The 225,741-nt window shown below is 58.6% G+C and carries 222 protein-coding genes and 1 tRNA gene (2 of these 223 running past the window's edge); 113 read left to right on the top strand and 110 right to left on the bottom strand.

What is annotated here, in order from left to right; all coding sequences use genetic code 11:
- Both glnA and ACR0DX_RS01380 read right to left on the bottom strand, forming a co-directional pair.
- Positions 1-1,314, bottom strand: the 5' portion of a protein-coding gene (gene glnA, locus ACR0DX_RS01385) for a type I glutamate--ammonia ligase (protein ID WP_170354533.1). It extends 93 nt beyond the left edge of the window; 1,314 of the gene's 1,407 nt are visible here — the first part of the coding sequence; it begins with the start codon at positions 1,312-1,314; the stop codon falls past the left edge of the window.
- Between the two features lie 30 nt (positions 1,315-1,344).
- Entirely contained in the window at positions 1,345-1,683 is a 339-nt protein-coding gene (locus tag ACR0DX_RS01380) for a P-II family nitrogen regulator (RefSeq protein ID WP_170354532.1), read from the bottom strand.
- Positions 1,684-1,853: 170 nt separating this feature from the next.
- Here ACR0DX_RS01380 and ACR0DX_RS01375 point away from each other — a divergent pair, with 170 nt between their 5' ends.
- Entirely contained in the window at positions 1,854-3,533 is a 1,680-nt protein-coding gene (locus tag ACR0DX_RS01375) for an NAD(P)H-hydrate dehydratase (RefSeq protein ID WP_170354531.1), read from the top strand.
- A 202-nt stretch (positions 3,534-3,735) separates the two neighbouring features.
- Complete coding sequence (gene tig, locus ACR0DX_RS01370) at positions 3,736-5,067, top strand: trigger factor (protein WP_170354768.1); 1,332 nt, start codon at positions 3,736-3,738, stop codon at positions 5,065-5,067.
- Between the two features lie 95 nt (positions 5,068-5,162).
- On the opposite strand, the gene ACR0DX_RS01365 is transcribed toward tig, so the two are convergent.
- The 6 genes from ACR0DX_RS01365 to rpsF form a co-directional block, all read right to left on the bottom strand.
- Positions 5,163-6,014, bottom strand: coding sequence for an acyl-homoserine-lactone synthase (locus ACR0DX_RS01365; RefSeq protein WP_170354530.1), 852 nt, complete (start codon positions 6,012-6,014; stop codon positions 5,163-5,165).
- Between the two features lie 96 nt (positions 6,015-6,110).
- Positions 6,111-6,812 (bottom strand): helix-turn-helix transcriptional regulator, encoded by a 702-nt coding sequence (locus tag ACR0DX_RS01360; RefSeq protein WP_170354529.1) that lies wholly within the window; start codon positions 6,810-6,812, stop codon positions 6,111-6,113.
- A gap of 212 nt (positions 6,813-7,024) precedes the next feature.
- Positions 7,025-7,501, bottom strand: a complete 477-nt coding sequence (locus tag ACR0DX_RS01355) for a transglycosylase SLT domain-containing protein (protein ID WP_170354528.1) — start codon at positions 7,499-7,501, stop codon at positions 7,025-7,027.
- 149 nt (positions 7,502-7,650) lie between these two features.
- A complete protein-coding gene (gene rplI, locus ACR0DX_RS01350; RefSeq protein WP_170354527.1) occupies positions 7,651-8,274 on the bottom strand; it encodes a 50S ribosomal protein L9 in 624 nt (207 codons plus the stop codon).
- 12 nt (positions 8,275-8,286) lie between these two features.
- Complete coding sequence (gene rpsR, locus ACR0DX_RS01345; protein WP_005982441.1) at positions 8,287-8,514, bottom strand: 30S ribosomal protein S18; 228 nt, start codon at positions 8,512-8,514, stop codon at positions 8,287-8,289.
- Positions 8,515-8,542: 28 nt separating this feature from the next.
- A complete protein-coding gene (gene rpsF / locus ACR0DX_RS01340) occupies positions 8,543-8,896 on the bottom strand; it encodes a 30S ribosomal protein S6 (protein WP_170354526.1) in 354 nt (117 codons plus the stop codon).
- Positions 8,897-9,182: 286 nt separating this feature from the next.
- Between rpsF and ACR0DX_RS01335 the strand changes: the two genes are divergently transcribed.
- Together ACR0DX_RS01335 and ACR0DX_RS01330 are read left to right on the top strand one after the other, a co-directional pair.
- Positions 9,183-9,701: a hypothetical protein gene (locus ACR0DX_RS01335; RefSeq protein ID WP_170724420.1), complete on the top strand. Its 519-nt coding sequence runs from the start codon at positions 9,183-9,185 to the stop codon at positions 9,699-9,701.
- A 126-nt stretch (positions 9,702-9,827) separates the two neighbouring features.
- The gene (locus ACR0DX_RS01330; protein ID WP_170354524.1) at positions 9,828-10,400 is read left to right on the top strand and encodes a YceI family protein; all 573 of its coding nucleotides are present in this window, start codon (positions 9,828-9,830) and stop codon (positions 10,398-10,400) included.
- 57 nt (positions 10,401-10,457) lie between these two features.
- On the opposite strand, the gene ACR0DX_RS01325 is transcribed toward ACR0DX_RS01330, so the two are convergent.
- Positions 10,458-11,684 (bottom strand): cytochrome b/b6 domain-containing protein, encoded by a 1,227-nt coding sequence (locus ACR0DX_RS01325; RefSeq protein ID WP_170354523.1) that lies wholly within the window; start codon positions 11,682-11,684, stop codon positions 10,458-10,460.
- A 171-nt stretch (positions 11,685-11,855) separates the two neighbouring features.
- On the opposite strand from ACR0DX_RS01325, the gene fabD reads away from it, so the two are divergent.
- From fabD to mltG, 7 genes are all read left to right on the top strand, one after another.
- A complete protein-coding gene (gene fabD / locus ACR0DX_RS01320) occupies positions 11,856-12,794 on the top strand; it encodes an ACP S-malonyltransferase (RefSeq protein ID WP_170354522.1) in 939 nt (312 codons plus the stop codon).
- A 41-nt stretch (positions 12,795-12,835) separates the two neighbouring features.
- Entirely contained in the window at positions 12,836-13,573 is a 738-nt protein-coding gene (fabG, locus tag ACR0DX_RS01315) for a 3-oxoacyl-[acyl-carrier-protein] reductase (protein WP_170354521.1), read from the top strand.
- 208 nt (positions 13,574-13,781) lie between these two features.
- Positions 13,782-14,015, top strand: coding sequence for an acyl carrier protein (locus tag ACR0DX_RS01310; protein WP_008756330.1), 234 nt, complete (start codon positions 13,782-13,784; stop codon positions 14,013-14,015).
- 142 nt (positions 14,016-14,157) lie between these two features.
- Complete coding sequence (locus ACR0DX_RS01305; protein ID WP_170354520.1) at positions 14,158-14,697, top strand: GNAT family N-acetyltransferase; 540 nt, start codon at positions 14,158-14,160, stop codon at positions 14,695-14,697.
- A gap of 117 nt (positions 14,698-14,814) precedes the next feature.
- Positions 14,815-15,558, top strand: coding sequence for a 1-(5-phosphoribosyl)-5-[(5-phosphoribosylamino)methylideneamino] imidazole-4-carboxamide isomerase (locus ACR0DX_RS01300; RefSeq protein WP_170354519.1), 744 nt, complete (start codon positions 14,815-14,817; stop codon positions 15,556-15,558).
- A gap of 195 nt (positions 15,559-15,753) precedes the next feature.
- Complete coding sequence (fabF, locus tag ACR0DX_RS01295; RefSeq protein WP_480844940.1) at positions 15,754-17,019, top strand: beta-ketoacyl-ACP synthase II; 1,266 nt, start codon at positions 15,754-15,756, stop codon at positions 17,017-17,019.
- Positions 17,020-18,180, top strand: a complete 1,161-nt coding sequence (mltG, locus tag ACR0DX_RS01290; RefSeq protein WP_170354517.1) for an endolytic transglycosylase MltG — start codon at positions 17,020-17,022, stop codon at positions 18,178-18,180.
- A gap of 34 nt (positions 18,181-18,214) precedes the next feature.
- On the opposite strand, the gene ACR0DX_RS01285 is transcribed toward mltG, so the two are convergent.
- Entirely contained in the window at positions 18,215-19,471 is a 1,257-nt protein-coding gene (locus tag ACR0DX_RS01285) for a DEAD/DEAH box helicase (RefSeq protein ID WP_170354516.1), read from the bottom strand.
- A gap of 372 nt (positions 19,472-19,843) precedes the next feature.
- On the opposite strand from ACR0DX_RS01285, the gene ACR0DX_RS01280 reads away from it, so the two are divergent.
- The 3 genes from ACR0DX_RS01280 to ACR0DX_RS01270 all read left to right on the top strand — a co-directional run bounded on the left by ACR0DX_RS01280 (position 19,844) and on the right by ACR0DX_RS01270 (position 23,958).
- Positions 19,844-20,725: a DMT family transporter gene (locus ACR0DX_RS01280; RefSeq protein ID WP_170354515.1), complete on the top strand. Its 882-nt coding sequence runs from the start codon at positions 19,844-19,846 to the stop codon at positions 20,723-20,725.
- Between the two features lie 473 nt (positions 20,726-21,198).
- Positions 21,199-23,658, top strand: a complete 2,460-nt coding sequence (locus ACR0DX_RS01275) for a baseplate megatron protein TIM-barrel domain-containing protein (protein ID WP_170354766.1) — start codon at positions 21,199-21,201, stop codon at positions 23,656-23,658.
- Positions 23,659-23,661: 3 nt separating this feature from the next.
- Positions 23,662-23,958, top strand: a complete 297-nt coding sequence (locus ACR0DX_RS01270; RefSeq protein WP_170354764.1) for a DUF7742 family protein — start codon at positions 23,662-23,664, stop codon at positions 23,956-23,958.
- Here the strand turns inward: ACR0DX_RS01270 and ACR0DX_RS01265 are convergent.
- Positions 23,939-24,334, bottom strand: a complete 396-nt coding sequence (locus ACR0DX_RS01265) for a TraR/DksA family transcriptional regulator (protein ID WP_480844937.1) — start codon at positions 24,332-24,334, stop codon at positions 23,939-23,941. The two genes, ACR0DX_RS01270 and ACR0DX_RS01265, sit on opposite strands and share 20 nt — an antisense overlap.
- A 27-nt stretch (positions 24,335-24,361) precedes the next feature.
- Between ACR0DX_RS01265 and cysE the strand changes: the two genes are divergently transcribed.
- The gene (gene cysE, locus ACR0DX_RS01260) at positions 24,362-25,171 is read left to right on the top strand and encodes a serine O-acetyltransferase (RefSeq protein WP_170354513.1); all 810 of its coding nucleotides are present in this window, start codon (positions 24,362-24,364) and stop codon (positions 25,169-25,171) included.
- A 6-nt stretch (positions 25,172-25,177) separates the two neighbouring features.
- Here cysE and ACR0DX_RS01255 read toward each other — a convergent pair whose 3' ends face one another.
- The 6 genes from ACR0DX_RS01255 to ACR0DX_RS01230 form a co-directional block, all read right to left on the bottom strand.
- Positions 25,178-25,414 carry a hypothetical protein gene (locus tag ACR0DX_RS01255; RefSeq protein ID WP_170354512.1) on the bottom strand — a complete coding sequence of 79 codons (237 nt, stop codon included), beginning with the start codon at positions 25,412-25,414 and terminating at the stop codon, positions 25,178-25,180.
- A gap of 155 nt (positions 25,415-25,569) precedes the next feature.
- Entirely contained in the window at positions 25,570-26,868 is a 1,299-nt protein-coding gene (locus ACR0DX_RS01250) for a pyruvate dehydrogenase complex dihydrolipoamide acetyltransferase (RefSeq protein WP_170354511.1), read from the bottom strand.
- 12 nt (positions 26,869-26,880) lie between these two features.
- Positions 26,881-28,251 (bottom strand): pyruvate dehydrogenase complex E1 component subunit beta, encoded by a 1,371-nt coding sequence (locus ACR0DX_RS01245; protein ID WP_480844933.1) that lies wholly within the window; start codon positions 28,249-28,251, stop codon positions 26,881-26,883.
- A gap of 15 nt (positions 28,252-28,266) precedes the next feature.
- A complete protein-coding gene (gene pdhA / locus ACR0DX_RS01240; RefSeq protein WP_170354509.1) occupies positions 28,267-29,256 on the bottom strand; it encodes a pyruvate dehydrogenase (acetyl-transferring) E1 component subunit alpha in 990 nt (329 codons plus the stop codon).
- 149 nt (positions 29,257-29,405) lie between these two features.
- Positions 29,406-29,705 (bottom strand): FtsB family cell division protein, encoded by a 300-nt coding sequence (locus tag ACR0DX_RS01235; RefSeq protein WP_170354508.1) that lies wholly within the window; start codon positions 29,703-29,705, stop codon positions 29,406-29,408.
- 124 nt (positions 29,706-29,829) lie between these two features.
- The gene (locus ACR0DX_RS01230) at positions 29,830-31,020 is read right to left on the bottom strand and encodes a phosphoglycerate kinase (protein ID WP_170354507.1); all 1,191 of its coding nucleotides are present in this window, start codon (positions 31,018-31,020) and stop codon (positions 29,830-29,832) included.
- 132 nt (positions 31,021-31,152) lie between these two features.
- Between ACR0DX_RS01230 and ACR0DX_RS01225 the strand changes: the two genes are divergently transcribed.
- Both ACR0DX_RS01225 and ACR0DX_RS01220 read left to right on the top strand, forming a co-directional pair.
- Positions 31,153-31,659 carry a peptidylprolyl isomerase gene (locus ACR0DX_RS01225; protein ID WP_170354506.1) on the top strand — a complete coding sequence of 169 codons (507 nt, stop codon included), beginning with the start codon at positions 31,153-31,155 and terminating at the stop codon, positions 31,657-31,659.
- Entirely contained in the window at positions 31,652-32,200 is a 549-nt protein-coding gene (locus ACR0DX_RS01220; RefSeq protein WP_170354505.1) for a peptidylprolyl isomerase, read from the top strand. Before ACR0DX_RS01225 ends, ACR0DX_RS01220 begins: the two co-directional genes overlap by 8 nt.
- Positions 32,201-32,248: 48 nt before the next feature.
- Here the strand turns inward: ACR0DX_RS01220 and aqpZ are convergent, their stop codons facing one another.
- The 6 genes from aqpZ to ACR0DX_RS01190 all read right to left on the bottom strand — a co-directional run bounded on the left by aqpZ (position 32,249) and on the right by ACR0DX_RS01190 (position 37,255).
- Positions 32,249-32,935, bottom strand: a complete 687-nt coding sequence (gene aqpZ / locus ACR0DX_RS01215; RefSeq protein ID WP_170354504.1) for an aquaporin Z — start codon at positions 32,933-32,935, stop codon at positions 32,249-32,251.
- Positions 32,936-33,001: 66 nt separating this feature from the next.
- Complete coding sequence (locus tag ACR0DX_RS01210; RefSeq protein WP_170354503.1) at positions 33,002-33,811, bottom strand: M90 family metallopeptidase; 810 nt, start codon at positions 33,809-33,811, stop codon at positions 33,002-33,004.
- Positions 33,812-33,900: 89 nt separating this feature from the next.
- Positions 33,901-34,401 (bottom strand): bactofilin family protein, encoded by a 501-nt coding sequence (locus ACR0DX_RS01205; protein ID WP_170354502.1) that lies wholly within the window; start codon positions 34,399-34,401, stop codon positions 33,901-33,903.
- Positions 34,391-35,713: a DUF5930 domain-containing protein gene (locus ACR0DX_RS01200; protein WP_170354501.1), complete on the bottom strand. Its 1,323-nt coding sequence runs from the start codon at positions 35,711-35,713 to the stop codon at positions 34,391-34,393. Before ACR0DX_RS01200 ends, ACR0DX_RS01205 begins: the two co-directional genes overlap by 11 nt.
- Positions 35,714-35,894: 181 nt before the next feature.
- Positions 35,895-36,710, bottom strand: a complete 816-nt coding sequence (locus ACR0DX_RS01195) for a ferritin-like domain-containing protein (protein WP_480845054.1) — start codon at positions 36,708-36,710, stop codon at positions 35,895-35,897.
- Between the two features lie 83 nt (positions 36,711-36,793).
- Entirely contained in the window at positions 36,794-37,255 is a 462-nt protein-coding gene (locus tag ACR0DX_RS01190; protein ID WP_170354500.1) for a peroxiredoxin, read from the bottom strand.
- A 68-nt stretch (positions 37,256-37,323) separates the two neighbouring features.
- Here ACR0DX_RS01190 and ACR0DX_RS01185 point away from each other — a divergent pair, with 68 nt between their 5' ends.
- The 4 genes from ACR0DX_RS01185 to ACR0DX_RS01170 all read left to right on the top strand — a co-directional run bounded on the left by ACR0DX_RS01185 (position 37,324) and on the right by ACR0DX_RS01170 (position 43,885).
- Positions 37,324-40,713, top strand: coding sequence for a YhdP family protein (locus tag ACR0DX_RS01185; RefSeq protein WP_480844927.1), 3,390 nt, complete (start codon positions 37,324-37,326; stop codon positions 40,711-40,713).
- A 44-nt stretch (positions 40,714-40,757) separates the two neighbouring features.
- Positions 40,758-41,807 (top strand): tRNA preQ1(34) S-adenosylmethionine ribosyltransferase-isomerase QueA, encoded by a 1,050-nt coding sequence (gene queA / locus ACR0DX_RS01180; protein WP_480844925.1) that lies wholly within the window; start codon positions 40,758-40,760, stop codon positions 41,805-41,807.
- Positions 41,808-41,916: 109 nt separating this feature from the next.
- Positions 41,917-43,200: an MFS transporter gene (locus ACR0DX_RS01175; RefSeq protein WP_170354497.1), complete on the top strand. Its 1,284-nt coding sequence runs from the start codon at positions 41,917-41,919 to the stop codon at positions 43,198-43,200.
- Positions 43,201-43,309: 109 nt separating this feature from the next.
- Positions 43,310-43,885, top strand: a complete 576-nt coding sequence (locus tag ACR0DX_RS01170; RefSeq protein WP_480844922.1) for a DUF924 family protein — start codon at positions 43,310-43,312, stop codon at positions 43,883-43,885.
- Here the strand turns inward: ACR0DX_RS01170 and ACR0DX_RS01165 are convergent.
- Positions 43,882-44,316, bottom strand: a complete 435-nt coding sequence (locus tag ACR0DX_RS01165) for a hypothetical protein (RefSeq protein WP_480844920.1) — start codon at positions 44,314-44,316, stop codon at positions 43,882-43,884. The two genes, ACR0DX_RS01170 and ACR0DX_RS01165, sit on opposite strands and share 4 nt — an antisense overlap.
- 216 nt (positions 44,317-44,532) lie before the next feature.
- On the opposite strand from ACR0DX_RS01165, the gene lpdA reads away from it, so the two are divergent.
- The gene (gene lpdA / locus ACR0DX_RS01160) at positions 44,533-45,927 is read left to right on the top strand and encodes a dihydrolipoyl dehydrogenase (protein WP_170354494.1); all 1,395 of its coding nucleotides are present in this window, start codon (positions 44,533-44,535) and stop codon (positions 45,925-45,927) included.
- Between the two features lie 138 nt (positions 45,928-46,065).
- On the opposite strand, the gene ACR0DX_RS01155 is transcribed toward lpdA, so the two are convergent.
- The gene (locus ACR0DX_RS01155; protein WP_170354493.1) at positions 46,066-47,451 is read right to left on the bottom strand and encodes a M20/M25/M40 family metallo-hydrolase; all 1,386 of its coding nucleotides are present in this window, start codon (positions 47,449-47,451) and stop codon (positions 46,066-46,068) included.
- Positions 47,452-47,762: 311 nt separating this feature from the next.
- Here ACR0DX_RS01155 and hemA point away from each other — a divergent pair, with 311 nt between their 5' ends.
- The 4 genes from hemA (at position 47,763) to ACR0DX_RS01135 (ending at position 52,179) form a co-directional block, all read left to right on the top strand.
- Positions 47,763-48,986: a 5-aminolevulinate synthase gene (hemA, locus tag ACR0DX_RS01150; RefSeq protein WP_170354760.1), complete on the top strand. Its 1,224-nt coding sequence runs from the start codon at positions 47,763-47,765 to the stop codon at positions 48,984-48,986.
- A gap of 127 nt (positions 48,987-49,113) precedes the next feature.
- Positions 49,114-50,328 carry a helix-turn-helix domain-containing protein gene (locus ACR0DX_RS01145; RefSeq protein ID WP_170354492.1) on the top strand — a complete coding sequence of 405 codons (1,215 nt, stop codon included), beginning with the start codon at positions 49,114-49,116 and terminating at the stop codon, positions 50,326-50,328.
- Positions 50,329-50,399: 71 nt separating this feature from the next.
- Positions 50,400-51,521: a flavodoxin-dependent (E)-4-hydroxy-3-methylbut-2-enyl-diphosphate synthase gene (ispG, locus tag ACR0DX_RS01140; RefSeq protein WP_170354491.1), complete on the top strand. Its 1,122-nt coding sequence runs from the start codon at positions 50,400-50,402 to the stop codon at positions 51,519-51,521.
- A gap of 118 nt (positions 51,522-51,639) precedes the next feature.
- Complete coding sequence (locus ACR0DX_RS01135; protein WP_480844916.1) at positions 51,640-52,179, top strand: hypothetical protein; 540 nt, start codon at positions 51,640-51,642, stop codon at positions 52,177-52,179.
- 34 nt (positions 52,180-52,213) lie between these two features.
- Here ACR0DX_RS01135 and ACR0DX_RS01130 read toward each other — a convergent pair whose 3' ends face one another.
- Positions 52,214-52,972: a DsbA family protein gene (locus ACR0DX_RS01130; protein WP_170354489.1), complete on the bottom strand. Its 759-nt coding sequence runs from the start codon at positions 52,970-52,972 to the stop codon at positions 52,214-52,216.
- Entirely contained in the window at positions 52,969-54,351 is a 1,383-nt protein-coding gene (locus ACR0DX_RS01125; protein ID WP_480844914.1) for a M48 family metalloprotease, read from the bottom strand. Before ACR0DX_RS01125 ends, ACR0DX_RS01130 begins: the two co-directional genes overlap by 4 nt.
- Between ACR0DX_RS01125 and ACR0DX_RS01120 the strand changes: the two genes are divergently transcribed.
- From ACR0DX_RS01120 to ACR0DX_RS01095, 6 genes are all read left to right on the top strand, one after another.
- Positions 54,350-55,513: a pyridoxal phosphate-dependent aminotransferase gene (locus ACR0DX_RS01120; protein WP_480844912.1), complete on the top strand. Its 1,164-nt coding sequence runs from the start codon at positions 54,350-54,352 to the stop codon at positions 55,511-55,513. The genes ACR0DX_RS01125 and ACR0DX_RS01120 overlap by 2 nt on opposite strands.
- 66 nt (positions 55,514-55,579) lie before the next feature.
- Positions 55,580-56,800, top strand: coding sequence for an N-acetylmuramoyl-L-alanine amidase (locus ACR0DX_RS01115; RefSeq protein ID WP_170354486.1), 1,221 nt, complete (start codon positions 55,580-55,582; stop codon positions 56,798-56,800).
- A 95-nt stretch (positions 56,801-56,895) separates the two neighbouring features.
- Positions 56,896-59,382 (top strand): penicillin-binding protein 1A, encoded by a 2,487-nt coding sequence (locus tag ACR0DX_RS01110; RefSeq protein ID WP_170354485.1) that lies wholly within the window; start codon positions 56,896-56,898, stop codon positions 59,380-59,382.
- Between the two features lie 83 nt (positions 59,383-59,465).
- Positions 59,466-60,590 carry a peptide chain release factor 2 gene (prfB, locus tag ACR0DX_RS01105; RefSeq protein ID WP_170354484.1) on the top strand — a complete coding sequence of 375 codons (1,125 nt, stop codon included), beginning with the start codon at positions 59,466-59,468 and terminating at the stop codon, positions 60,588-60,590.
- A 183-nt stretch (positions 60,591-60,773) separates the two neighbouring features.
- Positions 60,774-62,171, top strand: a complete 1,398-nt coding sequence (locus ACR0DX_RS01100; RefSeq protein ID WP_170354483.1) for an amidase — start codon at positions 60,774-60,776, stop codon at positions 62,169-62,171.
- Positions 62,172-62,199: 28 nt separating this feature from the next.
- Entirely contained in the window at positions 62,200-62,988 is a 789-nt protein-coding gene (locus tag ACR0DX_RS01095) for a DUF2189 domain-containing protein (RefSeq protein WP_170354482.1), read from the top strand.
- 12 nt (positions 62,989-63,000) lie between these two features.
- Here the strand turns inward: ACR0DX_RS01095 and ACR0DX_RS01090 are convergent, their stop codons facing one another.
- The 3 genes from ACR0DX_RS01090 to ACR0DX_RS01080 all read right to left on the bottom strand — a co-directional run bounded on the left by ACR0DX_RS01090 (position 63,001) and on the right by ACR0DX_RS01080 (position 66,417).
- Positions 63,001-63,747 carry a helix-turn-helix domain-containing protein gene (locus tag ACR0DX_RS01090; RefSeq protein ID WP_170354481.1) on the bottom strand — a complete coding sequence of 249 codons (747 nt, stop codon included), beginning with the start codon at positions 63,745-63,747 and terminating at the stop codon, positions 63,001-63,003.
- A 290-nt stretch (positions 63,748-64,037) separates the two neighbouring features.
- On the bottom strand, positions 64,038-64,598 hold the full coding sequence (gene ilvN / locus ACR0DX_RS01085) for an acetolactate synthase small subunit (protein WP_480844908.1): 561 nt from the start codon (positions 64,596-64,598) through the stop codon (positions 64,038-64,040).
- Positions 64,599-64,665: 67 nt separating this feature from the next.
- Positions 64,666-66,417, bottom strand: coding sequence for an acetolactate synthase 3 large subunit (locus ACR0DX_RS01080; protein ID WP_170354479.1), 1,752 nt, complete (start codon positions 66,415-66,417; stop codon positions 64,666-64,668).
- A 424-nt stretch (positions 66,418-66,841) separates the two neighbouring features.
- Here ACR0DX_RS01080 and ACR0DX_RS01075 point away from each other — a divergent pair, with 424 nt between their 5' ends.
- Positions 66,842-67,687, top strand: coding sequence for a HalD/BesD family halogenase (locus tag ACR0DX_RS01075; RefSeq protein ID WP_170354478.1), 846 nt, complete (start codon positions 66,842-66,844; stop codon positions 67,685-67,687).
- A gap of 46 nt (positions 67,688-67,733) precedes the next feature.
- Entirely contained in the window at positions 67,734-68,117 is a 384-nt protein-coding gene (locus ACR0DX_RS01070; protein WP_170354477.1) for a bleomycin resistance protein, read from the top strand.
- A 75-nt stretch (positions 68,118-68,192) separates the two neighbouring features.
- On the opposite strand, the gene ACR0DX_RS01065 is transcribed toward ACR0DX_RS01070, so the two are convergent.
- Entirely contained in the window at positions 68,193-68,840 is a 648-nt protein-coding gene (locus ACR0DX_RS01065) for a response regulator transcription factor (RefSeq protein ID WP_170354476.1), read from the bottom strand.
- Positions 68,837-70,270, bottom strand: a complete 1,434-nt coding sequence (locus tag ACR0DX_RS01060; protein WP_170354475.1) for a cache domain-containing protein — start codon at positions 70,268-70,270, stop codon at positions 68,837-68,839. Before ACR0DX_RS01060 ends, ACR0DX_RS01065 begins: the two co-directional genes overlap by 4 nt.
- 248 nt (positions 70,271-70,518) lie before the next feature.
- On the opposite strand from ACR0DX_RS01060, the gene ACR0DX_RS01055 reads away from it, so the two are divergent.
- The 3 genes from ACR0DX_RS01055 to ACR0DX_RS01045 all read left to right on the top strand — a co-directional run bounded on the left by ACR0DX_RS01055 (position 70,519) and on the right by ACR0DX_RS01045 (position 75,018).
- Entirely contained in the window at positions 70,519-71,601 is a 1,083-nt protein-coding gene (locus ACR0DX_RS01055; protein WP_170354474.1) for a TRAP transporter substrate-binding protein, read from the top strand.
- 118 nt (positions 71,602-71,719) lie between these two features.
- Positions 71,720-72,646 (top strand): TRAP transporter small permease subunit, encoded by a 927-nt coding sequence (locus ACR0DX_RS01050; protein WP_170354473.1) that lies wholly within the window; start codon positions 71,720-71,722, stop codon positions 72,644-72,646.
- A 17-nt stretch (positions 72,647-72,663) separates the two neighbouring features.
- Positions 72,664-75,018: a TRAP transporter large permease subunit gene (locus ACR0DX_RS01045; protein WP_170354472.1), complete on the top strand. Its 2,355-nt coding sequence runs from the start codon at positions 72,664-72,666 to the stop codon at positions 75,016-75,018.
- A gap of 56 nt (positions 75,019-75,074) precedes the next feature.
- Here ACR0DX_RS01045 and ACR0DX_RS01040 read toward each other — a convergent pair whose 3' ends face one another.
- From ACR0DX_RS01040 to ACR0DX_RS01020, 5 genes are all read right to left on the bottom strand, one after another.
- Positions 75,075-76,433 carry a dicarboxylate/amino acid:cation symporter gene (locus tag ACR0DX_RS01040; protein WP_170527057.1) on the bottom strand — a complete coding sequence of 453 codons (1,359 nt, stop codon included), beginning with the start codon at positions 76,431-76,433 and terminating at the stop codon, positions 75,075-75,077.
- A gap of 243 nt (positions 76,434-76,676) precedes the next feature.
- Complete coding sequence (locus ACR0DX_RS01035) at positions 76,677-77,066, bottom strand: VOC family protein (RefSeq protein ID WP_170354470.1); 390 nt, start codon at positions 77,064-77,066, stop codon at positions 76,677-76,679.
- A gap of 6 nt (positions 77,067-77,072) precedes the next feature.
- Positions 77,073-77,897 carry an arginyltransferase gene (locus ACR0DX_RS01030; protein WP_170354469.1) on the bottom strand — a complete coding sequence of 275 codons (825 nt, stop codon included), beginning with the start codon at positions 77,895-77,897 and terminating at the stop codon, positions 77,073-77,075.
- Positions 77,898-77,975: 78 nt separating this feature from the next.
- The gene (locus ACR0DX_RS01025) at positions 77,976-78,407 is read right to left on the bottom strand and encodes an RDD family protein (protein WP_170354758.1); all 432 of its coding nucleotides are present in this window, start codon (positions 78,405-78,407) and stop codon (positions 77,976-77,978) included.
- Between the two features lie 67 nt (positions 78,408-78,474).
- Complete coding sequence (locus ACR0DX_RS01020) at positions 78,475-78,897, bottom strand: DUF2852 domain-containing protein (RefSeq protein WP_170354468.1); 423 nt, start codon at positions 78,895-78,897, stop codon at positions 78,475-78,477.
- Positions 78,898-79,082: 185 nt separating this feature from the next.
- Here ACR0DX_RS01020 and ACR0DX_RS01015 point away from each other — a divergent pair, with 185 nt between their 5' ends.
- The 4 genes from ACR0DX_RS01015 to ACR0DX_RS01000 are packed head-to-tail and all read left to right on the top strand — an operon-like array spanning position 79,083 to position 83,909.
- On the top strand, positions 79,083-81,872 hold the full coding sequence (locus ACR0DX_RS01015; protein WP_170354756.1) for a [protein-PII] uridylyltransferase family protein: 2,790 nt from the start codon (positions 79,083-79,085) through the stop codon (positions 81,870-81,872).
- Entirely contained in the window at positions 81,859-82,128 is a 270-nt protein-coding gene (locus tag ACR0DX_RS01010; protein ID WP_170354467.1) for a hypothetical protein, read from the top strand. The genes ACR0DX_RS01015 and ACR0DX_RS01010 overlap by 14 nt, the downstream gene beginning before the upstream one ends.
- A 39-nt stretch (positions 82,129-82,167) precedes the next feature.
- The gene (locus ACR0DX_RS01005) at positions 82,168-83,370 is read left to right on the top strand and encodes an RSP_2647 family RNA methyltransferase (protein ID WP_170354466.1); all 1,203 of its coding nucleotides are present in this window, start codon (positions 82,168-82,170) and stop codon (positions 83,368-83,370) included.
- A complete protein-coding gene (locus tag ACR0DX_RS01000; RefSeq protein ID WP_170354465.1) occupies positions 83,367-83,909 on the top strand; it encodes an RSP_2648 family PIN domain-containing protein in 543 nt (180 codons plus the stop codon). Before ACR0DX_RS01005 ends, ACR0DX_RS01000 begins: the two co-directional genes overlap by 4 nt.
- Before the next feature lie 71 nt (positions 83,910-83,980).
- Here ACR0DX_RS01000 and ACR0DX_RS00995 read toward each other — a convergent pair whose 3' ends face one another.
- Entirely contained in the window at positions 83,981-84,670 is a 690-nt protein-coding gene (locus ACR0DX_RS00995; RefSeq protein WP_170354464.1) for a M48 family metallopeptidase, read from the bottom strand.
- 108 nt (positions 84,671-84,778) lie between these two features.
- On the opposite strand from ACR0DX_RS00995, the gene ACR0DX_RS00990 reads away from it, so the two are divergent.
- Positions 84,779-85,243, top strand: coding sequence for a GFA family protein (locus tag ACR0DX_RS00990; RefSeq protein WP_170354463.1), 465 nt, complete (start codon positions 84,779-84,781; stop codon positions 85,241-85,243).
- An 8-nt stretch (positions 85,244-85,251) separates the two neighbouring features.
- Here ACR0DX_RS00990 and ACR0DX_RS00985 read toward each other — a convergent pair whose 3' ends face one another.
- The 5 genes from ACR0DX_RS00985 to ACR0DX_RS00965 form a co-directional block, all read right to left on the bottom strand.
- A complete protein-coding gene (locus tag ACR0DX_RS00985; RefSeq protein ID WP_170354462.1) occupies positions 85,252-86,436 on the bottom strand; it encodes a vWA domain-containing protein in 1,185 nt (394 codons plus the stop codon).
- 2 nt (positions 86,437-86,438) lie between these two features.
- Positions 86,439-86,609 carry a hypothetical protein gene (locus ACR0DX_RS00980; protein ID WP_170354461.1) on the bottom strand — a complete coding sequence of 57 codons (171 nt, stop codon included), beginning with the start codon at positions 86,607-86,609 and terminating at the stop codon, positions 86,439-86,441.
- A 3-nt stretch (positions 86,610-86,612) separates the two neighbouring features.
- A complete protein-coding gene (locus ACR0DX_RS00975) occupies positions 86,613-87,977 on the bottom strand; it encodes a DUF2927 domain-containing protein (protein ID WP_170354460.1) in 1,365 nt (454 codons plus the stop codon).
- Positions 87,974-88,423, bottom strand: coding sequence for a GNAT family N-acetyltransferase (locus ACR0DX_RS00970; RefSeq protein WP_170354459.1), 450 nt, complete (start codon positions 88,421-88,423; stop codon positions 87,974-87,976). Before ACR0DX_RS00970 ends, ACR0DX_RS00975 begins: the two co-directional genes overlap by 4 nt.
- Before the next feature lie 97 nt (positions 88,424-88,520).
- Complete coding sequence (locus ACR0DX_RS00965) at positions 88,521-89,366, bottom strand: AAA family ATPase (protein WP_170354458.1); 846 nt, start codon at positions 89,364-89,366, stop codon at positions 88,521-88,523.
- A 372-nt stretch (positions 89,367-89,738) separates the two neighbouring features.
- Here ACR0DX_RS00965 and dksA point away from each other — a divergent pair, with 372 nt between their 5' ends.
- The gene (dksA, locus tag ACR0DX_RS00960) at positions 89,739-90,161 is read left to right on the top strand and encodes an RNA polymerase-binding protein DksA (RefSeq protein WP_170354457.1); all 423 of its coding nucleotides are present in this window, start codon (positions 89,739-89,741) and stop codon (positions 90,159-90,161) included.
- A 70-nt stretch (positions 90,162-90,231) separates the two neighbouring features.
- On the top strand, positions 90,232-91,383 hold the full coding sequence (locus tag ACR0DX_RS00955) for an FAD-dependent monooxygenase (RefSeq protein WP_170354456.1): 1,152 nt from the start codon (positions 90,232-90,234) through the stop codon (positions 91,381-91,383).
- A gap of 2 nt (positions 91,384-91,385) precedes the next feature.
- Here the strand turns inward: ACR0DX_RS00955 and xth are convergent, their stop codons facing one another.
- Together xth and ACR0DX_RS00945 are read right to left on the bottom strand one after the other, a co-directional pair.
- Positions 91,386-92,165 (bottom strand): exodeoxyribonuclease III, encoded by a 780-nt coding sequence (gene xth, locus ACR0DX_RS00950; protein ID WP_170354455.1) that lies wholly within the window; start codon positions 92,163-92,165, stop codon positions 91,386-91,388.
- 278 nt (positions 92,166-92,443) lie between these two features.
- Positions 92,444-92,767 carry a HesB/IscA family protein gene (locus ACR0DX_RS00945; protein ID WP_170354454.1) on the bottom strand — a complete coding sequence of 108 codons (324 nt, stop codon included), beginning with the start codon at positions 92,765-92,767 and terminating at the stop codon, positions 92,444-92,446.
- Positions 92,768-92,843: 76 nt separating this feature from the next.
- On the opposite strand from ACR0DX_RS00945, the gene ACR0DX_RS00940 reads away from it, so the two are divergent.
- Positions 92,844-94,016 carry a deoxyguanosinetriphosphate triphosphohydrolase gene (locus ACR0DX_RS00940; protein WP_480844897.1) on the top strand — a complete coding sequence of 391 codons (1,173 nt, stop codon included), beginning with the start codon at positions 92,844-92,846 and terminating at the stop codon, positions 94,014-94,016.
- On the opposite strand, the gene ACR0DX_RS00935 is transcribed toward ACR0DX_RS00940, so the two are convergent.
- The gene (locus ACR0DX_RS00935) at positions 93,998-94,549 is read right to left on the bottom strand and encodes a putative pterin-binding protein (protein WP_480844895.1); all 552 of its coding nucleotides are present in this window, start codon (positions 94,547-94,549) and stop codon (positions 93,998-94,000) included. The two genes, ACR0DX_RS00940 and ACR0DX_RS00935, sit on opposite strands and share 19 nt — an antisense overlap.
- A gap of 132 nt (positions 94,550-94,681) precedes the next feature.
- On the opposite strand from ACR0DX_RS00935, the gene argS reads away from it, so the two are divergent.
- The 6 genes from argS (at position 94,682) to ACR0DX_RS00905 (ending at position 100,315) form a co-directional block, all read left to right on the top strand.
- Entirely contained in the window at positions 94,682-96,427 is a 1,746-nt protein-coding gene (argS, locus tag ACR0DX_RS00930) for an arginine--tRNA ligase (RefSeq protein WP_170354451.1), read from the top strand.
- A gap of 88 nt (positions 96,428-96,515) precedes the next feature.
- Positions 96,516-97,580 carry an SPOR domain-containing protein gene (locus ACR0DX_RS00925; RefSeq protein ID WP_170354450.1) on the top strand — a complete coding sequence of 355 codons (1,065 nt, stop codon included), beginning with the start codon at positions 96,516-96,518 and terminating at the stop codon, positions 97,578-97,580.
- The gene (gene nagZ / locus ACR0DX_RS00920) at positions 97,577-98,584 is read left to right on the top strand and encodes a beta-N-acetylhexosaminidase (protein WP_170354449.1); all 1,008 of its coding nucleotides are present in this window, start codon (positions 97,577-97,579) and stop codon (positions 98,582-98,584) included. The genes ACR0DX_RS00925 and nagZ overlap by 4 nt, the downstream gene beginning before the upstream one ends.
- Complete coding sequence (locus tag ACR0DX_RS00915) at positions 98,574-99,368, top strand: segregation and condensation protein A (RefSeq protein WP_170354448.1); 795 nt, start codon at positions 98,574-98,576, stop codon at positions 99,366-99,368. The genes nagZ and ACR0DX_RS00915 overlap by 11 nt, the downstream gene beginning before the upstream one ends.
- A complete protein-coding gene (gene scpB, locus ACR0DX_RS00910; protein WP_170354447.1) occupies positions 99,361-100,011 on the top strand; it encodes an SMC-Scp complex subunit ScpB in 651 nt (216 codons plus the stop codon). The genes ACR0DX_RS00915 and scpB overlap by 8 nt, the downstream gene beginning before the upstream one ends.
- 64 nt (positions 100,012-100,075) lie before the next feature.
- Positions 100,076-100,315, top strand: a complete 240-nt coding sequence (locus tag ACR0DX_RS00905) for a hypothetical protein (RefSeq protein ID WP_170354446.1) — start codon at positions 100,076-100,078, stop codon at positions 100,313-100,315.
- Here ACR0DX_RS00905 and ACR0DX_RS00900 read toward each other — a convergent pair.
- The 8 genes from ACR0DX_RS00900 to ACR0DX_RS00865 form a co-directional block, all read right to left on the bottom strand.
- The gene (locus ACR0DX_RS00900) at positions 100,312-101,391 is read right to left on the bottom strand and encodes a 2'-deoxycytidine 5'-triphosphate deaminase (RefSeq protein ID WP_170354445.1); all 1,080 of its coding nucleotides are present in this window, start codon (positions 101,389-101,391) and stop codon (positions 100,312-100,314) included. The two genes, ACR0DX_RS00905 and ACR0DX_RS00900, sit on opposite strands and share 4 nt — an antisense overlap.
- A 61-nt stretch (positions 101,392-101,452) precedes the next feature.
- Positions 101,453-101,529: transfer RNA gene (locus ACR0DX_RS00895), tRNA-Pro, on the bottom strand.
- A gap of 61 nt (positions 101,530-101,590) precedes the next feature.
- Entirely contained in the window at positions 101,591-102,217 is a 627-nt protein-coding gene (locus ACR0DX_RS00890; protein WP_170354444.1) for a MerR family transcriptional regulator, read from the bottom strand.
- A gap of 18 nt (positions 102,218-102,235) precedes the next feature.
- Entirely contained in the window at positions 102,236-102,538 is a 303-nt protein-coding gene (ihfA, locus tag ACR0DX_RS00885; RefSeq protein ID WP_008755922.1) for an integration host factor subunit alpha, read from the bottom strand.
- A gap of 96 nt (positions 102,539-102,634) precedes the next feature.
- A complete protein-coding gene (locus ACR0DX_RS00880; protein ID WP_170354443.1) occupies positions 102,635-103,606 on the bottom strand; it encodes a beta-ketoacyl-ACP synthase III in 972 nt (323 codons plus the stop codon).
- 21 nt (positions 103,607-103,627) lie between these two features.
- On the bottom strand, positions 103,628-104,716 hold the full coding sequence (gene plsX / locus ACR0DX_RS00875) for a phosphate acyltransferase PlsX (protein ID WP_170354442.1): 1,089 nt from the start codon (positions 104,714-104,716) through the stop codon (positions 103,628-103,630).
- Between the two features lie 24 nt (positions 104,717-104,740).
- Positions 104,741-104,947, bottom strand: coding sequence for a 50S ribosomal protein L32 (rpmF, locus tag ACR0DX_RS00870; protein ID WP_037316137.1), 207 nt, complete (start codon positions 104,945-104,947; stop codon positions 104,741-104,743).
- Positions 104,948-105,153: 206 nt separating this feature from the next.
- Positions 105,154-105,690: a DUF177 domain-containing protein gene (locus tag ACR0DX_RS00865; protein WP_170354441.1), complete on the bottom strand. Its 537-nt coding sequence runs from the start codon at positions 105,688-105,690 to the stop codon at positions 105,154-105,156.
- 85 nt (positions 105,691-105,775) lie between these two features.
- Between ACR0DX_RS00865 and ACR0DX_RS00860 the strand changes: the two genes are divergently transcribed.
- The 3 genes from ACR0DX_RS00860 to ACR0DX_RS00850 all read left to right on the top strand — a co-directional run bounded on the left by ACR0DX_RS00860 (position 105,776) and on the right by ACR0DX_RS00850 (position 108,935).
- Positions 105,776-106,252, top strand: a complete 477-nt coding sequence (locus ACR0DX_RS00860) for an outer membrane protein assembly factor BamE domain-containing protein (protein WP_170354440.1) — start codon at positions 105,776-105,778, stop codon at positions 106,250-106,252.
- Between the two features lie 98 nt (positions 106,253-106,350).
- Entirely contained in the window at positions 106,351-107,085 is a 735-nt protein-coding gene (locus ACR0DX_RS00855; protein ID WP_170354439.1) for a GNAT family N-acyltransferase, read from the top strand.
- Positions 107,086-107,126: 41 nt separating this feature from the next.
- A complete protein-coding gene (locus ACR0DX_RS00850; RefSeq protein ID WP_480844887.1) occupies positions 107,127-108,935 on the top strand; it encodes an ABC-F family ATP-binding cassette domain-containing protein in 1,809 nt (602 codons plus the stop codon).
- Here ACR0DX_RS00850 and ACR0DX_RS00845 read toward each other — a convergent pair.
- Both ACR0DX_RS00845 and ACR0DX_RS00840 read right to left on the bottom strand, forming a co-directional pair.
- Positions 108,932-109,480, bottom strand: coding sequence for a sugar O-acetyltransferase (locus tag ACR0DX_RS00845; RefSeq protein ID WP_480844885.1), 549 nt, complete (start codon positions 109,478-109,480; stop codon positions 108,932-108,934). The genes ACR0DX_RS00850 and ACR0DX_RS00845 overlap by 4 nt on opposite strands.
- Positions 109,481-109,489: 9 nt before the next feature.
- The gene (locus ACR0DX_RS00840) at positions 109,490-110,245 is read right to left on the bottom strand and encodes a 3-hydroxyacyl-CoA dehydrogenase (RefSeq protein ID WP_170354437.1); all 756 of its coding nucleotides are present in this window, start codon (positions 110,243-110,245) and stop codon (positions 109,490-109,492) included.
- A gap of 206 nt (positions 110,246-110,451) precedes the next feature.
- On the opposite strand from ACR0DX_RS00840, the gene ACR0DX_RS00835 reads away from it, so the two are divergent.
- Entirely contained in the window at positions 110,452-111,453 is a 1,002-nt protein-coding gene (locus tag ACR0DX_RS00835) for a hypothetical protein (RefSeq protein ID WP_480844882.1), read from the top strand.
- A 73-nt stretch (positions 111,454-111,526) separates the two neighbouring features.
- Here the strand turns inward: ACR0DX_RS00835 and tyrS are convergent, their stop codons facing one another.
- Entirely contained in the window at positions 111,527-112,771 is a 1,245-nt protein-coding gene (tyrS, locus tag ACR0DX_RS00830; RefSeq protein ID WP_170354420.1) for a tyrosine--tRNA ligase, read from the bottom strand.
- Positions 112,772-112,952: 181 nt separating this feature from the next.
- Here tyrS and ACR0DX_RS00825 point away from each other — a divergent pair, with 181 nt between their 5' ends.
- From ACR0DX_RS00825 to ACR0DX_RS00815, 3 genes are read left to right on the top strand one after another with little or no spacing between them, the layout of a single operon-like run.
- Positions 112,953-114,065 (top strand): anhydro-N-acetylmuramic acid kinase, encoded by a 1,113-nt coding sequence (locus tag ACR0DX_RS00825; RefSeq protein WP_170354419.1) that lies wholly within the window; start codon positions 112,953-112,955, stop codon positions 114,063-114,065.
- A 40-nt stretch (positions 114,066-114,105) separates the two neighbouring features.
- On the top strand, positions 114,106-114,876 hold the full coding sequence (locus ACR0DX_RS00820) for a hypothetical protein (RefSeq protein ID WP_170724240.1): 771 nt from the start codon (positions 114,106-114,108) through the stop codon (positions 114,874-114,876).
- A complete protein-coding gene (locus ACR0DX_RS00815) occupies positions 114,869-115,504 on the top strand; it encodes a hypothetical protein (protein WP_480844879.1) in 636 nt (211 codons plus the stop codon). Before ACR0DX_RS00820 ends, ACR0DX_RS00815 begins: the two co-directional genes overlap by 8 nt.
- Positions 115,505-115,509: 5 nt before the next feature.
- On the opposite strand, the gene ACR0DX_RS00810 is transcribed toward ACR0DX_RS00815, so the two are convergent.
- Positions 115,510-116,400 (bottom strand): fatty acid desaturase, encoded by an 891-nt coding sequence (locus ACR0DX_RS00810; protein WP_170724242.1) that lies wholly within the window; start codon positions 116,398-116,400, stop codon positions 115,510-115,512.
- 3 nt (positions 116,401-116,403) lie between these two features.
- Positions 116,404-116,823 (bottom strand): cupin domain-containing protein, encoded by a 420-nt coding sequence (locus ACR0DX_RS00805; protein WP_480844877.1) that lies wholly within the window; start codon positions 116,821-116,823, stop codon positions 116,404-116,406.
- Positions 116,824-116,909: 86 nt separating this feature from the next.
- Between ACR0DX_RS00805 and ACR0DX_RS00800 the strand changes: the two genes are divergently transcribed.
- The gene (locus ACR0DX_RS00800) at positions 116,910-118,328 is read left to right on the top strand and encodes a protein adenylyltransferase SelO (RefSeq protein WP_170354414.1); all 1,419 of its coding nucleotides are present in this window, start codon (positions 116,910-116,912) and stop codon (positions 118,326-118,328) included.
- Here the strand turns inward: ACR0DX_RS00800 and ACR0DX_RS00795 are convergent.
- Positions 118,304-119,215, bottom strand: coding sequence for an FHA domain-containing protein (locus ACR0DX_RS00795; RefSeq protein WP_170354413.1), 912 nt, complete (start codon positions 119,213-119,215; stop codon positions 118,304-118,306). The genes ACR0DX_RS00800 and ACR0DX_RS00795 overlap by 25 nt on opposite strands.
- A 193-nt stretch (positions 119,216-119,408) precedes the next feature.
- On the opposite strand from ACR0DX_RS00795, the gene ACR0DX_RS00790 reads away from it, so the two are divergent.
- From ACR0DX_RS00790 to ACR0DX_RS00770, 5 genes are all read left to right on the top strand, one after another.
- The gene (locus ACR0DX_RS00790) at positions 119,409-120,113 is read left to right on the top strand and encodes an endonuclease/exonuclease/phosphatase family protein (RefSeq protein WP_170354412.1); all 705 of its coding nucleotides are present in this window, start codon (positions 119,409-119,411) and stop codon (positions 120,111-120,113) included.
- 75 nt (positions 120,114-120,188) lie between these two features.
- Positions 120,189-120,602 (top strand): Fur family transcriptional regulator, encoded by a 414-nt coding sequence (locus ACR0DX_RS00785; protein ID WP_170354411.1) that lies wholly within the window; start codon positions 120,189-120,191, stop codon positions 120,600-120,602.
- A gap of 126 nt (positions 120,603-120,728) precedes the next feature.
- Positions 120,729-121,610, top strand: a complete 882-nt coding sequence (locus tag ACR0DX_RS00780; RefSeq protein ID WP_170354410.1) for a DMT family transporter — start codon at positions 120,729-120,731, stop codon at positions 121,608-121,610.
- A 124-nt stretch (positions 121,611-121,734) separates the two neighbouring features.
- Positions 121,735-123,012, top strand: coding sequence for a phosphopyruvate hydratase (eno, locus tag ACR0DX_RS00775; RefSeq protein ID WP_170354409.1), 1,278 nt, complete (start codon positions 121,735-121,737; stop codon positions 123,010-123,012).
- 325 nt (positions 123,013-123,337) lie between these two features.
- Complete coding sequence (locus tag ACR0DX_RS00770; RefSeq protein ID WP_170354408.1) at positions 123,338-123,505, top strand: hypothetical protein; 168 nt, start codon at positions 123,338-123,340, stop codon at positions 123,503-123,505.
- A 36-nt stretch (positions 123,506-123,541) separates the two neighbouring features.
- On the opposite strand, the gene ACR0DX_RS00765 is transcribed toward ACR0DX_RS00770, so the two are convergent.
- From ACR0DX_RS00765 to mazG, 3 genes are all read right to left on the bottom strand, one after another.
- Positions 123,542-123,991, bottom strand: coding sequence for a GNAT family N-acetyltransferase (locus tag ACR0DX_RS00765; protein ID WP_170354407.1), 450 nt, complete (start codon positions 123,989-123,991; stop codon positions 123,542-123,544).
- Positions 123,988-124,926 (bottom strand): nucleoside hydrolase, encoded by a 939-nt coding sequence (locus tag ACR0DX_RS00760; protein ID WP_170354406.1) that lies wholly within the window; start codon positions 124,924-124,926, stop codon positions 123,988-123,990. Before ACR0DX_RS00760 ends, ACR0DX_RS00765 begins: the two co-directional genes overlap by 4 nt.
- Positions 124,927-124,989: 63 nt before the next feature.
- The gene (gene mazG / locus ACR0DX_RS00755) at positions 124,990-125,847 is read right to left on the bottom strand and encodes a nucleoside triphosphate pyrophosphohydrolase (protein ID WP_170354436.1); all 858 of its coding nucleotides are present in this window, start codon (positions 125,845-125,847) and stop codon (positions 124,990-124,992) included.
- 66 nt (positions 125,848-125,913) lie between these two features.
- Here mazG and ACR0DX_RS00750 point away from each other — a divergent pair, with 66 nt between their 5' ends.
- The 4 genes from ACR0DX_RS00750 to ACR0DX_RS00735 all read left to right on the top strand — a co-directional run bounded on the left by ACR0DX_RS00750 (position 125,914) and on the right by ACR0DX_RS00735 (position 129,536).
- Complete coding sequence (locus ACR0DX_RS00750; protein WP_170724244.1) at positions 125,914-127,077, top strand: M20 aminoacylase family protein; 1,164 nt, start codon at positions 125,914-125,916, stop codon at positions 127,075-127,077.
- Positions 127,078-127,089: 12 nt separating this feature from the next.
- Positions 127,090-128,055, top strand: coding sequence for an agmatinase (gene speB / locus ACR0DX_RS00745; protein ID WP_170354404.1), 966 nt, complete (start codon positions 127,090-127,092; stop codon positions 128,053-128,055).
- A 63-nt stretch (positions 128,056-128,118) separates the two neighbouring features.
- Positions 128,119-129,060, top strand: coding sequence for an agmatinase (speB, locus tag ACR0DX_RS00740; protein ID WP_170354403.1), 942 nt, complete (start codon positions 128,119-128,121; stop codon positions 129,058-129,060).
- 71 nt (positions 129,061-129,131) lie between these two features.
- Positions 129,132-129,536, top strand: a complete 405-nt coding sequence (locus ACR0DX_RS00735) for a DUF1499 domain-containing protein (RefSeq protein ID WP_170724246.1) — start codon at positions 129,132-129,134, stop codon at positions 129,534-129,536.
- Here ACR0DX_RS00735 and ACR0DX_RS00730 read toward each other — a convergent pair.
- Positions 129,477-129,764 carry a hypothetical protein gene (locus ACR0DX_RS00730; RefSeq protein ID WP_170354401.1) on the bottom strand — a complete coding sequence of 96 codons (288 nt, stop codon included), beginning with the start codon at positions 129,762-129,764 and terminating at the stop codon, positions 129,477-129,479. The genes ACR0DX_RS00735 and ACR0DX_RS00730 overlap by 60 nt on opposite strands.
- Positions 129,765-129,827: 63 nt before the next feature.
- On the opposite strand from ACR0DX_RS00730, the gene prfA reads away from it, so the two are divergent.
- From prfA to ACR0DX_RS00715, 3 genes are all read left to right on the top strand, one after another.
- Complete coding sequence (gene prfA, locus ACR0DX_RS00725; RefSeq protein WP_170354400.1) at positions 129,828-130,883, top strand: peptide chain release factor 1; 1,056 nt, start codon at positions 129,828-129,830, stop codon at positions 130,881-130,883.
- Entirely contained in the window at positions 130,880-131,725 is an 846-nt protein-coding gene (gene prmC, locus ACR0DX_RS00720) for a peptide chain release factor N(5)-glutamine methyltransferase (protein ID WP_480844869.1), read from the top strand. The genes prfA and prmC overlap by 4 nt, the downstream gene beginning before the upstream one ends.
- Positions 131,726-131,963: 238 nt before the next feature.
- The gene (locus ACR0DX_RS00715) at positions 131,964-132,533 is read left to right on the top strand and encodes a DUF4167 domain-containing protein (RefSeq protein ID WP_170354398.1); all 570 of its coding nucleotides are present in this window, start codon (positions 131,964-131,966) and stop codon (positions 132,531-132,533) included.
- 56 nt (positions 132,534-132,589) lie between these two features.
- Here ACR0DX_RS00715 and rsmA read toward each other — a convergent pair whose 3' ends face one another.
- From rsmA to lptG, 5 genes are all read right to left on the bottom strand, one after another.
- Positions 132,590-133,432 (bottom strand): 16S rRNA (adenine(1518)-N(6)/adenine(1519)-N(6))-dimethyltransferase RsmA, encoded by an 843-nt coding sequence (gene rsmA / locus ACR0DX_RS00710; protein WP_170354397.1) that lies wholly within the window; start codon positions 133,430-133,432, stop codon positions 132,590-132,592.
- A gap of 81 nt (positions 133,433-133,513) precedes the next feature.
- On the bottom strand, positions 133,514-134,479 hold the full coding sequence (pdxA, locus tag ACR0DX_RS00705) for a 4-hydroxythreonine-4-phosphate dehydrogenase PdxA (protein WP_170354396.1): 966 nt from the start codon (positions 134,477-134,479) through the stop codon (positions 133,514-133,516).
- Positions 134,476-135,726, bottom strand: a complete 1,251-nt coding sequence (locus ACR0DX_RS00700; RefSeq protein WP_170354395.1) for a peptidylprolyl isomerase — start codon at positions 135,724-135,726, stop codon at positions 134,476-134,478. Before ACR0DX_RS00700 ends, pdxA begins: the two co-directional genes overlap by 4 nt.
- Positions 135,717-137,879, bottom strand: a complete 2,163-nt coding sequence (locus tag ACR0DX_RS00695) for an LPS assembly protein LptD (RefSeq protein ID WP_170354394.1) — start codon at positions 137,877-137,879, stop codon at positions 135,717-135,719. Before ACR0DX_RS00695 ends, ACR0DX_RS00700 begins: the two co-directional genes overlap by 10 nt.
- Positions 137,879-138,979, bottom strand: coding sequence for an LPS export ABC transporter permease LptG (lptG, locus tag ACR0DX_RS00690; protein ID WP_170724247.1), 1,101 nt, complete (start codon positions 138,977-138,979; stop codon positions 137,879-137,881). Before lptG ends, ACR0DX_RS00695 begins: the two co-directional genes overlap by 1 nt.
- 240 nt (positions 138,980-139,219) lie before the next feature.
- On the opposite strand from lptG, the gene ACR0DX_RS00685 reads away from it, so the two are divergent.
- The 3 genes from ACR0DX_RS00685 to ACR0DX_RS00675 are packed head-to-tail and all read left to right on the top strand — an operon-like array spanning position 139,220 to position 142,228.
- Entirely contained in the window at positions 139,220-140,686 is a 1,467-nt protein-coding gene (locus tag ACR0DX_RS00685; protein WP_170354392.1) for a leucyl aminopeptidase, read from the top strand.
- Positions 140,687-140,690: 4 nt separating this feature from the next.
- Positions 140,691-141,149 (top strand): DNA polymerase III subunit chi, encoded by a 459-nt coding sequence (locus ACR0DX_RS00680; protein ID WP_170354391.1) that lies wholly within the window; start codon positions 140,691-140,693, stop codon positions 141,147-141,149.
- Positions 141,150-141,181: 32 nt separating this feature from the next.
- The gene (locus tag ACR0DX_RS00675; RefSeq protein WP_170354390.1) at positions 141,182-142,228 is read left to right on the top strand and encodes an aldo/keto reductase; all 1,047 of its coding nucleotides are present in this window, start codon (positions 141,182-141,184) and stop codon (positions 142,226-142,228) included.
- Positions 142,229-142,320: 92 nt separating this feature from the next.
- Here ACR0DX_RS00675 and ACR0DX_RS00670 read toward each other — a convergent pair whose 3' ends face one another.
- Positions 142,321-143,307, bottom strand: coding sequence for a GlxA family transcriptional regulator (locus tag ACR0DX_RS00670; RefSeq protein ID WP_480844864.1), 987 nt, complete (start codon positions 143,305-143,307; stop codon positions 142,321-142,323).
- Positions 143,308-143,438: 131 nt separating this feature from the next.
- Between ACR0DX_RS00670 and bcoG the strand changes: the two genes are divergently transcribed.
- From bcoG to ACR0DX_RS00655, 3 genes are all read left to right on the top strand, one after another.
- Positions 143,439-144,353 carry a 3-dehydrocarnitine:acetyl-CoA trimethylamine transferase BcoG gene (bcoG, locus tag ACR0DX_RS00665; protein ID WP_170354388.1) on the top strand — a complete coding sequence of 305 codons (915 nt, stop codon included), beginning with the start codon at positions 143,439-143,441 and terminating at the stop codon, positions 144,351-144,353.
- Positions 144,354-144,418: 65 nt separating this feature from the next.
- The gene (locus ACR0DX_RS00660; protein ID WP_480844862.1) at positions 144,419-145,882 is read left to right on the top strand and encodes a carnitine 3-dehydrogenase; all 1,464 of its coding nucleotides are present in this window, start codon (positions 144,419-144,421) and stop codon (positions 145,880-145,882) included.
- Entirely contained in the window at positions 145,879-146,640 is a 762-nt protein-coding gene (locus ACR0DX_RS00655; RefSeq protein WP_170354386.1) for an SDR family oxidoreductase, read from the top strand. The genes ACR0DX_RS00660 and ACR0DX_RS00655 overlap by 4 nt, the downstream gene beginning before the upstream one ends.
- On the opposite strand, the gene ACR0DX_RS00650 is transcribed toward ACR0DX_RS00655, so the two are convergent.
- Both ACR0DX_RS00650 and ACR0DX_RS00645 read right to left on the bottom strand, forming a co-directional pair.
- Positions 146,637-146,819, bottom strand: coding sequence for a hypothetical protein (locus tag ACR0DX_RS00650; protein ID WP_170354385.1), 183 nt, complete (start codon positions 146,817-146,819; stop codon positions 146,637-146,639). The two genes, ACR0DX_RS00655 and ACR0DX_RS00650, sit on opposite strands and share 4 nt — an antisense overlap.
- Positions 146,820-146,890: 71 nt before the next feature.
- Entirely contained in the window at positions 146,891-147,751 is an 861-nt protein-coding gene (locus ACR0DX_RS00645) for a helix-turn-helix domain-containing protein (RefSeq protein WP_170724249.1), read from the bottom strand.
- Between the two features lie 106 nt (positions 147,752-147,857).
- On the opposite strand from ACR0DX_RS00645, the gene ACR0DX_RS00640 reads away from it, so the two are divergent.
- Genes ACR0DX_RS00640 through ACR0DX_RS00630 form a run of 3 tightly spaced genes read left to right on the top strand, consistent with a single transcriptional unit; the run spans position 147,858 to position 149,856 of the window.
- Entirely contained in the window at positions 147,858-148,061 is a 204-nt protein-coding gene (locus ACR0DX_RS00640; RefSeq protein WP_170354383.1) for a DUF2061 domain-containing protein, read from the top strand.
- Positions 148,054-148,932 carry a fatty acid desaturase gene (locus ACR0DX_RS00635; RefSeq protein ID WP_170354382.1) on the top strand — a complete coding sequence of 293 codons (879 nt, stop codon included), beginning with the start codon at positions 148,054-148,056 and terminating at the stop codon, positions 148,930-148,932. Before ACR0DX_RS00640 ends, ACR0DX_RS00635 begins: the two co-directional genes overlap by 8 nt.
- A gap of 21 nt (positions 148,933-148,953) precedes the next feature.
- Complete coding sequence (locus tag ACR0DX_RS00630; protein ID WP_170354381.1) at positions 148,954-149,856, top strand: DMT family transporter; 903 nt, start codon at positions 148,954-148,956, stop codon at positions 149,854-149,856.
- Here ACR0DX_RS00630 and ACR0DX_RS00625 read toward each other — a convergent pair.
- From ACR0DX_RS00625 to ACR0DX_RS00615, 3 genes are all read right to left on the bottom strand, one after another.
- Positions 149,853-151,256 carry a DEAD/DEAH box helicase gene (locus tag ACR0DX_RS00625; RefSeq protein ID WP_480844857.1) on the bottom strand — a complete coding sequence of 468 codons (1,404 nt, stop codon included), beginning with the start codon at positions 151,254-151,256 and terminating at the stop codon, positions 149,853-149,855. The two genes, ACR0DX_RS00630 and ACR0DX_RS00625, sit on opposite strands and share 4 nt — an antisense overlap.
- 184 nt (positions 151,257-151,440) lie before the next feature.
- Positions 151,441-152,379 (bottom strand): glycosyltransferase family 2 protein, encoded by a 939-nt coding sequence (locus tag ACR0DX_RS00620; protein WP_170354379.1) that lies wholly within the window; start codon positions 152,377-152,379, stop codon positions 151,441-151,443.
- Positions 152,380-152,397: 18 nt separating this feature from the next.
- Positions 152,398-154,002, bottom strand: coding sequence for a peptide chain release factor 3 (locus ACR0DX_RS00615; RefSeq protein WP_170354378.1), 1,605 nt, complete (start codon positions 154,000-154,002; stop codon positions 152,398-152,400).
- Positions 154,003-154,111: 109 nt separating this feature from the next.
- On the opposite strand from ACR0DX_RS00615, the gene ACR0DX_RS00610 reads away from it, so the two are divergent.
- From ACR0DX_RS00610 to ACR0DX_RS00575, 8 genes are all read left to right on the top strand, one after another.
- Positions 154,112-154,474, top strand: a complete 363-nt coding sequence (locus tag ACR0DX_RS00610; RefSeq protein ID WP_170354377.1) for a nuclear transport factor 2 family protein — start codon at positions 154,112-154,114, stop codon at positions 154,472-154,474.
- Between the two features lie 70 nt (positions 154,475-154,544).
- Positions 154,545-155,324 (top strand): SDR family oxidoreductase, encoded by a 780-nt coding sequence (locus tag ACR0DX_RS00605; RefSeq protein WP_170354435.1) that lies wholly within the window; start codon positions 154,545-154,547, stop codon positions 155,322-155,324.
- Between the two features lie 3 nt (positions 155,325-155,327).
- Entirely contained in the window at positions 155,328-156,437 is a 1,110-nt protein-coding gene (locus ACR0DX_RS00600) for a hypothetical protein (RefSeq protein WP_170354376.1), read from the top strand.
- A gap of 87 nt (positions 156,438-156,524) precedes the next feature.
- Positions 156,525-157,583, top strand: coding sequence for a methyltransferase domain-containing protein (locus ACR0DX_RS00595; RefSeq protein WP_170354375.1), 1,059 nt, complete (start codon positions 156,525-156,527; stop codon positions 157,581-157,583).
- An 80-nt stretch (positions 157,584-157,663) separates the two neighbouring features.
- Complete coding sequence (locus tag ACR0DX_RS00590; RefSeq protein WP_170354374.1) at positions 157,664-158,749, top strand: ABC transporter ATP-binding protein; 1,086 nt, start codon at positions 157,664-157,666, stop codon at positions 158,747-158,749.
- 121 nt (positions 158,750-158,870) lie between these two features.
- On the top strand, positions 158,871-159,653 hold the full coding sequence (surE, locus tag ACR0DX_RS00585; protein WP_170354373.1) for a 5'/3'-nucleotidase SurE: 783 nt from the start codon (positions 158,871-158,873) through the stop codon (positions 159,651-159,653).
- Complete coding sequence (locus ACR0DX_RS00580; protein WP_170354372.1) at positions 159,650-160,300, top strand: protein-L-isoaspartate(D-aspartate) O-methyltransferase; 651 nt, start codon at positions 159,650-159,652, stop codon at positions 160,298-160,300. Before surE ends, ACR0DX_RS00580 begins: the two co-directional genes overlap by 4 nt.
- A 63-nt stretch (positions 160,301-160,363) precedes the next feature.
- Entirely contained in the window at positions 160,364-161,527 is a 1,164-nt protein-coding gene (locus tag ACR0DX_RS00575; protein ID WP_170354371.1) for a peptidoglycan DD-metalloendopeptidase family protein, read from the top strand.
- A 61-nt stretch (positions 161,528-161,588) separates the two neighbouring features.
- Here the strand turns inward: ACR0DX_RS00575 and ACR0DX_RS00570 are convergent, their stop codons facing one another.
- Positions 161,589-162,260, bottom strand: a complete 672-nt coding sequence (locus ACR0DX_RS00570) for a helix-turn-helix transcriptional regulator (RefSeq protein WP_170354370.1) — start codon at positions 162,258-162,260, stop codon at positions 161,589-161,591.
- Between the two features lie 21 nt (positions 162,261-162,281).
- Positions 162,282-162,587, bottom strand: coding sequence for a hypothetical protein (locus ACR0DX_RS00565; protein ID WP_170354369.1), 306 nt, complete (start codon positions 162,585-162,587; stop codon positions 162,282-162,284).
- A gap of 219 nt (positions 162,588-162,806) precedes the next feature.
- Between ACR0DX_RS00565 and ACR0DX_RS00560 the strand changes: the two genes are divergently transcribed.
- The 4 genes from ACR0DX_RS00560 (at position 162,807) to ACR0DX_RS00545 (ending at position 165,310) form a co-directional block, all read left to right on the top strand.
- A complete protein-coding gene (locus tag ACR0DX_RS00560) occupies positions 162,807-163,022 on the top strand; it encodes a twin-arginine translocase TatA/TatE family subunit (RefSeq protein WP_170354368.1) in 216 nt (71 codons plus the stop codon).
- 6 nt (positions 163,023-163,028) lie between these two features.
- On the top strand, positions 163,029-163,487 hold the full coding sequence (gene tatB / locus ACR0DX_RS00555) for a Sec-independent protein translocase protein TatB (protein WP_170354367.1): 459 nt from the start codon (positions 163,029-163,031) through the stop codon (positions 163,485-163,487).
- Positions 163,484-164,356: a twin-arginine translocase subunit TatC gene (gene tatC, locus ACR0DX_RS00550; RefSeq protein WP_170354366.1), complete on the top strand. Its 873-nt coding sequence runs from the start codon at positions 163,484-163,486 to the stop codon at positions 164,354-164,356. Before tatB ends, tatC begins: the two co-directional genes overlap by 4 nt.
- Positions 164,357-164,467: 111 nt before the next feature.
- On the top strand, positions 164,468-165,310 hold the full coding sequence (locus ACR0DX_RS00545) for an ATP-binding protein (RefSeq protein ID WP_170354365.1): 843 nt from the start codon (positions 164,468-164,470) through the stop codon (positions 165,308-165,310).
- A 63-nt stretch (positions 165,311-165,373) separates the two neighbouring features.
- Here ACR0DX_RS00545 and ACR0DX_RS00540 read toward each other — a convergent pair whose 3' ends face one another.
- From ACR0DX_RS00540 to ACR0DX_RS00510, 7 genes are all read right to left on the bottom strand, one after another.
- Positions 165,374-166,018: an SDR family NAD(P)-dependent oxidoreductase gene (locus tag ACR0DX_RS00540; protein WP_170354364.1), complete on the bottom strand. Its 645-nt coding sequence runs from the start codon at positions 166,016-166,018 to the stop codon at positions 165,374-165,376.
- A gap of 41 nt (positions 166,019-166,059) precedes the next feature.
- Positions 166,060-166,194: a hypothetical protein gene (locus tag ACR0DX_RS00535; RefSeq protein WP_480501712.1), complete on the bottom strand. Its 135-nt coding sequence runs from the start codon at positions 166,192-166,194 to the stop codon at positions 166,060-166,062.
- Positions 166,195-166,573: 379 nt separating this feature from the next.
- Positions 166,574-168,097: an amidophosphoribosyltransferase gene (gene purF, locus ACR0DX_RS00530; protein WP_170354362.1), complete on the bottom strand. Its 1,524-nt coding sequence runs from the start codon at positions 168,095-168,097 to the stop codon at positions 166,574-166,576.
- A gap of 627 nt (positions 168,098-168,724) precedes the next feature.
- Complete coding sequence (locus ACR0DX_RS00525; protein ID WP_170354361.1) at positions 168,725-169,321, bottom strand: CvpA family protein; 597 nt, start codon at positions 169,319-169,321, stop codon at positions 168,725-168,727.
- Positions 169,322-169,362: 41 nt separating this feature from the next.
- Positions 169,363-170,724, bottom strand: a complete 1,362-nt coding sequence (gene radA, locus ACR0DX_RS00520; RefSeq protein WP_480845050.1) for a DNA repair protein RadA — start codon at positions 170,722-170,724, stop codon at positions 169,363-169,365.
- 121 nt (positions 170,725-170,845) lie between these two features.
- On the bottom strand, positions 170,846-171,628 hold the full coding sequence (locus ACR0DX_RS00515; RefSeq protein ID WP_170354360.1) for a DNA repair protein: 783 nt from the start codon (positions 171,626-171,628) through the stop codon (positions 170,846-170,848).
- 156 nt (positions 171,629-171,784) lie between these two features.
- Entirely contained in the window at positions 171,785-172,231 is a 447-nt protein-coding gene (locus ACR0DX_RS00510) for a paraquat-inducible protein A (RefSeq protein ID WP_170354359.1), read from the bottom strand.
- A gap of 216 nt (positions 172,232-172,447) precedes the next feature.
- Between ACR0DX_RS00510 and ACR0DX_RS00505 the strand changes: the two genes are divergently transcribed.
- Positions 172,448-172,642 carry a hypothetical protein gene (locus ACR0DX_RS00505; protein WP_170354358.1) on the top strand — a complete coding sequence of 65 codons (195 nt, stop codon included), beginning with the start codon at positions 172,448-172,450 and terminating at the stop codon, positions 172,640-172,642.
- A gap of 16 nt (positions 172,643-172,658) precedes the next feature.
- Here the strand turns inward: ACR0DX_RS00505 and ACR0DX_RS00500 are convergent, their stop codons facing one another.
- From ACR0DX_RS00500 to alr, 3 genes are read right to left on the bottom strand one after another with little or no spacing between them, the layout of a single operon-like run.
- Positions 172,659-173,405 (bottom strand): ABC transporter ATP-binding protein, encoded by a 747-nt coding sequence (locus tag ACR0DX_RS00500; RefSeq protein ID WP_170724251.1) that lies wholly within the window; start codon positions 173,403-173,405, stop codon positions 172,659-172,661.
- Complete coding sequence (locus ACR0DX_RS00495) at positions 173,402-174,184, bottom strand: MlaE family ABC transporter permease (protein ID WP_170354356.1); 783 nt, start codon at positions 174,182-174,184, stop codon at positions 173,402-173,404. The genes ACR0DX_RS00500 and ACR0DX_RS00495 overlap by 4 nt, the downstream gene beginning before the upstream one ends.
- Positions 174,181-175,215, bottom strand: a complete 1,035-nt coding sequence (gene alr, locus ACR0DX_RS00490) for an alanine racemase (RefSeq protein ID WP_170354355.1) — start codon at positions 175,213-175,215, stop codon at positions 174,181-174,183. The genes ACR0DX_RS00495 and alr overlap by 4 nt, the downstream gene beginning before the upstream one ends.
- Before the next feature lie 245 nt (positions 175,216-175,460).
- Here alr and ACR0DX_RS00485 point away from each other — a divergent pair, with 245 nt between their 5' ends.
- Positions 175,461-175,973, top strand: a complete 513-nt coding sequence (locus ACR0DX_RS00485) for a GNAT family N-acetyltransferase (protein WP_170354354.1) — start codon at positions 175,461-175,463, stop codon at positions 175,971-175,973.
- A 3-nt stretch (positions 175,974-175,976) separates the two neighbouring features.
- Here ACR0DX_RS00485 and ACR0DX_RS00480 read toward each other — a convergent pair whose 3' ends face one another.
- The 6 genes from ACR0DX_RS00480 to ACR0DX_RS00455 all read right to left on the bottom strand — a co-directional run bounded on the left by ACR0DX_RS00480 (position 175,977) and on the right by ACR0DX_RS00455 (position 181,932).
- On the bottom strand, positions 175,977-177,467 hold the full coding sequence (locus tag ACR0DX_RS00480) for a replicative DNA helicase (RefSeq protein ID WP_170354353.1): 1,491 nt from the start codon (positions 177,465-177,467) through the stop codon (positions 175,977-175,979).
- Positions 177,468-177,691: 224 nt separating this feature from the next.
- Complete coding sequence (locus ACR0DX_RS00475) at positions 177,692-178,372, bottom strand: orotate phosphoribosyltransferase (RefSeq protein WP_170354352.1); 681 nt, start codon at positions 178,370-178,372, stop codon at positions 177,692-177,694.
- A 129-nt stretch (positions 178,373-178,501) separates the two neighbouring features.
- Entirely contained in the window at positions 178,502-179,683 is a 1,182-nt protein-coding gene (locus ACR0DX_RS00470) for an ammonium transporter (RefSeq protein ID WP_170354351.1), read from the bottom strand.
- Positions 179,684-179,834: 151 nt separating this feature from the next.
- On the bottom strand, positions 179,835-180,311 hold the full coding sequence (locus ACR0DX_RS00465) for a CinA family protein (RefSeq protein WP_170354350.1): 477 nt from the start codon (positions 180,309-180,311) through the stop codon (positions 179,835-179,837).
- Complete coding sequence (locus ACR0DX_RS00460) at positions 180,308-180,805, bottom strand: phosphatidylglycerophosphatase A family protein (RefSeq protein ID WP_480844845.1); 498 nt, start codon at positions 180,803-180,805, stop codon at positions 180,308-180,310. The genes ACR0DX_RS00465 and ACR0DX_RS00460 overlap by 4 nt, the downstream gene beginning before the upstream one ends.
- Positions 180,802-181,932 (bottom strand): bifunctional 2-C-methyl-D-erythritol 4-phosphate cytidylyltransferase/2-C-methyl-D-erythritol 2,4-cyclodiphosphate synthase, encoded by a 1,131-nt coding sequence (locus ACR0DX_RS00455; protein WP_170354348.1) that lies wholly within the window; start codon positions 181,930-181,932, stop codon positions 180,802-180,804. The genes ACR0DX_RS00460 and ACR0DX_RS00455 overlap by 4 nt, the downstream gene beginning before the upstream one ends.
- A gap of 183 nt (positions 181,933-182,115) precedes the next feature.
- Between ACR0DX_RS00455 and dusB the strand changes: the two genes are divergently transcribed.
- From dusB to ntrX, 5 genes are all read left to right on the top strand, one after another.
- Positions 182,116-183,099 carry a tRNA dihydrouridine synthase DusB gene (gene dusB, locus ACR0DX_RS00450; RefSeq protein WP_170354347.1) on the top strand — a complete coding sequence of 328 codons (984 nt, stop codon included), beginning with the start codon at positions 182,116-182,118 and terminating at the stop codon, positions 183,097-183,099.
- Positions 183,096-184,163 carry a two-component system sensor histidine kinase NtrB gene (locus tag ACR0DX_RS00445; protein ID WP_170354346.1) on the top strand — a complete coding sequence of 356 codons (1,068 nt, stop codon included), beginning with the start codon at positions 183,096-183,098 and terminating at the stop codon, positions 184,161-184,163. Before dusB ends, ACR0DX_RS00445 begins: the two co-directional genes overlap by 4 nt.
- A gap of 34 nt (positions 184,164-184,197) precedes the next feature.
- On the top strand, positions 184,198-185,565 hold the full coding sequence (locus ACR0DX_RS00440; RefSeq protein WP_170354345.1) for a response regulator: 1,368 nt from the start codon (positions 184,198-184,200) through the stop codon (positions 185,563-185,565).
- 99 nt (positions 185,566-185,664) lie between these two features.
- Positions 185,665-187,953 (top strand): sensor histidine kinase NtrY-like, encoded by a 2,289-nt coding sequence (locus ACR0DX_RS00435; protein WP_170354344.1) that lies wholly within the window; start codon positions 185,665-185,667, stop codon positions 187,951-187,953.
- Complete coding sequence (ntrX, locus tag ACR0DX_RS00430; RefSeq protein ID WP_170354343.1) at positions 187,950-189,359, top strand: nitrogen assimilation response regulator NtrX; 1,410 nt, start codon at positions 187,950-187,952, stop codon at positions 189,357-189,359. Before ACR0DX_RS00435 ends, ntrX begins: the two co-directional genes overlap by 4 nt.
- Positions 189,360-189,371: 12 nt before the next feature.
- Here ntrX and ACR0DX_RS00425 read toward each other — a convergent pair whose 3' ends face one another.
- Entirely contained in the window at positions 189,372-189,851 is a 480-nt protein-coding gene (locus ACR0DX_RS00425) for a hypothetical protein (protein ID WP_170354342.1), read from the bottom strand.
- Positions 189,852-189,947: 96 nt separating this feature from the next.
- On the opposite strand from ACR0DX_RS00425, the gene trkA reads away from it, so the two are divergent.
- From trkA to hflX, 4 genes are all read left to right on the top strand, one after another.
- Positions 189,948-191,324: a Trk system potassium transporter TrkA gene (gene trkA / locus ACR0DX_RS00420; RefSeq protein ID WP_170724253.1), complete on the top strand. Its 1,377-nt coding sequence runs from the start codon at positions 189,948-189,950 to the stop codon at positions 191,322-191,324.
- Positions 191,324-192,862, top strand: coding sequence for a TrkH family potassium uptake protein (locus ACR0DX_RS00415; RefSeq protein WP_170724254.1), 1,539 nt, complete (start codon positions 191,324-191,326; stop codon positions 192,860-192,862). Before trkA ends, ACR0DX_RS00415 begins: the two co-directional genes overlap by 1 nt.
- A gap of 126 nt (positions 192,863-192,988) precedes the next feature.
- The gene (gene hfq / locus ACR0DX_RS00410; RefSeq protein WP_005982826.1) at positions 192,989-193,228 is read left to right on the top strand and encodes an RNA chaperone Hfq; all 240 of its coding nucleotides are present in this window, start codon (positions 192,989-192,991) and stop codon (positions 193,226-193,228) included.
- Entirely contained in the window at positions 193,228-194,499 is a 1,272-nt protein-coding gene (gene hflX, locus ACR0DX_RS00405; RefSeq protein WP_480844840.1) for a GTPase HflX, read from the top strand. The genes hfq and hflX overlap by 1 nt, the downstream gene beginning before the upstream one ends.
- Before the next feature lie 3 nt (positions 194,500-194,502).
- On the opposite strand, the gene ACR0DX_RS00400 is transcribed toward hflX, so the two are convergent.
- The 4 genes from ACR0DX_RS00400 to hemB all read right to left on the bottom strand — a co-directional run bounded on the left by ACR0DX_RS00400 (position 194,503) and on the right by hemB (position 199,349).
- Positions 194,503-194,898 (bottom strand): nuclear transport factor 2 family protein, encoded by a 396-nt coding sequence (locus ACR0DX_RS00400; RefSeq protein ID WP_170354338.1) that lies wholly within the window; start codon positions 194,896-194,898, stop codon positions 194,503-194,505.
- 108 nt (positions 194,899-195,006) lie between these two features.
- Complete coding sequence (locus ACR0DX_RS00395) at positions 195,007-197,469, bottom strand: penicillin acylase family protein (protein WP_170354337.1); 2,463 nt, start codon at positions 197,467-197,469, stop codon at positions 195,007-195,009.
- A 169-nt stretch (positions 197,470-197,638) separates the two neighbouring features.
- A complete protein-coding gene (locus ACR0DX_RS00390) occupies positions 197,639-198,211 on the bottom strand; it encodes a lipid-binding SYLF domain-containing protein (RefSeq protein WP_170354336.1) in 573 nt (190 codons plus the stop codon).
- Positions 198,212-198,350: 139 nt separating this feature from the next.
- Positions 198,351-199,349 (bottom strand): porphobilinogen synthase, encoded by a 999-nt coding sequence (gene hemB / locus ACR0DX_RS00385; protein ID WP_170354335.1) that lies wholly within the window; start codon positions 199,347-199,349, stop codon positions 198,351-198,353.
- Between the two features lie 120 nt (positions 199,350-199,469).
- Here hemB and ACR0DX_RS00380 point away from each other — a divergent pair, with 120 nt between their 5' ends.
- Both ACR0DX_RS00380 and mfd read left to right on the top strand, forming a co-directional pair.
- The gene (locus ACR0DX_RS00380; protein WP_170354334.1) at positions 199,470-199,994 is read left to right on the top strand and encodes a component of SufBCD complex; all 525 of its coding nucleotides are present in this window, start codon (positions 199,470-199,472) and stop codon (positions 199,992-199,994) included.
- Between the two features lie 21 nt (positions 199,995-200,015).
- Entirely contained in the window at positions 200,016-203,474 is a 3,459-nt protein-coding gene (gene mfd, locus ACR0DX_RS00375; RefSeq protein ID WP_170354333.1) for a transcription-repair coupling factor, read from the top strand.
- A gap of 136 nt (positions 203,475-203,610) precedes the next feature.
- Here the strand turns inward: mfd and ACR0DX_RS00370 are convergent, their stop codons facing one another.
- The 4 genes from ACR0DX_RS00370 to ACR0DX_RS00355 all read right to left on the bottom strand — a co-directional run bounded on the left by ACR0DX_RS00370 (position 203,611) and on the right by ACR0DX_RS00355 (position 208,783).
- Positions 203,611-205,269 carry a tetratricopeptide repeat protein gene (locus ACR0DX_RS00370; RefSeq protein ID WP_480844835.1) on the bottom strand — a complete coding sequence of 553 codons (1,659 nt, stop codon included), beginning with the start codon at positions 205,267-205,269 and terminating at the stop codon, positions 203,611-203,613.
- Between the two features lie 56 nt (positions 205,270-205,325).
- The gene (locus ACR0DX_RS00365; RefSeq protein WP_170354331.1) at positions 205,326-206,534 is read right to left on the bottom strand and encodes a multidrug effflux MFS transporter; all 1,209 of its coding nucleotides are present in this window, start codon (positions 206,532-206,534) and stop codon (positions 205,326-205,328) included.
- A gap of 75 nt (positions 206,535-206,609) precedes the next feature.
- Complete coding sequence (locus ACR0DX_RS00360; protein WP_170354330.1) at positions 206,610-207,269, bottom strand: DsbA family oxidoreductase; 660 nt, start codon at positions 207,267-207,269, stop codon at positions 206,610-206,612.
- The gene (locus tag ACR0DX_RS00355) at positions 207,266-208,783 is read right to left on the bottom strand and encodes a class I adenylate-forming enzyme family protein (RefSeq protein ID WP_480844833.1); all 1,518 of its coding nucleotides are present in this window, start codon (positions 208,781-208,783) and stop codon (positions 207,266-207,268) included. Before ACR0DX_RS00355 ends, ACR0DX_RS00360 begins: the two co-directional genes overlap by 4 nt.
- A 65-nt stretch (positions 208,784-208,848) precedes the next feature.
- Here ACR0DX_RS00355 and ACR0DX_RS00350 point away from each other — a divergent pair, with 65 nt between their 5' ends.
- Complete coding sequence (locus ACR0DX_RS00350) at positions 208,849-209,472, top strand: helix-turn-helix domain-containing protein (protein ID WP_170354328.1); 624 nt, start codon at positions 208,849-208,851, stop codon at positions 209,470-209,472.
- On the opposite strand, the gene ACR0DX_RS00345 is transcribed toward ACR0DX_RS00350, so the two are convergent.
- The gene (locus tag ACR0DX_RS00345; RefSeq protein ID WP_170354327.1) at positions 209,461-209,697 is read right to left on the bottom strand and encodes a hypothetical protein; all 237 of its coding nucleotides are present in this window, start codon (positions 209,695-209,697) and stop codon (positions 209,461-209,463) included. The genes ACR0DX_RS00350 and ACR0DX_RS00345 overlap by 12 nt on opposite strands.
- A gap of 468 nt (positions 209,698-210,165) precedes the next feature.
- Positions 210,166-211,980 carry an extracellular solute-binding protein gene (locus ACR0DX_RS00340; protein WP_170354326.1) on the bottom strand — a complete coding sequence of 605 codons (1,815 nt, stop codon included), beginning with the start codon at positions 211,978-211,980 and terminating at the stop codon, positions 210,166-210,168.
- Positions 211,981-212,272: 292 nt separating this feature from the next.
- Between ACR0DX_RS00340 and ACR0DX_RS00335 the strand changes: the two genes are divergently transcribed.
- The gene (locus ACR0DX_RS00335; RefSeq protein ID WP_170354325.1) at positions 212,273-213,046 is read left to right on the top strand and encodes a 3-hydroxybutyrate dehydrogenase; all 774 of its coding nucleotides are present in this window, start codon (positions 212,273-212,275) and stop codon (positions 213,044-213,046) included.
- 15 nt (positions 213,047-213,061) lie between these two features.
- Complete coding sequence (locus ACR0DX_RS00330; RefSeq protein WP_170354324.1) at positions 213,062-214,087, top strand: patatin-like phospholipase family protein; 1,026 nt, start codon at positions 213,062-213,064, stop codon at positions 214,085-214,087.
- Here ACR0DX_RS00330 and ACR0DX_RS00325 read toward each other — a convergent pair whose 3' ends face one another.
- The 4 genes from ACR0DX_RS00325 to ACR0DX_RS00310 form a co-directional block, all read right to left on the bottom strand.
- On the bottom strand, positions 214,088-214,765 hold the full coding sequence (locus tag ACR0DX_RS00325) for a DUF502 domain-containing protein (protein WP_170354323.1): 678 nt from the start codon (positions 214,763-214,765) through the stop codon (positions 214,088-214,090).
- A 63-nt stretch (positions 214,766-214,828) separates the two neighbouring features.
- Positions 214,829-215,734: a pseudouridine-5'-phosphate glycosidase gene (locus tag ACR0DX_RS00320; protein ID WP_170354322.1), complete on the bottom strand. Its 906-nt coding sequence runs from the start codon at positions 215,732-215,734 to the stop codon at positions 214,829-214,831.
- Positions 215,731-216,624 carry a PfkB family carbohydrate kinase gene (locus ACR0DX_RS00315; protein ID WP_170354321.1) on the bottom strand — a complete coding sequence of 298 codons (894 nt, stop codon included), beginning with the start codon at positions 216,622-216,624 and terminating at the stop codon, positions 215,731-215,733. The genes ACR0DX_RS00320 and ACR0DX_RS00315 overlap by 4 nt, the downstream gene beginning before the upstream one ends.
- Before the next feature lie 45 nt (positions 216,625-216,669).
- The gene (locus tag ACR0DX_RS00310) at positions 216,670-217,287 is read right to left on the bottom strand and encodes a thiamine phosphate synthase (RefSeq protein ID WP_170354320.1); all 618 of its coding nucleotides are present in this window, start codon (positions 217,285-217,287) and stop codon (positions 216,670-216,672) included.
- Positions 217,288-217,440: 153 nt separating this feature from the next.
- On the opposite strand from ACR0DX_RS00310, the gene ACR0DX_RS00305 reads away from it, so the two are divergent.
- The 4 genes from ACR0DX_RS00305 (at position 217,441) to ACR0DX_RS00290 (ending at position 222,193) form a co-directional block, all read left to right on the top strand.
- Positions 217,441-218,184: an RNA methyltransferase gene (locus ACR0DX_RS00305; RefSeq protein ID WP_170354319.1), complete on the top strand. Its 744-nt coding sequence runs from the start codon at positions 217,441-217,443 to the stop codon at positions 218,182-218,184.
- A gap of 59 nt (positions 218,185-218,243) precedes the next feature.
- The gene (gene ctaA, locus ACR0DX_RS00300; RefSeq protein ID WP_480844827.1) at positions 218,244-219,389 is read left to right on the top strand and encodes a heme A synthase; all 1,146 of its coding nucleotides are present in this window, start codon (positions 218,244-218,246) and stop codon (positions 219,387-219,389) included.
- Position 219,390: 1 nt separating this feature from the next.
- Positions 219,391-220,860 carry a carboxypeptidase M32 gene (locus tag ACR0DX_RS00295; RefSeq protein ID WP_480844825.1) on the top strand — a complete coding sequence of 490 codons (1,470 nt, stop codon included), beginning with the start codon at positions 219,391-219,393 and terminating at the stop codon, positions 220,858-220,860.
- 79 nt (positions 220,861-220,939) lie between these two features.
- Positions 220,940-222,193 (top strand): DsbA family protein, encoded by a 1,254-nt coding sequence (locus ACR0DX_RS00290; RefSeq protein ID WP_170354316.1) that lies wholly within the window; start codon positions 220,940-220,942, stop codon positions 222,191-222,193.
- A gap of 186 nt (positions 222,194-222,379) precedes the next feature.
- On the opposite strand, the gene gyrA is transcribed toward ACR0DX_RS00290, so the two are convergent.
- On the bottom strand, positions 222,380-225,115 hold the full coding sequence (gyrA, locus tag ACR0DX_RS00285; RefSeq protein WP_170724259.1) for a DNA gyrase subunit A: 2,736 nt from the start codon (positions 225,113-225,115) through the stop codon (positions 222,380-222,382).
- A 194-nt stretch (positions 225,116-225,309) separates the two neighbouring features.
- On the opposite strand from gyrA, the gene ACR0DX_RS00280 reads away from it, so the two are divergent.
- On the top strand, positions 225,310-225,579 hold the full coding sequence (locus ACR0DX_RS00280; protein WP_170354314.1) for an usg protein: 270 nt from the start codon (positions 225,310-225,312) through the stop codon (positions 225,577-225,579).
- Positions 225,580-225,583: 4 nt separating this feature from the next.
- Here the strand turns inward: ACR0DX_RS00280 and ACR0DX_RS00275 are convergent, their stop codons facing one another.
- Positions 225,584-225,741, bottom strand: the end of a protein-coding gene (locus ACR0DX_RS00275; RefSeq protein ID WP_170354313.1) for a caspase family protein. 1,387 nt of this gene lie beyond the right edge of the window; the window shows 158 of its 1,545 coding nt (coding positions 1,388-1,545); its start codon lies off the right edge, out of view; it ends in the stop codon at positions 225,584-225,586.

Here is a 225,741-nt window from a genome sequence, read left to right as displayed (position 1 = left end):
CTGGTCTTTGGTGAACACGTCGCCTTGCAGCAAGAAGTCGTGATCGGATGCCAGAGCTTCCAGCGCTTCGCGCAGCGAACCACATACGGTCGGGATGTCGGCCAGTTCTTCGGCCGGCAGATCGTACAGGTTCTTGTCCATGGCTTCGCCCGGATCGATCTTGTTCTTGATGCCGTCCAGACCAGCCATCAGCAGAGCAGCAAACGCCAGGTAGGGGTTCGCGGCTGGGTCGGGGAAGCGGGCCTCGACGCGCTTGGCTTTCGGGCTTTCGGTCCACGGAATACGGACACAACCCGAACGGTTACGGGCCGAATAGGCGCGCAGAACAGGTGCTTCGAAACCGGGGATCAGACGCTTGTAGCTGTTGGTCGACGGGTTGGTGAAGGCGTTCAGGGTCTTGGCGTGCTTCAGGATGCCGCCAATGAAGTAGATCGCTTCGTCCGACAGGTCAGCGTACTTGTCGCCAGCGAACAGAGGTTTGCCGTCTTTCCAGATCGACATGTTCACGTGCATACCGGTGCCGTTGTCACCTGCGATCGGCTTCGGCATGAAGGTGGCCGATTTGCCGTAGGCATGTGCAACGTTGTGGATGACGTATTTGTACTTCTGCAGCTCGTCGGCCTGCTTGGTCAGGCTGTCAAAGATCAGGCCCAGCTCGTGCTGGCAGGACGCAACCTCGTGGTGGTGCTTGTCCACTTTCATGCCCAGACGCTTCATGGTCGACAGCATTTCCGAGCGCAGGTCTTGCGCTTCGTCAACGGGGTTCACGGGGAAGTAGCCGCCCTTAACGCCCGGACGGTGGCCCATGTTGCCCATCTCGTATTCGGTGTCGGTGTTCCACGACGCGTCGGTCGCATCAACTTCGTAGGATACCTTGTTGATGCTGTTCGAGAAGCGGACATCGTCAAACAGGAAGAATTCTGCCTCGGGGCCCATGTAGGCAACGTCACCAATACCCGATGCTTTCAGGTAGGCTTCGGCTTTCTGGGCGGTGCCGCGTGGGTCACGCTCATAGGCTTCGCCGGTGTCGGGCTCAACGATCGAGCAGTGCAGGCAGATGGTCTTTTCTGCGTAGAACGGATCGACATAAGCGCTTTCGGTGTCGGGCATCAGTTTCATGTCCGATGCTTCGATCGACTTCCAGCCAGCGATCGACGAGCCGTCGAACATGAAGCCTTCTTCCAGGAAGTCTTCGTCAACCTGGTCCGACATGATGGTGACGTGCTGAAGCTTGCCGCGCGGGTCGGTGAAGCGGATGTCGACGTATTCTGCGTCTTCATCACGGATCAGCTGAAGAACTGCGTCCTTGCTCATACTCTATTTTCCTCTGATTGGAGTGTTCGATTACAGCGCTTCCGAGCCGGTTTCACCGGTCCGGATGCGAATGGCTTGCTCAACGGGCGACACAAAGATCTTGCCGTCGCCGATCTTGTCGGTCTTAGCGGCCGAAACGATGGCGTCGATGGCAGCATCGACCTGATCGTCGTCCAAAACGACCTCGACTTTCACTTTGGGCAGAAAGTCGACGACATATTCCGCGCCACGATAGAGTTCGGTGTGGCCTTTCTGACGGCCAAAGCCTTTGACCTCGATCACACTGAGACCCTGGACGCCTACGTCCTGCAGCGCCTCTTTTACTTCGTCCAGCTTGAACGGTTTGATGATCGCTTCGATCTTCTTCATACCGGGCTCCCTTTAACTCTTGTAAGGATGGCAGTGATCACGTCTAAGATCGGGCGGCAATCGGATTGCGAATTTGGCCCCGTTTGGCTGTTGGGAAAATGGGCTTAGGTTTAAATTTTAATCAGGTTGCACAAAAAGTAATCGAAATTGAATCGACCGGGAATTTTGAGATGACGAAACTGCTGACGGCTGCTCAGATGCGGGCCATCGAACAGGCCGCGATTGAGTCTGGTGAGTTGACCGGACTGGAGCTAATGGAGCGGGCCGGGCAGGGCGTTGTCGACGCGATTTATGAGGAGTGGCCCGAGTTCAAGGATCGAGGGGCCAGCCCCTCGAGCTCCCCCTCGAGCTCCCCGAGGTATTTGAGGCCAGATGAAAGGGATCCGCTGCGCGCCGTGGTGTTGTGCGGGCCAGGGAACAATGGCGGTGATGGGTTTGTTGTTGCGCGTCTGCTGCATGCGTTGGGGTGGAACCTTGAGGTGTTTCTGTACGGGGATGCTGAGAAGCTGCCGCCGGATGCGCGAGTGAATTATGAGCGTTGGATGGAGTTGGGGGCCGTCAAAGCTCGAAAGATTGATCCACCACCCTTGGTGGATGAGTATCTGCCTTTCCCGGATCATTTGGACCTGATTGTCGATAGCTTGTTTGGAACCGGTTTGACTCGTCCTTTTGGGGGGGCGTTTAGCCTTTTGGCTCAAGAGGCGGTGAAAACTTTGCTAACAAAGAAAGGTGTTCGGGTTGTGTCCGTAGACACACCGAGTGGATTGTGCGCAGACAGCGGTCGGGCGATAGGCTCCGCAATTTCGGCTGATTTGACCGTTTCATTTCATACTAGAAAGATTGGTCATCTAATCGCGGATGGTCCCCGATATTGTGGGAAGACTGTTGTGGCTGGCATTGGGCTGCCGTCACTGGAAAAGCCTGATTCAGCGGCCCGAAGTGCTTTGGTTAAGCTCTACGATCAGGAAAAACTGGTTCGGGTGCTGTGTACGGAAGCAGATCAAAGCAACTTGCCACAGTATCTCTTCAAAAAGCTTTACGAGCATAAATACTCCCACGGTCACGCCCTGATCCTCTCAGGCGGCGCTGCGCAAACTGGAGCTGCGCGGTTAGCGGCGAGGGGGGCTTTGCGGATTGGGGCTGGGTTGGTGACGCTTGGGGTGCCGGGCTCGGCTCAGATGGAGGTGGCGGCGCAGGTGACGGCCGTGATGGTGCAACGCGTTGATGGGGCCGAGGGGTTTGCGGATGTGCTGGGCGACGAGCGGTTGAATGCGCTGTGTCTTGGGCCTGGAATGGGGTTGGAGCGGGCGCGCGAACTGGTGCCGGTTGCGTTGCAGGCCAAGCGGTCGACCGTGCTGGATGCGGATGCTCTGACGGCGTTTGCAGATGATCCGGCGGCCCTGTTTGGGCAGTTGCACGAGAATTGCGTTCTGACCCCGCATGGGGGCGAATTTGCGCGCCTGTTCCCGGATATTGCCGAGAAATTGGCGGCTACGCCAACCAAAGGCCCGGCCTATTCCAAGGTGGACGCCACGCGCGAAGCCGCCAAGCGGGCGAGGTGTGTGGTTCTGTTCAAGGGGCCAGACACGGTGATTGCCGCGCCGGATGGGCGATGTTCGATCAATGCTGCTGTCTATGATCGTGCTGCACCTTGGTTGGCTACGGCCGGGTCAGGGGATGTTCTGGCAGGGTTCATCACGGGCCTTTCGGCGCGCGGGTTCAGTCCGATGCAGGCGGCGGAAACGGGCGCTTGGCTGCATGTGGAATGCGCGTGCAACTTTGGTCCGGGTCTGATCGCCGAGGATTTGCCCGAGCAGTTGCCTACTGTTTTGAAAAAGATCGAAGCCTGATCCGCTTTGAGGCAGGCTTGTATTGCTGTCTGTCTCTTCCGCGTCGCGGGAACCTAGTCACCAACAATTTTAGACAAAAGACGGTCAAAACAAGGCTGATCGGGCAGTTGCCTCTTGCACGCGGGGGGCTGGGCAAATAGAAGGCGTCAAATTTGCCCGGCGCGCCGTTTTGCGCGCCCCGAATCCTATGGGGACTACCATAATGCAGGTTACCGAGACGCTGAACGAAGGTCTGAAACGCGGCTATAACATTGTCGTATCCGCCGCCGAGCTGGACGACAAAGTGAATGAGAAACTGGTTGAAGCGCAGCCAGAAGTCGAAATGAAGGGTTTTCGCAAAGGCAAGGTGCCGATGGCGCTGCTGAAAAAGCAGTTCGGCCAGCGTCTGCTGGGTGAAGCGATGCAGGAAAGCATCGACGGTGCGATGAACAAGCATTTTGAAGACAGCGGCGATCGTCCGGCCCTGCAGCCCGAGGTCAAGATGACCAACGAGGACTGGAAAGAAGGCGACGACGTCCATGTCGAAATGTCCTATGAGGCTCTGCCCGCGATCCCCGAGGTTGACCTGAAATCAGTCGAGCTGGAAAAACTGGTCGTCAAAGCCGATGACGCAGCCATCGAAGAGGCGCTGAACAACCTGGCCGAAACCGCGCAGGATTTCAAAGCGCGCCGTAAAGGCTCGAAAGCCAAGGATGGCGACCAGATCGTATTCGACTTTGTCGGCAAGGTTGACGGCGAAGAATTCGAGGGTGGCTCGGCCGAAGACTACCCGTTGGTTCTGGGCTCAAACAGCTTCATTCCCGGTTTCGAAGAGCAGCTGGTTGGCGTTAAAGCCGAAGAAGAAAAAGACGTTAACGTCACCTTCCCGGCTGAATACGGTGCCGAGCATCTGGCCGGAAAAGACGCTGTTTTCACCTGCACCGTGAAAGAGGTGAAAGAACCCGTCGCTGCAGAAGTGAACGACGAGCTGGCCACCAAGTTTGGCGCTGAAGACCTGGATGCCCTGAAGGGCCAGATCGCCGAGCGTTTGGAAGCCGAATATGCTGGCGCTTCGCGCGCAGTCATGAAGCGTGCCCTGCTGGATGCGCTGGACGAGAAAGTCTCGTTCGACTTGCCGCCGTCGTTGGTTGAGGCGGAAGCCAAACAGATCGCACACCAGCTGTGGCACGAAGAAAACCCGGACGTTGAAGGTCATGACCACGATCCGATTGAACCCACCGACGAGCACAACACATTGGCCGAGCGCCGCGTGCGTTTGGGCCTGCTGTTGGCCGAGCTGGGGCAGAAAGCCGAAGTTGAAGTCACCGATGCCGAGATGACTCAGGCGATCATGAACCAGGCACGTCAGTACCCGGGTCAGGAACGTCAGTTCTTTGAGTTCGTGCAGCAGAACGCTCAGATGCAGCAGCAACTGCGTGCCCCGATTTTTGAGGACAAGGTCATCGACTACATTGTCGAGCTGGCTCAGGTCACCGACAAGGACGTCAGCAAAGACGACCTGCAGAAAGCTGTCGAGGCTTTGGAAGAGGAATAATTCTCTTTCGCCCCTTTCGGGCAAGCAAGATAAAACGCGGAGCCGTCTGGAAACAACGGCTCCGCTTGAGTGGCTTACGCTATGAGGTGAGGGGGTCAGGCCTCATGAGCGAAAGCGCGGGGGGTACTCAGCAGAGCGAACTTCTGCTCTGGCGTAAACTTATCCGAAAGTTCTTCAATCAGCCTCAGAACAGCGTCAACTTCGTCTTTCGAGGTGGCTGCACCCATTTGTTCCACAAAGTACTTTTCGAGCTGATTGAGCGGCTTACGGTCGTAGTTTGCAGCCTTGGGCGCTGCTTTGGTCGTGTCGAACAACGTGCGTGCTTGTTCGTCGCTTAGAAACACATCGTGCGCGATTCCTGCATATTTCCGAATTCCGGAAATCCTTTCGTCCGAGCAATCCATAAGTGCGGCCATGGCAACAACTTTGCCCATTGGTTTGGCAGAGCCTAAATAGTCATACGGAGCGTTACCAGACCGTTGCAGAACCCGGTTCATGACAGGATCAATCACAGCGATCGAATCCAGCACTCCTGCCATCTTTGCGTATTCGAACGACCCTATCATGACCTCGCTGGTTACGTACGAGACCGAGTTTTCGCCCCTGCCACGCCCCAGTTTCTTTGTGTCGACGCAAAAACGGGTTGCTTCCCACACTTGCGCGCTGCGCAGAGGCGGTTCGCCGTCCAGGATCGAGTTAAACACGTCTGCCAGCATATGTGGCCCCGTGGTCTGCAGCAACCGCATGCAGCCTACGACGTCCCCCTCGTCGTTTAGGCTGACCACGTGTGCAGGATTAAGCGTATCAAATTTGTCGACTTCCCGACCGTCGCGGATGTTCACATCCCACCCCAAGCGGTCGCCGAAAACGCGCGCGCGCAGTTGATACATTTCGTCCAAGACGTCTTTGAATTTATATTGGTTTATACCATCAATCACGATGATCATTTCCATCCCCCTACAGATTGGTTACCGTGAATGGAAAATTAACCAAGTTATGATCTGAGACTATTGGGGGTTTCCCGTAGAGAAGCGGTTTTTTGGTTAACCAGGGGCGATTATTCCAAGTCCTATGGCGCGACCAATCGCCTGTGGCGTGGTCAAAGCCCCGAGTTTCTCGCGGCCGGACCTAACGTGAACTTCAACTGTGCGGTGCGAGATCGAAAGAATATCGCCGATGTCCTGTTGCGACTTCCCTTCCGCTACCCATTGCAAAATCTCTTTCTCACGCGTGGACAGGGTTGGCAGATACAGGGCTTTTGCCAAAAGCCCGGACTGCATGACGGTGTCATGCGCCTGGACTGCCGCCAACTGCAGGTCTCCCATAACGTGTCGCTTCAGTCTTTCCCATTCCTCATCCGAGCAGTTGCGGGTCACGTTCAGCAAGCCACATTCGCCATAGGGACCCCGGACCGGAACGGTCAGCCCCCGCGGGGTAATTCCAAAGTCGTGGGCATCTTTGAAAACCGTGTGAAACTTTTCATCTTGGCTAAAACGACTCCAGTCCACCGGTGCGATGCTAAGCATGGATTGGTACAAAGTTGGATCGAAGTGATGAAACCCTTGGCTTCCGTAGTGGATCTTCCATTCGTCGGGGTAATTTGCATAGCCCTGAACATCCCCTTTGACGGGGTTGAAAGTTGCATAGGATGCGTAATCAAAGCCAAGTTCGTTGCAAACGGCATTGATAATGTCCGCCGCAGACCTTTCTTCTTGTTCGATCCTGGCTAGGTCGATGAGCTTCAAGTGTCTAACCTTCGTGATAACTATCCTCTCCCCAGAGCATAGTCGTATCTGTCCAAATTAAAGCATACGTTGCGTCACCTTGATGATGTGACGCGAGCAAATAGTTCGCTTTGCATGGTGTTAATGCAGTGAAATGGCAATAGATACGTAGGAATTGGCCTGTTTTTGCAGCGGTATTTTGCGGATTGTTGCCGACTGCAGGACAAGTTGTCTCACTCGGGTTTCAACCCAGTCTCGACCAGCAATCCGCGGGCCTTGGCCTCAGGCCAATAGCCCTTGGCATAAAGGAAAATCGCGCGCTGCTGATCGCCGTCGGACAACAACCATGCTCCGCGTAGGTATTTGCCCGCAAATTCCAGATTGGTATCGGCGTCCAACAGGCCCTGTGGGTCACCACTGTAACCCATGGACCGGGCTGTTGCCGGAAGGATCTGCAACAGGCCATAATAGGGACGGTTCACCGCCCACGGCCGGTGTGTGCTTTCTCGGATGGCGAGCTTGTGAACCAACTCTCGCGGGAGCTCGTAGTGATCGGCCCATTTGTTGATCGAGGCCCGCAACTCGGGCGTCTCATTGGGATAAAGCGGAGGATCAAATGCGGCACGTGTCGGGGTGTCCGGGCTTCCGCATGCAGCAAGAGGCGCGGCGAGCAACAGGGCAATCAGATTACGGCGCATGATTTTGGTCATCGAGATCTCCGGCGTTTGTCGCGATACTAGGAAACTTGGTTTCGTCCGCAAGGGTAGCGGAAGATTCCGGCTGAAATATGCCGTTGGGACCTTGAATGAAAAAAGGCCGCGCATGATGACGCGGCCTTTCTCAAATCCAGTGAAGAAGATCAGGCTTTTGCTTCGTCTTCTTCCGCAGCTGGTGCTTCGTCAGCAACCAGGTCATCGTCGTCCGACGCGGCCGAACCGATGTCGTCGAACAGCTCGGCGATTTCGAATTCAGCGGCTGCTTCTTCTTCGGCAGCCAGTTCCTGGATCGACTTGCCCGAAGCTTGCAGTTCGGCTTCTTCTTCCGAACGGGCGACGTTCATCTGAATCTCGACTTCGACCTCGGGGTGCAGTTTGACTGCGAGCGAGTGCAGACCCAGTTCCTTGATCGGTGCGATCAGGGCGATCTGTTTCTTGTCGACGGTGAAGCCAGCTTCGGTCGCGGCCTCTGCGGCGTCACGCGGAGTCACCGAGCCGTACAGAGCGCCAGCATCCGATGCCGAGCGAATCACGATGAACTGCTGACCGTCCAGCTTTTCAGCCAGTGCTTCAGCTTCTTTCTTGGTTTCCAGGTTGTGCGCTTCAAGCTGCGCCTTGCGGGCTTCGAACGAGGCGATGTTCGACTCGGACGCGCTCAGGGCTTTGCCTTGGGGCAGCAGGAAGTTACGGGCGTAGCCGGGCTTGACGTCAACGACGTCGCCCATCTGACCCAATTTCGCAACGCGTTCCAGCAGGATAACTTGCATGTCAGTCTCTCCTTACTTAACGGCGTAGGGCAGCAGGGCGAGGAAGCGGGCGCGCTTGATAGCACGGGCCAGTTCACGCTGCTTTTTCGCCGAAACGGCGGTGATGCGCGAAGGTACGATCTTGCCACGCTCAGAGATGTAGCGCTGCAGCAGACGGGTGTCTTTATAGTCGATCTTCGGCGCGTTATCGCCCGAGAACGGGCAGACCTTGCGGCGGCGGAAAAATGGTTTTGCGGCCATGGTTTAATGTCCTTTCGTCAGGCGTTGATCAACGGCGCTCGCGGCGGCCTTCGCGCTCGTCGCGCTTCTGCATCTGGACCGAGGGGCCCTCGGCATGTTCGTCGACCTTGATGGTCAGAACGCGCATGACGTCTTCGTGCAGGCGCATCAGGCGCTCCATTTCCTGAACCGCGCCAGCAGGCGAGTCGGTTTTCAGGAAGGCATAGTGGCCTTTGCGGTTTTTGTTGATCTTGTAGGCCATCGTCTTGACACCCCAGTACTCGCTTTCGACGACGTTGCCGCCGTTGTCAGCCAGAACGGTGCCGAAGTGTTCGACGAGGCTTTCTGCCTGCGCGTTGGACAGATCCTGACGCGCGATCATTACATGCTCATACAGTGGCATGTGCACTCCTGTTTATATCAAGGCGCATTTCATAGGCGGGGCCATCTGGTCCTTCGCGACCCTGCCACGAGAGGCTGCGCGATTCATACGATTAGCGAAGGATGGCCCCGTATACACGTTTATTGCGACGGGGCAAGTCCCGTCACATATGCCTTGGTGAAGTCGTGCTATTTTCACTGCGACGCCCAATTCCTGACGCTTTTCAATTCGATCTTAACTCTCATACCGGGACAATAACCGGACACACCGGACCCAAGTCGGCAACCTGAGAAACAGGGTGAGAGAAATGACCGCGATTAATACGAATACACTCGAACAGACCGCGTCAAACGCGAGTTTTGAGAAATCCGTTCCAGTTCTGATCGCGTTCGCGCCGAACTGGAAAGTCCGCATGATCCTGGCGCGCATGGTTGGTGCGTTCCTGATTGTGATGGCATTTTCAATGTGGCTCGCTCCGGGCTCTGCCATGGCCACCGAAGTCTGGCCGATCAAACTGGCCGCGTCGCTTGCCTTTCTTGTTGTCGGTGTCAGTCTTCTGACCATTCAGGTGATGGATGCCCGTCCTGATGCGTATTTCGATCCGATCCGCCGTGAGGTGCGCGTTTTGCAAAAGAACGAAAACGGTCGGCCCCAGACTGTTCTGCGCCGCAGCTATGATACGCTGGGTGGTGCCAAGTTCAGCGATGATCAGGTCGAGCTGTTCGACGTGGACGGCAGCTTGTTGATGAAGCTGCCGTTGCAATCGGCGGATGTCAGCCGAGCGCTGAAGGGCCAACTGAGTGGAAGTGTAACAATCTTCGCCTGATTTTTATTCTGTTCATATAGGAACAGAAGTTGTGAGAGAATAAAGCTTGTGTGCCGCCCTTGGGCGGCACATTTTTGTTATCGAGCAACCCAACAGGTTTGCATCCACAACAATGCGGAGTTTGTCATGAAATCCACCCTTCTTGCTGCTGCACTGGCCGTGTCGGCGACTTCGGCGTTTGCCAGCGCCGAGAAATACGTTCTGGACCCAAGCCACAGCCAGGTCATCTTCAACTACAATCACCTTGGTTTCTCGACGACCTATGGCATGTTCTCGGGTTTTGAAGGCGAGATCATGTTCGATCAGGAAAACCCGGCAGCGTCCAGCGTGTCTGTGTCTATGCCAGTCGTTGAGATGTTCACCGGTTGGAAACCGCGTGAAGATCACTTTATGACCGAAGATTTCTTTGGCGTGACCGAAGGCGACCTGATCTCATTCACGTCGACCGGGATCGAAGTTACTGGTGAGAACACCGCCAACATCACCGGAGATCTTACCATGAACGGCGTTACCAAGTCGGTCGTGCTGGACGCCAAACTGAACCAAGTCGGAGAACACCCGATGGCTGGCAAACCTTGGGCCGGTTTCGACGCAACAACCACTCTGATCCGCAGCGATTTTGATCTGGGCCAGTTTGCCCCGTTCGTCAGCGACGAAGTTCAAATCCAGATTTCGGTTGAGGCGCAGAAAGCAGAATAAACCGCTTTTATCTGTTGAAATTGAAACCGCCGGAGTGCAGGCTCCGGCGGTTTTCTTTTACTCGCCGCGTGCCGCGATCAAGTCTACCAAAACGATGACCGTGAACCCCAGTGAGTCCTCGGTAGGCTGCGAGGTGCCGACGTCGAAATCCATTCGGTTCAACTCCAACTTGCCGGACACTGTGGCGGTATCTTCCTGCAGATTCAGAGTGAAGGGCAACACCACGTCGACAGATTTGTCGCGAATGGTCAGAGGCCCGCGTGCCTCGTACCCGGTTTCGGTCTTGAACAGATCGGCTGTGAATTGCGCCGTAGGGAATTGCGCGCTGTCGAAGAAATCAGCCCCCATTGCCTGTCCGCTGACTGTGCCGAGGCTTAGAGAAGGGATTGAGATCGTTACATTAGCCGATCCAGCCAAACCGGGTTCCGCTGGGTCGTCAAACGCGATGGCAGCAGTCCAGTCGGCGAAACTGCCAGTTACGGGACTGCCTAATTGGCTAATGGTGATACCCAATGTGCCTTCTTGTACCTGCCACTCCGATTGTACCTCGGCCAGTTCGGCGGTGTCGGTATGGGCGTGAGAGTGATGGCTGAATGCGCCGATTCCCCAGCCGCCGATCAACACGGCACCCCAGACAACCAGCGCGGCAAACGCCGGTGTTGCCGAATGATGCTGAGCTGGAGGTTCCGGTGACTGCGCAGAACCGGGCAGCATACGCCTCAACGTGCTGTCCTTGTCGATGACATGGTGTTTCACCGCCCCGGCAATGTGCAGCACTAGAGAACCGCCAAGCGTCCATACGAAAAGCCAATGTAGGCTGGCGGTGAATTCGGCCAGATGCTCGGATTTGGGGACCAAAGGCAGGTTTTGCCCAAATGGCCAAAGGATCGGCGCAAATCCCTCGGCCGCCGCGTGGTGAATCCATCCGGTCAGCGGCACCAATACCAATGAGCCGTACAGTAGCCAGTGTACGGTTTCCGCGGCAAAAGCTTCGGGCTTGTTGTCGGCGTTCAGAAGGCCGGGTTTGGTTTGCGTCAGGGCCCACAGGATGCGTGCGAGGGCGACGAAAAAGACGGCCACGCCGACAGTCTTGTGTAGCGAGAACAGGCGCGCTGCACGTGAGATGTCATCTTCTGTCGTTGGGACGTTCGGATCATAGATCGCCTGAGCCAGTTCGTTGGCAAAATACCCCAGAGGGAACGCGGTAAAGATCAGCAATGCGGTCAGCCAGTGGAAGGCCTTGGTGACACTGCCATAGCTTGAGAATGTATTGGTCGAGGGCATCTGGCGCTCCGGGGGTTAGGTGGCTTTGCTCAAACTAAAGCCATGGGATCAGGACTCAAGGGGGCAGGGCGCACAGCTACGGTGCCTTTGTGCAGAGATCAGGCAGTGCTTGTGCCGCGCGGTTACACAGTTTACACCCCGCCGCAACCTAACGTCATCCAAGAGGTTGCAATGACACGCGCATTTGTTTTCCCGGGGCAAGGTGCCCAGACCATCGGAATGGGCAAAGCTCTGGCCGAGGCTTACCCTGCCGCACAGGCGGTGTTTGACGAGGTGGACGAAGCCTTGGGCGAAAAGTTGAGCAGCCTGATCTGGGACGGTGATATTGCCGAGCTGACCCTGACGCAAAACGCACAGCCGGCACTGATGGCCACGTCCATGGCGGCGATGCGGGCGCTGGAGGCCGAGGGCGTCTCGATCACAGATGCAGTCTTTGTTGCCGGGCATTCGTTGGGGGAATATTCCGCGCTGGCCGCTGCTGGTGCGCTGACGGTTGCGGATACTGCGCGTCTTCTGCGCACCCGCGGTCAGGCGATGCAAAGCGCTGTGCCAGTGGGCGAAGGTGCGATGGCGGCGATCCTTGGGCTGGACCTTGAGGCTGTGCGCGCCGTGGCGGATGAGGCCGCGCAGGGTGAAGTCTGTCAGGCCGCAAACGACAATGACCCGACACAGGTTGTGGTCTCTGGCGCGAAGGCTGCTGTGGAACGCGCGGCCGAGATTGCCAAGGAAAAGGGCGCCAAGCGCGCGGTCATGCTGCCTGTCAGCGCGCCCTTCCATTGTGCCTTGATGCAGCCTGCTGCTGACGTGATGGCCGAAGCTTTGGCAGGGGTTGAAATCAAAGCGCCTGCCGTGCCGCTGATTGCTAACGTGCGCGCCGAAGCGGTCAACGCCCCTGACCTGATCCGGCAGTTGCTAATCGAGCAGGTCACCGGCTCGGTTCGCTGGCGTGAAAGCGTGCAGTATATGGCCGCGCAGGGCGTGACCGAGACGTGGGAGATCGGGGCGGGGAAAGCTCTGTCCGGGATGATCCGCAAAATCGACCGTTCGATCGCGGGTAAAGCTGTCGGCACGCCGGATGACGTGCAGAATGTGACTCAAGCCGAATCGTAAGATACCGCGCGTCGCGTGGCGCGTAGCTAAAGGATAAGAGAATGTTTGATTTGACAGGTAAGAACGCACTGATCACCGGTGCCTCGGGCGGGATCGGTGGTGAGATCGCGCGCTCTCTGCATGCCGCAGGCGCTACGGTGGCGCTTTCGGGCACGCGTGTTGAACCGCTGGAGGCGCTGGCCGCCGAACTCGGCGATCGTGCCCATGTGCTGCCCTGTAATCTGAGCGACCCTGAGGCTGTGGCCGCCCTGCCAAAGCAGGCGGCGGATGCGATGGGGTCGGTCGATATTCTGGTCAACAACGCGGGTATCACGCGTGACAACTTGTTCATGCGCATGTCGGATGACGAATGGCAGAGCGTAATCGACGTTAACATGACCTCGACCGCGAAACTCTGCAAAGGCGTGCTGCGCGGCATGATGAAGGCGCGTTGGGGCCGGATCATCAACATCTCGTCCGTGGTGGGCGCGACGGGCAACCCCGGTCAGGCGAACTATGCCGCGTCCAAGGCGGGGATGGTCGGGATGACCAAGTCGCTGGCATACGAGGTCGCAAGCCGCGGAATCACGGCCAATGCGGTGGCGCCGGGCTTTATCACCACGGCGATGACCGACAAGCTGACCGACGATCAGAAGTCGGGCATCCTGGGTCAGGTTCCGGCCGGACGTATGGGGGACGCGTCGGAAATTGCCGCGGCAGTTCTGTACCTTGCCAGCCCCGAGGCCGGATATGTGACCGGAACCACCTTGCATGTAAACGGCGGCATGGCCATGTTGTGACCACCTGTCGGGGCAGGCGCGAAAGCGTTTGCCTTGGGCGTTGTCTGTGCTATAGGCGGCGCATCAATTCGGGGGTCGGCCGTAGGGTCGGCCTTCTAGTTTCCCGGCAATCGGGAACCCAAACCGCCCAGACGGGCACATCAAGGCCAGCCTGAGCGGGCAAGGGCAGAACCGGGCACTATGCCCTGAAATGGAATGAGGAATAGACATGAGCGACGTCGCAGATCGCGTTAAGAAGATCGTTGTTGAGCACCTGGGTGTTGAAGAAGACAAAGTAGCGGAAAACGCTTCCTTCATCGACGATCTGGGCGCAGACAGCTTGGACACTGTTGAGCTGGTCATGGCCTTCGAAGAAGAGTTCGGCATCGAGATCCCCGATGACGCAGCCGAGACCATCCAGACCTTTGGCGACGCCGTCAAATTCATCTCTGAAGCGTCCTAATACCTTAGAGAATCCTAAAAAGCGGCGCTTCCGGGCAACGGAGGCGCCGTTTTTTGTTGCGTGGACGTTATTCGGGCTTGTCAGAGGCTGTTTTCGTCCGCACCCTTTCCGCTGAGGCAAAAAAATTCAGAGCGGGCAGGGCATGATACGATCCACCCCGATGATAAACACGGCTCGCTTGACGCTCTGCGCCATGCGGCCTGAGGATTTCAACCGGTTCGCCGAGATCTGGCGCAATCCGTGTGTCGTGCGGCATATCGGGGGCAAGCCACGGTCGCGCGGCGAAGCCTGGGATTCGTTCTTGCGCAATGCGGGGCATTGGCAGATGGCCGGATTCGGCCAATGGGCTGTAATTCAGCAATCGAATCGGCAGATGATCGGACAGGCCGGGTTTTTCTACGGCAATCGCGCGCTGGGCGAGGATTTCGACGACTTTCCCGAAGCAGGTTGGGTGCTTGCCCCAGAAGCCCAAGGGCAGGGCATGGGCCTTGAGGCCGCGCAGGCCGCCCATGACTGGTTCGACCGGATTATGCCCGGTCCATTGGTTGCAATGGTAAATTCCGACAACTTGGCTTCGCAAAAACTGGCGGCGCGGTTGGGATATGTCGAAATGCGCGAGGATGATTTTCAGGGGTCTCGTGTGTGCCTGTTGCGGCGAAACGGTCCTCCGACGCGGCACTGACAGTGCAGTTTGCGATGCCGCAAAAAGTCCGCAGTTTGCCGAAACTGGTAATTTCGCGGACCGGTACTGCGTGTATGCTGATCCCATGTGCAAAGGATTGAGCGGAGGATCAGGCTCATGAGGATTTACCCCACTATGGAATTGCAGAACGGCCGGTGTGTCACGCTGGACAAGGGCCGTCTGGACGAAGCTATGATCTGGCATGTGAACCCTGCCGAAACAGCCCGTAGCTGGGCGGCCGCAGGGGCGGAATGGATGCACCTGACAGATTTCGACGCCATCGAAGGGCGTGATACCAATTCGGAACTGGTCGAAGAGATCATCCGGTCAGCCGAAATCCCGGTGCAGTTGGCTGGCGGTATGCGCACGCGCGAACAGGTAGAACGCTGGATTGACAAGGGAGCGGGCAGGATCGTCATCGGGACGTTAGCTGCCTGGGACCCCAATCTGGTGAAGGAATTGGCCAAGCTGTATCCGGATCAAATCGTTCTGGCTGTTGATGTCTGGCAGGGCTACGTCATGACAGAGGGGTGGCGCAGCCAAAGCGCCTTTACGCCGGACGCATTTGTCGAAGCATTTGCAGACACGCCTTTTGCGGCCATTCTGGTGACCGATATTGATAGCGATATGAGCGATGTCGAAGCTCAGCTGGGTCTGATTTCCGGGTTGGCAGAAAAGTCACGCACGCCGATTATTGCCAGTGGCGTGGTGCGCTCTGCCGACGATATCTCACGGCTGGCCTACATCCCGAATATCTCGGGTGCGCTGGTTGGGCGCGCGCTATTCCGCAAGACATTGGAACTGTCCGATGCGTTGGAGGTTGCCACCGCTGCGCATGAACCGGTCGCAGAGTTCCAATAATCGAAGACCAACCCAAGGACGCCGCCCTTTCAAGCTATAGCAAGGGCGGTTTTCCGCCTTTTATGCTGTTTGCCAGTGTGCCGATACCAAGATGGCGCGAACAGCTTTCCGGCGGAATGTACCCTTGCTCTTGCCCCCACACCCCGGGCCGGGGTATGAGCGTTTCTTAAACACGAAGCAGGCAAGAGGCACTTCATGCGCAGAGTCGTTGTAACCGGTCTGGGATTGGTCACTCCGTTGGCCAGCGGGGTCGAGGAAACCTGGTCGCGGCTGCTGGATGGAGAATCCGGCGCTGGTCCGATCACTCAGTTTGATGCCGAAGGCAGTGGGGTCACAACGACCTACGCCTGCGAAGTCCCGCGCGGGGACGGCACCAATGGGACGTTTAACCCCGACGATTGGATGCCGCCGAAAGAGCAGCGCAAGATCGAGGATTTCATCCTGTATTCCATCGCAGCGGCCGATATGGCCTGCGAAGATGCGGGTTGGATGCCCGAAGATGAAGAAGCGCGCTTACGCACCGGAGTCCTGATCGGCTCCGGGATTGGCGGTCTTGGGTCCATTGCGGAAACAGCCAATCTGATCCGCGACAAGGGTCCGCGCCGCGTCTCACCATTCTTTATTCCGGGTGCACTGATCAACCTGGCCTCTGGGCAAGTGTCGATCCGACGTGGGTTTAAGGGGCCAAACCATTCGGTTGTAACGGCCTGTTCGACTGGTGCGCATGCCATCGGTGATGCAAGCCGCATCATCCGCGCAGGTGATGCGGATGTCATGGTTGCTGGCGGTGGCGAAGGCTGCATCTGCGAGATCGGCATCGCGGGCTTCAATTCGTGCAAAGCGCTTTCCACTAAATTTGCCGATGACCCCAAGAAAGCCAGCCGTCCGTATGACATTGATCGTGACGGTTTTGTCATGGGTGAAGGCTCTGGGATCGTGGTCCTGGAGGAATACGAGCACGCCAAGGCGCGTGGTGCGAAGATTTATGCCGAGGTTCTGGGCTATGGCATGTCTGGTGACGCCTATCACATCACCGCGCCTAGCGAAGATGGCGATGGGGCTGAACGCTCGATGCAGGCCGCGCTGCGCAGCGCGGGCCTTGAGCCCAAAGATCTGGACTATATCAACGCGCATGGTACTTCGACCATGGCGGATACCATTGAATTGGGCGCGGTCGAGCGTTTGCTGGGCGATCATGCGTTGAATGCAACGATGAGCTCGACAAAATCCGCAACGGGTCACTTGTTAGGTGCTGCAGGCGCGATTGAGGCGATCTTCTCGATCCTCGCAATTCGTGACCAGGTTGCGCCTCCGACGATCAACTTGGATAACCCGGCGGTTGAAACTCCGATCGACTTGGCCCCTAACGCCAAGCGCGAACGCAAGATCGATGTGGCGCTTTCAAACTCTTTCGGCTTTGGCGGCACCAATGCCAGCGTGATCTTCGGAAAGGTCAGCTAAATGTGGCGGGCCCTGGCATCTAACATGCTGACCATTCTAGTGGTCGGCTTGTTCTTGATGGGTGGTCTGATCCTGTGGGGGCAGTCGCGGTACAAAAGCGAAGGCCCGTTGGAAACGGCGATCTGTTTGAGGGTCGAACGCGGATCGAATATGGGCGAGGTCAGCCAGCTTCTGCAGGATCAGGGTGCAATCAGCAGTGCCACGGTCTTTCGTATGGCGGCGGATTACACTGACCGGTCCCAGCAGTTGAAGGCTGGCAGCTTTCTGGTGCGCGAAGGCGCGTCGATGGAACAGATCATCAACGAAATCACCAGCAGTGGCGCCAGCACCTGCGGATCTGAGATCGAATATCGCATCGGTGTGACCCGTATCCAGACCCGTGTGCGTGAACTGAATCCTGCCACTCTGGCCTTTGACGAAATTGCATCTTTTGACGTCACCGATGAAGACGTGCCCGCCGCGTATACTGAGAAAAGCGAAGATGCGGACACGCGCTATCGCGTTTCAGTTGCCGAGGGCGTGACCTCGTGGCAGGTGGTTGAAGGTTTGAAACAGATTGGGGCCTTGACCGGCGAAGTGACTGAGATTCCGGCCGAAGGGATGTTGGCGCCTGACAGCTACGACATCGCGCGCGGAACTGATCGGATGGCCGTGCTGAAGGGGATGCAGGACAAGCAGCAACTTCGGATCAACGCGATCTGGGAAAGCCGTCAAGGTGATCTACCGATCTCGAACCCCGAAGAAATGCTGATCCTTGCCTCGATCATCGAAAAAGAAACCGGTGTTCCACATGAGCGTGGGCAGGTGGCCAGTGTGTTCGTCAACCGTTTGGAGCGCGGCATGAAGCTGCAAACCGACCCGACGGTGATCTATGGCGTTACCAAGGGACAAGGCACGTTGGGACGCGGATTGCGTAGGAGTGAACTTCGTCGGGCAACCCCTTGGAATACTTATGTGATTGACGGCTTGCCGCCGACGCCAATTGCCAATCCGGGGTTGGCCAGTCTTGAGGCCGCCGTAGCACCGGAGGAGACAGACTATGTGTTCTTCGTGGCGGACGGAACAGGGGGGCACGCTTTCGCGGAAACGCTGGACGAGCACAACCGAAACGTCGCCAAGTGGCGCGAGATTGAAGCCCAGAGGAACAGCTCGGGCAACTAAAAAAGGGCCGCGTCCGAAACGCGGCCTTTTTTAATTATGCTGCTGGACGCCTGCGTGGGCGGCGCCGTTTAGAGGCGGCGGGTTTGGGCCCGGACTTAGCCCCTTGTGGCTTACGCGCCCGGAAACCGCCCTGTTTGCGTGGCTTCTTGGGCTCGGCGAATTCAGGCATAGTTCCGCTGGCGACCGGAATGTCGATTTTCATCAGCTTTTGGATTTGCTTCAGCTGGTCCAGCTCATCCGGGGCGCAGAAAGCGATGCCCTCACCCTCGCGCCCTGCGCGGGCCGTGCGGCCAATGCGGTGGACATAATTGTCAGGCACTTCTGGCAGGTCATAGTTGATCACGTAAGCGACGCCTGGAATGTCGATGCCACGCGCGGCAACGTCGGTTGCGACCAGCACATTGACCTCGCCAGCGCGGAAGGCTTTGATTGCCCGGTCGCGCTGACCTTGGCTTTTGTTGCCGTGGATTGAAGCCGCGTTGAACCCGTCTTTGACGAGGTCTTTCATCAGCCGCTCGGCCCCGTGTTTGGTGCGCGAGAAGACCAACGTCAGAGCGTCCATATCGGCGGAGAGGATTTCACGCAGCTTGCGAGGCTTGTCCGCCCGCGACAGGAAGTGAACGGACTGAGTGATCTTGTCCGCTGCTTTACCCGGGGGCGAGACCTGAATGCGCTGCGGGTTGGTGAGGTAAGACTGGCTCAGCTCTTCCATCTGTTTCGGCATGGTGGCCGAGAACAGCATCGTCTGGCGCGGCGTGCCCAATGCGGGTGCGATTTTTCGGAGCGCATGGATAAAGCCCATGTCCAGCATCTGGTCGGCCTCGTCCAGCACCAGATGGCGCACTGAACCAAGGTCGACGGCTCCGCGCTCCATCAGGTCGATCAAACGGCCTGGGGTGGCGACCAGAATATCGGTGCCGCGCGACAGGAAGGAAATCTGCTTACCGATGGATTGGCCACCGACAACGGTGGCGACGCGTAGTTTTGTCTTTTGCGTGAGGGCACGCAGGCTGTCCGCGATCTGGTTCACCAGTTCGCGCGTCGGAGCAAGGATCAGAGCCTTGACCGTCTTGGGTGCAGGTTTGGCCGGTTGCGCAAGCAGGTGATCAATCAGCGGCAGGCCAAAGGCCAGCGTTTTACCGGTGCCGGTCTGGGCCAGACCAAGAATGTCATGTCCATTCAGCGCCATCGGGATGGCCTGGTTTTGGATCGGGGTAGGTTGGGTAAAGTTCGCCCGTTTCAGGGCGTCGTTCAAAGCCGGGGCAAGGCCCAGCATGTCAAAGTCGAACACGTAATAATCCTTTGATATCCGCAGCTTTGAGCGCGGATGCGTGTGACCGCGCAAAAGCACGGCAGGCAGGGTTTAGCGAGACCTCGGGACGCACAGGCGTATCCTGCACCGTCCGGCCGTCGCATCAAGAACCCTGCGTGAAGGGGAACCAGGAGAGATATGGTGCGCCGGTGGGGCTAAGGCCCGAATGCTCACGCGGCGGCGCTGATGGCGTGCACATGAGGGTTGGCGCGGGCATTGTCAAGTATTTGTCTGATGGACTGGCGGTCGGAGTTCTAAATTCTGCTGGCGTTCTCAATCAGTTTGAGCCATCGATTTCCGAGTGGCGGTTTAGCGCGTTGTAACACTACGGGGCGAAGTTTGGGGTTGGAAATGAAAGGAAGTGCACAGCAGGGCGATAGCCTGAAACTCGCCAGCGGCGCCCTGGTTCTAGGCGGTATGATGTGGGGGCTGTACTGGATCCCTGTCCGCTTCTTCGTGGATCAGGGGCTGGACGGGGCTTGGCCGGGGATTGTGATGTATTCGGTAGCGCTGCTTGGCCTTTTGCCGCTTTTGTGGCGCGACCGGCACGATCTGGCACGGCGCTGGCAGGACTTGATGTTCAGCGGCATGTTCACCGGTGCGGCCTTTGGTCTGTTCACGATCAGTCTGGTCTATACGGATGTCGTTCGAGCCATCCTGCTGTTCTACCTGACGCCGGTTTGGGGCACGATCTTAGGCCGGGTTTTTCTTGGCGAGCGTCTGACCAGAGCCCGCGTTTTGGGGTTGATATCCGGTCTTGGCGGCATGGCGATCGTCCTTGGCAGCGGCCACGGCATCCCTTGGCCCAGCAATGTCGGAGATTGGGCGGCGCTGGTATCCGGCATGGCCTGGGCGGTGGGCACGCTGGGTTTGTATCGCTCCTCGGGCATTTCGGTTCCGGGGCAGGTGTTTGCGTTTATAACTGGGGCTCTGCTGCTGTCGCTGATCAGCCTGGTGTTCAGCGCAGGCGGGGTGCAACAGCAAAGCGCGATTGTTGTCGGTGTGCTGCCCATTGCGATGCTGTCGGTGCTGTACACTCTGCCGATGATCTTTCTGACGATCTGGCCCGCGACTTTACTGACACCGGCCCGGGTGGGGTTGTTATTGATGAGCGAGGTTGTGGTTGGCCTAATTTCGGCTGCTGTGTTTTCGGGCGAGCCCTTTGGGCTGCGCGAGGCCGCGGGGGCGGTACTGATTGTGAGTGCTGCAGTGCTGGAGATCGCTCGGGGCTGAGCGAGTTTACCGGTGGATAGACAGGTCAAACGCTAAAAGTCTTAACGGGCAGTTCGGTTCCCGTTGCATGGGTGTTGCGCAACATATTGACTTTGCGCGCTTTTTCACCTATAAGTTGTGTCATGCTAGGAGAGATGGGCAACGGCCCCGGGGTGACCCCGGAGGCCGTTTTTCGTTTCTGTCGTGCGGAGAAAACTCACGCATGAGGTCACAGGCACACATGACTTTGATTACCCCGGAAGAGCGGATGTCCCAGACGGCGGAACTGTTGCAGTCGCTGGAAACATCCATTCGCGGTTTGCGCCAGGCAGCGGAAGAACTGCGCAGGCAAATCGGAACCGGGGAGGATGCAGACCTGGCTAGAACAGCCAAGCAACTCGGTCAGTTAGAGGGGCTGATCCGAAGTTGTCAGAAAGTGGAGACAAGCTTTGTCGAACAACATCACAAACAAGCCGGAATTGCCCAAGGGGGATATGCGCTCGACCTTGAGCGCGCTCGATTTGAAATCGGGTGCAGGTTGGCTCGCCTCCGCCGATGCTGCGGTTCGGGACAGATTTCTGAGTGAGATCGGGGAGGGGGGGCTGTGCGCCCTCCCTTTCCTGTTTGAATTCTGGGCGCTGCCGCATCAACTACCGCCTGAGGGTGACTGGCGGTCCTGGGTGATCATGGGCGGGCGCGGTGCGGGTAAGACGCGCGCGGGGGCCGAATGGGTGCGGTCGATGGTCGAAGGGTCGAAACCGTTGGATCGCGGAGAGGCCAGTCGGGTGGCGCTGGTCGGTGAGACTTTCGATCAAGTGCGCGATGTGATGATCTTTGGCGACAGCGGGATATTGCGCTGTTCGCCACCGGACCGGCGACCTCAGTGGAAGGCTTCGGAGCGCAAGCTGATCTGGCCCAACGGGGCCGAGGCGCAGGCGTTCTCGGCGCATGATCCCGAGGGGTTGAGAGGGCCTCAGTTCGATGCAGCTTGGGTAGACGAATTGGGTTGTGCCGCGATAGACAAAGGAACAAACCAGCCGAACAAATTTCTGGACCCAAAGTCGTCGGAGTCGAGCTTGCCCGTGTATTCCAACGGCCAGCGTGACGATTTTATGCAAGTTCAATACCTACGAGCGGTTCTGGGGTATTGGTCCGAACCAAAGATCAACCCGATCTCAGACGTGTATAGCGGCCCGATGGTGGACATGTCCAATGCCTATGTCTGGGCCTGGGACGCGCGCCCATTTCCCGCCTTTCCGAACCTGCGCAGTCAATGGAGCGATGGCGAAAACTATGCCCGCGGCCATTGGCTGAATGGGCGCTCGGGATCGCGAACTTTGGCCTCTGTGGTCGCCGAGATCTGTCATGGCGCGGGCGTCACGGATATCGACACCACGGAGCTGCACGGGGTCGTGCGCGGATACGTGATCGAACAGGTTTCGGACGGGCGCGCCGCGTTGCAGCCACTGATGCTTCGGTATGGTTTTGACGCTGTCGAACGCGACGGTGTGTTGCGTTTTCAGATGCGCAACGGGCGGGCTCCGGTTCAGCTTGATAGCGAACTGCTTGCAGCCAGTTCCGAGATCGATGGCACCATCGAACATCGCCGCGAAGCCGAGGCGGAGATGACCGGTCGTGTCCGACTGCGATTTGTCCAGTCCGACGCGGATCATGATATCGTCTCGGAAGAGGCCGTTTTGCCGGATACCAGTACCCATTCGGTTTCCGTCAATGAGATGCCGTTGTCGATGACACGCGCCGAAGGCCGTCAAACCGCCGAGCGGTGGCTGAGCGAATCCCGCGTGTCGCGAGAGAGCGTCCGGTTTGCATTGCCGCCTTCGATGCTGAATGTCGGTGCGGGTGATATCATCACCCTGTCCGGCGAACAGGGCGCGCGGTATCGTATCGACCGGCTCGAGCAGGCCGAAATGCAGATGGCAGACGCTGTTCGCGTTGAACCGGGTGTTTATACGCCTTCCGATTTGCCAGACAACGACGTCTCGGAAAACCCGTTTGTGGCACCAGTCCCCGTATTTCCAGTTTTCTTGGACTTGCCGCTTATCACAGGATCCGAGGTGCCCCACGCACCTTATCTGGCGATCTCGGCTGATCCATGGCCGGGAAGTGCAGCGGTTTACTCCTCTGCGACTGATGAGGACTATGCTTTGCAAGAGGTGGTCAGCGGGCAAGCTATTGTCGGATTCACGCAGTCGCCGATGCGCTGGGCAGGTGCCGGGCTGTGGGATGAGGGGGCACCCCTGACTGTCGAACTGATTGCGGGTGTTCTGGAATCCCGACCGCGCGACGCGTTGCTGAACGGGGCAAACCTTGCGGCAATCGGCGATGGATCACCGGATAACTGGGAACTGTTTCAGTTTGAACGCGCCACTCTGCAAGAACGCGGTATATACACTCTGTCAGGCCGTCTTCGCGGACAACTGGGGACAGATGCCAAAATACCGGAGGTATGGCCTGAAGGCTCGACTTTTGTGCTTTTGGACCAACGGGTGTATCAAACCAACCTGCTGAGGTCTGAGCGCCGTGTGGCCAAGCACTACCGGATAGGCCCTGCGGCGCGCAGTTATGACGATCCGTCTTTCGTCCACAGGGTCGAGGCATTCAACGGCAATGGTCTACGTCCTTATGCGCCATCCCACCTGCGGGTTGCCAAATCTGCGGGTGACGATCAGCTGTCGTGGATACGTCGCACGCGCATCGACGGTGATGATTGGTCGGGTATCGACGTGCCATTAGGCGAAGAAACGGAATCCTATCTGGTGCAAGTGCTCGCCGAAGGCGCGTTGGTGCGCGAACTGATCTCAGCCAATCCAAGTTGGATATACACGGCCGCAATGAAATCAGCCGACGGTGTAAGCGCAGGATACACCGTGCAGGTTGCGCAGGTCTCGGCCAGTTATGGTCCAGGTCTACCTGTCAGCCTTGACGTAAGCTAAGTCATACGTCCGGCTCTTCTCAGAGATGTAAGTGCTGCGGCGCGCGTGCTTTTGCGTGCGCCGGCACCTGACCGGTTTTGCCTGTGTCGGCGCATGCTTACCGAGGCCGAGTTGGCAGATCGGTACATGCGTCAAACCGGTCATCTTCATCCGGTATTCGGCAATGGATTGCTGGTAACCGCAGCGTGTATCCGTCCTTTGGACGTTGAACCCAGTTTTGACGATCTACAATACTGTCAGTGTTCCGCGATGGTTTTGAACAGTCTGGTACGGCTTCATCTTAGCCAGACGCGCAGCTGACGCATTTTGTGGCTGCCAGATCCAGTTTTAGCCGACCTGCAGGAATCTCTTCTCCGCAATCTTCGCAGAAACCATAATCGCTGTCCCGAATCCGGTTCAGGGCGGCGGTCAGTCTGCGCCGTTCCAGATCGCGACTGGCTTGATGTGCTTTGGCCATAGCCTGGTTGTGCAACGCGTCCATCCGGCTAAGGCGGCCAACAGCCTGCTGATCCAACTCAACAACAGCCTGCGCGCTTTTGCCCGATGCAGTGCTGTCTGCCAACTCGTCCAGACGAGCGAGGATCAAAGCGCTAAAATGTACCAGTTCCGAGTCATTCATTTTCGTTATCGTGCGGATCACGGGTTTGCGTTTGGCGTTTTTGCCACTAAATGGCATCTTAGGCGCAGCAAAGGATGAAAAGCCATGTTGGAAAAGCGCAGTCACGTGACCCCCGTCGATCCCGTTTGGGATCGTATCACGACCGAAGCTCAGGCGGCCGTCGAGAATGAACCGCTGATGGGCGGGCTTGTCCATGCATGTGTCCTTCATCACAAAAGTCTTGAGCGGGCGTTGTCATATCGTGTTTCCGCCAAGCTGTGCTCGAACGAGATGTCGATGATGGTTCTGCGTGAAATCGTGGACGAGGCTTATGCCGACGACCCATCACTGATCGAAGCCGCGCGCGCAGACCTGATGGCCGTATATGAACGTGATCCGGCCTGCCACCGGTTGCTGCAGCCGATTCTTTATTTCAAGGGTTACCAGGCGATGCAGGCCTATCGTGTGGCGCATTGGCTGTGGCGTAAGGGTCGTTATGATCTGGCTTACTTCTTCCAGATGCGCTCATCCGAGATTTTTGGCATCGACATTCACCCTGCAGCGAAGATTGGCAAGGGGATCATGATCGACCATGCGCATTCCATAGTGATCGGTGAAACTGCCGTGGTGGGCGACAACGTCTCGATGTTGCACTCGGTGACGCTGGGCGGAACCGGCAAAGAAGAGGAACAACGTCACCCTAAGATCGGGAACGGAGTTCTGATTGGTGCGGGTGCCAAGGTGCTTGGGAATATCGAAGTCGGCCATTGCAGCCGCATAGCGGCCGGTTCGGTTGTTCTGCAGGAGGTCCCCCCCTGCAAAACCGTTGCGGGTATTCCTGCCAAGATCGTGGGCGAGGCCGGGTGCGATCAGCCCTCGATCTCAATGGACCACATGCTGGGTAAAAACCAGTAAACAGTCTTAGTTCGAGCGGTTGTTCTTTTCGTTCAACCGCTTGAGACGACGTTCTTCCCGGCGCTGTTTACGCTCTTCAATGCGTTTGGCACGTTCGGCCTCCCATTTGCCAACCGCACTCTTGGAATTGAACTTCGAGTTCTCTCCTGGATAGCTGTTTGGTTTGGCGTAGGCGTCCGCAGGGGCAAGCGCCGCCAGCATCAGAAGAACCAGAAATGTGCGTGTAATTTGAGTGATGGTCATATGGCACCTGTGCGTCCTTGAATGTCGTGCCACCAATCTGGAGCCCCACAGGTCCCCGAGCAATAGTACGCCTGATCACGTCGGCTCACATCCCGTCAGGCCATAAAAAAACCGCGCCGGGGTTGCCCGACGCGGCCTCTGCGAGTTTGCGGGAATCAAGCCAGCATAACCATAGGATTTTCAAGGTTTTCCACGATGGCCTGCAACAATTCAGCCCCAAGCGCACCGTCGATAACCCGGTGATCCACTGACATGGTGACGGACATAACGGTTGCTACGGTCAGCTCTCCGTCGTCTCCGACAACCGGTTTTTTTACGCCCGAGCCCACAGCCAGAATTCCGGCGTGAGGCGGGTTCACAATGGCGTCAAAATTGTCGATGCCGAACATACCCAGGTTCGAGATCGCAAAGGTGCCGCCTTGATATTCATGAGGCGCCAGCTTGCGTTCGCGCGCGCGAGCGGCCAGATCTTTCATCTCGGTCGATAGCGCCGACAGCGATTTGGTGTCGGCGTCCTGCAGAACCGGGGTGAACAGCCCGCCCTCGATGGCAACCGCAACGGCCACGTCCGAGGGTTTCAGTTGCAGCACCCGATCACCGGCCCATACCGCGTTACAGGCCGGAACCTGTTGCAGCGCGTTGGCGACGGCTTTGATGATGAAGTCATTGACGCTGAGCTTGACGCCCCGACCTTCCAGCTGCTTGTTCAACTGGCTACGGAATTTGAGCAGCGCGTCCAGTTTGATATCGCGACGCAAATAGAAATGCGGGATCGTTTGCTTGGCCTCGGAAAGGCGTGCAGCAATAGTTTTGCGCATGCCGTCGAGCTTGATTTCCTCGTAGTCGCGGCCCTCGTACATCTTGGCTACGGCATCTGCCGAGGGGCCAGCCGGAGCTGCCGCCGCCGGAGCCGCTGCTGCAGGTGCGGGCGCTGCCGCTGGGGCCGTCGCAGTTGCGCCTTCCACATCTGCTTTGACGATACGTCCATGCGGACCCGAGCCGGTGATCTGCGCCAGATCAAGGCCCTTTTGCGCGGCAATCCGGCGGGCCAGAGGCGAGGCAAAGATACGACCGCCATCGGCCTTGACCGGAGCAGCCGGGGCAGGGGCGGGCGCCTCAGACGCCGCTGGGGCGGCCTCGTTACCCGCGGCGACTGCCGGGGCAGCCGCGGGCGCTGTGGCAGGTGCTGCGCTGATGTCGTCAGCGCTTTCGCCATCTTCCAGCAGAACCGCGATGGCGGTGTTTACTTTGACCCCTTCGGAGCCTTCAGGGATCAGGATTTTGCCAATGGTGCCTTCGTCAACGGCCTCGAATTCCATCGTGGCCTTGTCGGTTTCAATCTCGGCCAGCAGGTCGCCGGACGACACGGTGTCGCCCTCTTTGACCAGCCATTTGGCAAGGGTGCCTTCCTCCATGGTCGGCGACAGGGCGGGCATCAGAATTTCTGTGGGCATCTGTGTCGCTCCTTACCGGTAGGTCACTTGTTTGACGGCCGCGATCACCTCATCCGTGGTGATCAGCGCCAGCTTTTCGAGGTTCGCAGCATAGGGCATCGGAACATCTTTGCCGGTGCAGTTGATGACCGGCGCGTCGAGATAGTCGAACGCCTCCTGCATCACGACCGAGCTGATATAACTACCGACCGAGCCTTGTGGCCAACCTTCTTCGACCGTCACCAGACGGTTGGTTTTCATCACCGAGTTGATGATCGCGCCGGTGTCCATCGGGCGGATGGTGCGCAGATCTATGACCTCGGCGCTGATACCTTCTTCGGCCAGCTTGTCGGCGGCTTCCAGCGCGTATTGCATGCCGATACCAAAGCTGACGATGGTCACGTCTGCCCCTTCGCGCCAGATGCGCGCTTTACCCAGCGGGATGGTCAGGTCATCCACTTGTGGTACGTCGAAGGACCGGCCGTAGAGGATTTCATTTTCCAGAAAGATTACCGGGTTTGGATCGCGGATCGCCGATTTCAGCAGACCTTTGGCATCAGCAGCCGAGTAAGGCATGACGACTTTCAGGCCGGGGATTTGCATATACCATGCGGCGTAGTCTTGGCTGTGCTGCGCGGCCACGCGGGCAGCGGCACCGTTGGGGCCGCGGAATACGATGGGGCAGCCCATCTGGCCACCGGACATATAGAGCGTCTTGGCGGCGGAGTTGATGATCTGGTCAATCGCCTGCATGGCGAAGTTGAAGGTCATGAACTCGACGATGGGTTTCAGGCCGCCGAAGGCCGAGCCGACCGCGATGCCGGCAAAGCCGTGTTCCGTGATCGGGGTGTCAATGACGCGCTTGCTGCCGAATTCGTCCAGCAGACCTTGGGAGATTTTGTAGGCACCCTGATATTCGGCGACTTCTTCGCCCATCAGATAGACGTCTTCGTCGCCGCGCATTTCTTCGGCCATCGCATCGCGAAGTGCTTCGCGGACGGTTTCGGACTTCATCTCGGCATCGGCTGGCCAATCGGGCGACAGGTCAACGACCGGTGCCGCTGGTGCGGCGGCGGGAGCGGGGGCCGGGGTCGCCGCAGGGGCAGCCTCGGTCACCGCTGCTGCTGCGGGCGCAGCCGCGGGCAGGGCGGAAGCGTCTTCGCCTTCATCCACAAGGACCGCGATAGGCGTGTTGACCTTGACGCCTTCGGTGCCTTCAGCGATCAGGATCTTGCCGACGATGCCTTCATCGACGGCTTCGAACTCCATCGTCGCCTTGTCGGTTTCGATCTCGGCCATGATATCGCCGGATGATACAGTGTCGCCTTCTTTGACCAGCCATTTGGCCAGTGTGCCCTCTTCCATTGTGGGCGAAAGGGCGGGCATGAGAATTTCGGTTGCCATGTCTTAGTCGTCCTCTCAGGCGTAAATGTCGGTCCAGAGCTCTTCGACGGAAGGCTCGGGGCTTTCTTTCGAAAATTCGGCGGCCTGGTTGACGATCTCTTTAATCTCTTTGTCGATCGCCTTCAGGTCATCCTCGGTCGCGTGTTTGCCGGTCAGCAGCAGTTCGCGCACGTGTTCAATGGGGTCGCTTTGTTCGCGGACCTTCTGAACCTCTTCACGGGTGCGGTATTTGGCCGGGTCGGACATCGAGTGGCCACGATAGCGGTAGGTCTTGACCTCAAGGATATAAGGGCCTTGTCCGGAGCGGCAGTGTGCGACGGCTTTCTCACCAGCGGCTTTGACCGCAAGCACGTCCATACCGTTGACCATTTCGCCCGGGATTCCGAATGCTTGTCCGCGGTGATAGATATCCGCCGAAGAAGTGGAGCGCGCTTGCGCTGTACCCATGGCGTATTGGTTGTTCTCGATCACGAATACTACCGGTAGGTCCCACAGGGCAGCCATGTTGAACGTCTCGTAAACCTGACCTTGGTTCGCCGCGCCGTCGCCAAAATAGGTGAAGGTGACGCCGCCGTTTTCCTTGTACTTGTCGGCAAAAGCCAGACCTGCGCCTAAGGGAACCTGCGCGCCAACGATGCCGTGGCCACCATAGAAATGCTTCTCTTTCGAGAACATGTGCATCGAACCACCTTTGCCCTTGGACAGGCCGCCAATACGTCCGGTGAGTTCCGCCATCACGCCGCCCGGATCCATGCCGCAGGCTAGCATGTGGCCGTGGTCGCGATAGGAAGTAATCCGCTTGTCGCCTTCTTCGGCTGCCGCCTCAAGTCCGACGACAACAGCCTCTTGCCCGATATACAGGTGGCAGAACCCACCGATCAGGCCCATGCCATATAGCTGACCAGCCTTCTCCTCGAATCGGCGGATCAGCAGCATTTCCCGGTAATATGTGGTGAGTTCTTCCGCAGAAACATTTGGTTTCTTTGTGGTTTTTCGCGCAGCCATATCGGCGATCTCCCCCTCTCGGCAAGATAGTTTAGCGTTAAACTATTCAATAAAGCATTTGTCGCTTTGTGGCGAGGAGAAATGTGACGCAGCGTCGAAACCTGCGGAAATCGTCGCGAAGGTGTTTTGGGTTTACTCAGTAGAAAGGGTCACTGAATAACGATCTCATCCGAACGGATCATGCCCAATACTGAACGCGCCTGCTGATCCAAAAGGTCCAGATCCAGATATGTATCTGACAGACGGCGTGTGAGGTTTTCCATCTGAGCAATCTCGGCTTCCAGCTTCCCAAGATCGCGCGACAGGGCGTCCCGTTCCGCTGCAATCTCGACCCGTCGGAACAGGCCATAGTCACCCTGAACGGCAGCAAAGGTGAAATACACACCCAGCATAAAAGCTACCATAAAGAATGCGACTGCGCCCAAACCGGGCCGATGGGAACGGGACACTCTGTTTACCGCCGTATGAAACGCCTCAATAACGGGCCCTTTTTGGACCTCTGAAAGTACTATGTCACAGGCGATTCGGGTTGTGAATCCCCTGATTCGCAAAAATGCGTCGGTGGTCGAGTTTTTATTGATCCAATGCGGCAACGCCTGGCAGGGTCTTACCTTCCATCCATTCCAGGAACGCGCCGCCTGCAGTCGAGATATACGAGAAGTCCTTAGCGGCACCCGAAGCGTTCAGCGCCGCGACCGTGTCGCCTCCGCCAGCGACTGACACCAACTTACCCGAGCGGGTCAGGGCGGCGGCTTTCAGGGCGGATGCGTTGGTGGCGGCGTCGAAGGGTTCAATCTCGAATGCGCCCAGCGGGCCGTTCCATATCAGCGTCTGGCTTTGGTCGAAGATTTCCGAGATCGCTGCGACACTGTCGGGGCCTGCGTCTAGGATCATGCCCTCGTCAGTGCACTGGTCCGCAGGCAGGATCTGGTGCGGCGCGCCGGCCTCAAACTTTTCGGCGACAACGATGTCAGTGGGCAGAACGATGGTGCAGCCCGCGCCGTCGGCCTTGGCCATGATTTCGGCCGCGGTGCCCTTCATCGCGGTTTCGGCGAGGGAGTTGCCGACATTCACGCCTTTGGCCACGAGGAAGGTGTTGGCCATGCCGCCGCCGATCACAAGATAATCCACCTTGGTGATCAGATTACCCAGCAGCTCCAGCTTGGTCGACACTTTGGCCCCGCCCACGACCGCCGTCACTGGCCGTTTAGGCGCACCCAGAGCGCCCTCCAGCGCCTCAAGCTCGGCCTGCATCAGGCGCCCGGCACAGGCGGGCAGCAGCCGGGCAATTGCCTCGGTCGAACTGTGGGCGCGGTGTGCGGCGGAAAACGCGTCGTTGCAATAGACCTCACCCAGACGCGCCATACCTGCGGCCAGATCAGCGTCATTCTTGGTTTCAGCCGCATGGAAGCGAGTGTTTTCCAGCAGCAGCACCTGGCCGGGCTGCAGCTGTTCAGCGGCCAGTTCGGCCTCGGTCCCGACGCAATCGGCGGCGAACAGAACATCTGCGTCAAAGGCGGTGATCAGGGTGGGGATCAGCTGTTTCAGCGACAGGTTCTCGCGGCGCTCGCCACCCGGACGGCCGAAATGCGCCAGCAAGATCGGCTTGCCGCCTGCTGCAAGGATATCGCGCACGGTGGGCACGATGCGCTGAATACGGGTGGCGTCGGTCACAACGCCGTCAACGACCGGCACGTTGATATCCACGCGCACCAGCACGCGCTTGCCGTTCAGGTCCATATCGTCCAGCGTTTTCCAGCCCATCGTTCCATCCTTGCCGTTAAATACGATTTAGGCGGTTCTTTTCCTGCATTTTGCCCTCAGGTCAATGCGTCACTTGGCATTCACGCCCATGCCGCATAGGTATTTGCGCAAGACAAACGACAGGAGGGCCTCATGGCCGAGATCAAGGATCCCGAAAACACCATCATCATCGAACTCAAAGGCGGCAATGTCGTCATCGAGCTGCTGCCCGACGTGGCTCCTCAGCACTCGGCCCGGATGAAGGAACTGGCCCGTGGCGGTGAGTATGACAACGTGGCCTTCCACCGTGTGATCGACGGTTTCATGGCCCAGACCGGCGACGTTCAGCACGGCGACATGGAAGACGGGTTCAACATCCGTATGGCAGGCACAGGTGGGTCGTCGCTGCCCAACGTTCCGGCTGAGTTTTCGAAACTGCCGCATGACCGGGGCACGCTGGGTGCCGCGCGGTCGCAGAACCCGGATTCAGCCAACTCTCAGTTCTTCATCAACTTCAAGGACAATCACTTCCTGAACGGCCAATACACCGTGTACGGGCGCGTCATCGACGGGATGGAGCATGTAGACGCGATTGTTCGCGGCGAGCCGCCTATGAACCCCGACCGGATGATCAGCGTCAAGGTGGCGGCCGATGTATAAGCTAGCCGCCGCATTTGCCGTTCTGGCCAGCCCCGCGCTGGCCACTGGCCTTGAGATCGAGATTGAAGGTGAGGGCGCCAATGGCACCGTGACTGTTGATCTGTTTGATGACCTTGCCCCGAGACATGTCGAGCAGATCAGCGCTCTGGCGGCTGAAGGCAAATATGACGGGGTGGTATTCCACCGCGTGATCGAGGGGTTCATGGCGCAAACCGGCGATGTTGAACATGGCCGTCTGGGCAGTGACCTGCGCCGCGCCGGGACAGGCGGGTCGGATCGTCCCGATCTGGCAGCCGAGTTTTCGGACTACAATTATGATCGTGGCGTGATCGGTATGGCGCGAGCCCAGGACCCTAACAGTGCAAATTCGCAATTCTTCATCATGTTTGCGCCGGGACCGTTCCTGAACGGCCAATACACGGTTGTAGGTCAGGTAACTGGCGGGATGGACGTCGTCGATGCGATCAAGCGTGGTGACGGACCTAACGGCGCAGTGATCGGACAGCCGGATGTTATGAAAAAGGTCACAGTGACCGAGTAACAGAAAAGGCCCCGCCGCAATGCGCTTCGGGGCCTTTCTTTGAAAGGCTCAATCGTCGCCAATCACATTCCAGATGATTGCGCCAATGATGCCCCCCGCCAATGGGGCCGCCCAGAACAGCCATAGCTGCTCCATCGCGGGGCCTTCGGCAAACAGGGCAACTCCGGTTGATCGGGCCGGATTGACCGAAGTGTTTGTCACCGGGATAGAGATCAGGTGGATCAGTGTCAGGCCAAGCCCGATGGCAATCGGCGCAAATCCGGCAGGCGCAAACTTCGATGTCGAACCCAGAATGATCAACAGGAAGAAAGCGGTCAGCGTGATCTCGATCACCAGCGCCGATGCCATCGAATATCCCTGTGGCGAGGCCTCATCGAAACCGTTGGTGGCAAAACTGCCGACCCCTTCGAAACCGGGCGCGCCGCTGACGATCACGTATAGGACGGCAGCGGCAGCGACAGAGCCCGCAACCTGAGCGATCCAATACGGGATAAGAAGTTTTGGTGAAAACCGGCCACCAACCGCAAGGCCGAGACTGACTGCCGGGTTGAAGTGCCCGCCCGAGATTTGACCGACCGCATAGGCCATGGTCAGAACCGTCAGGCCAAAGGCAAAGGATACACCCAGCCAGCCGATGCCCACATCGGCCACACCAGCTGCCAGAACGGCGCTGCCGCATCCGCCCAGAACCAGCCAGAACGTGCCGAAGAATTCGGCCATGAGTTTTGATGACATGAAAAGCCCTCCCAAAAACAATGGGTTCACTATAATTCAAAAATGAATTTTTGTGAAACTGTACTGTCAGGCCCAGCTTGCAGGGTCCAGTTGGAATAATTTGGCCAGTTGTTCGTAGACCTCGGGTGCCTCGGACTTGAGCGCGACGGGCCGCTCAAAGAAAACTTCGACCGAGACTGCAAAGAACTCCTCATGCCCGGTAGCGCCATAGGGGTCGATAACGGTGGGTCGACCATGTTCGACCGCGCTGACATGCGCGTCGTAGGCGGTCAGGAACACCCGTTCCCATTTTGCAAAGCTCTGACCGTTGCTAAGGATTGGCACTCCGTTTGTGCCCCCCGAGAGGTCGTCGACCTGATGCGCGAACTCGTGCAACACGACATTCTGCCCGTCGCGATCATTCAGCGCGCCTTGCTGACTGTGCGTCCAAGACAGGATCACCGGGCCGCGATCCCAACTTTCGCCCGTGCGCACGATCTCTTTCTCGCTGATAACGTAGCCATCCTGCCTGCGCTGACGCGACTTGAATGCAGTGGGGTAGATCAGAATGGTGGTCAAGTTATCGTACCAGATATCCCGATTGACCAGTAACAGACTGGCCTGTGCGGCGATGGCCAATTCCATATCTTCGGTGACGTCCAGCCCGTCACAACCAAAAAAGCGGACCTGGTCTAGGAATAGATTGACCTTGCCGTCCAGCTTGGCCCTCAGTTCTTTTGGTAGGCGGCGTATCAGAGGCACCTGAGCGTCGATCACACGACGCTGATGATCGGACAGCGGGGCGGCCAGCAGCGCATTGCGCGCCTGAGTCTTGGACCAATGACGATAGGCAAAAAAGCCGATGACCAACAGCAGAACCGAGAAAAAAATCAGCATTCGCAAAGACTACTATGCGCAGCCGGGGCTTGAAACCAAAAACGCCGCAGGTTTCCCCGCGGCGTTCATAGAATAAGGCAGAGCCTGCTTTACTGTTTGACCTCTGCAGCCGGGTTTGCACCACCCTTGGCACTGCGGCCGGGGTTCAGCGGGTCGTCCTGACGCTGAACCGAACCTTCGAAATGCGCGCCGCTTTCGATCGCGATGGTCTTGTGGATGATGTCGCCTTCGACACGTGCGGTCGAGGTCAGGCGGACTTTCAGACCGCGCACGCGGCCTACGATGCGGCCGTTGATCACGACATCATCTGCGGTGACCTCACCCTTGATGGTCGCAGTTTCACCGATGGTCAGCAGATGGGCGCGAATGTCACCTTCGACAGTGCCTTCCACCTGAATATCGCCGGATGTTTTCAGGTTGCCGGTGATGTGCAGATCTGACGACAGAACCGATGCCGGGGGCTTGGGCTTGGGCGCAGTGCTGGCCTTGGCTTCTGACGGCGCAGGCGCGGCAGGCGTCGCGGGGGCAGCCGGTTTTGCGGCCTCTGTGTCTTTGGTTCCGGGCTCGTTGATTTTGCTCTTAGAAAACATTTCTCGCAGCCTTGATGTAAGTCATTGGGTTAACAGGTTTTCCATTCACGCGTACCTCGTAATGAAGATGCGTGCCGGTCGACCGTCCGGTGCTACCCATATCAGCAATATGATCCCCGCGCGAGACCCTTTGACCAACCTTTACGCGTATCTTGGTGTTATGAGCATAAAGTGTCTCAATTCCAAAGGCATGCTTAATTTTTACCAATCGCCCGAACCCTGACTGCCAGCCAGCATGGGTGACCACACCATCGGCGGTCGCGAAGATATCCGTTCCATGCGCCCCAGCGAAATCGGCACCGTTGTGCATGCGCCGGCCACCTGTCTTGGGGTCCCGGCGGGTGCCGAAGCCACTGGTATAACGCACGACCGCGTTCACAGGGCTTGCAAACGGCGCCTTTTCGGCGGCAATGCGATAGAGGTTCAGCTGGTCCATCTGCTGCAGCAGAGTATTTGCGCGGACTTCGTCGGGGGTCAGTTCCTCGCCGCGCGTGCTGAAGGATATGGGGGTTAGGGGGCCGCCCATGCCGCTGTACCCGCGCCGTACTTCTTCAATGATACGGTCTGTGGGCATTCCTGCTTGACGGAACATCTTGTCGAGCGGCTCGACCGAGATAACCATCGCCTCTTCCAGCTGACGGAAAATCTCGTCACTACGTTCCTGCATGAGCCGGATTTCCAGCTCAAGGTCATCACGTTGTTCAAGCGCGTCCTTGGCGTCGGCTGCGATCTGGTCCCGTTCCAAGGCCGTGCGGGCCAAAGCCTGGGTCATGAAATCCATCTGAGCCGGGTTGCTCACGTTTGCCATGTAAGCGTCCGCGCCATCCTCCTGCTTGAGGCTGGCCAACTCTAGCCGCGCGTCTTCGCGCTGCTTCATGGTCGCGCGCAGAGTGGTTTGAATGACTTCAATGCCCGTTTCCAACTCGCGGCGGCGGTTTTCCGACGCCAGCAGCTCGGATTGCATCGTCGAAATTTGTTCAAGCGCCGTGTTGAAACGGTCCTGCGCCATTAGCGCCTCAGAGGCACGCATATCCCGCTCGGCTGAAAGTACGTTCAGACGTTCCTGATAGGTTGCTTGATCCCGCTTGGCTTGCTCGCGGAAATTACCTGATCCAATGCTGTCCATCAGCAGGATTGCGGTTGCGACGGCAGTCCAGCCAACGAAGACGGCGACGCCCGCAACGGCAATCACCTGCGTCTCGGAACTGAGCCGGATAAACCGCGTATCATTATCAGATTTCAGAAAAACCCGGCGTTCCGGAAAGTGCCGCTCGAGCAGTGAGTGTAGTTTGATTGCCAGACGTGTTCGCACGCGTCTTCCCTCTGTCCATCCCCAAATTCGGGACCGGTTGTGAGTGATCTCCGTCCCTTGGAGCAACTGCATAGAGGGGACATGTGATTTGGGCAAGTTTGTTAACCAGTTCACACATGAAACCGGTTTTTTCCCGCCAGTTTTAGGCGGGAAGTTGCCGATAGCGTCAACTTGCGCATGTTTAATGGGCTTGTCCTGGCGCAGGCAGGTCTTCGGTCAAAGGCCAGTAAAAGTCGGGTGGCAACCCGGCTTCAGCGCGTTTTTCCTCGTTGAACGGAGGTTTAAGGACCCCGTGGAAATAGCGCCGTACAAGCTCATGAAACACATCCTTGGGATCTGCATTCTCTCTTCCGCACAAAAAGTGGAACCATTTTGATCCATAGGCGACATGTCCCACCTCTTCGGCATAGATGACCTCAAGCGCGGCGATGGCGTGGTCGTCCTTGGCTTTGCGGAAGATGTCGATCATGCCCGGCGTGACGTCTAGCCCGCGAGCTTCAAGCACCATTGGAACAACCGCTAGACGGCCCATCAGGTCCTCGGCCGTGTCTTCTGCGGCGCGCCACATGCCGGCATGGGCGGGCAGGGCGCCATAGTGACTGCCCATGCGTTCAAGGCAATCGCAAACCATTTCGAAATGGCGCGATTCTTCTTCGGCGCATTTGACCCAGTCGTCATAGAACCCAATTGGCATGGGAACATGCCCGAACCGCGCCATGATGTCCCAATGCAGGTCAACCGCATTCAACTCGATATGGGCGACTGCATGCAGCAGAGCGATCCGTCCCGCTTCGGTGCCAGGTTTGCGTTTGGGTACTTCGCGGGGAGACAGCAGTTCAGGCCGTTCCGGCCGCGCCGGTTGTAGCGGAGGCGTCGAGGTACCGACCTTGATCTCGGGTGCATCGCCTTTTCGCGCAGCGAACCATTCGGCAGCATAGCGTTTGGACAGGGCGGTCTTGGCCCGCCCATCCGCCGTGGTCAGAACTTCGGTTGCCATCAGGGTCAGTGTTTTGGGCACAGGTCCGCTCCGTTCAGGTTTGGGCGGGTCTTAAACCGGATGGCAACCGCAGGAAAGAGCCGTCAGAGCGCGCGCACCGCCTCAAGCACCTCGTCCACATGACCGGGCACTTTGACTTTGCGCCAAGCGCGGGCAATCTTGCCCTCGGCGTCGATCAGAAATGTAGACCGTTCGATCCCCATCGACTTGCGGCCATACATGTTCTTTTCGACCCAGACGCCATAGTCTTCGCATACGGTTGATCCTTCGTCGGACAAAAGCGGTGTGGTCAGGCTGTGTTTGGCGACGAATTTGTCATGCTTGGCGACGCTGTCGCGCGAAATGCCGAAAACGTGAGCCCCGGCATCGGCAAAGGCCTGAAGTTGTTCCGAGAAACCGATGGATTCCTTGGTGCAGCCCGGCGTATCATCACGGGGATAGAAAAACAAAACGACGGCACCTCCGCGCAGATCCGACAACGTGACCTCGCCACCGCCGTCACGGGGCAAAGTGAAATCAGGGGCGATGTCTGTAACGTCGGGCATTGGAAACTCCGTTAAAGGTTTTTATGTGCTGCTCGGGATCATAGGGCGGTACGAGCGGGTTGAAAGGCGTGGATAGCAATTTGGTGCAGCACGACGAAAAAAGTGCAGACCAGAGCCAGACACCTCGGCGTCGCAGGTCGCGTCGTCGGTTGGCCGCCTATGTGACCCTTGGCGTTACTTTGACACTCGGTGGGTTGGCTGTTGCCGGTTGGTTCTTTCTGATCGGTCACCAGTTGCACGCGCCGCAATGGATGCGCACTCAGGCTGAAAATCGGCTGGATCAGACGTTGGGCGGTTTGAAGGTCAGGTTTGGAGAGGCGACGTTTTTTGTTAATGAGCAGTGGCTTCCTCGCCTCAAATTAAGTGACGTGACGATCAGCGACGCGACCGGGCAACAGATCGCTCAGGTCGGAGATCTGCGCACGCGCCTGTCAATGCGGGGCCTTCTGCGTGGGCAAATCCGGCCCCGCCGCATCATCCTGCAAGATGCGCAGATCGCGCTGACGCGTAACAAGGACGGAGCGCTGTCGCTGACGGTCGGGTCCGGCAGCTCTCCGGTGCAAGAAGCGCCGACGCTGGCCGAGTTGATTGAAGAATCGGATGACGTGTTCTTGTCACCGATCTTGTCCGGTTTGCGCTCGGTCGAGCTGCAATCGCTGACGTTGGATTATCAAGACCTGCGGCTGGGACGGGCTTGGGTGTTTGATGGCGGTCATATCAACGTAACGCGCGATGGGGACGAGATGCGCCTTGCCACCGGGTTCTCGGTTCTGACGGGACGGGACTATGCCAGTTCGATTGAGGCAAACTACACAAGCCTTCTAGGCAGCCCACAGGCGAGTTTCGGGTTTTCGATCACAGACTTACCAGCTGAAGATATAGCGGGGCAAAGCCTCGCCCTGTCGTGGTTGCAGGTTCTGAAAGCCCCGATTTCAGGATCTTTGCGTGGCAGCGTCGATGACCAGGCGTCTCTGGGCCCACTATTCGCGACACTGAACCTTGGTGCGGGTGCAGTTCAGCCGACGCCCGAGACGCGCCCTATACGGTTCGACTCGGCCCGTACATATTTCACCTATGACCCGAGCCAGCACGTACTGGACTTCAACGAAGCATCCGTGGTCTCGGATCTCGGGGCGGTTCAAGCTGAAGGCAAAGCGTTTCTGGAGGGCATCGAAGATGGTACGCTAGAGAGCCTGACCGCTCAGTTGAAGCTGAACGACATCGACATCTATCCCGGTGGTCTTTTCCCGGAATCGTTGGAATCAGCCCGAGCTGAGTTGGACTTTCAGATGAAGCTCCTGCCTTTCGAATTGCGCCTGGGGCAAATGACGCTTGTCGAAGCTGGTCATACGCTGCGGGCCTCGGGGCGCTTGCTGGGTCGCCCGGACGGATGGGTGGCGGCGCTGGATGCTGATCTGGACAATATGACCGCGGACCGATTGCTGAACTATTGGCCCGAAATTCTGGCTCCTAAGCCGCGCTTGTGGGTGTCCGAAAACCTGTACGAAGGCGATTTTTCGGGCGTAGAATTCTCGCTGCGCCTGCGCCCTGAAACCAAGCCAGATATCTATTTGGGGTTCGGTTTCGATAACGCAAAGATAAGATACGCCAAGACCCTGCCGCCCATCCAGAACGCGCAAGGGCGGGTGAGTTTGTTGGAAAACCGGTTTACGGCCTCGGCAGAAAGCGGCGTTGTGGTCGCCGATCAGGGTGGCGCCGTGGATGCGTCGGGGACGTCGTTTATCATCCCTGACACGACACTTAAAAAGAACTCGCCCGCGATTGTGCGGATCAAGGCCAAGGGTAAAGCCACTGCCGCGCTGTCGCTGCTGGATCTGCCGCCACTGGAGTTGCTGAGCAAAGCCGGGTTGCCGGTAGATCTTGCAGCAGGAGATGTCAGCCTGTCAGGCACGCTGTCGCTGCCGATGAAGAAGGGGCTAAAGTTCGAAGACACCGAGTTCCACTTTACCGGTGACATAGACAACGTGGAAAGCGATCGTCTGGTTCCGGGGTTCGTTGTCAGTGCCGACCGGCTGACGCTATCCGGAGATCAGACTGCCGTCGAGATCGGAGGGTACGGCCTGTTTGGCGACGTTCCAATGCATGCAACATGGCGACAGCCCATCGGAGGGGCAGCTCCGCAACGCAGCGAACTCTCAGGCGAAATCGAGCTGTCTCCGCGTCTGATGACCGAGTTGAAGGCCGGGCTGCCGCAAGGGATGCTGACCGGAGAAGGGACGGCTGACATCACATTGGGCATCGGCGCGGGCGAGCCCATAGAACTCACCGCGACTTCTGATCTGGTGGGGGTGGGCCTGTCGATCCCCGAACTGGGTTGGAGCAAAGGCCGTCGGACCAAAGGCGCGATGACCCTCGATGCGACGTTGGGCGATCAGCTGCGGGTCAACTCGTTGAAACTGGATGCAGCAGGACTTCGCAGCACCGCGTCGATTTCGTTCCGCGAGGGTGGTGAGTTCGATAAGGTCGAATTCAGCTCGTTCGATCTGGGGAACTGGCTTGCAGTTCCGGCGGAACTGGTCAGCCGCGGCGCATCCGTGCCCGATATCCGGGTACAGGGCGGGGTGATGAATCTTGGGGCGGCCACCTTCGGAGGAAGTGGCGGCAGTGGCAGCGGAGGGGCTGGAAACGGGCCGAACCTGGATGTGGTATTGGACCGCCTGCAAGTGACAGACAGCATCGCCTTGACGGGTTTCAAAGGCGATTTCCGAACCACGGGCGGCGTCACCGGCGCTTTCACGGCACGTATCAACGGTGCTGCGCCGGTTCGGGGTACTATCACGCCCAGAGGTGCACGCAGCGCGGTCGAATTGACATCAGAAGATGCCGGTGAGGCGCTGCGATCTGCCGGGGTGATTACGCAGGCCCGCGGCGGGACCTTGACCATGACATTGGAACCAGTAGGCAACGGCAGCGACTACGACGCCAACCTGAAAATTTCGAACACCCGCATAACCGATGCTCCGGCGATGGCGGCGCTGCTGAACGCCATCAGCCTTGTCGGTTTGATCGACGAAATGGCCGGGCAAGGCATCTTTTTCTCGACTATCGAAAGTCGGATGCGCATTACGCCGACCGAGATCAAGGTCTTAAGTGGCAGCGCCGTTGGTCCCTCAATGGGGCTGTCGTTCGACGGTACGGTTGATCTGGCAAACGGGCTTCTGAATCTGCGGGGGGCGATCTCGCCGATCTACCTGGTCAACGCGATCGGCAGTGTTTTCACCAAGAAGGGGGAAGGGGTGATCGGCTTTAACTATACGCTGACCGGCCCGTTGAGTGCGCCTAAAGTGTCGGTCAATCCACTGTCCGGTCTGGCCCCTTTGTTTTTACGTAATCTGTTGCGTGCACCGGCGCCGACCGTGGCAGATGGCCCGAATGCGCAACCCGTTCGACCCGACAAGCCGAAAAAGACCTTTGGGTCTCCGTCCGGCGATCGGTGAATTGGGCTGTTGCTGAATCCACTGAGGCCTTGTAAGGCGCGCGCATGAAACTGAGCGATTTTGATTTCCACCTGCCTGAAGACTTGATTGCCACGCGGCCTGCGACCCCTCGGTCATCGGCGCGTCTGTTGGTTGCAAACGGCGACGAGACTTCGGATGCGCATGTTTTCGATCTGCCCGACTGGCTGCAACCCGGAGATCGCCTTGTTCTGAACGACACCCGCGTGATCCCCGCACGGTTGAGCGGCCGCCGTCATCGGGACAGTGCGCAGGGGCCGGTCTCGGCCGCGATCGAGGCGACCCTGCTGGAGCCGCGGGCGGACGGGACATGGACCGCTTTGATCAAGCCGTTGAAAAAGGTCAAACCCGGTGAGGATATCAGGTTTTCGGATGAGTTGAGCGCGACGCTGGACCGGGTCGAAGACGGGCAGGCCCACCTGCGGTTCAACCTGACGGGTGAGGATTTCGACACCGCACTGGAGCAGGCCGGAGCGATGCCTTTGCCGCCCTATATCGCTGCCAAGCGCCCGGCAGATGAACAGGACAAGACCGACTATCAAACCATCTGGGCGCGCAATTCTGGCGCAGTCGCGGCCCCTACGGCATCGTTGCACTTCGACTCGGCGGTGATGCAGGCACTTCAAGCGCGGGGCGTGGCGATCACTCATGTTACATTGCATGTCGGGGCGGGGACTTTCCTGCCGGTCAAGGTCGAGGATGTAACAACTCACAAGATGCATGCGGAATGGGGCCGGGTCAGCGAAGCGGCCGCGCAAGAAATCCGTGACACCAAGGCTGCTGGTGGCCGGGTGATCCCGGTCGGCACAACGGCTTTACGACTGATCGAAAGCGCGGCGCGCGGTGGCGACATTCAGGCATGGGAAGGTGAGACAGACATTTTCATCTACCCAGGATTTCAGTTCAACGTGACCGACGCGTTGATGACGAACTTTCACTTGCCGAAATCTACATTGTTGATGCTGGTATCGGCATTGATGGGGCAAGATCGGATGCGCGACGTCTATGCCCATGCGATTGAACAGAAATATCGCTTCTTCTCGTATGGGGATGCGTCGCTGCTGGTCCCAAAGTGACGTAAGTGTCGGGATCACGTCATCGTAATGTCGTAGACAAACACGACGGATACCCGCTTTCATATCAAAACGAACCTAAACGTCAGGTCGGCACAATTCGGAGGCCCCAATGATTCAGGTCCTTTCCAGCGCATGGGCGCTTCTTCTTGGGATGGGTCTTCTTATGATCGGCAACGGCCTGCAGGGGACGATCCTCGGTGTCCGTGGCGAGATCGAGGGGTTTTCGACCCTCCAAATGTCATTCGTGATGTCGGCCTATTTCGTGGGATTCCTCGGCGGATCCCGCCTTGCGCCCGAGATGATCCGGCGCGTCGGACATGTCCGTGTCTTTGCTGCGCTGGCCTCATTCATTTCGGCAGTGATGATCATGTATCCACTGCTCACCAACGAGATTGCGTGGATTCTGGGCCGGGTGGTGATCGGGTTTTGCTTTTCTGGCGTGTATGTCACCGCTGAAAGCTGGCTGAACAACGCGGCCAACAACGAAAACCGCGGGCAAGCACTGTCGCTTTACATGATTGTGCAGATGACCGGGATCATCTCGGCGCAGGGGCTTGTTCTGATTGGTGACCCGTCCGGCTATGAGACGTTCGTGATCGCCTCGATTCTGGTTTCGGTTTCTTTTGCACCGATCCTGCTGTCGATCTCGCCGACACCGGCCTTCGATACCACCAAACCGATGACCCTGCGCGAGTTGATGGGGAAATCTCCGTTGGGATGTGTTGGGATGTTCCTTCTGGGCGGCGTGTTCTCGGCGCAGTTTGGCATGGCTTCGGTCTATGGCGCGCGGGCGGGTTTGTCGTTGGCCGAAATCTCGACTTTCGTGGCTGCGTTCTATGTCGGAGCGGTGCTGCTGCAATACCCTCTGGGATGGTTCTCGGACCGGATGGACAGGCGATTTCTGATCATGCTGGTGGCGATCACTGGGGCTGCCGGGGCGGTCTGTGGCATGCTGTTCGGCGTGTCATTCCCGATCCTGTTGGTCTCGGCTTTTGTCATTGGCGGCATGTCTAACCCGCTTTACTCGATGCTGATCGCCCATACGAACGACTTTCTGGAGCATGAAGATATGGCAGCTGCGTCCGGAGGGCTGGTGTTCATTAACGGTATGGGCGCAATCTCGGGGCCGCTGATTACAGGTTGGTTGATGGGGGACAAAGTCTTGGGACCGCCGGGCTTTTTCCTGATCATTGCTGCGTTGCTGGCCATGACGGCTGTTTATGCGATGTACCGCATGACACAGCGCGCCGCGATTCCCGTCGACGAGACCGGTACAATGTCTCCGATCTATCCAACATCCTCGCCCGTTGCCTTCGAGGTCGCGCAGGAAGTAGCCATCGAAGCTGCCGAGGAAGCGGCAGAGGCCGAGCAGGATACGCAGAATGTTGCCTAAAACACGGAATTATTGCGCAAATGTTGCAATATGTTACTGTCACAAATCTGTAAAACGCCCTTAAATGACGTTACGTCCCTGGGGAGGCGAACATACGGAGTTAAGGGCAATGGCAGGGCCTGAAGACGTACTGAGTTTTTGGTTGGATGAAGTCGGCCCCAAGGGTTGGTATCTGCAGGATGAGGCACTGGATGCTGAAATCCGGGAAAAATTCCTGACCACGTGGGAAGCCGCGAATGAGGGCGAGTTCTCACTTTGGCTTACCTATCCCAGCGGCGCGCTGGCCTACATCATTCTGATGGATCAGTTTCCGCGCAACATGTTCCGAGGCAGCGCCAAGGCGTTTGCGTCTGATCGTGCGGCGTTGTCGGCCGCGAAGTGTGCCGTCGACAAGGGTTGGGATCTTAGGATCGACGAACCCGCCAGGCAGTTCTTTTATCTGCCACTGATGCACTCTGAGAACCTGTGTGATCAGGAACGCTGTGTGCGACTGATGTGTCAAAACATCCAAGGCGACGCCAGCAATCTGTTGCACGCCCGAGCCCATCGTGAGGTGATCCGCCAATTCGGTCGTTTCCCTTATAGGAACGAGGCGCTGTCGCGCCCCATGACCGAACACGAAGCAGCCTATGTGGACATGGGTGGCTATGGGGCGACGGTGCGGGAATTGCAGGCTGCTGGTTAACTACCCGGTACGCACCCACGGATAGCGATAATTCGGTCGGCGGCAACGTCGGCCGTGGTTGTAATAGCGGTTTGTATCAGCTCATCCGGTGCTTCGGTCAGGTCTGCGATGCGTGTCTGAGCTGCTTGCAGTTTAGTTTCGAGCCCGTCGAGTTTACCTAGTGCCGCTGAAATCTGTTGCGCTGTGGCGCTGTCGAAAAGGATTGTATTGTCTCGCAGCGAGGAAAGCTCGCTGCGCAAGGCCGTCAATTCTCCGCGCACGCCCTGAACCTCGTCTTTAAGCGGGGCAACAATGTGAATGTTCTCTGCGAAGGCTGTCGTTACGCCTTCAACGGTCGATGCTAGTTTCCAGCCCAAAAACAGACACAAAGCCACCAGGATCAGCGTTGCGTTCAACATAGCAAGCAACAGGTCGGAGAGTGTTCTGGCCATGATAAGTCATTCCAATTCGTCGTGAAAAATAATGGGTCGGGTTGCCCCGGTATCTATGTTCTAGCCATTAGCAACTGTGCGGTATAGGCTGAAAAATGCGCGATGAGCGCGAATTGACCCGCCGTTAGTAATGTCGCGGGCAATTTCGTTGATGCATGTCTAAATATAGTTTAATGGTGAACTAATTTCTGCATCGACCTGCGCCGAGAGGGAAACATGGCTGCAAAATCTTTTGATCTTATTGTAATTGGCGCCGGCCCTGGCGGCTATGTGGCGGCCATTCGCGCGGCGCAGCTTGGGCTGAAGGCTGCTGTGGTAGAGCGCGAGCATCTGGGTGGCATCTGTTTGAACTGGGGATGCATCCCGACCAAGGCGCTTCTGCGCTCGTCTGAGGTGTTCCATTTGATGGAGCGGGCAAAGGATTTCGGCCTCAAGGCCGAGAAGATCGGCTATGATCTGGATGCGGTGGTTAAACGATCACGCGGAGTCGCGGGCCAGTTGTCGGGTGGCATTGGCCACCTGTTGAAAAAGAATAAAGTGACCGTAGTGATGGGCGAGGCGACGATCCCCGCCAAGGGCAAGGTTTCGGTAAAAACCGAAAAGGGAACCGAAGAGCTGACGGCCAAGAACATCGTTCTGGCCACCGGCGCCCGCGCGCGCGAGCTGCGGGGGCTTGAAGCAGATGGTGATCTAGTCTGGACTTACAAGCACGCGCTGCAACCGCCACGGATGCCGAAGAAGTTGTTGGTTATCGGTTCGGGCGCGATCGGTATCGAATTTGCCAGCTTCTACAACACGCTTGGGGCTGATACGACCGTGGTCGAGGTGATGGATCGCGTATTGCCTGTCGAGGACGCGGAAATCAGCGCCTTTGCCAAGAAAGCTTTTGCCAAACAGGGCATGACCATCATGGAAAAAGCGATGGTTAAGCAGTTGGATCGCGCCAAGGGCAAGGTTACCGCGCATATTGAGGTCAAAGGTAAAGTCGAAAAACACGAGTTCGACACCGTGATCTCGGCCGTTGGAATCGTTGGTAACGTCGAAAATCTCGGGCTTGAGGCTTTGGGTGTCAAAATCGACCGAACCCACGTTGTGACGGATGAATTCTGCCGGACCGGGGTCGATGGGCTTTACGCGATCGGGGATATCGCGGGCGCGCCTTGGTTGGCGCATAAGGCAAGCCATGAGGGCGTCATGGTTGCTGAGTTGATCGCTGGCAAACATGCGCATCCGGTCAAACCGGAAAGCATCGCGGGTTGTACTTATTGCCAGCCGCAGGTCGCCTCGGTCGGCTATACCGAAGCCAAGGCGAAAGAGCTGGGCTATGACGTCAAAGTGGGTCGCTTCCCCTTTATCGGAAATGGCAAAGCAATAGCGTTAGGTGAACCAGAGGGGATGATCAAAACGATCTTTGACGCCAAAACCGGTGAATTGCTGGGCGCGCACATGATCGGCGCAGAAGTCACAGAGTTGATTCAGGGCTACGTGGTCGGACGTCAGTTGGAAACTACGGAAGAGGATCTGATGAACACGGTTTTCCCGCATCCAACCCTGTCGGAAATGATGCATGAAAGCGTGTTGGACGCTTATGGCAAGGTCATTCACATGTGATCGGCCAGGGTTGGGGGCGCTGCCCCCGCCGCCCTTTGGGCGACTCCCCCGAGGTATTTCCGGCCAGATGAAGAGACGAATCCTTCATTCATCTGGCCAAAAACACCTCGGAGCGCGAGGCAGAGCCTCGCTGAAAACCTAGCGCGTTAGCGCGTCCAGGATGCGGGCCCAGGACCGGATGCCTTTGTGAAAGCTTTTGACGTCGTATTTCTCATTCGGCGAGTGAATCGCGTCATCATCGTTGGCAAAGCCGACAAGCATCGAGTCCAAACCCAGTTCGGTATTGAAATATCCGACCACAGGTATTGAGCCTCCCATACCGGTGAACACGGCCTCGCGGCCCCACTCATCAGACAATGCGCCGCGGGCGGCTTCGAATTCAGGCCGTTCTAGATTCATGACCGAGGCCGGAGAACCTTCCAGATCACTGTCCCATTCGACATTTGCGTCGGCGGACAGACGGTCTTCGACATGTTTGCGGATTTTTTTGCGCAAATCATCAGGATCCATGTCGCCAACCAGACGACAAGTAATCTTGCAGTGCGCGCGTGACGGAATCACCGTTTTTGAACCTGCGCCGTTGTATCCCCCCCACAGGCCGTTGACTTCGAGCGTTGGCCGCGCCCATTGCTGTTCGAGTGTTGAGTACCCTTTTTCACCGTGCGGTTGAGAATAGCCCACGGAGTTAAGATAGTCTTCCTCGTCAAACCCGCAGCCTTGCCACTGACGAAGTTGGTCCGTTGGAACTTCGTGGACGCCATCATAAAAGCCTTCGACAGCGACGCGGCCGGACGCGTCGTCATAGAAAGAAGCAACGATCCTTGACAGTTCGCGCAGTGGATTCAGACCGGGGCCGCCGTAATGCCCCGAGTGCAGATCGATACGCGGACCAATGATGGTGAACTCATCCTTGAGCATTCCGCGTAGTTGCGAAGCGATCGAAGGCACGCCGCGCGACACCATCGAGGTATCGCAGACCAAAGCCAAGTCGGCTTTCAATTCGGCGGCGTTCTCGCGCAGGAAAGGCACCAGAGAAGGTGAGCCAGACTCTTCCTCGCCTTCGAAGAAAAATGTGATGCGACAGGGCAGGGTACCGTGCACTGCTTTCCACGCGCGACAGGCTTCGACAAAGGTCATCAATTGGCCCTTGTCGTCAGATGATCCGCGACCGCGGATGACAGGGCCGTTTTCTGTGTCCTCGATTGCGGGGTCAAAGGGGTCTCGGTTCCACAGGTCTAACGGGTCCACCGGCTGCACATCATAATGCCCGTAAAAGAGAACATGGGGGGCGTCGCTGTCTTCTCCGATGTGACCAACGACCATCGGATGACCTGTGGTTTCGCGCTTTTCGGCATGAATGCCGATTGTTTTCAGATCGGCGACCAACCAATCGGCGGCCTGGCTGACCTGTGCGTCAAACGCGGGATCCGTCGAGATGGAGGGGATGCGCAACAGCTCCATCAGGCGGTCGATTGAGGTTTGCAAATCGGCGTCGATACGGTTCAGAACTGCGTCAAGCGTCATGGAAGGCTCCTGCCAATGGGATTTATGGCCAAACCCTATCAGCGCGGATGGCGCCGTCCAGCCCATATGCCGGCGAATATTGGGTAATATCGGAAACATGGCGCGCTGCCCTGCGTCGTTTCCCCACGTCCGATAGCCGTAACTTTACTTGTCGCGTCACAAGTGAAGCGATATTTGATGCAAATCAAATAAGCATTCCCGGACTCGGTTATATGGTCCGAGCACTTGGGAACACATCGGCGTCGTTCGAAAACGGGGTCGTGGAATATGTCCGGTCAATGTGGATTGGCTGGGCTGTTAAGGAGAAACCGGTGGACTATACTGCTCAGCTCGATACTGCGATTGCCAGGCTGCACGACGAAGGACGCTACCGGACCTTCATCGACATTGAACGTCGCAATGGTCATTTCCCGCATGCGGTTCACACCCGCCCAGACGGGTCCCAGCAAAACATCACGGTATGGTGCGGCAACGACTATCTTGGCATGGGACAAAACCCTGTTGTCCTGAGCGCCATGCACGAGGCTGTGGAGTCCGCCGGTGCCGGCTCAGGCGGTACACGCAATATTTCGGGCACAACGGTTTACCATAAACAGCTTGAGGCCGAGCTGGCCGATTTGCACGGCAAGGAAGCCGCGCTGCTGTTCACGTCTGCTTATATCGCCAACGACGCGACGCTGAGCACTTTGCCCAAACTGTTCCCCGGGCTGATCATCTATTCGGATGCTTTGAACCACGCCTCGATGATCGAAGGTGTACGCCGCAATGGTGGGGCGAAACGTATTTTCCGTCACAACGACGTTGCGCATCTGCGCGAACTTCTTGAAGCCGACGATCCTGCCGCACCCAAGCTGATCGCGTTCGAATCCGTCTATTCGATGGATGGTGACTTTGGTCCAATCGAAGAGATCTGTGATCTCGCCGATGAGTTTGGCGCTCTGACATATATCGATGAGGTCCACGCGGTAGGCATGTATGGCCCTCGGGGCGGTGGCGTGACCGAGCGGGACCGTCTGGCCCACCGGATCGACATCATCAACGGCACGCTGGCAAAAGCCTTTGGCGTCATGGGTGGTTATATTGCGGCAAGCGCGAAAATGTGTGATGCAGTGCGTTCTTACGCGCCGGGTTTCATCTTTACCACGTCTCTGCCGCCAGCCGTCGCAGCGGGTGCCGCGGCGTCGGTCGCTTATTTGAAGAATGCTCCTGAACTGCGCGAGCAGCACCAGACGCAGGCCAAAATTCTCAAACTGCGGCTCAAGGGGTTGGGCCTTCCATTGATCGACCACGGCAGTCACATTGTCCCGGTGATTGTTGGCAACCCGGTTCACACCAAGAAGCTGAGCGATATGTTGCTGGATGACTATGGCATCTATGTCCAGCCGATCAATTTCCCGACCGTTCCACGCGGAACGGAGCGCTTGCGGTTTACGCCGTCACCTGTTCACGGACCCAATGAAATGAACAGTCTGGTTCAGGCGATGGACGAACTTTGGTCACATTGTGCGCTAAATCGCGCCGAACTCGCAGGTTAACCTCACGCCAAAGTGTGCAACGTGTGTTTCACGTGTTAGGCTTAAGCTAACAAAAGAAGTGACCGAATCGTGTAGGATTGATTCGGTTCTTGCGTGAAACACGCGTAGGCAGAATGGGGCAGCAGGGATGATTGGGCGCAGATCTCAGCGCGAATCCGAAGATGAAACCGACGTCCGGCCAAAGGGCTTTGACGATTACGAGGTGAGTCTGGGAGATCGGATGCGCGGGGAACGCGCAACGATGGGCAAGTCCTTACTGGATGTCCAACGCGAGCTGCGGATCAAAGCCAACTACATTGCAGCCATAGAAGACGCTGACCCTGACGCGTTTGATACACCGGGTTTTATCGCAGGGTACGTCAGATCTTACGCGCGTTACCTGGGTATGAACCCGGATGAAACCTTTGCCACCTTTTGTGCCGAAAGCGGGTTTGAAGTTGCCCATGGCATGTCAGCCGAAGCATCGGTTGTACGCAAACCAAATGGAGGGCTGCCCGCGCGCGGCCCCATGGGGCGCGATCCCTTTACCTCTCCTAACACGCCGTTTGTTCCCGGACGTGAGTCGTTTGTCAGCCAGATCGAGCCGCGTGCAATCGGGTCTTCGCTGGTTTTGCTGGCTGTAATATGTGGCATAGGATACGGCGGATGGGCGGTGCTGAACCGCATTCAGCAAGTTCAAGTCAGCCCGGTTGAGCAAGCACCTGTTGTTCTGTCCGACCTCGATCCGTTGGACGTTGCGCGCAGTGCGACACCAGACGAACAAGTGGCGGCGACCGATTTGCCAAGCGCTGAAGCTCTGGACCGGCTGTATCGTCCCCAGGCGTTGGACCTGCCGGTATTGGTGGCCCGAGACGCGCCGATTTCTACGCTGGACCCTCGTACAGTTGGAACATTCCAGCCGCCCGAGCCGCCTCAGATTGAAGTGGCCGAGGTGCACACGGTCGAACGTCCCGCCTTGCCGCAGGTTGTTGAAAAGCTGGATACGACGCTGAAGATTGTGGCTGTGAATCCTTCGTGGATGCGCGTAACTGCTGCGGATGGCAGTATCATCTTCGAAGGCACATTAGGAACGGTAGAGCAGGGCAACACTTTTGAGGTGCCTCTGACGGAAGAACCTCCGCAACTTCGGGCCGGCGCGTCGGGTTCTGTTTACTTTTCAATGAACGGTGAACACTTCGGCCCGGTAGGCGCGCCGGGAACAGTTGCTAAAGGCGTAATTCTATCCAAGGACGCTGTGGCCGAAACCTACAGTGTTGCGGATCTGGAAGCAGAGCAGAACAGCGCTCTCAAGCGCCTTGTGGCCGAGCTTCAGGCGCAGGAACCTGTTGCTGCATCTGAGTGATCTAGCCATTGCGATAGTGGGTTAAGCGAACTATCTAAAGGCGCAACCTAGTCTGTCTTGGACCTGTTCCCATGTCGCTCAATCACGTTCGTCCGTGGCGCAATATCTACCGCCGCAAATCCCGTCAGATCATGGTTGGCGATGTTGCCATCGGCGGCGATGCCCCGATTGCCGTGCAGACCATGACCAACACTCTGACAACCGACGTTGCAGCAACGGTGGCGCAAGTGCAGGCCGCAGCCGAAGCAGGGGCGGATATCGTGCGGGTTTCGGTCCCGGATGAGGCGTCTTCGAAAGCGTTGAAAGAGATCGTGCGCGAAAGCCCTGTACCGATCGTGGCCGACATCCATTTCCACTATAAACGCGGGATCGAGGCGGCTGACGCGGGCGCAGCTTGCCTGCGGATCAATCCGGGCAATATCGGCGACGAAAAGCGCGTGCAGGAGGTGATCAAAGCCGCCCGCGACCACAATTGCTCGATACGGATCGGGGTCAATGCGGGGTCGCTGGAGAAGCACCTGCTTGAGAAATACGGCGAGCCGTGCCCCGAGGCGATGGTCGAAAGCGGGCTCGAACATATCCGCATTCTGGAAGACAACGACTTTCACAACTTCAAGATCAGCGTGAAGGCCAGCGACGTGTTCCTGTCGGCGGCGGCCTATCAAGGTATTGCCGAGGCCACAGATGCCCCCATCCATCTGGGCATCACCGAGGCTGGGGGGCTGGTCAGCGGCACCATCAAATCCGCCATTGGGTTGGGCAATCTGCTGTGGATGGGGATCGGTGATACGATTCGCGTCAGCCTGTCCGCGGACCCGGTGGAAGAGGTCAAGGTGGGCTATGAGATCCTGAAATCTCTGGGCCTGCGCCATCGCGGTGTGAACATCATCTCATGCCCGTCCTGCGCGCGGCAGGGGTTCGACGTGATCAAGACGGTCGAGGCGTTGGAACAGCGGCTGGAACACATCAAGACACCCATGAGCCTGTCGATCATCGGCTGCGTCGTGAACGGCCCCGGTGAGGCGCTGATGACCGATGTTGGCTTTACCGGCGGCGGTGCGGGGTCTGGCATGGTCTATCTGGCGGGCAAAGCCAGCCACAAAATGTCGAACGATCAGATGATCGACCACATCGTCGAGCAGGTCGAAAAGAAAGCGGCCGAACTGGACGCGGCAGCTGAGGCTGCGGAATAAAATCCAATTTCTGGTCTAGCTGTCACGTTGTGGCCTGAATCTGCAGTTTTTGTGTCGGTATAGATTTCGCAAGCCGGAGCAGTGAACATTGAAAGTTAAAACCATTTGCGCGGGGCTTATGATCACTGCTGTCGCTGCTTGTAGCACCTCTTCCAACATCTACGACGACCGACCAAGTTTTATCCATGTGCCGGTTCCACCGACCCAAGGAACCCAGCTTGGGTATTTGTCGGTGAATGTTGCGGGCTTTAACGATAACGGGGTCACTAAACGAACCGATGTTCGTATAAGCCCAGGCGGGCAGGGAAAACCACGCGGAAAACTGACGCCTGTGATGCAGGTTGATCCGCAACTCACCTCGCGGGTGGCGCTGTCCTTGCGGGATGGGCAGGATTCTCAGGTAGCGTATGCTTTTGCGCAGCAAATCGCGCGTGCAACTTATTGTCCTTCAGGACCAATCGCCAAGAATACGGGAATACGCAAATACTCAAATCCAAAAGATCTGCAGGCGATTCTGTCAGAAAGCCAACGTCAGGGGCGCGATGTTATTCCGGCTGGTATCAAGGGTGAGGCAGTCTCGGCAACAGATTTTCGGACCAATGGCTCGCCAACATGGGTCGTGTCGATGAAGTGTAACGCGCCTTTCCCCTACGACTAACGGGTAAAGGGGCGGTCTTACCGCCCCCATGCTTTTAACCCTGTTCGGCCCGCACGGCGTCTGCGATCTGCAGCATCTGATCGGCAGTCAGGTAGCCGCGCAGCATTTCTGAGCCCAAAACGAAAGATGGCGTACCCGAAATCTGCATCCGACGCGCCAATTCACGGGTCTGATTGATCTCGTCGGTCACACGATCGCTGTCCATCGCCTCCATGATTGCATCGCTGTCCAGCCCAAGGCCATCTGACAAGCGGCGCAGGGTGACTTCGTTGGGCTCTCCGCCAAATTCCATCAAGGCGTCGTGGACTTGTTTATAGGCGTCGTCGCCAGCTACGTGTTTTGTCGCCACGGCAAAGCGGGACGAGACGACGGACGCGTCGCCGAGGATCGGAAACTCTTTGATGACAAACCGGATGTTGCCATCCTCGGCTAGCAATTCGGCCACTTCAGGCACGGCTCGACGGCAATAGCCACACCGATAGTCCATGAACTCGACAAGGGTGATATCGCCGTCCGGGTTTCCGCCAACCCAGCTATAGCCGTCGTTGAACAACTCATCTGCATTGACGGCCACCAGTTCCTTGTCGGCAGCGGCCTCGGCAACGGCGTTGCGTTGTTCAAGTACGTTTATGGCTTCGATGATCACACCGGGGTTTTCTAGAAGATATTCCCGAATCTGAGCGCCGAACTGCTCTTTCTCGGCATCGCTCATGGCGTTCAGGTCCAGCGCCTGTGCAGGACCGGTGATCAGGGAAAGACCCAGAAGGGCCGGTGCAGCATGTCTGAGGATCATTTCCGTTTCCTTTTCTTTTTTTCTGCTTGTTCCGAGGCAATCAGCACATCCTGTGCGCGTTGCCAACCAGGGGATCCCTCGGGCAATTGCCCGACGGCGCGTCTTGCGTGAATACCTGCATCTGCCAGCTGGCCTTGCAAGGCAAATCGTTCGGCGGTGACTGTAGATGCCATGCCAGTATTGCCGGTTTGTGAATAGGCAACGCCCAGATCGCGTAGTAGGCGTGCGTTCTTGAAGTCCCTTGCCCGTGCCTTTTCAAGCACTTGCAGGGCGTTCTTCGTTTCACCATGCGCCAAAAGGGCGCGACCGTATCCTGCCAGAATTAAAGGATCATTGGGCGTGATCTCAACCGCGTGGCGGTATGCCGCGACAGCTGCCTCCACTTGCCGATTTTCAAGCAGGATCTGCCCTTTCAATTCGTAGTAAAACGGATCGTCAGGACGGATAGCCAGTGCTGCGTTTATTGCAGCACGCGCGTTATTCAGGTCCCGGTTCTGGTGATAGGCGGCGGCCTCGCGCATCAGGCGAATGTCCTGAGCGGTTTCCTCTTTGGCGCGGCGCATTGTCCAGCTTGGGGATCTGAGAAAGGCGGATAGTTTGCCTTTAACACGGGCAAACCAATATTTGGCGTTCTGATCTGGAAGCGCACTATCCCCGAACGCGTCCAAAAAGATTTGGGCGGCCCGCAAGCGTTCGCGGCTTGTGGGATGCGAACGCATATAAGGGTCCTGGTTGATCTCGCTCAGCAACTCCTGCCCTGCGAATTTCTGGTGTAGGGCAACCATGCCGCTTGGTGAAATGCCAGCCCACCTGAGGTAGCTGGCAGCGCTTTGGTCGGCCGAGGATTCTTCGGCCCGCGTGTGCCCCAGAAAGCTGCGCAAGGCTGAACCTGATGTGCCCGCGGCGATACCAGCCGCAGCCTCGCCGCCGCCTGCGGCCGCGACGACCAAAGCAAGGGCTGTTCCCAATTGCGAATTGCGTTGTGCGGCCTTTAGGTTTTCAACCCGGCGCGCCAGATGGCCATTGGCGATATGCGCGGCTTCGTGGGCGATGACGGCCTGCAGCATCTCGGGGGACTCGACGTTAAGGATCAGGCCGTAGTTCAGATATATGGTATTGTAATCAATGACAAAGGCGTTGAACGTGCTGTCATTCACCACCAGAACTTGAACTCTGTTGGTGTTCAAGCCCGCAGCACGCAGCACGGGAAACGCCAACTCTCGCAGGCCATATTCGATGTCCGGGTCGCGGATCAGGCTTTGCGCGGCGGATTGAACAACTGTCGCGGCCCATGTCGCTACAAGCAGCAACAGGGCCGGGATTGACGCCAGCCTGGATACACGTTCAAAAGCCATGTCAGCAACATGGGAGATGGGCATGCGAAACTCAACCCGGTCCGAGGTCGATCCGTTTATTGTGATGGACGTGATGGAAGCCGCGCGCAAAGCGGAAGAAGCCGGGCGCACCATCATCCACATGGAGGTCGGCCAGCCTGGCACTGGCGCCCCCACGGGGGCGACAGCCGCGTTGACCCAAGCGATGAAGCATGAGCCGCTGGGCTACACTGTCGCGCTGGGTATGCCTGCGCTGCGTCAACGCATAGCTCGGATGTATGGTGAATGGTATGATGTCGACCTCAACCCTGATCGGGTAGTGGTCACGCCCGGATCGTCTGGGGGGTTTTTGCTGGCGTTCACGGCGCTTTTCGACAGCGGAGACCGGGTTGGAATCGGCGCACCTGGCTATCCGTCTTACAGGCAGATTTTGAAGGCTTTGGGGCTGGTGCCGGTCGACCTGCCCACTGCACCGGAAAATCGGCTGCAGCCAGTGCCGGCGGATTTTGCCGGGCTGGACCTGCAAGGGTTGATGGTGGCCTCTCCGGCAAATCCTACCGGGACGATGCTGGATCGCACGGCAATGGGCGCGCTTATCGAGGCGGCGCAGGGGCAGGGGGCCTCGTTCATCAGTGATGAAATTTACCACGGGCTGGAATATGAGGCCAAGGCTGTCACTGCGCTGGAGCTGGCGGATGAGTGCTATGTGATCAATTCCTTCTCAAAATATTTCTCGATGACAGGTTGGCGCGTCGGTTGGATGGTAGTGCCCGAAGATCAGGTGCGAGTGGTCGAACGGATTGCCCAGAACATGTTTATCTGTGCTCCGCATGCCAGTCAGGTGGCGGCGCTGGCCGCGATGTATTGCGACGAGGAATTGCAAGCTAATCTGGATGTATACCGCAGAAATCGCGCGTTGATGCTGGAAGGGTTGCCCAAGGCAGGGTTCACAAATATCGCGCCGCCTGACGGGGCATTCTATGTTTATGCGGATGTCTCTGAGCTGACCAATGACAGCCAAGCTTTCGCCGCCGAGATTCTGGACAAGGCCGGTGTCGCCGTGACCCCGGGGTTGGATTTTGACCCTCAGCGGGGCCACACGACTTTGAGGTTCTCGTATGCGCGGTCAACCGACGATATCGCCGAGGGCCTAAGCCGACTTGCGCGCTTCATGACCGAGCGGGGATTGTCCAAGGCCAAAGCCTAAGCCGTTCACAAGTGGGCGCAGGTCGGTTAGTCTTGTGCGCAAACGATCTTGGGAAAACTCGAGGCCATGAGCAGGATATTTTTTGCCATAGCGCTCATCTGCGCGCTTGCAGTTTCAGCCTTTGCGCATGATTTCAGCGCATTGGCCCGGATTGAACCTGCAAACAGCCATGTCCAAAATGATGGGCAGGCTGGGGTTCGGGTACAGCTTGGTCTCAGCCAGGGTGTGCCGTATCGGGTATTCACTCTGGAAAACCCCTATCGCGTCGTCCTTGATTTCAAAGAGGTCGATTGGACCGGGCTTGAGAGCGACAGCTTTCTGCAGGCGGATCGCGTGACGTCTGTGCAATTCGGGGCCTATGTGCCGGGGTGGTCTCGGATGGTACTGGAGCTTGGCGCGCCAATGGTCGTCGATACGGCGGGCCTGCGGATTGATTCCGCGTCCGGGGCCGCTGAGTTGTCTTTGCGCCTTAAGCGATCGACTGCGGAAACCTTTGCCACCAGTGCCGGCGCACCGCGACAACCGGGATGGGATCTGCCGGAAGCCGCTGATTTACCCGACGCTCACCCCAATGACGGTCCGCGTCCGCTGCGTGTCATGTTGGATCCCGGACATGGCGGTATTGATCCGGGGGCCGAGGTTCAGGGCGTGAACGAAAAGTCCCTCATGCTGACTTTTGCCCGCGAACTGCGCGAACTTTTGCTGCGTCAAGGCGGGTATGAGGTGATCCTGACGCGGACAGACGACCATTTCGTGTCGCTCGAGCGGCGCATTGCGCTTGCGCACAGGGCGGGGGCGGATGTGTTCATCTCGCTGCACGCGGATATCCTGTCAGAAGGCCGCGCACATGGGGCCGCTGTTTACACCTTGTCCCAAGACGCCTCGGATGTGGCCAGTCACAAACTGGCCGAACGGCACGATCGTGCCGACCTGATCTCGGGTATTGATCTGAGTGGTGCGGACGATCAGGTGGCGGATGTTTTGCTGGATTTAGCGCGTCAGGAAACCCGCCCACGCACAGATGCGTTGGCGGGGGCTTTGGCCAACGGAATGGCTCAACAAGGCGGACCGATGAACAGCCATCCAATCAGAACAGCGTCGTTTTCAGTGCTGAAGGCGGCCGATATCCCTTCGGTTCTGATCGAACTGGGCTTTCTGTCCAGCCCCAGAGACCTGAAAAACATAGTAGATCCCGAATGGCGCATGGGCATGGCGCGGGGGATCCGTGACGGGCTAGAGGATTGGCGTCAGCAGGATGTGATCCGGCGGTCCCTGATTGGTCAGTGACCCTACGGCGTAATCCGGCTAATATGGGTCATCGTGTTTTGACCCAGAGCAGGCGCGCCCTTATATAGACCGCACCGCGAGCAAAAGGCAGTGACGTGATCCGTTTCATATTTTCAATCTTCGGGGCTATCTTCAGCCTCGTGACCCTTGGTGTTTTCATGGCCGCGCTGGTGATTGGCGCGATCTTCTGGATGTATGGGCGCGACCTGCCCAGCCATGAATCGCTGGCGCAGTACAAACCGCCCACGATCAGCCGGATCTATTCGGGCGAAGGCCATTTGATCGACGAATTCGCGCAAGAACGCCGCTTGTTCACGCCGTCCGAGGAAATTCCCGATCTTGTGAAACAGGCGTTTATCTCGGCCGAGGATAAGAACTTCTACACGCATCAGGGCTATGATCCGCGCGGGATCATTGCTGCGGGTGTTGAGGCGGTGAAGTCCAAGGGCGAAAACGTGCGTGGTGCGTCCACGATCACGCAGCAGGTGATGAAGAACTTCCTGCTGTCCGGGGACCGCCGCGCAGAGCGTAAGATCAAGGAAATCATCCTCGCCACCCGGCTTGAGGATACATTGGACAAGGAACAGATTCTCGAACTCTATATGAATGAGATCTTTCTGGGCCAGAACTCGTATGGTGTGACCGCCGCTGCCCAGACCTATTTCAACAAGACGTTGCAGGAACTGGCCCCGCATGAGGCTGCGACTTTGGCCGCGATGCCCAAAGCGCCCTCGGATTACCACCCGGTCCGTCAGAAAGATCGCCTGCTGGCGCGCCGCGACTATGTTCTGCGCGAGATGAACCAGAACGGCTATATCGACAAGGCCACCTATGAGGCCGAGGTCGCGCAACCGTTGCGTTCGGTCCAGAACGGCGATTTCGAAAGCTTCCGTACCGCGTTGCCGCCGCGTGACTATTTCACCGACGAAATCCGTCGTCAGCTGAGCGAGGATTTCGGAGAGGGTGAGTTCTTTACCGGCGGCTTCACCGTCCGAGCCTCGGTGGACGAGGAAATGCAGGTCGAGGCCGCCAAGGCCCTGCGCACAGCGCTGCAGAAATACGACCGGTCGCGCGGGAAATGGCGCGGCACAGGTGAGGTGATCGCCGAAGATGCCCTGTCGGATGAGGCACAATGGCGCGAGGCGCTGGCCGCGATGGAAATCCCCCGCGATGTGGAACTGCCGACGCAATGGTATCCGGCCGTTGTGCTGAACGTGGCCGAGCAAGCTCTGACCGTAGGAATTGAAAACGGCCCGGCAGACGGCACGGTTCCACGTTCGGATATTCAATGGATGCAGGGCAACTTCTTTGACAATTTCAAGCGCGGCGACGTCATCTTGGTGATGGCCGGCGAGGAAGGACAGTGGTCCGCCCGACAGGTGCCCGAAGTACAAGGCGGCTTTGTGGCCATGGACGTGAACTCGGGTCGTGTTCTGGCGATGCAGGGTGGGTTTTCATATCAAGACTCGGTGTTCAACCGCGCCACGCAGGCGCAACGACAGCCGGGATCGAGCTTCAAACCCTTCGTCTATGCCGCCGCGCTGGACAGTGGCTACAGCCCAGCAACCATTGTTGTGGACGCCCCGATCGAGGTGAACACGCCGCAAGGTCTGTGGCGGCCCAAGAACTCGTCGAACAAATTCTACGGCCCGACGCCCTTGCGTACAGGGATTGAACAGTCGCGGAACCTGATGACCATCCGTTTGGCGCAAGAAGTCACGATGCCCGTGGTTGCGGGCTATGCCGAACGGTTTGGAGTTTATGACCGGATGGGCGCATTCCTTGCGAACTCGCTGGGGTCAGAGGAGACGACGCTTTACAAAATGGTCGCCGCCTACGCGATGTTTGCGAATGGTGGTGAGCGGGTCGAGCCCACTCTGGTCGATCGCATTCAGGATCGGTTCGGCAAGACGATCTATCGCCATGACGATCGGCAGTGTCTGGATTGCAACTCGGCATGGTTGGAGCCTGACGAGTCACCCACCATCGAGACCGACCGCTGGCAGGTCATGGACGCCATCACCGCGTATCAGCTGACGTCGATGATGAAAGGTGTTGTGGATCGTGGGACTGCATCTGCTCATGTAAACCTGCCGGTGCCAACGGCTGGCAAAACCGGTACGACCAACGAATCCAAGGATGCATGGTTTATCGGTTTCACCTCGAACATCGTGGCCGGGTGCTACATTGGGTATGACCGCCCGCGTCCGATGGGTAGAGGTGCCTATGGGGGGACAATGTGCGGCCCGGTGTTCCAGAGTTTCATGGAACATGCCACCGAGAAGTATGGTGGCGGTCCGTTCGAAGTGCCTGAGGGTGGCCATTTCATCAAAATCGACCGCTTCAGCGGGGCGCGCCTGCCTGCGGACGCGACCGGTGATTATGTCGTCGCCGAGTATTTCCGCGATGGTGTGGATGGCTTTATCGACCGGGTTTACGATGGTGGGTTTGCGATGGGCTCGGACCTGCCTTTGTTTGAAGAGGCCAGCTCGGGCCGACAGGTGACGACATCGACCGGTGATACGATCACTGTTGGCCCCAACGCCAGCCAGGGTGATCTGCAGGGCGGCGGGCTTTACTGAAATCTTTAAGGGCCGCTCTGACTTGTAGCGGTCCCATGCTCTTGCTATCACGCAGCACTGATCAAGCAAGTTGGGACGTAACCATGCGCGCCGAAACCCAGAATATCGTGGCGGAAATCGAAAAGTCGCTGGAGCTGCTGGCGCAGCGTATGGACTATGAAACCGCACCTCATCGTCTTGAAGAATTCAACGCGCGTGTTGAGGACCCCAACCTGTGGGACAACCCCGAGAACGCACAGAAGCTGATGCGCGAGCGTCAGATGCTGGTTGACGCGATTGAGACCTATGAGACCATCAAGGCCGATCTCAGCGATAATATCGAGCTGATCGAACTGGGCGAGATGGAGGAAGACGACGAGGTTGTCGCCGACGCCGAGGGCGCTATCAAGGCGCTTGGGGCCAAGGCCGCCAAGAAAGAGCTTGAGGCCCTGCTGGACGGTGAGGCCGACAGCAATGATACCTTTCTTGAGATCAACTCGGGCGCGGGTGGTACGGAAAGCTGCGACTGGGCTTCGATGCTGGCGCGGATGTATGTGCGCTGGGCCGAGAAAAAGGGTTACACGGTCGAGCTGCAATCCGAGACCGCGGGCGAAGAGGCCGGGATCAAGTCCGCGGCCTACAAGATTTCCGGTCACAACGCGTATGGCTGGTTGAAGTCGGAAAGTGGTGTGCACCGTTTGGTGCGAATTTCGCCCTACGACTCGGCGGCCAAGCGGCATACATCGTTCAGTTCGGTCTGGGTCTATCCCGTGGTTGATGACAATATCGAGATTGAGGTGAATCCGGCGGATATTCGGATTGATACCTATCGGTCGTCCGGTGCGGGTGGTCAGCACGTGAACACCACGGACTCGGCGGTGCGGATCACGCACATTCCCACCGGTATCGTTGTGACCAGTTCCGAAAAGTCGCAGCACCAGAACCGCGATATCGCCATGAAAGCGCTGAAGTCGCGCCTGTACCAGCAAGAGCTGGACCGCCGGAACGCCGATATCAACGCCGCCCATGAAGCAAAAGGTGATGCGGGCTGGGGTAACCAGATCCGGTCTTACGTGTTGCAGCCTTACCAGATGGTAAAGGATCTGCGGACCAACCATGAAACCTCGGACACAAAGGGTGTGTTGGATGGGGATCTGGATGGGTTCATGGCGGCAACTTTGGCGCTGGATGTGGCTGGTAAGTCCCGGTCCGAGGCGCAGGGCGACTAAGCCGGGCAGGTGGCTCTGCCCCCGCCGCGCGATGCGCGGCTCCCCGAGAAATTATTGGCCAGATGAAGTCGATCCCCGTGTGGTTGCTGCTGGAAAAGATACATCTAAACAGTGGGTTTAAATGGGGATAAGCCCCGGATAGGCTGATCGAGTCAGTGTGACCTGTCAGCCGAAGAGATCCGAATGAACCTAAGCCAGATTACCGCAACCGCGTTGGTGACCGAATTGTCCGAGGGGCGGGTCTCTGCGTCTGAAGTGATGCGTGCCACGTTGGACCGCATAGCAGCGGTGAATGGCGATTTGAACGCCATAGTTGGATTGCGGGACGAGGGCGATCTGATGGCAGAGGCGGCTGCGCTGGATAAAGGGGCGAAGCGGGGTCCTCTGCATGGGGTGCCGATCGCGGTCAAAGACTTGGTCAATGTGGCCGGGATTGTGTCGACCCAAGGGTCGCCGTTGTTTCGCGATCATGTCCCTCAGAAGGATGACATGATCGCTGCCCGGATGCGGGCGGCCGGAGCGATTTTGATCGGAAAGACCAACACGCCCGAATTCGGATTGGGGTCACACACGTTCAATCCCGTTTATGGCGCCACGCGTAACCCATATGATTCATCCCGAACTTGCGGTGGATCTTCTGGTGGCGCGGCGGTGGCTTTGGCGTCCGGTATGGTGACGCTGGCGGATGGCTCGGACATGATGGGTAGTTTGCGAAATCCCGCCGCGTGGAACAATGTCTATGGGTTTAGACCAAGCTGGGGGCGGGTTCCGCCCGAACCGGTCGGAGACGCGTTTCTGCATCAGCTTTCGACCCTCGGCCCGATGGCGCGCTGTCCCGAAGATTTGGGTCTGCTTTTGGATGTAATATCCGAGCGTGACGCGCGACAGCCCTGCAGCGTGAAACCTGAGCCCGTTGGGCCGGTTCAAGCGCGCGACCTAACCGGGGTTCGTATCGGTTGGCTTGGCGATTGGGGCGGAGCCTATCCGTTCGAAGACGGGATAACGGATCTGTGTCGGGATGCAGTGTCCGTTCTTGCCGGGTTGGGGGCACAGGTCGATGAAGTCGTGCCTGATTTCGAAGCCGAGCGTCTGTGGGAAAGCTGGACGGTGCTTAGATCATGGAGCATAGCCGCCAGCCTTGCCCCTCTGACCGAGCATAGATCAATGTTGAAAGACACGGCGCAATGGGAACTGGATCGGGGGCTTGCCTTGACCGCAATGCAGGTTCACCGCGCCAGTGAGATGCGTTCAGAATGGTTCCGGCACGCTCTTGGAATGTTCAACACCTATGACGCGCTGATCCTGCCATCCGCGCAAGTCTGGCCTTTCGAGATCGAAACGCCGTATCCGACTGAGATCGCTGGCACCAAAATGGATACTTACCACCGTTGGATGGAGGTTGTTCTGCCAGTGAGCCTGATTGGCTTGCCGTGCCTGTCAGTGCCGGCGGGGTTTGGCCCAGAAGGCGTGCCGATGGGGATGCAGATTTTCGGTCCGCGCGGCAAGGACGCAAAGCTTTTGTCAATCGGGGCTGCCTATCATGCGGCGACTGAGTGGCCACAAAAAAGACCCGCCAGCTAATAAGCGACACAGGGAGGAGGGAGACAGAATGGAGAAGCCTTTCGGAGTTCCGAAAATGGGGCCGGTTACGACAGACATGTTGCGTGAAGCCTTGAGCCGGGCTTGGGCGGATTTTCGACGTGCGCCGGTCTTTGGCCTTGTTTTCGCAGGCTTCTACGTCCTCGCGGGCTGGGCAATGGCGTGGGTCACGGTACAAACTCAGACCTCGTATTGGCTGGTACTGGCCGCGATCGGATTCCCACTATTGGGGCCCTTTGCGGCAGTTGGGCTGTATGAAGTCTCTCATCGGTTGGAGTTGGGGGAGCCACTTGATTATGCTTCTATTTTCGGCGTTGTGGCGCAACAGGGTCGACGTCAGCTGCCCTCAATTTGTGCGATCATCGTGGTCATGTTCCTGTTCTGGTTCTTCCTTGGTCACATGATTTTTGCACTGTTCATGGGACTGTCGACCATGACCAACGTTTCTACCTCTCTTGAGGTTTTTCTGACTGTAAATGGCCTGACGATGCTGGCGGTCGGAACTTTGGTCGGAGCGGTTTTTGCCACCCTTCTTTACATGATCACTGTACTGTCCATCCCAATGTTGCTGGATCGGGAATTGGATTTCGTGACAGCGATGATCGCCAGCTACAGCTATGTTAGTGCGAACCTGACGGTGATGCTGGGTTGGGGCGTCTTCGTCGCCGTGCTGACGTTTCTTGCCATGATCCCATGGTTTCTTGGACTGCTGATCATCTTGCCGCTGCTTGGACATGCGAGCTGGCACTTGTATCGGCAGATCACACAAGCCGAATCCGCTGCTTCAGAGCCAGGTTAACCCACGTTTATTCTAAGCGTTCAAGGCCATGGTATGCGCACGTCGGGCGGTGCGGGCCGCGCTTATGGCTGCGGCTGGTTGTGTACCAAGGTAACGCAAATTCAAGCGACGCATGGTTGTCTCGTTGGCCGTGGTTTTGGATAAGCAAATCGCAACACCTCGCCAGGTGTCCGGCTGATCTCCTCCACAGCGAGTCATCAGGTAAATTTTGCTGTTTTGCGCCGTACGGTTCGACATCAATATGTAGACTTGGCTTCCTGCGCAGGCGGCGATGCCCTGAACTTCGCGCAATTCAGGCGAGGTCGCCTCGCTGGCCGTCGGCGGTTCGTAGCTGCGGATCATGGTGCATTGCGGCAAGCGCCGCGCATGGATCACGCGGTACCGTGTCGCTTGCGCCCCGTCCAGAGCGGTTTCCGAGACATAATAAAAACCAGCGGGCAGAAGGTCCTCGGTCAGAGTGCCGGGCCCGGAACCCAGAAATTCTGTCAGAGCCGTTGCAGCAGGATGAGGGGCCGGCAGATCGATTTCGTTAAGGGGTCGTAGAAGAATACGTGCGTCCACGTCGAAAAAACAGCAAATACGATTAAGCACGTCGGGCCGGGGAAAGCTCTCTCCGCCAAGGTACCGGTTGAACTGAGTGCGGTTGATCCCAAGCTGACGGCACAGTTCAGAAATCGAGGGGTAGTCCGATGCCAGCAGTCGAAGATTATCACCGAACATCTTGCGCAGCTCAGCCGGGCTGCGGGTTTCGTTGGTCATTTCTGTCCCGGTCTTATTATGTGTTGCCGTGTTCACCCTGTTTGTCCGAGCAATAGACCGGACAATCGCGCTTCAATCGTACTGAGGACCCTGACCAGCGCATCCCAACGCCACGTCACAAGACGAGGCTAACGTCCTGATGCGTAAAAGCAATAGTCTTTTAAGTATATTGTATGGAATTTTTGGTGTTTTGGCTCGTTTTGGGCAACACATTGCTAAAACGCGTGTGGCCGCCATCAAACCCGAGTTGTCCCGTCCGCTACGTACGCGCAGTGGACGGGACAGAATATTCAGTCGCCGCGCAGCAGTGCGGCGACACCTGTGCGGGCGATCTCGATCAAACCCAACGGGCGCATCAGGTCGGCAAAGGCGTCGATCTTGTCCGGCGCACCGGTGATCTCAAAGATGAATGAATTCAAGGTGCTGTCGACCACATTGGCACGGAAAATATCTGCCAGACGCAGCGCTTCCACCCGCTTGTCGCCTTCGCCGACGACTTTGATGATCGCCAGTTCCCGCTCGACCGATGGGCCCTCGACCGTCAGGTCATGCACCTTATGCACGGGCACGATGCGGCCCAGCTGCGCCTTGATCTGCTCGATCACCTGTGGGGTTCCGGTGGTGACGATGGTGATGCGGCTCAGGTGGCCGGTGTGATCGACCTCGGCCACGGTCAGGCTTTCGATGTTGTAACCACGGCCCGAAAACAGGCCGATCACGCGGGCCAGAACGCCGGGTTCGTTTTCGACCAGAACCGCAATCGTGTGGCGCTCCTGCACGTCCGAAAAGGTCGGCCGTAGGTTATAGGCCGAATGGCGGGTGGAGCCTTTTTTGATATGTAGGGCAGACATTTACGTCCCTTTCATCATCCTGCGAAAGCCGGGCACCGGAGCGCCCGACAAAATTCGACGAATTTTGTTAAACCAGAACCGAACCTTTGGAGTCGATCACGCCCTGCGTCTCGGCCTCGCCCAGCAGCATCTCGTTATGGGCCTTGCCCGACGGGATCATGGGGAAGCAGTTCTCGTGCTTTTCAACAAGGCAGTCAAAGATCACTGGGCCGTCATAGTTGATCATCTCCATGATCGCGTCATCCAAATCGGCCGGGTCGGAACACAGAATGCCCTTGGCCCCGAACGCCTCGGCCAGTTTGACGAAATCAGGCAGGGCCTCAGACCACGAATGCGAGTACCGCTCGCCATGCAGCAATTCCTGCCACTGGCGTACCATGCCCAGACGCTCGTTGTTAAGGATGAACTGTTTCACGGGCAGGCGGTACTGAACGGCGGTGCCCATTTCCTGCATGTTCATCAACCACGAGGCTTCACCCGCGACATTGATTACCAGCGCGTCGGGATGCGCCATCTGCACACCGATCGAGGCCGGGGTGCCATAGCCCATCGTGCCCAGACCGCCCGATGTCATCCAGCGGTTGGGGTCTTCGAAACCGAGGTACTGCGCGGCCCACATCTGGTGCTGGCCGACCTCGGTCGTGATATAGCGGTCGTGGTTTTTAGTCAGCTCTTCAAGACGTTGCAGGGCGTATTGCGGTTTGATCGTCTTTTCGCTGTTGGTGTAGGCCAGACAATTGACCTTGCGCCAGTCGCTGATCTGTTCCTGCCACTTGGCAACGGCAGCCGCATCCGTCTTGCGCCCACGCGCTTTCCAGACCTTGAGGATATCCTCCAGCACATGGGCCACGTCCCCAACAATCGGGATATCCACACGGATCACCTTGTTGATGGACGAGGGATCAATGTCGATATGCGCCTTTTTCGAATTCGGCGAGAACGCATCAATCCGCCCGGTGATCCGGTCGTCAAACCGCGCGCCGATATTGATCATCAGGTCACAGTCATGCATCGCAAGGTTGGCCTCATACAGGCCGTGCATACCCAGCATACCCAACCAATTCTTGCCCGAGGCTGGATAAGAGCCCAGGCCCATCAGGGTCGAAGTGATGGGAAAGCCGGTCGCATCCACAAGCTCGCGCAGCAATTGGCTGGCGGCAGGGCCCGAGTTGATCACGCCGCCGCCGGTATAGAAGACGGGCTTTTTGGCTGTTTCAATCGCCGCGACCAGCTCGGTGATCTCTTCCAGATCGCCTTTCAGAACCGGTTGGTAATGCGAGGTCGAGGGTTTCGGCCCGGAATACTCACCTGAGGCGAACTGCACGTCTTTCGGGATGTCGATCAGCACCGGGCCGGGGCGACCGGAGGTGGCGACGTGGAACGCCTCGTGCATGGTCTCGGCCAGCGAGTCCGTGTCCTTCACCAGCCAGTTATGCTTGGTGCAGGGGCGGGTGATGCCAACGGTGTCGGCCTCTTGGAACGCGTCCGAACCGATCATGAAGGTCGGCACCTGACCGGTCAAAACGACGATAGGGATCGAATCCAGCAGTGCGTCGGTGAGGCCGGTCACCGCGTTGGTGGCACCGGGGCCGGATGTCACAAGCGCAACGCCGGGCTTGCCGGTCGACCGCGCATAGCCTTCGGCGGCGTGTACGGCCCCCTGTTCGTGACGCACCAGAATGTGACGAATGTCGTTTTGCAGAAAAATCTCATCATAGATCGGTAGCACGGCGCCGCCGGGGTATCCGAATACCGTGTCCACGCCCTGATCCTTGAGGGCCTGAACCACCATCTTTGCGCCGGTCATCTCACGTGTCATCTGCTTTGCTCCGTTCGCGACATGTGTCTTGCGTGTTGCCAAAAAAAAGCCCCCGAGATTTTCGGAGGCGCATGGGTTGGATTATGGTTTACCGTCACCGGCCCATGCGCGTGTTTCCTACGATTACGACTAGCGCTTTCATCGCCAGAGGCTCCTTTTTTGCGTGCAGGGACATTATGGGCGGCGCGACGGGGCGTCAACAGGCAATCGCACCAATTTTCTATCTCAGGCAGTGAATTTTGCGACATTTTATTGCGCAGATTGCCGCATGTCTGGAATTTTTGCGAAATAGGGGTGCTGATTCCCTGCATTCGCCTGTTTCGCTTGTGCTCAAAAGCGTCACGACGATGTCCGAAACGAGCATGATTGCGGCTCAAAGCTGAGGCAACCTTACCCAGACCTTTGCTGGCAACGGAGGCAGGCCATGCTGCATGATCTGATTGATCTGGGACGGTATCCGATAGATTGTCCGGACTCGCGGGCATATGAGCAGTTAATCAACGATCTGCGAAAAGAACTTGATCAGGATGGCTGCGCCGTCATGCCGGGGTTCGTTCATGCCGAAGGTGTCGCGTCGCTGTTGCAAGAGGCTGAGCGTGTCGCAGGTCACGCCCATCGCTCGTTCAACCGGACGAACGCCTATTTCACGCAGGACGATCCTACGCTGGAAAGATCCCACCCGGTGCGGCAGTTTTATGATCGTTCGAACGCGTTTGTGCCTGCGGATAATTTCCCGAATTCCGGGCCGCTGAGGCGTATATATGAGTCTGAACCTTTTTTGCCTTTTATCCGGGCGGCGCTGAACGAACCGGAAGACAAGTTCTTTCGCTACGATGACCCGTTGGCGGATGTGATCATCAACGTTGTGGAGGATGGGCAGGGTTTTCCATGGCATTTTGACACCAACAACTACACGGTCACACTGGCCATTCAAAATGGTGAGGCAGGAGGTGCGTTCGAATACGTCCCGAACCTTCGCACCGCCGAGGACGAGCAGTTTGAATCGGTCGCTTCGATTCTTGACGGTAGCAGGGCAAGGGTCCGTGAATTGGAACTGCTTCCTGGCGATCTGCAGATATTCCGTGGGCGGTACGCGTTGCACCGGGTGGCCCCTGTGAAAGGGCCGCGCAGCCGTTACGTCGGCATTTTCTCATTCGCCGAAGCCGAAGGGATGTGTGGCAGCGTTGAGCGAACCAAACAGCTCTATGGTCGGGTGCTACAACATCACCATGATCGGGAGGGGCTGAGAAACGATCCATTGCTGGATTGAAACGTGGTAGCCTGCGCGTGAGATAGATTTTCCGCCGGAGGCGCGTATGCCTGAAATATTGCAGCTCACTCCATTTGTATTGTGCTCTTCGTTGCAAAAGCAGATAGACTTCTATTGCGACCTTCTTGGGTTTGCCTGCGGGTTTCGGCAAGACAATTACGCGTTTCTGTCGCTTGGCCCAGTGGCCATTCGTTTGCTGGAATGCCCGCCGCGCGAAGACCGACGACAGTTAGGCGACGAGCAATCGTTCTACATAGACGTGGATGATGTTGACGCGCTGTATGAAACCCTACGCGCGGGGTTGGAGAGTTTGCCCGAGGGACGCGTGCGGCCACCATTTGACCAACCCTATCAGCAGCGCGAGTTTCACGTCATTGATGAAGATGGAACGCTGGTGTTTTTCGGTCAGGACATCAGGCCACGGGGCTGAGTGCTCCCGCCCGTTGTCAATGCGTCTGCGGCGCATCTCCGCCGGTTGGGCCGGGCAGCGCGTGCCGCGCTGCGGTCAGAAACCGGGGCTGGTGCCCTGCAAGACTCCATGCTCGAGCGCATAGCGAGTCAGACCGGCGGTCGAAGAAATTCCCAGTTTGCGTTTGATGTTCTTGCGGTGGGTCTCGACCGTGCGGACCGAGATGTCCAACGTTTGGGCTACTTCTTTGTTGGATTTTCCCTGCGCCAGTTCCAATAGAATGGTCTGTTCCCGACCCGTCAGGGCCTCGCGCGCACCACCGCTTTTGGGTTCCAGCGATCCGCTGGCCCCGGTGCACAGGTATTGCTCGCCTTGCATGACGGCATCGATGGCCTTCTTGATCTCGTCCGTCGGAACATCCTTGAGGACATATCCCTTGGCCCCGTGACTGAGGGCTGTCGAAATGTATTCAGGGCTGTCGTGCATGGACAGGACCAGAACGCGGGTTTGAGGCAGGCGTTCCAGAATGATTTCGGTCGCGCTGAGGCCGCCCATACCGGGCATGTTCAAATCCATCAAGATCACATCAGGTGCCAGAGTAGCGACCTGATCTACGGCGTCCTGCCCGCTGCTGAGCGTTCCGACAACGGTGATTTCGTCGTAGCTTTCGAGGATCGACTGTATCCCTTCGGCGACCATCGGGTGGTCGTCTACGATAAGGACACGGATTGTGGCGTCGCTCATGTACCGGCCTTTCGGTTGGGCGTGGCGTCTTCCTGTGGCGGCAGCAAATGGCTGAGAGGCAGGCTGACCTCGATCACCGTGCCGCTGCGTGGGCCGCGTGATGACAGAATACGCAGCGATCCGTCAAGCTGTTCGATACGCTCCTGCATGTTTCGCAACCCGATCCCCGTACTGCCGTCGCCGGGTGCACTGCGCAGTCCGCGGCCGTTGTCGGTGATCCGCATGGTTGCGCCCTTTTTGTGGCCGCGCAGGTCTATCGTAACACGAGTTGCGCCGGAATGGCGTTCGATATTGGTCAGGGCCTCTTGCGCGATACGGTAGAGCGCAATCTTGCTGTCCTGATCCAGACGGTTGCGGAAGACAACCGTTGAGAACTCGGTGTCGATTCCGGTGCGGTCCCTAAAGTCATCGGTCAATGCCTTGAGGGCAGGGCCAAGCCCGAGGTCGTCCAAAACGCCGGGACGCAGGTCGCGGCTTATGCGACGAACTTCGGTGATAGCAGACCCCAGATGGTCGATGCCCTTGCCCAAAGGGTCACGCGCGCCCGCATCATCGCCACGTTCCAACCGCCTGCGGGCGTTGTCCAACGCATAGCGCACGCCCACAAGGATCTGGCTGATCCCGTCATGCAATTCGCGCGCCACGCGGCCGCGCTCTTCCTCTTGCGCATCGAAAACGCGTTGGGTCAGCTCTTTCAGCTTTGCGTCGGCCAACCTGCGCTCGCGAACGTTCAGCAGCATCCCCGATGTGAAAACGATCAGAACAGCCGCCAAAACGATAGCGCCGATGTATCCAAAGGTGCGCTGCACACGGGCCTCGACCTCGGCACGGGCATTCGCGACGGTTGCTACGATATCGTCGATGAAAACACCGGTCCCCACGGCCCAGCGCCAGTCCTGCAGGCCGACCACATAGGCGATCATCTGCGCCTCTTCCCCGGTCGAGGGCTTTTGCCACATAAAGCTGTGCCATCCTGCCCCCTGACGGGCGAGGCGAATGAACTCATCCACAACAGGGGTGCCATCGCTGTCGGTCAGCCCTTCCCAGTTGCGGTTGATGAATTGCGTCTGACGCGGGCTGACAAGGTTGTTGCCGTCATAGTCATAAACGAAGAAGAATCCGTCCTTACCGTAGATCATCGCCGACAGGATCTGTGTCACAAGATTCTGCGCGACCTTGTCGTCGGGCGTGGCGCGGCCATAGATATAGGCAAACCCGTTGCGGGCCTGAGTGACGTAGTTGCGCAGTTCTTCCTTCTTGGCCTCGATCAGGCGACGTTCAAGTGCCTGAATTTCGCGCTCGGCCGTGGCGCGGGCTTCCTGAGTAACAAAGAACGCAATTGCCGCCACGGCCACCAATAGCGGGATAGCTGCCACAAGTGACAGTTTCTGGCCATAGGTCAGCGAGATCAGGTTGCGAAATCCTTTCATGGACGAATCGATACGCAAGCGCGCGGGAAAATGCAAAATCTTTGCTCGCGACCGGTTTTTTTTCTATCGTTCCTGAGCGGAAAACACTGGACGTTTCCGCAATTTCAACGCCTCGCCGCAGAAAAACCGGCTTACCTACGTAGTAGTAGGTATTCACATTCAAATTCCTGTCATTAGGCTGGCGCGCACTGAAAACGACTGCCCCGAGATCGTTCGGGGGTTGAACTATGTAGGGGAGGAACACTCATATGGATCGTCGTTCATTTCTAAAAACATCTGCTCTGGGCGGCTCGGCTGCTGCGGCCACCACGCTGGCAGCACCGGCTTATGCACAGGGCAAGCGTACCCTGACCATGGTGACCTCGTGGGGTCGCGGTCTGGCGGGCGTTTTTGACAGCGCACAGCGTTGCGCCGACAGCATCACTACGATGTCCGATGGCGACCTGACTGTCGAAATCAAAGCCGCGGGCGAACTGGTTGGCGCGTTCGAGGTCTTTGACGCCGTTTCGTCCGGTCAGGCCGACATGTACCACGCTGCCGATTATTACTTTGTCGGTCAGCACCCGGGCTACGCATTCTTCACCGCTGTTCCGTTCGGCATGACTGCGCAAGAACTGGTGAACTGGTACTACCACGATGGCGGCATGGAGCTGCATGACGAGCTGGGCGAAATCTTCGGCCTGAAATCCTTCCTGGCCGGGAACACCGGTGCGCAGGCGGGCGGCTGGTACTCGAAAGAGATCAACGGCCCCGAGGATTTCCAGGGTCTGAAATTCCGCATGCCGGGTCTGGGTGGTCAGGCACTGGGCAAACTGGGCGCATCGGTTCAGAACATTCCGGGCTCGGAAGTGTATCAGGCGCTGTCCTCGGGTGCGATTGACGGCACCGAGTGGATTGGCCCGTGGGCGGACGAAAAAGCCGGTTTCCAGGAAATCACCAAGACATACTACACCGCGGGCTTCCACGAGCCGGGCGCAGGTCTGTCGCTGGCAACGAACCGTGACGTGTTCGACGAACTGACACCTGCACAGCAGAAGATCATCGAGATCGCGGCTGGTGAAGCACACCAGTGGAACCTGGCGCAATTCCTGGCCAACAACGGCGCGGCGCTGCAGCGCCTGCAGTCGGGTGGCGTGAAGGTTCTGGAATTCCCCGACAGCGTCTGGGATGCCTTCGGTCAGGCCAGCCAGGAAGTTCTGGACGAAAACATGGGCGACGAGCTATTCAAGAAAATCCACGACAGCGCAATGTCGTCGATGGCAGCGTCTTCGGCATGGAACAACCTGTCGTCGGGTGCCTACACCACCCAGCGCGACCGCGTTCGCGGCTAAGCAGCGTTTCTTCGACCAAACGGTTTCCCCACCACGCGTGGGGAAGCCTTTCCCGTTGCAACAGCGCGGTTCGGACAGCCGCGCATCATAGGTGCAACTGACGCGACCTGGGGACAACATGCAGGACGAAAACGGTATCTCGTTCTTCGGCGCCCTGTGGAATGGACTTGTATGGTTCATCCAGAACATTGCCGAAGCCTTCTATAATTTCGGATACGCCATCACGCATCCGCAACTCTGGCTAGACTGGTCAGACAAGGCGTCGATCATGCGCTTTGTCTATTACGGTGGCTCGGTCGAGTTCTTCTTTGTGATCTTCACCTTCTTTCTGGTTCTGACCGCCGTCGGTCTGTACTACCGCAATTTCATGTGGGGGATGGTGCGGGTTCTTGAGGGCTTTGCGAACACCACAGGCCGGTTCTTTGCATGGGCCGGTTTGTTGATGGTCATCCAGCAGATTATCATCGTTTTCATGCAACGGGTGTTTACCCGCCCTGATATGTCCTTTGGCCTTGGTATACCATTCACTCAGGATATCAGCTGGTTCGCGGAAGAACTTAAACTTTATAACGCCATGGTGGTCTGCCTGTGCTGTACCTACACATTCGTGCAGGGCGGGCATGTGCGCGTTGACCTGATCTATGCCGGCATCAGCCATCGGGCCAAACGCGTGGTCGACATGTGCGGCGCGGTTCTGTTTATGATGCCTATGGCCGTGCTGACGTGGATGTATGGCTGGTACTTCATGTGGCGGCACCTGATCGTGCCGAAACCCTCGGCTAGTGATACGTTGGACCGCCTGGTCGCCAAATCCCGCGCGCTGCGCTGGAACGTGGAAACCATCGGTTTCAGCCCCAACGGGTTCAACGCCTACTTCCTGTTCAAGATCCTGCTGGTGGCTTTTGCGGCCATGGTGTTCCTGCACGCCATTGCATTCCTTTACCGCTCGTTCCTGGAATACTCGGAAGGGTCCGAGAGCACAGGAAAATACCTCGACAAGGATAGCCTTGGTGAGGGTGAAGAAGCCTACGAAGGCGCACATTAGGGACGGAGACCCAGACTATGTTATTCGGACTTGATGGCGTCGAGATAGGCCTCATTATCGTATTCTTCTGCCTTTTCGGAGGCATCCTATCCGGTTTCCCGGTGGCGTTCGCCATCGGCGGGGCAGGGATCATTTCCTTCGGGATCATCGCAGCGCTGGACAGTGCCGGGCTGCTGATCCACCAGGCAATTGATACCGGCTCCCAAGCCTACCGAGATCTCGTGAATTCGGGCGTCAAACCCGACACGGTGTCGGTTTTCCGCTTCCCGGACTTACCAAGGATCGCCGAGCCGGTCTTTGTGCAGGGCTGGGAAACCGCGCTGGACCGCAACGTGTCCTTCATCGTGAACCGCATGAACGAACGCGTTCTGGCTGGTCAGTCGATTGAAACCCTGCTGGCCGTTCTGATGTTCGTCCTGATGGGCATCACGCTGGAACGCTCGAAGATCGCAAACGATCTGCTGACCACGATGGCACGTGTCTTTGGCCCGCTGCCCGGTGGTCTGGCCGTGTCGATTGTGGTTGTGGGGGCGTTCCTTGCCGCTTCGACCGGGATCGTGGGCGCGACCGTTGTGACCATGGGCTTGCTGGCGCTGCCAACCATGCTGCGCAACAACTACTCGCCGGAACTGGCGACCGGTGTGATCGCGGCCTCGGGCACGCTGGGGCAGATCATCCCACCGTCGATCGTGATCGTTCTTTTGGGGACGCTGGCCGGTGATCTGTATTCGACCGCGCAGGAAACCCGCGCGCAGGATGCAGGCTGTACAGACGCGCTGACCTATCTGGGCGAGCCTGCGGTGGTCTCGGTTGGGACATTGTTCCAAGCCGCTTTGCTGCCGGGGATCATGCTGGCGCTGCTTTATGCGCTTTATGCCTTTGGTTATGCGTTGCTGAATCCGGAAAAGGCCCCGGCCGTTGAAATGTCAGGCGGTAGTGGCGAGCCGATCACCCGTGCCGAAGGTCTGACCTGGTTGCTGGGTGCACCGGTTGCGCTGATCGTGGGCATGATGGTTTTGAGCAGTGCTGGTGTTGTCGGAAGCCAGAACATCAGCGTCTCGGCTTTCTCGGATATCGGTGAGGGCGCATCGCTGCGCACGAACGTGTCTGAGGAATGCAAAGCCTCGATGATCGACTTGCACGGACAATTGGCCTGGGATCAGGCCGTGGCCGAGCAAGAGGCCATCGATGCCGCAGGTGGCACCGCCGAGTCGACACGCCTGACCGAAGAAGAACTGGTTGCTGCGCAACAAGCCAAGATCGCTGCTGCTGCGCCGATCGGCACGGGTGTGGCTGTCATGGTCGTGCTGCTGGGTCTGACGCTGGTCATGGGTCGCGGCATTGCGCCATCGAAGCCGACGCAGCCGCTGATCGTAGGGGCCATCGGCCTGTTGCTGATGCTGCTGGTCGATGTCCTGCTCATTGCGCCAACCACGTCCTCGGGGGCGACCTTTGTCTTGATGGCGGTGCCGTTTGCGCTGGCCATTTATGGATGCAAAGAGGCCGCTGCGCGCTGCGCGACCAATGATCTGATCCGCGTGGTCTTCCCGCCGCTGGTTCTGATTATCGCGGTTCTGGGCTCGATCCTGGGCGGTGTGACCAACCCGACGCCCGCTGCGGCGCTGGGGGCAGGCGGGGCGATCATGCTGGCCGCGTACCGCAAGCTGCAGGATCAGGGCCGCTCGGCCAAGGTGATCATCTGGGCGACTTTGGCCGTGATCGTGGCCTTGCTGATGGGTGTGAACTTTGACCTGCGCATCAACCAGAGCGATGTCAGCGTCGAGACCTGGATTGCCTTTATCGTGGCCTATGGCGCCTATCTATTTGCCCTGTTCGGCTTGCTGTTTGGTTGCTGGGTCTTGTTTACCAGCGGGGTTCTGACGCCCGTGGTGCGCGAGACAGCCAAGGTGACCTCGATGGTCTTCACCATCCTGATCGGCTCGCAGTTGCTGAACCTTGTGGTGATCTCGTTCGGGGGTGAGCACTATATCCAGCAGTTCCTGCGCAGTTTCGACAACGAGTTCACGGTCTTCCTGATCGTGATGCTGGTGCTGTTCATTCTGGGCTTTGTGCTGGACTTCCTCGAGATCATCTACATCGTGATCCCCATCGTGGGCCCGGTGATCTATGGCGGGTCGTTCGATCCGAAATGGGTCACGATCATGGTGGCGGTGAACCTGCAGACCTCGTTCCTGACGCCACCTTTCGGGTTCGCGCTGTTCTACCTAAGGGGCGTTGCGCCTAAAGAGGTCACAACAGGTCATATCTATCGCGGGATCATTCCATTCGTGCTGATTCAGGTAGTCGGGATTGGTATCCTATGGTTCTTCCCGACCATCGTGACCATCGTGCCGGATCTGATCCCGAACTGATCGGGCAGACAGAAGAATGACAGACCGGAGGCCCTTTGGCCTCCGGTCTTTTTTGTTCAGGCTTCGGCTTTGGGATGCGTCAGTTTTGCAAAAGCAGCTTCGGCCTCGTGGTCAATATCCAGCGTGGCGGGGGTCAGGGTCCCAGCGTCGGGGTCATTGAATACCGCCCTGTCCAGCTTGCCGACACGCTGGGCGACAATCGTGGTGACAACCGCGTCGCCGGTTATGTTCACCACCGTCCGCATCATGTCGATGATCCGGTCAACGGCGAGGATGATGGCGATCCCGTCCAGCGGCATTCCCAGTTGATTCAACACCATGGCCAGCATCACGATACCCACGCCAGGCACTCCGGCAGTGCCGATTGAGGCCAGAACCGAGATCGAGATGATGGTCATATACCCACCAAAGCCCAGATCAATCCCATAGGCATTGGCCAGGAACACCGTCGCCACCCCATGCATGATCGCAGTTCCGTCCATGTTGATCGTCGCGCCCAAAGGGATGCCGAACGAGGCAACCGAGCGGTCCACACCGATGCGCTGGGTCACGCACTGCATCGAGGCCGGGATCGTCGCGTTCGAGCTTGAGGTCGAGAAGGCAAACACCTGCGCCGAGCGCATTTTGCGCAGAAACGCGCGCGGGCTGAGACCGGTGCAGACATAAAGCAGCACCATCAATGTCACGCAGAGGTGGAAGACAAGCGTCAGGCTGATGGTCGCCAGGTATCCGATGACCGGGGCAAACAGGTCGAAACCTTCCAGCGCAAAGGTCTTGGCAATCAGACAGAAGACGCCGATCGGAGCGAAGGCCATCACGATCTCGACGATTTTCATCGCTAGTTCGTTCATGAAGGTACAGCCCTCGACAAAGGCTTTGGCGCGGCTTCCGATCATCAGGACCGCAATACCGACAACGATCACATAAAAGATGATCTGCAGCATTTCGCCATTGGCCAGCGCCTGAACCGGGTTCTTGGGGATGATGTTTGCCAGTATCTGCCACGCGGTATCCTGCGTTGCGACGGACACATCCGCGCTGGCCATATGCTGGCTGTCAAATCCCATGCCCGGGTTGAAGATGTTGGCAAACACAAGCGCCGTCATCACCGCCAGCGCCGTGGTCGCCAGATAGGTCACAAAGGTCAGCCCTCCGACACGCCCCAAGACCTTGGGATCACCAATCCCAACCACGCCGCACAGTAGGGAAAACACCACCAGCGGTACGACGAGCATCTGCAGCGCGTTCAGGAACATCTGGCCGACCATGCTGAACAGGCCGTTGACCAGATGCTCTTGAAGGAACGGTATGTGCCAATAGTTCAGGGCCAGTCCAAGGGCTGAACCAAGCGCAAGGGCTGTCAGAATTTGCGTCGTCAGGTTGGCCGCAAGCAGCCGTCGAATAGCATGTGTCATTGTCCGTCTCCCTTTACCAAAGCCAAACCCGCAGGTCGGGAACCTGTTGCATCACGGGCTATGTCATTGAAGCCCAGCCGTGCGGATCTAAACGGGGTCGAACGGCTGAGGGTCAGGATTACTTGGTGACGTAGGGTAAGGATTCAATCGCTGGGCGTAGGGAAGTCGCCATTTAGATGATTAATAATTGTTCATCTTTTCTGACGGATCTGCCCCGTGACAGTCAAAATGCTGGAACAAGCGCTAGCTGAACTCAATCAAGTCCCAGCGATTTCCAAACGGGTCGCGCCAGACCGCGACGGTTCCATAAGGTTCACGACGCGGGGTTTCCTCGAACGTCACGCCAGCCGCCGTCATGGCCGCGTGGTCGCGTTGAAAATCATCCGTCGCCAGGAAAAAGCCGACACGTCCGCCCGTTTGGTTGCCTATGGCCTTGTTTTGATCGACGTCAGCCGCTTTGGCCAGCAGCAAGGATCCCTCGGGCGCGTTGGGAGGGGCCACGCGCACCCAACGTTTACCATCACCCAATTCAATGTCCTGCTCGAGCGTAAATCTCAGGGTCTGCGTATAAAATGAGATCGCAGCATCGTAGTCTGGCACCACGAGGGTCACCGCATGCAGGCTCTGACGCATGGGACTTTAGCCTTTGGTCGGGTGTCGGTCAGGCAATTGAATATTCGCCACTTGTTCGGCAATCGGAGCGGTCGACAGAGGGTGGTGGCCCGATCCTGCAAGATCAGCCGGGTTTCCGACCTTGACCCATTCACCCTGAATATATGCCTCCAACCCCGAAAACCGGGCCTTATATCCCATCTTGGGGCTGCCAGGGACCCAATATCCAAGATAAACATAGGGCAGCCCGGCCTCGCGCGCGATGTCAATATGATCAAGGATCATATAGGTGCCCAAGGAATTTTGCGGTTGATGCGGGTCATAGAATGAGTAGACCATGCTAAGCCCGTCATCCAGAACATCGGTCAGACTGACGGCGATCAGGTTATCGGTGTCGGGGTCCGCATATTCAACAACGCGGCTGCGGATCGGAGTTTCCTCGATCATTGCGGCGAATTCGAACACGTCCATATCGGCCATACCTCCATCGGCATGGCGGGTATCCAGATAGCGGCGAAACAGCTCGTACTGTTCATCGGTGGCCCAAGGCGAATTGGCCTTGCGCTGCAGGTACGCGTTTCGCTTTACCGCGCGCTTTTGGCTTTTGCTGGGGGCAAACGCGGATACGTCGATACGGGCTGACAGACAAGCGGCGCAATCGGCACATGACGGCCGGTACAGGACGTTTTGGGAGCGGCGAAACCCTTGTTGCGACAACGAGTTATTCAGTTGATCCGCCCCTTCGCCCTGTAGGGCTGTGAACAGCTTCCGCTCCATCCTGCCCTCAAGATAAGGGCAAGGCTGTGGGGCCGTCACATAGAATTGTGGCGCGATAGGCAGCGTGTGTCGCATGAAAGTCCCGTGTTTTCTGACCGGGATGATAGCAATCGATCCCGGAGCCGCCAAGTGATTCACGCGACAGGGTTACTATTACGCGCGCTGGTTGATCATCACCGTTCCAAGGAAGGAATCCGTCAGGCCCTGTCCGCGGGAACTGGTCAGCATCATGATGACCGAGATGACCTGCACCACAAAGATCGCCATGCTGACGAAATATCCCGCTGTATGGGCGATAGCCTTGCCCAGGTCCATCCGTGCGCCGAATGCATCGCGCAGTTCGATTCCCATAAAACGCATGCCCAAAGTGGCCGACCCGTTCGCAATCGTGACGACACGGTAGACAAAGCTGATGACGGCATAGATCAGAGGCAGGAAAAACAACCCCGCACCCAGAGTGAGGAAGATCGGAACAATACAAAGCAGCGATATCAGCGCGATATCGAACAGCCAGGCGACAAAGCGCTTGGTCGCCACCGATTGATAGAATTCCGGTTGGCGATCTGGATCTGGTAGATGAGTCATATAGGGATATCCGCGTCGTTGAATGGGTTCACCCTGTCCCGAAAACCGGGGCAGGGCAAGGATCAGATCAGGTGCGTGCGTCGCTTTCGTCTGCATCGTGGTTGTCACGGGCGCGTTCGTCCATGAATTGATCGAACTCGGCCTTGTCCTTGGCATCGCGCAGGCGGCGCAGGAAGGCTTCGAAATCCTGCTGTTCGCGCTCGAGCCGGGCCAGGGTGTCGGCCTTATAGGCATCAAAGGCGCTGTTGCCCGACGGTTTCATCGCGCTCATGTGGCTGTTCCAGGACGTGCGGCGGCTGCAGGATTTGCTGAACATGCGTTTGCTCCAGATCATATAGGCCAGAAGGGCCAGGCCCACAGGCCAGAAAAAGATGAAACCTAGTACCATGGCGGCAATCCAGGCACCTTTGCCCTTGTCGTCCAGCCAGGCCTCGATACGGTGCAGCCATCCCGGATTTGAAGGGACGGCGGGGTCGGATAGTGCGGTCATTTTGGTCTCCGGGTTGATGTAAATTGTTTTCACATTGAATAGATGGGAGTTGGGCGGCAGGTTGCAAGGGGTGTATGTAAAAATGTTTTACATTGGCTTTAAGGGGGCGTCGCAGCGATGCAGTTAGGACTTGTGCAAGCCTTTGAAATCAGGCCATTTGGGGGGAGTAACACGCCGGAGGCCCCATCATGACCGCTCTGTCGATCCAGCGATTGCCACGCCCGTTCGATCCTGCGTTGGGTGATGAAACACGGGGTCTGGTTGCGGATCTGACGCCGGAACAGGCTGAGCTGATCGCGGGTGTCGCGGGTTCTAGCCCGTATCTCAAAGGGTTGATCGAGCGGGAAAAAGACTGGCTGGCCAGGGCGTTGCAGCAGCCCGATCAGGCGCTGGCTGAGGTGATGGCAGCCGCCCGCGCGCTGCCGCCGGATCAGCTGAAACCGGGGTTGCGGCAGGGCAAACGACGGATGGCGTTGCTGACCGCGCTGGCCGATGTGGCGGGGGCGTGGCCGTTGGAGAAAGTCACGGCTGCGCTGACGGATTTCGGTGCGCTGGCGGTGGATGTGGCCGCCAAGGCCGAGATCGCGGCGCTGATCCGGCGAGGCAAGTTGCCGGGCATGAGCGAGGACGACGTTGAAACCGCCGCCGGAATGATCATTCTGGCCATGGGCAAGATGGGCGCGCATGAACTGAATTACAGCTCGGATATCGACCTGATCGTGCTGTTCGATGAGACCCGGTTTGACCCGGATGAATTCTATGAGGCGCGTCATGGCATGGTGCGTGCCACGCGGAACTTCTGCGCCACGCTCAGCGACAAAACCGCCGATGGCTATGTGTTCCGCACTGATTTGCGCCTGCGCCCCGATCCCGGTGTGACGCCCGTGTGCATGGCCGCCGAGGCCGCCGAGCGGTATTACGAAAGCCTTGGCCGCACTTGGGAGCGTGCCGCCTATATCAAAGCGCGCCCCTGTGCAGGGGACATCGCAGCAGGACAGCGATTTCTGGACACGCTGCGCCCCTTTGTCTGGCGGCGGCATCTGGATTTTGCCGCCATCCAGGACGCCCACGACATGCGACTGCGCATCCGCGAGAATAAAGGGACCGGCGGCGCTCTGACCATTCCAGGCCACGACATGAAGTTGGGGCAGGGTGGTATTCGTGAGATCGAGTTCTTCACCCAAACCCGCCAATTGATCGCCGGAGGGCGTGACCCCGATCTGCGCGTCCGCGGCACAGTGCCGGGGCTGGCCGCGCTGGCCGCAAAGGACTGGGTGCCGCCAGAGGTCGCCGACAAGCTGACCGACCATTACCGTGCTCATCGCGACGTCGAACACCGCATCCAGATGATCCACGATGCGCAGACCCACAAAGTGCCGAAATCTGCGGAAGGTATCGAACGTGTCGCCTGCCTGATGGGGATCGAAAGCGCCGAGCTGACCTCCGACCTGACCCGCCGCCTGACCGAGGTGCATGAACTGACCGAAGGGTTCTTCGCCCCCGGAGCTGCGGCCCCCGCGCCGACCCCCGAGGTCGCCTTTGACGAAGGCGTCATGGCGCGCTGGCCGACCTATCCGGCGCTGCGCTCGCAACGGGGCGCGCGTATATTCGAGCGACTGAAACCAGAACTGCTGTCGCGCCTCGCCAAGACCGCGAAACCGGATGAGGCGCTTCTGGCACTCGACGGGTTCCTGTCGGGCTTGCCTGCAGGCGTGCAACTGTTTTCGCTGTTCGAGGCCAACCCACATCTGATCGATTTATTGGTCGATATCGTGGGGACATCTCACGCGCTGGCCACGCACCTTTCGAGCAATGCCTCGGTTTTTGACGCGGTGATTGGCGGCAGCTTCTTTGACGACTGGCCGGGGCAGGCGGCCTTACAGGCCGATCTGGAGCAGGCGCTGGCGCAAGAGTCGGATTACGAGACGCAGCTAGATTTCGCCCGACGCTGGTGCAAGGAATGGCATTTCCGCATTGGTGTTCACCACCTGCGCGGGCTGATCGACGGGGCGCAGGCCGGGCAGCACTATGCCGATCTGGCTAGTGCCGTGATTGCCGCGCTTTTGCCGCATGTGGCCGGGCAATTCGCCCGCAAACACGGGCCGGCGCCGGGACGCGGGGCGGCGGTGCTGGGCATGGGCTCGATCGGGGCGGGGCGGATCAATTCGCAATCCGATCTGGATATGATCGTGATCTATGACCCGCTGGATCAGGACATGTCCGACGGCCCGCGCCCGCTGGCCACGCGTACCTATTACGCGCGGTTCACGCAGGCTTTGATTACGGCCTTGTCTGCGCCCATGTCGCAGGGGCGGCTCTATGAGGTCGACATGCGTCTGCGCCCTTCGGGCAATCAGGGGCCGGTGGCAACCAGTTGGGCCAGTTTCACCAACTACCAGCAGAATGAGGCATGGGTCTGGGAACACTTGGCCCTGACCCGCGCCCGCGTTGTGGCTGGAAATGCTGATCTGGCGCAGGATATCGAAACCTTCCGCGCTGAATTCCTGACCCGCCCGCGCGATACTGCGCAAGTGCTGCGCGAGGTAGCCGAGATGCGCAGCCGTCTGGCCGCCGCCAAATCTCCGGCTGGTATCTGGGATGCCAAGAACGGTCCGGGCCGGATGATGGATATCGAACTTATGGCCGAGACGGGCGCGTTGCTGTCCGGTCTGCCGCAGCGCGATGTGCAAACGGGGCTGGACGGTGCGGTCGCTGCCGGGCTGCTGGAGGTCGCGCAGGCGCAAACGCTGAAGGACTGCTATGATCTATGCTGGTCGGTACAATGCGCGGCCCGGCTGCTGTCGGGCAAGGTGATCGAGGCAGACAAGATCGGCGAGGGCGGTACGGCTTTTCTTTGCCGGGCCACCGGGTTTGAACAGGTCGACCAGCTTCAGGCCGCGCTGCAGGACAGTTACGACACCGCCGCCGGGATCATCGGCCGCGTGATTTCGGAGGATACCCATGGCGCGCAGTGACGACCCCAACGACCACAAGGGCCTGATCCGCGAGGCATATAATATCGAGGGCATCACTTTGCCCGAATGCCGCAGTATCTTCTTGGATTGGGCGCTTAGCCTGCCTGCGGATCGGGACCAGACGCAGGCGCTGACCGATCTGCACTCGATCTACGCGGTGCAGGCGGATCACCCGATGACGCAGGTGCTGGCCGAGGGGCTGCAGGCAGCACAAAAACCCAAACGCCGGGGCGGCTGGAAATCCCGCAACCGCTAGGGCTTTTCCCCGCGCGCCGGAGCCACTAAGAGAGGCGGCATGACCCAAACCGCTGACCGCCCCCGTATCCGCCTGAAACCCAAAGCCAATGCGCGCGGCCTGCGCCACGGGTTCCCCTGGGTCTATGCCAATGATATCGTCACCGACCGCCGCACCCGCAAAATCCCGGCGGGGGCTTTGGCCGTGTTGGAGGATGAAAAACGCGCGCCCATCGCGTTGGTTGCAGTAAACCCCGAGTCCAAGATCATGTGCCGCGTGTTGGACCGCGATCTGGATGCCGATTTAAACGCCACGTGGTTCGAAACCCGCCTGCGCCGCGCGCTGGACATGCGCGAGCGTCTGTTCGACGCGCCTTATTACCGTCTGATCCATGCCGAGGCGGATGGTTTTCCCGGCGTCATCATTGACCGCTTTGGCGATGCCTGCGTGATCCAACCCAACGCAGCCTGGGCCGAAGCGCATCTGGACACCCTGACCGACGCGCTGGTCGCCGTAACGGGCGTGACCACGGTATTGAAAAACGCCTCGGGCCGGACACGCGGGCTTGAGGGGCTGGACGATGCCAACCTCACCCTGCACGGCACGGCCCCCGACGCGCCGCTGTCGGTGCCGATGAACGGCGCGACCTATATGGCCGACCTGACCGGCGGCCAGAAAACCGGGCTGTTCTATGATCAGCGCCCCAACCACGCCTTCGCGGCGCGTCTGGTTCAACCCGGCGCGCAGGTGCTGGATGTGTTCAGCCACGTGGGCGGATTCGGTCTGGCGATGCTGGCTGGCGGAGCCGGGCAGGCACTGTCCGTGGATGGCTCAGCCGCCGCGCTGGAATTGGCGACCCAAGGCGCGCAGGCGTCTGGCTGTGCCGACCGGTTCCAAACCCGCCAAGGCGATGCCTTCGACGTTCTGACCCAATTGGGTGAAGAGGCCGCGCAATTCGATGTGGTGATCTGCGACCCGCCTGCCTTTGCGCCCTCGAAACAGGCGCTGGACGCGGGGCTGCGCGCCTATGAGCGCATCGCGCGTCTGGCCGCGCCGCTGGTCAAACCGGGCGGTTATCTTGGCCTGTGTTCCTGTTCTCACGCCGCCGATCTGGGCCGTTTCCGCGACGCCTCATCGCGAGGGATCGGCCGGGCCGGGCGGCAGGCGCAACTGATCCACACGGGCTTTGCAGGGCCGGATCACCCGCAACTGCCGCAACTGGCCGAAAGCGGATACCTCAAAGCCGTGTTCTACCGGCTGTGAGGGCCGTTCTGGACACCTGCGTCATCTACCCCACGGTGATGCGAGAGATGCTGCTGGGCGCAGCGAAACTTGGGCATTTCGAACCCATATGGTCGGCTCGCATCCTCGAAGAATGGGCCCGTGCAGCACGTAAGTTGGGCCCCACGGGTGAGTCACAGGCCCGCGCCGAAATTGCCCTGACGCAATCTCAATGGCCCAAAGCAGAGCGTGAAGCACAACCAGGTCTTGAGCAGCGCCTCTGGCTGCCCGATGTCGCTGATGTTCACGTACTGGCCATCGCCATAGCGTCGTCGTCAGATGTAATTGTCACTATGAACGCGAAAGACTTCCCCCGAAACATCCTGTCGGAAGAAGGGTTGGACCGCCAAGATCCCGATAACCTGCTGCACGGCTTCTGGCGCATCGATCCGGAAGGCATAACTGAGATGGCCGACCGTGTTCTCGCCAAAGCCAACCGCCTCTCAGGCGATCAATGGACCCTGCGTGCGCTGATGAAAAAAGCTCGTCTGCCACGCCTGGGCAAAGCCCTCACCACTTAAATCCGATCCGCCCTTCATCTGGCTAAAAATACCTCGGGGTGTGTGAGGGGCTGGCCCCTCACGGCTGCAACCTATCCACCCGCCTTCCAACGCTGTTCAAGCGCCTCCAACGCCGCAATCCGCTCATCCGTTTTGGGATGACTCATTAACCAAGCTGGCGTAACTCCCGCCCGCTGCTCGGTCAGCTCTTCGAGCTTGTGAAACAGGGACTTCTGTGGCCCGATCCCAATACCCGCCTTAGTCAGCAGTGCGGCGGCATATTCGTCCGCCTCATATTCATCCCCGCGCGACAGGCGCGAGGCCAGCAGGTGCGCCAGCATATTCGCAATCCACGCGCCGATAAACGGAATGAACCGGTTCAACACCATCATCAAGGCCGTCCGAAGCGCGTTCTGACCGGAAAAATCAATCATCCGCCGCCGCGCATGACCCAGCGCCACGTGACCAAGCTCATGCGCGATCACGCTGGCCATTTCCTCGGCCGAGACGTCGCCGCTCCGGAACTTGCGATAAAACCCCCGCGTGATGAAAATCCGCCCGTCCGGCGCGGCCAACCCATTTACAGGGTCGATTTCATAGATGTAGACCGGCACCCGCTCAATCTCGAGCGCCGCGGCCAAACGATCGGTCATGCGTTTCAGCGCAGGGTCCGCCAACTCGGTCGATTTCGCGTCCAATTCGCGATGGGTGCGCCACACGGAAATCCGGTACATGACGACGGCATAGGCGATGGCCAACAGGATCGGGGTCAGGCGCAGCATAGATCAGATATGGGGCTGCGCAGAGGCCGAAGCAACAGGAAAATGACGCTGCGCAACAGCCTGTGAGGGCGCGTTGACCGGTCGCGGGTCGCGTGTTTAACCTGCGCCATGACACAGATCCAGACATCCTGTTCCTGCGGCCAGACCCAAGTGATCGTCAAAGCCGCGCCCCGTGTTCGTTTTCGCTGCCATTGCACGAAATGCCAGTCCGTTTATCAGGCGCCCTACGCGGATGCCTTGCTGCTGCGCCGGGGGCAGGCGCGTCCTGCTGATCCGTCAACCATCAAATGGATTCACACCAAAAGCCCTTCGCCCCTGTCCCGCGGTCTGTGCAAATCCTGTGGCGATCCGATGTTGGCTTATCTGTTCGGTGCGCTCTCGGTGGTTCCGGCCCGCACGGCGCAGCAGATGGAACTGCCACCGGTCGATTGCGACATCTATTACGGCACACGGGTCGAAGATCAGTTGGACGACGTCCCGAAATACTCGGGTGCGCTGTCAACCTATCTGGGTCTGACTTTACCTCTGACCCGAGTGCTGGCCCTGCCGGGCCGGGAGCCAACAAGCAGTTAAGAGCCGGTTCAGCGCGTCAGTTCGCGCATTCCTTGCTCTAGCCCGGCCAGCGTCATCGGCACCATGCGTTCCTCGAAAATCTCGCGGATCATGCTGATGGAGTGGGTGTATTCCCAGTATTTCTCGGGCACCGGGTTGATCCACAGGTTTGAATTCCACTGTTCCCGCGCGCGTTGCAGCCAGACTTGTCCGGCCTCTGGGTTCCAATGCTCATTCGCGCCGCCGGGATAGGCGATTTCATAGGGGCTCATGGAGGCATCGCCTACGAAAATACACTTGTAATCGGGGCCGTAGGTGCGCAGCACTTCATGGGTGGGGGTCTGCTGATCCCAGCGTCGGGCATTGTCGCGCCAGACGCCTTCGTACAGGCAGTTGTGGAAATAGTAATATTCCAGATACTTGAACTCGGTCCGCGCGGCCGAGAACAGCTCTTCGACAACCTTGATATGCGGGTCCATTGATCCGCCCACGTCCAGAAACAGCAGCACCTTGACCGCGTTGTGTCGTTCGGGCCGGGTTTTGACATCCAGATAGCCGTGTTCAGCGGTGGCGCGGATGGTGCCGTCCAGGTCCAGCTCATCCGCCGCACCCTCGCGCGCCCAGCGGCGCAGGCGTTTCAGGGCGACCTTGATGTTGCGGGTGTCCAGTTCAACTGTGTCATCTAAGTTCTTGAATTCACGCTTATCCCAGACCTTGACCGCGCGCTGGTGGCGGCTTTCCTTCTGGCCGATGCGCACGCCCTCCGGGTTATAGCCATACGCTCCGAACGGAGACGTTCCGGCGGTGCCGATCCACTTGTTACCGCCCTGATGACGACCCTCCTGATCCTTGAGACGCTCTTGCAGCGTCTCCATCAGTTTCTCGAACCCGCCCATGGCCTCGATCTCGGCCTTTTCTTCTTCGGACAGGTGTTTTTCGCCCATCTTGGCCAGCCACTCGGCGGGGATGTCCACGGCCTCGATCACCTGATCAAAGCTGATCTCTTCCAAACCTTTGAAGCTGGCGGCGAAAGCTTGGTCGAACTTATCGATATTACGTTCGTCCTTCACCATCGAGACGCGGGCGAGGTAATAAAACGCCTCGACATCATAGGTGGCCAGACCCTTTTTCATGCCTTCCAGAAAGGTCAGGTATTCGCGCAGGGATACTGGAATACGGGCTTTGCGAAGGTTTTCAAAGAAGGGCAGGAACATGGCTACGAAATCAGTCTGACGATGATCAATGACAGGATAAGGCCCACGAGCGAAAAAGCGATACCGTAGCCCGCGGCGTATTGCGCTATGTCGGCACCACTGCCGTTACGCTTGCGCGCGGCCATCGCTCCGAGGATCGCCCCCAGTAATGCCATTCCCAGAACTACGACCATGCGTTAACCGCCTCTGTTATTCGCGGGCGCCTCTGCAACGTCCTGCATCAGCGACCGGACCACCGTTTCCGAGCCAAACCCGTAGCGTGCCCACCCCAGACTGTCCAGCCTGACGGAACGTGCTTCGGTTGCGCGTCCCGCCTGATTTAGAGCCTCGGATTTCAGCAGCAATAGTGTTGCCAGCTGCGAGGCGTTTTCAGCGCGCGTCATAACGTCGATGGCTTTGTCCAATTCGGGCAGGAATTGCGGTCCGCTACCTTGTGCCAATGCATAAGTTCCAAGTTGAGTCGTGATATACGCCTGATGAATCTCTGTGTTTGGTGTCGCGCGCAGGTATTGCAGGGCGGTGTCATAGTCGCGCAAGGCTTTTTGCGGATTGTCGAACTGCTCCATCCGACCCATCAGAAAATAGGGATAGGCACGACGGTGGTCGGTCCATCCTTGTTCCGCTCCTATCCGGGCGGCGCGACTGGCCGAGCGTAGTCTGGCATCAACACTGCGGTTGGGGTTGAGGGAACTCTGGATGGCTCGAATCCAGTCTCGCGTGGTCTGGGTCGTTGGTTGCGCCGGCACGTTTTCACCGCGCGGGTTCAGACGTTTGAGCACGTCAGGTATGATGGCCTCGACCTCTTCGCGGGTCATGCCGCTGCGCAACTCAGGCGCATAGGCCGCGCGCAGGACCAGCATGTCGAACCCAGTCAGAACGGTGTGTATGTTGTCGTCGTTAAAGATCGAATCCGGTAGATGATACAGGTCGTTCAAAGGGCCCAAAGCCTGCGCAAGCTCTTCGTGTAGGCAGTCGCGTTTTTCCTGTGGGCTCGCGTCAAATGGGATGAAAATGCCCAGTCTTTCCCGGTTACGCAGGCGGAGCCAACTGCTTTTCTGTTTCCGCCGATCCCGGCGGTATTCCTCAAAGTCCGAAGAATTGGGCACCACGAAACAGGCTGCCTGGGGCAGGATGCTTTGGATTTGTTCCTGGCTGACGGCTTCGATGGTGATATTAGCGGGGCCGTCCTGGATTTGCCGGATATCGATCCCGGCTTCACGCTGTAAGCGGGTCAGAAGGCGTCGGAGATCGCGTTGCATCGAAGGGGTGACCTGACCCGTAAGGCGCACGGTTACTGGTTCTTCAAACCGGGTGAATACAGGCAGCGCAGTGCCACTTTCCAACGCGAAGTGAAGCGACACGAAATCCTGCGCGATATTCACGTTGGATCGCGTGGGCGGGGTAGGGCGCGCGGTCGCGAATGACTTGGCCGGCGGCAGGATGTCTTCGGTTGGTTTGACGCGCGTCGGCGGTTCGGGTGGGGTGACCGTGGTGCAGCCTGCAAGGGCCAATCCGAACACCATCGCACCAAGCCTGATCATGGGCGTTGATACCGGATGAAGGGCGTTTGCTTGCCGATACGGTCATAGAGCTTGCGCGCGGTGTGGTTGAATTCCTGCGTCAGCCAATAGACCGAGGGCGCGCCTTGACGGTCAGCTTCGTCATATACAGCCTGAATCAACGCACGGCCGACGCCGGTACCGCGTGATGCCGGGGTTGCGAACAGGTCTTGCAGGTAACAGACAGACTCTTCCTTCCACGCATGACGGTGGAACAGGTAGTGCGTCAGCCCGACCAACTGTCCGGCGCTTTCGGCGACAAAGCAGGAAAAATCGTTCGGGTCATCACCCAAAAGGCGGGCAAAAGTGGTGTCATAGGTGCCGTCGGGAACGGTCGTTTCATAGAACGCCAGATAATCGCGCCATAGTTCAGCCCATTGGGCGCGATCATCAGGCCGCAAGGCGCGGATCGTAAGGGTGTCAGACACTCAGCTTGTCCCATCTGCTCGGATGCCCGGTCTTCGGGCCGTCGTTAACCAATGCTGACAGCCCGCTTGCCGTATGGCAAGGCCGATCACCCCATGATCAGCGTTTGCTACGCGCCATAAAAGCCAGACGTTCGAACAAGTGCACATCCTGTTCGTTCTTAAGCAGCGCGCCGTGAAGCTTGGGTAGGGCATTCGCTCCGTCGCGTTTCAGGTCCCCGGCGGTCAGATCCTCGGCCAGAAGCAGTTTCAACCAGTCCAGCACTTCCGAGGTCGAGGGCTTTTTCTTCAGCCCCTGCGTGTCGCGGATTTCATAGAACTGCGTTAGTGCGGTGGTCAGCAGCGCGTCCTTGATGCCGGGGTGATGAACCTCGACGATGCGGCGCATCGTGGTCTCATCGGGGAAACGGATATAGTGAAAGAAACACCGGCGCAGGAAGGCGTCGGGCAGTTCCTTTTCGTTGTTCGAGGTGATGATCACGATAGGCCGGTTCTTGGCTTTGATCGTCTCACCAGTTTCGTAGACGTGGAACTCCATCTTATCGAGTTCTTGCAGCAGGTCGTTTGGAAATTCGATATCGGCCTTGTCGATCTCGTCAATCAGCAGGACGACCTTTTCGTCGGCATCGAACGCCTGCCACAGCTTGCCCTTGCGGATATAGTTCGACACGTCATGCACGCGCTCATCGCCCAACTGGCTGTCACGCAAGCGGCTGACGGCGTCATATTCGTACAGGCCCTGTTGCGCGCGGGTGGTGGATTTCACGTTCCACTCGATCATCTTCAGACCCAGCGCACCAGCCACCTGTTTGGCCAGCTCGGTTTTGCCGGTGCCGGGTTCGCCCTTGACCAGTAGCGGACGCTCCAGTGTGGCCGCGGCATTCACCGCGATGGTCAAATCATCAGTGGCAACATATTCGGCTGTCCCTTGAAAACGTGCGGTCATGGGGTCCTCATCCTGTATCGCGCGGCCTGTGGTCTTTGGGTTACAGAGCAGTGAGGATTTTTACAACCCGCGTCGCTGCGTGCCGTCGCGCCAAATTGGTCAGCGAGTCCAATGCCTTTGGTTGATTCGAGCGCTGACAGACCCTGCGGCATTTTGGGGGATGCCTTGAAAAGGCCCGCCAATTTTCACAGAAAAACAAGGTTTTGTTGTTTGATGTCTCATATTTAGACTGTTTATGATCACACTTGTTCGGCGCTACGTTTGCATAGTGACAATCCCCGCGCCGTCAGATAAACGCTCCGCAGAAGGGAATGCCTCATGTCTGGTGAAGAGAGTGCACTCGGCGTTGAAGGCCACACCGAGGGAGCAAAAATGAAGCAGGAAGTATTTCTGCCCGAAGATTATCGTCCAGCCGAAGACGAGCCATTTATGAACGACAGGCAGCTTGAGTATTTTCGTCGCAAGCTGTTGGACTGGAAGACCGAACTTTTGGCAGGCAGCCGCGACACGATCGAAGGTTTGCAGGACAACACCCGTAACATCCCCGACGTTGCCGACCGCGCAAGCGAGGAAACCGATCGAGCGTTGGAACTGCGCACGCGCGACCGTCAGCGCAAACTGGTGGCTAAAATCGACTCGGCCCTGCGCCGGATCGATGAGGGTGAGTATGGTTACTGCGAAAAAACAGGCGACCCGATCTCGCTGAAGCGTCTGGATGCGCGCCCGATCGCAACCATGACGCTCGAGGCGCAGGAACGGCATGAGCGTCGCGAAAAGGTCCACCGCGACGATTGATCGTCCTGAAATGTCAAGAATTCAAGCGCCGGGGCCTGTTGCTCCGGCGTTTTTGCGTTAAGGCAATGCTATGAAGATCAATGGTTTGAAGTTTTGCGTGGTTGGCGGCGGCATCGGTGGACTTGCTGCGGCGTTGGCCATGCGCCAGCGCGGTGCGCAGGTGACGGTGCTAGAGCAGGCCCCAGCACTGACCGAGGTCGGAGCGGGCCTTCAGATCAGCGCCAACGGGATGTCCGTTCTGCGCGCCTTGGGGGTTGCGGGGGATCCGCCTGAAGCCGCGCAACTCTCGCACGGAACTATTTTGCGTGACTATCGCAAGGGTCGGGTTATCAGTCGCATCCCAGCCCCTGCGGCGGGTCCGACATTCTACTATCACCGCGCCGATTTGCTGGAGCTGTTGCGACGGGCGTCCGAGGATGCAGGTGTCGACATACGCCTTGGCGCGCGAGTGCAGACGGTTCGCAAACACCCGTCCGAGGTCGAGATCGTGCTGGATGATGAAGAGCGCCTCCGCGTCGAATGTGCCATTGCCGCAGATGGTGGACGCAGCACCCTTCGCCCGATCCTGAACGGCCCCGAGGCCCCAGCCTTCACCCAGCAGATCGCCTGGCGCGCGACGGTGCCTTGGGAGGATAAGGTCGAGAAGTCGCAAGCCTCTCTGACAATGGGGCCGGGGCGGCACATCGTCACCTATCCGCTGCGCGACCAACGCCTGATGAACGTCGTAGCAATTGAAGAACGCTCGGACTGGCAGCAGGAAGGCTGGCGTGTAAAGGGCGATCCCAATGACTTGCGCGCTAGGTTTGCCGATTTTGGAGGGCCGGTGAGAGACATTCTGACAAAGGTCGAAGACACGCATCTGTGGGCACTGTTCCTGCGTCCGGTGGCCGAGAGATGGCAGAACGGACGTTTGGCCCTGTTGGGCGATGCGGCCCATCCGACGTTACCCTTCATGGCGCAAGGAGCGTGTCTGGCGCTCGAGGATGCCTGGGTTCTCGCACGCTCTTTCGACAGCCAATCGGGCGTAAGGCAGGCCCTTGTAGCCTACGAATCCGCGCGCCAACGCCGCGCGCAGCACGTGGTAGCTGCGGCATCCGCAAATGCACGCAATTTTCACTTGCGCGGTCCGATGCGTTTGGCCGCGCAAGCAGTTCTGGCGGCGATAGGTCCGCGCCTGACGCAGAAATACGACTGGATCTACAACTACGACCCAACCGTTTGATCTCAGATGTCCAAATCAACCCAGACTGGCACGTGATCCGAGGGTTTTTCGTGCCCACGCACCTCTTTGTCGATTTGACAGTCTCGCATCAGATCTGCGGCCTGAGGGGTCAGTAGAAAATGGTCGATGCGAATGCCGTCATCCTTGTTCCACGCTCCGGCCTGATAGTCCCAGAAGGAATAGTGGCCCGCACCTTGTACTCGGGCACGGAACGCCTCGGTGAACCCTAGGTTCAGGATATTGCGGAAGGCGGCCCGGCTTTCGGGTCGGAACAAGGCGTCCTCGCGCCATGCATCGGGGCGTTTTGCATCTTCCGCTTGCGGAATGATGTTGTAGTCGCCCGCCATCAACGCAGGCTCTTCGGTTGCCAGCAGGTCACGGGCGCGATCATACAGACGCTCCATCCACGCCAGTTTGTAGTCGTATTTTGGCCCGGGCGCAGGATTTCCGTTCGGTAGATAAAGACCACAAATCCGGATCGCCTGCTTGCCGACAACAGTCGCTTCGATCCAACGCGCTTGTTCATCCTCGTCGTCACCGGGCAAGCCGCGCGTTACATCCTCCAAAGGTAGCTTCGAAAGGATTGCGACACCGTTAAAGCTCTTCTGACCATGCGTTTCGACATTGTATCCGCGTTCTTCGAAGATTTCGCGAGGGAAGTTCTCGTCGACGGATTTAATTTCTTGCAGCAGAGCGATGTCCGGTTGTGCCTCGTCCAGCCACCGGGGCAGGGCCTCGGCCCGCGCTTTGATCCCATTGATGTTGAACGTGGCGATTTTCATGCGCGGCCCTCCAAAGCTGTTGGCAACCTATCGCGCAGAATGAACCCAGCGGCAAGTGGCGGTGAAGGATGCGAGGCTCTGCCTCGCGCTCCGAGGTATTTTTGGCCAGATGAAGAAACGGATTGTTAACCAACTTTTGCGATCTATGGGAGGCGGTACAGGCGGAGGCGCCGATGACCGCGCCAGGTGAAGCTCTCCGGCGGTATGGTCGGAGAGCGGATCCCTCTTCATCTGGCTGAAAATACCTTGGGGGTGTGGGGGCAAAGCCCCCACCTAAGCTACATCGAAAACGACGTGCCGCAGCCACAGGACGATGTGGCGTTGGGATTATCGATGACAAACCGCGCACCAATCAGTTCCTGAGTAAAGTCGATGACCGCGTTTTCCAGAAAGGGTAGGGAAACCGAGTCCACGATGACCTTTTGGCCTTTGCCTTCCAACACAAGATCATCGTCTTTCGGCTGATCCAGCGCAATTTCATATTGAAACCCTGAACATCCACCGCCTTCGACCGCGACGCGTAAAGCCTGCCCTTGATCCGCAGCGCCGATCTCGGCAAGACGGTCAAAGGCGCGTTCGGTGACTGTGGGGGGCAGATTCATGCCGGACTCCAAAGGTTTATTTCCTTGTTCCGCTACAATATATGTAACCAAAGGACAGGCGACAAGGACAAGACCTTTGGACAGAGCGGGTTTTGCCTCGGATCCCGGCCGCGCAAGAGGGCGGTTGGTGCCGGAGGACGAAAGCAGTTTCCGGTCATGCTTTCAGCGCGACCGTGACAGGATCATTCATGCCAGCGCGTTTAGGCGGCTCAAACACAAGACACAAGTGTTTGTCGAACATGAAGGGGACAGCTACCGCACCCGTCTGACCCATTCAATCGAAGTGGCGCAAGTTGCGCGGACTATAGCCGGGGCCTTGGGCCTGAACCCCGAACTGACCGAGGCCGTGGCTCTGGCGCATGATTTGGGTCACACGCCTTTTGGCCATACGGGCGAAGACGCATTGCACGCGCTGATGCGGCCATATGGCGGGTTTGATCACAACGCTCAGGCCATTCGGATTGTCACCAAGCTGGAACGCCATTATGCCGAATTCGACGGTTGCAACCTGACTTGGGAGTGTCTGGAAGGCATTGCCAAGCACAACGGTCCGGTGGTTGGTGAATTGCCCTGGGCGCTGGCCGAGTGCAACGGCGCGTTTGATCTGGAGCTGCACACTCATGCCAGCGCCGAGGCGCAGGTTGCGGCCCTATCCGACGACATTGCCTATAACAATCACGATTTGCTGGACGGGCTGCGGGCGGATTTGTTTAGTGATGATGAAATTCAAGCCCTGCCGATTGTGGGTGTATGCTATGCCGAGGTTGATCGCGCCTATCCAAATCTTGATCCGTATCGGCGCAGGCATGAAGCTCTGCGGCGCGTCTTTGGGGTCATGGTCTCGGATGTGATCGATACATCTGCCGCGTTGATTGCCGAATCCAGAGCGCAATCGGTGGAAGATATCCGCCATTTGGGCCGCCCGGTGATCCAGTTCTCGGGGCAATTGTGGGCGCAGTTGCAGGACATCCGCGCCTTTCTGTTCACCCGGATGTATCGCGCGCCCTCGGTGATGGAGGTGCGGGCCGAAGTTAGCAAGATCGTCGAAGAGTTGTTCCCGATTTATCTCGGGGACCCCCGTCAAATGCCGGCCCGCTGGCACGCTGATATTGAGGCGGCAGGGAATGAAGCCGCACTTGCCCGGATCGTGTCAGACTATATCGCCGGGATGACGGACCGGTTTGCGATACAGGATCATGCACGGTTGACAGGGCGACCCGCGCCGACGGGTCACTCGATCCCGATATAGGCCAGCGCCCAGACCTGTTGGCTGGCTTGAGCGTCGGCTGCGTCTGCATCGTCGGTTGGCGGGAACACGATCATGGTGGGGCCATATCCTCCGACGCCCATCGGTGCACCGTCGGCATGGGTGGCTAAAATGGGTTTGTACGTCGAAATGCTGTCCCATGGGATTTCCGCCTGATATCCGTCCATTGCTATGGGACGTGCGGTTTTTCCTTCGGCCCCCGCAAGGATCATGACATCCGACAGCAGCGGGCCACTAAACGTGTAGTCGCGTTGATGATCGGGCGGGCCATAGGAAATGGTGATCTGAACCTGGGGCAGGCTGTCCAGAAGGGCCGCGTCAAACCCTGCTGCCCCGTCATGAGTCACTTCGAGAAACCCAAGCAGCCCGCCGCCATTCTCGCCCCGCGCGGGCAGGTTGGTCTCAGTGACCGTGCCGCCAAGTGTCACCAGCACATGTCCTTGCGGTGCGGGCATTTCGGCCAGAACGGGCAGGGCATAGGACAGAAGCAGGCTTAGGGGCAGGGCAAGGCGCATGAATGGTCTCCGATCAGGCAATTCCGCGCGACTTTAATGGGGAATGCGCTTAAACCAAGAGCAAACTTTAGGCATCCATTGACCTTACCGCGCTGCGTGATAAACCGCCGGGCAAGCAAAAGGACATCCGAAATGAACCTGTTTTCCGAGATCCGCGCCCTTGTACTGGACGCGCTGGCGCAGATGCAGTCCGAAGGCGCGTTGCCCGAAGGGCTGAGCTTTGACAACGTGGCGGTTGAGCCTCCGCGCGATGCGGCACATGGCGACATGGCGACCAACGCGGCGATGGTGCTGGCTAAACCCGCCAAGATGAAGCCGCGCGACATTGCCGATGTGCTGGCGGGAAAGCTGGCCGCCGATGCCCGGATCACCAGCGCCGAGGTAGCAGGGCCGGGGTTTTTGAACCTGCGTCTGGCGCCATCGGTTTGGCAGGGTGTGTTGGCTGCCGTGCTGGAACAGGGCACCGATTATGGCCGCTCGACCATGGGCCATGGGCAGAAGGTGAACGTGGAATATGTCTCGGCCAATCCCACCGGTCCGCTGCACGTGGGCCATACGCGGGGCGCGGTCTTCGGGGATGCCTTGGCAAGCCTGCTGGCCTATTCCGGCCATGATGTGACGCGTGAGTATTACATCAACGACGGCGGCGCGCAGGTGGATGTACTGGCGCGTTCGGCCTATGAGCGGTATCGCGAGGCCAATGGCCTCAGCCCAGAAATCGCCGAGGGCCTCTATCCCGGTGACTATCTGATCCCGATCGGTGAGGCTCTGAAAGAGAAATACGGCGACAGCCTGATCGACAAGCCCGAGAGCGAGTGGCTGGAAGACCTGCGCAATTTTGCCACCGATGCGATGATGGAACTGATCCGTGCCGATCTGAAGGCGCTGGGCGTTGAGATGGATGTGTTCTTTTCTGAGAAGTCCCTTTACGGTACAGGCCGGATCGAGGCTGCGCTGCAGTCGCTGACCGAGAAGGGTCTGATCTATGAAGGTGTGCTGGAGCCGCCCAAGGGTAAAAAGCCCGAGGATTGGGAGCCGCGCGAGCAGACCCTGTTCAAATCGACCGAACATGGCGATGACGTGGACCGTCCGGTCAAGAAATCAGACGGCGCGTGGACCTATTTCGCGCCCGATATCGCCTATCACTATGACAAGGTAAGCCGTGGTTTTGACGCGCTAATCGACGTGTTTGGTGCCGACCACGGCGGCTATGTCAAACGGATGAAGGCGGCTGTGTCGGCTCTGTCTGACGGTAAGGTGCCGCTGGATATCAAGCTGACCCAGTTGGTAAAGCTGTGGAAGAATGGCGAGCCGTTCAAGATGTCTAAACGGGCAGGGAACTTTGTCACTCTGCGCGATGTGGTGGATCAGGTGGGCCCGGATGTGACCCGTTTCGTGATGCTGACCCGCAAGAATGACGCGCCGCTGGATTTCGATTTTGACAAGGTGCTGGAGCAAAGCCGCGAGAACCCCGTGTTCTACGTGCAATACGCCCATGCCCGCGTCATGAGCGTGCTGCGCCGCGCGGCTGAGGCCGGGATTGCCGCAGATGATGCGACCCTCAAAGGGGCCGATCTGAGTAAGAACGATCACGCATCCGAGCTGACGGTCGCCAAAAAGCTGGCTGAATGGCCGCGACTGGTGGAAATCGCCGCCCGCACAAACGAGCCGCACCGCGTTGCGTTCTACCTCTATGAACTGGCCGGCGACTTCCATGCGCTGTGGAACAAGGGCAACGACGAAACCCAGCTGCGGTTCATCCAGGATGGCGATGTTGCCACAAGCCAGTCAAAAATCGCATTGGCCCGTGCCGTTTCTGTTGTGATTTCAGCGGGCTTGGGTATTCTTGGCGTTACCCCGGCGCAGGAGATGCGGTAACAAACACCGCCCGACGCGCCGGTACGAGGTAGGCAAGAAATGACCCGCGCGCCTTATTTCCCGGCGCGAAACGGGCGGTGAGGCGGACATGGCGAACTACGATTACTCGGGGCAAATGCGTCCCGAGCAGATGCATTACACGAATCAACCGCATCCTCAGGGTGGGTACGACTATTCCGATGAGATGCACGGATACGAAGATGCGCCCCGTGCCGCCGGTTTAGGTCGTATCGTGAATGCGCTGGGCGCGGTTGCATCCCTGGCCTTGGTCGCGGGGATCGGAGTCTGGGGCTACAAGCTTGTAATGCGTGATGTCAGTGGCGTTCCGGTGGTACGTGCTGTTGAAGGCCCGATGCGTATTCAGCCAGAGAACCCCGGTGGAACTCCCGCTGATCATCAGGGCCTTGCAGTAAATACTGTCGCTGCGGTCGGGACGGCTGCGCCTCCGGCGGATCGCCTGATCCTTGCTCCGCGTCCGGTTTCGCTGACAGATGAGGACACGCCGGTTGAACCGCTGCGTGCAACCCCTGCGGTGCATGTGGTTGAAGAGGAAATCTCGAACCAGGAGGCGGCTCAACTGCGTCAAGGCGCGGTTGATGCGTTGGTTGCCGAATTGGCGGGTGAGGCCGAAACGCCTGACACCGAAACAGACGAAGGTGTGCGGCTGGCCTCGTTGGGTCCGTTGGATGATGAACCCGCGATTGATCCTGCCGATCTGGCCGCGCAACTGCCGGACCCTGCGATTGCAGCCCTGCCTGGCGTCCGGCGCTCATTGCGTCCGAACACGCGGCCCGCACGAACGACTGCCAGTGGCATTACTGCATCCAGCAAAACCGAAGATGCTATCAACGCGGCTGTCAAAGCGGCCGTGGGGCTGGATGTCGATCCGAACGCGCTGTCCAAAGGTACACGCATGGCCCAATTGGGCGCGTATGAAAGCCCTGATGTCGCGCGGGCCGAATGGAATCGTCTGAATGGGCGTTTCAGTGAGTATATGGTTGGAAAACAGCGTGTTATCCAGAAAACCTCAAGCGGTGGCCGGACGTTCTATCGCCTTCGGGTTCTGGGCTTTGATGACCTGAGCGATTCACGCCAGTTCTGTGCCGCGCTGCAAGGGCAAGGCGCTGACTGTATCCCGGTGGCCGCTCGGTGACATTCTGCGCCGCAATTACCGACGCCGAGGGGCTGCGCCTGACGCCTCAGGAAAAGAAACTGTTTCGAGAAATGAACCCGTTTGGGTTCATTCTGTTTGCCCGCAATATCGAGACCGAGGATCAAGTCCGCGCTCTGTGTGATGAGTTCCGCGAGGCGGTGGGCCGCAATTGCCCTATCACCATCGATCAGGAAGGCGGACGCGTGCAGCGCCTGCGCCCGCCCATCGCGCGAGAGTGGCTGCCGCCGCTGGATCACGCTGAACGCGCCGGGGATCACGCAGAACGCGCGATGTATCTGCGCTATCGCCTGATCGCGCGGGAATTGTTCGAACTGGGCATCGACAGCAATTGTGCCCCAATGGTTGATCTGGCGCGCGCAGATACGCACGCTTTTCTAAAGAATCGCTGCTATGGGTCTGACCCTAAACAGGTTTCCAAGATCGGGCGCGCCGTCGCTATGGGGCATCTTGAGGGCGGTGTTCTTCCCGTTATCAAGCATATGCCCGGGCACGGGCTGTCAACGCTGGACAGCCACCATGACCTGCCGCATGTGGACCTGACACAAGAAGCGCTGGAAGGGGCTGATTTCGCACCGTTTCGCGCTTTGAACAATCTTCCCATGGGGATGACCGCGCATCTGGTCTATGACCGGATCGACCCGCAACCGGCGACGATTTCACCTACGATGATCGGCCTGATCCGAGATAAGATCGGGTTCGATGGGCTGATTATGACCGACGATATCTCGATGAAAGCCCTTAGCGGTGCGCCCGAAGAGATCGCCCAGCACGCGTTGGCTGCGGGCTGCGACGTGGTCTTGCATTGCAACGGCTCGTATGAGGCCCGCGCTAAAGTGCTGGAGGCCGCTGGCGAGATGACCCCGCAAGCGCAAAAACGCGCCGAAAAGGCACTGTCGATGCGGCAAAAGCCCGTGGAACTTGACATCGAAGCCGCCGAGGCGGAACTATCTGCCCTAATGGGCGGGCAGGTATATGAACGATAACCTTTTCAGCGAAGACCCGGTCTCGGTCGCGGATCGGCTTGCTGCCGAGGCGTTGATTGTTGACGTTGACGGGTTCGAAGGCCCGCTGGACGTGCTGTTGACCCTGTCGCGGACGCAAAAGGTTGACCTTCGGAAAATCTCGGTTCTGGCGCTGGCGCAGCAATATCTGACCTTCGTGGAAAAGGCCCGTGCGCTGCGGATCGAACTGGCGGCTGATTATCTGGTGATGGCCGCGTGGCTCGCCTTTCTGAAATCCCGCCTGCTGCTTCCGCCCGATCCCGATGACGAAGGACCGTCGGGCGAGGAATTGGCCGCGCACCTGGCCTTCCAACTGGAACGTCTGCAGGCCATGCGCGATGCTGCTGCCCGTCTGATGGCGCGCGACCAGCTGGGGCGCGATTTCTTCAAACGCGGGCAGGGCGAGGATATCACCCGCATCCGTACAGTGACCTACTCGGCCACGCTGCTTGACCTGATGCAGGGCTATGCCCGTATTCGTACCCGCGACGAATTCCGACCCTTTGTCATGGACCGCGATGCCGTCTTTACCATGGAACAGGCACTGGAACGGATGCGCCCTCTGATCGGGTTTGCGGGCGCGTGGACGGATATGGAAACCTATCTGCCCGATGGCTGGGACGCCGATCCGGTGCGGCGGCGCTCGGCCACGGCGGCGACATTCGCGGCCTCGTTGGAGCTGGTGAAAGAGGGACATATGGAAATCAAACAGAGCGAGACGTTTGCTCCGATCCATCTGCGCAAGAGGACCGAAACACGTGACTGAAACCTCTGAGGAAACCGGCACACTGTTCGAAGCACCCCCCTTGGCCGAACAGGAGCGCATGGTCGAAGCCGTGCTGTTCGCCAGCGCCGAACCGGTGACGATCGGCGATCTTGAGGCCCGGATGCCTCATGGCAGCGATGCAGCGCAAGCGGTTGATCTGTTGCGCAAACGATACGAAGGCCGCGGCGTGCGCGTGGTGCGCGTGGGCGAAGCCTGGGCCATCCGAACCGCCCCCGATCTGGGTTTTCTGATGCAGAAGGAAACGGTTGAGACCCGCAAACTCAGCCGTGCCGCGATCGAAACGCTGGCCATCGTGGCCTATCACCAGCCCTGCACGCGGGCCGAGATCGAGGAAATCCGTGGCGTGTCCGTCTCGCGTGGGACTATCGACCAGTTGCTGGAAATGGAGTGGATCAGGCTGGGCCGCCGACGGATGACTCCAGGCCGCCCGGTGACCTTCGTTGTAACGCCGCAGTTTCTGGATCATTTCGGGCTGGAAAACGCGCGCGACCTTCCGGGGCTGCAAGAATTGCGCGCCGCCGGGTTGCTGGAAAACCGGCCGCCTCCGGGAACGATCCCAATGGGCGAAGGGCGCGAGGATGAAGATGACGACGAGCAGACCGAACTGTTCGAGGAAGAGTGATCGCGCGGCCCTTTTGTTGACGCAAGAATCACCTATGTTGAGGCGCAGGAAACGGAGTTAAGCAATGAATGCCAATCGAATGATCGATATGATTGTGCGTCAAGTCATGCGTCGGCTTGTGACAAAAGGCGTCGATAAAGGGTTCGACTTGGCGGGCCGAGTTGGAAAGCCGCAGCAAGGACAGCCTTCTGCCAATGATCCTCAAGCTGCCCAGCATATGAAACAGAACGGCGACCGTCAGGCGCAAAACATGAAACAGATGCAGCGGATGACTCGTCAGATGCGACGGTTCATGAAGTTTTAAGAGACAGCTTTAAAGTGCTTGGATAGTTTCAAGCCCTGTCCCTGATAGTTTGACGCGATGCCTGCCCCATAGAGCTGCGTGGGCATTTCAGCCATTTTTTCGTAGACGAGCCGTCCTACGACCTGCCCATGCTCTAGCACGAATGGGGCCTCATGGCAGCGTACCTCCAATACGCCACGTGACCCTGCACCCCCAGCTGCAGCATGACCAAAACCAGGGTCGAAGAAGCCGGCATAGTGCACCCGGAATTCACCAACCATAGCGAGATAAGGGGCCATTTCGGCGGCATACATTGGTGGGATATGAACAGCCTCGCGGCTGACCAGGATATAGAAAGCGCCGGGATCAAGGATGATACGCCCCTCGGTGGTGCGCACTTCTTCCCAATATTCCTGCGGGTCGTATTCACCAATCCGGTCCAGATCGATCACGCCCGTATGGGGCTTGGCACGGTAGCCCACCAGATCAGTGTCAGGCAGGCGCAGGTCAACTGAAAAGCCAAGCCCATCCTGAATGACCGCAGGTCCATCGACCAGCGGGGACTTGTTGTGCAGCGCGCTCAGTTCTGCGTCGCTCAACACGGCTTGTCCTTGACGGAATCTGATTTGGTTCAAACGCATGCCCGGTCGCACTAGAACCGAGAAGGAGCGGGGGCAAATTTCGGCATAGAGCGGGCCGCGGTAGCCAGCGGGCACACGGTCAAATTCGGCCCCTCCATCTGTGATTGTACGTGTCAGCAGATCCAGGCGCCCGGTCGAGCTCTTGGCGTTGGCCACGGCGGTCACGCTGTCAGGCAGGGCCAGCGATTCCATCAGAGGCACCAGATAGACGCATCCCTTTTCCAGAACCGCGCCGTCGGTGATGTCGATGCGGTGCATCTCGAACTCGGTCAGACGGTCGGCGACGGATCGCCCTTCGCCGGCCAGGAACGAGGCACGCACGCGGTAAGCGACTGTTCCAAGGCGCAAATCAAGGCTGGCCGGTTGTACCTGCGCGTCGATGACCGCTGGGTTAGCAGTAATTTCACCGCGTGCGATCATGCCTTCAATTTGCTGGTTTGGGCATACACCTGTCATCTTGATCCCCCCTGATGCCAGAGCGGGATCTGGCCTGTCTGCCATAAACGTCGGTGTGATTTGGTCGGGCTAGCAGGACTCGAACCTGCGACCTTCCGTCCCCCAGACGGACGCGCTACCAGGCTGCGCCATAGCCCGACGTTGAGGTGTTCATAAAGACTTTCCCGGCGGGGGCAAGAGGAAATCATCGCCTTTTTTCTTATCCCGCGGATCGGTTTTCAATTCTGTTCAGAACGGCACGCAATTCCTTTGCGACGGGTGCAATCCGGCGCAAAAGATCGTCGTCGAAATCGGTTCGTGCCCAGGCACGGGCTGCAATTCCAGAAATCTTCGGAGACCGTTCGACATGGACAGGTGCAACCGCTTCTCGCGGCACAGATGTGTTTTGCGGCGTGGCCGGAACGGGTTTTGCAGCAGGGCTTTCCTTAGGCGCACCGGGGGTCGTGCTGCTTTCTCCCAAGTCCAGAGTGATCTGCTGGCTGGGCTCAGGTTTTGCAGTAAATGGAACCACGACCGCGTCGTTTGCCTTGGCTTCGGGTTCGGCCGTTTCATCAAGCCCCTGCGACAGCGACGCCACATAAGCCACGCCTTGCTCACGCAGAATGCGCTGCACGCCTTTGATGGTGATCCCATCGTCGTGCAGCAGCTTTTTGATACCTCCAAGCAGGCGCATGTCATTGGGTCGATAATACCGCCTGCCACCCGCGCGTTTGACCGGTTTCACCTGTGTGAATCGGCTTTCCCAAAATCGCAGAACATGTGCCTGAACACCCAGCCAGTCCGCAACTTCACTGATCGTGCGAAAGGCGTCGGGTGACTTGCTCATGGTGTCGCTGTCCTGATGTTACTTGCGGTTCCCAGCGGCGACGCGATCCTTCATCAGGTGCGACGGGCGAAAGGTCAGCACGCGACGCGGCTGAATAGGAACCTCTTCCCCGGTTTTGGGGTTGCGGCCGATGCGGGCAGTTTTGTCCCGAACGCTGAAAGTCCCGAAGGATGAAATCTTGACCTGTTCGCCGCGCACAAGCGCGTCGGACATATGGTTCAGAACGCTTTCGACCAGTTGCGCGCTTTCATTGCGTGAGAGGCCTACCTCACGAAAGACGGCCTCGCTCAGATCCATTCGGGTCAGTGTTTTGTCGCCCATGCCAATTCCCCTGTTGATGGTAAAGCATAGGGTCAGGGCAAATTCACTGTCAATATCAATGAATTGCACGGCTGTGTGTAAGCCGTTTTGCGCCTGTTACCACCGCAGGAGGACAGAACCCCACGCCAATCCACCCCCGATTGCCTCTGTCACTAGCAAATCGCCGGGTTTGAACTGCCCGCGTTGCTTGGCGACGGACATAGCCAAGGGAATCGATGCAGCAGACGTATTGCCGTGGTCCTGAAGCGTCACGACAACGTGATCCATGGGAACGCCCAGCTTCTTAGCGGTGCCCTGAATGATGCGAATATTCGCCTGATGGGGAACGATCCAGTCCACATCCTCATGTCCAAGACCAACTTTTTCCAAGCAAGTCTCGGCAGTGGCGGTCAGACGTTCCACCGCTTGGCGGAAGAGTTGGTTGCCCTTCATGCGAAGAAAACCAGTGGTCTGGGTCGAGACGCCTCCGTCCACGTAAAGCAGGTCTTTGTAGCGGCCGTCGGAATTCAGGTCAGTAGCCAGGATACCGCGATCCTCGGCTGTACCAACCCCTTCTTGGCGTTCAAGAATCAAGGCACCAGCGCCATCACCGAACAACACACAGGTGGAACGGTCCGTCCAATCCATGATTCGGGAAAAAGTCTCGGCCCCGATCACCAGAACCCGTTTGACCTGATCCGACAAGATTAGAGCGTTGGCATTGGTCAGAGCGTAGACGAATCCCGCACAAACGGCCTGGACGTCAAAGGCAAAACCTTTGGTCATACCCAACCGTGATTGCACCATGGTGGCCGCTGAAGGGAAGGTCAGGTCCGCCGTCGAAGTTGCCAGCACGATGGCGTCGATGTCATCCGCTGTCAGTCCGGCATCCGCCAGTGCGGCTTCGGCTGCCTTGGTCGCCATGTCCGAGGTGGTTTCACCTTCGGCTGCGAAATGGCGGCGTTCGATACCCGAGCGGGTTTTGATCCACTCATCAGATGTATCAAGCGACTTTTCAAACTCGGAATTCGGAACGATGCGCTCTGGCAAATAATGTCCGACACCTACAACAACTGAACGGCCTGCCATGTTGGGGTACTGCCTTTTTTGTTATTCGCCCGCCTTGGACGGTGCGTGGGCGGCATCTTGTGCAAGCTCGACCGTCGATGCAACCCGTGCCGCCAATTTTTCAGAGAACCCGGATTGCGCCAGGGTAAAGGCCAGTTTCACGGCGGCTGAAACTCCGGTGGCATCTGCACCGCCATGAGATTTCACGACCGTGCCGTTGAGACCCAGGAAAACCCCGCCATTCACACGGCGCGGGTCGATACGTTTCTTCAACCGGTTCAGCGAGGTGATGGCCAGAACCGACGCCAGCCGGGACAAGGGCGAGTACTTGAATGCCTGACGCAGAAGGTCCCCGATCAAGCTGGCCGTGCCTTCGCCGGTCTTGATTGCGACATTGCCGGTAAACCCGTCGGTTACAATGACATCCGCCTTGTCACCGGGGATGTCGCTCCCTTCAACAAAGCCCACGAAATCAAAGCTGGCCTGTTCCGCAAATTCCGAGATCATGGCGTGCGCTTCTTTCAATTCAGCGCGGCCCTTGTGTTCTTCGGTGCCCACATTCAGCAGGCCGATCCGGGGACGCTCTAGCGCCATGCCGTTGCGCGCGTATGAGGCGCCCATCAACGCGTATTGCAACAGATCCTTCGCGTCGGCGCGCACATCGGCGCCCACATCCAGCATCACGTTGAACCCCTGCGGGTTGCGCGAAGGCCACAGAATCGCGATAGCCGGGCGGTTCACACCCGGCAGTTTGCGCAGCCGTATCATCGACAGCGCCATCAGCGCGCCGGTGTTGCCGCAGGACACTGCACCATGCGCTTCGCCCTGACGCACTGATTCCAGCGTCGACCACATCGAGGTTTGCTTGCCGTTGCGCACAACCTGACTGGGCTTGTCCTCCATGGTGACCACGTCGGTGCAATCACGAAAAACGACGCGCCCGTTCAGGACACGCCGTTTGGCAACAAGCTTGCGAAGCGGGGCTTCAGGCCCGTGCAGGATGAACGCAATATCGGGGTTCTTATCCGCCGATTTGGCAATGCCCGCCACAACAGCGGCGGGTCCCGAATCTCCGCCCATAGCGTCAACCGAGATGGTGATCCGTCCGGCTTGCGAGGGCTGATCCGTCATGCCTTGGCCTGCGCGTTAAAAGGCTTAGGCCGCGTCTTCGTCCAGGTCGATTTCGTCGGCCTGCGCGACGACTTCGCGGTCATCATAGTGGCCGCAGGACGCACATACGTGGTGCGGGCGCTTCAGTTCGCCGCAGTTTGCGCATTCGTTCGGGTTTGCAGCAACCAGAGCGTCGTGTGCGCGACGGTTGTTGCGACGCGACTTGGAAACTTTGTTCTGTTGGACGGCCATGGTCTCAACCTTTGTCTACTGAGGGTCCGCAGATTCGCTGCCGACCGGGTTTCATTCTTCGTTTTTTACGTGGTTTGACGCGCGTTTAGGGGACGAGCCCCGCAATGTCCAACCCAAATTCCGATGAGCGCGCGAAAATACTGCGATTCTCGACATGTTCAAGCGATTTTTCTGAGGGCGTGCTATGACAGGAAATCTGTCCCGTGTCACTCGTCTTTTTTCAGTGCATCGCGCAGGCTGGCAAGCCCGGCAAAGGGTTTGGCATCTTCATCTGTCATCGCCTGTTTGCCCGGCTCCGTATAGTCGGCCTGTTCCAGTTCCGCACCGTCCTTGCGGGGATATTGGGGCAGGGCAAGCGACAGGGCCTCGGTCATTACCAGGCCCGGGTCGATCTCGGGACCCAATGGTTCCGACTCGTCGCCTTCGGGGATTTCGAACTCTTCCTCGTCGGGGTCGGTCCAGTCGGCCAGATAGACCCGCGTGACGGGTATATCGATCCGGGTCGTAACGGGTTCTAGCGTGACCACACAGGGTTGAATCACTGTCGCTCCCAGCTTGCCCGCCAGCACCCAGTCGCGTTTACCCTGAGCCCGGACATCGCCAACAAAGCTCAGCTTGCGCAGGCCCAGCAGGCCCAGATCTTCTCGGATAACCGCAAGCTCTTTGGCGTCAGGGCGCAGGTCAAACGGGGTTGATGTGTTTTGGGGCAGGTCGGCCACCCGTAGAGATGTCTGGTTGCTCATTCGTGACCCTTTCCTGTGTTGAACCGGGGCTGCGGTTTGATGTAAGCGGATAGGGTCCGCAAGGGGCCAAGGCAAGAGGGTGCGCATGTTAAAGGTTGTGAACAGGTTGAAACCGGCGTCCAGAACGCTTGTCTTTACGGCCTGTCTGGCGGTGGCTAGCGCTTGTACACCGATTTTCGAGAATCACGGCTATATCCCTCCGGCAGAGGAACTGGCCGAGATAAAGGTCGGCGTAGATACCCGCGACAGCGTGATCGAGGCGGTTGGCGCTCCCAGCTCCTCTGGTGTAGTGCGGGATTCGGGTTTCTACTATGTGCGCTCGAAGGTGCGCCACTACGGCCCCAAGCGACCCGAGGTGGTCGAGCGTCAGTTGGTTGCGATCAGCTTTGACCAGCGGGGCGTGGTCCGAAATATCGAGCGCTTTGGTCTGGAAGACGGTATTATCGTGCAGCTTGACCGGCGTGTCACCGAGTCGAGCATCGAAGGCACGGGCTTTTTGCGTCAGCTTTTGGGTAATATCGGCAACTTCAATCCGGCAAACATTCCAGGCGCGACCAACTAATTCGTGGTTCTGTCTTGCCGTCGTCATGGGACGGTCACACATAGTGTGATACCCACGCGACAAGTTGAAACGGGTCGGCAACCGCGGAGGATGCGACCATGGCTCTATTGCTTGGCAAAGGCCGATATCGCGCGCGTCTGGCGCAAGACGAACAGGATCTGAGGGCGGCTCAGCGGTTACGCACCCTGGCCTTTGCGACGGATCAAACCGACAGTGACGCGTTTGATCCGATCTGTACCCATGTCCTGGTCGAGGATACCAGATCAGACGGGCGCCTGGTGTGCTGCTTTCGCATGTTCACGATGGAAAATGGGGCCGAGGTCGGTCGCAGCTATTCCGCTCAGTTTTACGATTTGTCCGCACTTGAGGATTTTCAGGGGCGGATGATCGAAATGGGGCGGTTCTGCATCCATCCCGATTGGACTGATCCCGATATCCTACGCATGGCCTGGGGGGCGATGACGGCCTATGTGGATCAGAACAACATCGAAATGCTATTTGGCTGTTCATCTTTTGCTGGCACCGAGACAGACAAGTATCTGGACGCGTTCGCAATGCTCAAACACCGCCATCTGGCGCCGAAACGCTGGCTGCCACGGGTCAAGGCGCCCGATGTGTTCCGCTTTGCAGCGCGTCTGCGGAGGCGGCCTGATGCGAAAAAGGCGATGCTGCGGATGCCGCCCTTGCTACGCACCTATCTGATGATGGGCGGCTGGGTCAGTGATCATGCGGTGGTGGACCGGCACATGAACACGCTGCACGTGTTCACCGGGCTTGAAATCGGGGCGATTCCGCCGGAGCGCAAACGGTTGCTGCGCACAGTGGCCGGGTAATCATCGTTGACGCCTGTGCCGTGCCGGTTTAGCTGGCGGGCATGGCGAGAATTCCTTTGTTGCAGATGTCCGGCATTTCCCTGACCTTCGGGGGCGATCCGGTGTTTTCTGAGCTTGATCTGGTGGTTCAACCCGGCGACCGTGTGGCGTTGGTGGGGCGCAACGGGTCCGGCAAATCGACCCTTATGAAAGTGATGGCCGGTCTGGTCGAACCAGATCAGGGCGACATCGTTGTGCCTCCGGGCAAGTCGGTCGGTTATATGGAGCAAGACCCCGGCATGGAGGGCTTTGCCACGCTGGGCGACTATGCCTCCAGCGGGCTAGAGCCGGGCGAACTGTATAAAGTCGAGCGCGCAGGCGAGGGGTTAAAGTTTGATCCAGCGCGCCCGGTTGAAACCGCCTCGGGCGGGGAGCGCCGCCGCGCGGCGTTGGCCAAGTTGATGGCCGAAGCGCCCGACCTGATGCTGCTGGACGAACCGACCAACCATCTGGATATCGAGGCGATTGCCTGGCTTGAACGCGAATTGGGCGGGACCCGTGCGGCTTATGTGCTGATCTCGCACGACCGCGCCTTTTTGCGTGCTTTGACCCGTGCGACTCTGTGGATCGACCGAGGCGCGGTGCGGCGGCAGGAACAGGGGTTCGACGCGTTCGAGGCATGGCGCGACAAGATCTGGGAAGAAGAGGATCAACAGCGCCACAAGCTGAACCGCCTGATCAAGTCCGAGGCGAAATGGGCCGTCGAAGGCATCAGCGCCCGCCGCAAACGCAATCAGGGCCGGGTGCGTGCCTTGCAAGCGTTGCGGGCCGAAAAATCGGCGCAGATCAAACGTCAGGGCTCGGCCGCGATGACGCTTGAGGCGGGGCCGAAATCTGGGCGAAAAGTGATCGAAGCCAAAGGGTTGGCCAAGGCTTTTGATGCAAAACCCATCGTGCGGAACTTTGACCTTTTAGTGCAGCGCGGCGATCGCGTGGCTTTTGTCGGGCCCAATGGTGTGGGCAAGACCACGCTGTTGAAAATGCTGTTGGGGCAGGATTCCCCGGATGAGGGCTCGGTCACGCTGGGCACCAATCTTGAGGTAGCTGTCTTCGACCAGACCCGCGCCCAGCTGGACCCCGAGATGACCCTGTGGGACAGCCTGACCGGCGACCCCGAGATGCGGGTTTCGGGCAAGGCTGATCAGGTCATGGTGGGCGGACAGCCCAAACATGTGGTGGGTTACCTCAAGGAATTCCTGTTTGACGAACGGCAGGCACGGGCGGCGGTTAAGTCCCTTTCGGGGGGCGAGAAAGCGCGGCTTTTGCTGGCCAAGCTGATGGCCAAAACCTCCAATCTGCTGGTGCTGGACGAACCGACCAACGATCTGGACGTGGAAACGCTCGACTTGCTGCAAGAGCTGCTGGACGACTATGACGGCACCGTTTTGTTGGTCAGCCACGACCGTGATTTTCTGGACCGTGTCGCCACGACGACCATCGCGATGGAAGGTAACGGCCGCGCCACCGTTTATGCGGGTGGTTGGTCGGACTACATCGCACAGCGCGGCGATCTTCTGCCTAAGAAGGACGAGAAATCAAAACCTTCAAAGCCAAAAGTCAAGCAAGAGGCACAGCCGAAGGCGGGTCTGTCCTTCTCGGAAAAACATCGCCTTGAAAAACTGCCTGCCGAGATGGAACGGCTTGAGGCCGAGATCGGCAAGCTTGAGGAACTCATGTCCGACCCCGAACTGTTCACCCGCGAGCCGGTGAAATTCCAGAAAGCGACCGAGGCTTTGGTCGAGCGGCAGGAAAAACTCGCTGCTGCTGAAGAGGAATGGCTGATGCTGGAAGAAAAGGCCGAGGGCGCTTAGGCTGGCAGAGCGCGGGCTGGGTTTCCAACCACGGTCTGCCCGGCGGCGACATCCTTTGTGACCACGCTGCCCGCGCCGATGGTGGCATTGTCGCCGATGGTGATACCAGGCAACAGGATTGCTCCGCCTCCGATCCAGACATGTTTGCCGATTGTGACAGGCAAACCAACCTCCAGCCCCAGCGCGCGGTCTGACGGATCTTTGGCATGTTGGGCGCAATAAATCTGAACATGGGGCCCGAGCATCGTATCGTCGCCGATCCGGATCGGGGCCGTATCCAGAACGACGCAACCAGCGTTGAAATAAACTCTGTCACCCAGATGAATGTTCATCCCATAGGCACAGTGAAACGGTGCTTCTAGCAAACAGTCCGCGCCCACATGACCCAAGAGGGCGCGGAGTTCCGGCCCCATGTCGGTGCGCCGGTCCGGTGAGCTGGTGTTGTGCGCATGAACGGCGCGTCTGGCCTGATCGCGCAAGGCGTTCAGTTCCGGGTCCAGACAACAATACCACTGCCCGGCCTCCATTTTCTCGCGCTCGGTCATGGCGCAGGTTTACCGCATCCTGAGCGCACCGTCGATGCGGATGACTTCTCCGTTCAGATAGCCCATTTCCACGATGAACCCGGCCAGCCGCCCGTATTCGCGCGGATCGCCCAGACGAGTAGGGTTGGGCACATCGGCGGCAAGCTGTTGCTGTACCTCTTCAGGCAGCCCAGCCAGCATGGGGGTCATGAAGATGCCCGGCGCAATTGCCATCACACGAATACCCGAGGACGCCAGATCGCGCGCCATGGGCAGCGTCATACCTACGACCCCGCCTTTCGAAGCTGCGTAAGCAGCCTGGCCTTTTTGTCCATCAAAGGCAGCGATTGAGGCAGTATTGATGATCACTCCGCGCGCGCCATCGGGTTCGGGGTCATTCTTGGCCATCTCGACCGCCGCCAGGCGGGATACGTTGAATGTGCCGACTAAATTGATGTCTATGGTGCGTTGAAATGCGTCCAGAGGATGTGGGCCCTCTCGTCCAACTGTCTTGACGCCCACAGCGATCCCGGCGCAGTTCACGGCTGCGGTAATGCGTCCCATCCGCTCAACTGCGAAGGCCATTGCTTTGGAAACAGATGCTTCGTCGGTGACGTCCGTTGGTATGAAATGGCCACCGATCTCGGCTGCGACCTGCGGGCCACGGTCGGCATCGCGGTCCAGAATCGTTACCTGCGCGCCCTTATCCGCGAAATGGCGTGCTGTAGCTTCGCCCAGTCCCGAGGCGCCTCCGGTGATCACGGCGGCGGTGTTCGATAGCTGCATTGCAGGTTCCTCCGAGTGATATGAACAAGTGTTCATTAACTTGGCAACCCCCTCGGTGTCCAGTGATCGAGCATGGGTTTGTTATGTCTTGGGCGCAAAACCTAAAGGTATTCTCATATTCGGTTAATCCGCCTTTCACGCCCAATCGCCACTTCGTGACTGAAGAAATTCGCGAATTCGAGTGTTTTGCGATTGGAGGTGCTGTGATGCGAAAATTTTTGAAAGGTAGTGCTTGCGGGCTGCTTGTCGTCCCGTTGGCTGGAGTAATTTATGTAGGCGAGGCCGCTGCTGCGACAGAGACCTGTAACTGGAAAACGGCGCGCGACGCGACCAAACGAGGAGACTATGCGTCTCTGTGCGAATGCGCGCAAGTAACACCCAGCTTTCTGGAACGTCTGCAGCGACAGGCGGATTTCGATACCACGCTGCGGGTCACCAGCGAACAATGCCCAGGCCTAACCGGTTTGCTGACCGATCTTCCGACGGCTTCGATAGGTGCAACGGGTCTGAGCGGAGAAAGCCGCAGCAGCGACCAGTTCGCGGATGCCGGCCCCGGAGTAGGGGGGGCCGGCCCCGGTAACGGTGGCGGTGGCGATGGCCCCGGCAATGGCGGCGGCGGCGGTGATGGCCCCGGTAATGGCGGCGGCGGCGGTGATGGCCCCGGTAATGGCCCCGGTAATGGCGGTGGCGGCGATGGCCCCGGTAATGGCGGTGGCGGCGATGGCCCCGGTAATGGCGGTGGCGGCGATGGCCCCGGTAATGGCGGTGGCGGCGACGGTCCCGGTAACGGCGGCGGCGGCGATGGTCCCGGTAATGGCGGTGGCGGCGATGGTCCCGGTAATGGCGGCGGTGGCGATGGCCCCGGTAACGGCGGTGGCAACAATGGCGGCTCCGGTCCCGGCACCGGTAATGGCGGCGGCAATAACGGTCAGGGCGGCGGCTCAGGCAACGGTGGCGGCGGCAACGGAAATGGCGGAAACAACGGAGGCGGTAACGGCGCTGGCGGTCAGGGGAACGGAGGCAACAATGGTGGCCCCGGTAACGGTAATGGAAACAACGGTAACCCCGGCAACGGCGGCGGTAACACTGGCGGTTCCGGCCCCGGCACCGGTAATGGCGGCAGCAACAATGGTCAGGGCGGCGGCTCGGGCAATGGAGGTGGTGGCAATGGCGACGGTGGGAACAATGGCAACCGTGGGAACCGTTAACTTAACCCGCATATGAAATGACAACGGCCACCCTGCAAGGTGGCCGTTTTTTTCAGGAACAGGCGTATGGGTTTTAGCCCAGTTGCACCAAAGCGTGACGTTTCTTCCCGGCGCTCAACTTGATCGGCGAAGACAGTGCGTCTGCGTCGATCATCAACCCTGCGTCAGTCAAGGGGGCGTCGTCCAGCTTGGCTCCGTTCTCGGCGATCAGGCGCTTTGCTTCTTTTCCGGACTTGGCCAGTCCAGACTTCACGATCAGCTGAACAATCGAGGCAGGCAACTCATCTGCTCCGACAGTCAGGGTCGGAAGGTCATCGCCCACACCGCCTTTTTCGAAAACCTCACGCGCGGTTGCTTCGGCTGTAGCTGCGGCCTCGGCCCCGTGTAGCAGGGTCGTGACTTCGTTGGCGAGGCGGATTTTGGCTTCGTTGATCTCGGACCCTTGCAGCGCGGCCAGGCGGTCGCATTCATCGACGGGCAGTTCGGTGAATATCTTCAGGAAACGCCCTACGTCTGCGTCGGTGGTGTTGCGCCAGAACTGCCAGAACTCATAGGCTGACAGCATGTCGCCGTTCAGCCAAACCGCACCGCCCTGCGACTTGCCCATCTTGCGGCCGTCGCTGGTGGTCAGCAGCGGTGTGGTCAGGCCGTATATCTCGTGATCCAATACGCGGCGGGTCAGGTCGATACCGTTGACGATGTTGCCCCATTGGTCCGAACCGCCCATCTGCAGAACGCAGCTATAGCGGCGGTTCAGCTCAAGGAAGTCATAGGCCTGCAGGATCATGTAGTTGAATTCGAGAAAGCTCAGCGATTGTTCGCGGTCCAGCCGCGATTTTACGGACTCGAACGACAGCATCCGGTTGACCGAGAAGTGCCGCCCGATATCGCGCAGGAAATCGAGGTAGTTCAGGCTGTCCAGCCATTCCGCATTGTTCAGCATCAGCGCGCCGGTCTCGCTGTCATCATACGACAGGTACTTGGCGAAGACCTTCTGCATCCCTGCGATGTTGGCGTCGATCTGTTCGGGCCCCAGCAGGGGGCGTTCATCCGACCGGAACGAGGGGTCGCCCACCTTGGTCGTACCGCCGCCCATCAGAGTGATCGGCTTATGGCCGGTCTTTTGCAGCCAGCGCAGCACCATGATGTTCATCAGGTGCCCCACATGCAGCGACTGCGCGGTGGCGTCATAACCGATATAGGCTGTTTGCACCCCGCTGATCAGCGCCTCGTCAAGGCCCTGATAATCGGTGCAGTCGGCGAGAAAGCCGCGCTCGATCATCGTGGCGATGAAATCCGATTTGGGGTGGTAGGTCATATCCGTGCCCTTTGGGTTTATGTTGCGGGGCAGTGTATAGGCGGTGGGGGTGGCAAGGAAAAGGCACCTTTTGCACGAAAAGCACGGGCCACGCCCGATGTGGCTTGCACTGTCTTCGCGTTACCGTGCAGGTTGAGGCCAACGCGCCGGATCAACGGGCGTGAGGAACACGAGGGCAAACATGGGTCGGGCGATCAGCAAAACAGGCGCAGTCAGGGCATTGGGCGCCATGTCGGGCACGTCTCTGGACGGTGTTGATACGGCTGTGGTTGAAACCGATGGTGTGCGTATTCTGGGCTTTGGTCCCAGCGGATACCGGGCCTATTCAGATGCCGAGCGCGCCATTTTACGGGCCGCGCTGGGTCAGTGGCACGGACCAGACGTCGACGCCGCCGCCGAGCTGGTGACGGTTGCCCATGCCGAGGCCCTGTCCGAGTTTGACGAGATCGACCTGATCGGCTTTCACGGCCAGACCCTGGCGCATGAACCGCGCGGGCGGGGGACGTTGCAAGTGGGCGACGGCGACGGTCTGACTCAGGCACTGGGTGTTCCGGTCGTGTGGGACTTCCGCAGTGACGACGTGGCGATGGGGGGCGAGGGTGCTCCGCTGGCGCCGTTCTTCCATTTTGCCTGCGCCAAGTGGATTGGCGCGACCGAACCGCTGTGTTTCCTGAACTTGGGCGGAGTGGGGAACCTGACCTATGTTGACCCCAGCTTTGACGGCCCCGAGGCCCCCGGCGCGCTGCTGGCCTTTGACACCGGCCCGGCCAATGCGCCCGTGGATGACCTGATGCAGGCGCGGCTGGGCCTGCCGATGGACCGGGACGGCGCGCTGGCCCGCCAAGGGTCGGTTGAGGCAGGTGCGCTGGAGCTGTTCCTGTCCGAGCCGTTCTTTCGCAAGATGCCCCCCAAATCGCTGGACCGGAACGACTTTGCCGAGATGATCCGTCTGGTGAAGGAACTCTCGGACGCCGACGCCGTGGCAACCCTGACCGGCATGTGCGCCGCAGGCGTGATGCAGGGGATGGAGCATTGCCCCAAAACCCCTGCGCGCGTGCTGGTCACGGGTGGAGGCCGCCGCAACCCGGTGCTGATGGACATGCTGCGCGCGGGCCTCGATTGCGCAGTCGAGCCGGTCGAGGCCGTGGGTCTGGACGGGGACATGCTGGAAGCCCAAGCCTTCGCCTACCTCGCCGTCCGCGTGGCGCGGGGCCTGCCGACTTCTTGTCCGGGGACAACCGGGGTCAAGGCGCTTGTCGGTGGGGGTGTGGTGAGTAGTGTCGCCGCCGGCTGAGCTGGTTGTATTTTGAGGTACAACCTATAAGTTAGTTATCATGTTTTCGGATTTGTTTTTGAGTTTTCGGTTTTTGAGTGTGCCTGCATCGGCGTGTTTGATTGTTTTGGCGAGCGTGGGAATAACCAAGGGCGCGGACCAAAAAATTTCTTTTCGTCAGTATATCGGTGGGGTCGAAGCTACACCGTTGTTGTATGAAAACGAGTCCGGGTGCGAAGCGCCCCAAAGGCTTGTTTCGATAACTTTTCTAAAGGAATATGAAGCCCTTGGCACCAATTACGATCCATTTTTGCCACCAGAGTCGCGCCGTAAACCGGTCATTGTAAGAAGGTCGGGCAAGATTGAAGACGACAAAACTGTTACACGAAGCGCAATAACTGTTTCGAGTGCGCGGTTTTCGAACACGGATACAGCTAGAGAGGAGTTTCGGAAGGCCAGTAACCTTAACTTGAGTGGTAAGCTCTTTTTCTGCGAATATAGCGGATTTCTTGCTTTTGTGCGCGCAACAATTGATTTGTCGGGAGACCTTGGAGATTTCACCGCCCGATCAGATTGGGTGTTGGAGCCATCCACTGATCAACTTCGGATAGGGTATGGAAGTTCCAATCTGCTTTCCGAAGAAGGTGAAATAGAATCCACGGGCATATTTCCATTCGATTTTCACCACGGTAACAGTCCTGGAAGTTTGTACATCGAGTTTTTTGCAGCGGATGTTCCTTTCGACCAAAAGAGTGGCGGGGAAACGATGCCAGTGGATGTTCGGGCATTCGTGGATTTTGATATCGTGCTGGCGAGCGACAAAAATGAATAGCCGAGCATTTCTCTTGTGTGGCGTATTGTTCGTTGTACTAGGCCAAGTTGTTCACGCGCGCGAATGGAAGGTTGTCCCACCAGAAACACCCGATTCCAACGTTTCCATCCAGGTGGCAGAGCATGCTTGCCCCGAACATTTCGACCCGGTTTCATTGTCTGCGGAACTGAAGGGTTTTCGCAAAAATCCAATTGAAGACAAAAGACCAGGCAATTTTTTCCCCGCGAGGTCCAGTCGGGCGAGGTCAGAAGGCGCACCAGATCTCGATACGCGTGTCGCGGTGAGGGCGTGTCTGTATCGATCATATTTTCTTCCAATCCAAGCAAGCGTGACGTTTCTTGGCGATTGGGGCGAGGAACGGAAAGAAGCGCTTGAAATCCAACTGAGCGCTGAGAGCCAAGAAGATGGCCTTCGGCTGGAATACAACACATACTTGTTGAGCGGGAGCCGTGCTTTGGATGGTCTGAGGGATGTCGATAAAGAAGCGATTGAGGCCAATGTGGCTGGTTTTCTGGTCTTTCGCTCCGGGTATGATCCTGTGCACTTGACTGGGGAAAATCACGATGGCGATTTGGTTCATCTGAAATCCGCAAATTTCAGCTTTTTCGTACCCATTTTCGTGGAATAGACGTACTAGCGCCCAATCGACCGCCCATATTCCACCGCAAACGCGCTATACCCGTCCGATGTCGTTCTCAAATGCGCCTGTGTCCATTCGTGCAACGCGGGAAGCTGGTAAAAGGGGACATTCGGAAAAGCGTGGTGCTCGGCGTGGTAGGGCATGTTCCAGGCCACAAAGCGGATCAGTCGGTTGGTGAAGGTGGTGCGGGAATTCTCTAACATATTCGCAACCGGCGGGCAGAGCCCGTGTTCGGCCAGAAGGTACAGCCTTAGAAAGGGCTGGCCGACCAGAACGGGGAGCAGCCACAGCAACCACATCACGGGTGATATAAACAGGCTGACAAGCCCTATGGCGTAGAGGCCCAGCAGCACCCGCGCCTCCAGCCGCATGGCTTTGTGCTGACGCGCCGGTAGATAGGGCGCGTTGATCCGGCCACGGGCATTTTGCACCAGAACCTGCGCCATGCCGCGCCAATAGGGCCAGCCGCTGAGGTAAATCAGCAGGCTGGGCCAGTTATCGGGCCGAGGTTTGCCACCCAGTTCGGGATCATTCTCGGGGTGGTTGGTCCATTTGTGATGGGCCAGATGAAAATAGCGGAACCAGACAAAGGGCAGGGCAATCGGAATCGCCACCAGATGGCCCACGACCTCATTCACCCAAGGGGATTTGAACGGCGTCTTGTGCGTGCATTCATGGCTCAGGGTAAAGAGGAAGACCAACAGGATACCCTGAGGCAGGATCAGCAAAGGCCAGAAAGGCACCCGCGCGATGATGCCGATACTGGTGGCAGACAACGCCAGCACATAAAACGCCAGATGCCGCAGCCCGGCTGTGTTGGACCGCTCTTGTAGCTTGTCTTTAGCCTCGGCTGGAATGGACGCGATGAGGGCGCGGTGATCCATGGCTTAGCTCTTGGGTATATCGAAACCCGGCGCAGCCAGCTCGAACCCGTCGAACTCGAACCCCGGAGAAACCGTGCAGCTGACCAGCGTATAGGCGCCAGTACTGCGCGCAGCCTGCCAGTGGTTTTTGGGAACGATCAGTTGGGGCGCGCCTTGGGTTAGATCTGAGGATAGGAAATGTTCGGTCGCCGGGCCGTCATCCGAGGCGCTGAGCGACAATATCAGCGGATCGCCAGCGTGATACAGCCAGATCTCGGTCGCGTCGACACGGTGCCAGTGGCTGCATTCCCCCTCGGCCAGTAGGAAGTAGATACAGGTGCCGGTGGCACGGCCAGCGTTGTCGGCGCGCCATGTCTCGCGGAACCAGCCGCCTTCGGGGTGCTGTTGCAGGTTCAGGTGGTCGATAATCTCTTGTGCGGTCATGGGGCCCTCGGGGTGTTTGGGGCGATTATGCACGGGATCGCGCGATCCGCTATGGTATTCACGCAGAGGAGGAATATGTTTGCCGCATGACCCTTACGATCCCGTTTGACAACAGCTACGCCCGCCTTCCCAACAGCTTTTACGCTCGGCAGGCCCCGGTGCCAGTGAGAGCGCCGCAACTGATCGCCTTTAACAGCGATCTTGCGGCGATCCTTCGTGTGAGCCCTGGTGAGGTGCAGGATATGGCCGAAGCCTTTGCCGGGAATACGCTACCCGAGGGGGCAGAGCCGATCGCACAGCTTTACTCGGGGCATCAATTCGGCAACTACAATCCCCAGTTGGGAGACGGCCGCGCGGTGCTTTTGGGCGAGACTGTCGGAACAGACGGCGTGCGCCGTGATATTCAGCTGAAGGGATCGGGCCCCACGCCTTTCAGCCGTCAAGGGGACGGGCGCGCATGGCTGGGGCCTGTGCTGCGTGAATACGTGGTATCCGAGGCGATGCACGCGCTGGGCATTCCCACCACACGAGCTCTAGCGGCTGTCGAGACCGGAGAGATCGTGCTGCGCGAGGGTCCAATGCCCGGCGCTGTCCTGACCCGTGTAGCGCGCAGTCATTTGCGTGTGGGGACGTTTCAGGTTTTTGCTGCGCGGGGACAGTTAGACAGCCTGCGCCGCCTGACCGAATACGTGATTGAACGTCACTACCCACAAGCCGATGGACCGATGGGTCTGTTGCGCGCCGTCGTACAGGTGCAGTCCGAGTTGATTGCGGCATGGATGAGTGTTGGTTTCATCCATGGGGTGATGAATACCGATAACTGTTCGATTGCCGGAGAGACAATCGACTACGGCCCTTGTGCGTTCATGGACAGCTATCACCCCAATACGGTCTACAGCGCGATCGATCGGATGGGGCGCTATGCCTATTCGAACCAGCCCGACATCGCTGTCTGGAATCTGGCTCAACTGGCCACCGCTTTGATCCAGCAGATGGAGGACAAGGACGCGGCGGTTGAGGAAGCGACCGAGATCATTCACGCCATGCCCGACCTGTTGCAGCAGAACTGGTTAGCACGTTTCCGGGCCAAGATCGGCCTAGCGACCGAAGAGGATGGCGATCCGGAATTGATCTCGGACCTATTGGCACGGATGACGCAGGGGCAGGCGGATTTCACCAATACGTTTCGAGCGCTGGGTAGTGACGCGGCGCGGGATCAATTCGCAGATCCTCAGGCATTCGATGCATGGTCTGAAGGGTGGCATTCTCGCTTGGAAGGCGAGGACGACCCAACGGCAACCATGTCCGCTGCGAACCCGGCCTTTATTCCTCGTAATCACCGCGTGGAACAGATGATACAAGCGGCGGTGCAGGGCGACTATGCGCTGTTCCAGCGGTTGAATGACGTTCTTTCACGCCCCTATGAAAACCAGCCCGAGGCAGTTGACCTGACACATCCGCCGTCAGAGGCTGAGGTCGTTCACGCCACGTTCTGCGGCACCTGAGGGCGGCCCAGAATCTGGAATTGCAGACAAGCCTCTGACACTTCGATGGGCAAGGTCGGAGATATCAGCCCACTATCCGCCAGCATGACAGATTCGCGTTTGAGCTGGATTTCACGTCCCGATTCCGACTTCACATAGGTGCCCGACGTGCTGCGATCCGACAGGATCAGCTTGCCATCCTTCATGGTCAAAACCATGTGCAGGCGGGACACCCATGGTTGGCTCAGTACCACGTCGCAATCCGGTGAACGGCCTATCTTTAACTCGCCATTGTCCTGACACCGCCACGAGCGGTCCTCGTGGGACACAACAAGCGTCAGCCCCTCGGGTGCGTTGAAATGCGCCTCGGTTCGTCCATAAGACAAAGGCAGCCGCGTCTGGGTGAAAGTGCTCATGGTCGGGCTGATCAGAGAATGCGCGGCGAATTGCTCGGTCAGGCCCTTGAGGTTCAGCCGACCCAGTGGTTTGAGCATGCGGCGCAGGGAATCTGGCAACAACCCGGCGGCATCTTCACTGACGCAGGCCTCACCGGGATTTGCCGCCGTTGCAAGGCGGGCGGTGATATTTACGGCCTCGCCATACACCCCTTTTTCGGCCAAAACGATCTGTCCGGAGTGGACGCCCACATGAACGGACAGAGAGGTTTCAGGCGATCCCTCGATCAGCTCCAGCACTGCGTTTATTGCGGCATTGGCATCTAGAAAGTAGCTAAGGACATCGTCCCCCTTCTGCCCAACCTGCGTGCCGCCATGTTGGCGCAACACATGTCTCAACCGATCCAGTTCGAGTTGAATCAACCTTTGGGCTTCTGTGTCCCCGACAGCCTTGTAGAGCGGCGTGCTTCCCGAGATGTCGGCAATTACCAGAGTGGCGAAGGTGGTTTCCACGTGAGATCCTTGGGTTCGGTTTGCGGCACTCTAGCTGCGCAGAACAGTTTGCACACGCGATTTGCGCTTGTTTAACGCACTTTGTGGCGAAATTCTCCTTTGAAAGTTGTTCTGTGCCTAACTCTTGGAAATTTCATGTTGCGCTGGGCGCAGGGCGTGGCACTGTTGGGGCTGATAATCAGCCCCGAACGCTATGACCTCTTTACCCACACTGCGTATTGCCAGCTACAATATACAGAAATGTGTCGGTTTGGATTTCCGCCGACAGCCGCAGCGTATCATGCAGGTCATCGATAGCATGAAGGCGGATATCGTTGTTCTGCAAGAGGCAGACAAACGCCTGCCGCCGCGCCCGGCAGCCCTGCCGCACTTCATGTTGGACGAGGCCGGTTGGGAGATTGTCGATCTTGGAGGGGCGGGTAGTCTGGGCTGGCATGGTAACGCCGTGATCTGGAAAGGCGGTGCGATTGAGGTGCGTCAGACAGGCCATCACGATCTTCCGGGGCTGGAACCGCGAGGTGCGGTCAGAGTCGAATTTGACACCCCCATCGGCCCTTTGCGGGTCATGGGGATGCATCTGGGTCTATTGCCGGCATCGCGCCGACAGCAAATTACTCATATCCGCCGATGTGACGAAGACCTGCACGATATGCCTACGGTTTGGGCTGGTGATTTCAATGAATGGTCGCGCCAGCCAGTGCTGGACCATCTGGCGCCGGGCATGCGTTTCCTGCCTCCGGTCCCCAGCTTTCCCGCCGCACAGCCACTGGGTGCACTGGACCGGATCGCGCTGGGCGCAGGGCTTGAGGCGGTGGTGCATGGTGTCCACGATGCGCGGCCTGCGCATATTGCATCGGATCACTTGCCCATCTGGGCTGATCTGCGGCGCGTGGCCTAAGATACAATTCCCCGGTGGCGCAGAGTGCGCAGACGTATTAAGACAGAGAACCGAATATATCCCCGAGGGTCACTCATGTCCGATACGATCATCGCCCGTTGCGAAGCCAAGGGCCTGCGCATGACAGGTCAGCGTCGTACAATTGCACAGGTGCTGCAACAAAGTGAAGATCATCCGGATGTCGAAGAACTGTATGCCCGCGCTTCAAAGGTCGATGCGGGGATCTCCATCGCCACGGTCTATCGCACTGTAAAACTGTTCGAAGAGGCAGGGATTCTGGAGCGCCTGGAATTCGGCGACGGTCGCGCGCGCTATGAGGATGCTGAACGGGATCACCATGACCACCTGATCGACATGCAAACAGGTCAGGTCATTGAATTCGTAGACCCCGAGATCGAAGCGCTGCAGGAAAGGATTGCCGCCAAGCTGGGGTATAAGCTGAAAGGCCACCGACTGGAGCTTTACGGCGTTCCGCTGGAACAAGACTGATTCATCACGAATCCCGAACGATGATCGCACGCGAATTCATGTTTCTCGCGTGGATATCTCTTGCCTGAGTGATGGGCTTGCGATTTCTGTGAAGGGGCGGGCAGCGCTTTTCTGACGGAACGGATCATGAATAACGTAAACGGCATTCTATTGGTCGTCGGCGCAATGGCGGCCTTTGCGCTTGAGGATATGTTCATCAAGCACCTGTCGGTGTCAGTTCCGACCGGTCAGATCATGATTCTTTTGGGCGCGGTCTGTGGATTGGTCTTTGCCATTATGGCAGTTGGCACACGCAAACGGATCTTTGACAGGGTCGCATGGCGCCCTTTGCCGCTAGTCCGCGCAGGCAGCGAAGGGATAGGCGCGATTGCTTTCGTGACCGCGCTGGCTCTGGTCGATTTGTCCACGGTGGCTGCGGTATTTCAGGCCATGCCGTTGGCTGTGACTGTCGGGGCGGCGCTGTTTCTGGGGGAACAGGTCGGCTGGCGCAGGTGGAGCGCGGTAGGCGTTGGTTTCGTCGGGGTATTGATGATCATCCGACCGGGGCTTGAAGGGTTTCAGCCCGAGACCCTGTTAGTCGTTATTAGCGTTGTTTGCATTGCCGCGAGGGATCTGATCACGCGTCGATTGGATGCCGACATTGCGTCGTCGGTTGTGGCTCTGCAGGCTTATATCGCGGCGATTTTGGGTGGGCTGGTGCTTATGGTAGTTCAGACGCAACCGCTTGTCCCACTTGGTTCTGCGCAGATGGCGCCGCTGATCGGGGCCGTCATTTTCAGTGTCATCGGCTACTATGGCATCGTCACCGCTATGCGAGTGGGCGATGCGTCGGCGCTGACTCCGTTCCGCTACACGCGATTGGTTTTTTCGATTGCCGCCGGCATGATCATGTTTGGAGAGCGACCGGACCTGATGACGATTGCAGGGGCCTCACTCATCCTTGGCTCGGGCCTTTACACTTTCCTGCGGGAACGTCGTTTGGCGCGGGATATGGCTGCTGTGGCCTGACGGATCGTCGCAGGTTTGCGCAAACACCTGCCGTGAATCATGTTAGCGATAACATGCGTGGTTTACTTTTTGCCTCGTGATGCTATGAGGCGTGCAACTTATTGCAGCCACAGGGACGGGCCTCATGAGCACGATTATCGACATCCACGCACGCGAAATTCTGGACAGCCGGGGCAACCCGACGGTCGAGGTGGACGTGATCCTGGAAGACGGAACCATGGGCCGGGCGGCTGTGCCCTCGGGCGCGTCCACAGGGGCTTATGAGGCGGTGGAAAAGCGCGACGGTGACAAGGCGCGCTATATGGGCAAGGGCGTGCTGGAAGCGGTTGCTGCCGTGAATGGCGAGATCGCCGAGGAACTGGTGGGTTTTGACGCTACTGAACAGGTTGCTATCGACCAGGCGATGATCGAACTGGACGGGACCGAGAATAAGGGCCGTCTGGGCGCAAATGCTATTTTGGGCGTGTCGCTGGCCACAGCCAAGGCGGCGGCGGATTTTACCACCCAGCCTCTGTACCGCTATGTTGGCGGCACCTCTGCCCGCGTTCTGCCGGTGCCGATGATGAACATCATCAATGGTGGCGAGCATGCGGATAACCCGATCGACATTCAGGAATTCATGATCATGCCGACCTCGGCCAGCAATATCCGCGAGGCGGTGCGCATGGGGTCCGAAGTGTTCCACACACTGAAAAAAGAACTGTCCTCAGCCGGTCTGGTCACCGGTGTCGGCGATGAAGGTGGCTTTGCACCCAACATTGCCAGCACCCGCGAGGCGCTGGATTTCATCCTGAAGTCCATCGAAAAGGCGGGCTACAAGCCGGGTGAGGAAATCCATCTGGCGTTGGATTGCGCCGCCACGGAATACTACAAAGACGGCAAGTACGTGCTGGCGGGCGAGGGGATCACACTGAGTTCCGAGGAAAACGCGGCCTATTTGGCAGCGCTGGTCAATGACTACCCGATCATCTCGATCGAAGACGGTATGTCTGAGGATGACTGGGACGGTTGGAAAGCCCTGACCGACGCCATCGGCAACGAGGTGCAACTGGTGGGTGACGACCTGTTCGTGACCAACCCCGAACGTCTGGCCGAAGGCATTGATCGCGGCTGCGCCAACTCGATGCTGGTCAAGGTGAACCAGATCGGCTCGCTGACCGAAACGCTGCGCGCCGTCGATATGGCGCACCGTGCGCGCTACACCAACGTGATGTCCCACCGATCGGGCGAAACCGAGGACGCGACCATTGCCGATCTGGCCGTAGCGACGAACTGTGGTCAGATCAAAACCGGCAGCCTCGCGCGCTCGGACCGCTTGGCCAAGTATAACCAGCTGATCCGCATCGAAGAGTCACTGGGTGAGGTGGCCGAATACGCCGGGGCGTCGATCCTGAAGCGCTGATCAGCGTAATACAGATAAATCTGACCCGGTCTTTCAAGGAAGGCCGGGTTTTTCATTTTGAAACCCGAATCCTGTGGCAACTAGAGAGCTGTGTGCCTTTAGTCGCACGACCGAAGTACGCTGCCGGGCCGTTCTTGTTCGCCTCAAAATTGCAGTCAGGTGACGCTAGGTAAAGATTCTTCAATTATTTCTAGAAAAATTGTGCTTCGATTCTAATCCCTTGGCAGAAGATTGAGGCCATAACCCCAATTATGTGTGAACTTTTACCTATTAGCGAGACCCTGCCGCCAAGTATCTTGGAGGAACTACAGAAAAGGAGAATACCATGTCAGGTTCGAAATTCCTTCTCGCGGTTTCGTTGATCGGTACTGTTTTCATGGCGGCCTGTTCGGCGCCCGGAGTGTACCCAATTTCAGGTCAGTCGGTCTCGACTTCCGACCCCGTGAAGAACATGGATTCCCCCACCTATATGTACAGCGGTGAAATGCGCTAAGGCGCGTTCTCCGGGGGGCTGAACAAACAATTGCTATCAGAGCTTTTTGCTCATCAAAACATACCGATCGCGCGGTTTGAAGCCAGTGCGCATATACAATTTCTGCGCGGTTTCATTGGTGCGGTCGACCTCAAGATGCAAAGCGGTTAGCCCGGCTCCGGCCAGGGCTTTCGGCAAATCTAACAGGACTTCTGTGGCGATGCCGCGCCTGCGCACTGCGGGGCGGATGTAAATCTCGTCGATGAAGGCATCCATGCCGCCGAATTCGATTGACCAGCCGAAGGTCAGTATGACGTAGCCAAGCGGCGCACGGGCAGGGCCAATCAGGTAGACGCAGCCATGTGGAATGCCCTCAAGCAGTGGTGCCAGTGCTGCGCGCCTGTGATCGGTATCTTGGTCGATGCCAGCTTCGGCGTGGAATGCCGAGACGAGACCGATCAACCTGTCCAAATCCTCGGGGCGGGCGAGTTTTAATGCTGCGCTCATAGTCTTGCCAGCCTTTCGGTGAGCAGGTCAAAGAACCCCTGCGCGTCGACGTCACCCATGAACATGGCGTTTGCAGGGCGATCTGTGACGCGCCACCAATCGGCTACGGTCATCCCCAGTGTCAGCTCCGATTGGGTTTCGATCTCGACATTGATAAGGCGACCCGAGAACAGTTCGGGGCGGATCAGATAGGCGGTGACGCAGGGATCGTGCAGGGGTGCGCCCTCCGATCCGTATTTTTCCTTGTCGAACCGTTCGAAGAAATCAGTCATCTCGGCCACTGCGTGTCCGACCTTGCTGTCCAGCGCGCGGAAGGCGTCGTTGCGGTGTGGCGTGACCAGCGCGTCATGGGTCACGTCCAGTGGCATAACGACGATGGGCGCGCCGGATTTGAACACGATATCAGCGGCTTCTGGATCGACATAGATATTGAATTCCGCCGCCGGAGTGATGTTGCCGACCTCGAAATAGGCGCCGCCCATCAGGATGATTTCCTGTATGCGGTCGACGATATCAGGGGCCTTGGTGAAAGCCGTCGCGATATTGGTGAGGGGGCCCAGCGGGCACAGTGTCACCGTGCCCGGTTCCTGCGCGCGCAGGGTGTCGATGATGAAATCAACCGCGTGCCCTTGGGCCAGCGGCATTTGCGGATCGGGCAGAATGGGACCGTCCAGGCCGGTTTTGCCGTGCACATGTTCTGCCGTAACCAAGGGGCGGTTCAGTGGCCGATCACAACCTGCATAAACCGGCACGTCCGTGTGGCCGGCCAGTTCGCAGACGATGCGCGCGTTCTTGGCGGTCAGCTCAAGCGGCACGTTTCCGGCGACAGCGGTGATGCCCAGCACGTCGATCTCATCCGGGCTGGCCAGCGCCAACAGGATGGCGACGGCGTCGTCCTGACCGGGGTCGGTGTCGATAATGATTTTGCGCGGCATGGGGGTCTCCGAGGGGCTAGAAGCGCGGACACTCGCAAGTGTCACAGCACTTGTCCAGCGGTTTCAGGCCCCGGTGGGCACATCTACCGGCGGGAGTTTGCCATTGGCGCGATGCTCCTCGGTTTTCACCTCGTCCCATAGGGCGTCCATCTCGGCCAGATCGCTTTGGCTGGGTGTTTTACCGCGTTCGGCCAGGCGGGATTCGACCTGTTCAAAGCGGCGGGTGAACTTGGCGTTGGTGCGGCGCAGAGCGGCCTCAGGCTCGATCCCCAGATGACGGCCCAGATTGACGATCACGAACAACAGATCGCCGAATTCATCTTCGAGCGCGTCGGCATCCATGCTGTCGCGGGCCTCTTCCAACTCGGCGGCTTCTTCGGTGATCTTGGCCAACACATGGCTGGCATCGGGCCAGTCAAACCCCACGCGCGCGGCGCGTTTTTGTAGCTTATGGGCGCGCAACAGGGCAGGCAGGTTGGCGGCCACACCGTCCAGTGCGCCTTTCAGTTCCTTTCCTGCACGTTCAGCGGCTTTGATCGTCTCCCAATCCAGAGTCTGTTGTTCAGCCGACTTGTCACGGGATTCGTCACCGAACACATGCGGATGACGCGCGACCATCTTGTCCGACATGGTGCGGACCACGTCCTGAAAGGTGAAATGTCCCGCTTCTTCAGCCATTTGCGCGTGAAAAACCGATTGGAACAGCAGGTCGCCTAACTCTCCCTTCAGCTCGTCATAAGCCTCGCGTTCGATGGCGTCGGCGACCTCATAGGCTTCTTCGATCGTGTAGGGGGCGATGGTGGCGAAATCCTGTTCGATGTCCCACGGGCAGCCGGTTTGCGGGTCGCGCAGGCGACGCATGATTTCCAGCAGACGTTCCATGCCAGCGTCGCTATCGTGGATCAGAGGATTTTCGGCCATTGCGAACCCTTTCGTTCCGGTGTCAGATGCATCCATTCCGCAGTCCTGATCAGGAGTCCACCCCAGATGCCCGTCGTCAACCGAATTGCCGATTTTGCCGCCGACATGACCGCATGGCGGCAGCACCTGCATTCGATCCCCGAATTAGAGTTTCAGTGCCACCAGACGGCAGCTTTTGTCGCCGACCGGCTGCGTGAGTTTGGTGTAGATGAAATACATGAGGGCATCGCTACAACCGGTATCGTCGCAATCATCAATGGGCAGGCCGAGGGGGCGACAATAGGATTGCGCGCCGACATGGATGCGCTGCCGATCCCGGAAGAAACGGGCGTGGACTATGCCTCGAAACACCCCGGTAAGATGCATGCCTGCGGTCATGATGGGCATACTACGATGCTGCTGGGTGCAGCCCGTTATCTGGCCGAGACGCGAAACTTCGCGGGCCGCGCGGCGTTGATCTTTCAACCTGCCGAAGAAGAGGGCGGCGGCGCGGATATAATGGTGCAGGAAGGCATCATGGACCGGTTCGACATCGCGCAAGTCTATGCGCTGCACAATGCTCCAAACCTGCCCGAAGGCGCTTTTTACACCACGCCTGGGCCGATCATGGCCGCGGTTGATACGTTTCACGTTCACATTCAGGGCGTGGGCGGTCATGGTGCCATGCCCCACGAAACCCGCGATCCGGTGATGGCCGCCTGTGGCATCGCTCAAGCACTGCAGACCATCGTCAGCCGCAACCATTACGCGCTGGACGATCTGGTGGTTTCGGTCACCCAAATTCATACCGGGTCTGTCAACAACGTGATCCCAGATACTGCCTATATCAACGGCACCGTGCGCACCTTTGACCCGGAGGTGCAGAAGATGGTGATGGAACGCATGGGGCAGATCGTTGCCGGGCAGGCGGCCTCATACGGGGTTGAGGCCGAGCTGGATTACGAGGTCAACTATCCCGCCACCATCAATGATGCCGGCAAGGCCGGATTTGCCGCTGAGGTGGCCCGCGAAATCTCGGGCGAAGGGCTGGTGGTCGAAAACATGACCCGCAACATGGGGGCTGAGGATTTCTCGTACATGCTGAACGCGCGCCCCGGCGCGTATCTGAATCTGGGGCAGGGCGAGGGCGCCGGGTTGCACCATCCTAAATACAACTTCAACGACGAAATCGCGCCTGTAGGGGCTTCGTTCTTTGCGCGGATCGTCGAAAAGGCACAGCCGCTGGGCTGACAAGGAAAAGACATGGGACTGGAAGACGCAAAAACTCAGGTGGATGAAGCATTCACCAACCCCGATCTCAAGGGGCTGTCGTTCGAGAATACGTTTGGCGGGGCAACCTCATTCCTGCGGCGGCTCTATACGAAAGATCTGAAGGGCGTGGATATCGCCGTGACGGGCGTGCCGTTCGATCAGGCCGTTACCAACCGCCCCGGCACAAGGCTGGGTCCGCGCGCCATGCGTGAGGCGAGCGCGCTGCAGTCGCCAGACGCGCCCTATGGTTGGCCCTTTGATGCGCTCAGCGAGCTGGCCATCGTGGATTATGGAGATATGGCCTATGACTATGCCAATATTCCGGCCTTTCCCGATACGCTCACAGATCATATCCGCACCATCCTGAATGCCGATGTGGCCTCGGTCGCGTTGGGTGGTGATCACTATATCAGCTTCCCGATCCTGAAGGCTTATGCCGAAAAATACGGGCCGATGTCGCTGCTGCAATTCGATGCGCATACGGACACATGGGCCGACGATGATATGTCGCGGGTCGACCACGGGACAATGTTCTACAAGGCCGTAAAATCTGGGATCGTGGACCCGAAACGCTCGGTTCAGGTGGGTATTCGTACCACGAACGAGGACACTTTGGGCGTCAACATCATCGACGCGCGCGAGGTTTACGAATCCGGCCCTGCCGCTGTTGCGCAAAAGATCAAAGGCATTCTGGGCGACAGCCCCGTTTATCTGAGTTTTGACATCGACGGCTTGGACCCGGCCTTTGCGCCGGGCACCGGGACGCCCGTCTGGGGTGGGCTGAGTTCGATCCAAGCGCAGATCATCCTGCGTGACATTGCCGGGATCAACATCAAGGGCGGTGATGTGGTTGAGGTCTCTCCGCCCTATGACACATCGGGCGCGACGGCGATTGCCGGGGCCCACGTGGCGACGCAGATTATTTGCCTTTTGGGGTGGAACAAGCTCATGCCTTAACCATTGGTTAGCCATCTTTCCGGTATCACCTTAACCAAAAGGTCGGACGGGAGAGATACGGGCATGACACAGTTTAACCAACCCATCAGCGGCAATGATCTGGCGCGGTTTTCGGGTCCGAACACGTTCATGCGCCTGCCGCAGGCGGACTCGTTGGCCGGGCTGGATGTGGCCGTGCTGGGCATCCCGATGGATATCGGCACCTCGTGGCGGTCGGGCACGCGGTTTGGTCCGAAACAGATCCGCGCCGAAAGCGCGATGATCCGGCCCTACAACATGGCCAGTTTTGCCGCGCCCTTCGACAGCCTTCAGATTGCGGATATCGGCGATCTGGCAATCAACACGTTTTCGTTGTCCGACAGTTTGAAAATAATATGCGAAAGCTATGACGCGATTCTGGCGCAAAACGTGACACCGGTTGCGATGGGAGGCGATCACTCGATCACATTGCCGATCCTGCGCGCGATTGCCGCCAAACACGGGCCGGTGGCGCTGGTCCATGTGGACGCCCATGCTGACGTGAACGATGAGATGTTTGGTGAAAAGGAAACTCACGGCACCGTCTTCCGCCGCGCCTATGAAGAAGGGCTGATCGTCCCCGACAAAACCTTTCAGATCGGTATCCGAGGCTCGGGCTATTCCGCGTCGGACTTCACCGAGGCCAAGGGCTGGGGGTTCAAGCAGTTCCCTGCGTGGGAACTGTGGCAACAGAATCTGACCGTGATCGGCGCACAAATCCGAAAGGAAATAGGAAAGCATCCGGTTTACGTTTCCTTCGATATCGACAGTCTCGACCCATCCTTTGCCCCCGGCACCGGCACACCCGAGATTGCTGGTCTGACCACCCCACAAGCGTTGCAGCTAATTCAGGCTTTGCGAGGGATGAATGTGGCAGGGTGCGATCTGGTCGAGGTGTCTCCGCCCTATGATCCTACGGGGAACACGGCGCTGACCGCTGCCAACCTACTGTTTGAAATGTTGTGCATTTTACCCGGAGTGACGTGACGGTACGGGGTGTCAAACCTTGCAGATGGGGCGCGTGCCGTTAGTTTGCCCTCAAAGCAAAGGGATAAATGATGAAGATGGTTCTTTGGCTGATCGTAGGGGCGGTGATTGCACTTGGGCTCTACATCCGACTTGCGCCCTCGGACCCTGCGCGCTGGCATTTGGCGGTTGCTGGTACTACGGATGAGGACATGCAAGGTGGGGTCATCCGTATGGTCGAAACTGGGCCAGACGGCCTCGCAAAACTGGACGTGCTAGCACAAGCCACACCGCGCACCACCGTTCTGGCCGGATCTGTCGAAGATGGAATGATCACCTATGTCACCCGTACCCAAGTAATCGGCTTTCCCGACTACACAACGGTTCAGCAGGACGGCGACGTTCTGCGTTTCCATGCCCGTCTGCGCTTTGGGCGTTCAGATTTTGGGGTAAACCGAGACCGTGTTGATGGGTGGCTTGCTGCGCTCCAGCTCTGAGGACAAACACCCTTCCGAAACCTCGCGCCACATCGGGACGTTTAGTGACATCTGGCACTGCGCCATGAACATGCGGCCATCGACTTGAAGGCAGATCATCTGGCCCAGATCCACGCGCGCGCCGGATTTGTCTGTGCAATAACAGTCGCGCACCTTTCCGTCCGGCCCGACGTAGTCCGCCATGGCAGGCACCGCAAACAGCGATAAAACGAAAACCAACCCCTTCATGCCGGCTATCTTAGCACAAGCTCGGCCCTTGACCAAAGCCGCAGATTAGGGGACACCGCCGGGATGATCCCCGAAGAACGCCTTGAGCAGATAACCCAGCGATTCCAGTATCTCGAAGCGGCCATGTCAGATGGTGCTTCGGGTGGGGATATTGCGGCTCTGGCCAAAGAATATTCCGACCTCAAGCCTGTGGTCGACCAGATCATGGCTTGGCGGCAACTGCGCGCCGATCTAACTGAGGCTCAGGCGATGCTGGCTGATCCCGACATGAAGGAACTGGCCGAAGAGGAAATCCCCGATCTACAAGCCCGTATCCCACAGGCCGAACATGCGCTGCAACTGGCGCTTTTGCCTAAAGATGCAGCAGACGCGCGCCCCGCGATGTTGGAAATCCGCCCCGGCACAGGCGGGGATGAAGCCGCGCTATTCGCAGGCGATCTGCTGCGCATGTATCAGCGCTACGCTGAGGCGCGTGGCTGGCGGTTCGAGATTATCGAGGAGCAGGCTTCGGACCTCGGTGGGGTCAAGGAAGTCGTGGCCCATATCAAGGGTGACAATGTCTTTGCCCGCATGAAATACGAATCCGGCGTCCACCGGGTGCAGCGCGTGCCCGAAACCGAAAGCGGTGGGCGGATTCATACATCGGCTGCGACGGTCGCAGTTTTGCCCGAGGCCGAAGATGTCGATATTCAGATCGACGCGAATGACATTCGGATCGACACAATGCGCAGCTCGGGCGCGGGGGGACAGCACGTGAACACCACCGACTCGGCGGTGCGGATCACTCACTTGCCGACAGGGCTGGTTGTGACCAGTTCCGAGAAATCGCAGCACCGCAACCGAGAGATTGCGATGCAGGTTCTGAAAACGCGTCTCTATGACCTGGAAAGGCAGAGGATCGACAGCGAACGTTCGGCGGATCGCGCCAGTCAGGTCGGTTCGGGTGATCGTTCCGAGCGAATCAGGACGTATAATTTCCCGCAGGGCCGTATGACCGATCACCGCATCAACCTGACCCTGTATAAGTTGGATCAGGTGATGCAGGGCGATCTGGATGAGGTGATCGACGCGCTGACCGCCGATGATCAGGCGCGCCTGCTGGCCGAGATGGCCCTATGAACGGTCTGCAAACAGCGGCTCAGGCGATGGTGGCAGCCACGTCTCGCCTGCGGGCTGCAGGGGTCGATGATCCGGCACGTGATGCGCGCGTCCTGCTGGCCCACGCTGCCCGAATCGAAGCCAGCCGGGTCACCCTGATTGCGCCGGAAGAACTGTCGCACGAGGTCTCTGAACGCTATGATCAGCTTGTTTCGTTGCGCGCCATTCGCGTTCCGGTGTCGCACCTTTTAGGCGAACGTGAGTTTTATGGCCGCAGGTTTCGCGTAAGTCGCGATGTTCTGGATCCGCGCCCTGAAACCGAGATTCTGATCGAGGCCGCGTTGAGCGCACCGTTTGATCATCTGTTGGATCTTGGAACGGGTTCGGGCTGTATTCTGATCACGCTGTTGGCCGAACGCGCAAGTGCTTCGGGTGTTGGTGTTGATCTAAGCGAGGCCGCCTGCCTGCAGGCGAGCGCCAATGCGGTTCAACATCAGGTCCAAGCCCGAGCCGAGATACAGCAATCAGATTGGTTTGAGAGCATAGAGGGGCAATTTGACCTTATCGTCTCAAATCCGCCCTACGTTTCGCTGTCAGAAATGAATGACTTGTCACCGGAAGTCCGCGAGCACGAGCCTCGTATGGCGCTGACGGATGAAGGGGACGGGTTAGGAGCCTATCGTCGCATTGCTGCCGATGTCCCGGATTATCTGGTCCCCAGCGGTCGGGTGCTGGTGGAAATCGGCCCGACGCAAGGTCACGCGGTTGCCGCGCTATTTCAGGCGGCTGGGCTGGCAGAGACGCGGATTATTCCCGATTTGGATGGCCGTGACCGTGTTGTCTTGGCCAGAATGCCTGGGTGACGGCACATACTGAGGCTGAAAAGCGCCGATTGATGTAAAAAAGCTGCGAATTTTGGGATAAAGCCCTTGTCTGAACGCGCAGGACATGTTTACTCAGGATTAGTCGGAGAGGTTGACGCTATTGCAGCGCACCCCTGACGCCAAGCCCAAAAAAGTCGACATCGCGTTCCGGCTAAAGCCTTTGAGCAATGCAAGATGCGACGTGATCGACAGTGAATGACAAGGCTGACGAAAGTAGATGAGATCTTCCAAATCCCGCTCGCGGGCCAAGAATAACCGCAATCGTCCTTCTGGCGGCAACGTTGTAAACCGGGTTTTTGACAGCTCGGGGCCGGAAGGCAAAGTGCGCGGCACGCCCCAGCAGATCATTGACAAGTACAACCAGCTTGCCCGCGACGCGCAGCTGTCCAACGACCGTGTGGCTGCTGAGAACTTTCAGCAACACGCCGAACATTACCTGCGTTTGCTGAGCGAAGCGCAGCGTGAAATGGAGGCACGTCGGGAAGAACAGGAACGCCAGAACCGCGAACGGCAGGCCGAACGCGACCGAGAACGCGCGGAGCGTCAGGAACGTGAAGCGGCCCGCCAGGCCGATCCGGCCGAAGCACCGCAACCAGACGTCATGGATTTCAACGCCGAAGCGGCCCCGGAATCCGGTTTGGTGGAAACGCCCGAGGCCAAGGGGTCTGATGTTCCCGAAAAGAAAGAAAAGCCTGCCCGCAAACCGCGTGCCCGCAAGCCCAAACCAGCACCTGCCGCTGAAGAGGCTACTGCCGACAAGGGTGATGCACCTGAGGCGGCCGAGTAGGCCACGTTGAATATGGAATGGAAAGCCCTGGTCAAGTGACCGGGGCTTTTTTGTTTTCAGCCCGCGCGGATTTGGCGCGCCAGTGCGCAGAAGGCTTCTAGTGGGACTTGTTCTGCCCGCTCGGTTGGTTGAATGCCGGCGGCCAATAGGCGGTCTTCGATATCGGAAGCGACCCCTTTCAATGAAGCGCGCAGCATCTTGCGGCGTTGGTTGAATGCGGCGGCGACGACACGCGACAGGGTTGCAGCATCCGCGGGATGCCGAGGTTCGGGCAAGGCGGTCAGATGGACAACGGCGCTTGATACTTTCGGCGGCGGGGTGAAAGCCCCAGGCGGTAAAGACATGGCGATACGCGCATCCGCCCGCCATTGCGCCAGGATGGCCAATCGGCCATACGCCTTGCTGCCGGGTCGGGCAACAATACGCTCGGCCACTTCGCGCTGAAACATCAGAGTCAGGCTTTGCCAGAATGGCGGCCACTCAGGAGGGGTCAGCCAGCGGACCAGCAGTTCGGTACCGACGTTGTACGGCAAGTTGGCTGCAACTCGAATCGGCGGGGTGAGATGCGCCATGGGGTCGATTTCCAGCGCATCACCATTGATGATTTCCAGTCGACCGGGGTAGGCGGCAGCAATCTCGTTCAAAGCTGCGATACAGCGCGTGTCTTTTTCGACCGCCACAACCTTGCGCGCGCCCTCTGATAAAAGCCCACGGGTCAAACCGCCGGGGCCGGGGCCGATTTCGAGAACGTCACAGGCGCTGAGATCACCGGCCTGCCGCGCGATTTTTGCCGTCAGGTTGAGATCCAGCAGGAAGTTCTGCCCCAACGACTTGCGGGCCGAAAGCTGGTGCGCCGCGATGACCTCGCGCAGGGGGGGGAGTGTGTCGATTGCGCTCATGATCCGATTACCGTGGCGCGGGCTGAGGTAAAGCGCCAGTTTTTTTGCCTTTGGCGGGGATATTTTTAGCCAGGTGAAGGATCAAGCGCTTTTTGCCATGCGTTGGGCCAGTTTAAGGGCTTCGATCATGCTGGATGGGTTGGCAATGCCTTTTCCGGCAATATCCAGCGCCGTGCCGTGATCCGGCGAGGTGCGTATGAACGGCAATCCCAGCGTGACATTCACACCCATGTCGAAATCGAGGGTCTTGATCGGGATAAGCGCCTGATCATGATACATCGCAACTGCTGCGTCGTACCTGGCGCGGGCCGCTGCGTGAAACATCGTGTCTGCAGGATGCGGGCCGGTGACCGTATAGTCATCTTGCGGCAAGGCTTGGATCAGCGGCGCGATCCAGTCAAGCTCCTCATGTCCCATTTTGCCGCCTTCGCCTGCATGTGGATTCAAGCCAGCCACACTGATGCGAGGTTTTGAAATGCCGAATTGTGTACGCAAACCTTGTGCTGTGATCTCGATCGTTTCGCGCAAAAGATCTGGTGTCAGAGCGGCAGGAACGCGGGACAGAGGAATGTGGATCGTGGCAGGCACCACTCTAAGTTGGTCGCTGGCCAGCATCATCACGACACGTTGCTGTCCTGCGAGGGCTGCAAGAAACTCGGTATGTCCGGGGTAAGCAAAGTCCGCGCCTTCCATCAGGGCCTTTTTATGGATCGGTGCCGTACAAAGCGCTGAGGCTCGACCGGACTGAACCATAGATACGCCGAGTTCGATCGCGTCGATGACGCTGGGCGCGTTGGCCGCAACGGGTTGGCCTGGTGTGTTGGCAGACGGAAAATCAAGGTGCAGCACAGGCAGGGCCTCAGCGCAGATCGCGGTCGCCTCAGAAAAATCTGTGATCCTCTGAATGGGCATACCGGCAGGAAGATGGTTGGCATCTCCAATGTAGACAAAGGGGCACGTTCCGCGTAGCTCTGCCCAGGCTTTTGCGGCGATCTCTGGGCCTATGCCTGCGGGATCGCCACAACTCAGCGCGATTGGGGCTATCATTGCTCGATGATCGTTGCGTCCGCACGCAATTGCTCGAGTAGGCTTTCGGCAAAGGCAGTCAGACGTTGCTGGGTCAGAGCATTGGCGACATCCGCGCGCGAAGTTTCCTCGCCCCGGTCCAGAGTACGTGTGCACAGCATTAGGAATTTCAGCGTCTGGCCATTGTTGCCGGTCAGCGCGGTCGAGACCTCGTTCAAGTCCAGTTTCGATAATTCAAGTGCGACATCGCGAGGGATTTCCGACGGGCTGGCTTCAATCCGTTGCAGAACGTTTTCGGGTTGGTCTTTTGCAAGGCCATAGAGATCATCGCAATTATCAACCTCTTCGCGCAGATCGGCAGCACGGGCCAATGTATCCGCGCTGCGGCCACCGGGAAGGTTGTAGATCGCGTAGTCGATTTTTGAATAGGTCGGAGTACCCGACGCAAGTTCGCGTAGGCCCCGAAGCTGAAACAGAGCGACTGCGTTTGGCAAAGAAATGGGTTGCGTTATTTCGCCATTCTTCAGACCAATGATGACCGGTTGCAGAGCGGGTGGCAGGTCGGTTAGGTTCAGCCAGTCCAACCGCCCCCCGTTAGTCCGGGTACCCGCCGCCGAATACTGCGTCGCAGCTGCCGAGAACGCATCGAATCCTTCCAGAAGCGCGATCTCTTCAGCCAACAATTCGACCTGTGCAACCGTTTGCTGATTTACGGGAATGATAACTTCGGACAGCAGAACTTGCAGCCCGCCACTGCCCGATTGACCAAGAGCGCGGTTGACCTCGTCTTCTGATGGGCGCGCCTGCGACAGGAATCTCGCGCTGATAAAGTCGCGCCACGACAGTTGGTCGGCCACAAAATCGCGGACGGTCTCGCGCGAAACACCTGCCTCGGACAGAAGCTGAAGGAACTCATCCGTCGACAAGCGACCGCGGGCAGCAAATTCGTCAATGCCCAGCTGAACGGCCTCGGGGCTGGCAGATATCCCAGCTGCGCTCATGGCTTGTTTGCGCAGACGATCGTCGATCAGGGCTTGGCGAACCTCGGCGTCCGACGCTCCGGGCGCGCCAAGAACGGTCAAAAACTGCTGGCGCTGCTCAAGTTCGTACCATGTGACGATATCCTGATTAACTTTGATGGCTGGGGAAAACAGGCTCTGGGCCAGGCCCGGCGACACGCTCAGACACAACGATACGACCGCAACATATGCGATTGGCCTGATCACAGCGGATCGGATGAGATTGGAGAAACCTGAAATCAACTGCATCTTCTCTTGAACTCTTGGCCACCACCTTCAACGGAGTATCCCGTCAGGGCTACCGTAAAGCCGAATTCAGTGGAAGGCTCAATACTAGATGACGAAGTAAAACGTCTGCTGACGGTCATGTTAACCTGCACGCACTCATTCTGGTACGTAACACCCAAGCCATACCGAATGGGTTCAGACTCGCTCAGATCGTAACGGGCGACGGCTTGGGTTAGCCAGTTCTGGTCGACCCTATAGCGTCCATCCAATCGAATTTCGGATATTTCATCGTCCACGTTCTCGTCTGGGTCTGGCTCCTGCCAGATATAGCTGCCCGACAACCTAACGGTTTTTTGCTGCCAGGCCGCGCGCATTTCGGCTTTGGCAAAACTGAAATCTCCGTTCAGCAAGCCGCGGCCTGCAAGTGACCACCCATTTGCGGTTTGCAATTGACCTGCAAGCAGCAGATCCGACGATGTTCCCTGTAGACCCGATGTCAGATTGAACTCAGGGTCGGGATCTGCGCGAAACACTTGCCCGACTGTGGCCAAAGCCCGGCGTCCGTTCGCTCCGTAGCGCGCCCAGTTGACACCAATGACGCCGGTTGCCCCATCTTCGCGTCGATCCGGGGCTGGAAATCGGGACAGCGACAGCAAGTTGCCCTGATCGAATTCCTGAAACGTACTTTCGTCGATTGGCACATCATTGGTCGAGACTTGCGTCCAACCGATCTGAGCAATTGGCTCCAGCACCTGCGTAGCCCCAGATTGCTCGCGCCGTGCCATGGGATAGCGCAGGGTCAACGCCGCCCGGGGGGTGGTGCGGGTTTCTTGATCAGGGAAATTGCTGTCGTGGCGGATGTTGAACGTGTCAATCGAGGCCCCGAACCGTGCGTCCGCACGCAGACCCGAGGTGAAGATCCAACTGCGCAGCCATTCCGCGTCAAAGGTTGCTCGGGCCACATCGCGACCAACGACATCCTCGTCACTTGTGCGTTCATGGGCGTGTGTAATGAAACTCAGCCGTGTTTCGCCGCCGATCGACGTCGGAAAGTGGCGTTTCTGATAGTACAGATCGAATACACGAGATGGAATTTCGTCCTGATCTTCGCTGTCGCGCAAGGTTTTGTAGTGGATAAAGCTGGTGCGGAAGGCGGTGTCGCGTTTTATCCGCTCCAGCGCAACTTCGCTGCGCAGGCGGTCGAAATCGGGCAGGCCATAATCGGCCAGGTAGGCGTCATCGGACGTGGTTTTAATGTTGAACGTGAACCGATAGCCGTCATTCAGATTGAAAAAGCCATCTGCGAAGAAGTAACCGCGATCCTCTCCGGGCTGAAGATCGTCACGGGTGTGTGCGCCCAACAAGCGAAGTCGCCCACGCTTGAACGCCTGACGATATCGATACCCCAGCGTCCGAGTTTTTGAGGACAGATAGGGTGTCAATGTCAGGTCTTTGTGGTCTCCCAGCTTGAAGAAATATGGAACCTGAACCCCCGTGCCCAACTGCGACGTTGTGCGAATCGAAGGCACCAGGAAACCAGTCGCCCGGTCCAGAGTGGGGTCAGGCAGACGCAAATAAGGGAAATAGAAGACCGGCAGGTCCAGAATTCGGAATTGTGCGCCTTCGAAATACAGTTGTCGTTCAAGCTGATCGTGGGTGACCTTGCGGGCCCTGATTTGCCATAAAGGCGGTCGGCCATCAGAACAAACATGACATGACGTGGCCGATACCTTGCTGAACTGTGTGTATCTGCCACCTGCGCGCGTAGCTTGAACCGATGCGACTTGGACCTGTTGGTCAAACACCATCCGCGCACCGATAAGCAAGCCGTTCTGAATACCGTCGTCCAGTTCAGCCGAATCCGCCAGAATCGTGGTAGAGCCGCCCTGATCAATGCGCACGGGGCCATCTAGGGTGAGTTGCCCGGTGTCCCGGTCATATGTGACCCGTTCAGCGGTAATTTTTGCATCGCCCTGAAATGCCTCGACATTACCTTCGGCGACCAGAACCCGTTCGGGCGTGATGAAAATCCTGTCCGCAACCAGCAAGGCTGGCTGCTCTTCCTGCGTGGCGTCCGTAGGCGCGTTCACACCTGTTGGGGATTGTGCGTAGATCGTCGCGGGCAAGGTGATCGCGATGGCTGCCGACAACAGAAGGCTGGGAAGCAACCGCATCAGCCGTCCTCCGCGTGAAGCAAGAGACCAAGCGACAACAGTATAGCAGCGAAAGGCGGAGCCCAGGCCGCGACGATAATAGGCAATTGACCGTTTTCCCCTAAAATTTGGGCAAAGTTGCGCACGAAATAAATCGCGAATCCCAGAAGAACTGCAGACAGAACCGCAATTCCCGTGCCGCCGAATCTTACATGGCGCATGGTGAAGGCCGCGCCGATAAGAACCATCGAAACCAGAAAGAAGGGCCGCGCCAGTTGCACTTGCAACCAGACTTCATATTGCTTGGTTGAAAACCCGGCCTCGCGCAGATCCCGGATCAGCTCGGGCAGATCATAAACCGAAACGGATCCCTGCTGCCCCAATGTGTCGAGAATGCGCTGCCGCGTAAGCGACGTCGGAACCTCGAGTCGTTCGTGAACGACCGAGTTACTCTCGGGGTTTGTGTCTTCCTCGAGGGACCAGACCTTGGCATTGTCCAATACCCATTTGCCCGGCCTCAGCTCGGCATTGTCGGCCGAGACTTGCTGGGTCGGGGTTCCTTCCTGTGAGAAAGTGATGATCGTCACGTTATTTAGCTTCAGTGTTTCACCGTTGGACGTACCTTTGGCGTGAATTACGGACTGACCGTTCTGTGATCCCTGGCGTAGCCACAAGCCCTCGCTGCTGATCGAAAACGCTGACGTGCCGTTGTTGCGGTAAGAGTCGGACAGGCGATTGTATTCCTCGGATGTCGCCGCGGAGATCGGGTTCAGCAGAGCTACGGCCATGGCTCCGATCAATAGGGCCAGTGCGACTGGAGCTAATAAAGACCGCATGCCTGAGCGACCAATCGCGCGGGTAACGACCAGTTCAGAACTGCGCGCCAGCCCAACGAACAGAGCGATCGTAGCGAGGATAACCAGCAAGGGCAGCATTTCGCTGATCGCAGCTGGTGTGTTCAGCAAGGTCAGATGCAGCAAGCGCCCGAATGAAAGGTTTTCGTCGTCGAACCGGCGGGCCTGTTCGATCAGGTCGATCAGAATCAGCAACGTCAGGAAAATGCCGCCGATCACCATAAAGTTCTGCAAGAAGCGGCGGGCAAAGTATCGATCGAGGATCACGGCAGAACCCTCGCCATTCCTGCTAACGCGAAAAAACAACTAGCCCTCAGGTCAGAATCACAACCGTTCGCGCCTTGCCGCGACGGCATATGCCTGCCCTGTCTTGCCACTTTGTTCTCCCCCGAACCTGCCGGAATTTTTTCTGGACTGTACTGCAATTGAAGTGCGGGGAAAACTGCTATCTGGTCAAGTTGATCGGGGCGGGCTAGGTCTTGGGTCACAGATTTTCAGGAGTTCCCAATGAGCAGTCTAATCCCGATCCAGTTTCAGACTTTTGACGTGGACATGATGGCGCAAGCCGAGGGCCGAGTCGCGATCATCGTTTCTGACGACGGCAAGATGGGTCCTGCCGCGCGCCGGGCCAATCGCCTGACCCGCGGTGCTGTCGCGCGGCTGGTCGAAAGCGAACAGTTCGAAAAGGTGAAATCGGGCGAGGTGATCACGTTGGCATGGCCCGGTGGCATGGCGGCCGAGGCGCTGGATATTCTGATCCTGCCGCGCCGCCCGGATGTGGCCGAGGCCCGCAAGGCTGGTGTCGCGCTTGCGAAACTGGCCGGTGGCAAGGCGCTGCTGGTGATGGCGGCCAACCAGACCCGCTCCGAGGATCTGGCCATGGGTATCGCTCTGCGCAGTTATGAGTTCGACGCGCACAAGACCAAAGACTCTGATCCAGCCGCGACGGTCACTATTGCGCATCAGAAATCTGACGAGGTCGAAGCCGCCTTTGTGCCGCTCTATGCTATTGCCGACGGCGTGCGGATGACGCGTGATCTGACGAATGAGCCCGCCAATATCCTGACAACAACAGAATTCGCTGACCGCTTGGCCGAGATGAAGGATCTGGGCCTCGAGGTTGAGGTTCTGGAAGAAGACAAACTGGAAGAGCTGGGAATGCGCACATTACTGAGCGTCGGTCAGGGCTCGGTCAGCCCGTCGAAGGTTGTGGTGATGCAATGGAACGGTGGCGACAAGGGCGATGCCCCGCTGGCGCTGGTCGGCAAGGGCGTTGTGTTCGATACCGGCGGAATTTCGTTGAAGCCTGCGGGTGGCATGGAAGACATGACCATGGATATGGGCGGCGCGGGTGTCGTCGCTGGCACCATGCGCGCGCTGGCCAAGCGCAAGGCCAAGGCCAATGTGGTCGGGCTGGTGGGGCTGGTCGAGAATATGCCCTCGGGCAATGCCACGCGTCCCGGCGATGTGGTCACGTCGATGAAGGGCGATACGGTCGAGATCATCAACACAGATGCCGAGGGTCGTTTGGTTCTGTGCGACGTGATGTGGTACGCGCAGGAGCGGTTCAGCCCTGTAGGCATGGTTGATCTGGCGACCCTGACCGGCGCGATCATCATCGGTCTGGGGCATGAGAATGCAGGCGTCTTCTCGAACAATGACACGTTCTGCGATGCCTTCTTGAAATCGGCCAAAGCCGAGGACGAAGGCGCGTGGCGGATGCCCTTGGGCGCGGCATATGACAAGCAGCTGAAGTCTCGCATCGCTGATATGAAGAACGTAGGCGGGCGGCCTGCGGGCTCGATCACCGCTGCGCAGTTCCTTCAGCGTTTCGTGAAAGAGGAAACCCCGTGGATTCACCTGGATATTGCCGGTGTTGCCTCGGTGGCGTCCGAGACGTCCTATGCTCCGAAGGGTGCGACTGGCTGGGGCGTGCGCGCGTTGAGCCGTTTTGTGCAGGACAATTTCGAGTAATCGGATGGGTGCTGTCTATTTCTACCACCTGACCCGGCAGCCGCTGGAATACACGCTGCCAGTTTTGCTGGACAAGGCCCGGCAGGCCGGGTGGAAGATCGTCGTGCGGGGAACAGATCCCGCACGGATGGACTGGCTGGATGAAAAACTGTGGCTGGGGCCGGATGACGGGTTCCTGCCGCATGGGCTTGCCGGTGGGCCGCACGATGCGGCGCAGCCCATTTTGCTGACGACCGGACCGGATGTGTCCAATGACCCGGCCTGCGTAATGGCGGTGGACGGTGCGCAGGTAGGGCCGGACGAAGTGAACGCTCTGGAACGGGTCTGTATACTGTTCGACGGCAATGACGAACAGGCCGTTCAGCATGCGCGCGGGCAGTGGAAGGCCCTGACCGGCGCGGGGTGTTCAGCGCAATACTGGTCCGAGGAAGCGGGCCGTTGGGAAAAGAAAGCCGAGGCTTAAGCCTTTTGCGCTAGTTTTCAGGAGATCGATACATGGAAATGAAGCCCTTGGGCCGAACAGGCGTTATGGTGACCGACCTGTGCCTCGGAACAATGACTTTTGGATCGCAGACATCCGAGGCGGACGCTCATCGCCAGATGGATATGGCGCTGGATGCTGGGATCAATTTTGTCGATGCGGCCGAAATGTATCCGGTCAACCCCATCGCCAAGGAAACCATCGGACGCACCGAAGAATACCTTGGCAACTGGAACGCAGCCAATGCTGCGCGTCGTGAGAGTTATGTTCTGGCGACCAAGCATTCGGGCGCCGGCATGGTCCATGTCCGAAACGGCGCGCCGATCACCGGTCAGACGATCCCCGAAGCCATCGAGAATTCGCTGCGACGATTGCAGACCGATTACATCGACCTCTACCAGTTCCACTGGCCGAACCGGGGCAGCTATATGTTCCGCCAGAACTGGAACTACGCTCCGTCCGGCAAGAACACGGCCGATGTGTTGGACAATATGTCGGAATGCCTCGAGGCGCTGCAGGCGCAAGTTGATAAGGGCAATATTCGCGCTTTTGGTCTGTCGAACGAAAGTGCATGGGGCACCGCGCAGTGGCTGCGTCAGGCCGAGGCAGGCGGTGGGCCGCGGGTGGCATCGGTTCAGAACGAGTATTCATTGCTGTGTCGGCATTTCGACACTGACATGGCCGAATTGAGCGCGCATGAAGACGTTGGATTGATGGCGTTTTCGCCTCTGGCGGCAGGGTTCCTGACGGGCAAGTATCAAGAGGGCGCAGTTCCTGAGGGCTCGCGCATGTCCTTTGTGCCCGATATGGGCGGTCGACATTGTGATCGGGTTTTCACGGCGGTGAATGCCTATCTGGACATCGCAGAGAGACATGGATTGGACCCGGTGCATATGGCATTGGCCTGGTGCCGTACGCGCCCATTTGTGATGACGGCCATATTCGGAGCGACAACAGTCGAGCAACTCGCCCATATTCTTGACGGGAAAGAGTCGAAACTTTCCAAAGAGGTGATGCGCGAGATTGGCGATGCGCATCGGGCACATCCCATGCCGTTCTAAAATCTTTCCGGAGGTGGATAGGGGGCTCTGCCCCCGCCGCCCGTTCCGGGCGACTCCCCCGAGATATTTTTGGCCAGATGAAGGGGATCCGGTCAGTGATGGGTGGGGTGCGCGCGCTCTTGCCTGAGATCGCGGGCAGAAAGGCCGTGGGCGGTGCGAAAGGCGCGGGCAAAGCTGGATTGTGATCCAAAGCCAGTAGCCAGCGCCACATCCATCAACGACATGTCTGTGTCGGTGACCAGACGGCGGGCCTCGGCCAGGCGCAGCTGCAGGTAGTGGTCCTGCGGTGTGGTGTTCAGGCGCAGGCGGAATTGTTGCTGTAGGGTGCGGGGGCTGGTGCCTAATGTCTCGGCGATATTGGCCAACGGCAGCGGGTCATCCAGCGCGGATTGCATCAGGCTGTTTGCCTTGGCCGTAAGGGTCGTGTGACGGTGCGGCGCGCCGGTGCGGCTTTGCGGTTTGGCGGGGTCGGGGGCTCCGTCATAGAGGAACAGGCCGGACACGCGCGCGGCAAAGCCTGCGCCGTGGCGCGCAGCGATGATGTGCAGCATCATTTCGACCGCCGGGATCGCGCCGCCTGAGGTTAGGCGGTTTTGAGAGACGGTGAAGCGGTCGGGGCGCACGTCGACCTCGGGGAAACTGGCTGCGAAATTGTCCAAGTCTTCCCAATGGGTTGTAGCTGCGTGGCCGTCCAGAAGGCCAGCTTCGGCCAGTAGCCAGGGTCCTCCGTCGATGCCGGCCATTGTGGCGCCAGTGTTTGCGATCCGGCGGAGACCTGCCAGCAGGCTGGGGGTGGCGTGTCGCGCCAGTTGGAACCCGGCAACCACGATCATCAGGTCGCAGCCCTGCAAGCGGGCCAGCGGAATGCCCGGCACGGTCAGGGCGCTTGTCAGCATCGCGGGCTCAGGTGTGGCGGTCACATAGTCCCAGTCAAACGCGGGACGATCCGCCAGACGATTGGCCGCGCGCATCGGATCAACGGCGGATGCAAAGCTGAGCGTGTTGCAGTCGTCCAGCACCAGCACCGCCGTTTTCAGGGCACGATGTTCGGGCTGCAGTATGTTTTTTGCGGATTTCATCAAGTTCGATTCGCATTCTGGCAAGTGTTTCCTAAAGGCTGCGCCAGAGTCGCAGGCAACGCAAATCGATTACCGGGGAGAAGTCTGGGGAAAACTCAGGGCAAAACCGGGTATAAGCTGGGGAGAACGCCATGCCTTTGGAAATGAACCGCGAGGTCTTTATCACCTGTGCCGTGACCGGCTCGGGCGGAACGCAGGATCGCAGCCCGCATGTGCCGCGCTCGCCGCAGCAGATTGCCGATAGTGCAATTGCAGCGGCCAAGGCCGGGGCGGCAGTGGTGCATTGCCATGTGCGAGACCCCGAAACGGGTGCGCCAAGCCGCCGGCTGGATCTGTATCGCGAGGTGACAGACCGAATTCGCGACGCGGATGTCGATGTGGTGCTGAACCTGACCGCCGGGATGGGCGGGGATATCGTGTTCGGCGGCGTCGAGAGCCCGTTTCCCGTGGCCGAGGGCACCGACATGATCGGTGCGTCAGAGCGCGTGGCGCATATTGCGGAGTGTCTGCCCGAGATTTGCACGCTGGATTGCGGCACCATGAACTTTGCCGAGGCGGATTACGTAATGACCAACACCCCAGGTGCACTGCGGGCGATGGGGCAGATGATGACGGATATGGGTGTGAAGCCCGAGATTGAGGCTTTTGACACCGGTCATCTGTGGTTCGCCAAACAGTTGGTGAAAGAGGGAATTCTGGAGCCGAACGCTCTGGTTCAGCTGTGTATGGGCGTGCCGTGGGGCGCGCCGGATGATCTGAATACGTTCATGGCCATGGTGAACAATGTGCCCGACGACTGGACGTTCAGCGCGTTTTCGCTGGGGCGGAACCAGATGGCTTATGTGGCGGCCTCGGTGTTGGCGGGCGGCAACGTGCGCGTGGGGCTGGAGGACAATCTGTGGCTGGACAAGGGTGTTCTGGCCGAGAACTGGCAGTTGGTCGAGCGTGCGGGGACCATCATTGAAAATATGGGCGCTAAGGTCATTGGGCCTGCTGAGGTACGCGAGAAGCTCGGTTTGACCAAGCGCGCGCCGGTGGCGAAGTAAGAGTGATTGGGGGCCAGCCCCCAAACCCCCGAGGTATTTTTAGCCAGATGAAGAGGCGGATCGACTTGAAAACAGCGGCAATCATTGGTGGTGGTGTGATCGGCGGCGGATGGGCCGCGCGGTTTTTGCTGAACGGGTGGGATGTTCGGGTTTTTGACCCTGATCCTGAAGCTGAGCGCAAGATTGGGGAGGTTCTGGACAATGCGCGGCGTTCGCTGCCGGGGCTGAGTGATGTTCCGTTGCCACCCGAGGGTTCTCTGAGTTTTCATGAAGATATGGTTGAGGCCGTGCAGGGCGCGGAGTGGATTCAGGAAAGTGTGCCCGAGCGGTTGGATCTTAAGTTGAAGGTTTACAAGGGGTTGCAGGAGGCGTGTGATCCGGGCGCGATCATTGGCTCGTCGACCAGTGGGTTCAAACCTTCGGAATTGCAGGAGGGTGCGTTACGGCCCCAACAGATCGTTGTGACGCATCCGTTCAACCCGGTGTACTTGCTGCCACTGATCGAACTTGTACCGACGGACAAGAACCCGTCTGAGATGGTCGAGCGCGCGCAGGGGCTCCTGAAATCGGTGGGGTTCTTCCCTCTGCACATCAAAAAAGAAATCGACGCGCATATCGCTGACCGGTTCCTTGAAGCGGTTTGGCGCGAGGCGCTGTGGCTGGTCAAGGACGGCATTGCCACCACCGAAGAGGTGGATGAGGCGATCCGTATGGGGTTCGGCATCCGCTGGGCGCAGATGGGTCTGTTCGAGACCTACCGCGTGGCGGGTGGCGAGGCCGGAATGCGGCACTTTATGGCTCAGTTCGGGCCGGCTTTGAAATGGCCCTGGACCAAGCTGATGGACGTACCGGAGTTCACTGATGAACTGGTCGATATGATCGCCGATCAGTCGGATGCGCAATCGGGGATGCATTCCATCCGTGAACTGGAGCGCATCCGCGACAATAACCTCGTGGGCATGATGCGCGCGCTCAAGGCGCAAAACTATGGCGCAGGGGCGGTGCTAAACCAGCATGACGCGCTGCTGAAACCAGGTGCTCTGCCGACGATGGAGGAGGCCGATCTGAGCCAACCGATCCTGACCTTGTCGCGCGCGGTGCCGCTGGATTGGACGGACTATAACGGCCACATGAATGAGGCGCGCTATCTGGAGGCCTTTGCCGCTGCCACCGACCGGTTCATGGAGATCATCGGTTGTGATGCGGACTATATCGCCTTGGGCGGCAGCTACTTCACCGCTGAGAACCACATCCGCTATGTGGATGAGGTGCATGCAGGCGCAAAGTTACAGGTGCGCACGCAGATGCTGCTGGGGCAGGGCAAGAAGCTGCACGTTTTCCACAGCATGTACGAGGGCGACAAGCTGCTGGCCACGGGTGAAAGCTTTCTGCTGCATGTCAGTCTGGACACCCGCCGTCCAAGTGCTCCGTCAGCGCAGATCGAGGCGGCCATGGCCCGAATTGCCGAGGCGCAGGCCGGGTTACCTTATCCCGAGGGCGCGGGGGCGGCGATCCGTAAACCTGCATGAGCGCGCGGGTTCTGATCACGGCCGGAGCCTCGGGCGTCGGTCGGGCCATGGCCGAGGCATTCGACGCCGTTGGCGCGCAGGTCTGGGTGGTCGATCTGGATGCTGAGGCGTTGGCCGCGTGCCCGAGCCATTGGAAACGGTCGCAGGTGGATGTGGCGGATGAGCCCTCGGTTGCCGCCCTGTTCGCCGAGATTGCGGCGCAATGGGGTGGGCTGGATACGCTCTGCGCCAATGCAGGGATCGCCGGGCCGACGGCGTTGGTCGAGGATGTGGCGCTTGACGAATGGCGTGCCTGTCTGGCGGTCAACCTTGAGGGGGCGTTTTTATGCGCGAAATACGCGGCACCGATCCTCAAGCGTCAGGGCAGTGGGGCGATCATCATCACCTCGTCTACGGCCGGGCAATACGGATATCCCAATCGCGCGCCCTATGCGGCGGCGAAATGGGGTGTCATCGGGCTGGCCAAAACGCTGGCGATGGAGCTTGGCACCCACGGCGTGCGTTGCAACACGATCTGCCCCGGCGCGGTCGAAGGCCCCCGGATGGAGGGCGTTCTGGCCCGCGAGGCCAACGCCAAAGGCATGACCCGCGATCAGGTGTATAACGGCTATGCCGCAGGCACCTCGATGGGGCGGTTTGTCGAGGGGCGCGACATTGCCGATATGGCAGTGTTTCTGGCGTCAGACGCGGCGCGGCTGGTTTCTGGGCAAGTGATCGCGGTGGACGGGCATACCGTCAACCCCGACCCCAAGATTTAGCCCTGATTGGGACCACGAATCTGGCGGATGGTCTGACGGACCGCCTGCCAATCCTGTGCCTGTTGCATATTCCCGGCAGCCTCGCATTCGCGCATCTTCTGCGCGGCTTCAGCCTCGGCTCTGTCTCCGTGGGCGGAATATAAGGCCCGTGCGTATTGGGCGGTTTGCATTGCGTCCATTCCTGTGCTCCTCCGTTCATAATCGGAATGCGAAAGGGTTCGCGCCCAGCGACGTTAGCACAGGATTGAGTTCAACGCATACTGTCACGTAATGCGCGCAGATGGCCGGGAAAATCGCGCGCAGTGACGTCGGCCTCGCGGACCAGAGTGTCAAAATGGCGGGTGAACGTTTCGATCCGGTCGCGGTCGCGGAACGCCATATAGTGGCTGCCCGCATAGAACACGCAGAGCAAGGGGCCAAAGATCGTGACTGGTGCCGAATAAAGCCTTTTTGCATCAAACAGATAGATGCGCAGGCGGGGATAGAGTTGGTCGCACAGAGCAAGTAGATGGTCGATCTGATCCTGACGTGTTTGCAGATCCAGCCCTCGGTAGTACCCGGATGCGCATGCGAAGCTTTCGATTTCAAACAAGGGCATGGCAATTTCGTAGTCCGATTGCGCCCGGCGCATCCAGGTCAACCGGTCTTCAGATGCGCCAATGGCCTGATCTGCCGTCCGCCCCAGATGTGGTGCATACTCCCATTCCAGAACGGCGCGAGTCTTTAACATATCCGGCAAAGTCGCTGGAACGTAACGGATTTTGTACCCGGCGGCCTCTTGGTGCCATTCGAAAATCCGCTCATCCACCAACGCGCGGGCGGCTTCGGTCACGGTTAACGCACCCGCCAAAAGTTCGGCCGCGCTTTCGGGTCGGTCCGAGAGCGACAGGAGCCAATCCGCCGAAACCCCAAGCGCTGACGCGCAACCACCCACCACATGTGCATTCGGCAACCGAGCTCCATCGCCGGTCAGAAGTTGCGACACGGTCGAGCGATCCACGCCGATGTTTCGTGCCAGAGCACTTTGGCTAACGTGCCGCTCCTCCATCGCGCGGGCAAGGCGGAGGCGGAATTGTGCGGCACGGTCTCGTTTGTCGATATTTTCGGACATGTGTTTGGTTTTATCACAAATGATGAATTTTGTTAATCACATTCAGAATGTTCACCACCTGCGTGATCCGTAATTCTTGAGCCATAACAAAAATATGGGTGACGGAATGGAGACACGACGCAGATCAGTCGTGAAGGCCGTATTGTGGAATGCGGTGGGCTTTGTCGTTATGAGTTTTGTGGGGTTGATCGCAACCGGATCAGCGGCGATCGGGGGCGGCTTGGCTTTGGTCAACACGGCCATCGGCCTGACGCTCTACGTGATTTACGAACGTATATGGGCAGGTATTTCATGGGGCCGCAATGTCTGAGCGTGCAGGGCCTGAATGGGGCACCTTTGCCCTTATCATTGGGTGCTATGGGGCGTGGTTGGCGATGCTGTTTTATTTGCCGGTTTGGGCCGCCGTGCCATTGGTGGGCGTTGTCGCAGCACTACATTCCTCGCTGACGCATGAAGCGATCCACGGCCACCCCTTTCGGCAAAAGGCGTTGAATGAAGCGTTGATGGCGTTGCCGTTGACGCTGTTCATTCCGTACCGTCGGTTCCGCGACCAACATCTGGCGCATCATCGTGATGCGACGTTGACCGACCCCTATGACGACCCGGAATCGAACTATCTAGACCCACAGGTCTGGGCAGGTCTGCGCGGTTGGCAGAAACGCTTGCTGGCAGTGAACAATACGTTACTAGGGCGCATCGTGCTGGGTCCGGCCATTGGCCAATTTGTGTTCATGCGAAATGAGTTACGCTGCGTTTTTGAGTCTGAAATCCTGCGTGCCTGGGGATTGCATCTATGCGGTGTTCTGATGGTGCTGTGGATTGTGTTGCTGTCGCCCATGCCAATCTGGGCCTATGTTCTGGCCGCCTATCTGGGGCTAGGCTTGGTGAAGATCCGAACCTTTCTTGAGCACCGCGCCCATGATCGGGCTTCGGCTCGTACGGTGATCATCGAAGATCGGGGGCCCTTGGCATTTCTCTTTCTTCACAACAACCTGCACGTGGTTCATCACATGAATCCAGCGGCGCCGTGGTACCGATTGCCCGCCCTTTATCGCGCAGGGCAAGACACGTACTTGGCGCGGAACGAGGCTTATGTCTATCGCTCTTACGCGCAGGTGTTTAGAGCCCATTTCCTAAGGGCCAAAGACCCAGTGCCCCATCCGCTCTGGCCAAAGGGGTAAATTGCGGCCACAAGGGGCGGTATGAGCCTCTGGATACCCGTCACCATCGCCGCCGCCTCGTTTCAGACCGTGCGGTTTATGCTGCAAAAATCACTGAGCAGCGTGAAATTGTCCGCCGCAGGTGCGACCTTTGCCAGATTTGCCTATTCGATGCCGTTGGCCGTTCTGGCGCTGTGGGTCGCGCTGCGGCTCAGCGAGCTGTCTTTGCCTTCGATGCCGCCTATGTTCTGGCTGTTCGCGACCATTGGCGGCACAACGCAGATCTTGGCAACCATCTGTGTGGTCGCCTTGTTCAAGCAGCGCAACTTCGCGGTCGGAATCACGTTCAAGAAAACCGAGGTGATCCAGACCGCTATCGTCGGTTTCCTCGTTCTGGGTGATCAGATTTCAGCCGGAGCGTTAGTAGCCATTCTTATGGGCCTGACTGCAGTTCTGCTGCTGTCGAAAAACCCCGGAGGGGACGGCGCGTGGTGGAAACACCTGACCAATCGCGCGTCACGGCTGGGGCTGGGGTCGGGGATTCTGTTCGCCTTTTCCTCGGTCAGCTACCGGGGCGCATCACTACAACTGGGCGAGATCGACGCATGGTTCCGCGCGCTGGTGACACTGGCCGTTGTTGTGACATTCCAATTCGTCAGCATGGGGCTGTGGCTGCTGTGGCGAGACCGCGCCGAACTGCGCGCGGTGTGGGAGACGCGGCGCACCGGCGTCTTCGTGGGCCTCACCAGTCTAAGCGGGTCGTTTTGCTGGTTCTTCGCCTTCACATTGCAGAATGCGGCTTATGTGAAGGCGCTGGGGCAGGTCGAACTGATCCTCAGCCTGTTTGCTTCGATCCTGTTCTTCCGCGAAACCATCACCCGGCGCGAGATCGCGGGGATGGCATTGCTGGGGGCTTCAATCCTGGCCCTTGTTTTGACGATTTAAGAGGCGTCCGCCTCGGCCAGCGACGTTACGCCCGCGCGGCGCTCGTCAAAGCTCAGTGCGATGAAGCTAGGCAGATGATCACCCATGCCAACAACCGCCGGACCCGAATCGTTGCGGCGGCCCCGGCCACGCGGTTCTTTGTCCTTTCGGCGGTCCGAGTCCTTCTTGCGCTCGAGCTTTTTGTCGGCCTTTGCCTCGTCGGTCGGCTTGGCCTTCTTCTCGCGTTTGGGCTTTTCGTCCTTGGGCTCTTCCTTGACCGGATTGTCCAGTCGGGGAATGTCCTTCTGGATCAGCTTCTCAATCGCGTCCAGCGCCTTTTCATCGCGGCCCGAGCAGATTGTGATCGCCTTGCCCTCGCGCCCCGCGCGACCTGTGCGACCGATGCGGTGCACGTAATCCTCTGCATGGCCGGGGACGTCAAAGTTGAACACATGGCTAACCGAAGGGATATCCAGCCCTCGCGCCGCCACGTCCGAGGCCACCAGCAGGCGCAGAGACCCGTCGCGGAATCCGTCCAGCGTTTTCATGCGCTGCGACTGATCCAGATCGCCGTGAATGGCGGCGGCGTTATAGCCGTATTTCTTCAGCGATTTCGCGCAGATATCCACATCCGTCTTGCGGTTGCAGAAAATGATCGCGTTGGTGCAGCCTTCACCCTCGGCGTCGATCAGCGCGCGCAGAACCTTGCGCTTGGCGCTGGCCTCGCGGTCGCGACGACCGCCCTTGAACATGACCACGCCCTGTTCGATGGTCTCGGATGCGGTGGCTTGGCGGGCAACTTCAATCCGCGCGGGGGCCGACAGGAACGTGTCGGTGATCCGCTCAATCTCGGACGCCATAGTGGCCGAGAAGAACAGGGTCTGGCGGGTGAACGGCGTCAGTGAGAAGATGCGCTCGATATCGGGGATGAACCCCATATCCAGCATCCGGTCGGCCTCGTCCACCACCATGATCTGAACACCGGTCAGCAGCAGCTTACCGCGCTCGAAATGATCCAGCAGACGACCCGGCGTGGCGATCAGCACGTCGACGCCTCGGTCGATCAGAGCTTCTTGTTCCTTGAAGCTTACACCGCCGATCAACAGCGCTTTGGTCAGTTTCAGGTGTTTGGTGTAGGTGTCGAAATTCTCGGCCACCTGCGCGGCCAGTTCCCGTGTCGGGCACAACACCAATGATCGCGGCATCCGCGCACGGGCGCGGCCACGGGCCAGCAGGGTGATCATCGGCAGCGTGAAGCTGGCGGTTTTGCCCGTCCCGGTCTGGGCGATGCCCAGAACATCCTTGCCCTCAAGCGCAGGCGGAATCGCTCCGGCCTGGATCGGGGTGGGGGTTTCGTATCCGGCTTCCTCAATGGCTTTGAGGACCTTCGGGTTCAGGTTCAGTTCGTTAAACTTTGTCATGTATGTCCGGTTTTTGCGGACACTCGACCTGGCCCGCGCGTATGAATGTGTGCCGGGCCCGGATGGCCATGCGCATCCCGCGCATTTCGGCTGAGGCGGGACATAACAAAAACGTTGGGCAGGGTCAAATGAAGAGGGTTTCAGACCCCTGTGCTCCGATACTGTGCAGATTTAATGCAACAATTCAGATGCTTCCAGGGAAGTGTTTCGCAAGCTTCCGGTCCAGATCCAGTGGCCGATGCCGGATCAACCCGTGTTGTTCAAGCCGTGCCCGCACGTCGGGGTGCGCGCCGCTGATCTCATCGAAAAACGCGCGCAAGCCGTCGATACCTTCCTCGGCTTCGATCCAGCCGAGCAGTTCGTTCATGTTCATCCCGCCTTCATCCCGCGGGACATTTGGCGTCATTCCGGGTTTGTATGACCCACGCTCAAGTCGGAACCGGTAATGCGCCAGCCAGTTCTCCCAATCCGGGGCGTGCCGGTGACAGAGCGCAGCCTCGGCAAGTTCCGCTTTGCAGATCAGGCGTTCTCCATGCTGGAACAGCCCGTGAATGCGAAAGTTGATGCCCGGCAAACCGGTGCGGGCAAAAACCTTGCCTTGCAGGTGACTTAGAAACCCACCCTTCACGAAAGACCCATAATTGGGATAGAGCGCCTGCACCGTCGCGGCGCGATCAGGTCCTGAGGGAATATAGGCTTTGTACAGGTCCTTGGCTTCGGCCACCGCCTCTTCCGGGCGGACACGGACAAAGGGGGTATCCGGTGCGACCCCGGCCAGCAGATCGGCCACCGGGCGGTAGGGCCACAAAAACTCGTCCAGATCGATATGCAGCAACCAGTCTTCGCTGGCCTTTCGATAAGTGAATGAGGCATTGGCTGTCTGGCGCACCTGATGCTTGTCGGGGCGCGCCCGCTGACGATTGGCCCAGTACCCGTCGTCGCAATTGCGGACCTCAACCTTTGGATGCCGGTTCAGGGCGTTGAAGGCCTTGGGGCAGGGCTCGTCCAGGTAGACATGCATACGATCCACCCCTAGGTCGAGGTGATAGGCCACGAAACGCAGGATGTCCGGGGCCGCCCCCCGGACCGTCGAGACAGTCCCCCAGGTCGGTTTAGCGCCCATGCGCGGCCCTTTGGCCGGTCACGTCATCATTTCCTTGGTCGCAGTCAGGGTCAGCTCGGGATAGTCCCGCACGACCCGGTCGATATCCCATTGCAGACGTGTCAGGTAGACGATGTCACCGTCATGATCATTCGCGATATGCTGCTTGTTGGCGTTGACGAATTTGTCCACTGCCAGCTTATCTCCGCTGACCCAGCGAGCGGATGTGAACTGAGACGCCTCAAACCGCACGGGCAGGCCGTATTCCATCTCAATCCGGCTAGCCAGAACCTCGAATTGCAGCGCGCCGACGACGCCGACGATAAAGCCCGACCCGATTGAAGGTTTGAACACCTTGGCCGCGCCTTCTTCGGCAAATTGCATGAGGGCCTTTTCCAGATGCTTGGCCTTCAGCGGATCGCCCGCGCGAACGGTTTGCAGCAGCTCCGGCGCAAAGGACGGAATGCCGGTGACGCGCAGCGCCTCACCCTCGGTCAGCGTATCACCGATGCGCAGCTGGCCGTGGTTGGGTATGCCGATGATATCCCCGGCCCAAGCCTCATCGGCCAGTTCCCGATCCGAGGCCAGAAATAGCACCGGGTTCGAGATTGCCATCGGTTTCTTGGACCGCACATGGGTCAGTTTCATGCCGCGTTTGAAGTGACCGCTCGCCATCCGCACAAACGCCACCCGGTCGCGGTGCTTGGGGTCCATATTGGCCTGCACCTTAAAGACAAACCCGGCCACCTTCTTTTCATCCGGCGCGATCTGGCGGGGTTCGGCCGATTGCACCTGTGGCTGCGGGCCATAGGCACCGATGCCTTCCATCAGTTCTTTCACACCGAACGAGTTGATCGCCGAGCCGAACCAGATCGGGGTCATATGGCCTTCCAAAACCGCCTGAGGGTCCAGCGCCGGTAGCAATTCGCGCGCCATCTCGACCTCTTCCAGCAGCTTCTCAAGCAAGTGCTCGGGCACGTGTTCGGCCAGTTTGGGGTCATCCAGACCGTCGATCTGAATGCTCTCGGCCACCTTGTTGCGGTCGGCGCGGTCCATCAGCTCCAGCCGGTCGCGCAGCATGTCATAGCAGCCGATGAAATCGCGCCCTACGCCAATCGGCCACGCCGCGGGCGTGACGTCGATGGCCAGCATTTCCTGAATCTCGTCAATGATCTCGAACGTATCGCGGCTTTCGCGGTCCATCTTGTTACAGAAGGTCAGGATCGGCAGATCGCGCAGGCGGCAGACCTCGAACAGTTTCTGCGTCTGGCTTTCCACACCTTTTGCACCGTCGATCACCATCACGGCGGCGTCCACGGCGGTTAGTGTGCGGTAGGTATCCTCGGAAAAGTCCGAGTGACCGGGCGTGTCCACCAAATTGAACCGGAAATTCCCATAGTCAAACGACATCGCCGAGGCGGAAACCGAGATACCGCGATCCTTCTCCATCTGCATGAAGTCCGAGCGCGTGCGCCGCGCTTCGCCCTTGGCGCGTACCTGACCAGCCATCTGGATGGCGCCACCGTACAACAGGAACTTTTCCGTCAGCGTCGTCTTACCCGCATCGGGGTGCGAGATGATCGCAAAGGTTCGGCGACGGGCGATCTCGGGCGGCAGGGTGGGTTGGTTCGAGGTATCAAGCATGACCGCGCGTATAGGCGGGGAAACCCGCCGAGGCAAGACAAAGGGGGTGGTTCGAATCGAGCACCTATGGCAATAGGAACATATAGTGAACAAATAATGGAGAGTATCAATGAATTTGAACGAAATCGCCGCCGAACTGGTTGCAGGGTGCCGCGAGGACCGTGCCAAGGAAAATCTTGAAAAGCTCTATGCCGAAGATGCCGTCTCGGTCGAGGCGCAGGATTTCATGGATATGGGCCGCGAGACCCATGGCCGGGATGCCATCCGCGGCAAGCATGAATGGTGGGAAGGCGCGCATGAGGTCTCGGGCGCATCGGTGAGTGATCCGATGCCACATGGTGAGGACCGCTTTGCCGTGATCTTTGAAGTGCAGGGCAAGGTGAAGGAAACTGGCGAAGCCTTTGATATGAAAGAAGTTGGTGTCTATCACGTCGCAGATGGCAAGATCGTTCGGGAAGAGTTCTTTTACTGATCTCTAACGACTGGTTTTCCCCATCTGGCCAGTGCTAGACATGTGGGCAACAACAGATGGGGAGGATCACATGGATCTGGGTATCAAAGGAAAACGCGCGCTGGTCTGTGCCAGCAGCAAGGGTTTGGGTCTGGGTTGTGCCGAAGCTTTGGCCGAGGCCGGTGTCAATCTGGTCATGAACGCCCGGGGAGCCGAAGCGCTTGAGGCGGAGGCCGCGCGCTTGCGGGACACCTATGGCGCTGATGTTCAGACGGTGGCCTGCGACGTGACCTCGACCGAGGGGCAGGCGCAGGTGATCGACGCCGCACAGGGTGTTGATATCCTTGTGACAAATGCGGGTGGGCCGCCTCCGGGCATGTGGTCGGATTGGGAGCGTGAGGATTTCATCAAGGCCCTCGACGCCAACATGCTGACGCCGATTGCCTTTATGAAAGCACTGCTGCCGGGAATGATGGACAAGGGTTGGGGTCGTGTGGTGAATATCACCTCGCAATCGGTGCGCGCACCGATCGCTGTGCTGGGGCTGTCGAACGCGGCGCGGACTGGGTTGACCGGCTACGTCGCGGGAACCGCGCGGCAGGTAGCCCCGCAAGGGGTGACAATCAACAATCTGCTGCCGGGTATCCACGCCACCGACCGCGCGGAGTCCCTAGATAGTGCAGTTTCGCTGCAGAAAAACATATCGATGGAAGACGCCCGTGCCGAACGTGCCGCCACAATCCCGGCGCGCCGATATGGCACACGGCGGGAATTCGGGGCCGCATGCGCCTTTCTGTGTTCGCAACATGCGGGCTTTATCGTGGGCCAGAACATCCTCTTGGACGGCGGCGGAACTAACTTGACGATGTAGGCGATGGCGCAAAACTTTTCACTGAAAGACCAGCTGTTTAATGCAGAAAAGACCCGCTATCTGGCGGGGCTTTTATCGGCAGCCGACCCCGCTTTCGAGGCAGAGGCGTTCGAGGAGCAGGTCATGTCCCGCCTGCTGGATCTGGAATTGAAAGAGCGCATGGCGTGGATAGCCGACTGCCTGCAACAGGCTTTCCCCGGCGCGCTGCCGGACATTGCGCCCACGCTGCTGCGAGCATTGCCGCCACCGCTGGACCCGACCAAAACGGATGATGATTTCGGCGATTTCATCTTTGCGCCTTTGGGTGATTGGGTTGTGGCCGTTGGTCTCGACCATCCCGATCTGGCGCTGGACGTGCTTGAGGAGCTGACGCAGAGATTCTCGATGGAATGGGCCATTCGCCCGTTCCTGAACACCCATCAAAACAAGGTGTTGGAGCGGATGCGGGCTTGGTGCGCGCATGACAGCTATCACGTACGGCGTCTGGTCAGCGAAGGCACCCGCCCGCGTTTGCCATGGGGGCAGGCGGCGGGCCTGGAACTGACCGACCCGTTGCCTTTGTTGGATCGGCTGCACAGCGATCCGACGCGATACGTGACGCGCTCGGTCGCGAACCATCTAAACGACGTCACTAAGAAAGACCCCGATCTGGTGCTGGACCGTCTGCAGCAATGGCGCGAGGGCGGGCAGGACGCAGATGAGTTGCGCTGGATGACCAGCCACACCCTGCGTGGATTGGTGAAATCCGGACATCCCGGCGCGATGAAGATGCTGGGCTATGATCCTGACGCGGCGATTTCGGCCGATATTCAGGTGCAAGGCGATGCCCGGATCGGGGGTGCGCTGAATTTCGATGTGGCGCTCAGTGGTGCCGGAGACCAGCCCGTTCTAGTGGATTATATCATTCACTTTCAACGCCCTGGCGGTAAAACCTCGGCCAAGGTGCACAAATTGAAACAGACCGCGCTGCGGGATGGTGCGCTGACGCTAAGCAAGACCCACAAGCTCAAGGGAAATGCGACCACGTTCAAACTGGTGCCCGGCCCACACCGGCTGGAGGTTCAGGTGAACGGGCAGGTGCGCGCTGCCGTGGATTTCGACCTGCTCGGGTAACGCTTTTGTAAAATCGCACATGTGCGGATTGCGCCACGGCCCTTGCTGCATTAGCTGATCCCCTACCAGACACAAGGGATACCTTCGATGAAGCATGAATCGGTGCAGAACTATTACGGTGACGTCCTTCAAAGCAGCGCGGATTTGCAGACTAATGCCTGCTGCACGCCCAATGACATGCCGGATCATGTAAAGAAAATTCTCTCAAAAATTCATGATGATGTGCTGACGCGTTACTATGGCTGCGGTCTAATTGCACCGCTGGATCTGGAAGGGATGAGCATCCTTGATCTGGGCTGTGGTGCCGGGCGCGACGTCTATGCGCTGTCGGCGATGGTCGGCGAAAATGGCCGCGTGGTCGGCGTGGACATGACGCCCGAACAGTTGGATGTGGCCAGCGCTCATCAAGAATACCACGCGCAGGCGTTCGGCCATGGTGCGTCAAATGTGGAATTCCACCACGGCTATATCGAAAAGCTGGACGAGCTGGACCTTGAGCCCGGATCCTTCGACATCATCGTTTCGAACTGCGTGATCAATCTGGCCACCGATAAAGAGGCCGTTCTGCGCGGCGCGCACCGTCTGCTGAAAGATGGCGGCGAGATGTATTTCTCGGACGTCTATGCTGACCGCCGCATCCCCGCCGCCATGGCCGAGGATGAGGTTTTGTATGGGGAGTGCCTGTCGGGCGCGCTCTATTGGAATGATTTCTTGTCGATCTCGCGCAAGGCCGGGTTTGCCGATCCGCGCCGAGTAACGCATCGCCCGCTGACCATCGAAAACCCGGTGCTGGAAGAGCGGGTTGCGCCCTTGAGCTTCTTGTCGGCCACGTATCGTCTGTTCAAACTGCCCGAACTGGAACCAGCTTGCGAGGATTACGGCCAGGCGGTGATCTACAAAGGCACGATCCCCCATGCGCCGCATCTGTTCGAGCTGGACGACCATCACGCGATTGAGGCGGGCAAGGTCTTTCCGGTCTGCGGCAACACCTGGATGATGCTGAAAGACACGCGATTTGCGCGCCATTTCGAGTTTATTGGCGATTTCTCAACCCATTACGGCATTTTCGAAGGCTGCGGTGGCGAAAGTCCGTTCGAAGCTACAGGTGCAAACACTGGTGAGGCCGTCTCGGGCGGTTGCTGCTGATCGCTTGCGCCTGACGGGCGGGGTTGCTATCCCCGCCTAAGCCCGATGGAAATGATCGGGAAAGGCTACGGGGTCCTTCGGTGACAGTGAATTCAACTCCTCCACGTCTGGAAATCCGCAATCTGATCGCCCGGTACGAAGGGCGTGTGGTGGTGGATGACGTGTCGCTAAGTGTTCAGGCGGGGCAGGTGACGTGTCTGCTAGGGCCGTCTGGCTGCGGCAAGTCGACCACGCTGCGTATGATCGCCGGGGTCGAGATGCAGGAGTCCGGCCAGATTTATGTGGATGGCAAGCTGATCTGCGACACGGTGTTTCGTGTCCCGCCCGAGCGGCGCGAGATTGGGCTAATGTTTCAGGACTTTGCCCTGTTTCCCCATCTAAGCGTGGCCGACAACGTGGCTTTTGGTCTGAAGGGCCACAAGGACGAAAAACGCGCGCGGGTCGAGGAGCTGCTGACGAAGGTTGATCTGATGCGCTTCGTCGACAGCTATCCGCATCATCTGTCGGGCGGAGAACAACAGCGGGTCGCACTGGCGCGGGCTTTGGCGCCGCGTCCCCGGATCATGTTGATGGACGAACCGTTCTCGGGGTTGGATAACCGTTTGCGAGACGGTATCCGGGATGAGACGCTGGCGATCCTCAAAGAGGAAGACGCGGCTGTAGTTTTGGTGACGCATGAGCCGGAAGAGGCGATGCGCATGGCCGATGAGATTGCCCTGATGCGGCGTGGTAAGATCGTGCAGCAGGGCGCGCCCTATAATGTCTATACCCGGCCTGCGGACAAAGCGGCGGTGGCATTCTTCAGTGATGTCAATGTGTTGAATGCGCAAGTTAATGGGGCACTGGCGGAAACGCCATTCGGGCAGTTTCTTGCGCCGGGCGTACCTGACGGCACGGATGTTGAGATCGTCTTCCGACCGCAGCATGTCAAACTGGATTTCGACCGTAACGGCAAAGGGCCGCTGCCCACGCCGACCGATGGCGTGGCCGCGCGCGGCGTTGTCCAGCGGGCGCGCTTTCTGGGTAATGAAAGCTTGGTCGAATTTCGCATGGACTATGACGGTTCAATCCTGAAAGCCACTGTGCCGAACGTCTTTGTTCCGCAGCCGGGGCGTGTCATGTGGCTGACCATTCGCCGCGACCGGTGCTTTGTTTTCCCCGAATAATTCCTGACGTGGCAATTTAGACCCAGCTGATGTGTGAAAGCCGCAGTTTGCGTGTGCGCGTCGCTTGCCGAGGCGCGGGGCCGGGTCTATCAAGGGAAAAACGCAGGGATGGATGGGGCATATGCGTATTCTTCTAACCAATGATGATGGCATCAATGCACCGGGCCTGATCACGCTTGAGGCGATTGCCGCCGAGCTTGCTGGGCCGGACGGCGAGATTTGGGTCGTTGCGCCCGCGTTCGAGCAATCCGGCGTTGGACATTGCATCAGTTACACGCACCCGATGATGGTCGCTAAACTGGGTGAACGCCGATACGCCGCCGAGGGCTCGCCCGCTGATTGCGTGCTGGCTGGTTTGCATGACGTGATGAAGGATGCGCCGCCTGATCTAGTGTTGTCAGGGGTAAACCGGGGCAACAACTCGGCTGAAAACACGCTGTATTCCGGGACGATCGGTGGCGCGATGGAGGCCGCTTTGCAGGGTGTCCCTGCGATTGCCTTGTCGCAATACTTTGGCCCGCGCAATTTGGGGCTGGATGACCCATTCGAGGCCGCAACGCGGTTTGGGGCCGATCTGGTGCGCAAAATCTTGGATGCGACGCCAACCGAGCAGGGCGATTATCGTCTGTTCTACAACGTAAATTTCCCGCCTGTTCCCGCGGACGAGGTTCTGGGCACTCGCGTTGCGGCCCAGGGGTATCGCCGTGACACACATTTCTCGGTCGAGCCGCACAGCTCGCCCTCGGGGCGGCGGTTCTTGTGGATCAAGGGCGGGTATCAGCACAACCCAACCGCGCCGGGGACGGATGCGGCAGTCAATCTGGCGGGTTATATTTCGGTCACACCGATGCGGGCGGATTTGACAGCGCATGACACGCTTGAGGCACTGAAGACAATCGAATGACCGGGTTGAACGCAGAAACAAAGATGCAGTTCCTTTTTGCCCTGCGCTCTCGCGGGGTGACGGATGCGCGCGTATTGGCAGCGATGGAGCAGATTGATCGCGGCAAGTTCGTCAAGGGTTTGTTCGCGGACCGAGCTTATGAGGACACGCCGCTGCCGATTGCTTGCGGCCAGACGATCAGTCAGCCTTCGGTCGTGGGTCTTATGACACAGGCGCTGGACGTGCGACCTCGGGATACGGTGCTCGAAATTGGGACCGGGTCGGGGTATCAGGCGGCTGTCCTGTCTAAACTGGCACGCCGGGTCTACACGGTCGAGCGACACAAGCGGCTGGTGCGCGAAACCGGCGACCTGTTCCGCGAGTTGGGCCTGACCAATGTGACCGCGATGCTGACCGATGGATCATTCGGTTTGCCTGAACAGGCTCCGTTTGATCGTATCATTGTGACTGCGGCGGCCGAGGACCCGCCAGGGCCGCTCTTGGCGCAGCTCAAAATCGGCGGTATCATGGTTTTGCCGGTGGGGCAGTCGGATACGGTTCAAACATTGATCCGGGTTCGGCGAACGGAAACCGGCCTGGACTATGATGAATTATTGCCAGTTCGGTTTGTTCCCCTGCTTGAGGGATTGGGCAAAGACGAGGCGTAGAGGCTTTTTGAAAACCCACCGGAACCCCGGTCAACAGGGGCAGGTGATGAGGACAGAAAAAAGATGAGAGCAGTTTCCAAATCAGCGATGATGCGCTGCGCGACCGGAATGGTTGCGCTGGCCGTATTAGCCGGGTGCGAAGGCCCGCTTGACTATGATCTTCGCGGTCAGATCGGAGGGTTTTCCACCACGGATGCGGCCCAGACGGCCACCACGAACCGCCCGCCGCCGGATGCGCGCGGCGTGATTACCTATCCGACCTATCAGGTTGCCGTTGCGCGCCGGGGTGACAAGGTCAGTGACATCGCAGCGCGGGTGGGTTTGCCCGAAGCAGAGCTGGCCACGTTCAACGGCCTCAAACCCACTGATACGTTGCGGGACGGTGAAGTAATCGCTCTGCCTCGTACGGTCAGTTCGGCAAGCTCGGTCGATATTGCGACAATCGCGGGGACCGCCATCGATGAGGCACCAGCGGATGGCTCGGTCCGCACGTCGACCTTGGCGCCTGCGCAGCCTACCGCGACACCAGCAGCTCCTGCTGCGCCGTCAGGACCCGAACCCATCAGGCATAAGGTGAAGCGCGGCGAGACTGCGTTCACGATCTCGCGCCTCTATGACGTGCCGGTGGACGCGCTGGCGGATTGGAATGGTTTGGATTCGGACTTTACGGTTCGGGAAGGTCAGTTCCTGTTGATCCCGATCAAGACGCAGCCCGCGCCGCAACAGGCCGCTGTGCCAGCAACCAACGTCACGCAGCCGGGGCAAGGATCACCCACTCCAACGCCGCCAAGTGCGACTCAGCCTTTGCCAGACGAACAGGTCGCTGCGCCGGTTCCTGCGCCGGATGTAACGGCTGAGGCACCGACTAATCAGAGCAACTCGGCGCTGGGTTTGCCGGTGACCGGGACAATCATTCGTACCTATAAGAAAGGTCAGAACGAAGGCATCGATATCGCTGCTGCACCGGGCACCGCCGTTAAGGCCGCCGAGGCCGGAACCGTGGCTGCGATCACCGCGGATGCCGATCAGGTGCCGATCATCGTGGTCAAGCACAACAATGACCTTCTCACCGTGTATGCAAATGTCGAAGGCATCACAGTCAAAAAGGGCGATCGGGTGCGGCGAGGCGAGAGAATTGCAGCCCTAAGGGATGGTGACAATGCCTATGTCCATTTCGAAGTTCGCAAAGGGTTCGAAGCGGTCGATCCAGAGCCGTTTTTGAAATAGAAAATGGCCCGGTCCGGGCCATGCCTCTGGCAGGGATATTCTCTGCCAGATGAAGCACGGATCAGGTTTGCGGATCGAAGTCGCTGAGGCGTTTTCCGGGCTCATCTGTGAACAGTTCGGGCAGGGGGCGGATGGCTTCGATCAGGTCAATGCGGAAGACGCGGAAGCTGTCTCGCAGCTCACACCATGCGGTGAGTGTCCAGACGCGGCCCCAGTATTCCATATGAAGCGGGCGGATCGTGCGCTCGGTCAGCACGCCGTCGATGCGGCGGTAGTTAAGGTGCAGTTTCTGGCGTGATTTGATGGCGGCGCGGATCGGGGCCATATGCGCCAACCCACGCGCAGCATCGGCAAAGGGGTAGACGGCGAATTTCCAGGTATCTGCTTCGGCGACGATTTGCGTCGGCAGCACGGCGTCGATCTTGTCGGCCAGCGTCTCGGCGGCGGCTTTCAGCTCGGGGTCGGCGGCTTGGGCCACGATGGCCATGCCGAGGTTCAGCGCCTCAAGCTCGGCTGGGGTCAGGTTTACCGGGGGCAGGGTGATCTGTTCGCGCACCATGTAGCCGACGCCGCGCTCGCCCTCGACCGGGACGCCTGAGGCGACCAGCGTGTCCATGTCGCGATAGATCGTGCGGACCGACACCTCGAGCCGGTCCGCGATGTCCTGCGCGCGGTGCAGTTTGCCGTCGCGCAGGATTTGAATGATGTCAAACAGGCGATCCGTGCGGCGCATGTCACGCCGTCCGGACCGCGTTTAAGCGGTCATGTTCCATAGCACTTTCTCGTGACGCATCTGGATGCTGTCGGGTTTGATCGCCGTCATCAAGGCAGCGGCGAAGTCTTGTTGTGGGAACTGCGCGGCGGCATTCTGTGCGGCTTTCATGTCAGTCCAGACGACGTAGTCGGTCCAGCGGCCATCCTCGCCTTGGCTCAGCTGTCGATGCGCAAAGCCGGGGGCCGCGCGCACGAAGGCTTCGGTGGATTGGCTGAGCTTCACGAACGCCTCGGGCGTGGTGCTGTCTGCGAGCGAAAAGGTGACGATTTCGGCAACATGGGTCATTTCAATCTCCGTTTACCAGGTTTCGATGATCTCTTCCTAGTCACGTACAACTGACATAAACCTGTCAGTTGAGAAAATCCAGCGCCCAAAAAACGCGTGAACGGATCGAATTCGAACGCGGATTTGATCTGGCGCACTGTTGTCCACCGCTCGTCAGGCGTAGACACATGGCCAAACAACATTCCCGACGCGTGGCGTCGATGTAGAAGGAGACAAGACATGCTTAACAATATCGGCCTTCCCGGCCTGCTGCTGATCGCCGTTGTGGTTCTGGTTCTGTTTGGCCGCGGCAAAATCAGCTCGCTGATGGGCGAAGTGGGCAAAGGCATCACCTCGTTCAAGAAGGGCGTCAAAGAGGGCGCGGATGAGCTGGAACAGGACGCGTCCGAGATGGCCAAGGACGTCACCCCCGAGACCGATAAAGACAAGGCCTAAGCGCAGATGTTTGATCTGGGCTGGACCGAGCTTCTGGTCATCGGCGTTGTTGCCCTGATCGTTGTGGGGCCAAAGGACCTGCCGGTGCTGTTCCGCAATGTGGGGCGGTTTGTCGGCAAGGCCCGCGGCATGGCGCGCGAGTTCTCCAGCGCGATGAACGAGGCCGCCGATCAGGCGGGCGTCAATGACATCAAGAAGGGTCTGAACGCGGCCACCAATCCTGTCGGCAGCGCCATGGATGGCGTGAAAGAGGCCGCGCAGGATTTGGCCAAGAGCATGGACCCGACCAAGTTCGACCCCGACAGCGAGACCGGCAAACTGGCAGCCGAGCGCGCCGAGCAGGCCAAGAAGATTCAAGCCTCGACCGCGCGCGCCGCCGCCGAGCGTAAGGCGAAAGAGGCCGCTGACGCCCTGGCCAAAGCCGAAGAAGCCGAGGCCGCGTTGAAAACTGAAAGCAAATCATGACCAAGACCGACGAGATCGAGGACAGCTCGGCCCCATTGATCGAGCATCTGACAGAACTGCGTACGCGGCTTATCCACTGCGTCGTGGCGTTTCTGATCGGGATGATCATCTGCTTTACAGTGGCCACCCCGCTGTTCAACTTTCTGACGCAACCGTTGTGTGACGTTCTGGCCGAACGCGGGCAGGATTGCGGGCTGATCTTCATCTCGCCGCAGGAAGGGTTCTTTGTCGCCATCAAGGTCTCGCTGCTGGGTGGGTTCATTCTGGCCTTTCCCTATATCGGGATGCAGATGTGGCGGTTCGTGGCTCCGGGATTGTATAAGTCTGAAAAGAACGCGTTCCTGCCGTTCATGCTGGCCTCGCCCTTCATGTTCCTATTGGGGGCCAGCTTTGCCTTTTACGTGGTTACTCCGCTGGCGTATGACTTCTTCCTTGGCTTCCAACAATTCGGCGCTGAAGGGGAGGCCGTGACGGATGGCGTAACCGCCGCACCGCTGAGCGTGGTCTTTCAGGGCTCAGCACAGGAATATCTGAACCTGACGATCAAGTTCATCGTAGCCTTTGGTCTGTGTTTCCAGCTACCGGTTCTGCTGACGCTGATGGGCAAGGCGGGGCTGGTAACGGCCGAAGGTTTGGGCTCGGTTCGCAAATACGCGGTGGTCGCTATTCTGGTGCTTGCCGCGCTGGTAACACCGCCCGATGTGATTACTCAGGTGATCCTGTTCGTGGTGGTCTACGGACTGTACGAAATCTCAATCTTCCTCGTGGCCCGTGTCGAGAAAAAGCGCGAAGAACAGCTGCGCGCTGACGGCTACTATGACGACGAAGAAGAGGCGGATGCCGAAATCGTCGACGAAGAAAGCAAGTAAACCGGCTTAACCCGGATCAGGCGCGCCCATTCGTGGCGCGCCTTTTTTATGCGCGGGTCTTGCCGCTTGCATCTGATCATGGTTTGAACCCCAAAACAGCCGGAGGCCCTGATGGATGACCAAGCCCTGAACCGCATTGCTGATGCCTTGGAGCGAATGGCTCCAGCCCCCTTGGCAGCCCCGGATTTCGGCGCAGCCACGGCTTTTGTCTGGCATGTGGACCCTGATCGGCTGGAACCAGTCACCAAGGTGAACCGCGTCGATCTGGACCTGCTGGTGGGCATCAACCGCTCGCGCGACACGCTTCTGGACAACACACGGCGCTTTGCGGCTGGGTACAAGGCAAACAATGCGTTGCTCTGGGGTGCGCGGGGTATGGGCAAGTCCAGCCTTGTCAAAGCGGTCCACGGGAGCCTGCAAAATGAATACCCCGATCTGAAACTGGTCGAACTTCAGCGCGAGGACATGGGCTCGGTCGCGCGTCTGCTAAACCATCTGCGGGCCGCGCCGCATCGGTTCATCCTGTTCTGCGATGATCTTTCGTTCAGCCATGATGACCAACACTACAAATCGCTCAAGGCAGTGCTGGACGGCGGTATCGAAGGCCGCCCGGAAAATGTGGTGTTCTACGCCACCTCGAACCGCCGACACCTGATGCCGCGGGACATGATCGAAAACGAACGCTCCAGCGCCATCAACCCGTCCGAGGCGGTCGAGGAAAAAGTCTCACTCTCCGACCGCTTCGGCCTTTGGCTGGGCTTCCACCCCTGCGATCAGGACGAATACCTCGCCATGATCAACCGCTACTGCGCCGCCTATGGCGTCAACGTCGCCCCCGACACCCTGCGCGCCGAAGCCATCGAATGGCAGGCCACACGCGGCGCACGTTCTGGCCGCGTAGCGTGGCAATTCTTCGTCGATCTGGCCGGACGCACCGGCGCGCATATAGGCTGATCCGCCCGCTTCATCTGGCCAAAAATACCTCCGCCGGAGGTATGGCCCGCAAGGGCCAATCCCTTATAGAGACGCCAAAATCCGGGCCGCCTCATCCGCAGGGCTCGTCAAAGCATCACGGTCCTCGCCGGGATGAAACCGCGCGCGCACGGCCGTTGGCATGGGCGCAGGTTCCACAATCGACACACGTGGCCCTGTGCGCTCGGTCTCAGCCGCCCAACTGCGGGCCAAAGCCATCTGAGCGCCCTTGGTCGCGCCATAGATGCCATAGAACTTGTCGCCCGCTTTGGGGTCGTCAAAGAACACGGCATGGCCGCTCTCGCCCAGCAACGGAGCGATATAGGGAATCAAAACCGAAGTCGCCGTGGCATTCACATTGACGGCCTTTGCCCATTCCTTCGGGTCGATAAAATGCGCAGGCGTCAGAGCCGAGCTGTGAACAGCCGTGTGCAGCCACAGATCCACCTTGCCCCAACGATCATGAATACCCCGGCACAGCGTCGCCATGGCGTTCGGGTCTGCGATGTCCATGGGGGCCAGCGTGGCCGCGCCGCCTTTGGCCTGAATACGGTCATCCAGCTCTTCCAGCCCACCGGTGGTACGGGCGACAGCGACAATGTGGTACTCGGGGGCCAGCGCCTCGGCCAGAGCAGCGCCCAAGCCCCGTGACGCCCCAGTGATTAGGGCAATTTTGGTCTGATCGGTCATGACAGCGGTTTGAACCCCCGCAGGCAGGGCGTCAAGACGGTTTAGCTGCCGGGAATGACGATGCGCCGGGTCTGGCCGCTTTGTCGCAGCATCACGCCATCCGGATCAATTGCCACCACAGTGCCCGAGGATACGCGGCTGCCGGGCTTGACCTCTTTCACACGTCCCGACGACATTCGCATGAGCGCGCGCAAATCCGATTTCGGGCCAAAGACCCCAAGGAGGGATACAGAGTTCTTTTTAAGCGCGCTTTTTTGCGTGGCCGCGCTTTTGACGGTGGCGTTCGACATAAATTCCGGCCGGGCCGCAGCGGCCCGATCCCTTGTTGTGAGTGCTTGGTAGGCGGGGCCTTAACAAAGGCAACCAGTAAGAAAAACCCCCTTGGGGGATCACGAAAACGACAGCGAATGTGCCCGTGGAGAAGCCCTTGAGCTTACGTTTTCTTCGCCGCAGAGTTGTGGGCGAAAACCCACCGATCCAGTATGCACGGGCAAAAAGAAAGCCCGCATCACTTCAGTGACGCGGGCCTTCGTCATTACCGATTCGGTAGATAAACTAACCCGAGGCCAGTTTTGCGGCGTTCCACGATCCGCCGGGTACCTGCATATCCTCGCGTTTTTTGCTGACGCGGCTGCTGTTTTCCAGCGTGTCCAGGTAATCCCCACTGACGCTGCCAGTGATGTAATTACCGTCGAAACACGAACAGTCAAAAGCCTCGATCTCGGGGTTTCCTTCCTTGGCCGCCCAGATCAGATCGTCGAGGTTTTGATAAAACAATGCATCCGCGCCCAGTTCCTGCCGGATTTCTTCAATATCCTTGCCATTAGCGACCAGCTCATGCTTGGTGGGCATGTCGATGCCATAGACATTGGGATATTTCACAGGCGGCGAGGCGCTGGCGATATAGACTTTCTTCGCTCCGGCCTCGCGGCACATCTGCACGATTTTCTTGATCGTGTTGCCGCGCACAATGGAATCGTCGATCAGCAGCACGTTGTGACCTTTGAACTCCAACGGAACCGCGTTCAGCTTGCGGCGCACAGATTTTTGACGCTCTTCCTGACCGGGCATGATGAAGGTCCGGCCCACATAGCGGTTCTTTACCAAACCCTCGCGGTATGGGATGCCAGTTGCCTTGGCGACCTCCAGCGCGACGGGACGGGCGCTGTCCGGCACAGGAATAATGCGGTCGATATCCAGACCGGCGGCCTCGATCTGTCGGGCCAGTGTTTGACCCATGCGCATTTGGGTTTTGTAAACCGAAACCCCATCCAGCAGCGAATCCGGACGCGCCAGATAAACATACTCGAAAATGCAGGGCGTCAGTTGCCCATCAACCGCCTGGAATGTGTGCATGTTGCCGTCCAGATCGATCAAGATCGCCTCGCCGGGTTTCACATCGCGTAGTTTGTCAAAGCCGTTGATGCCAAAGGCCACATCCTCAGAGGCAAAGGCATAGTCGTCACCCTTTCCATCCACATCACGCTTGGCGACCGAAAGCGGTCGGATGCCATAGGGATCACGGAAGGCCAGCATTCCGACGCCTGCGACAAGACAGATCACCGAATAGGCGCCCTGTACCCGCTCCATTGTCATCTTGACGCCGGCAAACAGGTTGCGGATCGGTTCTGCATTGCCGTTAACCTTGATCGCATCGGCGACCTTGTCGGCCAGCACGTTCAGCAGGATCTCGGAATCCGAAGTGGTGCGCAGGTGGCGGCTGTATTTAGCGGTCACCTTTTCGCGCTGTTCGGCGGTGTTGGTGATGTTGCCGTTATGGACCAGATAGATGCCGTAGGGCGCATTGACGAAAAAAGGCTGTGCCTCGGCCGCGCTGAGCGAGCCTGCGGTCGGATAGCGTACATGGCCCATGCCAACTTTGCCCAGCAAGGTTTCTGCGTCCTTGGCGTTGAACACGTCTTTGACCAGACCGTTGGCCTTTTTCTCTCGGAAGAACTCTCCGGTATATGTGACGATCCCCGAGGCGTCTTGCCCCCGGTGCTGCAGCATCAGCAGCCCGTCATAGATTTCCGCAAAGACATCATGTGTCCTGCTTGCGATCCCCAAAATCCCACACATGTACGGGCTCCAATTTTCTATGACGATTTGAGAGGTTTCGGTGACTGGTGGTGCTGGATGGCAGTATCTGAGGACTCGATCGCCTGACAGGCGTTGAATGCGCGCGCTTTGTCCTTTGCAGGGGCGGGCACGTGAGAAAACAGATACAGCAAGATCGGCAGCTCCGATTCCATGTCAGTTCGGCTCTCACATAATGCCTTACGGTGCCTGTGTCATCAAAGGATCACAATTGCGATTTGACGCAGGTGGTTTTTGCGGGAATTGCGCTTCAAACAGTGACAGGTCAGGCCGCATGTGCTGTCATTTCTGAGATTACCAATTTTCTGTTTTGATACCATTCGGACGGGCCTACCCATGTGGCAACACAAACAAGGACAAAAAAAAGAAACACAGCCAAAACGCAGATGTCACCGATGCCGTGGCATGGGTCGGTCTCCTTGTCCGATTTGCAACGGCGCGGGCGAAGTTGTCAAAAGCCGAGACATTCACGGAAAACCAATCTTTACACGGTGTACCGGGTGTTTTGGGCTCAAAAACATCAAATGCACGGTCTGTGCGGGTGAAGGGTTCACCTGAGCAATACAGTCTTGCCCCAAAAAAAAGCCCGGTCCATCCCGGGCTTTTCGCTTATTCTGTGGTTGCCGGGGCGGCTTCGGGTGTGACCTCGCCGCCTTCTGTGCAGCTTGCCACCAACTCCTCGTATTGGCGGGTCACCCAACCGAGCGCTTCTTCGGGGTTCTGTTCTTCGATCTGACCGCTGAACTGTTCAAACACCTTGGCCGAGCGGCTTTCATCGACGATCGTATATGACTGACCTGTCATGACGGTATCGTAGACAAAGAATGCGATTGCGACCAGCAGGATGCCGCGCGCGATCCCGAAGAAGAAGCCAAGTGCTTGATCCAAACCACCCAAGGCCGAGCGTTGCACAAGCGACGAAAATAGAGGGGTGAAAATGCTGACCACGATCAGCGCCACCGCAAAGACCGCCGCAAAACCGGTGATAACAGACAATTCACAACTGTCTTGCAGGAAATCTCCGACGACCGGAATCTCTTTCACCAATGGCACCGCTTGAGGTGCAAAAATAAAGGCCAGAACCGCGGCGGCGACCCATCCCGCAATCGCCAGAATCTCACGCAACAAACCGCGGGAATAGGCCAGAAGGCCCGACACCACGATGATCAGGGCAACCACCCCGTCAATAATTGTAAAACCTTCCATGGCCCTCGCCTGTAATTTTTTCAGCCTCTTAAGGCGTTACCTTAACCTGCTCCGAAGGTTTCGCCAACAAACCCTACCAAATCAGAGGGGCGGGTGAGTGTCAGACCTGCCACAGTGCCAGTTTTGCCACCTGCCGGAGCTATGGCTGATGTGAAACCAAGTTTCTGGGCTTCTTTCAACCTATTTTCGGTTTGTGCAGCTGGTCTTAGGGCACCTGACAGAGAGATTTCCCCGAATACAACGGTGTCTGAAGGCAGAGCTGTATCCTCGCGCGCGCTCAGCAAAGCTGCGGCAACGGCAAGGTCGGCCGCCGGCTCGCTGATTTTTAGTCCGCCTGCAACGTTTAGATATACGTCCAACCCAGTGAAGGGGACGCCACAGCGGGCTTCTAGCACCGCCAGTATCATAGCAAGTCTACCGCTGTCCCACCCGACGACCGTGCGACGCGGTTGCGAATGTGGTGATGGCGCGACAAGTGCTTGTAATTCAACCAAAACCGGGCGCGTTCCTTCGATTCCGGCAAATACCGCCGAGCCAGGGCTGGGCGTTCCGCGCTCGGACAAAAACAAGGCAGAGGGGTTCGTGACCTGGGCCAGTCCTTTACCCGTCATTTCGAAAACGCCGATCTCGTCCGCAGGACCAAAACGGTTCTTCACCGCACGCAGGATACGGAACTGATGGCCACGTTCCCCTTCAAAATAAAGCACAGTGTCAACCATGTGTTCGACGACACGGGGGCCTGCGATCTGACCCTCTTTGGTTACATGGCCGACCATGATGATCGAAATGCCATGTCGTTTCGCAAACGTGGTCAATTCATGCGCTGCTGCCCTTACTTGTGACACCGATCCGGGGGCGCTGTCGACATTGTCGGCCCACATGGTCTGAATCGAGTCGATAATGGCAAGGCCGGGTTTTTCGGCTTCAAGCGTGGTAAGGATGTTGCGCAGGTTTGTTTCTGCCGCGAGTTGCACCGGCGCGTCCGCCAGCCCTAGACGGCGGGCGCGCATCCGCACCTGGGCGCTGGCTTCCTCGCCCGAGACATAGATGGTCTTAACGCCAGCACGAGCAAACCGTGCGGCGGCTTGCAACAGAAGGGTGGATTTGCCGATGCCTGGATCTCCGCCCACCAACAGGGCCGAGGCGGGGACAAGGCCACCGCCCAGCACGCGATCCAGTTCCTCGACCCCGCAAAATGTGCGAGGCGGAGGGGTTTCCTCGGTCGACAGATCCGTGAGTGCGATGGTCTGGCCCCGCTTGCCGCCGAGGGATTTCTTGGCCGGGCCAGCCGAAAGGGGGGCTTCTTGCATGATCGTGTTCCACTCGCCGCAGCCGTCACAGCGGCCGGACCAGCGGGAATGCGTGGCACCACAGGCCGAGCATGAAAAAGTCGTCTTTGCCATGCGGCCCTTGGTGCCCGAGGTGGGGCGGTTCTTCAAGCCCTTGCGGGCTTTCATTTCCGCCGGTGGCGCGCCACGTCCTCAAGCCCTGCGGGCCATCGTCCGCGGCGGGCGCCTGTGGCGCCTATTCAGCGGCGCGAGGGGGCGACATCGCGATAACACTGGATTCGGTGGACTTGTGCTCGTCCGACTGCGATTGCAGTTGCGTGGACAACTCAGGCAACAGGTCGAACAATTCGTCACGCAGGCGGGCGAGTTGAGATTTGGCGATGGATTCCTCGATCTCGACATCGCGGGTCCATTGCCGCAATTCTTGCTGGATGGTTTGCGCGTCACCGATGCGCTGCTGGAATTGCTCGATCTCTTCTTGGCGCTGCTGGAGGAACGTACGCGCCCGCGCCACGCGTTCGTCGCTGTAGGTGACGGCGAGTTCGTGGCTGATCTGGCTCATCTGCGCGGCCAGTTCGAGGATTTCCGGCTCCAGCGATTGGAGGTCGGGATGTTGGCGCAGAAAGGCAATACGCTCTTTGACCGCGTCGAATTCAGACGACATCATGAAGGTGTCACCTCGGTCCGCAGCATGGGCCATTTGGTAGGCGTAGGTGATGTCATGCATGTTCATCGCGAACTTGCGATGCGCATTCTCAAGCGCCATCATTCGACCGTTTGCGGGCAGATAGAAGGCCAGCATGAGAATCAGTGCGGTCAATCCGATCTGGATAAACATGCCCGCATCTATAGCCGGTGCGGTGCCGAATCCGGCTTGCATGGACAGCCAGGGTAGGACCCCAAATGCCGATAAGGCGGTGGTCGTCACGGCCGCAAGCGCAGCCGCGCAGATTACGATAAAGGTCAGTCTTAAAAAGGCATTCTGAAATTGCAATGTTATTTTTTGGAGGGCGGCCATGGTTGTCGATCTCCTTCTAGAACCGGAACACACCGGAGCCGAAGCGGAGTAGACTTAACGTACAGACAGAGATCCGCCACGGACCCGAAAACTACTATTTGTTGCTGCTCGAAATATTAAGATGATACTTGGGTAAATGTTTTCAATCAATTAGCTTTAAGCTTTTCGTGAGGCGGATGTCATCTCTGTAATATGTCCCAATGCCAGTGAGGCCAGAATGCAACCTGTAAACAGGTAGAGACCCCATGCGGTTTCGATGGTCGCGTAAGAGATGCCCTTGGCCAGCGTGATGTAGAGCGCGATCAGGAAAATGTCGGCCATGGCCAGCTTGCCGAGGATGTTGAGCGCGGGCTGGACGCGTGGGTCCAGCAGGTTCCATTGGATCAGTGCGGTGCCGATGGTTTTGACGTAAGGCGCGAAGAGCGCGAAGACAGTGACGACCAGTGCGAGGAAGATATCGGATTTCCAGAGCGATTGCAGGCCGGTGATGACACTGATTTCGCTGAGGCCGAAGATCGGTAGGAGGCCCGCGCGCATCAGCGGGGCGAACCATGCGATGGGGTAGAGGATCAGGAGCGAGAGGGTGGCGAGACGGAGCGGCATGTTTTGCCTAAGACTGTTATGAGCTATTTGTCGAAACTACTGTAATTGGTCATTCTCACTCTTTCAGGCTTCCAGCGCGGAACGAAAAGACCCGACCCGAAGGTGCGACTAACCCTGGAAAAGGCGATTATCACAACTATTCCAACAGGAATACAGGCGAAACCAAGAACTCTTACCCAGCCCGGTAACCGACTTTGCCGAGTTGGGAGGCTAACAATGAAAACGATGGTCACCCATGCCCATATGTTGCTAATGACAAAGCCTGTAGTCGATTGTGAAATCAGTGAAACAAAGGCGGATAGTCCGGAAAACACCAAGCTTCCACTAAGTACTGGTAACTTCCTGAAACAAACGACAAGTAAGCACAGAGCTAAGAGCCAGGAAGCTGGCCATCCGATCATTATGATATAGCTCAGAAAAGTTTGATTCACCGCACCGCCTCAATCGGCCCCTCAGCACTGCCACTGATGAACTGCTCGACATAGGGATCACCCGACGCATCCATCTGCTCAACAGGGCCAGTCCACTGTATGACGCCTCCGTGCAGCATCGCCACATTATCGGCAATGGCGCGGACGGAACTCATATCGTGGGTGATGGTCATGGCCGTTGCGCCCATCTCGGTCACGATCTCGCGGATCAGGTCGTTGATGACGCCGGACATGATCGGGTCCAGCCCGGTGGTGGGCTCGTCAAAGAAAATGATCTCGGGCTCGGCAGCGATGGCACGGGCGAGGCCCACGCGTTTTTGCATCCCGCCCGACAGTTCCGAAGGGAACCGGTCGGCAACGTCCGATTTCAGGCCCACACGCCTCAGTTTATCAATCGCGATCTCGCGGGCATATTCTGCGGGGCGCTTGAGCGGGCCGCGCAGCAGACGGAACGAGACGTTCTGCCAGACGGGCAGAGAGTCAAACAAAGCCGCGCCCTGAAACAGCATCCCGAACCGGGCCAGAAACGCATCGCGGTCGCCTGTTGCCGCGTCCTTGCCATCCACATAGATCATGCCGCTGTCGGGTTTGATCAACCCGAGAACGCATTTCAGCGCCACAGACTTTCCGGTTCCCGAACCGCCTATGATCACCATGGACGTGCCCTTGGGGATATCGAGGTTCATACCTTGCAGGACTCGGTTATCACCGAAGGCTTTGTGTACATTCTCCAGCCGTATCATACCGAAAAGAACACCCCTGTGAGAATGAAGTTGGCGGCCAGGATCATGATCGCCGCCGCTTCGACCGAGGATTTGGTCGCACGGCCCACGCCCTGCGCGCCACGGCCCGAGTTCATGCCATAGTAGCAGCCCATCACGGCCGTGATGAGGCCAAACGTTGCACCCTTGACCAGCGATGAAATCACGTCGTGCAATTCCAGAAAATTGACCGTGTTCTGAAGGTAGGCGGCAGAGTTGAAACCAAGGTTCTGAGTGGCAACCACATAGCCGCCTGCGATGCCAATCACGTCGCCCACGGCAACAAGCACTGGCACGGTCAATATGGCTGCCAGAACACGCGGTGCGGTTAAGTATTTCATCGGGTGCGTGGACAGGGTGACTAGCGCGTCGATTTGTTCAGTCACTTTCATCGTTGCGATCTCGGCCGCGATCGAAGAGGTCACGCGTGCCGCGATCATCAGACCACCAAGAACTGGTCCCAGCTCGCGTACCATGCCGATGGCCACGATCTGAGGTACCACAGCCTCGGCGTTGAAACGAGCGCCGCCAGCATAGATTTGCAGCGCCAATGCGCCGCCGGTAAAAATGGCGGTCAGGCCGACGACGGGCAGGGAAAGCCAACCGATATTCATCAGCGCAACGACAAATTCGCGTGGATAAAACGGAGGGCGGAAGACGTGCGATATCGCATCCACTGTAAACAGTGCCACCTTTCCAAAGGTTGCAAACACAGTCAGGACGGCACGGCCTATACCGCCCAGCAGTCTCAAAGGGTTCATTCCACGTAACCTCGGGAATAACGCGCACCGAGCGACGTGAGAATCTCGTAGCCGATAGTGCCTGCGGCCTCGGCGAGGTCGTCTACGGTCTGGTGGCCGTTGAGAATGCGCATTCGTTCTGGGTCCTCAGGCAAATCAGTGACATCCACGGTGATCAGATCCATGGAGATACGCCCAACGACGGGGCAGGGTTGACCACCTGCGAACGCATCAATGCCGCCCCCGATCGCGCGGTGCAGACCGTCAGCATAGCCCGCTGCAACGGTCGCGATACGTGACGGACGGCGCGCGGTCCAACTGTTGCCGTAGCCAACAGTCTCGCCCTCGGCCAACTCGCGGACCTGAATGACGGGCAGGTCCACAGTCACCACAGGTTTCGCGTCGGCAAAAGGCAGACCACCGTACAGACCGACACCGGGTCGGCAGAAGTCGAAATGGAATTCCGGCCCCAAAAGTAACCCTCCGGTCGCAGCCAAGGACCGTTGGGCCGAGACTCCATCAGTCATATCACGGAAAGTCTTTAGTTGTTGCCGGTTCATCGGGTGATCCGGCTCGTCCGAGCAAGCCAGATGCGACATAACAACAACCGGGTTCAGATCCTCAACCCGCGTGCGCAGCTCGGCCCAATCGGATGGTTCAAAGCCAAGTCGGTTCATGCCGCTGTCGAGCTGGATGCCAAATGAATGCGAGGGCAGGCTTTGTTCGTGGCGCAGAAACTGCTCGGGCGAGTTCAGCAAAGGTGTCAGGTCGTTCCCGCGCAGCAGTTCGGTATCGCCTTCCATATGCCCTGAGAAGACGCCGATCATCGGACCTGGGCCAACAGCTTCGCGGACGGCTGCGCCTTCTTCGGCGACGGCAACAAAGAACTTTCGAACACCTTCTTCGGCGAGGGTGTCCGAGACAGGACCCGCACCCAAGCCATAGGCGTCTGCCTTGACCACGGCGCCGGTCTCGACATTCGTTTTCGTATCTAGTGCGCGCCAGTTGCTGGCGAGCGCATGCAGGTTGATCGTCAGACGTGCGGTACTCATGGAACTGTTCATGACACTGGATCGCTGCAGGTCAAGGGGGTACGCACCGTTTATTGCCGGTTTGACGGGAACGTGGGCGAGGAATGGCTTGTCAGTATGGCAAACAAGGAACCTATGCGCCGAAAAGATCAGGGCTTATTGTTTTCACTGCGTCATCAACACAAGATTGGTGCGAGAATCATTTACGCTCATCCTGAGCGTCGGCAGGAGTAGAATTTGTGCAGTTTTCATCAGGTGTTACTGGCATGGAAGCCGAAATCCCCGAGTTCTTCCGGGCCGTTTTCAGCGCATCCGAAGGCTCGGACGAAGGCGAAGCGTTGAAGGCGCTGACTGTTGCACTGATCAAGACCACTGAGGCCGATGATTTGCTTTGCGTGACAGTGCATACATCCGAGCGCCTGTGCGGGTGCATTTTCTTTTCTCGCCTGACCTATGACGAAGACCCGCGCAAGGTGGTGCTGATGTCCCCGGTTGCGGTTGCTACAGATCGTCAGAAGCAAGGGATCGGGCAGAAGTTGATCGCGTACGGGTTGGAACAGGTTCGCCAAGCAGGGGCCGAGGTCGCGGTGACTTATGGTGACCCGGCCTATTACGGTAAGTTGGGGTTTCAGTCGATGACACCAGAGTTCGCGCGACCGCCCCACGATCTGAGCCAGCCGCATGGGTGGCTTGGCCAATCGCTGAACACCAAGGAATTTAGGCCAATAGCCGGGCCATCGCGCTGTGTGTCAGCCTTCGATCAGCCCGGGTTGTGGTGACTGTCAGTAGCCTTCGATCTGGCCGTCCTGCTGCCAGGGTTTGACCAGGTTGCCAAAGCGGGTGAACTGGGCCTCAAACGACAGTTCAACCGTGCCGATGGGGCCGTGACGCTGCTTGCCGACAATGACTTCGGCCTTGCCATGCAGGCGGTCCATGGCCTGCTTCCACTCTTCCATCTTTTCCAGCTCATGATCGCCGGGCTTTTCACGCTCTTTGTAGTATTCCTCGCGGAACACGAACATCACAACGTCGGCGTCCTGTTCGATCGAGCCCGATTCCCGCAGGTCAGACAGTTGCGGGCGCTTGTCGTCGCGGCTTTCCACCTGACGCGAGAGCTGAGACAGGGCGATCACCGGGATGTTCAACTCCTTGGCGATGGCCTTCATGCCCATCGAAATCTCGGCAATTTCGTTGACGCGGTTGTCGGACATGCCCCGGCACAGCTGCAGATAGTCGATCACCAACAGATCCAGCCCATGCGTTCGTTTGAGACGCCGCGCGCGGGCGGCAAGCTGCGAGATCGGCAGGGCAGGGGTGTCGTCGATGAACAGCGGGCAGGCTTCCAACTCCTTGGCGGCGTCCACGAACCGGCGGAACTCGGCCTCGGTCATATCGCCTTGGCGGATCTTGTGGCTTGAGATTTCAGAGGCTTCGGCCAGAACCCGGCCGGCCAGTTGTTCAGCGCTCATTTCCAGAGAAAAGAACCCGACCACGCCGCCATCCACAGCCCCTTCGGACCCGTCCGATTTGGTGCCGCGCTTATACGCCTTGGCCACGTTGAACGCCACGTTGGTCGCCAATGAGGTTTTCCCCATCGACGGACGCCCGGCCAGAATGATCAGGTCCGACGGGTGCAGGCCCCCAAGCTGTTTGTCCAAATCGGCCAGACCGGTGGAAATCCCCGCCATGCCGCCACCGCGCTGATACGCTTCGTTGGTGACGTTGACGGCTTCTGTGACCGCCTTGAGGAAGGATTGAAATCCCTGTTCGGTCTGGCCCTGCTCGGATAACTGGTAAAGCTGTTGCTCGGCCTCGACGATCTGTTCCTTGGGCTCGCTGGACACATCAACCCGTGCCGCCTTGTCCGAGATGTCGCGGCCCAGCCGGATCAATTCGCGCCGGATGGCGAGGTCATAGATCATCTGGGCATAATCATGCACCGCAAACGCACTGATCGAAGCACCCGCCAGTTTGACCAGATAGGCGGGGCCACCCAACTCTTTCAGGCCCTCATCCTCGGCCATGAAGGATTTCAGCGTCACGGGCGAGGCCAGCGCATTCTTGGCGATGCGATTGGCCGCGACCTCATAGATGCGGGCATGGACCGGATCATAGAAATGCTCGGCCCCAATGATCGAGGCCACCCGGTCATACAGATCGTTGTTCGTCAGGATGGCACCCAGAAGCTGTTGTTCAGCCTCAATGGAATGCGGCATGGTTTCGGCGTTCTGAATCTGCGCCGCTGCCTGCTCGATACTGCTTATCTCGTTCATTTTGTCCCCACTGCCCTGATGAGGTTCTACACGCGAATGGCTGTCCCAATCCATCTGGAAATCCCTGTGGTTAACTTAGGGTAAGACCTAGGGATAAGTTTCCTGACAGATAGGATATCTGAATGTGTATCGCTTATTATGTAGGAAAGGAGGGGAAAGTCACCAGATATCGTGCTTGGTGCACCGATTCTTCTGGGCTTATCCCCAAATTACCCACAAGAGGTTTATGTGGATTTATTGGCTTCCTGCCATCCACGCGGATCGTTCAGGAAGGCCTCGACCCCGTCAAGTGTCTCAGTGTCAAAGGCTTTCTGCGCCTTGGCCTCGGCCAGAACGTCCCACCACGTACACAGCGAATGCAGCTTCACGCCGTGGTCGCCCAGCGTCTTTTCGGTCTCGGGGAAGATGCCATAGTAGAAGATCACCGCCGTATGGCCGCAGGTAGCGCCGGTTTCCCGGATTGCATCCACAAAAGACAGCTTGGACCCGCCATCGGTGGTCAGGTCCTCGACAAGCAGCACGCGATCACCTTCGGACATTGCGCCCTCGATACGGGCGTTGCGGCCGTACCCTTTGGGCTTTTTGCGCACATAGGTCATCGGCAGGGCCATACGCTCGGCGACCATGGCGGCAAAGGGGATGCCTGCGGTTTCGCCACCGGCGATGTTGTCGAACGCCTCGAACCCGGCATCGCGCATCACGGTGACGGTCAGGAAATCCATCAGAGTCGAGCGGATACGCGGATATGAGATCAGCTTGCGGCAGTCGATATAGGTCGGGCTGGGCAGGCCCGAGGCCAGCGTGAACGGCTCGCGCGAATTGAAGTGGACGGCCTTGATCTCCAGCAGCATCCGCGCGGTCAGGCGGGCGATTTCGGTGCTTTCGGGGTACGAGCTAGGGATCATGGTGCAAACCTCTGGGCTGAAAACAGGTTGCGGGCTGATAACGCGCGGTGCCCCCCCGAGTCGAGAGGGCGGGCAAAAGAAAAGCGGACCCGCAAGGGGCCCGCTTAGCACGTTCAGTATGGCGCGCGATCAGCTTGTCATGTCATAGGCGCGTTCACCATGCACCGACAGGTCGAGGCCATTGGTTTCTGTCTCGGCATCCACACGCAGTGGCGTGATCAGCGAGACCAGTTTGATCAGCACAAAGGTCACGACGGCGGTGAAGACACCAACGATGACCAGGCCACCCAACTGTGCAGTCCAGGCCCCTAGGCCAAAGACGGCGATCATGATGGTGCCAAAGATGCCCCCGACGCCATGCACGGCGAACACATCCAGCGTATCGTCGATTTTCAGAACGTTGCGGATGACATTCACCGCTTCCTGGCACAGCACACCAGCGACGGCACCGATGATCAGCGCCTGAACCGGATCCACATAGCCCGAGGCAGGTGTGATGGAGGCCAAGCCAGCGATCGTACCGGTCACCAGACCGACCATCGACGCCTTGCCATATTTGATCCGCTCGTACAGTGCCCAAGTCAGAGAGGCGGTCGCGGCCGAGATATGCGTCACGGTCATCGCCATCGCAGCGCCCCCGTCAGCGGCAAGTTGCGACCCGCCATTGAAGCCGAACCAGCCAACCCACAGCATCGCGGCACCGATCATGACAAAACCCGGATTGTGTGGGGGCGTTGTGCGATTGCGGCGCGGGCCCAGCACCACGGCGATGATCAGCGCGGCCAGACCGGCGGTTTCATGCACAACGATGCCGCCTGCAAAGTCGCGGACGCCGACTTCGCCCAAAATGCCACCGTCGGTCAGGATACCTCCACCCCAGATCCAATGCACCACCGGCGCATAGCACAGCAACATCCACAGGGCCGAGAAGGTCAGCACAAAGCCAAAGCCCACACGTTCCACATAGGCGCCTACGATCAGGGCTGGAGTAATGATCGCAAACGTCATCTGGAAGGCAAAGAAGAGGATTTCCGGCAGGGTACCTGACAGGCTGTCTGCATCGACCCCATTCAGAAATGCCTTGCCCAGACCGCCCCACAGGCCCGATCCACCGTCGCCGAACGCGATGGAATAGCCTGCGACCAGCCACAGGATGCTCATCAGGCAGGCGATGCTGAAACAGTGCATGAAAACGCTCAGCACGTTGCGGGCGCGAACGAGGCCACCATAGAACAGGGCCAGGCCCGGAAGTGTCATAAACAGGACCAGGGCGGTTGCCACTATGATCCAGGCGGTATCGGCTCCATTCATCAGCCGCTCTCCTCTTCAGCTTGCGTGGCGGGGCTTGAAGCGGAGCACGGGTGGGGAAAAAAGAGGCAATCGTTAAAAAAGACGCCTATTTATGGGGCTTTTGTTTAAGTGATGATTAAATGTGCGTCATGTTTGCGGGATTGCGAAAAAATTAGGCGATATTAGAAAGCGCATCTGACAACAAATTTAGCGCGTGATCGCGCGCGGCCAGCCGGACGGCGTCACGGCCAAGTGCACCAAATTCGATGGTTTGCGTTTGGGTCAACTGGCCTGTAGCGGCTATTCCGAAGCAGACGCGCCCCTCGGGTTTGAACTCGGACCCACCGGGGCCCGCGATGCCGGTGATCGATACGGCCAGTTGCGCGTTGGAATGGTGTAGGGCGCCCTCGGCCATCTCGCGGGCAACCTGCTCCGAGACCGCGCCGTGCGCGTCCAGGGTCGCCGCCTGTACGCCCAACATCTGCTGTTTTGCGGCGTTGGTGTAGGTCACGAAACCTCGGTCCACCACGGCCGAACTGCCGGGGATGTCGGTTAGTGCCGCAGCGACCATACCCCCGGTGCAACTTTCGGCGGTGGCGATCATCACTCCTTGCGCCTTGGCGCGGTCCAGTAGCGCGGCGACGGTCATAGCCCCAAAACCCCATGCGCGAACCCGGCCAGGATCAAGACGCCGATGGCGGCAAAGACCCCGGCGATCACATCATCCAGCATCACGCCCATCGCATCCCCCTTGCGGTCGGCCCAGCCAACCGGGCCGGGTTTGGTAATGTCGAACAGCCGGAACAACAGGAACCCAGCAACCCAACCGGGCCACAGCGCCGTGATCTCGATCCCATGCGCCCATGACGGGTATGAGATCGCCCACAGCGCGATGAACTGGCCTGCGACCTCATCTATGACGATCTCAGACGGGTCGTGATCCTCTTGCCCTGCGGTCATCACGCGGGTGGCCCAGAGCCCGCCGAAGAACACCGCGAACGTGGCGATCACCAGCAGGGGAAAACCACCCAGTGTATGCAAGACCCACGCCAAGGGCAGGGCGGCGAGCGATCCCCATGTGCCGGGCGCAGGGCGCAGATAGCCCACACCGCAGACGGTGCCGATCAGCCGCGCGGCGGTCATGATTTCACCAGACAGGCTGTGGCAAGCGAGGCAATGCCTTCGCTGCGGCCCGTGAAGCCCAGCCGTTCGGACGTTGTCGCCTTGACCGAGACCTGATCGGTCCGCAGCCCCATAATCCGGGCCATCTCGATCCGCATCGCCTCGGCATGCGGGCCGATCTTGGGGTATTCGCAGACCAGCGTGCAATCGATATTCGAGATCGCGTATCCCATCGTCGCGGTCAGCTCGACCGCGTGGCGTAGGAAAATCTCGCTGGCGGCCCCTTTCCATTGCGGGTCCGAGGGCGGGAAGTGCTGGCCGATATCGCCCTGCGCCAGCGCGCCATAGATCGCATCCGTCACAGCGTGCATCCCAACATCGGCGTCCGAATGCCCTTGAAGACCACGATCATGCGGCACCTGCACGCCGCACAGGATTACATGATCCCCGTCGCCAAACCGATGCACGTCATACCCGTTGCCCAGCCTTACATCCATATTCGTTCCCAATATGCGTTCCGCCCGGGCAAAATCCTCGGGCCGTGTGATTTTGATGTTATCCGCATCGCCCGGCACGATGGCCACGTTCAGCCCTGCGGCGCGGGCAACCTCGACATCGTCCGCCGCGCCGCCCGCATGAGCGGCATGGGCCGCGACGATGGTGTTATAGTGAAAGCCCTGTGGTGTCTGTGCGGCGAAAAGGCCGGTGCGATCCTGCGTGCCGGTCACCGTTTGTCCGTCTCCGGTCCAAAGCGCATCCGTGACTGCCAAGCCGGGGGCGGCAGCGGGGCTGGCTTCGAGCGCTTGCAACACGTCGTGAATAGTCTGAGCACTGACACAGGGACGGGCGACATCATGGATCAGAACGCGGGTCACATCCAGATCGCTCAGGGCGGCCAGCCCATTGCGCACCGAACCCGGACGATCCGCGCCACCTGCGGTCAGGATCAGATCTGAAGCGGCAAATTCTTCCCAAGCGGTGCTGTCCTCGGGGGACAGGACCAGCACGATGTGATCGACTTGCCCGTGAAACTGCTCAATCGTCCAGTCCGCGACGCGGCGTCTGCCTAGCGGTCGCCATTGTTTCGGGATACCCCCTCCGGCGCGCAGGCCACGTCCTGCGGCAACGATTATGGCTGCGGTGGTCATGGGCGGTGTCTCCGGTAAATTCGGGGCAATGTTTAGGGTGCGGTGAATGCAGAGGCAATCACCCGCGTTATCCCGCCTAAAAATTAAGCAAGTGATGATTTTGCGGGCTTTCCAGCTGCCGTTTTGTTGTTCATATACGCTCAATTCGATATCTAAGTCGCAACTGCCCAAGGATTAAGCACGTTGACTCTTCAACTCGCAGACAAAGACCTGACCCCGCCAGTTCTGCTGGCCCCGATGGCCGGAATCACCGACCGCCCGTTTCGCGATCTGGTGATGCGCTTTGGCGCGGGTATGGTGGTCAGTGAAATGGTTGCAAGCCAGGAAATGGTGCAGGCCAAACCCGGCGTGCGCGAACGGGCCGAGCTGTCGGCCGACGTGGAAAACACCGCCGTTCAACTAGCCGGGCGCGAGGCGCATTGGATGGCCGAGGCCGCCCGGCAGGTCGCTGATCGGGGCGCGCGGGTGATCGACATCAACATGGGGTGTCCGGCCAAGAAGGTCACGAATGGCTATTCCGGCTCGGCGCTGCTGAAAACGCCGGATCATGCGCTGACATTGATCGAGGCGGTGGTCGCGGCGGTTGATGTGCCGGTCACGCTGAAAACGCGGTTGGGGTGGGACGACAAATTACTGAATGCGCCGGACGTCGCGCGGCGCGCGCAGGAGGCAGGGGTGCAGATGGTGACAATCCACGGGCGCACGCGCTGTCAGTTCTACAAAGGGCAGGCGGACTGGCAGGCGATCCGCGCGGTGAAAGAGGCGGTCGATATCCCTGTCATCGCAAACGGGGATATCGTGGATACGGAAACAGCGGGAACCGCGTTGGATCAGTCAGGCGCGGATGGCGTCATGATCGGGCGGGGCGCTCAGGGTCAGCCCTGGGTCCTGGCGCAAGTCTGCCACGATCTCTATGGCGCGCCTGCGCCGGTGGTGCCTCAGGGCGAGGACCTGATCGAGATGGTCCGCGCGCATTATCAGGCGATGCTTGGCTTTTACGGTAGCGATCTGGGTCTGCGCGTCGCGCGCAAACATCTGGGTTGGTATATGGATCAGGCTGGTACGCCAGCAGCCTTGCGCCGCGCCGTTCTTACCTCTCGCGATACCGATGAGGTGATCCGCCTGCTGGGTGACGCCTTAAGCACTGAGGCGGAGGCTGTCGCATGAATTCAGACCAGAGTATTTGGACTTCGCTTCCGGTACCGGCCTTCATAATTGATGGCGATGATCGGATATCCGACGTTAATTCAGCCGGCGAAGGATTCCTGAATGCCTCGCGTAAATCGGTGATCGGGCACCCGGTTTGGGATCAGATTGCGGTCGACGCGCCACTGGAAGAGGCGTTCGAGCGCGCGCGGGCGCAGGGAACACCCTTGTTCGTGAATGATGTAGATGCGGGCTCGGGCAATCGTGCGCCGCTGCAATGCGCGCTGCAGATTGCACCATTGGTTGGCCATCCGGGTTCAATGATCATGATCATCTCGCCGCGAGAACTGGCAGGGCGGATGACGCGGGGCAATACCGTTAAATCGGCGGCGCAGTCGGCGATCGGCATGGCTGAGATGCTGGCACATGAGATCAAGAATCCACTGGCCGGCATCACTGGTGCGGCGCAACTGCTGAGCATGAATATCTCACAGCAAGACCTTGAACTTACAGACCTTATCGTCGCTGAGAGTCGTCGTATCGTAAAGCTGTTGGAACAGGTCGAGCAGTTCGGAAACCTGTCGGAGCCTGATTTCAAGCCAGTGAATATTCATGATGTCCTGGACCGCGCACGCCGGTCGGCCTTGCTGGGATTCGGCGCGCATATGAAAATCATCGAGGAATACGACCCTTCGTTGCCGCTGGCTTATGGTGATCCGGATCAATTCCTGCAAGTTATTCTGAACTTGTTGAAAAACGCGTCTGAAGCTGCTGATCCCAAAGGTGGAATAATTCGCATCAGGACGTATTTCGAACATTCCTTCCGACTTCGGCGCAGTGATGGTTCGGGCCATTCCCTGCCATTGCAGATCGAGATTATCGACGACGGGCCGGGCCTGCCCGAGAAAATCCGTAGCGATATCTTCGACCCGTTCGTGTCGGGCAAGGAAAACGGCACCGGCCTCGGGCTGGCGCTGGTGAGCAAGATCATCTCGGACCATGACGGCTGGATTTCCGCCGACTCGGTGCCGGGCCGTACGGTGTTTCGCATTTCGCTGAGGCGGGCACCGAAGGATGCAACGTAAGACAAAGCCGGAAAGAGCTTAAGGAGAGCACCAAATGGATGGAACAGTTCTGGTCGCAGATGACGACCGCACGATCCGCACCGTTTTGACACAGGCCCTGACGCGGGCAGGATGCAAGGTGCATGCGACCTCTTCGCTGACCACGCTGATGCGCTGGGTTGGTGAGGGCAAGGGGGATGTGGTGATCTCGGATGTCGTAATGCCGGACGGCAACGGTCTAGAAATGCTGCCAAAAATCGCTCAGGACCGTCCAGGTTTGCCGGTCATTGTTATTTCGGCCCAAAATACGATCATGACGGCAATTCAGGCGGCCGAGGCGGATGCTTATGATTATCTGCCCAAACCCTTTGACCTGCCGGATTTGATGAAGCGCACTGCGCGCGCGTTGGAGCAGAAGCAACGCGTTCAAACCGAGGTGGCGGAACCTGTCGACGAGCGTCCGGAAGAATTGCCTTTGGTCGGACGGACACCGGTAATGCAAGCGCTTTATCGGCTGGTTGCACGGGTTATGAACACTGATCTTTCGGTCATGATATCTGGTGAAAGTGGAACGGGTAAATCGCTGATTGCAAGGGCAATTCATGACTTCTCGGATCGTCGGACGCTGCCATTTGTAACTGCAACTGCGGCCGATCTGCGGGATCTGGAAGGCCCCGCGCGGGTGATGGCCCGTGTGCGTGGCGGTACGTTGCTGATTGATGAAATTGCAGATATCGAGGATGAACTGCAGGCCCGTATCGTGCGCATGATGGACACGCCCGGCGATCACGTTCCGCGTTTTATGGCAACCAGCCAGTCCGACCTGACCGAGGCGATGGAGAGTGGGCGCGTGCGTCAGGATCTCTATTACCGCTTGTGCGGTGCGACCATTCATGTGCCGGCATTGCGGGAACGGGTTGATGACATCACCTTGCTGGCCGATCACTTTCTGGCACGGGAAGAACGTGAGCACGGCACCAAGCGCTGGCTTAGCGCTGACGCGGTGGAACTGGTTCGACGCTATTCCTGGCCGGGTAACGTGCGGCAGCTTGAAAACGCAATCCGCCGCCTGAGCCTGACCAGCCGCGCCGATGAAATCTCGAAAGCCGAGGTTGAGATGGTGCTGGGCAGTCAGCCCGAGGCTGAACCTGTTCTGGGTGACGGCGAACGCGAAAAACTATCGGCGTCGGTTGCGCGTCATCTGAGGCGGTACTTTGATCTGCACGGCAATTTGCTGCCACCTCCGGGTCTCTACCAACGCATTCTTCGCGAGGTCGAAGCCCCGCTGATCGAACTGGCGCTGGATGCAACTGGTGGGAATCAGGCAAAATGTGCTGATCTTCTGGGGATTAACCGGAATACGCTGCGGAAAAAGATTACAGACCTCGATATTCAGGTGACACGCAGACGCAAACTGATGTAATATGGCCACACAAAGCGTGGCATCCGGGTTCTGACCCGGCAAGGACCACGAAATATGGCGGTTAGCCGCGAAAGCGGCGCATCAGGATGAGGGCAGACGGTGGCATCCCGAGCACAGAGCGGGCTGATCCTATCGATTAATCGGTGGCGAAAATCCCGAAAGCTGCGCAATTTTAGCACCTTGGGTCTGGTTCTTCTGGGCCCTGCTTTGGCGTTGGCGACGTATCTTGTGATCGGCCCCTTTGACCTTGGGGCTTCTGCACCAACTCTGCGGCTCATCCTGCTTGCGGACTTGGTCTATGTACTGGTCGTTGCGGCGCTTGTGCTCAGTCAGGTCGGTACGTTGATTGCGGCACGGCGCGCGAAATCCGCGGGCTCGCGCCTGCACCTTAGACTGATCGGCGCATTTACGCTTTTGGCGTTGGTTCCAACCGTGACAGTTGCCATCTTCGCCGGATTGACGGTGAACATCGGGCTTGAGGGTTGGTTTTCAGACCGTGTTCGGCAGGTTGTGGGCTCATCTCTCACGGCCGCCGAAGCTTACGAGCAAGAGCACCGCGAGGGCTTGACGCAGGACGCCACAGTTCTTGCGCGGTTCTTGGACAATTCACGCGCAGTGGATTTCTACATCTCGGACGCCGAATTGCGGTCTGTGTTGGCACAGGGACAATCTCAGATTCAGCGTGGTCTGCGCGAGGCTTATGTTATCGACGGCAGTGGCGAGATCAAATCGCGCGGCGACAGGTCATACCTGTTCAACTACGAAGCTCCGACGCCAGAGCAACTGGTCGAAGCCGCTGATACGGGCCTTTTGATCATTGCAGATTGGCAGAACAGCGAATTCCGGGCGTTGGTTCCTCTGCGCGCCTTTCTGGATCGATACCTTTATGTAAGTCGCGAAGTCGACGGGCAGTTGCTGACCTTGCTGGACGACACCAAGGAAACGGCACAGTTCTATCAACAGCTTGAAAGCGACCGGGGCCGGGTTCTGTTCGAGTTCGGTCTTTTATATCTTGGCTTTGCGGTCATTTTGATCCTTGCTGCGATGTCTTTGGGAATGTGGTTTGCCGAGCGCCTCTCGCGCCCGGTGGGGCGGTTGACAACGGCGGCCCAAAGGGTTGGTGCGGGTGATCTGAGCGTTCAGGTGATTGAAGAGGCCAGCGATGATGAGATCGCGATGCTGGGCCGTTACTTCAACCAGATGACACGGCAGTTGAAAGGGCAGCGCGATACCCTTCTTGAGAATACGCGGCAAATCGAACGCCGCCGGCGATTGTTTGACTCGGTTCTCAGCTCGGTCACGTCCGGGGTTGTCGGCGTAGATCCGGATGGTTGCGTAACATTCGTGAACCGCTCGGCTGAACGGCTGCTGGACTGGTCGCGTGGCGAAGAACACTTGGCCATCGGCATTGCCGTTCCTGAATTCCTTCCCCTGTTCGAAACGCTGAAGGACAGCGGTCAGGAAGCGGTTCAGGGTGAGGTCAAGGTGACCCGTAAAGGGCGCTTGGAAAACCTGTTGGTGCGTATGGCCACCCGCCGCGGCGAGGACGGTGGACTTGAAGGATACGTGGTTGCATTTGACGACGTAACCGATCTGGTCAGCGCGCAGAGGTTGGCAGCCTGGGGTGACGTGGCGCGTCGTATCGCGCATGAGATCAAGAACCCTTTGACCCCGATCCAACTGAGCGCGGAACGGATCAAACGCAAATTCTCGACCAAGCTGGATGAAGAGGATTGCGACAAATTGGTGTCGATGACGGATGTCATCGTGCGTCAGACCAATGATTTGCGCCGGATCGTCGACGAATTTTCGAAATTCGCCCGGATGCCCGAACCCGAGCGGCGCGAGGAAAACATTGTCGAGCTGGTGCAAGAAGCGGTCTTGTTGCAGCAATCGGGACAACCGGATGTCGAGATTCTGGCCTCTTTGCCAGACCAGCCCATCCAACTGGATGTGGACGCGACGATGTTGAATCAGGCTTTGACGAACCTGATCAAAAACGCGGGTGAAGCTATCGAAACGCTGAAAAGAAAGGGCGCCCCCGACAATCTGAAGCCACAGATAAAAGTGGACGTGACGCCCGATGACGCAGGTACGGTGATAACGATAGCAGATAACGGAATAGGTTTACCGGAAGACAGGGCGCGATTGTTCGAGCCCTATGTGACCACACGAGACGAGGGGACGGGCCTTGGCCTGCCCATCGTTAAGAAAATAATCGAAGAACATGGCGGTGCACTGACTTTGGAAGATGCACCGGTATTTGACGGGCAGGACCATTTTGGCGCGATGGCCGTGATCCGGTTGCCCGGGGGCAATTTCCCCCAATCCTCGGCGCCACAAAAGCAGGCAATTAAAACAAACAAACTGAAAGCAGGCCAAAGATGAGTGACATTCTAATCGTAGATGACGAACGCGATATTCGCGAGCTGGTGTCCGACATTCTGGAGGACGAAGGCTATTCAACCCGGCTGGCTGGCAACTCGGACGAGTGCATGGCCTCGATCAATTCCGAGCCGCCGGGTCTGCTGATTCTGGATATTTGGCTGAAGGACAGCCGTATGGACGGTATCGACATTCTTAAGGCGGTCAAGCGCGACAATCCGGATGTGCCCGTGGTGATCATTTCGGGTCACGGGAACATCGAGATCGCCGTCGCGGCGATCAAGCAGGGGGCTTATGATTTTATCGAAAAGCCCTTTAACATTGATCAGTTGATGGTTGTTATCCGTCGCGCGATGGAAACCTCGCGCTTGCGCCGCGAGAACGCCTCGCTCAAGCGCAAGGAGGTCACGAATTCCGACATGATCGGCAAGTCCGCCTCGTTCCGCGCGATGCAGGGACAGTTGGACAAGGTGACCAAGTCGAACGGTCGCGTCATGCTCAGCGGTCCTGCCGGATCCGGCAAAGAGATCGCAGCGCGGTACATTCACGCCCATTCGAACCGGGCAAACGCACCATTTGTGACGGTCAATTGCGCCGGTATCGAACCAGAGCGTGTGGAAGAGGTTCTGTTTGGTCGAGAATCATCAGAGCGCGGCGTCGAATCCGGATTGCTGGAAGAGGCTCATGGGGGTGTTGTCTACTTTGACGAGGTTGCCGATATGCCGTTGGGGACTCAGTCCAAGATCCTGCGGGTGCTGGTCGATCAGCAATTCCAGCGTGTTGGCGGGTCAGACAAGGTGCGCGTGGATCTGCGTGTCATTTCATCAACCAACAAGAACCTCGACGAAGAAATCGCGGCAGAACGGTTCCGCGAAGAGCTGTATCACCGCCTGAATGTTGTTCCGATTGACGTGCCCTCGTTGGAGGATCGGCGCGAGGACATTCCGGTTCTGGCGCAACACTTCATAGAAATGTGCAATGAGTCTCAGGGTCTGCCGGTGCGCGAGATTTCGGATGAAGCCGTGGCTTTGCTGCAAACCATGACCTGGCCGGGCAACGTGCGTCAGCTGAAGAACTTGATCGAACGTGTGCTGATCCTTGGGGATGGGACCGGCCCGATTGAGGCCAGAGAACTGCCGACCGAGGATGAAAAATCCGACGACTCCGGTCGTGTGGTTTTGTCGGGTGCACTGGCGACTCTGCCGCTGCGCGAGGCGCGCGAGGCGTTCGAGCGTGAATATCTGCTGACGCAGATCAACCGGTTTGGCGGCAATATTAGTCGCACCGCCAGCTTTGTCGGGATGGAACGCAGCGCGCTGCATCGCAAGTTGAAGTCGTTGGGCGTTGTGACATCGAACAAGTCGGGTGCGCGGGTTGCGCAGATTGACGAACCTGAGCCGGCGGAATAATCCGCCGGGTCTTTAACCCGTCTGGCCAGGTGTGATGATCTGGAAAGAGCCATCGTCAAATTTGACGAAACAGGACTCGGTGCTCAGGGGTGGTAGTTCGATTGTACGAACGGCGGGCACGCGGCTTTTAACGCTTTGCTTACAAGGCGGCAGGCTGATCGGGCGATAACCTTTGGCAGCCATGCACTGTGCTTCGACCGTGTTGCGCAGGCCTTGGTTGACATCGACTGTGTAGATCTGACCAGGTTGCCACCAGCCGCCTGTGCGGTGGCATCGGCCGCGGTTGTCGCAATATGTTCGTCCGGGCCAATAAGTCGGCGGTCCCTGACGAACCTGATTGGCGACTGGCGCATCATTCAGGGCCTGCACCTGACATTGCGTCGTCTCGGTCTGCACGCGCGATACACTTTCGCCCTCGCGATAGTACATCGACAATGGCCCGCATGCGGTCAGGACTGTCAAAGGAATGAGTAAACGAATTACTGTTTTCATGGACTTAGAATGCCCTGACCTCAGGGATTTTACAATTCAATTGACCACTTCGGGACCATCTGTCATTCAAAACGTTCAGGCAGAAGGGCCCACGATATGAAGGTCATCATTTGCGGCGCGGGCCAAGTAGGCTGGCAGATTGCACGGCATCTGTCGGGCGAACTGAACGACGTGACGGTAGTGGACAATAACCCCGACCTTGTCCGTAGGGCTACTGAAACACTGGACGTTCAGGGCATTGCCGGCTTTGCCAGCTACCCGGATGTCTTGGAGCGGGCAGGTGCGCGTGACGCCGAGATGATCATCGCCGCGACCCATTCGGACGAGGTGAACATGGTCACCTGTCAGATGGCGCATTCCGTTTTTTCAATCCAGCGCAAGATCGCGCGTTTGCGGTCAAAATCCTACCTGCAAGCTATTCACTCAGATCTCTACCGTCGGGATCACCTGCCTATAGACGTCGTAATCAGTCCCGAGCGCGAGGTGGCCGCTGCCGCCATGCGCCGCCTTTCGGCGCCTTCGGCTTTCGATACCGAGATGTTCATGGATGAGAAGGCACAGCTTTTGGGCATCCGTATCGATGAGGATTGCCCGATCGTGAACACGCCCCTGAGGCAGCTGACGGATCTGTTTTCGACCCTCAGTTCCATCGTTGTCGGGGTGCGGCGCGAGGGTACGTTGTTTGCGCCGGAATCCGAAGATCAGCTGTTCGTTGGTGACGAATGCTATGTCTTTGCCAATGTCAAAGACGTGGACCGCACGATGGAGGTTTTCGGCAAAGCACAAAGGAAACAGGATCGCGTGGTGATCGTTGGAGGCGGCAATGTCGGGCTGGAAGTCGCGCGCACATTGGAAGAACGCGAAAGTCGTGTACGCGCCAAGATTATCGAGCGGGACCGCAGTTGTGCAGAACAAGCCGCCGAAGCATTGGAACGGACAATTGTTCTGAACGGCGATGGTCTGGACGCTGCGCTGCTGCGTGAGGCCGGGATCGAACGGGCGGATGCCATGCTGGCCGTGACGGACGACGACCGCGCCAACATGCTGGCTGCCGTGCGAGCCAAAGCTGAAGGATGCGCATTGGCGATTGCTTTGATCAACGACCCCAGCATGGTTGCGCTGATGGGGCCGCTTGGCATTGATGCATACATCAACCCGCGCGCTACAACGGTCAGTTCGATCCTGCGCCATATCCGGCACGGACGGGTGCGGCAGGTCTATTCGATTGGAGACGCCGAGGCCGAAGTGATTGAGGCCGAAGTCCTCTCGACCTCTCCAATGGCCGGGCAAAGGCTACGCGACATTGACTTCCCCGAAGGTGTTCTGGTGGGTGCGGTCCGCAAGGGCGATGAGTTGGTGCGTCCCTCGGGCAGTCTGCGGATCGAGGAAAAAGACGTGGTCGCGATCTTTGCGATGGCCAAGGATGTGCCAGAGGTCGAGCGCTTGATGCAGGTTTCGATTGATTTCTTCTGATGGCGCGGGTTGTTGCACATCAGATCGGACTGGTGCGGCGCTTACCGTTGTTCTTGCTGATCTGGGGCATCGCCGCGGTGTCGATGTGGATACCTGCGGCTTATGCGCTGGCTTTGAATGACCACGATACCTCGCGGTCGTTCTTCTACTCTGGATTACTGGGTTTGTTCGTGGTGGCCACGATTGCGTTGGCCTCATCCAATCGTATTCCTCGCCGAGGGACTCTTGGGCAATTGGCCGTGCTGCTGGCCTGTTTCACGGTGCTGCCGCTGTTTCTAGCGGTCCCGCTGCATGATGCGATGGGGAACACGACTTTTCTGAATGCTTATTTCGACATGGTTAGCGCGATGACGACCACGGGCGCGGATATCTTCCCTGACCCCGAACGGTTGAGCGCCCCTTTGCATCTGTGGCGGGCCCAAGTGGGCTGGATGGGCGGGTTGCTGATGTGGATTTCGGCGGCGGCCATTCTTGCGCCGTTGTCGCTGGGCGGGTTCGAGGTTACGGCACGTGGTCAGCCGGGACGTCCTGTGACAGGCGTGGCGCAAAGTGAACGTGTTGATCCGCGTGGCCGTCTCATCCGCGTAACCCGGACGCTGACCCCGGTTTATGCCGGGTTAACGCTGGTGATCTGTTTGTTGCTGCTGATAACCGGGGAAACCGGTCTGACCGCGATCTGTCATGCGATGTCCACGATGGCGACGTCGGGTATCTCTCCGGTTGGGGGATTGGAAGGAGCGCAGGCTGGGATAACTGGTGAGGCGATCATCTTTCTGTTCCTTTTCTTCGCGTTGTCGCGTCTGACGTTTTCCACCGATACGGCAACAACCGGGTATTCGCGGTTGGACAAAGACCCCGAGTTCCGGATCGGCCTTGTGATCGTTGTCGCTGTCGCCGCACTGTTGTTCACCCGCGTTTGGGCCGGAGTGAATGAAATCGGCAACCAACTGACGCCGGTTCAAGCGCTCAGTGTGATCTGGGGGATGGTTTTCACAGTATTGTCCTTTTTGACCACCGCTGGGTTCGAAAGTGCAAACTGGAACGATGCGCAACAGTTGTCGGGGTTGGGGACTCCGGGCCTTGTTCTGTTGGGAATCGCGTTGATTGGTGGTGGTGTCGCGACCACAGCCGGAGGGGTCAAACTGCTGCGTGTGTTTGCTCTTTACCTGAACGGTGCGCGCGAGATCGACAGGCTGATCTACCCGTCTTCTGTTAGCGGGGTCGGGGGCGGAAATAAGCGCATCCAAAGCGACGGCGCCTTTATTGCGTGGATCTTTCTGATGATGTTCGCGTTGACGGCTGCATTGTTCAACATGTTGTTGGCAGCAATGGGCGCGGGGTTCGAACAGGCGATGGTTTTGACAGTTGCCGCCCTCAGCACCACGGGCCCTCTGATCGAATTGGCGACTGACGTGCCCATCAGACTGGTTGATCTATCGGGGGGCGCAAAGCTGACAATGTGCGCGGCCATGGTGATTGGACGGCTTGAGACGCTGGCAATTATCGCCTTGATCACACCGTCCTTGTGGCGGGACTGAGAATCAACACTCGTGTTAATGATTGATTTTTCATCTGGAAACTCGGTTAACGACACTCCATACTCTGCCAGAGGGAGCGCGTTGGTCCGCAGCGCGTAGCAAGAACAATGGCGAGTTTATAAAAATATGGCTTCGGACAGACAGAATCTGCAGGACGCGTTCCTGAACAATGTACGTAAGGCAAAGGTCCCGGTCACAATTTTCCTGATCAACGGTGTGAAATTGCAAGGTGTGATCACGTGGTTTGATAACTTTTGCGTGTTGTTGCGCCGCGACGGACAGTCGCAGCTGGTTTATAAGCATGCGATCTCGACCATCATGCCATCACAGCCGATCAACCTGTATGAGGGCGAAGACGCCTCTTGATGGAACATGACAGGACGCGCACCCGCGCTTGGGTGCTGCATCCGGAAATCAAGTCAGATGAACAGCGCCGTGTCCCTGAACCGGCGCTGGCAGAAGCGGTTGCTTTGGCCGCTGCTTTGCCCGACCTTGACGTGGTCGGGTCAGAAATTGTGCGCTTGCCGCGGGCGCAGGCCGGTTTGTTGTTCGGCAGTGGCAAGATCGAAGAACTGGCCGAGCGGCTGCATGACAACAAGATCGAATTGGTGCTGATCGACGGTCCGGTGACGCCTGTCCAGCAGCGCAACCTTGAAAAGGCGTGGAAAGTCAAAATCCTCGACCGAACGGGGCTGATCCTCGAGATATTCAGCGACCGCGCCCGGACACGTGAAGGGGTTCTACAGGTCGAGATGGCCGCACTCAGCTATCAACGGACACGGCTGGTACGCGCCTGGACCCACTTGGAACGCCAGCGGGGCGGTTTGGGTTTTGTCGGCGGTCCGGGTGAGACCCAGATCGAGGCTGACCGCCGTGCGATTGACGAACAACTTGTTCGCCTGCGGCGGCAATTGCAGAAAGTTGTCAAAACCCGCACCCTGCATCGTGCGGCCCGTGCCAAGGTGCCGTATCCGATTGTGGCGCTGGTGGGCTATACCAACGCGGGCAAGTCCACTTTGTTCAACCGTCTGACCGGTGCCGAAGTGATGGCCAAAGACATGCTGTTTGCCACGCTTGATCCAACTATGCGCCGGGTTGAACTGCCTGATGGTCCCGAGGTGATCCTGTCGGATACGGTGGGGTTTATCTCGAATCTGCCGACCGAGCTGGTGGCTGCCTTTCGCGCCACGTTAGAGGAAGTTCTGGGTGCCGATATCGTCGTCCATGTCCGCGACATCAGCCACGAAGAGACTGAAGCACAAGCGCAGGATGTCGAAACCATCCTGACGTCTCTTGGGGTCGAGGATAACCGCCCGCGTCTGGAAGTCTGGAACAAGATTGATCTGTTGGACCCCGAGGAACGCGAAGCAGCTGTTGCCCGTGCGGATCGTGACCCTGAGGTTTACGCGATTTCGGCGGTCACAGGAGAAGGGGTTGGCCCGCTTTTGGCCGACATCGCGACCAAGCTTCAAGGCGTTCGACACGAAATGACGCTGTTTCTGGGCTATGCCGAGGGGGACAAGCGGGCATGGTTGTTCCGTCAGGACGTGGTTCGGGCCGAAAAACAGACCGAGGATGGTTTCGTACTGACCGTTCTATGGACGGACAAGCAAGCCGCGCAATTCGCAGCGCTTTAGGCGTTATTTCCCGTCGATCTGGCGTTGATAATCGTCGGCGTCGAACCATCTCAGCGAGGTTTTCACCTTGTGGTCCTCGGTCAATTCCCACTCTTCCCAGCCGCGGGCGATGACATGGTTGCCGGTTTGCGCGTGATGACCTTCCAATGTCCAAACAAAGATGGCGTGACTTCCTGCCCATCGCATCATGTCGCAGCGCACCTCGAGGTCAGGAAAGTCTGCGTAGAACCCGCGCGCCATTTCAGCAACTGCGGCCCGTCCGACAATCGGCTCTCCTCGGTTTATCGTGATTTGCCCGTCAGGAGCGTAAAACCGCGCCACTTCGTCAGGGTTGCCTGAACTCCAGGCAATCGCATAATCGCGCGCGAGATTGTTCAACCTATCCCGAATGCTGGCCATAAATACCCCCAAACCAAATGTCTTTGCCTTAGGGGAGGGTACGGCAAAACCACCGCTTTCGTCCACGTAAGCTGAAAAAAGGGGCAAGGTCTTGCCGAACAGGGGAAATTAGCGCGGGATCAGGTTGGTAACGCCGACCGCAGCCGCGCGGGCGAGATCCAGGTCCAGCGACATCGGAATATACTCTCCGCGGCGCCACAGTTGGGCTTGGTCATCATAATAGCGGGATAGAAAATGACCCGACTGACCGGTTGCCGTTATAAAGACCGAACTGTCGGGGTCGGCAAAATCATAGACGCCCCGATATCCTGCACCATGAACGTTCTGGAACGGGTCCGGCCCTTCGCCCGAGGTGCGCCCGCGTAGCAAAGTATTGTCGCCGCCGCTGGTGGATTGGCGGATATTGACGAAGAACCGCAGAACCGGGACCGAGCCCAGAACCGGGTGATCATGCGTCGCCTGATGCGCATCGCCCCAGCGTAAGGATTGTAGCGCACCGCCGTATTTCTCGGTGATCCAGATCAGCGCATCATCCAGTGCAAGGCGGGCCATATCACTACATGTTTCCGTTGGTGCGCTTTGCCGAACGTCGCACCAGACCGCCGCGCCATCAATGTTCCGATAGACGCGTTCGATAAACAGCGGCTCGACATGTTTAAACTCTGCCGCAATCGGCCCCAATTCGTCCGAAATCAAACGGATCTGAAGCGCCCGCAGCCACGCCGCATAGATCAAAGGTTCAGGCAGATGTTCGTTCATCTCGCCATTCCACTCGGCCAGCAAATTAAGTGCAATCTGACGTTGCCGTTCTGGTGTACCTTCGGGAGCCGAAGCTCCAGTGAACCACAAATCGGCCCCGATCAGCGGCAACAGGGACCGGGCAGTGAAGCTTACGGTGTCCAGCTGTGCCTCGATAAAGCTGTCGCGCGTATGGACCTCGCGCGATTGCATCAGCCTTTCCCATCTGTGAATGCGTTGGGTATCGCCCCATTCATAAGACACATGTCTCGGAAATGGGCGGTTGATGACCTTGTTGTTGGTATTACCCAGGATACCGCCTGCAGGGGCCACGAATTCGGGGTTATCGCCATAGGGCAGACGTCCCTGCCAGCGGTTCTCGTTCAGCCAACCTGGTGTCGGAATGCGTCCCCGGCTTTGGTTTCGCAGGTCGCGGCGGGGCATCGCACCGATCAGTTTCATACCAATGGTATCCGTATCGACCAGCGAAAGGTTCTGGGACGGAGCAATGAAAAGCTCGGCCGTGTCAATCGCCTGTCGCACTGTGTCCGCATTCATCAGCGCCATTGAAGCAGACATCGAGGTGTCCTGCGCGCTGAGCGCAGTCCACGACAACGACGTTACATGCCCCGGAGGCGTGATGGTTCCCAAGTCAAAGTCACTGCCGGGCAGGACAGGTCCGTTCTCTGTCCAGCGCAAGGTCAGTGTAATGGGCGCTTCGTCCTTTATTTCTATGATCGATGGACGGCTGCGGAACTGTTTGAAACCGTCAGGCGTCAGGTATTCTTCAGGGTTGTCGGGGTTGAGCTGTTCGATATGTATGTCTTGGTCGTCCAGATAGGACGATGTCAGCCCCCATCCCAGACGATCGCTGCGCCCGGTCATGATTGCCGGAACGCCGGGGATACTTGCACCGATCACGCCACCCTTGGCCAGTTGCAGACGGGCCAGATACCAAATGCCTGGCGCTGTAAAGCCCAGATGCGGGTCATTGGCCAGCAAGGTGCCCCCGATGGCCGAACGTGAAGGTGCGGCGCTCCAGGCGTTGGAGGCTCCGGCCAGTCCGCGCTTGGGAAATGGGGATAACGGGGTATCGGGCCTTGGGGTTCCCGCCGCGTAGCGGGGAACGCCGGGAAACAAAGCTGCGTATTCGGGTAGGGCTGCGATCCCCGACCCCGGAACATCGGGTAAAATATCAGCCAGTCTTTCGGCATCGTTCAGCATTAGCGATGTGCGCGCCCGCAGCACCTCATCCTCAAGATGTCCAGACAGTTGTAATGCCATCAGCTTGATGACCGCTAGGCTGTCGCCGGGTTGCCAAGGAGAGACCGGCGCGTTGAACAGGAACATCTCGGGTGCGCCGCGACCCAACGCGCTTTCGTTGATCTCGGCCAGACGTGCGTTTACCCCCGAGGCATACGCCCGCAGGGCTGCTTTGGTATAGTCGTCCTGAACCGTGACCGAGCGATGGGCCAGCCCGTACAGGTCCAGTCTGCGCAACAGTTTGTCGATGTGAACGGTGCGTGCGCCAAAAACCTCGGATAAACGCCCCTGTGCGGTTCTGCGCAGAACGGTCATCTGCCAAAGCCGGTCCTGAGCATGCGCATAGCCCAGCCCAAAGAACACATCCGGGTCAGTCGCACCCAATATATGAGGAACATTTGCAGTGTCGCGGACGATCTCGACTGGGGCTGTCAGGCCCTGAACTTCGACCGTCTGATCGTATTCCGGCAAGGATTGACTGGCCAGAAAATACACCAGCAGGACAGCGGCCAAAGTTAACAGAACGAGGCCCGATGCGATACGCACCAGCCAGCGAAATACTATAGCCATCTGCGGTCCAATTTCCTGTTCATCCGTCGAATGGCGCAAGAGTAAAGGAACCCATCGCGAACCGAAAGAGCAGCGCGGGCAGTTTGTTCCACTGCGCCGTTACGAAACGCAAACCCCGCCGCTGACCGGGGTCAGGGCGGGGCGAAACCGGGGGTCTCCGGTTCGGGTCTTACGGAATGATCCGTGTGTATTTCGTGCCTTCTACGGTGGCGCCAATCTGCAGGCCGGCTTGGCCAAATACAGCAGCCAACACGGGTGAACGCAGTGTTGTTGTGTCGGTCGAAAGGCTATCGCCCTGATCGCTGACCACATAGCCGATATCGGCTCCAGCGGTCCAACCGCTGGAACGGCGGAAATCGTTTAGCGCGTCTTGCGTCATGAAGAACAGGACATGTGCATATTGCTGCGCCCCGATCTGCAACCCGGCGGTGCCTTTGACTGCCGAGTAGTAATCGACAGTGGCGCCGTTGATACGCAGTGCGCCGCGGCCATATCCGCCACCAAATACAAATCCGGCCTCTGTTATCAGCGGCATGACCAGCATGCCGTTGGCTTTTTCTGCGATCTCAACCGTGTTGGGGTAGCGCGCGTACATTTCGGTCAAGGTCGCATCGACACGCGCATCAATCGTGGCTGCGTTCGAATTGCCGACACCGTTGCCGCAAGCGGCAGTCAGGGTCAGGCCAGCCATACCAATGGCAAAGCCACGACGGCTTAGTCGGGGGGAGTTGGAACTGCTCATGTTTTTTCTCTGTATAACTGCCTGAATTGTCGGGTGTTCCCGATCTTATCTGCAAGGATACGCCGATTGATTCTGCGTGTCACGGGAAAGCTGGCCCCGTACCGATCACAATCGGCGAAAATTCGCGACAATATGTCTTTTAACCTTGCAACAGCTTAGCGACTGCGGGTGCGAAATAAGTCAGTATGCCGTCGCAGCCCGCGCGTTTGAATGCAAGCAGGCTTTCCAGCATCACTTTTTCCCCGTCGATCCAACCGTTCTGCGCCGCGGCCTGAACCATCGCGTATTCACCCGAGACCTGATAGGCATAGGTCGGTGCCCCGAAGGTGTCTTTTACTCGGCGGCAGATGTCCAGATAGGGCATCCCGGGTTTGATCATCACCATATCCGCGCCTTCGGTCAGGTCGCGTTCAATCAACCGCAGGGCCTCGTCCGAGTTCGCCGGGTCCATCTGGTAGGTCTTCTTGTCCCCGGTCAGCGCGCCTGAGGCACCCACCGCATCGCGGAACGGACCATAAAAGGCGCTGGCGTATTTGGCAGCATAGCTCAGGATCATCACATTATGGTGCCCCGCCGATTCCAAGGACTGACGCATCGCTCCGATCCGACCATCCATCATGTCCGAAGGGCCGATGATGTCTGCTCCGGATTCGGCCTGCGCGAGTGTCATTTTGACCAATGCCTCGACGGTCTGGTCATTCACAATCTCGCCATCTACGACATAGCCGTCATGGCCATTGATGTTGTAGGGGTCCAGCGCCACGTCGGTCATCACTGCGATATCAGGCGCCGCTGCCTTGATGGCCCGTATTGCCCGGTTGGACAGATTGTCAGGGTTCCAGGCTTCGGCACAGTCCTCGGTTTTCAGGCCGGGATCGGTGTAAGGAAAGATGCAGATTGCCGGGATTCCAAGCGCCTGCGCCTCAACAGCGGCCTTTGCGATCAAATCGACCGAGCGGCGGACGACGCCGGGCATCGATGGCACGTGCTCTTCCACACCCTCTCCATCGCGGACAAAGACCGGCCAGATCAGATCATCCGTGGTCAGAGTATTCTCGCGCACCAACCCGCGTATGGCTGGCGATTGACGGGCCCTGCGAAAGCGGGTCTGGGGATAGGGGGCGATGGTGGGCTTCATGTCGCACTCTCCTTGAATATTCCCGCATTGGGTGGCATGAATTCCGCGTAGTCTCAAGGGTAACGATGGACGCGCCGGTGCGAAGAGGGTCCCTGATGACAGTGAACAAGGGGCCGATGCGTGAACTTATACTCTTCGATCTTTGAAGTCATTGACATGCGCAGCTTTTCCAATCTGTGGTATTGGATCGTGCTGGCGGTGCTTTGGTCTTCAGCTAGCCACTGGGCGATGGGGGTTCCGTTTGATCTCGTTTCGCGCGCCCGTCGCAACGGAGGTCAGGCCGAGCAGGATCTGTTGGATATCGTTCGGATTAACGTTAATCGGCTGATTTACATCGTCGAGGTTTCGGGACTGGTTATTCTGGCGTTTGGCTGTTTCTTTTTCACAGGTCTGGCTACGCTTGGCTTTTATTACGGGATTGAGCTTGCACAGGCGGTATTCTTGTTGTTGTTTCCGGTCGGTTTGGTCATGCTGATCAACATCTCGGCGGCTCGTAAGTTGCAACGAACCGAGGTTGGCCTTGAACCGGTTGCCAAAATACTGACCAGATGCAGGATTTATACGCAGATTATCGGAATGATTTCGATCTTGATCACCTCGCTCTGGGGTATGTATCAGAACTTTTCCATCGGCGTTCTGGGATAGAGAATTCGGAAAGGTTAGGCGATGAAGGCTCCGAACCATGTCACGGTTGGCGGCGCCCCCGAAGGGTTTGACGCACAGCTTGTCCTGAATGAGATCACCCGCTCGGGCGGACCGGTATGCCATGTGGCGCGTGATGACAAACGGCTTGAAGCGATGCGCGCCGCGTTGGCGTTCTTTGCGCCCGATATGCCGGTCTTTGTATTTCCGGGCTGGGATTGTCTGCCCTATGACCGCGTCTCGCCCAATGCCGATATCGCCGCCGCCCGCGTGGCAACGCTGGCCGCCTTGGTGCATCAGATGCCCGATCGGTTTGTGCTGCTGACCACGCTGAATGCAGCGACCCAACGCGTGCCCGCGCGCGAGGTTCTGCGCGAGGCCGCGTTTACCGCCCGCGTCGATCACCGCGTGGATGAGGCCGCGCTGCGCAACTTCCTTGTCCGCATGGGTTTCACCCAAAGCCCCACGGTGATGGAACCCGGCGACTATGCCATTCGCGGCGGCATCATCGACATCTTCCCTCCGGGCGAGTCCGGCCCGGTGCGGCTGGACCTGTTCGGAGACGTTCTGGACGGCGCGCGCCGGTTCGATCCCGCCTCGCAACGCACCACCGAAAAGCTGGAGGTGGTGGAGCTGGCCCCGGTGTCCGAGGTCATTCTGGACGATGCCGCCATCACGCGCTTCCGCCAGAACTATCGTATCGAGTTCGGCGCGGCGGGCACCGATGATCCCCTGTACGAGGCAGTCAGCGCAGGGCGCAAACATCAAGGCATCGAACACTGGCTGCCCTTCTTCCACGAAAAACTGGAGACGCTGTTCGACTACCTTCCCGAAGCATCGATCACCGTCGATGATCAGGTCACACCCGCGCGTCTGGCGCGGTGGGATACGATTGCCGATCAGTATGAAACCCGAAAACTGGCACTAGCCAACCGATCCCGCATGGACACGGTCTACAAGCCGACCCCGCCGGGTCTGCTCTATCTGGACGATGCCGCGTGGGAGGCTGCGGTCGGCGATCGTCGGGTGATGCAATTCAGCCCTTTACCTAAGGCCAGCGGGCCGGGCGTGATCGACGCAGGCGGGCGGATCGGACGCAACTTTGCACCCGAACGGCAGCAGGAAAGCATCAGCCTGTTTGGCGCTTTGGCCGCGCATATCACCGACAAGATGGCCAAAGGCCCGGTGCTGATTGCGTCTTATTCCGAAGGCGCCCGAGAACGTCTGACCGGTTTGATCGAAGACGAAGGTCTGGCCGAGGCGATCCCAGTCACCGATGGCACCCGCGTCGGCAAACGGGGCTTACATCTGGCCGTCTGGGCGCTGGAGCATGGGTTTGAGACCCCCGATTTGACAGTCATCGCCGAACAGGACGTGCTGGGCGATCGCCTGATCCGCCAGCCCAAGAAACGCCGCAAGGCTGAGAACTTCCTGACCGAGACCCAATCCCTGACCCCCGGTGATCTGGTGGTACATGTGGATCACGGCATCGGCCGCTATCAGGGGATGGAGGTCGTCACCGCCGCCGGTGCCGCCCATGAATGCCTGCTGCTGGAATACGCCGAACAGTCGAAATTGTATCTACCGGTCGAAAACATCGAGTTGCTGTCGAAATACGGCCATGACGAGGGTCTGCTGGACCGTCTAGGCGGCGGCGCATGGCAGGCGAAAAAGGCCAAGCTGAAAGAGCGCATCCGCGAGATGGCGGACAAGCTGATCCGCATAGCCGCCGAACGTGCGCTGCGCAAAGCGCCGGTGATGGACCCGCCGCCCCACGCTTGGGAGGAGTTCAGCGCCCGCTTCCCCTATCAGGAAACCGACGATCAACTGCGAGCAATCTCGGAAGTGATGGAAGACATGCATTCCGGCGCGCCGATGGATCGCCTGATCTGCGGCGACGTGGGCTTTGGCAAGACCGAGGTCGCCATGCGCGCCGCCTTTGTCGCCGCCATGTCCGGCGTGCAGGTGGCGGTGATCGCACCGACCACGCTGCTGGCGCGCCAGCACGCGGCCTCGTTCAAAGAACGCTTCCGAGGCTTCCCGTTGGAAGTTCGGCAACTGTCGCGCTTTGTCTCGACCAAAGAGGCGCAACAAACCCGCGATGGCCTGGCGCGTGGCACAGTGGATATCGTGATCGGCACCCATGCGCTGCTGGCCAAGGGCATCCGTTTCAACAATCTGGGCCTGCTGATCATCGACGAAGAGCAGCATTTCGGCGTCGGCCACAAAGAGCGCCTGAAACAGCTGCGCAGCGACATCCATGTCCTGACCCTAACGGCCACGCCGATCCCGCGCACCTTGCAACTGTCTCTGACCGGGGTACGCGACCTGTCGATCATAGGCACGCCGCCCATCGACCGCCTGGCCATCCGCACCTATGTCAGCGAGTTCGACGCGGTCACCATCCGAGAGGCCCTGCTGCGCGAACATTACCGTGGCGGGCAGAGTTTCTACGTTGTCCCGCGTATCTCGGACCTGCCCGAGATCGAAGAGTTCCTGAAAGAGCAACTGCCTGAACTGACCTATGTTGTCGCGCACGGTCAGATGGCGGCGGGGGAACTTGATGACCGGATGAACGCTTTCTACGACGGTAAATACGATGTGCTGCTGGCGACTACGATTGTGGAAAGCGGGCTGGATATTCCGACCGCAAACACGATGGTCGTGCATCGGGCGGATATGTTCGGCCTGTCACAACTCTATCAAATTCGCGGCCGGGTGGGGCGCTCAAAAACCCGCGCCTATGCTTACCTGACGACCAAACCGCGTAAGAAACTGACAGCCACGGCCGAGAAACGCCTGCGCGTTCTGGGCTCGCTGGATACGCTGGGGGCCGGGTTCACGCTGGCCTCACAGGATCTGGACATTCGTGGCGCTGGCAACCTGCTGGGCGAGGAGCAATCGGGTCAGATGCGCGACGTGGGCTATGAACTCTACCAGTCCATGCTGGAAGAGGCGATTGCCAAGATCAAATCCGGAGAGATGGAAGGGCTGTCCGACAGCGATGACCAATGGGCGCCGCAGATCAATCTGGGCGTTCCCGTCCTGATCCCGGAAGACTACGTACCCGATCTGGATGTGCGTTTGGGTCTTTACCGTCGCTTGTCCTCGCTGTCGACAAAAGTTGAGCTAGAGGGCTTTGCGGCCGAGTTGATCGACCGGTTCGGCAAGCTGCCCAAAGAAGTGAACACTCTGATGCTAGTCGTCCGCATCAAAGCCATGTGCAAACGCGCAGGTATCGCCAAGCTGGACGGGGGGCCGAAGGGCGCGACCATTCAGTTCCACAACGACAAGTTTGCGTCTCCGCAGGGGCTGGTTGAGTTCATTCAAAACCAGCGCGGCATGGCCAAGGTAAAGGACAACAAGATCGTTGTGCGGCGCGACTGGAAGAATGACGGCGACAAGATCAAAGGGGCTTTTGCCATCGCTCGTGATCTGGCCGAGAAAGTCATCGCCCAGAAAAAGAAGGCCAAAGCAGGCTGATGCCGGTGCAGGGGGCGCTGCCCCCGCCGCGCGTGCCGCGCGACTCCTCCGAGGTATTTCGGGCCAGATGAACAAGGGATCCCAGCTTCATCTGGCTAAAAATACCTCCGCCGGAGGCATCGTGCGTCAGCGCGATTTAGCTTTGCATCGCGGCCTGCGCGCAGAAACACGAGGCTGCGACCGCCCGATCAGCCCGAGCCAAGGCAAGGTCCAACCGTTGTCTGATCTGTTGCATTTCGACCGTTTCGTTCCGCGCATTGAGGCAATCGTGTAGGCCCTTGAGGCTCCAGACGTTGTCCGGGTGGATCGACGCGCGGCTGAGTGTGCCGCCAAGGCCAATGTCTTCGCGATAGACGGCCTCGGCTTCGATCACGTGGCCTTGTTCGAACAAAAGAGCGCCAAGCGCATGACGGGTGGGCTGCATCCAGCCCCACGGCTCGTCATAGGGCAGGTTGTCGTCCAATTCGACAGAGCGGCGCAGGTGGGCATAGGCCGCGTCGTAGTTTTCCTTTCGGTATTCGATCTCACCCCGCAGCATTTCTCGGGCGATCTCCAGCAGGTCTACAACACGGTTGTTGTGCATCAGACGAGTTTCGGGGACGCGGGATTTGGCTGATAGAAAGAGTTGTTCTTCGGTTTCGGCCTCGGCCACGTCTCTGGTCGCGGCATAGGCAATCGCGCGGGCGTAATGCGTGGTCGCGGTCAAAGTGCGATATAAGTCGGGGTCCGAGGGCAGCTCCAGCGCCTTGGCCTCATCCCATCGACCAAAGCGGATCAGGATATGGGGACCCATGGACATATAGCTTTCGAAGTAGTCGGCCATTGGCGGGCTTTCGATGCGCAGCATGTCTTCGGGTGTGGTGTCCCACAGGCCCTGATTGGCGCGCAGGGCAGGTTCCATCTGCCCCAGAAACAGCGCGCCGTAGATGACGAAGTGGTAGTCGTGCTGACGGTAGCCTGTGTAGATATTGAACGCGCCTTCGCGTTCATAATACTTTAAGTCGGCCTCGATGGCCTTTTCGTTCCAATGAACCACATTGTGATAGTGGCCGCATAGTACGTCTATATGGGTGGGCATATGCACCAGATGGCCCGCATCGGGGACCAGGGTGCGCAGGACATCGCCCGCTTTCAGGGCTTTTTCGGGGGTCGGAGACATCTCCATAAGATGCACATAGAGATGCAGAAGCCCGGGATGGGACATGGCGGCGGGATCATTGGCCATGGCGTCTTCTAACGCCTTTTGCGCTTCGATCGTGGCGGCACCTTTGGCGGGATGGCCGGTTTTCAAGTCCCACATTTGCCAGGGGGTCAGGTTCAGAAGCGCCTCGACATAGATCGTTCGCAGGTCCAGATGATCGGGCTGTGCGGCAAAAGCGTGGCGCATAGCGTCGGCGAAGTTGTGGTCCCAGACATGCATGTCGGGGATCGGATTGCGCCGAGGATATCGCGCGGGCAGGGCGTGGATCAGGGCTTGCTCGACTGGTGACCCACTGTCTGCCAAAGCAACCGCCTGCTGGGTCGCGTCATAGGCCAGCGCCAGCGCCTTTTTCTGCCCTCGATCATCGCGCAAATCCCAGGGCAGGTTGTAATTTGGCCCTGCCGCATAAGCGATCCCCCAATAAGCCATCGCACAGTCGGGGTCGGCATCGGCGGCCTTTTGAAAGCAAACGACCGCTTCGTCATGGTTATAGCCGTAGGTCCAGTTTAATCCTCGGTCGAACCACAGCTGTGCCTCGGGTGAGGTGGTGGTGACCGGGCAGGAATATGTGCCCAAATCGTAATATTCGCTCATCGGAGTCTCCCCTCGGGTTGGGAGAAGCCTAGCGCGATTTCAAAGTCTTGCACAGATCAGGCAGGCAGTCGGTTTTCGATCCGCCCCATATGCAACATCAGGACGAAACCCAGTGTGCTCATGGTCAGAATGCCAGCGCCCAGCGGCAGAATTGACCCATCGAACAGCAACCCGATCGAACCGGCAATGACGGCAGCCAGAACAGTTGAGACCGCGCCGATGACCGAGGCCGCCATGCCAGCGATGTGGCCCATCGGCTCCATCGCGATGGCGTTGAGGTTACCCATAGTCATTCCGGCCATGAAAAACACCGCCGTTTGCCAACTGACGAACAGCGCGAAGGAGAGGTTGGCCGACAGGTCGAATGAATTCAGCAGCAGTACAGATGAAGTAAAAAGGATCTGACCGCCCAATACCCAGGTCACAATGCGCCGCATTCCCAACCGTACCACCAGCGCCGCATTCAACAGGCTGGCCGAGCCGGACATCAGCGCGACGAAGCCAAACCAAAACGGGAAGCTATGGGCGCTGTCGTGGATCTCGCCATAGACCTGCTGAACCATTGTCAGCATCGTGAACAGCATTCCAAGGCACAGGGTCTGAACCAAAATCGACACACGGACCGAGGTATGGGCAAACATCTGACGCGCCGCATCCAGCATCAGCGGAAAGCGCAGGGGGCGGCGGTTCTCGGGTGTCAGAGACTCGGAAAGGCGTAGGCCCATCCAGACGATGGTGATTAGCGAAAACAGCATGAAACATACGAAAATGCCGCGCCATCCCGTCAAAGCGATGACACCAGCGCCCATCATCGGAGCAATTGCAGGGACCAGAGTAAAGATCATCATAGCGATAGAGACGATGCGCGCCATTTCACGCCCGGAATAGAGGTCGCGGATGATGGCCATCGCAACCACGCGCGGGGCAGAACAGCCCATTCCCTGAAAAATGCGGGCGATGAGTAACATCTCAAGCGATGAGCTGGCCCAAGCTACCGCCGCAGACACAATGTAAAGCGCCGAGCCCACATAGATTACAGGTTTGCGGCCAAACGCGTCTGACAACGGGCCAGTGAAGAATGTGCCGATCCCCATCCCCAACACAAACGAGGTCAGGATCAGTTGCGCCTTGTTGATGTCATCAGGGCTGAACTGCGCGCCGATATCAGGCAATGCAGGCAGGATCGAGTCGATGGAAAAGGCGATCGTCGCAAACATCATTGCGACAAGCGCGACAAACTCTCCGCGTGACATACGATGCGCCATTGGGCCCTCCTGACCTGTTCGCGCTATCACGCACGGTCAGGGGGCGCCAGCCATGTCGATGCACAGGGGGCTGTGCTAATTTGCAGAGGAAGCCTCAAGTTGAGACATGATGTCAGCGATTACACGTTCCCACATCTCGGGCGGTTGCGCACCGGGAACCGCATGCTGGTTGGCCACGATAAAGGTGGGGACCGAGTTCACTCCCATCTGGCGTGAGTGGCTGTCGCGGTTGCTGATATCTTCCCGGTCCGCGTCTGACTTCAGCAGTTTCAGAACGACAGCGGCGTCCATGCCGATTGTATCTGCGATATCGGCCAGAACCTCGTGGTCGCCAATGTCACGGGTCTGTACGAAATAGGCATCAAACAGGGCATCCACGGCCTGAGTCTGTTTGCCTTCGATCCCGGCCCAGTGAATTAGGCGATGTGCGTCCAGCGTGTTGGGGGTGCGCTTCATCCCTTCAAAGTCGATTTTCAGACCTGCGTTTTCGGCGTGTTCCACCACCGGCGCATAAGCGCGCACCGCGCCCTCTTTGCCACCGAACTTGCGTTCGAGGTACTCGCGGCGGTCCATACCGGCATCGGGCATGTCGGGGTTCAGTTGGAAAGGGTGCCATTCGATAACGAACGGATGGTCAGGGATCGCAGCCAATGCCTTGTCCAGGTGGGTCTTGCCGATGTAACACCACGGGCAGATCGGATCGGACATGATATCAAGCTTGACGGTCTGGGTCATGGTTGGCTCGCCTTGAAATAGGCCGGAAGCGCCCGGCGCAGGAGTTTTCCGTTGCCGCCAGTCGGAAGCTCGGGCAGATGGATGAAGGCGCGAGGTTGTTTGTACCGCGCCAGGTTGGCCTCCACATAGGTGCGCAGGACCGTCTCGTCCAGCTTTTCCGGCCCGGTGTAGAACGCTGCTATCAGGAACGTGTCCTGTTTGACTTCGACTGCGGCAGCGCCGACCTGTGTGATGCCGGGAAGTTGGGACAACACGGCCTCAACCTCGACAGGTGACACGCGATAGCCGCCCGCGTTCATCATGTCGTCATCGCGCCCGAGATAGGTGATCTGGCCGTCTATGGCCATGGCGCCCTGATCGCCGGTCAGAAACCAGTCACCCTGCATCCGGGCCTGTGCCTCGTCCGGGGCGTTCAGATAGGTCAGCATCAAACCCGGATCATCGCGGTGAATGGCGATGGTGCCTTCCTGACCCTGCGGGACCGGACCATCCGGGCCCAGGATCGCCACGCGGCGACCGGGTTGCGGTTGTCCCAGCGCCTCACCCCGTGCCGGATGGTCGGGGCTGGACGAGATGAAGGTCGAGCATTCAGACATTCCGTAGGCTTCGAACAGCTCAGTCCCTGTGGCGCGCAGCCAATGCTGGTGCAAAATTGGCGACAGCTTTTCGCCTGCGCATAAGCCGTGGCGCAGTTCGGGCAAATGCAAAGTACCAGTCGATGCGACAATCTTGCGGAATACGCCCGGCGCGGCTGCAAAGATCGAGACCCTGTGGTCGCGTATCACATTTGGCAGTGCGGTAAGCTCGGTGCCGGGGTCGGGGATCAAAGCGGTCGCTCCGATGGTCCAGGGGTCCATTAGCCCCGTGCCCAAGGTGTAGGTCCAGTTAAATGCACCCGCATGACAAAGTCGGTCATCCTCGCGCAGCCCATACCAGCCATCGACCATCATTTGTCGCGCCCAGATCGCACGTTGTGCATGCGCCACGGCACGCGGTTTGCCGGAAGTACCAGACGTGTAGACCACATAGGCCATACGCTCGGGGTCACCCATCTGGAACGCGGCGGGCGGTAGGTTCCGCATCACGGCAAGGTCTGGCAGGGTGATCTGCATCGGGTGATCCGTGCATGCGACCGAGGGGTCTCGGAGCACAGCGGTGGGGTTCAGATCTTGAATGATCTTCGCCGTCTCGGGCGCAGTCAGCTGCGACGAAGTTGGAACGGGTACAATCCCAACTGCGATTGCTCCAAGATAGGCGATGGGGAAATCAACAGTATTCCCAAGGCGCATCAACGCGATATCGCCGGGATGCAACCCGGCCTGAAGCAGCCCGGCCCCTGTTCCCAGAATAGCCTGTTTGAGCGCGGCATAGGTCCAGTCCTGAGGATCATCTCCGCCGATGACGGACAAGGCCGTCTTTTCCGCCAGACGATCTGCATGACGCAACACATGGGCCGCCAGATTGAAGGGCGCGGGACAGGGCGGGGGAGGGCCTTGATCAAACACAGACAGCATGGGCCTTGGCTAACGTGACGACTGCCGCGTTGCAAGCGGGACAGCCTGCCCCTATAGAATGACGCATGAGCAAAGAAGACCAGACATCGCTGATCCGCATCGCGCGCGAAACCGGAGAACACACGGAACTAGAGCCGCTGGACCTGGGTGCCCGTGTGCGTGAATTACGTAAGGCGCGCAGCTGGACGCTGGAACAGGCGGCCACGCAGGCGGGGCTGGCGCGATCGACGCTTAGCAAGATCGAGAACGGGCAAATGTCCCCTACCTATGACGCTCTGAAAAAACTGGCTGTCGGGTTGGAGATTTCAGTGCCTCAGCTGTTCACGCCTCCGCAGCGCGAACAGGTGATCGGGCGGATGTCAGTCACGCGGATGGGCGAGGGCGCGGCACACCCGACCACGACCTATGAGCATGAGTTGCTGGCCGAAACGCTGACAAAGAAGCAGATGCTCCCTTACCGCGCCCGCGTTCGTGCCCGGTCAATGGATGAATTCGACGGCTGGGTGCGGCATGATGGTGAAGAATTTCTGTATGTGCTGACTGGGGTCGTGCGGCTGTATACGGAATTCTATGAACCGGTCGAAATGCGCCGTGGCGACAGCGCTTATTACGACGGCAGCATGGGGCACAACGTCGTATCTGTCAGTGATGAGGACGCGATGATCCTTTGGGTGACGTCACTTGCCTAGCCCGCGGCTGAACTCGCGGTTCAGTCCTTCGGTGAACAGGAAGTCTTCCAGCTCTTCCCGAGCTTCATTTACGGTCAGGTGGTGGCGCTTGGCCAGATAGGCTTCAAATCCCTTGCGATCTTTGCTGAGTTGCGTCTTGTCCTGTTCGCGCAGGTTCGGAAAACGCCGTTTTGCCCGCGCGTACATCGCATCCCAGTCTTGCGTCAGGTCAGTCCAGTTCAACATCTGTTCGCATCCCGTTTTTCAGGTTCCATCGCTGCCCGGCCTTCCAATAGGTTACGAAGGGGGGGCTGCGCGGGTCGCATGACAAAATGTCGCACCCTTAGGGTGCTTTGGGCGCAATACAAAAAAGCCCGTTGCAGGCAAACCGCAACGGGCCGACGGACCGGTGTTTGGAGTGAGTGGAGGCTGGTCCGTGATTGTTGTGCGCCGCGCGGCAGGTGGAACGTTATGGTATTAAAAACAAATGAATATTATGGCCGCGCGAAGCGTATCTCTGTCAAAAGGCTACAACGCAAAGATGTATTTCGTAAAGGTATTTCTGCGATTGTCGTAAATATGATGAAAACCAAAGGCATACGCAGCTTTTGGTGGCTGGCAGTCTGCAACACACACCATGTAGGGAATGTTGCAGTTTGTGCTGATTTCCGCCGAGGGCCTTTTCTGACCTTCAGGTGCCAGAGTTGAAAGCCGCTAGGGCTCGTACCACCAAACCTGAGGCATGTACTCCGGCCCGTCGCCGTAGATTGGCAGGACCTCTGGCTGCTTCAACTCTTTGGCATGCGCAATACGCCCGACATCGAAGTTCCAAATTGGAATGACATAACGGCCAGCGGTCAGAACCCGATCCAACGCCCGTGTGGCGGCTACGAAGTCCTCGCGACTTTCTGATGCCAGCATAGCGTCTATCAACCCGTCGACAGCAGGTGACGCCACCCCCATCAGGTTGCGTGTTCCTTGCGAGTCGGCATTGTCACTACCCCAGTACAAGCGTTGTTCATTGCCGGGCGACAACGACAGCGCTCGGCGGAAGAAGGTCATGTCGAAATCCAGATCGCCAGTTCGTCCAGTGAACTGAGCGCTGTCGACTTGTTCGATGTTGACCTGAACCCCAAGGCGTTCCAGTGCGCGGGAATAGATTTCGATTGCGGTCTCACCCTCGCTGTCGCCTTGTTGCAAGAGGACGTTAAGTGTGAATGGCTTACCTTCCGCGTTGCGCAGCATTCCATTTTGAATGGTCCACCCAGCTTCGGCAAGCAATTGGGATGCTTTGCGGATATTGGCCCTGTTGCGCGCGGATCCGTCGCCTTCGGGAAGGGAATACCCTTCAAGGGTGCCTGGCAGCAAATCCTCCTCGAATTGCAGCAAAAGCTCCTCAACCCGCCCCGTCGCCGCGCCGGGTTGCATGGCCAATTCCGAGCCTGAGAAATATGAAGTGATCCTTGGTTGGGCGCCGCCAGTGATTGTGTCGTTGATGAACTCGAAGTTGAACGCCAGCATCAATGCCTCGCGTACACGCCAATCGTCAAACGGCGCCTTGCGTGTATTTATCACAAACCCTGTCATTCCTGAGGGCTTGCCGTGGGGGATCTCGGTCTTGATGACATCTCCACGCTGAATTGCTGGGAATGTATATTGCGTGTCCCACTTGTCCGCGTTGAACTCGCGAACGGCCGTCAGTTCTCCGGCCTTGAAGGCTTCGAACAGGACGGTCCCGTCGCCATAGAACTCAATCCGTATTTCATCCAAGTTCATCGTGCCGCGGCGGAAGGGAATATCTGCCCCCCAGTAATCTGGATTGCGACGCAGGTTCACGTAGCGGCCAGCCTCATAGCTGTCGACCAAATACGGTCCGGTACCTAGGGGAATGTCTTGCAACGGGGCATTCGCGAAATCCTTTCCCTCCCACTGCGCTTTTTGAAGGATAGGTCTCAGACCGGCGATCAGGGCCAATTCGCGATCGGGTTCATTGAAGGTGATCCTGACAGAGCGGGGGCCGGTCTGTTCGATACTGTCTATTTTGCCCCACAAGCCGCGATAGCGCAGATGACCTTCAGTTCCCAATATCTCATACGACCAGATGACATCGTCTATCGTGACCGATGTTCCATCCGAGAAGCGAGCGTCTTCGCGCAGCGTAAATTCGACCCAAGAGCGGTCCGGCGCAGTGTCGACTGATTCGGCTAACAACCCGTAAAGAGTGAAAGGTTCGTCCCAAGAACGTCCCATCAGGCTTTCATGGGTCCAAAATCGCAATTGCCAAGGGGAGGTCCCTTTTTGCACAAACGGGTTCAAACTGTTATAGCCGCCGGTATTCCCGAAAACGACTTTGCCGCCTTTGGGCGCGTCTGGATTTGCATAGGGCAAAGACACAAAATCCGGTGGTAGTGCCGGGTCGCCGTACATAGCTATGCCATGGGCCGATTCTGCATTGCCTGACGCAGCGGCAAAAACAATGGTGATTCCCGTGATCACAAGGCGAACGGGACGAAGAAAATCGGGGCTCATTTTGGAAACAATCCTGCTCTGGCCTTATTTTGTTGGGATTCATCGTACCGATGATTTTTCTTATTATCAAACTTTTAGCTTGGACGAAGGCGTGGAATTGCTTATAAAGGGTGCACTGCTCGATAGGTTTCTTGCCTGTATGAAACCTGCCTCAATAACTTAACGCCCGCTTCGTGCGGGCGTTTTTTTTGGGCGGTATGCATGTCTGAAACTAAGCTTCGATGTTTCCCGTTCCCTTTGCAGGTGCAGCATGGCACTGTGCGCCCAAAGTGATTTGCAAGGGAGAGGCGGCATGAGCCTGACGGGAAAAACGGCGATTATCACGGGGTCGAATTCTGGTATCGGACTTGGCATCGCGCGCGAGCTGGCCAAGGCCGGGGCGAATGTGGTCTTGAACTCGTTCACCGACAGGGATGAAGACCATGCCCTAGCCGAAGAGATTTCAAAAGAGACCGGTACAAAGGCGCGCTACATTCAAGCTGATATGTCCAAAGGTGATGAGTGCCGCGCCCTGATCGAGCATGCCGGGGCCTGCGATATTCTGGTCAACAATGCCGGTATTCAGCACGTCGCGCCGATTGATCAGTTCCCGGTCGACAAGTGGGACGCAATCATCGCGATCAATATGAACTCGGCCTTTCATACAACTGCTGCGGCGCTGCCGATGATGCGGCAGGCCGGGTGGGGGCGTGTGGTCAATATCGCCTCGGCTCATGGCCTGACGGCCTCGCCTTTCAAAGCGGCCTATGTGGCGGCCAAGCATGGGGTTGTGGGTATGACCAAGACGGTTGCCTTGGAGACGGCGCAGGAGCCGATCACCTGCAACGCTGTCTGTCCGGGCTATGTGCTGACGCCTCTGGTCGAGGCGCAAATCCCTGATACGATGAAGGAATACAACATGAGCCGAGAGGACGTCATCAAAAACGTCATGTTGCAGCGCCAGCCATCCAAAGAGTTTGCGACGGTCGAACAGCTTGGCGGAACGGTGCAATTCCTATGCTCGGACGCGGCGGCGCAGATCACGGGGACGACGATTTCTGTGGATGGCGGCTGGACCGCGCTCTGAGTCAGGAGTTTTTCGGTGAAACGCATCAATCTGGCTTTGCAAGGCGGTGGCGCGCACGGGGCGTTTACCTGGGGCGTGTTGGATCGGATTCTGGATGAAGAGGATATCGAGGTTGCGGCGATCACCGGAACCTCGGCCGGGGCGCTGAACGGGGCGGCGTTCAAGTCTGGCATGGTGCGTGATGGGCGCGACGGGGCGCGTGCCAACCTGAACGGACTATGGGAGCGGATGGGCGCTGTGGGCGACATGCGGTTGGCCAACTGGATGCAAGCGATTGAACCCGCTCAGGTCGCGCAGGCGATGGAATATTCGCTGCCCTTTTCCGTGGGCGATGCGTGGTCGCGGCTGGTTTCGCCCTATGCCTACGGCCCGTTCTACCGCAATCCGCTGGAGCCGGTGGTCGACCGATTCAATTTCGATCAGGTCTGTGCGGATGAAGGCCCGCGCCTGCACGTTTGCGCGACCTGCGTGCGCAGCGGCAAGATTCGTGTTTTTACGGGGGATGAGATTTCAACCGACGCGATTTTGGCCTCGGCCTGTTTGCCGACGCTGTTTCAGGCGGTTGAAATCTTTGATCCCAAATCAGGCCGGACCGAAGCCTATTGGGATGGGGGATACACCGGCAACCCGGCGCTGTATCCTTTGTTCAATAAAGACCTGCCAGATGACGTAGTGATCGTGAATATCAACCCGCTGGAGCGCGACGAGGTGCCCAAGACCCCACAGCAAATCCAGAACCGGGTCAATGAGATCAGCTTCAACTCATCCCTTTTCCGAGAGCTGCGCGCGATCAGTTTCGTGCAGCGCCTGCTGGCCGAGGGCAAGCTGCAGGCGGGTGAGATGAGCCGCGTGTTGGTGCATATGATTGCCGATGACGATTTGATGAACGATCTGTCGGTGGCGACCAAGACGGTGCCGAACCCGGTGATCCTGCACAAATTGAAAGAGGCCGGGCGCAGGGCAGCTGATCGTTTTCTGACCGATCACAAGGGTGATCTGGGTCAGAAAAGTACTGTAAACCTGCCCGAAATGTTTAGCTGATCACTCTGGCGGCTGGGTCGGGTCTTTATCATTCGGATAAACCAGCCCGGCCGAGATCACCAGTTTGGCAGCGTCCTCGATTGACATGTCCAACAGGATCACATCCTCTTCGGGGAAGAACAGCAAAAAGCCCGAGGTCGGGTTAGGCGTGGTTGGGACAAAAATGCTCAGCAAGTTGCCGCCGGTCTCGGCCCGGTCGTTGACCTCGCCCCGGGCCGTGGTCGAGACGAAGCCAATCGCCCAGATGCCCCGGCGGGGATATTGGATCAGGCAGGCTTTCTCGAACGAGCGTTCAGTCTGGGCAAAGACCGTCTCTGAAATCTGCTTGATCCCTGAATAGACCGAGCGCACCACAGGCATCCGGTTCACAAGGCTTTCGGCGAAATGGATCAGCGAGCGGCCCAGAATGCCTTTGGCGATCCAGCCGACCAGAACCGTGAAGATCAGGAAGATCACCACGCCCACGCCGCGCAGGTTGACCCCCACATATTCGGATGGCTGGAATTTCTGCGGGATCAGCGGCAGGACCGCGCTGTCGATCCAGCCCACGACGGACCAGATCAGCCAGATGGTCAGCCAAACCGGCGCAATGACAACGATGCCCGTCAAGAATGACGCGCGCAGCCGGGAAAACAGGCCCGGTCGGCGGTGAGGTTCTTCGTCAAAGGGCGTGTTCATTGCGGTCCTGAGTGATTTGCCGATTTAGTTAAGCAGTCCGGGGCCTTGGTACAATAGCTTTGCTCACTCGGACAGGGCGCGTGCGATTCCAGCGGCCAATTTTGCGTTATTTCTGACCAATGCGATGTTTGCGGTCAGCGAACGCCCCTCGGTCTGTTCGTAGATGCGCTGCAACAGGTAAGGGGTGACGCCTTTGCCTGTGATCCGATGCGCGTCGGCGTCTGCTTGGGCCGAGGCGATGATTGGGGCCAATTCCTCGGCCGGGATTTGATCTGCGTTGGGGATCGGGTTGGCCACAAGTTGCCCACCGGGAAGCCCGAGGGCGCGGCGGGTGGCGTGGGCCTTGGCGATAGCTTCGGCTGTGTCCATGCGCAATGGTGCCGCATACGGGGATTTGGCGGACCAGAAGGCAGGGAATTCGTCCTGTCCATGCGAGATGACCGGAACGCCCAGCGTTTCAAGAACCTCAAGCGTTTTGGCCAGATCGAGTATGGCTTTTGCACCGGCGGCCACAACAGTCACAGGGGTTTGAGCCAACTCATGCAGGTCCGCTGAAATATCGAATGAGGTTTCGGCCCCTTGATGCACGCCGCCGATCCCGCCGGTGGCAAAGACCTGAATTCCAGCGTAATGCGCAGCGATCATTGTCGCGGCGACGGTGGTGGCTCCGGTCCCGCCGGTCGAGATGCAGGCCGCCATGTCCGCGCGCGAGATTTTGGCGACACTTTGCGCCTGACCAAGCGCTTTGAGCTGATCCGCTTCCAGCCCGACGTTCAGCACGCCGTCGATGACTGCAATCGTTGCCGGAACCGCACCTGCGTCGCGGATATCCTGTTCCACCTGTGCCGCGACCTCGATGTTCTGAGGGTAGGGCATCCCGTGGGTTATGATGGTGCTTTCCAGCGCAACGATGGGCTGGCCTGCGTCTTTGGCGGCGCGGACCTCGGCCGAGTAGTGGATGTCGATCACAGTGGGGTTTCTCCAGAAACGTAAGTGGCGGCGGCGTGCAAGGCACGGGTCAGGGCAGCGTCGGGGGCGGCCCCTGCGGCCTCGGACGCGATATGCGCCGCCATGAAAGTGTCACCCGCGCCGGTCACGCGTGTCACCAGAACGGACGGGGGTGTTTGGGTCAGAATCTCGTCTGCGGTGCCCACGGTGGCCGAGTTGCCGCCATCCGTGACCAGCACCCGCAGCGCGCCGCGATCCAGCAGACCTTTGGCAGCGGATTCGGAATCGGTGAACTCACGCTGACACAGGAGCCCTGCCTCTTCGAGGTTCACGTAGAGCGTCGCGCGGGCGTGTTTGAGGAAGGGCAACAGGCGCTCGGCCTTACCGGGTGAGGCAGGGGCAACGCGCAGATCGGCTTTTGCGAAGGCCGGGCTTTGGGCGATTTCTTCCAGCAAAGTTAGCGTCAGGTTGCCATCCAATGCGATGGGGCCTTCGAACGGTGTGTTCTCGTAGCCCAACGGTCCGTGCATCAGCGGGCGCAGGATTTTGGCCCCTGCGGCCTCTAACGAATGGGCATCCGCAATGGCGGCGATCAGCCCGTTGGCCCCTTCGACCGCCATATAGCGGTCGGTCGGCAAATCCTGCGAGCGGTAGACGTGATCCGTGACCATGCCCAGCCGCGCGCAGGCATTGACCAGTTCGTCGCCTTCAGGATCGCGGCCAATGGCAGTGAGCAGGGTGGGTGTCATACCGAACCGCACCAGCGTCATGGCGATATTCATGGCCACGCCGCCGGGCAGGCGGGTGATCCGCCCCGGCACGTCTGACCCCTGCCGCATGGCGCTGGCAGATCGCCCGATCACGTCCCAAAGGACCGAACCGATACACAGGATTTCGCTAGTCTGAGTCATGCCGGTGTCATGCCGCAGCGTCACGGCGGGTGCAAGGGTTAACGCTCACATCGCGTCGGTCAGGGCTTTCAGCGCGGCAACCGGATCGTCCTGCGACCAGATCTCATCGCCGATGCCGAAGAAATCGGTATGCGGCGACAGCGCGCGGATCAGGTCTGGGGTTAGGCCGCCTTCGGCCACAACCGGCACTTCGATCATCTCGGACCACCACTGGAACAGGTCTTTTTCTGCGATTGTGCCATCGCCCAAGGCCGATGCGCCAACCGGGCCAAATGCGACGTAATCCGCGCCGTTCTCGCCCGCGGTCATACCATCATGGCTGGAGGCTGCGCAAAAGCTGCCGACGATGGCATCCGCGCCCAGTTCTTTACGTGCTGCCCGGACGGATCGCGCACCGTCATCCAGATGCACCCCGTCCAGCCCCAGCCGCTGCGCCAGCAGCACGTGGTTCGAGATCACGATCGCCACATCCCGCGCATGGGCGACCTCGCGGCAGGCATCGGCGGCGCGGGCGATAGTGTCTTCGTCGCTACCCGCCAAGGCGAGGCGGATACAGGCGATGTCAGAACTGTCCAGCACGCGGCCCAACTGCTCGGGGAAGGTGCTCAGGGTGATCGTGGGCGGGGTGATCAGGTAAATCTGCGGCTGCTCGGGGGTGTCCATTGGCGCGTCCTTCGCTTTCAGTCTTTGGCGCGGTTTAGCGGATTGGGCCGGGGAAGCAAACTTTTATGCCGGATATTGGCGCATTTGGCCTCCCGGACGGCTTGCCCTGCGCTAATGTGCCGATTACAGCAGGCGGAACTTTCGGAGACAGCCATGCCCAGCGACAAATCCCAGCCTTCCTTTGTGCTCGTGCGTCCTCAGATGGGGGAAAACATAGGCGCCGCCGCACGGGCGATGTGGAATTTCGGGTTGGATAGGATGCGGATTGTTGCGCCACGTGATGGCTGGCCGAACCCCAAGGCTGTGGCGATGTCCAGCGGGGCGGGGCGGTTGTTGGATGAGGCGCAGCTGTTTGATGATCTGGCCGGGGCTTTGGCCGACAGCACCTTTGTGTTCGCTACCACGGCGCGTCAGCGCGGGTTGACCAAGCCGGTCTACAGTCCCGAGCGGGCCATGCAGATCGCCGCCGAAAAGGTCGCAGCGGGTGAAAAAGTCGCCGTGCTATTTGGCCCCGAGCGCGCGGGGCTTGAGAATGAGGATATCGCCAAGGCAAACGCCATCATCTCGGTCCCGGTGAACCCCGAATATGCCTCGCTTAACCTCGGGCAATGTGTGCTGCTGACCGCCTATGAGTGGATGCGCCAAAGCGCCGATGTGGTGCATGAGGCCACTGATTTGGGCAAGGGCGATTGGGCGACAGGGATCGAGGTTGAAAAGCTGGTTGAACACTACGAAGACCGGCTGGACGAGGCGGGGTTCTTTTACCCGCCCGAAAAGGCCGAAGGGATGAAGACCAACCTGCGCAACCTGTGGTCGCGTATGCGGATGACGCGGGCGGATGTGCAGATGCTGCACGGGATCATGCGGCAGATGGTCCGCTGGAAGGACAAGGGCTAAGGCTGGACCTATCTTCCGCTTCACCCTAGCGTGCGACGAAACAAGGACATGAGGACAGCATGAGCGGCAAGCGCAGCATCTTCGAAGAGGTCTCGGGCGACCAGAAACAAGAGGCGGTTCAGCCCGGTATGATCGACCGTGGCCGTGGCGGCGCGCGCAAGGCGATCCGGGCGTGGCTGATGATGCTGTTTGCGCTGGTCGTGGTGATGATCGCTGTGGGTGGCCTGACGCGCCTGACCGATAGCGGGTTGTCGATCACCGAGTGGCGTCCGATCACCGGGGCCGTCCCACCGATGTCCGAGGCCGACTGGCAATCCGAGTTCGACAAGTACAAGGAAATCGACCAGTGGCGCATCCAGAACCAGTGGATGGAGCTGGACGATTTCAAATTCATCTACTGGTGGGAATGGGGCCACCGCCAGTTGGGTCGCGTGATTGGTCTGGTCTGGGCAATCGGGTTCTTTGGCTTTTTGGCCGCGCGGAAAATCCCGACTGGCTGGACGGGCAAGCTGTTGATCCCCGGTGTTCTGGGCGGAGTTCAGGGTGCCGTCGGCTGGTGGATGGTCGCCTCGGGCGTGACGCAGGGCGAGGGTATGACTGCCGTCGCCAGCTATCGCCTGGCCACTCATCTGGGGCTGGCCTTTGTGATTCTTGGGTTCCTGGCGTGGTACATCTTAGAGCTGGGTCGCGAGGAGCGTGACCTGATGCAGGCGCGCCGCGCGAAAGAAGCGAAACTGTTCTCTCTCTCGACCGGCCTGATGCATTTCGCCTTCCTGCAAATTCTGATCGGTGCACTGGTCGCCGGGATCGATGCGGGGCGGTCCTACACCGACTGGCCGTTGATCGGCGGGCAGCTTTTGCCGCCCGATGCTTTGATGCTGGAGCCGATGTGGCGCAACTTTTTCGAAAGCCCCGGTCTGGTGCAGTTTATTCACCGCTGTGCGGGCTATCTGCTGCTGATCTTCGGCGTCATCGTCTGGCGGCGCGGCGGCACCAGCGCGCATCCGCAAACACGGTTTGCCTTCAACGCGGCCTTTGCAGCGCTGGCCCTGCAAGTGGTGATTGGGATTGTGACCGTGGTTTATGCCGCGCCGTGGCAGATCGCTATCTTCCATCAGTTCATGGCCGTGGTCGTCTGGACCCTGATCCTGCGCGCGCGTTTCCTGACCGCTTACCCAATCGCAACCTCGATCCGCGGAGCGTGACATGACCGCCTTTGACGACCTGATGGCCTTTCAACGGGAAACCTCGGCTTTGGGGCAGATTGCCGGGCGGCTGGGCTGGGATCAGGAAACCGTGATGCCGCGCGGGGCCGCCCCGCAACGGGCCGAGGAAATGGCCGCCATCGAAGCGGTCCTGCACGCGCGCCGATCCGACCCGCGCGTGGCTGAATGGCTGGATCAGGCCGACCCGCAAGATGAAGCTGGCAAGGCGCAGATCCGAGAAATCCGCCGATCCTATGAGCGCACGGTCAAAGTTCCCGCTGATTTGGCCAAGGCGATTGCGCGTGTCACATCCGCTGCGCAGGGCACGTGGGCGCAGGCCCGTGCGGACGAAGACGTGGCCACGTTCCTGCTCGTGCTGCATGAGGTCGTTGCCCTGAAACGTGAAGAGGGCGCGGCGCTAGCGCGAGGCGGTGATGTTTATGACGCCATGGTCGAAGATTATGAACCCTACACCACGGGCACTCAAATTGCCGAGATATTCGACCAGATGCGCCCGCGCCTGGTGGCCCTGCGCGCCGCTGTTCTGGATCGCCCCGCGCCGCAAGCCCTGACCGGCACTTTTGACGAACTGACCCAGATGCGCCTGTCGCAGAAACTGGCGACCACTTTTGGCTATGATCTGAACACGGGCCGCGTGGACAAGGCGGTGCATCCGTTCAGCTCGGGCAGTGGGTTGGATGTGCGCATCACAACCCGCACCAGCGAAACCGACCCGTTCAACTGCTTCTACTCGACTATTCATGAGGTCGGCCATGCCGCTTATGAGCAAGGCATCGACCAAGCTTATGCGCTGACCCCGCTGGGCAGTGGGGTGTCGATGGGTGTGCATGAAAGCCAAAGCCGGATTTATGAAAACCAGTTGGGCCGCTCCCGCGCCTTTACCGGCTGGCTATTCGATCAGATGACAGCGGCGTTTGGCGATTTCGGGATCAGCGACGCCGACGCATTCTATGCAACCGTCAATGGTGTCCATAACGGCTATATCCGGACCGAAGCCGATGAGGTGCAATATAACCTGCATATCATGCTGCGCTTTGATCTGGAACGCGCCTTGATGGCCGGAGACCTGCAGGTCAGCGATCTGGAAGCCGCGTGGAATGACCGTTTCAAGGCCGATTTTGGCTATGCGGTCGACAAGCCTTCGAACGGGTGTTTGCAGGATGTGCATTGGTCGGTGGGGCTGTTTGGCTATTTCCCGACCTATTCGCTGGGCAATGTCTATGCCGGGTGTCTGTATGAGGCTCTGCGCGCGTCGCTGCCCGATCTGGACGCGCAATTGGCGCAGGGCGACGCGTCCGCCGCGACCGGTTGGCTGCGCGAGAACCTGCAACGCCACGGTGGGCTGTATGCCCCACGCGAAACCATACAACGCGCCAGCGGGATCGAGCCCGAGGCCGGTCCTTTGCTGGACTATCTCGAAGCCAAATTCGGCCAGCTTTACGCGCTGTAATCCTCACGTTCTTGTGTTGAGGCATGGGAATTACCGCCTCAACCGATAAACTATCCCGGATATGTTCTGGGAGGAGCGCATGTCGTTCAGAAATAAGGTCAAATCGCACGCTGCCGTCGTCCTGACAAGCGAGGGATTGCAAAGCGCACGCCGAACGGTGCGGGAAACACGTCGACGGCTAAGCGGCACACCTCATGTCGTTCAATACTTCCACGACGTGAGCGATCCTTATTGTCACCTGAGTGTGCAACTTCTTGGCCAACTTCGCGACAAATATGACGTGCGGATCGAACCGCATCTCATGTCTCGCCCGACATCAGATATCCTGCCTGCGCCAGAACAATATCGGCACAACGTTCTGCTGGATTCTGTTAGATGGGCAAAACGATTGGGTTTGAATGCGCCGGGAAATATTTCGCCGGAAGGTCCCGTATTTGATCTGGCCGAGCGGCGGCTTGCAGCCGAGCTGAACGGGGCGGATTTTGTCAAAGCGGCTTCGCAGATTAGCCAAATGCTTTGGTCAGCCAAGGACATACCCGATGGGCCGCAGGCCGATCCGATACACGCGCGTGCAGATGGCGATCGGGCGTTGCAGGCCGCGGGGCATTACCTGGGTGGTACGGTTTCCTATGGTGGTGAATGCTATTGGGGGCCAGACCGGCTCTCCTATTTGGAAACTCGGCTTGAGACGCTTGGGCTGGGGCAAGCAAACCCGTTTATCGTGCCCGAGATCAGCGAACCCACGCTCGATGCTGCGGGACAGGAACTGGAGTTCTTCTTTTCTTTCCGCAGCCCTTATTCCTACCTCGCATTTGATCGCGTCCGGGATTTGACGGCCCGATCGAATGCGAAACTGATCCTTCGACCCGTGTTGCCGATGCTGATGCGGGGGCTTCCGGTTCCGAGTGCCAAATCGTCATACATTCTCAAGGATTGCGCCCGCGAGGCGCGACGGCTGGGCATCCCGTTTGGACGCATCAGCGACCCGTTGGGTGCGGGGGTCGAACGTGGATACGCTTTGTTGGACCATGCCGAGGCCCACGGGCGGCTGGCCGAATATTGCTCGTCCTTCATGACGGCGGTCTGGTCCAAGGGGATGGATGCCAGCACCGATGCTGGGCTGGCCTATATTGTCACGGCTGCCGGCCTGGATTGGAACGCGGCGAGGGGGCAGATTGAATCCTCACACTGGCGCGACAGGGTTGAAGCCAACCAGGCCAGACTGCAGCAAATAGGTCTTTGGGGGGTTCCTAGTTTTCACCTCGCGGGTCAAAGCGTATGGGGCCAGGATCGGCTTTGGGTTCTGGCAGACCTGTTGCGTGGCAAGGCTTAGTTTCACGGCCGAACGGATTGGAAAGACGCTGTAAATTGCCCAGAACATGATCGCGCAGGCCGCCCCCAAGCGTTTCCAAGTTGAGGTAATTCCTCAGCACATTCAGCCACAACACCAAGTTTCTCATTCAGAAAAAAAGCCCCGCAGCAAAAGGTGCGGGGCCGGATTTGTTGTTAGCAGTTTTGCCTATTCCTCGGCTTCTTCGTCACCCTGATCGGCGATCCATGCGACGCTAACGACCTCTTCGCCTTTCCCGGTGTTGAACACCCGCACGCCGCCCGCGCTGCGCGACCGGAAAGAAATGCCGTCGACCGGAACCCTGATCGACTGCCCCTTGGAGGTGGCCAGCATGATCTGATCGTCGATCTCGACCGGGAACGAGGCCACAAGCTCTCCGCCGCGCATGGCTTTGTCCATCGCCGCAACGCCCATGCCGCCACGCCCGCGCACGGGGTAATCGTGGCTGGAACTCAGCTTGCCTGCACCGCCCTTGGTGATCGTCAGGATCAAGTTTTCGGCTGCCGACATCTCGGCGTAGCGTTCCTGCGGGAGAACACTATCTGCGTTGCCTTCCTCGTCATCGCCCTCGGCCTCATCGGTGACACCGGCCATCAGGCGGCGCATCTTGAGGTAAGCCGCGCGCTCGTCCGAGCTCGCGTCGAAGTGACGGATGATCGACATCGAAACAACCTCATCCTCGCCGTTCAGGCGCACGCCCCGCACACCAACCGAGGATCGGCTGTTGAACACCCGCACATCCGTGGACGGGAAGCGGATCGCGCGGCCGGATTTGGTTACCAGCATCACGTCGTCATCTTCGGAACAGATGCGCGCGTTGATCAGCTTGGTTTCGGCGTGCTCGTCCTCGAACTTCATGGCGATTTTGCCATTGCGCTTGACGTTGGTGAAATCCGACAGACGGTTGCGCCGCACCGTGCCCGCGCTGGTGGCGAACATGATCTGCAGGTTTTCCCATTCCTCATCCGGCACATCCACCGGCATGATCGCCGCGATGGAGACACCGGTCGGGATCGGCAGGATGTTGACGATCGCCTTGCCCTTGCCGGTGCGTCCTGATTGCGGCAGGCGCCAGGTCTTGAGCTTGTAGACCATGCCATCAGTGGTGAAGAACAGCAGCTGCGTATGGGTGTTGGCCACGAAGAGGGTGGTGACTACGTCCTCTTCCTTGGTCTGCATTCCCGACAAGCCCTTGCCGCCACGCTTTTGCGCCCGGAAATCGGCAAGCGGCGTGCGCTTGATATAACCGCCCGAGGTGACGGTTACGACCATGTCTTCCCGCTCGATCAGGTCTTCGTCTTCCATGTCGCCGGACCAGTCGACGATCTCGGTGCGACGGGGGACGGCAAACTGCTCACGGACTTCGCGCAGCTCATCGCCGATGATCGACATGATGCGCTCGCGTGAGGACAGGATATCGAGGTATTCCTTAATCTTGGCCGCTAGTTGCTCCAGCTCGTCCGTGACCTCTTTGACGCCCAGTTGGGTCAGGCGCTGCAGGCGCAGTTCCAGAATGGCGCGGGCCTGAACCTCGGTCAGGTTATAGGTGCCGTCGTCGTTCATCTTGGACAGAGGATCGTCGATCAGACGCAGGTAGCCCTCGATCTCGGCCGCAGGCCAGCGGCGCGTCATCAGTTTCTCGCGCGCCTCGGCGGCGTCTGCCGAAGACCGGATCGTGGCAACCACTTCGTCTACGTTCGAGACGGCCACAGCCAGACCACACAGGATATGGCTGCGTTCCCGCGCTTTGCGCAGATCATAGGCTGTCCGGCGGGCGACGACGTCTTCGCGGAAGTCGATGAACGACGTCAGGAACCGGCGCAGGGTCAGTTGCTCGGGCCGCCCACCGTTCAGGGCCAGCATGTTGCAGCCAAAGGAGGTCTGCATCGGTGAGAAACGATAAAGCTGGTTCAGCACCACTTCGGGCGTCGCATCGCGCTTCAGTTCAACGACCACGCGCACGCCGTTGCGGTCGGACTCGTCCTGCACATGGGCCACGCCTTCGATGCGTTTTTCGCGCACCGCTTCGGCGATCTTTTCTATCATCGAGGCTTTGTTCACCTGATAGGGAATCTCGTCCACGACGATGGCGTAGCGGTCCTTGCGCAACTCTTCCACGCGCGTTTTCGCGCGGATGATGACGCTGCCACGGCCTTCCAGATAGGCTTTGCGTGCACCCGAGCGGCCCAACATGACGCCGCCGGTCGGAAAATCCGGGCCGGGGACGTATTCGATCAGTTGCTCCGACGTCAGGTCCGGATCGTCGATCAGCGCCAGCGTGGCATCGACCACTTCGCCCAGATTGTGTGGAGGGATATTCGTCGCCATACCAACAGCGATACCGCCAGCACCATTTACCAGCATGTTCGGAAACCGGGCAGGCAGGACGGTCGGCTCTTTATCCTTACCGTCGTAGTTGTCCTGAAAATCGACCGTCTCTTTTTCGATATCGGCCAGCAGAGAGGCGGCGGGCTTGTCCATCCGCACTTCGGTATATCGCATGGCCGCCGGGTTATCGCCGTCCATCGAGCCAAAGTTGCCCTGACCATCCAGCAGCGGCAGCGACATTGAGAAATCCTGTGCCATCCGCACCAGCGCGTCATAAATCGCGCTGTCACCGTGCGGGTGGTATTTACCCATCACATCGCCGACCGGACGGGCCGATTTGCGATAGGCCTTGTCATGCGTGTTGCCGGTTTCGTGCATCGCATACAGAATCCGCCGGTGCACCGGTTTCAGCCCGTCGCGCAGATCAGGGATCGCGCGGCTGACGATGACCGACATGGCATAATCCAGATAGGACGTGCGCATCTCGGATTCGATAGACACCGTCGGACCGTCATAAACGGGGCGCTCGGGCGGGGTTTCATCCATGTTTTCTGGGGTTTCTGGCGTATCGCTCACGTAAACTGCCCGATCTTTAGCTTGGGTCTATATCTTGTGGATGCACTCTATCAGACCCGGCACATAAGGTGCAAGCAAGCTGATCATTTCCGCCGAAAAAGCTAGGGTAACAGTTGGGTAACATATTGTTATCCAAGTATTAGGTGGTTTCCGTGCTACCCTAAAGAGACCTTGCAATAAACTTGGAGGTCTGAATGACGCAAAGCGAAACCGAATTGATGCTGAAAGGGTACGGGCTGACAACGGCGGAATTCTTCTACCACATGCCCGACTATATCCACGTCCTGAACACGTTCATCTGGCAGGATTACGATCTTGCCCCGGACCATCCGAAACTGTTCGACTTCATCGAATTCTGGCAGCACGAGATCGACGGCCCGCTGCATTCCGTGCGCTATACGCATCGCAAGATGATCGCACCGGGTGAATGGCGCAACATGGTGGGTGAGTTTCGAGTAAATTAGCGGATCAGCCGACCCGCCATGCATAGACTGAGCAGCCGGTTGAACCGCTGCCTGTAAAGCTGTTGCCATCTTCGGACAGGCGTCCACGCCAAGTCACCGTTATGCCCGGGAAGTAATCTGTACCGCTGAGTTGCTGATCGTTCAGAAAGACCACAGTGTTGG

The organism is Ruegeria sp. D3, assembly GCF_056534465.1.
The sequence above is the reverse complement of the archived record's forward strand: the minus strand, read 5'-3'. Positions and strand labels throughout refer to the sequence as shown.

Coding starts and splice junctions, on each gene's coding strand:
- ACR0DX_RS01380 (WP_170354532.1), bottom strand. CDS start 1,683: ATGAAGAAGATCGAAGCGATCATCAAACCGTTCAAGCTGGACGAAGTA.
- ACR0DX_RS01375 (WP_170354531.1), top strand. CDS start 1,854: ATGACGAAACTGCTGACGGCTGCTCAGATGCGGGCCATCGAACAGGCC.
- tig (WP_170354768.1), top strand. CDS start 3,736: ATGCAGGTTACCGAGACGCTGAACGAAGGTCTGAAACGCGGCTATAAC.
- ACR0DX_RS01365 (WP_170354530.1), bottom strand. CDS start 6,014: ATGATCATCGTGATTGATGGTATAAACCAATATAAATTCAAAGACGTC.
- ACR0DX_RS01355 (WP_170354528.1), bottom strand. CDS start 7,501: ATGACCAAAATCATGCGCCGTAATCTGATTGCCCTGTTGCTCGCCGCG.
- rplI (WP_170354527.1), bottom strand. CDS start 8,274: ATGCAAGTTATCCTGCTGGAACGCGTTGCGAAATTGGGTCAGATGGGC.
- rpsR (WP_005982441.1), bottom strand. CDS start 8,514: ATGGCCGCAAAACCATTTTTCCGCCGCCGCAAGGTCTGCCCGTTCTCG.
- rpsF (WP_170354526.1), bottom strand. CDS start 8,896: ATGCCACTGTATGAGCATGTAATGATCGCGCGTCAGGATCTGTCCAAC.
- ACR0DX_RS01335 (WP_170724420.1), top strand. CDS start 9,183: ATGACCGCGATTAATACGAATACACTCGAACAGACCGCGTCAAACGCG.
- ACR0DX_RS01330 (WP_170354524.1), top strand. CDS start 9,828: ATGAAATCCACCCTTCTTGCTGCTGCACTGGCCGTGTCGGCGACTTCG.
- ACR0DX_RS01325 (WP_170354523.1), bottom strand. CDS start 11,684: ATGCCCTCGACCAATACATTCTCAAGCTATGGCAGTGTCACCAAGGCC.
- fabD (WP_170354522.1), top strand. CDS start 11,856: ATGACACGCGCATTTGTTTTCCCGGGGCAAGGTGCCCAGACCATCGGA.
- fabG (WP_170354521.1), top strand. CDS start 12,836: ATGTTTGATTTGACAGGTAAGAACGCACTGATCACCGGTGCCTCGGGC.
- ACR0DX_RS01310 (WP_008756330.1), top strand. CDS start 13,782: ATGAGCGACGTCGCAGATCGCGTTAAGAAGATCGTTGTTGAGCACCTG.
- ACR0DX_RS01305 (WP_170354520.1), top strand. CDS start 14,158: ATGATACGATCCACCCCGATGATAAACACGGCTCGCTTGACGCTCTGC.
- ACR0DX_RS01300 (WP_170354519.1), top strand. CDS start 14,815: ATGAGGATTTACCCCACTATGGAATTGCAGAACGGCCGGTGTGTCACG.
- fabF (WP_480844940.1), top strand. CDS start 15,754: ATGCGCAGAGTCGTTGTAACCGGTCTGGGATTGGTCACTCCGTTGGCC.
- mltG (WP_170354517.1), top strand. CDS start 17,020: ATGTGGCGGGCCCTGGCATCTAACATGCTGACCATTCTAGTGGTCGGC.
- ACR0DX_RS01280 (WP_170354515.1), top strand. CDS start 19,844: ATGAAAGGAAGTGCACAGCAGGGCGATAGCCTGAAACTCGCCAGCGGC.
- ACR0DX_RS01275 (WP_170354766.1), top strand. CDS start 21,199: ATGCGCTCGACCTTGAGCGCGCTCGATTTGAAATCGGGTGCAGGTTGG.
- ACR0DX_RS01265 (WP_480844937.1), bottom strand. CDS start 24,334: ATGCCATTTAGTGGCAAAAACGCCAAACGCAAACCCGTGATCCGCACG.
- cysE (WP_170354513.1), top strand. CDS start 24,362: ATGTTGGAAAAGCGCAGTCACGTGACCCCCGTCGATCCCGTTTGGGAT.
- ACR0DX_RS01255 (WP_170354512.1), bottom strand. CDS start 25,414: ATGACCATCACTCAAATTACACGCACATTTCTGGTTCTTCTGATGCTG.
- ACR0DX_RS01250 (WP_170354511.1), bottom strand. CDS start 26,868: ATGCCCACAGAAATTCTGATGCCCGCCCTGTCGCCGACCATGGAGGAA.
- ACR0DX_RS01245 (WP_480844933.1), bottom strand. CDS start 28,251: ATGGCAACCGAAATTCTCATGCCCGCCCTTTCGCCCACAATGGAAGAG.
- pdhA (WP_170354509.1), bottom strand. CDS start 29,256: ATGGCTGCGCGAAAAACCACAAAGAAACCAAATGTTTCTGCGGAAGAA.
- ACR0DX_RS01230 (WP_170354507.1), bottom strand. CDS start 31,020: ATGGGCTGGAAAACGCTGGACGATATGGACCTGAACGGCAAGCGCGTG.
- ACR0DX_RS01225 (WP_170354506.1), top strand. CDS start 31,153: ATGGCCGAGATCAAGGATCCCGAAAACACCATCATCATCGAACTCAAA.
- ACR0DX_RS01220 (WP_170354505.1), top strand. CDS start 31,652: ATGTATAAGCTAGCCGCCGCATTTGCCGTTCTGGCCAGCCCCGCGCTG.
- aqpZ (WP_170354504.1), bottom strand. CDS start 32,935: ATGTCATCAAAACTCATGGCCGAATTCTTCGGCACGTTCTGGCTGGTT.
- ACR0DX_RS01210 (WP_170354503.1), bottom strand. CDS start 33,811: ATGCTGATTTTTTTCTCGGTTCTGCTGTTGGTCATCGGCTTTTTTGCC.
- ACR0DX_RS01205 (WP_170354502.1), bottom strand. CDS start 34,401: ATGTTTTCTAAGAGCAAAATCAACGAGCCCGGAACCAAAGACACAGAG.
- ACR0DX_RS01195 (WP_480845054.1), bottom strand. CDS start 36,710: ATGGCAACCGAAGTTCTGACCACGGCGGATGGGCGGGCCAAGACCGCC.
- ACR0DX_RS01190 (WP_170354500.1), bottom strand. CDS start 37,255: ATGCCCGACGTTACAGACATCGCCCCTGATTTCACTTTGCCCCGTGAC.
- queA (WP_480844925.1), top strand. CDS start 40,758: ATGAAACTGAGCGATTTTGATTTCCACCTGCCTGAAGACTTGATTGCC.
- ACR0DX_RS01175 (WP_170354497.1), top strand. CDS start 41,917: ATGATTCAGGTCCTTTCCAGCGCATGGGCGCTTCTTCTTGGGATGGGT.
- ACR0DX_RS01170 (WP_480844922.1), top strand. CDS start 43,310: ATGGCAGGGCCTGAAGACGTACTGAGTTTTTGGTTGGATGAAGTCGGC.
- ACR0DX_RS01165 (WP_480844920.1), bottom strand. CDS start 44,316: ATGGCCAGAACACTCTCCGACCTGTTGCTTGCTATGTTGAACGCAACG.
- lpdA (WP_170354494.1), top strand. CDS start 44,533: ATGGCTGCAAAATCTTTTGATCTTATTGTAATTGGCGCCGGCCCTGGC.
- ACR0DX_RS01155 (WP_170354493.1), bottom strand. CDS start 47,451: ATGACGCTTGACGCAGTTCTGAACCGTATCGACGCCGATTTGCAAACC.
- ACR0DX_RS01145 (WP_170354492.1), top strand. CDS start 49,114: ATGATTGGGCGCAGATCTCAGCGCGAATCCGAAGATGAAACCGACGTC.
- ispG (WP_170354491.1), top strand. CDS start 50,400: ATGTCGCTCAATCACGTTCGTCCGTGGCGCAATATCTACCGCCGCAAA.
- ACR0DX_RS01135 (WP_480844916.1), top strand. CDS start 51,640: ATGATCACTGCTGTCGCTGCTTGTAGCACCTCTTCCAACATCTACGAC.
- ACR0DX_RS01130 (WP_170354489.1), bottom strand. CDS start 52,972: ATGATCCTCAGACATGCTGCACCGGCCCTTCTGGGTCTTTCCCTGATC.
- ACR0DX_RS01120 (WP_480844912.1), top strand. CDS start 54,350: ATGCGAAACTCAACCCGGTCCGAGGTCGATCCGTTTATTGTGATGGAC.
- ACR0DX_RS01125 (WP_480844914.1), bottom strand. CDS start 54,351: ATGCCCATCTCCCATGTTGCTGACATGGCTTTTGAACGTGTATCCAGG.
- ACR0DX_RS01115 (WP_170354486.1), top strand. CDS start 55,580: ATGAGCAGGATATTTTTTGCCATAGCGCTCATCTGCGCGCTTGCAGTT.
- prfB (WP_170354484.1), top strand. CDS start 59,466: ATGCGCGCCGAAACCCAGAATATCGTGGCGGAAATCGAAAAGTCGCTG.
- ACR0DX_RS01100 (WP_170354483.1), top strand. CDS start 60,774: ATGAACCTAAGCCAGATTACCGCAACCGCGTTGGTGACCGAATTGTCC.
- ACR0DX_RS01095 (WP_170354482.1), top strand. CDS start 62,200: ATGGAGAAGCCTTTCGGAGTTCCGAAAATGGGGCCGGTTACGACAGAC.
- ACR0DX_RS01090 (WP_170354481.1), bottom strand. CDS start 63,747: ATGACCAACGAAACCCGCAGCCCGGCTGAGCTGCGCAAGATGTTCGGT.
- ilvN (WP_480844908.1), bottom strand. CDS start 64,598: ATGTCTGCCCTACATATCAAAAAAGGCTCCACCCGCCATTCGGCCTAT.
- ACR0DX_RS01080 (WP_170354479.1), bottom strand. CDS start 66,417: ATGACACGTGAGATGACCGGCGCAAAGATGGTGGTTCAGGCCCTCAAG.
- ACR0DX_RS01075 (WP_170354478.1), top strand. CDS start 66,842: ATGCTGCATGATCTGATTGATCTGGGACGGTATCCGATAGATTGTCCG.
- ACR0DX_RS01070 (WP_170354477.1), top strand. CDS start 67,734: ATGCCTGAAATATTGCAGCTCACTCCATTTGTATTGTGCTCTTCGTTG.
- ACR0DX_RS01065 (WP_170354476.1), bottom strand. CDS start 68,840: ATGAGCGACGCCACAATCCGTGTCCTTATCGTAGACGACCACCCGATG.
- ACR0DX_RS01060 (WP_170354475.1), bottom strand. CDS start 70,270: ATGAAAGGATTTCGCAACCTGATCTCGCTGACCTATGGCCAGAAACTG.
- ACR0DX_RS01055 (WP_170354474.1), top strand. CDS start 70,519: ATGGATCGTCGTTCATTTCTAAAAACATCTGCTCTGGGCGGCTCGGCT.
- ACR0DX_RS01050 (WP_170354473.1), top strand. CDS start 71,720: ATGCAGGACGAAAACGGTATCTCGTTCTTCGGCGCCCTGTGGAATGGA.
- ACR0DX_RS01045 (WP_170354472.1), top strand. CDS start 72,664: ATGTTATTCGGACTTGATGGCGTCGAGATAGGCCTCATTATCGTATTC.
- ACR0DX_RS01040 (WP_170527057.1), bottom strand. CDS start 76,433: ATGACACATGCTATTCGACGGCTGCTTGCGGCCAACCTGACGACGCAA.
- ACR0DX_RS01035 (WP_170354470.1), bottom strand. CDS start 77,066: ATGCGTCAGAGCCTGCATGCGGTGACCCTCGTGGTGCCAGACTACGAT.
- ACR0DX_RS01030 (WP_170354469.1), bottom strand. CDS start 77,897: ATGCGACACACGCTGCCTATCGCGCCACAATTCTATGTGACGGCCCCA.
- ACR0DX_RS01025 (WP_170354758.1), bottom strand. CDS start 78,407: ATGACTCATCTACCAGATCCAGATCGCCAACCGGAATTCTATCAATCG.
- ACR0DX_RS01020 (WP_170354468.1), bottom strand. CDS start 78,897: ATGACCGCACTATCCGACCCCGCCGTCCCTTCAAATCCGGGATGGCTG.
- ACR0DX_RS01010 (WP_170354467.1), top strand. CDS start 81,859: ATGGCGCGCAGTGACGACCCCAACGACCACAAGGGCCTGATCCGCGAG.
- ACR0DX_RS01005 (WP_170354466.1), top strand. CDS start 82,168: ATGACCCAAACCGCTGACCGCCCCCGTATCCGCCTGAAACCCAAAGCC.
- ACR0DX_RS00995 (WP_170354464.1), bottom strand. CDS start 84,670: ATGCTGCGCCTGACCCCGATCCTGTTGGCCATCGCCTATGCCGTCGTC.
- ACR0DX_RS00990 (WP_170354463.1), top strand. CDS start 84,779: ATGACACAGATCCAGACATCCTGTTCCTGCGGCCAGACCCAAGTGATC.
- ACR0DX_RS00985 (WP_170354462.1), bottom strand. CDS start 86,436: ATGTTCCTGCCCTTCTTTGAAAACCTTCGCAAAGCCCGTATTCCAGTA.
- ACR0DX_RS00980 (WP_170354461.1), bottom strand. CDS start 86,609: ATGGTCGTAGTTCTGGGAATGGCATTACTGGGGGCGATCCTCGGAGCG.
- ACR0DX_RS00975 (WP_170354460.1), bottom strand. CDS start 87,977: ATGATCAGGCTTGGTGCGATGGTGTTCGGATTGGCCCTTGCAGGCTGC.
- ACR0DX_RS00965 (WP_170354458.1), bottom strand. CDS start 89,366: ATGACCGCACGTTTTCAAGGGACAGCCGAATATGTTGCCACTGATGAT.
- dksA (WP_170354457.1), top strand. CDS start 89,739: ATGAAGCAGGAAGTATTTCTGCCCGAAGATTATCGTCCAGCCGAAGAC.
- ACR0DX_RS00955 (WP_170354456.1), top strand. CDS start 90,232: ATGAAGATCAATGGTTTGAAGTTTTGCGTGGTTGGCGGCGGCATCGGT.
- xth (WP_170354455.1), bottom strand. CDS start 92,165: ATGAAAATCGCCACGTTCAACATCAATGGGATCAAAGCGCGGGCCGAG.
- ACR0DX_RS00945 (WP_170354454.1), bottom strand. CDS start 92,767: ATGAATCTGCCCCCCACAGTCACCGAACGCGCCTTTGACCGTCTTGCC.
- ACR0DX_RS00935 (WP_480844895.1), bottom strand. CDS start 94,549: ATGCGCCTTGCCCTGCCCCTAAGCCTGCTTCTGTCCTATGCCCTGCCC.
- argS (WP_170354451.1), top strand. CDS start 94,682: ATGAACCTGTTTTCCGAGATCCGCGCCCTTGTACTGGACGCGCTGGCG.
- ACR0DX_RS00925 (WP_170354450.1), top strand. CDS start 96,516: ATGGCGAACTACGATTACTCGGGGCAAATGCGTCCCGAGCAGATGCAT.
- ACR0DX_RS00915 (WP_170354448.1), top strand. CDS start 98,574: ATGAACGATAACCTTTTCAGCGAAGACCCGGTCTCGGTCGCGGATCGG.
- ACR0DX_RS00905 (WP_170354446.1), top strand. CDS start 100,076: ATGAATGCCAATCGAATGATCGATATGATTGTGCGTCAAGTCATGCGT.
- ACR0DX_RS00900 (WP_170354445.1), bottom strand. CDS start 101,391: ATGACAGGTGTATGCCCAAACCAGCAAATTGAAGGCATGATCGCACGC.
- ACR0DX_RS00890 (WP_170354444.1), bottom strand. CDS start 102,217: ATGAGCAAGTCACCCGACGCCTTTCGCACGATCAGTGAAGTTGCGGAC.
- ihfA (WP_008755922.1), bottom strand. CDS start 102,538: ATGGGCGACAAAACACTGACCCGAATGGATCTGAGCGAGGCCGTCTTT.
- ACR0DX_RS00880 (WP_170354443.1), bottom strand. CDS start 103,606: ATGGCAGGCCGTTCAGTTGTTGTAGGTGTCGGACATTATTTGCCAGAG.
- plsX (WP_170354442.1), bottom strand. CDS start 104,716: ATGACGGATCAGCCCTCGCAAGCCGGACGGATCACCATCTCGGTTGAC.
- rpmF (WP_037316137.1), bottom strand. CDS start 104,947: ATGGCCGTCCAACAGAACAAAGTTTCCAAGTCGCGTCGCAACAACCGT.
- ACR0DX_RS00865 (WP_170354441.1), bottom strand. CDS start 105,690: ATGAGCAACCAGACATCTCTACGGGTGGCCGACCTGCCCCAAAACACA.
- ACR0DX_RS00860 (WP_170354440.1), top strand. CDS start 105,776: ATGTTAAAGGTTGTGAACAGGTTGAAACCGGCGTCCAGAACGCTTGTC.
- ACR0DX_RS00855 (WP_170354439.1), top strand. CDS start 106,351: ATGGCTCTATTGCTTGGCAAAGGCCGATATCGCGCGCGTCTGGCGCAA.
- ACR0DX_RS00850 (WP_480844887.1), top strand. CDS start 107,127: ATGGCGAGAATTCCTTTGTTGCAGATGTCCGGCATTTCCCTGACCTTC.
- ACR0DX_RS00845 (WP_480844885.1), bottom strand. CDS start 109,480: ATGACCGAGCGCGAGAAAATGGAGGCCGGGCAGTGGTATTGTTGTCTG.
- ACR0DX_RS00840 (WP_170354437.1), bottom strand. CDS start 110,245: ATGCAGCTATCGAACACCGCCGCCGTGATCACCGGAGGCGCCTCGGGA.
- ACR0DX_RS00835 (WP_480844882.1), top strand. CDS start 110,452: ATGCGAAAATTTTTGAAAGGTAGTGCTTGCGGGCTGCTTGTCGTCCCG.
- tyrS (WP_170354420.1), bottom strand. CDS start 112,771: ATGACCTACCACCCCAAATCGGATTTCATCGCCACGATGATCGAGCGC.
- ACR0DX_RS00825 (WP_170354419.1), top strand. CDS start 112,953: ATGGGTCGGGCGATCAGCAAAACAGGCGCAGTCAGGGCATTGGGCGCC.
- ACR0DX_RS00820 (WP_170724240.1), top strand. CDS start 114,106: ATGTTTTCGGATTTGTTTTTGAGTTTTCGGTTTTTGAGTGTGCCTGCA.
- ACR0DX_RS00815 (WP_480844879.1), top strand. CDS start 114,869: ATGAATAGCCGAGCATTTCTCTTGTGTGGCGTATTGTTCGTTGTACTA.
- ACR0DX_RS00810 (WP_170724242.1), bottom strand. CDS start 116,400: ATGGATCACCGCGCCCTCATCGCGTCCATTCCAGCCGAGGCTAAAGAC.
- ACR0DX_RS00805 (WP_480844877.1), bottom strand. CDS start 116,823: ATGACCGCACAAGAGATTATCGACCACCTGAACCTGCAACAGCACCCC.
- ACR0DX_RS00800 (WP_170354414.1), top strand. CDS start 116,910: ATGACCCTTACGATCCCGTTTGACAACAGCTACGCCCGCCTTCCCAAC.
- ACR0DX_RS00790 (WP_170354412.1), top strand. CDS start 119,409: ATGACCTCTTTACCCACACTGCGTATTGCCAGCTACAATATACAGAAA.
- ACR0DX_RS00785 (WP_170354411.1), top strand. CDS start 120,189: ATGTCCGATACGATCATCGCCCGTTGCGAAGCCAAGGGCCTGCGCATG.
- ACR0DX_RS00780 (WP_170354410.1), top strand. CDS start 120,729: ATGAATAACGTAAACGGCATTCTATTGGTCGTCGGCGCAATGGCGGCC.
- eno (WP_170354409.1), top strand. CDS start 121,735: ATGAGCACGATTATCGACATCCACGCACGCGAAATTCTGGACAGCCGG.
- ACR0DX_RS00770 (WP_170354408.1), top strand. CDS start 123,338: ATGTCAGGTTCGAAATTCCTTCTCGCGGTTTCGTTGATCGGTACTGTT.
- ACR0DX_RS00765 (WP_170354407.1), bottom strand. CDS start 123,991: ATGAGCGCAGCATTAAAACTCGCCCGCCCCGAGGATTTGGACAGGTTG.
- ACR0DX_RS00760 (WP_170354406.1), bottom strand. CDS start 124,926: ATGCCGCGCAAAATCATTATCGACACCGACCCCGGTCAGGACGACGCC.
- mazG (WP_170354436.1), bottom strand. CDS start 125,847: ATGGCCGAAAATCCTCTGATCCACGATAGCGACGCTGGCATGGAACGT.
- ACR0DX_RS00750 (WP_170724244.1), top strand. CDS start 125,914: ATGCCCGTCGTCAACCGAATTGCCGATTTTGCCGCCGACATGACCGCA.
- speB (WP_170354404.1), top strand. CDS start 127,090: ATGGGACTGGAAGACGCAAAAACTCAGGTGGATGAAGCATTCACCAAC.
- speB (WP_170354403.1), top strand. CDS start 128,119: ATGACACAGTTTAACCAACCCATCAGCGGCAATGATCTGGCGCGGTTT.
- ACR0DX_RS00735 (WP_170724246.1), top strand. CDS start 129,132: ATGAAGATGGTTCTTTGGCTGATCGTAGGGGCGGTGATTGCACTTGGG.
- ACR0DX_RS00730 (WP_170354401.1), bottom strand. CDS start 129,764: ATGAAGGGGTTGGTTTTCGTTTTATCGCTGTTTGCGGTGCCTGCCATG.
- prfA (WP_170354400.1), top strand. CDS start 129,828: ATGATCCCCGAAGAACGCCTTGAGCAGATAACCCAGCGATTCCAGTAT.
- prmC (WP_480844869.1), top strand. CDS start 130,880: ATGAACGGTCTGCAAACAGCGGCTCAGGCGATGGTGGCAGCCACGTCT.
- ACR0DX_RS00715 (WP_170354398.1), top strand. CDS start 131,964: ATGAGATCTTCCAAATCCCGCTCGCGGGCCAAGAATAACCGCAATCGT.
- rsmA (WP_170354397.1), bottom strand. CDS start 133,432: ATGAGCGCAATCGACACACTCCCCCCCCTGCGCGAGGTCATCGCGGCG.
- pdxA (WP_170354396.1), bottom strand. CDS start 134,479: ATGATAGCCCCAATCGCGCTGAGTTGTGGCGATCCCGCAGGCATAGGC.
- ACR0DX_RS00700 (WP_170354395.1), bottom strand. CDS start 135,726: ATGCAGTTGATTTCAGGTTTCTCCAATCTCATCCGATCCGCTGTGATC.
- ACR0DX_RS00695 (WP_170354394.1), bottom strand. CDS start 137,879: ATGCGGTTGCTTCCCAGCCTTCTGTTGTCGGCAGCCATCGCGATCACC.
- ACR0DX_RS00685 (WP_170354392.1), top strand. CDS start 139,220: ATGAGCAGTCTAATCCCGATCCAGTTTCAGACTTTTGACGTGGACATG.
- ACR0DX_RS00680 (WP_170354391.1), top strand. CDS start 140,691: ATGGGTGCTGTCTATTTCTACCACCTGACCCGGCAGCCGCTGGAATAC.
- ACR0DX_RS00675 (WP_170354390.1), top strand. CDS start 141,182: ATGGAAATGAAGCCCTTGGGCCGAACAGGCGTTATGGTGACCGACCTG.
- ACR0DX_RS00670 (WP_480844864.1), bottom strand. CDS start 143,307: ATGAAATCCGCAAAAAACATACTGCAGCCCGAACATCGTGCCCTGAAA.
- bcoG (WP_170354388.1), top strand. CDS start 143,439: ATGCCTTTGGAAATGAACCGCGAGGTCTTTATCACCTGTGCCGTGACC.
- ACR0DX_RS00655 (WP_170354386.1), top strand. CDS start 145,879: ATGAGCGCGCGGGTTCTGATCACGGCCGGAGCCTCGGGCGTCGGTCGG.
- ACR0DX_RS00650 (WP_170354385.1), bottom strand. CDS start 146,819: ATGGACGCAATGCAAACCGCCCAATACGCACGGGCCTTATATTCCGCC.
- ACR0DX_RS00645 (WP_170724249.1), bottom strand. CDS start 147,751: ATGTCCGAAAATATCGACAAACGAGACCGTGCCGCACAATTCCGCCTC.
- ACR0DX_RS00640 (WP_170354383.1), top strand. CDS start 147,858: ATGGAGACACGACGCAGATCAGTCGTGAAGGCCGTATTGTGGAATGCG.
- ACR0DX_RS00635 (WP_170354382.1), top strand. CDS start 148,054: ATGTCTGAGCGTGCAGGGCCTGAATGGGGCACCTTTGCCCTTATCATT.
- ACR0DX_RS00630 (WP_170354381.1), top strand. CDS start 148,954: ATGAGCCTCTGGATACCCGTCACCATCGCCGCCGCCTCGTTTCAGACC.
- ACR0DX_RS00625 (WP_480844857.1), bottom strand. CDS start 151,256: ATGACAAAGTTTAACGAACTGAACCTGAACCCGAAGGTCCTCAAAGCC.
- ACR0DX_RS00620 (WP_170354379.1), bottom strand. CDS start 152,379: ATGGGCGCTAAACCGACCTGGGGGACTGTCTCGACGGTCCGGGGGGCG.
- ACR0DX_RS00615 (WP_170354378.1), bottom strand. CDS start 154,002: ATGCTTGATACCTCGAACCAACCCACCCTGCCGCCCGAGATCGCCCGT.
- ACR0DX_RS00610 (WP_170354377.1), top strand. CDS start 154,112: ATGAATTTGAACGAAATCGCCGCCGAACTGGTTGCAGGGTGCCGCGAG.
- ACR0DX_RS00605 (WP_170354435.1), top strand. CDS start 154,545: ATGGATCTGGGTATCAAAGGAAAACGCGCGCTGGTCTGTGCCAGCAGC.
- ACR0DX_RS00600 (WP_170354376.1), top strand. CDS start 155,328: ATGGCGCAAAACTTTTCACTGAAAGACCAGCTGTTTAATGCAGAAAAG.
- ACR0DX_RS00595 (WP_170354375.1), top strand. CDS start 156,525: ATGAAGCATGAATCGGTGCAGAACTATTACGGTGACGTCCTTCAAAGC.
- surE (WP_170354373.1), top strand. CDS start 158,871: ATGCGTATTCTTCTAACCAATGATGATGGCATCAATGCACCGGGCCTG.
- ACR0DX_RS00580 (WP_170354372.1), top strand. CDS start 159,650: ATGACCGGGTTGAACGCAGAAACAAAGATGCAGTTCCTTTTTGCCCTG.
- ACR0DX_RS00575 (WP_170354371.1), top strand. CDS start 160,364: ATGAGAGCAGTTTCCAAATCAGCGATGATGCGCTGCGCGACCGGAATG.
- ACR0DX_RS00570 (WP_170354370.1), bottom strand. CDS start 162,260: ATGCGCCGCACGGATCGCCTGTTTGACATCATTCAAATCCTGCGCGAC.
- ACR0DX_RS00565 (WP_170354369.1), bottom strand. CDS start 162,587: ATGACCCATGTTGCCGAAATCGTCACCTTTTCGCTCGCAGACAGCACC.
- ACR0DX_RS00560 (WP_170354368.1), top strand. CDS start 162,807: ATGCTTAACAATATCGGCCTTCCCGGCCTGCTGCTGATCGCCGTTGTG.
- tatB (WP_170354367.1), top strand. CDS start 163,029: ATGTTTGATCTGGGCTGGACCGAGCTTCTGGTCATCGGCGTTGTTGCC.
- tatC (WP_170354366.1), top strand. CDS start 163,484: ATGACCAAGACCGACGAGATCGAGGACAGCTCGGCCCCATTGATCGAG.
- ACR0DX_RS00545 (WP_170354365.1), top strand. CDS start 164,468: ATGGATGACCAAGCCCTGAACCGCATTGCTGATGCCTTGGAGCGAATG.
- ACR0DX_RS00540 (WP_170354364.1), bottom strand. CDS start 166,018: ATGACCGATCAGACCAAAATTGCCCTAATCACTGGGGCGTCACGGGGC.
- ACR0DX_RS00535 (WP_480501712.1), bottom strand. CDS start 166,194: ATGTCGTCGGGACGTGTGAAAGAGGTCAAGCCCGGCAGCCGCGTATCC.
- purF (WP_170354362.1), bottom strand. CDS start 168,097: ATGTGTGGGATTTTGGGGATCGCAAGCAGGACACATGATGTCTTTGCG.
- ACR0DX_RS00525 (WP_170354361.1), bottom strand. CDS start 169,321: ATGGAAGGTTTTACAATTATTGACGGGGTGGTTGCCCTGATCATCGTG.
- radA (WP_480845050.1), bottom strand. CDS start 170,724: ATGGCAAAGACGACTTTTTCATGCTCGGCCTGTGGTGCCACGCATTCC.
- ACR0DX_RS00515 (WP_170354360.1), bottom strand. CDS start 171,628: ATGGCCGCCCTCCAAAAAATAACATTGCAATTTCAGAATGCCTTTTTA.
- ACR0DX_RS00510 (WP_170354359.1), bottom strand. CDS start 172,231: ATGCCGCTCCGTCTCGCCACCCTCTCGCTCCTGATCCTCTACCCCATC.
- ACR0DX_RS00505 (WP_170354358.1), top strand. CDS start 172,448: ATGAAAACGATGGTCACCCATGCCCATATGTTGCTAATGACAAAGCCT.
- ACR0DX_RS00500 (WP_170724251.1), bottom strand. CDS start 173,405: ATGATACGGCTGGAGAATGTACACAAAGCCTTCGGTGATAACCGAGTC.
- ACR0DX_RS00495 (WP_170354356.1), bottom strand. CDS start 174,184: ATGAACCCTTTGAGACTGCTGGGCGGTATAGGCCGTGCCGTCCTGACT.
- alr (WP_170354355.1), bottom strand. CDS start 175,215: ATGAGTACCGCACGTCTGACGATCAACCTGCATGCGCTCGCCAGCAAC.
- ACR0DX_RS00485 (WP_170354354.1), top strand. CDS start 175,461: ATGGAAGCCGAAATCCCCGAGTTCTTCCGGGCCGTTTTCAGCGCATCC.
- ACR0DX_RS00480 (WP_170354353.1), bottom strand. CDS start 177,467: ATGAACGAGATAAGCAGTATCGAGCAGGCAGCGGCGCAGATTCAGAAC.
- ACR0DX_RS00475 (WP_170354352.1), bottom strand. CDS start 178,372: ATGATCCCTAGCTCGTACCCCGAAAGCACCGAAATCGCCCGCCTGACC.
- ACR0DX_RS00470 (WP_170354351.1), bottom strand. CDS start 179,683: ATGAATGGAGCCGATACCGCCTGGATCATAGTGGCAACCGCCCTGGTC.
- ACR0DX_RS00465 (WP_170354350.1), bottom strand. CDS start 180,311: ATGACCGTCGCCGCGCTACTGGACCGCGCCAAGGCGCAAGGAGTGATG.
- ACR0DX_RS00460 (WP_480844845.1), bottom strand. CDS start 180,805: ATGACCGCCGCGCGGCTGATCGGCACCGTCTGCGGTGTGGGCTATCTG.
- ACR0DX_RS00455 (WP_170354348.1), bottom strand. CDS start 181,932: ATGACCACCGCAGCCATAATCGTTGCCGCAGGACGTGGCCTGCGCGCC.
- ACR0DX_RS00445 (WP_170354346.1), top strand. CDS start 183,096: ATGAATTCAGACCAGAGTATTTGGACTTCGCTTCCGGTACCGGCCTTC.
- ACR0DX_RS00440 (WP_170354345.1), top strand. CDS start 184,198: ATGGATGGAACAGTTCTGGTCGCAGATGACGACCGCACGATCCGCACC.
- ntrX (WP_170354343.1), top strand. CDS start 187,950: ATGAGTGACATTCTAATCGTAGATGACGAACGCGATATTCGCGAGCTG.
- ACR0DX_RS00425 (WP_170354342.1), bottom strand. CDS start 189,851: ATGAAAACAGTAATTCGTTTACTCATTCCTTTGACAGTCCTGACCGCA.
- trkA (WP_170724253.1), top strand. CDS start 189,948: ATGAAGGTCATCATTTGCGGCGCGGGCCAAGTAGGCTGGCAGATTGCA.
- ACR0DX_RS00415 (WP_170724254.1), top strand. CDS start 191,324: ATGGCGCGGGTTGTTGCACATCAGATCGGACTGGTGCGGCGCTTACCG.
- hfq (WP_005982826.1), top strand. CDS start 192,989: ATGGCTTCGGACAGACAGAATCTGCAGGACGCGTTCCTGAACAATGTA.
- hflX (WP_480844840.1), top strand. CDS start 193,228: ATGGAACATGACAGGACGCGCACCCGCGCTTGGGTGCTGCATCCGGAA.
- ACR0DX_RS00400 (WP_170354338.1), bottom strand. CDS start 194,898: ATGGCCAGCATTCGGGATAGGTTGAACAATCTCGCGCGCGATTATGCG.
- ACR0DX_RS00395 (WP_170354337.1), bottom strand. CDS start 197,469: ATGGCTATAGTATTTCGCTGGCTGGTGCGTATCGCATCGGGCCTCGTT.
- ACR0DX_RS00390 (WP_170354336.1), bottom strand. CDS start 198,211: ATGAGCAGTTCCAACTCCCCCCGACTAAGCCGTCGTGGCTTTGCCATT.
- hemB (WP_170354335.1), bottom strand. CDS start 199,349: ATGAAGCCCACCATCGCCCCCTATCCCCAGACCCGCTTTCGCAGGGCC.
- mfd (WP_170354333.1), top strand. CDS start 200,016: ATGAAGGCTCCGAACCATGTCACGGTTGGCGGCGCCCCCGAAGGGTTT.
- ACR0DX_RS00370 (WP_480844835.1), bottom strand. CDS start 205,269: ATGAGCGAATATTACGATTTGGGCACATATTCCTGCCCGGTCACCACC.
- ACR0DX_RS00365 (WP_170354331.1), bottom strand. CDS start 206,534: ATGGCGCATCGTATGTCACGCGGAGAGTTTGTCGCGCTTGTCGCAATG.
- ACR0DX_RS00360 (WP_170354330.1), bottom strand. CDS start 207,269: ATGACCCAGACCGTCAAGCTTGATATCATGTCCGATCCGATCTGCCCG.
- ACR0DX_RS00355 (WP_480844833.1), bottom strand. CDS start 208,783: ATGCTGTCTGTGTTTGATCAAGGCCCTCCCCCGCCCTGTCCCGCGCCC.
- ACR0DX_RS00350 (WP_170354328.1), top strand. CDS start 208,849: ATGAGCAAAGAAGACCAGACATCGCTGATCCGCATCGCGCGCGAAACC.
- ACR0DX_RS00345 (WP_170354327.1), bottom strand. CDS start 209,697: ATGTTGAACTGGACTGACCTGACGCAAGACTGGGATGCGATGTACGCG.
- ACR0DX_RS00340 (WP_170354326.1), bottom strand. CDS start 211,980: ATGAGCCCCGATTTTCTTCGTCCCGTTCGCCTTGTGATCACGGGAATC.
- ACR0DX_RS00335 (WP_170354325.1), top strand. CDS start 212,273: ATGAGCCTGACGGGAAAAACGGCGATTATCACGGGGTCGAATTCTGGT.
- ACR0DX_RS00325 (WP_170354323.1), bottom strand. CDS start 214,765: ATGAACACGCCCTTTGACGAAGAACCTCACCGCCGACCGGGCCTGTTT.
- ACR0DX_RS00315 (WP_170354321.1), bottom strand. CDS start 216,624: ATGACTCAGACTAGCGAAATCCTGTGTATCGGTTCGGTCCTTTGGGAC.
- ACR0DX_RS00310 (WP_170354320.1), bottom strand. CDS start 217,287: ATGGACACCCCCGAGCAGCCGCAGATTTACCTGATCACCCCGCCCACG.
- ACR0DX_RS00305 (WP_170354319.1), top strand. CDS start 217,441: ATGCCCAGCGACAAATCCCAGCCTTCCTTTGTGCTCGTGCGTCCTCAG.
- ctaA (WP_480844827.1), top strand. CDS start 218,244: ATGAGCGGCAAGCGCAGCATCTTCGAAGAGGTCTCGGGCGACCAGAAA.
- ACR0DX_RS00295 (WP_480844825.1), top strand. CDS start 219,391: ATGACCGCCTTTGACGACCTGATGGCCTTTCAACGGGAAACCTCGGCT.
- ACR0DX_RS00290 (WP_170354316.1), top strand. CDS start 220,940: ATGTCGTTCAGAAATAAGGTCAAATCGCACGCTGCCGTCGTCCTGACA.
- ACR0DX_RS00280 (WP_170354314.1), top strand. CDS start 225,310: ATGACGCAAAGCGAAACCGAATTGATGCTGAAAGGGTACGGGCTGACA.